This is a genomic window from Streptomyces sp. NPDC032091, from assembly GCF_055580265.1.
The window spans coordinates 1-230,686 of the sequence record NZ_JBVILR010000013.1 but is presented as its reverse complement, the minus strand read 5'-3'; the positions used below and the strand labels follow the sequence as shown (position 1 = coordinate 230,686).

The 230,686-nt window shown below is 74.1% G+C and carries 160 protein-coding genes and 11 pseudogenes (1 of these 171 cut by a window edge); 89 read left to right on the top strand and 82 right to left on the bottom strand.

All coding sequences use genetic code 11. The features are described 5' to 3' along the window. Nucleotides 1–729: the 3' portion of a transposase family protein gene (locus ACZ5NJ_RS22210; protein WP_468766820.1), read on the top strand. 1,083 nt of this gene lie to the left of the window's left edge; 729 of the gene's 1,812 nt are visible here — the last part of the coding sequence; its start codon lies off the left edge, out of view; its stop codon occupies nucleotides 727–729. A gap of 38 nt (nucleotides 730–767) precedes the next feature. Beyond that, a pseudogene (locus ACZ5NJ_RS22205) lies at nucleotides 768–1,764 on the top strand (TniB family NTP-binding protein). A gap of 114 nt (nucleotides 1,765–1,878) precedes the next feature. On the opposite strand, the gene ACZ5NJ_RS22200 reads toward ACZ5NJ_RS22205, so the two are convergent. Further along, nucleotides 1,879–2,669 (bottom strand): IS5 family transposase gene (locus tag ACZ5NJ_RS22200; RefSeq protein ID WP_468766831.1). Its coding sequence is split into 2 segments (ribosomal slippage): nucleotides 1,879–2,351 and nucleotides 2,351–2,669, totalling 792 coding nucleotides; the frame shifts between segments, so codons are not numbered across the junction. Between the two features lie 200 nt (nucleotides 2,670–2,869). Between ACZ5NJ_RS22200 and ACZ5NJ_RS22195 the strand changes: the two genes are divergently transcribed. Both ACZ5NJ_RS22195 and ACZ5NJ_RS22190 read left to right on the top strand, forming a co-directional pair. Further along, entirely contained in the window at nucleotides 2,870–3,241 is a 372-nt protein-coding gene (locus ACZ5NJ_RS22195) for a DUF6233 domain-containing protein (RefSeq protein ID WP_468766819.1), read from the top strand. Between the two features lie 69 nt (nucleotides 3,242–3,310). Further along, a complete protein-coding gene (locus tag ACZ5NJ_RS22190) occupies nucleotides 3,311–3,472 on the top strand; it encodes a hydrophobic protein (protein ID WP_468766818.1) in 162 nt (53 codons plus the stop codon). A gap of 686 nt (nucleotides 3,473–4,158) precedes the next feature. Here the strand turns inward: ACZ5NJ_RS22190 and ACZ5NJ_RS22185 are convergent. Next, nucleotides 4,159–4,347, bottom strand: coding sequence for a hypothetical protein (locus ACZ5NJ_RS22185; protein ID WP_468766816.1), 189 nt, complete (start codon nucleotides 4,345–4,347; stop codon nucleotides 4,159–4,161). A 4-nt stretch (nucleotides 4,348–4,351) separates the two neighbouring features. Between ACZ5NJ_RS22185 and ACZ5NJ_RS22180 the strand changes: the two are divergent. After that, a pseudogene (locus ACZ5NJ_RS22180) lies at nucleotides 4,352–5,077 on the top strand (SDR family NAD(P)-dependent oxidoreductase); the annotation flags it as partial. Nucleotides 5,078–5,161: 84 nt separating this feature from the next. Next, a pseudogene (locus tag ACZ5NJ_RS22175) lies at nucleotides 5,162–5,428 on the top strand (hypothetical protein); the annotation flags it as partial. A gap of 77 nt (nucleotides 5,429–5,505) precedes the next feature. Here the strand turns inward: ACZ5NJ_RS22175 and ACZ5NJ_RS22170 are convergent. After that, nucleotides 5,506–6,048: an SMI1/KNR4 family protein gene (locus ACZ5NJ_RS22170; protein ID WP_468766815.1), complete on the bottom strand. Its 543-nt coding sequence runs from the start codon at nucleotides 6,046–6,048 to the stop codon at nucleotides 5,506–5,508. Nucleotides 6,049–6,228: 180 nt separating this feature from the next. On the opposite strand from ACZ5NJ_RS22170, the gene ACZ5NJ_RS22165 reads away from it, so the two are divergent. The 4 genes and pseudogenes from ACZ5NJ_RS22165 to ACZ5NJ_RS22150 all read left to right on the top strand — a co-directional run bounded on the left by ACZ5NJ_RS22165 (nucleotide 6,229) and on the right by ACZ5NJ_RS22150 (nucleotide 10,449). Beyond that, entirely contained in the window at nucleotides 6,229–6,756 is a 528-nt protein-coding gene (locus ACZ5NJ_RS22165; RefSeq protein WP_468766813.1) for an SMI1/KNR4 family protein, read from the top strand. Nucleotides 6,757–6,801: 45 nt separating this feature from the next. Next, nucleotides 6,802–7,571 (top strand): annotated as a pseudogene (locus tag ACZ5NJ_RS22160) (transposase). A 128-nt stretch (nucleotides 7,572–7,699) separates the two neighbouring features. Further along, a complete protein-coding gene (locus tag ACZ5NJ_RS22155) occupies nucleotides 7,700–8,269 on the top strand; it encodes a hypothetical protein (RefSeq protein WP_468766812.1) in 570 nt (189 codons plus the stop codon). A gap of 830 nt (nucleotides 8,270–9,099) precedes the next feature. Beyond that, a complete protein-coding gene (locus ACZ5NJ_RS22150; protein ID WP_468766811.1) occupies nucleotides 9,100–10,449 on the top strand; it encodes a hypothetical protein in 1,350 nt (449 codons plus the stop codon). 704 nt (nucleotides 10,450–11,153) lie between these two features. Here ACZ5NJ_RS22150 and ACZ5NJ_RS22145 read toward each other — a convergent pair. Further along, nucleotides 11,154–11,306, bottom strand: a complete 153-nt coding sequence (locus ACZ5NJ_RS22145) for a hypothetical protein (protein WP_468766810.1) — start codon at nucleotides 11,304–11,306, stop codon at nucleotides 11,154–11,156. Between ACZ5NJ_RS22145 and ACZ5NJ_RS22140 the strand changes: the two are divergent. Continuing rightward, nucleotides 11,304–11,576 (top strand): annotated as a pseudogene (locus tag ACZ5NJ_RS22140) (transposase); the annotation flags it as partial. The gene ACZ5NJ_RS22145 and the pseudogene ACZ5NJ_RS22140 sit on opposite strands and share 3 nt — an antisense overlap. 6 nt (nucleotides 11,577–11,582) lie before the next feature. Here ACZ5NJ_RS22140 and ACZ5NJ_RS22135 read toward each other — a convergent pair. The 8 genes and pseudogenes from ACZ5NJ_RS22135 to ACZ5NJ_RS22100 all read right to left on the bottom strand — a co-directional run bounded on the left by ACZ5NJ_RS22135 (nucleotide 11,583) and on the right by ACZ5NJ_RS22100 (nucleotide 17,275). Then, complete coding sequence (locus tag ACZ5NJ_RS22135; RefSeq protein ID WP_468766809.1) at nucleotides 11,583–11,825, bottom strand: hypothetical protein; 243 nt, start codon at nucleotides 11,823–11,825, stop codon at nucleotides 11,583–11,585. A gap of 100 nt (nucleotides 11,826–11,925) precedes the next feature. Beyond that, on the bottom strand, nucleotides 11,926–12,384 hold the full coding sequence (locus ACZ5NJ_RS22130) for a TfoX/Sxy family protein (protein ID WP_468766807.1): 459 nt from the start codon (nucleotides 12,382–12,384) through the stop codon (nucleotides 11,926–11,928). Then, a pseudogene (locus ACZ5NJ_RS22125) lies at nucleotides 12,381–12,605 on the bottom strand (nuclear transport factor 2 family protein); the annotation flags it as partial. The pseudogene ACZ5NJ_RS22125 and the gene ACZ5NJ_RS22130, both read right to left, overlap by 4 nt. After that, complete coding sequence (locus ACZ5NJ_RS22120) at nucleotides 12,590–13,279, bottom strand: TetR/AcrR family transcriptional regulator (RefSeq protein ID WP_468766806.1); 690 nt, start codon at nucleotides 13,277–13,279, stop codon at nucleotides 12,590–12,592. The gene ACZ5NJ_RS22120 and the pseudogene ACZ5NJ_RS22125, both read right to left, overlap by 16 nt. Before the next feature lie 465 nt (nucleotides 13,280–13,744). Then, nucleotides 13,745–15,292, bottom strand: a complete 1,548-nt coding sequence (locus ACZ5NJ_RS22115) for an ArnT family glycosyltransferase (RefSeq protein ID WP_468766804.1) — start codon at nucleotides 15,290–15,292, stop codon at nucleotides 13,745–13,747. Then, on the bottom strand, nucleotides 15,289–15,987 hold the full coding sequence (locus tag ACZ5NJ_RS22110) for a hypothetical protein (protein ID WP_468766803.1): 699 nt from the start codon (nucleotides 15,985–15,987) through the stop codon (nucleotides 15,289–15,291). The genes ACZ5NJ_RS22115 and ACZ5NJ_RS22110 overlap by 4 nt, the downstream gene beginning before the upstream one ends. Then, the gene (locus ACZ5NJ_RS22105; RefSeq protein ID WP_468766802.1) at nucleotides 15,987–16,886 is read right to left on the bottom strand and encodes an ABC transporter ATP-binding protein; all 900 of its coding nucleotides are present in this window, start codon (nucleotides 16,884–16,886) and stop codon (nucleotides 15,987–15,989) included. The genes ACZ5NJ_RS22110 and ACZ5NJ_RS22105 overlap by 1 nt, the downstream gene beginning before the upstream one ends. Beyond that, nucleotides 16,883–17,275: a GntR family transcriptional regulator gene (locus ACZ5NJ_RS22100; protein WP_468766800.1), complete on the bottom strand. Its 393-nt coding sequence runs from the start codon at nucleotides 17,273–17,275 to the stop codon at nucleotides 16,883–16,885. Before ACZ5NJ_RS22100 ends, ACZ5NJ_RS22105 begins: the two co-directional genes overlap by 4 nt. Before the next feature lie 1,353 nt (nucleotides 17,276–18,628). Between ACZ5NJ_RS22100 and ACZ5NJ_RS22095 the strand changes: the two genes are divergently transcribed. Continuing rightward, nucleotides 18,629–18,922 (top strand): YciI family protein, encoded by a 294-nt coding sequence (locus ACZ5NJ_RS22095; RefSeq protein ID WP_468766799.1) that lies wholly within the window; start codon nucleotides 18,629–18,631, stop codon nucleotides 18,920–18,922. 282 nt (nucleotides 18,923–19,204) lie between these two features. On the opposite strand, the gene ACZ5NJ_RS22090 is transcribed toward ACZ5NJ_RS22095, so the two are convergent. Continuing rightward, nucleotides 19,205–19,897 carry a FadR/GntR family transcriptional regulator gene (locus tag ACZ5NJ_RS22090; RefSeq protein ID WP_468766797.1) on the bottom strand — a complete coding sequence of 231 codons (693 nt, stop codon included), beginning with the start codon at nucleotides 19,895–19,897 and terminating at the stop codon, nucleotides 19,205–19,207. A 151-nt stretch (nucleotides 19,898–20,048) separates the two neighbouring features. Here ACZ5NJ_RS22090 and ACZ5NJ_RS22085 point away from each other — a divergent pair, with 151 nt between their 5' ends. The 4 genes from ACZ5NJ_RS22085 (at nucleotide 20,049) to ACZ5NJ_RS22070 (ending at nucleotide 23,710) form a co-directional block, all read left to right on the top strand. Further along, nucleotides 20,049–21,836 (top strand): 2-isopropylmalate synthase, encoded by a 1,788-nt coding sequence (locus tag ACZ5NJ_RS22085; protein ID WP_468766796.1) that lies wholly within the window; start codon nucleotides 20,049–20,051, stop codon nucleotides 21,834–21,836. A gap of 361 nt (nucleotides 21,837–22,197) precedes the next feature. Next, nucleotides 22,198–22,665, top strand: coding sequence for a hypothetical protein (locus ACZ5NJ_RS22080; RefSeq protein ID WP_468766795.1), 468 nt, complete (start codon nucleotides 22,198–22,200; stop codon nucleotides 22,663–22,665). Beyond that, nucleotides 22,650–22,844: a DUF1918 domain-containing protein gene (locus ACZ5NJ_RS22075; protein ID WP_468766794.1), complete on the top strand. Its 195-nt coding sequence runs from the start codon at nucleotides 22,650–22,652 to the stop codon at nucleotides 22,842–22,844. The genes ACZ5NJ_RS22080 and ACZ5NJ_RS22075 overlap by 16 nt, the downstream gene beginning before the upstream one ends. 608 nt (nucleotides 22,845–23,452) lie before the next feature. Next, complete coding sequence (locus ACZ5NJ_RS22070; RefSeq protein ID WP_468766830.1) at nucleotides 23,453–23,710, top strand: WhiB family transcriptional regulator; 258 nt, start codon at nucleotides 23,453–23,455, stop codon at nucleotides 23,708–23,710. 623 nt (nucleotides 23,711–24,333) lie between these two features. Here the strand turns inward: ACZ5NJ_RS22070 and ACZ5NJ_RS22065 are convergent. From ACZ5NJ_RS22065 to ACZ5NJ_RS22045, 5 genes are all read right to left on the bottom strand, one after another. Next, nucleotides 24,334–25,323 carry an SDR family NAD(P)-dependent oxidoreductase gene (locus tag ACZ5NJ_RS22065; protein WP_468766793.1) on the bottom strand — a complete coding sequence of 330 codons (990 nt, stop codon included), beginning with the start codon at nucleotides 25,321–25,323 and terminating at the stop codon, nucleotides 24,334–24,336. Between the two features lie 26 nt (nucleotides 25,324–25,349). Next, the gene (locus ACZ5NJ_RS22060) at nucleotides 25,350–26,255 is read right to left on the bottom strand and encodes a hypothetical protein (RefSeq protein WP_468766792.1); all 906 of its coding nucleotides are present in this window, start codon (nucleotides 26,253–26,255) and stop codon (nucleotides 25,350–25,352) included. After that, a complete protein-coding gene (locus ACZ5NJ_RS22055) occupies nucleotides 26,252–27,079 on the bottom strand; it encodes an ATP-binding cassette domain-containing protein (RefSeq protein ID WP_468766791.1) in 828 nt (275 codons plus the stop codon). Before ACZ5NJ_RS22055 ends, ACZ5NJ_RS22060 begins: the two co-directional genes overlap by 4 nt. Further along, entirely contained in the window at nucleotides 27,076–28,314 is a 1,239-nt protein-coding gene (locus ACZ5NJ_RS22050) for a flavin-containing monooxygenase (protein ID WP_468766790.1), read from the bottom strand. The genes ACZ5NJ_RS22055 and ACZ5NJ_RS22050 overlap by 4 nt, the downstream gene beginning before the upstream one ends. Before the next feature lie 448 nt (nucleotides 28,315–28,762). Further along, nucleotides 28,763–28,891 (bottom strand): hypothetical protein, encoded by a 129-nt coding sequence (locus ACZ5NJ_RS22045; protein WP_468766789.1) that lies wholly within the window; start codon nucleotides 28,889–28,891, stop codon nucleotides 28,763–28,765. 520 nt (nucleotides 28,892–29,411) lie between these two features. Between ACZ5NJ_RS22045 and ACZ5NJ_RS22040 the strand changes: the two genes are divergently transcribed. Continuing rightward, nucleotides 29,412–30,086, top strand: a complete 675-nt coding sequence (locus ACZ5NJ_RS22040) for a hypothetical protein (protein ID WP_468766788.1) — start codon at nucleotides 29,412–29,414, stop codon at nucleotides 30,084–30,086. A 585-nt stretch (nucleotides 30,087–30,671) separates the two neighbouring features. Further along, on the top strand, nucleotides 30,672–30,947 hold the full coding sequence (locus ACZ5NJ_RS22035) for an isoamylase early set domain-containing protein (protein WP_468766787.1): 276 nt from the start codon (nucleotides 30,672–30,674) through the stop codon (nucleotides 30,945–30,947). A gap of 421 nt (nucleotides 30,948–31,368) precedes the next feature. On the opposite strand, the gene ACZ5NJ_RS22030 is transcribed toward ACZ5NJ_RS22035, so the two are convergent. The 4 genes from ACZ5NJ_RS22030 to ACZ5NJ_RS22015 form a co-directional block, all read right to left on the bottom strand. Then, nucleotides 31,369–32,286 (bottom strand): phenylalanine 4-monooxygenase, encoded by a 918-nt coding sequence (locus ACZ5NJ_RS22030; RefSeq protein ID WP_468766785.1) that lies wholly within the window; start codon nucleotides 32,284–32,286, stop codon nucleotides 31,369–31,371. Between the two features lie 580 nt (nucleotides 32,287–32,866). Beyond that, a complete protein-coding gene (locus ACZ5NJ_RS22025; RefSeq protein WP_468766784.1) occupies nucleotides 32,867–33,601 on the bottom strand; it encodes a YwqG family protein in 735 nt (244 codons plus the stop codon). A 198-nt stretch (nucleotides 33,602–33,799) separates the two neighbouring features. Further along, nucleotides 33,800–34,288 (bottom strand): DUF4265 domain-containing protein, encoded by a 489-nt coding sequence (locus ACZ5NJ_RS22020; RefSeq protein WP_468766783.1) that lies wholly within the window; start codon nucleotides 34,286–34,288, stop codon nucleotides 33,800–33,802. A gap of 396 nt (nucleotides 34,289–34,684) precedes the next feature. Next, entirely contained in the window at nucleotides 34,685–34,858 is a 174-nt protein-coding gene (locus tag ACZ5NJ_RS22015; protein WP_468766782.1) for a hypothetical protein, read from the bottom strand. A gap of 650 nt (nucleotides 34,859–35,508) precedes the next feature. Here ACZ5NJ_RS22015 and ACZ5NJ_RS22010 point away from each other — a divergent pair. Together ACZ5NJ_RS22010 and ACZ5NJ_RS22005 are read left to right on the top strand one after the other, a co-directional pair. Beyond that, nucleotides 35,509–36,789, top strand: a complete 1,281-nt coding sequence (locus ACZ5NJ_RS22010) for a molybdopterin-dependent oxidoreductase (RefSeq protein WP_468766829.1) — start codon at nucleotides 35,509–35,511, stop codon at nucleotides 36,787–36,789. Beyond that, nucleotides 36,786–37,322 (top strand): hypothetical protein, encoded by a 537-nt coding sequence (locus ACZ5NJ_RS22005; RefSeq protein WP_468766781.1) that lies wholly within the window; start codon nucleotides 36,786–36,788, stop codon nucleotides 37,320–37,322. Before ACZ5NJ_RS22010 ends, ACZ5NJ_RS22005 begins: the two co-directional genes overlap by 4 nt. Here ACZ5NJ_RS22005 and ACZ5NJ_RS22000 read toward each other — a convergent pair. After that, nucleotides 37,292–37,864: a class I SAM-dependent methyltransferase gene (locus tag ACZ5NJ_RS22000; RefSeq protein ID WP_468766780.1), complete on the bottom strand. Its 573-nt coding sequence runs from the start codon at nucleotides 37,862–37,864 to the stop codon at nucleotides 37,292–37,294. The genes ACZ5NJ_RS22005 and ACZ5NJ_RS22000 overlap by 31 nt on opposite strands. Nucleotides 37,865–38,235: 371 nt before the next feature. On the opposite strand from ACZ5NJ_RS22000, the pseudogene ACZ5NJ_RS21995 reads away from it, so the two are divergent. After that, nucleotides 38,236–38,319, top strand: a pseudogene (locus tag ACZ5NJ_RS21995) (GNAT family N-acetyltransferase); the annotation flags it as partial. Between the two features lie 174 nt (nucleotides 38,320–38,493). Here the strand turns inward: ACZ5NJ_RS21995 and ACZ5NJ_RS21990 are convergent. The 3 genes from ACZ5NJ_RS21990 to ACZ5NJ_RS21980 form a co-directional block, all read right to left on the bottom strand. Further along, nucleotides 38,494–38,922, bottom strand: a complete 429-nt coding sequence (locus tag ACZ5NJ_RS21990) for a DUF4267 domain-containing protein (RefSeq protein WP_468766779.1) — start codon at nucleotides 38,920–38,922, stop codon at nucleotides 38,494–38,496. Between the two features lie 176 nt (nucleotides 38,923–39,098). Continuing rightward, nucleotides 39,099–39,449: an antibiotic biosynthesis monooxygenase family protein gene (locus ACZ5NJ_RS21985; protein ID WP_468766778.1), complete on the bottom strand. Its 351-nt coding sequence runs from the start codon at nucleotides 39,447–39,449 to the stop codon at nucleotides 39,099–39,101. 203 nt (nucleotides 39,450–39,652) lie between these two features. Beyond that, on the bottom strand, nucleotides 39,653–40,099 hold the full coding sequence (locus tag ACZ5NJ_RS21980) for an anthrone oxygenase family protein (protein WP_468766777.1): 447 nt from the start codon (nucleotides 40,097–40,099) through the stop codon (nucleotides 39,653–39,655). A gap of 91 nt (nucleotides 40,100–40,190) precedes the next feature. On the opposite strand from ACZ5NJ_RS21980, the gene ACZ5NJ_RS21975 reads away from it, so the two are divergent. The 7 genes and pseudogenes from ACZ5NJ_RS21975 (at nucleotide 40,191) to ACZ5NJ_RS21945 (ending at nucleotide 45,220) form a co-directional block, all read left to right on the top strand. Beyond that, a complete protein-coding gene (locus tag ACZ5NJ_RS21975) occupies nucleotides 40,191–40,769 on the top strand; it encodes a TetR/AcrR family transcriptional regulator (RefSeq protein ID WP_468766776.1) in 579 nt (192 codons plus the stop codon). 340 nt (nucleotides 40,770–41,109) lie between these two features. Continuing rightward, nucleotides 41,110–41,330: pseudogene (locus ACZ5NJ_RS21970) on the top strand (ATP-binding protein); the annotation flags it as partial. A 15-nt stretch (nucleotides 41,331–41,345) separates the two neighbouring features. After that, nucleotides 41,346–41,924: a Rossmann-fold NAD(P)-binding domain-containing protein gene (locus ACZ5NJ_RS21965; protein ID WP_468766832.1), complete on the top strand. Its 579-nt coding sequence runs from the start codon at nucleotides 41,346–41,348 to the stop codon at nucleotides 41,922–41,924. A gap of 379 nt (nucleotides 41,925–42,303) precedes the next feature. Further along, a complete protein-coding gene (locus ACZ5NJ_RS21960) occupies nucleotides 42,304–42,594 on the top strand; it encodes a hypothetical protein (RefSeq protein ID WP_468766775.1) in 291 nt (96 codons plus the stop codon). 330 nt (nucleotides 42,595–42,924) lie between these two features. Next, nucleotides 42,925–43,314, top strand: coding sequence for a hypothetical protein (locus tag ACZ5NJ_RS21955; protein WP_468766774.1), 390 nt, complete (start codon nucleotides 42,925–42,927; stop codon nucleotides 43,312–43,314). A 450-nt stretch (nucleotides 43,315–43,764) separates the two neighbouring features. Next, on the top strand, nucleotides 43,765–44,328 hold the full coding sequence (locus ACZ5NJ_RS21950; RefSeq protein ID WP_468766773.1) for a papain-like cysteine protease family protein: 564 nt from the start codon (nucleotides 43,765–43,767) through the stop codon (nucleotides 44,326–44,328). A gap of 10 nt (nucleotides 44,329–44,338) precedes the next feature. Continuing rightward, entirely contained in the window at nucleotides 44,339–45,220 is an 882-nt protein-coding gene (locus ACZ5NJ_RS21945; RefSeq protein ID WP_468766772.1) for a hypothetical protein, read from the top strand. Nucleotides 45,221–45,956: 736 nt separating this feature from the next. Here ACZ5NJ_RS21945 and ACZ5NJ_RS21940 read toward each other — a convergent pair. Further along, complete coding sequence (locus tag ACZ5NJ_RS21940; RefSeq protein WP_468766771.1) at nucleotides 45,957–46,817, bottom strand: hypothetical protein; 861 nt, start codon at nucleotides 46,815–46,817, stop codon at nucleotides 45,957–45,959. 270 nt (nucleotides 46,818–47,087) lie between these two features. Between ACZ5NJ_RS21940 and ACZ5NJ_RS21935 the strand changes: the two genes are divergently transcribed. Then, complete coding sequence (locus ACZ5NJ_RS21935; protein ID WP_468766770.1) at nucleotides 47,088–47,225, top strand: hypothetical protein; 138 nt, start codon at nucleotides 47,088–47,090, stop codon at nucleotides 47,223–47,225. A 97-nt stretch (nucleotides 47,226–47,322) separates the two neighbouring features. After that, nucleotides 47,323–48,813: a hypothetical protein gene (locus ACZ5NJ_RS21930; protein ID WP_468766769.1), complete on the top strand. Its 1,491-nt coding sequence runs from the start codon at nucleotides 47,323–47,325 to the stop codon at nucleotides 48,811–48,813. A 15-nt stretch (nucleotides 48,814–48,828) separates the two neighbouring features. Here the strand turns inward: ACZ5NJ_RS21930 and ACZ5NJ_RS21925 are convergent, their stop codons facing one another. Continuing rightward, nucleotides 48,829–49,725 (bottom strand): PhzF family phenazine biosynthesis isomerase, encoded by an 897-nt coding sequence (locus ACZ5NJ_RS21925; protein WP_468766768.1) that lies wholly within the window; start codon nucleotides 49,723–49,725, stop codon nucleotides 48,829–48,831. 94 nt (nucleotides 49,726–49,819) lie between these two features. Here ACZ5NJ_RS21925 and ACZ5NJ_RS21920 point away from each other — a divergent pair, with 94 nt between their 5' ends. After that, nucleotides 49,820–50,728 (top strand): LysR family transcriptional regulator, encoded by a 909-nt coding sequence (locus ACZ5NJ_RS21920; protein WP_468766767.1) that lies wholly within the window; start codon nucleotides 49,820–49,822, stop codon nucleotides 50,726–50,728. Between the two features lie 39 nt (nucleotides 50,729–50,767). Here ACZ5NJ_RS21920 and ACZ5NJ_RS21915 read toward each other — a convergent pair whose 3' ends face one another. Beyond that, nucleotides 50,768–50,941, bottom strand: a complete 174-nt coding sequence (locus ACZ5NJ_RS21915) for a GNAT family N-acetyltransferase (RefSeq protein WP_468766766.1) — start codon at nucleotides 50,939–50,941, stop codon at nucleotides 50,768–50,770. A gap of 301 nt (nucleotides 50,942–51,242) precedes the next feature. Here ACZ5NJ_RS21915 and ACZ5NJ_RS21910 point away from each other — a divergent pair, with 301 nt between their 5' ends. Continuing rightward, nucleotides 51,243–51,863 carry a DedA family protein gene (locus ACZ5NJ_RS21910; protein WP_468766765.1) on the top strand — a complete coding sequence of 207 codons (621 nt, stop codon included), beginning with the start codon at nucleotides 51,243–51,245 and terminating at the stop codon, nucleotides 51,861–51,863. An 18-nt stretch (nucleotides 51,864–51,881) separates the two neighbouring features. On the opposite strand, the gene ACZ5NJ_RS21905 is transcribed toward ACZ5NJ_RS21910, so the two are convergent. Continuing rightward, on the bottom strand, nucleotides 51,882–53,087 hold the full coding sequence (locus ACZ5NJ_RS21905; RefSeq protein ID WP_468766764.1) for an MFS transporter: 1,206 nt from the start codon (nucleotides 53,085–53,087) through the stop codon (nucleotides 51,882–51,884). A 49-nt stretch (nucleotides 53,088–53,136) separates the two neighbouring features. On the opposite strand from ACZ5NJ_RS21905, the pseudogene ACZ5NJ_RS21900 reads away from it, so the two are divergent. The 3 genes and pseudogenes from ACZ5NJ_RS21900 to ACZ5NJ_RS21890 all read left to right on the top strand — a co-directional run. Then, nucleotides 53,137–53,358, top strand: a pseudogene (locus ACZ5NJ_RS21900) (low molecular weight phosphatase family protein); the annotation flags it as partial. Continuing rightward, nucleotides 53,355–53,939, top strand: coding sequence for a GNAT family N-acetyltransferase (locus ACZ5NJ_RS21895; RefSeq protein WP_468766763.1), 585 nt, complete (start codon nucleotides 53,355–53,357; stop codon nucleotides 53,937–53,939). The pseudogene ACZ5NJ_RS21900 and the gene ACZ5NJ_RS21895, both read left to right, overlap by 4 nt. 39 nt (nucleotides 53,940–53,978) lie before the next feature. After that, on the top strand, nucleotides 53,979–54,584 hold the full coding sequence (locus tag ACZ5NJ_RS21890) for a cadmium resistance transporter (RefSeq protein ID WP_468766762.1): 606 nt from the start codon (nucleotides 53,979–53,981) through the stop codon (nucleotides 54,582–54,584). A gap of 403 nt (nucleotides 54,585–54,987) precedes the next feature. Here the strand turns inward: ACZ5NJ_RS21890 and ACZ5NJ_RS21885 are convergent, their stop codons facing one another. After that, nucleotides 54,988–55,236, bottom strand: a complete 249-nt coding sequence (locus ACZ5NJ_RS21885) for a hypothetical protein (protein WP_468766761.1) — start codon at nucleotides 55,234–55,236, stop codon at nucleotides 54,988–54,990. A gap of 618 nt (nucleotides 55,237–55,854) precedes the next feature. Between ACZ5NJ_RS21885 and ACZ5NJ_RS21880 the strand changes: the two genes are divergently transcribed. Beyond that, nucleotides 55,855–56,535 (top strand): DUF1963 domain-containing protein, encoded by a 681-nt coding sequence (locus ACZ5NJ_RS21880; RefSeq protein WP_468766760.1) that lies wholly within the window; start codon nucleotides 55,855–55,857, stop codon nucleotides 56,533–56,535. Between the two features lie 853 nt (nucleotides 56,536–57,388). Beyond that, complete coding sequence (locus ACZ5NJ_RS21875) at nucleotides 57,389–58,141, top strand: ASCH domain-containing protein (protein ID WP_468766759.1); 753 nt, start codon at nucleotides 57,389–57,391, stop codon at nucleotides 58,139–58,141. Between the two features lie 55 nt (nucleotides 58,142–58,196). Here the strand turns inward: ACZ5NJ_RS21875 and ACZ5NJ_RS21870 are convergent. From ACZ5NJ_RS21870 to ACZ5NJ_RS21855, 4 genes and pseudogenes are all read right to left on the bottom strand, one after another. Next, nucleotides 58,197–58,646: pseudogene (locus ACZ5NJ_RS21870) on the bottom strand (DUF2199 domain-containing protein); the annotation flags it as partial. Nucleotides 58,647–58,702: 56 nt separating this feature from the next. After that, nucleotides 58,703–59,962 carry an MFS transporter gene (locus tag ACZ5NJ_RS21865; protein ID WP_468766758.1) on the bottom strand — a complete coding sequence of 420 codons (1,260 nt, stop codon included), beginning with the start codon at nucleotides 59,960–59,962 and terminating at the stop codon, nucleotides 58,703–58,705. 274 nt (nucleotides 59,963–60,236) lie between these two features. Then, nucleotides 60,237–60,527: a hypothetical protein gene (locus ACZ5NJ_RS21860; protein ID WP_468766757.1), complete on the bottom strand. Its 291-nt coding sequence runs from the start codon at nucleotides 60,525–60,527 to the stop codon at nucleotides 60,237–60,239. A gap of 265 nt (nucleotides 60,528–60,792) precedes the next feature. Next, the gene (locus ACZ5NJ_RS21855) at nucleotides 60,793–62,949 is read right to left on the bottom strand and encodes a HEAT repeat domain-containing protein (protein ID WP_468766756.1); all 2,157 of its coding nucleotides are present in this window, start codon (nucleotides 62,947–62,949) and stop codon (nucleotides 60,793–60,795) included. A gap of 130 nt (nucleotides 62,950–63,079) precedes the next feature. On the opposite strand from ACZ5NJ_RS21855, the gene ACZ5NJ_RS21850 reads away from it, so the two are divergent. The 4 genes from ACZ5NJ_RS21850 to ACZ5NJ_RS21835 all read left to right on the top strand — a co-directional run bounded on the left by ACZ5NJ_RS21850 (nucleotide 63,080) and on the right by ACZ5NJ_RS21835 (nucleotide 66,896). Continuing rightward, the gene (locus tag ACZ5NJ_RS21850; protein WP_468766755.1) at nucleotides 63,080–63,853 is read left to right on the top strand and encodes a polysaccharide deacetylase family protein; all 774 of its coding nucleotides are present in this window, start codon (nucleotides 63,080–63,082) and stop codon (nucleotides 63,851–63,853) included. Nucleotides 63,854–64,067: 214 nt separating this feature from the next. Next, nucleotides 64,068–64,937, top strand: a complete 870-nt coding sequence (locus ACZ5NJ_RS21845; RefSeq protein ID WP_468766754.1) for an MBL fold metallo-hydrolase — start codon at nucleotides 64,068–64,070, stop codon at nucleotides 64,935–64,937. Between the two features lie 143 nt (nucleotides 64,938–65,080). Then, nucleotides 65,081–66,325: a TerD family protein gene (locus ACZ5NJ_RS21840; RefSeq protein WP_468766752.1), complete on the top strand. Its 1,245-nt coding sequence runs from the start codon at nucleotides 65,081–65,083 to the stop codon at nucleotides 66,323–66,325. Nucleotides 66,326–66,479: 154 nt separating this feature from the next. Beyond that, nucleotides 66,480–66,896, top strand: coding sequence for a hypothetical protein (locus tag ACZ5NJ_RS21835; protein WP_468766751.1), 417 nt, complete (start codon nucleotides 66,480–66,482; stop codon nucleotides 66,894–66,896). A gap of 36 nt (nucleotides 66,897–66,932) precedes the next feature. Here ACZ5NJ_RS21835 and ACZ5NJ_RS21830 read toward each other — a convergent pair whose 3' ends face one another. Then, nucleotides 66,933–68,135 carry an MFS transporter gene (locus ACZ5NJ_RS21830; RefSeq protein ID WP_468766750.1) on the bottom strand — a complete coding sequence of 401 codons (1,203 nt, stop codon included), beginning with the start codon at nucleotides 68,133–68,135 and terminating at the stop codon, nucleotides 66,933–66,935. A 55-nt stretch (nucleotides 68,136–68,190) separates the two neighbouring features. Between ACZ5NJ_RS21830 and ACZ5NJ_RS21825 the strand changes: the two genes are divergently transcribed. Together ACZ5NJ_RS21825 and ACZ5NJ_RS21820 are read left to right on the top strand one after the other, a co-directional pair. Then, nucleotides 68,191–69,138, top strand: coding sequence for a DUF5937 family protein (locus ACZ5NJ_RS21825; protein ID WP_468766749.1), 948 nt, complete (start codon nucleotides 68,191–68,193; stop codon nucleotides 69,136–69,138). A gap of 72 nt (nucleotides 69,139–69,210) precedes the next feature. Then, nucleotides 69,211–70,290 (top strand): hypothetical protein, encoded by a 1,080-nt coding sequence (locus tag ACZ5NJ_RS21820; protein ID WP_468766748.1) that lies wholly within the window; start codon nucleotides 69,211–69,213, stop codon nucleotides 70,288–70,290. A 102-nt stretch (nucleotides 70,291–70,392) separates the two neighbouring features. Here ACZ5NJ_RS21820 and ACZ5NJ_RS21815 read toward each other — a convergent pair whose 3' ends face one another. Together ACZ5NJ_RS21815 and ACZ5NJ_RS21810 are read right to left on the bottom strand one after the other, a co-directional pair. Continuing rightward, nucleotides 70,393–70,716 (bottom strand): DMT family transporter, encoded by a 324-nt coding sequence (locus ACZ5NJ_RS21815; protein WP_468766747.1) that lies wholly within the window; start codon nucleotides 70,714–70,716, stop codon nucleotides 70,393–70,395. Further along, nucleotides 70,713–70,841, bottom strand: a complete 129-nt coding sequence (locus tag ACZ5NJ_RS21810; protein WP_468766746.1) for a hypothetical protein — start codon at nucleotides 70,839–70,841, stop codon at nucleotides 70,713–70,715. The genes ACZ5NJ_RS21815 and ACZ5NJ_RS21810 overlap by 4 nt, the downstream gene beginning before the upstream one ends. 112 nt (nucleotides 70,842–70,953) lie before the next feature. Between ACZ5NJ_RS21810 and ACZ5NJ_RS21805 the strand changes: the two genes are divergently transcribed. Then, entirely contained in the window at nucleotides 70,954–71,514 is a 561-nt protein-coding gene (locus tag ACZ5NJ_RS21805) for a TetR/AcrR family transcriptional regulator (RefSeq protein ID WP_468766745.1), read from the top strand. A 67-nt stretch (nucleotides 71,515–71,581) separates the two neighbouring features. Here the strand turns inward: ACZ5NJ_RS21805 and ACZ5NJ_RS21800 are convergent, their stop codons facing one another. Beyond that, nucleotides 71,582–72,076, bottom strand: a complete 495-nt coding sequence (locus ACZ5NJ_RS21800) for a cupin domain-containing protein (protein WP_468766744.1) — start codon at nucleotides 72,074–72,076, stop codon at nucleotides 71,582–71,584. 82 nt (nucleotides 72,077–72,158) lie between these two features. Here ACZ5NJ_RS21800 and ACZ5NJ_RS21795 point away from each other — a divergent pair, with 82 nt between their 5' ends. The 12 genes from ACZ5NJ_RS21795 to ACZ5NJ_RS21740 all read left to right on the top strand — a co-directional run bounded on the left by ACZ5NJ_RS21795 (nucleotide 72,159) and on the right by ACZ5NJ_RS21740 (nucleotide 78,960). Next, the gene (locus tag ACZ5NJ_RS21795; RefSeq protein WP_468766743.1) at nucleotides 72,159–73,010 is read left to right on the top strand and encodes a LysR family transcriptional regulator; all 852 of its coding nucleotides are present in this window, start codon (nucleotides 72,159–72,161) and stop codon (nucleotides 73,008–73,010) included. A gap of 837 nt (nucleotides 73,011–73,847) precedes the next feature. Continuing rightward, entirely contained in the window at nucleotides 73,848–74,126 is a 279-nt protein-coding gene (gene gvpO, locus ACZ5NJ_RS21790; protein ID WP_468766742.1) for a gas vesicle protein GvpO, read from the top strand. A 52-nt stretch (nucleotides 74,127–74,178) separates the two neighbouring features. Next, complete coding sequence (locus tag ACZ5NJ_RS21785) at nucleotides 74,179–74,616, top strand: gas vesicle structural protein GvpA (protein ID WP_468766741.1); 438 nt, start codon at nucleotides 74,179–74,181, stop codon at nucleotides 74,614–74,616. Continuing rightward, nucleotides 74,613–75,332 (top strand): GvpL/GvpF family gas vesicle protein, encoded by a 720-nt coding sequence (locus tag ACZ5NJ_RS21780; protein ID WP_468766740.1) that lies wholly within the window; start codon nucleotides 74,613–74,615, stop codon nucleotides 75,330–75,332. Before ACZ5NJ_RS21785 ends, ACZ5NJ_RS21780 begins: the two co-directional genes overlap by 4 nt. A gap of 2 nt (nucleotides 75,333–75,334) precedes the next feature. Then, nucleotides 75,335–75,571 carry a gas vesicle protein GvpG gene (locus tag ACZ5NJ_RS21775; protein WP_468766739.1) on the top strand — a complete coding sequence of 79 codons (237 nt, stop codon included), beginning with the start codon at nucleotides 75,335–75,337 and terminating at the stop codon, nucleotides 75,569–75,571. Continuing rightward, nucleotides 75,568–76,119, top strand: coding sequence for a DNA primase (locus tag ACZ5NJ_RS21770; RefSeq protein WP_468766737.1), 552 nt, complete (start codon nucleotides 75,568–75,570; stop codon nucleotides 76,117–76,119). The genes ACZ5NJ_RS21775 and ACZ5NJ_RS21770 overlap by 4 nt, the downstream gene beginning before the upstream one ends. Next, nucleotides 76,112–76,897 (top strand): SRPBCC family protein, encoded by a 786-nt coding sequence (locus ACZ5NJ_RS21765; RefSeq protein ID WP_468766736.1) that lies wholly within the window; start codon nucleotides 76,112–76,114, stop codon nucleotides 76,895–76,897. Before ACZ5NJ_RS21770 ends, ACZ5NJ_RS21765 begins: the two co-directional genes overlap by 8 nt. Then, nucleotides 76,894–77,214 (top strand): gas vesicle protein, encoded by a 321-nt coding sequence (locus ACZ5NJ_RS21760; RefSeq protein WP_468766735.1) that lies wholly within the window; start codon nucleotides 76,894–76,896, stop codon nucleotides 77,212–77,214. Before ACZ5NJ_RS21765 ends, ACZ5NJ_RS21760 begins: the two co-directional genes overlap by 4 nt. Then, nucleotides 77,211–78,080, top strand: a complete 870-nt coding sequence (locus ACZ5NJ_RS21755) for a GvpL/GvpF family gas vesicle protein (protein ID WP_468766734.1) — start codon at nucleotides 77,211–77,213, stop codon at nucleotides 78,078–78,080. The genes ACZ5NJ_RS21760 and ACZ5NJ_RS21755 overlap by 4 nt, the downstream gene beginning before the upstream one ends. After that, on the top strand, nucleotides 78,077–78,262 hold the full coding sequence (locus ACZ5NJ_RS21750) for a gas vesicle protein (protein ID WP_468766733.1): 186 nt from the start codon (nucleotides 78,077–78,079) through the stop codon (nucleotides 78,260–78,262). The genes ACZ5NJ_RS21755 and ACZ5NJ_RS21750 overlap by 4 nt, the downstream gene beginning before the upstream one ends. Continuing rightward, nucleotides 78,259–78,531 (top strand): gas vesicle protein K, encoded by a 273-nt coding sequence (locus ACZ5NJ_RS21745; protein ID WP_468766732.1) that lies wholly within the window; start codon nucleotides 78,259–78,261, stop codon nucleotides 78,529–78,531. Before ACZ5NJ_RS21750 ends, ACZ5NJ_RS21745 begins: the two co-directional genes overlap by 4 nt. A gap of 42 nt (nucleotides 78,532–78,573) precedes the next feature. Next, on the top strand, nucleotides 78,574–78,960 hold the full coding sequence (locus ACZ5NJ_RS21740) for a hypothetical protein (RefSeq protein ID WP_468766731.1): 387 nt from the start codon (nucleotides 78,574–78,576) through the stop codon (nucleotides 78,958–78,960). Between the two features lie 19 nt (nucleotides 78,961–78,979). Here ACZ5NJ_RS21740 and ACZ5NJ_RS21735 read toward each other — a convergent pair whose 3' ends face one another. Continuing rightward, nucleotides 78,980–79,771, bottom strand: a complete 792-nt coding sequence (locus tag ACZ5NJ_RS21735; RefSeq protein ID WP_468766730.1) for a bestrophin-like domain — start codon at nucleotides 79,769–79,771, stop codon at nucleotides 78,980–78,982. Nucleotides 79,772–79,963: 192 nt separating this feature from the next. Here ACZ5NJ_RS21735 and ACZ5NJ_RS21730 point away from each other — a divergent pair, with 192 nt between their 5' ends. After that, nucleotides 79,964–80,392 carry an SRPBCC family protein gene (locus tag ACZ5NJ_RS21730; RefSeq protein ID WP_468766729.1) on the top strand — a complete coding sequence of 143 codons (429 nt, stop codon included), beginning with the start codon at nucleotides 79,964–79,966 and terminating at the stop codon, nucleotides 80,390–80,392. 42 nt (nucleotides 80,393–80,434) lie between these two features. On the opposite strand, the gene ACZ5NJ_RS21725 is transcribed toward ACZ5NJ_RS21730, so the two are convergent. Then, complete coding sequence (locus ACZ5NJ_RS21725) at nucleotides 80,435–82,129, bottom strand: CocE/NonD family hydrolase (RefSeq protein ID WP_468766728.1); 1,695 nt, start codon at nucleotides 82,127–82,129, stop codon at nucleotides 80,435–80,437. Nucleotides 82,130–82,226: 97 nt separating this feature from the next. Here ACZ5NJ_RS21725 and ACZ5NJ_RS21720 point away from each other — a divergent pair, with 97 nt between their 5' ends. The 7 genes from ACZ5NJ_RS21720 (at nucleotide 82,227) to ACZ5NJ_RS21690 (ending at nucleotide 89,862) form a co-directional block, all read left to right on the top strand. Further along, nucleotides 82,227–82,949, top strand: a complete 723-nt coding sequence (locus tag ACZ5NJ_RS21720) for a TetR/AcrR family transcriptional regulator (RefSeq protein ID WP_468766727.1) — start codon at nucleotides 82,227–82,229, stop codon at nucleotides 82,947–82,949. 182 nt (nucleotides 82,950–83,131) lie between these two features. After that, on the top strand, nucleotides 83,132–83,473 hold the full coding sequence (locus ACZ5NJ_RS21715; RefSeq protein ID WP_468766725.1) for a HopJ type III effector protein: 342 nt from the start codon (nucleotides 83,132–83,134) through the stop codon (nucleotides 83,471–83,473). Nucleotides 83,474–83,627: 154 nt separating this feature from the next. Beyond that, nucleotides 83,628–85,055, top strand: a complete 1,428-nt coding sequence (locus tag ACZ5NJ_RS21710) for a cellulase family glycosylhydrolase (RefSeq protein WP_468766724.1) — start codon at nucleotides 83,628–83,630, stop codon at nucleotides 85,053–85,055. A 131-nt stretch (nucleotides 85,056–85,186) separates the two neighbouring features. Next, nucleotides 85,187–86,185, top strand: coding sequence for a sigma-70 family RNA polymerase sigma factor (locus tag ACZ5NJ_RS21705; RefSeq protein ID WP_468766723.1), 999 nt, complete (start codon nucleotides 85,187–85,189; stop codon nucleotides 86,183–86,185). A gap of 69 nt (nucleotides 86,186–86,254) precedes the next feature. After that, complete coding sequence (locus ACZ5NJ_RS21700) at nucleotides 86,255–86,635, top strand: allene oxide cyclase barrel-like domain-containing protein (RefSeq protein ID WP_468766828.1); 381 nt, start codon at nucleotides 86,255–86,257, stop codon at nucleotides 86,633–86,635. A 239-nt stretch (nucleotides 86,636–86,874) separates the two neighbouring features. Further along, entirely contained in the window at nucleotides 86,875–88,356 is a 1,482-nt protein-coding gene (locus ACZ5NJ_RS21695; protein ID WP_468766722.1) for an extracellular catalytic domain type 1 short-chain-length polyhydroxyalkanoate depolymerase, read from the top strand. 75 nt (nucleotides 88,357–88,431) lie between these two features. Further along, the gene (locus ACZ5NJ_RS21690; RefSeq protein WP_468766827.1) at nucleotides 88,432–89,862 is read left to right on the top strand and encodes a 3-hydroxybutyrate oligomer hydrolase family protein; all 1,431 of its coding nucleotides are present in this window, start codon (nucleotides 88,432–88,434) and stop codon (nucleotides 89,860–89,862) included. Here the strand turns inward: ACZ5NJ_RS21690 and ACZ5NJ_RS21685 are convergent. The 4 genes from ACZ5NJ_RS21685 to ACZ5NJ_RS21670 all read right to left on the bottom strand — a co-directional run bounded on the left by ACZ5NJ_RS21685 (nucleotide 89,815) and on the right by ACZ5NJ_RS21670 (nucleotide 94,492). Continuing rightward, the gene (locus ACZ5NJ_RS21685; RefSeq protein WP_468766721.1) at nucleotides 89,815–91,371 is read right to left on the bottom strand and encodes a serine/threonine-protein kinase; all 1,557 of its coding nucleotides are present in this window, start codon (nucleotides 91,369–91,371) and stop codon (nucleotides 89,815–89,817) included. The genes ACZ5NJ_RS21690 and ACZ5NJ_RS21685 overlap by 48 nt on opposite strands. Before the next feature lie 226 nt (nucleotides 91,372–91,597). Continuing rightward, entirely contained in the window at nucleotides 91,598–92,338 is a 741-nt protein-coding gene (locus ACZ5NJ_RS21680) for a dienelactone hydrolase family protein (protein WP_468766720.1), read from the bottom strand. 191 nt (nucleotides 92,339–92,529) lie between these two features. Further along, complete coding sequence (locus ACZ5NJ_RS21675) at nucleotides 92,530–93,999, bottom strand: aminotransferase class I/II-fold pyridoxal phosphate-dependent enzyme (RefSeq protein ID WP_468766719.1); 1,470 nt, start codon at nucleotides 93,997–93,999, stop codon at nucleotides 92,530–92,532. 79 nt (nucleotides 94,000–94,078) lie between these two features. Beyond that, complete coding sequence (locus ACZ5NJ_RS21670) at nucleotides 94,079–94,492, bottom strand: CBS domain-containing protein (RefSeq protein WP_468766718.1); 414 nt, start codon at nucleotides 94,490–94,492, stop codon at nucleotides 94,079–94,081. A gap of 293 nt (nucleotides 94,493–94,785) precedes the next feature. Between ACZ5NJ_RS21670 and ligD the strand changes: the two genes are divergently transcribed. Beyond that, nucleotides 94,786–95,721, top strand: coding sequence for a non-homologous end-joining DNA ligase (gene ligD / locus ACZ5NJ_RS21665; RefSeq protein WP_468766717.1), 936 nt, complete (start codon nucleotides 94,786–94,788; stop codon nucleotides 95,719–95,721). A gap of 49 nt (nucleotides 95,722–95,770) precedes the next feature. Next, complete coding sequence (locus ACZ5NJ_RS21660; protein ID WP_468766716.1) at nucleotides 95,771–96,745, top strand: LLM class flavin-dependent oxidoreductase; 975 nt, start codon at nucleotides 95,771–95,773, stop codon at nucleotides 96,743–96,745. A gap of 40 nt (nucleotides 96,746–96,785) precedes the next feature. On the opposite strand, the gene ACZ5NJ_RS21655 is transcribed toward ACZ5NJ_RS21660, so the two are convergent. After that, nucleotides 96,786–97,556, bottom strand: coding sequence for a CAP domain-containing protein (locus tag ACZ5NJ_RS21655; protein ID WP_468766715.1), 771 nt, complete (start codon nucleotides 97,554–97,556; stop codon nucleotides 96,786–96,788). A 493-nt stretch (nucleotides 97,557–98,049) separates the two neighbouring features. On the opposite strand from ACZ5NJ_RS21655, the gene ACZ5NJ_RS21650 reads away from it, so the two are divergent. Beyond that, nucleotides 98,050–98,346 carry a hypothetical protein gene (locus tag ACZ5NJ_RS21650; RefSeq protein WP_468766714.1) on the top strand — a complete coding sequence of 99 codons (297 nt, stop codon included), beginning with the start codon at nucleotides 98,050–98,052 and terminating at the stop codon, nucleotides 98,344–98,346. 105 nt (nucleotides 98,347–98,451) lie between these two features. Here the strand turns inward: ACZ5NJ_RS21650 and ACZ5NJ_RS21645 are convergent, their stop codons facing one another. Next, nucleotides 98,452–99,513 carry an alkene reductase gene (locus ACZ5NJ_RS21645; protein ID WP_468766713.1) on the bottom strand — a complete coding sequence of 354 codons (1,062 nt, stop codon included), beginning with the start codon at nucleotides 99,511–99,513 and terminating at the stop codon, nucleotides 98,452–98,454. Between the two features lie 117 nt (nucleotides 99,514–99,630). On the opposite strand from ACZ5NJ_RS21645, the gene ACZ5NJ_RS21640 reads away from it, so the two are divergent. Beyond that, nucleotides 99,631–100,164, top strand: a complete 534-nt coding sequence (locus ACZ5NJ_RS21640; RefSeq protein ID WP_468766712.1) for a MarR family winged helix-turn-helix transcriptional regulator — start codon at nucleotides 99,631–99,633, stop codon at nucleotides 100,162–100,164. Nucleotides 100,165–100,175: 11 nt separating this feature from the next. Here ACZ5NJ_RS21640 and ACZ5NJ_RS21635 read toward each other — a convergent pair whose 3' ends face one another. The 4 genes from ACZ5NJ_RS21635 to ACZ5NJ_RS21620 form a co-directional block, all read right to left on the bottom strand. Next, the gene (locus ACZ5NJ_RS21635) at nucleotides 100,176–101,975 is read right to left on the bottom strand and encodes an ABC transporter permease/substrate binding protein (protein ID WP_468766711.1); all 1,800 of its coding nucleotides are present in this window, start codon (nucleotides 101,973–101,975) and stop codon (nucleotides 100,176–100,178) included. After that, the gene (locus tag ACZ5NJ_RS21630) at nucleotides 101,975–103,036 is read right to left on the bottom strand and encodes a quaternary amine ABC transporter ATP-binding protein (protein ID WP_468766710.1); all 1,062 of its coding nucleotides are present in this window, start codon (nucleotides 103,034–103,036) and stop codon (nucleotides 101,975–101,977) included. Before ACZ5NJ_RS21630 ends, ACZ5NJ_RS21635 begins: the two co-directional genes overlap by 1 nt. Nucleotides 103,037–103,293: 257 nt before the next feature. Further along, nucleotides 103,294–104,637, bottom strand: coding sequence for an SNIPE associated domain-containing protein (locus ACZ5NJ_RS21625; protein WP_468766709.1), 1,344 nt, complete (start codon nucleotides 104,635–104,637; stop codon nucleotides 103,294–103,296). Between the two features lie 155 nt (nucleotides 104,638–104,792). Next, on the bottom strand, nucleotides 104,793–105,236 hold the full coding sequence (locus tag ACZ5NJ_RS21620; protein ID WP_468766826.1) for a MarR family winged helix-turn-helix transcriptional regulator: 444 nt from the start codon (nucleotides 105,234–105,236) through the stop codon (nucleotides 104,793–104,795). 244 nt (nucleotides 105,237–105,480) lie between these two features. Here ACZ5NJ_RS21620 and ACZ5NJ_RS21615 point away from each other — a divergent pair, with 244 nt between their 5' ends. Further along, nucleotides 105,481–106,611: an NADH:flavin oxidoreductase gene (locus ACZ5NJ_RS21615; protein ID WP_468766708.1), complete on the top strand. Its 1,131-nt coding sequence runs from the start codon at nucleotides 105,481–105,483 to the stop codon at nucleotides 106,609–106,611. A gap of 67 nt (nucleotides 106,612–106,678) precedes the next feature. Here ACZ5NJ_RS21615 and ACZ5NJ_RS21610 read toward each other — a convergent pair whose 3' ends face one another. After that, on the bottom strand, nucleotides 106,679–107,395 hold the full coding sequence (locus tag ACZ5NJ_RS21610) for a hypothetical protein (protein ID WP_468766707.1): 717 nt from the start codon (nucleotides 107,393–107,395) through the stop codon (nucleotides 106,679–106,681). A 170-nt stretch (nucleotides 107,396–107,565) separates the two neighbouring features. Between ACZ5NJ_RS21610 and ACZ5NJ_RS21605 the strand changes: the two genes are divergently transcribed. Next, nucleotides 107,566–108,036, top strand: coding sequence for a hypothetical protein (locus ACZ5NJ_RS21605; protein ID WP_468766706.1), 471 nt, complete (start codon nucleotides 107,566–107,568; stop codon nucleotides 108,034–108,036). A gap of 107 nt (nucleotides 108,037–108,143) precedes the next feature. Here ACZ5NJ_RS21605 and ACZ5NJ_RS21600 read toward each other — a convergent pair whose 3' ends face one another. Continuing rightward, nucleotides 108,144–109,289 carry a hypothetical protein gene (locus ACZ5NJ_RS21600; RefSeq protein WP_468766705.1) on the bottom strand — a complete coding sequence of 382 codons (1,146 nt, stop codon included), beginning with the start codon at nucleotides 109,287–109,289 and terminating at the stop codon, nucleotides 108,144–108,146. Nucleotides 109,290–110,210: 921 nt separating this feature from the next. Here ACZ5NJ_RS21600 and ACZ5NJ_RS21595 point away from each other — a divergent pair. From ACZ5NJ_RS21595 to ACZ5NJ_RS21585, 3 genes are all read left to right on the top strand, one after another. Next, nucleotides 110,211–110,486, top strand: coding sequence for an isoamylase early set domain-containing protein (locus tag ACZ5NJ_RS21595; protein WP_468766704.1), 276 nt, complete (start codon nucleotides 110,211–110,213; stop codon nucleotides 110,484–110,486). Nucleotides 110,487–110,578: 92 nt separating this feature from the next. Then, on the top strand, nucleotides 110,579–110,923 hold the full coding sequence (locus tag ACZ5NJ_RS21590) for an STAS domain-containing protein (protein ID WP_468766703.1): 345 nt from the start codon (nucleotides 110,579–110,581) through the stop codon (nucleotides 110,921–110,923). A gap of 22 nt (nucleotides 110,924–110,945) precedes the next feature. Further along, nucleotides 110,946–111,230, top strand: coding sequence for a hypothetical protein (locus ACZ5NJ_RS21585; protein ID WP_468766702.1), 285 nt, complete (start codon nucleotides 110,946–110,948; stop codon nucleotides 111,228–111,230). Between the two features lie 103 nt (nucleotides 111,231–111,333). Here ACZ5NJ_RS21585 and ACZ5NJ_RS21580 read toward each other — a convergent pair whose 3' ends face one another. Then, the gene (locus ACZ5NJ_RS21580) at nucleotides 111,334–111,867 is read right to left on the bottom strand and encodes a type 1 glutamine amidotransferase domain-containing protein (protein ID WP_468766701.1); all 534 of its coding nucleotides are present in this window, start codon (nucleotides 111,865–111,867) and stop codon (nucleotides 111,334–111,336) included. A gap of 149 nt (nucleotides 111,868–112,016) precedes the next feature. Here ACZ5NJ_RS21580 and ACZ5NJ_RS21575 point away from each other — a divergent pair, with 149 nt between their 5' ends. Further along, nucleotides 112,017–112,370, top strand: a complete 354-nt coding sequence (locus tag ACZ5NJ_RS21575) for a hypothetical protein (protein ID WP_468766700.1) — start codon at nucleotides 112,017–112,019, stop codon at nucleotides 112,368–112,370. Nucleotides 112,371–112,382: 12 nt separating this feature from the next. Here the strand turns inward: ACZ5NJ_RS21575 and ACZ5NJ_RS21570 are convergent, their stop codons facing one another. After that, entirely contained in the window at nucleotides 112,383–113,453 is a 1,071-nt protein-coding gene (locus tag ACZ5NJ_RS21570; protein WP_468766699.1) for a GNAT family N-acetyltransferase, read from the bottom strand. Nucleotides 113,454–113,649: 196 nt separating this feature from the next. Between ACZ5NJ_RS21570 and ACZ5NJ_RS21565 the strand changes: the two genes are divergently transcribed. The 3 genes from ACZ5NJ_RS21565 (at nucleotide 113,650) to ACZ5NJ_RS21555 (ending at nucleotide 117,413) form a co-directional block, all read left to right on the top strand. Then, the gene (locus tag ACZ5NJ_RS21565; RefSeq protein WP_468766825.1) at nucleotides 113,650–114,456 is read left to right on the top strand and encodes a class I SAM-dependent methyltransferase; all 807 of its coding nucleotides are present in this window, start codon (nucleotides 113,650–113,652) and stop codon (nucleotides 114,454–114,456) included. A gap of 163 nt (nucleotides 114,457–114,619) precedes the next feature. Next, nucleotides 114,620–116,146, top strand: coding sequence for a purple acid phosphatase family protein (locus tag ACZ5NJ_RS21560; protein ID WP_468766698.1), 1,527 nt, complete (start codon nucleotides 114,620–114,622; stop codon nucleotides 116,144–116,146). A gap of 73 nt (nucleotides 116,147–116,219) precedes the next feature. After that, entirely contained in the window at nucleotides 116,220–117,413 is a 1,194-nt protein-coding gene (locus tag ACZ5NJ_RS21555) for a Gfo/Idh/MocA family protein (RefSeq protein WP_468766697.1), read from the top strand. 7 nt (nucleotides 117,414–117,420) lie between these two features. On the opposite strand, the gene ACZ5NJ_RS21550 is transcribed toward ACZ5NJ_RS21555, so the two are convergent. From ACZ5NJ_RS21550 to ACZ5NJ_RS21495, 12 genes are all read right to left on the bottom strand, one after another. Next, nucleotides 117,421–118,191, bottom strand: a complete 771-nt coding sequence (locus ACZ5NJ_RS21550; RefSeq protein WP_468766696.1) for a thioesterase II family protein — start codon at nucleotides 118,189–118,191, stop codon at nucleotides 117,421–117,423. A gap of 45 nt (nucleotides 118,192–118,236) precedes the next feature. Next, the gene (locus tag ACZ5NJ_RS21545) at nucleotides 118,237–128,409 is read right to left on the bottom strand and encodes a type I polyketide synthase (RefSeq protein ID WP_468766695.1); all 10,173 of its coding nucleotides are present in this window, start codon (nucleotides 128,407–128,409) and stop codon (nucleotides 118,237–118,239) included. Between the two features lie 88 nt (nucleotides 128,410–128,497). Continuing rightward, nucleotides 128,498–139,819, bottom strand: coding sequence for a type I polyketide synthase (locus ACZ5NJ_RS21540; RefSeq protein WP_468766694.1), 11,322 nt, complete (start codon nucleotides 139,817–139,819; stop codon nucleotides 128,498–128,500). A 26-nt stretch (nucleotides 139,820–139,845) separates the two neighbouring features. Next, nucleotides 139,846–155,181, bottom strand: a complete 15,336-nt coding sequence (locus ACZ5NJ_RS21535) for a type I polyketide synthase (protein WP_468766824.1) — start codon at nucleotides 155,179–155,181, stop codon at nucleotides 139,846–139,848. 58 nt (nucleotides 155,182–155,239) lie between these two features. Further along, a complete protein-coding gene (locus ACZ5NJ_RS21530) occupies nucleotides 155,240–166,180 on the bottom strand; it encodes a type I polyketide synthase (protein WP_468766693.1) in 10,941 nt (3,646 codons plus the stop codon). Between the two features lie 108 nt (nucleotides 166,181–166,288). Beyond that, the gene (locus ACZ5NJ_RS21525; protein WP_468766692.1) at nucleotides 166,289–189,478 is read right to left on the bottom strand and encodes a type I polyketide synthase; all 23,190 of its coding nucleotides are present in this window, start codon (nucleotides 189,476–189,478) and stop codon (nucleotides 166,289–166,291) included. Between the two features lie 117 nt (nucleotides 189,479–189,595). Beyond that, complete coding sequence (locus ACZ5NJ_RS21520; protein WP_468766690.1) at nucleotides 189,596–191,224, bottom strand: GMC oxidoreductase; 1,629 nt, start codon at nucleotides 191,222–191,224, stop codon at nucleotides 189,596–189,598. Nucleotides 191,225–191,436: 212 nt separating this feature from the next. Continuing rightward, nucleotides 191,437–191,649 carry a ferredoxin gene (locus ACZ5NJ_RS21515; RefSeq protein WP_468766689.1) on the bottom strand — a complete coding sequence of 71 codons (213 nt, stop codon included), beginning with the start codon at nucleotides 191,647–191,649 and terminating at the stop codon, nucleotides 191,437–191,439. Next, nucleotides 191,646–192,824: a cytochrome P450 gene (locus tag ACZ5NJ_RS21510; protein WP_468766688.1), complete on the bottom strand. Its 1,179-nt coding sequence runs from the start codon at nucleotides 192,822–192,824 to the stop codon at nucleotides 191,646–191,648. Before ACZ5NJ_RS21510 ends, ACZ5NJ_RS21515 begins: the two co-directional genes overlap by 4 nt. A 238-nt stretch (nucleotides 192,825–193,062) precedes the next feature. Further along, entirely contained in the window at nucleotides 193,063–196,230 is a 3,168-nt protein-coding gene (locus ACZ5NJ_RS21505) for an AAA family ATPase (RefSeq protein ID WP_468766687.1), read from the bottom strand. Further along, on the bottom strand, nucleotides 196,227–200,645 hold the full coding sequence (locus ACZ5NJ_RS21500) for a helix-turn-helix transcriptional regulator (RefSeq protein ID WP_468766686.1): 4,419 nt from the start codon (nucleotides 200,643–200,645) through the stop codon (nucleotides 196,227–196,229). Before ACZ5NJ_RS21500 ends, ACZ5NJ_RS21505 begins: the two co-directional genes overlap by 4 nt. Nucleotides 200,646–202,461: 1,816 nt before the next feature. Further along, nucleotides 202,462–205,299 carry a helix-turn-helix transcriptional regulator gene (locus ACZ5NJ_RS21495; protein ID WP_468766685.1) on the bottom strand — a complete coding sequence of 946 codons (2,838 nt, stop codon included), beginning with the start codon at nucleotides 205,297–205,299 and terminating at the stop codon, nucleotides 202,462–202,464. 364 nt (nucleotides 205,300–205,663) lie between these two features. On the opposite strand from ACZ5NJ_RS21495, the gene ACZ5NJ_RS21490 reads away from it, so the two are divergent. Next, nucleotides 205,664–206,473: a 4'-phosphopantetheinyl transferase family protein gene (locus ACZ5NJ_RS21490; RefSeq protein ID WP_468766683.1), complete on the top strand. Its 810-nt coding sequence runs from the start codon at nucleotides 205,664–205,666 to the stop codon at nucleotides 206,471–206,473. Between the two features lie 78 nt (nucleotides 206,474–206,551). On the opposite strand, the gene ACZ5NJ_RS21485 is transcribed toward ACZ5NJ_RS21490, so the two are convergent. Beyond that, on the bottom strand, nucleotides 206,552–207,778 hold the full coding sequence (locus ACZ5NJ_RS21485) for an MFS transporter (RefSeq protein WP_468766682.1): 1,227 nt from the start codon (nucleotides 207,776–207,778) through the stop codon (nucleotides 206,552–206,554). A gap of 94 nt (nucleotides 207,779–207,872) precedes the next feature. On the opposite strand from ACZ5NJ_RS21485, the gene ACZ5NJ_RS21480 reads away from it, so the two are divergent. Further along, nucleotides 207,873–208,469 (top strand): CGNR zinc finger domain-containing protein, encoded by a 597-nt coding sequence (locus ACZ5NJ_RS21480; protein ID WP_468766681.1) that lies wholly within the window; start codon nucleotides 207,873–207,875, stop codon nucleotides 208,467–208,469. Between the two features lie 160 nt (nucleotides 208,470–208,629). After that, nucleotides 208,630–209,094, top strand: coding sequence for a hypothetical protein (locus ACZ5NJ_RS21475; protein WP_468766680.1), 465 nt, complete (start codon nucleotides 208,630–208,632; stop codon nucleotides 209,092–209,094). 6 nt (nucleotides 209,095–209,100) lie between these two features. On the opposite strand, the gene ACZ5NJ_RS21470 is transcribed toward ACZ5NJ_RS21475, so the two are convergent. Further along, nucleotides 209,101–211,119 carry a PE-PGRS family protein gene (locus ACZ5NJ_RS21470; protein ID WP_468766679.1) on the bottom strand — a complete coding sequence of 673 codons (2,019 nt, stop codon included), beginning with the start codon at nucleotides 211,117–211,119 and terminating at the stop codon, nucleotides 209,101–209,103. Nucleotides 211,120–211,383: 264 nt separating this feature from the next. On the opposite strand from ACZ5NJ_RS21470, the gene ACZ5NJ_RS21465 reads away from it, so the two are divergent. Beyond that, a complete protein-coding gene (locus ACZ5NJ_RS21465; RefSeq protein ID WP_468766678.1) occupies nucleotides 211,384–212,418 on the top strand; it encodes a helix-turn-helix transcriptional regulator in 1,035 nt (344 codons plus the stop codon). Here ACZ5NJ_RS21465 and ACZ5NJ_RS21460 read toward each other — a convergent pair. The 4 genes from ACZ5NJ_RS21460 to ACZ5NJ_RS21445 all read right to left on the bottom strand — a co-directional run bounded on the left by ACZ5NJ_RS21460 (nucleotide 212,409) and on the right by ACZ5NJ_RS21445 (nucleotide 216,841). Beyond that, nucleotides 212,409–213,368, bottom strand: a complete 960-nt coding sequence (locus tag ACZ5NJ_RS21460) for an SDR family oxidoreductase (protein ID WP_468766677.1) — start codon at nucleotides 213,366–213,368, stop codon at nucleotides 212,409–212,411. The genes ACZ5NJ_RS21465 and ACZ5NJ_RS21460 overlap by 10 nt on opposite strands. A gap of 74 nt (nucleotides 213,369–213,442) precedes the next feature. Beyond that, nucleotides 213,443–215,158: a PP2C family protein-serine/threonine phosphatase gene (locus ACZ5NJ_RS21455; protein WP_468766676.1), complete on the bottom strand. Its 1,716-nt coding sequence runs from the start codon at nucleotides 215,156–215,158 to the stop codon at nucleotides 213,443–213,445. A 331-nt stretch (nucleotides 215,159–215,489) separates the two neighbouring features. Next, the gene (locus ACZ5NJ_RS21450; RefSeq protein WP_468766675.1) at nucleotides 215,490–215,864 is read right to left on the bottom strand and encodes a VOC family protein; all 375 of its coding nucleotides are present in this window, start codon (nucleotides 215,862–215,864) and stop codon (nucleotides 215,490–215,492) included. Further along, entirely contained in the window at nucleotides 215,861–216,841 is a 981-nt protein-coding gene (locus ACZ5NJ_RS21445) for a LysR family transcriptional regulator (RefSeq protein ID WP_468766674.1), read from the bottom strand. The genes ACZ5NJ_RS21450 and ACZ5NJ_RS21445 overlap by 4 nt, the downstream gene beginning before the upstream one ends. A gap of 147 nt (nucleotides 216,842–216,988) precedes the next feature. On the opposite strand from ACZ5NJ_RS21445, the gene ACZ5NJ_RS21440 reads away from it, so the two are divergent. Continuing rightward, nucleotides 216,989–218,041, top strand: coding sequence for a YncE family protein (locus ACZ5NJ_RS21440; protein WP_468766673.1), 1,053 nt, complete (start codon nucleotides 216,989–216,991; stop codon nucleotides 218,039–218,041). A gap of 55 nt (nucleotides 218,042–218,096) precedes the next feature. Here the strand turns inward: ACZ5NJ_RS21440 and ACZ5NJ_RS21435 are convergent, their stop codons facing one another. Further along, nucleotides 218,097–218,759, bottom strand: a complete 663-nt coding sequence (locus tag ACZ5NJ_RS21435; RefSeq protein ID WP_468766672.1) for a TetR/AcrR family transcriptional regulator — start codon at nucleotides 218,757–218,759, stop codon at nucleotides 218,097–218,099. Between the two features lie 109 nt (nucleotides 218,760–218,868). Between ACZ5NJ_RS21435 and ACZ5NJ_RS21430 the strand changes: the two genes are divergently transcribed. Together ACZ5NJ_RS21430 and ACZ5NJ_RS21425 are read left to right on the top strand one after the other, a co-directional pair. Further along, nucleotides 218,869–220,062, top strand: a complete 1,194-nt coding sequence (locus tag ACZ5NJ_RS21430; RefSeq protein ID WP_468766671.1) for a cytochrome P450 — start codon at nucleotides 218,869–218,871, stop codon at nucleotides 220,060–220,062. Continuing rightward, a complete protein-coding gene (locus ACZ5NJ_RS21425) occupies nucleotides 220,059–220,286 on the top strand; it encodes a ferredoxin (protein ID WP_468766670.1) in 228 nt (75 codons plus the stop codon). The genes ACZ5NJ_RS21430 and ACZ5NJ_RS21425 overlap by 4 nt, the downstream gene beginning before the upstream one ends. A 4-nt stretch (nucleotides 220,287–220,290) precedes the next feature. Here the strand turns inward: ACZ5NJ_RS21425 and ACZ5NJ_RS21420 are convergent, their stop codons facing one another. From ACZ5NJ_RS21420 to ACZ5NJ_RS21405, 4 genes are all read right to left on the bottom strand, one after another. Continuing rightward, entirely contained in the window at nucleotides 220,291–221,148 is an 858-nt protein-coding gene (locus ACZ5NJ_RS21420; protein WP_468766669.1) for an MOSC domain-containing protein, read from the bottom strand. A 49-nt stretch (nucleotides 221,149–221,197) separates the two neighbouring features. Further along, entirely contained in the window at nucleotides 221,198–221,440 is a 243-nt protein-coding gene (locus ACZ5NJ_RS21415) for a hypothetical protein (RefSeq protein ID WP_468766668.1), read from the bottom strand. Between the two features lie 129 nt (nucleotides 221,441–221,569). Next, nucleotides 221,570–221,821, bottom strand: a complete 252-nt coding sequence (locus tag ACZ5NJ_RS21410) for a helix-turn-helix domain-containing protein (RefSeq protein ID WP_468766667.1) — start codon at nucleotides 221,819–221,821, stop codon at nucleotides 221,570–221,572. After that, on the bottom strand, nucleotides 221,821–222,306 hold the full coding sequence (locus tag ACZ5NJ_RS21405) for a DUF2975 domain-containing protein (protein WP_468766666.1): 486 nt from the start codon (nucleotides 222,304–222,306) through the stop codon (nucleotides 221,821–221,823). Before ACZ5NJ_RS21405 ends, ACZ5NJ_RS21410 begins: the two co-directional genes overlap by 1 nt. A gap of 127 nt (nucleotides 222,307–222,433) precedes the next feature. Between ACZ5NJ_RS21405 and ACZ5NJ_RS21400 the strand changes: the two genes are divergently transcribed. Both ACZ5NJ_RS21400 and ACZ5NJ_RS21395 read left to right on the top strand, forming a co-directional pair. Continuing rightward, complete coding sequence (locus ACZ5NJ_RS21400; RefSeq protein WP_468766665.1) at nucleotides 222,434–223,186, top strand: nucleotidyltransferase domain-containing protein; 753 nt, start codon at nucleotides 222,434–222,436, stop codon at nucleotides 223,184–223,186. Between the two features lie 91 nt (nucleotides 223,187–223,277). Next, nucleotides 223,278–223,976 (top strand): alpha/beta hydrolase, encoded by a 699-nt coding sequence (locus tag ACZ5NJ_RS21395; protein ID WP_468766664.1) that lies wholly within the window; start codon nucleotides 223,278–223,280, stop codon nucleotides 223,974–223,976. Between the two features lie 13 nt (nucleotides 223,977–223,989). Here ACZ5NJ_RS21395 and ACZ5NJ_RS21390 read toward each other — a convergent pair. Continuing rightward, nucleotides 223,990–224,136: pseudogene (locus ACZ5NJ_RS21390) on the bottom strand (IS5 family transposase); the annotation flags it as partial. A gap of 25 nt (nucleotides 224,137–224,161) precedes the next feature. Beyond that, on the bottom strand, nucleotides 224,162–224,437 hold the full coding sequence (locus ACZ5NJ_RS21385) for a hypothetical protein (protein WP_468766663.1): 276 nt from the start codon (nucleotides 224,435–224,437) through the stop codon (nucleotides 224,162–224,164). Between the two features lie 71 nt (nucleotides 224,438–224,508). Between ACZ5NJ_RS21385 and ACZ5NJ_RS21380 the strand changes: the two genes are divergently transcribed. Beyond that, complete coding sequence (locus tag ACZ5NJ_RS21380; RefSeq protein ID WP_468766662.1) at nucleotides 224,509–225,333, top strand: inositol monophosphatase family protein; 825 nt, start codon at nucleotides 224,509–224,511, stop codon at nucleotides 225,331–225,333. 63 nt (nucleotides 225,334–225,396) lie between these two features. Continuing rightward, nucleotides 225,397–225,984, top strand: a complete 588-nt coding sequence (locus ACZ5NJ_RS21375; RefSeq protein WP_468766661.1) for a GNAT family N-acetyltransferase — start codon at nucleotides 225,397–225,399, stop codon at nucleotides 225,982–225,984. A 7-nt stretch (nucleotides 225,985–225,991) separates the two neighbouring features. Here the strand turns inward: ACZ5NJ_RS21375 and ACZ5NJ_RS21370 are convergent, their stop codons facing one another. After that, nucleotides 225,992–227,440 carry a purine-cytosine permease family protein gene (locus ACZ5NJ_RS21370; protein WP_468766660.1) on the bottom strand — a complete coding sequence of 483 codons (1,449 nt, stop codon included), beginning with the start codon at nucleotides 227,438–227,440 and terminating at the stop codon, nucleotides 225,992–225,994. A gap of 274 nt (nucleotides 227,441–227,714) precedes the next feature. Here ACZ5NJ_RS21370 and ACZ5NJ_RS21365 point away from each other — a divergent pair, with 274 nt between their 5' ends. Further along, entirely contained in the window at nucleotides 227,715–229,616 is a 1,902-nt protein-coding gene (locus ACZ5NJ_RS21365) for a M1 family metallopeptidase (protein WP_468766659.1), read from the top strand. Between the two features lie 78 nt (nucleotides 229,617–229,694). Here ACZ5NJ_RS21365 and ACZ5NJ_RS21360 read toward each other — a convergent pair whose 3' ends face one another. Then, nucleotides 229,695–230,579 carry a hypothetical protein gene (locus ACZ5NJ_RS21360; protein WP_468766658.1) on the bottom strand — a complete coding sequence of 295 codons (885 nt, stop codon included), beginning with the start codon at nucleotides 230,577–230,579 and terminating at the stop codon, nucleotides 229,695–229,697. Nucleotides 230,580–230,686 lie beyond the last annotated feature (107 nt).

The following is a 230,686-nucleotide window of genomic DNA, read 5'->3' as shown; positions in this document are numbered from 1 at the left end:
AACGAGATGTGGGCCGCCCTCATCGCCGCCCACGGCTACGTGCCGGCCCCACTGACCGGACGCGACTACATCGAGCTGCTCCCCACCCGCTGGCACAAGATCACCGACCGCGACATCCGCATCAACCACCGAACCTACGACGACAGGGTCCTCAACCCCCTCCGCGGACAACCCTCCGACGTGAGTGCCCGCGGCGGGAAATGGGAAGTCCACCACAACCCCCACGACGCCAGGCAGGTCTGGATCCGCCTACCCGACGGGTACCTCGCCGAGATCGGCTGGATCCACCGCGACCACGTCCACCAGCCCTTCAACGACCACCTATGGCAGCACCTCAAGACTCAAATCAAACAGCGCGGCGACAACGAGCAGTACGAGAGCGACCTCGCCGAGGCACTCCACGCGATCCTCACACGCGCCCGCACCGGATCAGACGGGCGCCCGGCCGCCGCTACGAAGGCAAGGAGAGAGCAGCACATGCAAGCAGACGGCCCGGCAGGGGCCGCCGCCCTCGGCAGCGGCAGCACCGTCCAGGGCCCGGCGCAGCAGCCGCAAGACAGTGCGCGTGTACCAGGCCAGGCGGCCACAGGCGTGGACGACCTCGACGGCCCGGATTGCCTGGACGGCCTTGAAGAAGGCGACGAAGACGATGACCAGGACTGGTCGCTGGCCGCGGCTGCCGGCGGCTCCGGCCTCTACGACGCACAGCGGGAGGCGGAACAGTGGTGAAGCATCCCCCGGCCCGAGAACTCAGCCAGGACGAACCCCTGCCGCCGCCGACGTGGCAGGGCTGGCAGCAGTTCGTCGACACCCCTCCGCCCACACCGCCTGCCCCCGGTGCGCCGCCCCGCAGCGCCGAGGAACGGCTCGCCTACCACTCCGACTTCGTCACCATCCGCACCCCGGCCATCAACACCATCTCGACGACGGTGCGCACCCTCATGGTCCTGGGCCGGCACCAACGGGCCACCGCCCGCCCCAGCCTGATCGTCACCGGGCCCCCGACCACCGGAAAGACCACCGCGCTCCTGCAAGTCGGCCGGACCTGCCACCTCGCCGAAACCGCCCGCACCGGCATCCACCAGCAGGTCCCGGTCGCGTACGTCCTCGTCCCGCCCGGCGCCAGCGCGAAAACCCTCGCCACCGAGTTCGCCCGCCTCCTCGGCATCCCGATCACCCACCGCATGACACAAGCCCAGATCATGACATCGGTCTGCGACACGTACCGCCGGGCAGGCGTCCGCCTGGTGATGATCGACGAGATCCACCGGCTCAACCCCCGCACCAGCACCGGAGCCGAAGCCACCGACCTCCTCAAAGACCTCACCGAACGCATCGCGGCGACGTTCGTCTACGCTGGCATCGACGTCACCGACGCCCCTGTTCACCGGTACGCGTGGGGCGCAGCTCGCCGGACGGGCCACCCTCATCGACTGCGACACCATCCCCACCCGCCGAGGAACCAGCCAGCCTTTCCGCGACCTCGTCGCCGCCATGGAAGCCTGCCTCGACCTCGACCTCGACCTCGACCTCGACCGGCACCGGCCCGGAAGCCTGGTGCGCCTGGCCCCATACCTTCACACCCGCACCGCAGGCCGCATCGGCAGCCTCGCCCGCCTCCTGCGCCAAGCCGCTATCACCGCGATCCTCGACGGCACCGAACGCATCACCAAGACCGCCCTGGAGACCATCGTTCTCGACCACCTCGCCGAAGACAACCAGCGCCCCCGGTACCCGGCCAGCCGCACCACCCGACGGCCCTGAAGAAACAGCGACGGGCCAATGGCCACCCGAGAGCTGCCGTGAGCAGTCCGACCACGCCCATCACCAACGCCCCGCGGCCGCCGCATTCGGCCGGGGCGCTACGCGTAAGAGGTCCTAACAAAGGCGTCGGACGTGGCGGTGGGTGATGAGGCATGTGGCGAGGCCGAGGAAGGCTTCGTGGATGTCGTCGCGTCGTTCCCATCGGATACGGAGCCGGCGGAAGCCGTGGAGCCAGGCGATGGTCCGTTCCACGACCCACCGGTAGACGCCGAGGCCGGAGCCGTGCGGGACGCCGCGGCGGGCGATCAGCGGTTTGACCCCGGTCGCCCAGACCAGGCGGCGGTACTTGTCGTGGTCGTAGCCGCGGTCGGCCAGGAGTATGTCGGGCCGCCTGCGGGGTCGGCCAACGAGGCCCGCGACCGGCGGGATCTTGTTCAGCAACGGCATCAGCTGGGTGACGTCGTTACGGTTCCCGCCGGTCAAAGACACCGCGAGGGGGATGCCCTGGCCGTCGACGATCAGGTGGTGCTTGCTGCCCGGACGTGCACGGTCGACCGGGCTGGGACCGCTTTGGGGCCCCGTCGAGCGGCCCTGACGTGGGAGGAGTCGATCACCGCCCGCGACCAGTCCAGCTTCTTCGCGACCCGCAGCTTTTTCAGCAACACCACATGCAGCTGGTCCCACACGCCGGCATCGTTCCACGCCGCCAGACGCCGCCAGCACGTCATCCCGGAACCGAAACCCAACTCCTGCGGCAGGTACTCCCACTGGATCCCGGTATGCAGAACGAACAGGATCCCGCAGAGCGCCTGCCGGTCCGGCACCCGCGGACGCCCCTCCACCCGCTTCGGAGCCGGCTCGGGCAGCAACGGCTCGATCAGCGACCACAGTTCATCCGACACCATCCACGGCCGCGACTGACGTTTCCCCACGGCCAAACCAACGACCACCCGAACCGAAAGTCACATGATCAACGGCTTCTGTTAGGACCTCTAAGCCCCCGATGCCATCGCTCCCCCATTCGGACAGGCTCCGCATGCCCCTCGATGTTCCTGCCCGGAGTTCGGGCAGGAACAGGATAGAAATGTGGACGTCGTTGCGGTAGGTGCACGCCGCGGCGGGCCGCGTACCCGCACCGCGGGGCACCGGCCGGCCCCCCGTACGCGTCTACACCGGCGAATGCTGGGACACCCGCGGCCGCTGCAAACCCGCCACCGCGTACACCGCCCGGCGTGCCCTCACCGAAGGGGTCCCGCCTGCCCCCAGCGCCGCCGGACACCGCACTGGGCATGCTCGAATGACCCGCAGCCCGCAGGGTGGGAACATGAGCGACCTGCGCGTCATCGTCTACCCGCCGGACGCCGAGGTCGGCCGCCGCTCCGCCGCGGCCCCCTTCCCGCGCAGCGGCGAACCTCCTACCTGTCCTGCCTGGGGCTGCGATGAGGCAACCCTCTCGGCTGCCCCTCGACGGCCGTAGGAAACACATGAAGTTCGCCTGCATGGGCGACGAGCAGCCGGGCACACGACGGCTCGGAGGTTGATAAATATGGTTCCCCTGCTTCTCGTTCTTCTGCTCGCTCTGGTCCTCTTCGGTGCCGGCTTCGCAGTAAAGATCCTCTGGTGGGTCGCCATCGCGGTGCTCGTGCTGTGGCTGGTCGGCTTCGTCGCCCGCCCCAAGGGCGGCAGCAGCCGCTGGTATCGCTGGTAGCCATCCACTACGCAGCCGTGGCCCGCACCCTCTCCGAGAGGGTGCGGGCCACCGCCGTTGCCTCACTCAACCGAGTGGAACGCGGCGCTCGTCCCGGATGAGGGCCCATGCCGCGGGTAGGCGAGGCGACAGTCGGGGCGGTCGTCGTGACGCAGCAGGGAACCTGCTCGCCTCCACCGATCGACGGCCGCCCCGGCCCGGGGCTTACACCCTGTGACAGAGGAGGGTGATCACGGCCCCGTCCGCCCGCGAAGGCCGCACGCGCCCCGGCGAGCCCGTCGCGACGGCCCGGAACCTGCACCGTCAGGGCCCGCGCGGTCCCTGGGGGTGCGGGTGCCGAACGGAACAGTCCCCTGTGTCGCCAGTCTCCGAAAAATTGGTTCTGACCCACTTCCAGTGCCGTTGCCACGGAGCGTCACCGAAACCGCGATCATGAAAAATCATGACGATCTCCTCCAAGACCTCTGGCTCCACTGATGCGATTCCCAAGGCTCGATCGACTTCCCCACTTGGTTGATGATGCAACGAAGTGTTGGAGTCACCCGTCTCCGGAGGATCCAAGCCGGCCCGGACGGTCAAGGGCGCCTTCGGCGTCGCTGCGCGACCCTGGACAGTCCTGTCGCCCGTCTCTGAAAAATGGCCCTCAGCCAGTTCTTGAATGACCCCTCTGGCAATCCTGTGCGGTTCTACTGCGGCGCGCAGACGCGCAGGATGGACGCGATCACATCATCCAAGCCGCACTCAGCCATCTCCGGCGGCAGGGCGCCGCTCACCGTCAGGCCCGCGTAGCCGTGCAGCGCCGCGAAGACCGGCAAGGCAATCCGTTCGAGTGGTCCCTCGCGCACTTCACCTCGGCGCTGTCCGTCGCCGATCAAGACAGTGAACGGCAGCGTGGAGGTCCGCCGGCTCGACCTGGCCGACCTCGCCTCCGTGCGCGAGTTCGCCGCCCACTGGCACGGCCACCTGGACCTGCTCATCAACAACGCCGGCGTCATGAACGTCCCCGAAGGCCGCACCAAGGACGGCTTCGAGACCCAGTTCGGCACCAACCACCTGGGCCACTTCGCCCTGACCAACCTGCTGCTGCCGCACATCACCGACCGCGTGGTGTCCCTGTCCTCGGGGGCGCACAAGACCCCGGGCAGCCCCCGCATCCACTTCGACAACCTCGACCTGACCGGCGAGTACAACCCGCTGACCGCCTACAGCCAGTCCATGCTCGCCACCCTGCTCTTCACCCTGGAACTCCAGCGACGACTCGCCGCCGCCGGCTCGCCCGTCCGCGCCCTCGCCGCGCACCCCGGCCTGGCCGCCACCAACCTCCAGAGCCACGACGCCAGCCTCCTGCGAACCCTCTTCTACCGTCTCGTCAACAGGCTGATCGCCCAGGACGGCGAGGCCGGCGCACTCCCCACCCTCTACGCCGCCGTCCAGGACCTCCCCGGCGCGAGCTACGTCGGCCCCGACGGCATGTTCGAGATGCGCGGCGCCCCAACCCTGGCCGGCCGTTCGGCAGCGGCCAGCGACCCGGCCACAGCCCGCCGTCTGTGGACCGCCTCCGAAGAGCTGACCGGCGTCACCTTCCCAGAGCTGACTGCGGCCTGAAGAGCGGCTGACTACGGGCAACTCCACGAGTCTGACGCTCCGTCGCGGGTCGGCGCCCTGGCGAGTGGGGAGATCAACTCAGCAGGTCTCGCGATCACTCGTAAGACCGTCACCGGCCTCGCCGACCGGCTCCCGGCCGCCGCGCCGGAGCTGCCCGAACACCCGCCCCCCCGTATCCTCGCCGCCTTCAACCACGCGACCGGGCCGCTACGAGCCAAGGACGTCTGCGAAGCCCTCGGCCACGAACTACTGCCGAAGAATGTCGAAGGCACCCGGGCCAAGCTGAAACGCCTGGTCAAACTGGAGATCCTCCCCGAGGCCGACACCGGCAACTTCGCCAGGAAGCAATAGCTGACGGACCTCCACCAGCGGGCTTGCTCCACCTCAGCCGGAAACGGACATCACCTGAGCATCCTCTGAGTTGCCGATCAGTCGATGCGGTCGCTCAGGCCCAGAACCTTCGGGTCGTCGCTGGGGAAGTTCCTGGGCATGCCCGGCACGTCGACGGTGCGCCCGTACACGCCGGCCAGGAACTCGACGGCACCGACTGGGAACTCGATCCAGTCGGCGTTGTCCGTGCGGACGACCACGGGCCATGCGTCCGGATCCGAAGGGCTCGTCCTCCAGTAGAAGGTGTCCCCCGAATTGGACGACGCCCAGGAGATAAGACCTCCCGGCTGCGGGTAGGGGACGTAGTTCTCGGTGTCGCCCATCGCGTACAGATCCTGAAGGATCTCGTCGTCCCTGGACTCGGACGCCCATGGCGCCTCGGCGCCGGGCGTCGGAAGGGACACCATGAGGAAATCATCGATTGCAAGCACCGGGTACACCTCCGCCAGAGAGCGGAAGTCCGAGGGCAGCGCCGTCCCGAGGCCCGCCTCGAGGGCGGCCCAGTCCACGCTGCGTCCGCCTGGCACACGCCACCGTGTCATCGAAGGCAGCACGCCCTCCAGCTCTTCGACTCTCACCATGTCGTCAGCCAATCCGGGGAGTTCTCGACCATGACGGTCTCGAACAATACTCCGGCCTCGATACGGGTGGGCACGGCGATATAACTGCTTAAAGATTCACGAACCACCCTCTAAGGACTGTCCCGCATTGCCCCGGGGGGCGTGAGCGGCTGGCTCGGCCAGGGCCGTAGTATTCGGCTGATGATCAGTCGCGACCCTGGCCGAGCTGCGGACGCCCCTGTCGATAGCGACGGGCCGCAGCCGGTTCGATCGGTGGCCAGGCTCCTGGAGGTCGATTCCACTGTGTGGACCGAAGCTGTAACGGCTCTGCCCGGGACGGCGCTCTTTCAGCCGCCTGCATCGGAGCAGTCGCTGGTTCACTGCTCTACGGTCCTCGGCCATCCACTGCCTGCGCACCTCGCAGCCCTCCTCCGGGAGAGCAACGGCATCGAGGGCGAGTACGGCGACGGGCTCATTTGGTCTGCCGCGCGCATTGCCTCCGAGAACCAGAGTCTTCGCGCGGATGCCGAGCTCGCCACCTTGTACATGCCGTTCGACCCGCTGCTTTTCTTCGCGGACGCGGGGAACGGGGACTTGTTCGCGCTCTTGGCCCGGATCGACCGGCCCGACGTCTTCGTCTGGAATCACGAGGACGACAGCCGCACCTGGGTGGCGCCCAGCCTGGCCAAGTACCTCGATTGGTGGTTGACGGGGCGGATCGAGCTGTAGATCCACGTCTCATGACCGCCTGGCCGCTAATGAGATGGTCTTGGCGTGGCTGGTGTGATCAAGGCGTCGGAGCCTTCCTGGATAGCCCCGTTCTCGGGGCTGAGCCCGCGCGCCTTCGGGAAGCTGGTGACGGTTCTGCGTCGCCAGGGCGCGGACGCGGTCCGCAGGGGCCGGCCCTGGAGCCTTCCACTGGAGGACCGGGCACTGCTGGTCGCGGCGTACTGGCGCACGAACCTCACGATGCGCCAGCTCGCCCCGCTGTTCGGGGTGTCCAAGTCGGCGGCGGACCGGATCATCGACCATCTCGGGCCGATGCTCGCGCTCCAGCCCCGCAAGCGGTTCGCGAAAGACTCCGTGCTCATAGTGGACGGCACCCTGGTCCCCACCCGCGACCACGCCATCGCCGAGCGGTCGAAGAACTACCGGTACTCCACAACCACCAAGTCGTCATCGACGCCGACACCCGCCTGGTCGTCTTGGTCGGCCGGCCACTCGCCGGGAACCGCAACGACTGCACGGCATGGGAGGAATCCGGCGCCAAAGCCGCCGTCGGCAAGACCGCCACGATCGCCGACGGCGGCTACCCGTGAACCGGACTCGTCATCCCGCACCGCCGCGAACGCGGCCAGACTGAACTCCCGGACTGGAAAGAGGAACACAACAAGTCCCACAAGCAGGTCCGAGCCCGCGTCGAGCACGTCTTCGCCCGCATGAAGACCTGGAAGATCCTCCGCGACTGCCGCCTCAAAGACGACGGCGTCCACCACGCCATGCTCGGCATCGCCCGGATGCACAACCTCGCCCTCGCCGGATAGATCAACGGGCTTCACCGCGATCAACCATGCCCGAGACGACTCGGAGATCATTTACGGGACAGCCCTTAGGGTACGGAACATCATCGACAGGCAATACCGTATGGCGAGTCGTCAAAAGGAAGTGACTGATGGATTTGCGGGCCCTAACGGGTGGACTTTGTCTCGCCAGGATGCGACCTATCCTTGAATGCGCCGAAACTCCACATCTAGAAGAGTTTGACCGTGTCGTCGCAGCCTGCGGCACTACAGAACTCCACGATGCATCGAAAAGTATCGCGTCGTTGACAACCTGGCGAGCCGCGATCGGCCAGATCGAAGAGTCATCCACACCGAGTTACTTCCAGGCGAACGCCATCAGAATGGCGAAGGTCGCAGTCTCAAACGAAATGGACGTGCACGATCGGGAGTGGCAGATCAGATGCATTTCTGGGAATTTTTGGGACTCCTGTGACGATTTGCTAGATTCTGGCGGCGGATTCTCCAGGGAGGAATTCAAGGGAATTAAAACCACCCTTCGCGGCATCGAAGACATGTGGCTCGATGGCGATGCCCGACTCCTCTATGAACCCGGAGTGGGCGTTGGCAGAATCTACACGGAGCGCCTCTCGAAGATTCGGTCGAATTATCCCAAGCGGCGGGCAATTGCGCGAATCGTAGCCGAGTGTGGTCGATGGGAACCGCCAACCATTTCTCCGTAGTCTTCAGCTGAGGAATCCCACGGAGAATCTCACAAGAACACTGTGGAGCCCTCATCGACAGAACGTCGACGAGGGCTCCACGCCAATTTACGAGCGGCGCTCCGCGTCCTGACTGTCGAGCACCAGGCGATGCCTCCCCTTGTATCAGGGGATGAGCGGACGTCGTCAGCCCGCCGGAGAACGACCGGAGGGTCCAATCGCTGCGCCAAGGAATTTCCCGGGCCGCAAGGACATCAGAGAGCTGGTGCGTCGCCGCTTCTGAAAATCACCGAGCCGGACTCTGCCGTGGGTGTGCCGTGGTGGCGCGTCCAGCAGCCGAGTCCCCGGGGGACCGTGTGTGGTGGCTCTCGCCGGGCTCGGCGTCCTTGGACGCGACCACTTCGCCTTCACTGCCCGCTCCGTCACGGTGACCGCGAAGTGCGCCCATCCAGCCCGGACGGCCGGGGTGACCGCGCTGCGGGTGACCACCGGCACCGAGTTCGATGCGGCGAAGCGCGGTGAGCCGGGGCGCTCCCGGTGCTGGTGCGCGAGGCGGCCCTGCGTGCGGCGGCGAAGGCGGGTTGCGAGACCATCGTGCCGGCAGCCCCGAAGCTCTGACGGCACGCGGCCCGGCCGGCGCTGCCGCCGCTGAGTCCCCATCAACGCCGGAAATCCTGATCTCATCGAGCAAGCGACACAGGTGTGCGGTCCGATGCGGGGCGGACCGGCCGGTTGCGCTCGGGAGGCCGCTCCGTCGGCGTACGGGGCACCCCCGTCTGTACGCCCTGCGAGCAGCCCGGTGGGGGCAGCGCCTTGCCCGAGAACCTCAGGCTGCGTGGGACCATCTTGTCATGCGCCTGGTGGCCGACGGAGCCACGCCGACCTCGCGGTTCGGCGCGGCGTTCCGCGCGGTGCCCCGGCACCGCGGGCCGGCCACTGTCCTCGTCCGACTCGGCCGCCTGCTTCGAGGACGAACCGACCTGGCCTTGGACGCGGCCTTCGCGGACCAGGGCGACACCGAACCCCTACGAAAGCTGGTACCCACCCCCGTGATCGGTCTCATCATCATCGGCGTCCTCTTGCTGGGCGCGGCGTACAAGGTCCTGCGCGCCGTCTACTTCCTGCACAAGACGAAACGGCTGAACGCGGAGATCGCCATTCTGGAGGCCGAGACCGCGGAATCGAAGGCTCGCACCGCGGCGCTCCTTGCCGGGCAGGCCGCAGAGATCGTCGCGCTGGGCTTCGTTCCCGGCGACGAGGTCGACACCGAGCACTCGATGCCTGTGTCCGCGGACCAGACGGCGCTCGTCCACGCCGTGAGGTCCGGTGACTGGCAGGCCGGCGCGGACTGGATAGCCAAGGCCGGCCAGGACTGGGACGAACGTATCCACCGTGTGACCGTCCTGTCCGACGAGGCGGCGGAAGACGACACCTGGCTTCGCGCCTGGCAGGCAGCGCGCCCCGGCGATCCCACCGCGGATGGCGTCGATGCCGCGGCCGGGGTCTCACTGGCGTGGAAAGTCCGAGGCGCGGCCGGTGCGCAGCACACCACGCACGAGCAGTTCCGCCTGTTCCACCAGGCGTTGCTCAAGGCTCAGGAGGCGACGCACAGGGCACAGCGGACCGCGGACCCGGCAGACCCCGTCCCGTACATCGTCGAGCTTCGCATCGGACGCGGCCTGGGGTACACGCATGAGGAGTTCCGCGCTGTGTGGGGCCAGGTCGTCAAGCGGGCTCCGAAGTCGCAGGTCGCCTGGGTTCAAGCGCAGCAGTTCTGGTGCGCGAAGTGGCGGGGCTCGCACGAGCTGGCGCAGGGGTTCGGCCGCGAGGCCGTCGCGCGGAGCGAACCGGGAGACCTCCTGTCGTTGGTCCTGCTGCGGGGGTACTTCGAGCACGAGGATCGTGAACAGGACCTCGATCCCGATGTCTACTACAAGCGACCGGAGATCGTCGCGGCAGCGACGACGGCGCTCGCAGATCTGGCAGCGGCTCCGGATCCGTTCGATCGCCGCGCGGTAGCCCTGCGCCACATGCTGGCCTGGGTCCTCTACTGGCAGGACCGGTACGAGGAGACCGTGGAACAGTTCCGGCACATCGACGGGTACTGCGGGATCGAACCGTGGATCTACCAGTCCGGGCCCAAGGCCTCCTTCCTCAAGACGCGCGACTACAGCGTGCGCCAGGTGACGCCAGCCTCGTGACCCGGGTCTTGTGAACACCCGGAGGGCAGCCTCGGGAAATCCCGGGCCGGCCGTCCTCCGTCGCCGGAGAGGGGGAAGAGTTCACCGGAACAAGGTGCATTCGGCAGGGCGCGGGGTTCTGCGGAGTCGGGATTGATCACGGCGGTCGTCGTCACCACAGGTCCGCCGTACCGGGATGTGGCGCCCAACATGAGGTCCCGGGACGGGCGGCTGCGTGTCGTTGGGGGCGGCAACACCGTGATCTGCTGAGACGCCCGCCGGGACGGAGACGTCGTGCGGGTCCGCGCCGACGGCGTCCCCCATGAGGTTTGCGGGCCGCCGCCGGGGAGGGCCTCCGCCGGGTTACCGGGCCGCGGGGCGCCGCTCGTACCGTGAGCAGGCCGTCGCCCGGCTCGATGTGACCGGGTCGTGTTCGAGTGGATGCGCCGCCTGCGGTGGATCGATCCGGTCGCCCGGGGCCGCGTCCCGTTCAACGCCGGGCAAGGCCGGCGTCGGCGCCGGCGCCGTCCCGTGCTTCACCGCCAGCCACGTCGATGACCTGCCCCGGCGCACCCGTCAGGGCCGACCGGGCGCAGCTGGTCTGAGCGCCCTGACCCGAGTCCGATGGACTGCAGCCTCCCCCTCGGCTGAAGCGTGGGGAAGAGGTGTCGTTTTCTCCGAGATGGGCTTGCCCACGGCTATCCAGCGCCCTTCCAGTGCAACCCTCACGGGGGCTCAGCGGGAGGGCTCTCAGCCTTGGGGGCCGGCGCCTCGCCACTCCACGAAGCCGGGTCGGCGAGGTCCACGGCGTTCTCCAGCCCGGCGGGCGCGAGGAAGGCCCTGATGTCGGGCGGGTAGACGATCAGTCGTTGGGCCACGTGCGTTCCTTCGCCCACATGCTCACTCAGCTGCAAGACCACCGATTGCCGGCGTGGATCGAAGCCGCGACCAGCGCCGACCTGCCCCATCTCCAGCGATTCGCCCGGCACCTGGAGCACGATCTCGACGCCGTCACTGCTGGACTCCCGCTGCCGTGGAACTCCCGAGTCGTCGAAGGCCATGTCAACCGGATCAAGATGCTGAAGCGCCAAATGTTCGGCCGGGCAGGCTTCCAGCTCCTCCGCAAGAGGGTCCTGCTCTACTACTGAGACTGCTCAGGATGCGTCGATGAGTCCGAAGTCCTCCGGGAACTCTTCCAGGAACTCGCGGCGAGCCGGATTGGCCTCAGCGGCTGCCATCTCCCCTATCAGTTCGATCAGCTGCTGCCGCTGATCATTCGACAACGTTCTGATCACGTGGGCGACACCTTCAAAGACCTTGACCGCGTCGTCCTGATCCATCTGCCCGTCTTCGCTGCCGTCAATGAACCACAGGACATCGACCAACGCCTCAGCCAAGGCACGAGGCAGCGAAGGGTACGAGGACAACACGAGGACTCCCAGAAGGTCAACGATGCAGTCTGGCCATCCCACCACACGGCGCTGAAGTCACTGACCGCTACACCACTGACCTCCTAGCCCCGCACCATCCCCGATGTGACCTGCGACGCCGCCTCGGGTGAATCGGCCCCGTCAGGCTCGCGGGTAAACTTGAACTCGGCCGCGCCACCGGCCCTCGCGATCTCTTCAAATTCATCCGGCGGGCCGGCCTCGACCCCGACGACGTCGTCCTGGACGACGAGCTGCTCATCGAATGGAGCGGCGGCCCCGCCGTCTGGACACCCGACACCAGGGGCCAACCCGCCCACCGATATCTGCTGAACGGTGTGGACCCGGCGTTCTCGTAGGAGGGGCGGCCCGCGCCGTCGACGCGGAGGTGAAGGGTGTCCATCACCATCGCGAACTGGGTGCCGCGGCTGCGTAGTGCCCAGCCGTCGAAGTATCGGTGGATGGTGACCTCGCCGAGCGGCGCCGGCTGATCGGCGGCGTGCTCGGCGAGGCTGCGGGATCCGCTCACGCGGGGAGGAAGAACCCGGTGAGGTCTGCGAGTCGGCCGTCGCGGTGGAGTGCGGTGCTCACGCCCGCCATGGCGGGCTCGCCCTGTTCGCCGAGCTGGGTCCAGCGTGCGAGCGACCGGTCGTGGTGTTCGAGTACCTCGTCGATGCGGAACCGGTGGCCGGGGAAGGCTCCGGCGAACCCGGCCATGTAGGTGGCCAGTTCGGTCAGCCCGCCGACCTCCGTGCCCGGGTCCCGGTAGGCGACGTCGTCGACCGCGACCGTGCCGAGTGCGGCGAGCCGCTCGCCGGGGTCGGCCGACCAGCACGCCGCGTAGCCTTGGGTCCGATCGACGCCATCGCGCCATCGGTGATCGTGTGCAGTTTGGTGATGGGGGCGCCGGCACGGACCAGCACGAGCAGGCCTTGATAGAGCGCCAGCAGGTGGGCTGCCGAAATCTCGACGTCGAGATCCGCGGACAGCAGGCCCATGGTGCGGGCGCGCGTCAGGGCTTGGGCGAGGCCGGACTCGATCGTCTCCAGTCCTCGGCGGACCCCGTCGGTGGCCTGCGGGACTGCGAAGGACTCCACAGCCGTGTTGGTGAGCAGACATCCCGGATCGGGATCGAGGCCGGTCTCGAACGTCGAGGTGAAGAACGACCTGATGCCGGCCACAGGGTCCGACGGTTCGAGGAGATGGGCCCGGACGCGACTCTGCACCACTTGGTCGTTGTAGGCGTCCAGTGCCGCGCAGAACAGGCCGTCCTTGCTGTGGAAAGTCCGGTACAGGCTGCCCGGATGCAGGCCGGTCGCTTCCTCGATGTCCCGAACTGAGGCCCCGAAATAGCCGCGGCGACGAAACAGTCGCATGGCGGAGGCCAATACCTCCGCCTGGTCCCAGAGCTGCTTGCGTCCCACCGGCACCCCCATAGTTGAACGATCGCTCACAAAAATGGCACGCCAACCCGGCCAACCGCTCCGGTGCCTCCACCGACCCCGCAGCAACCGGTCCCGGGAGCGCGGTAATCTCCCCGGCAACCGAGGCTGAGCACGCGACCTCGCACCCCGACACGTGCTGACCGGACCGGGCAACCGGCCGTCAAACGGTCGTGTCGGCGAGCACTACCGCGCTGGATCACCGTCGCAAAGCGCCACCACCCTCGAACAACTCCTCGTGCAACACTCGTTGTGCGCGTTGGATCCGTGGAGGCCTGCAGGGAGCGGGGGCCGCTGAGCGGTTGTCGTCATGCGGACGAGATCAGGTCGGGGTGAACCCACAAAGCAAGCAGGACCGCTGCCGCTCTGGATGTGGTCCCCCACCACTGGCATGACCTGCGACGTCGGGCCGCGCCAGCGTGGCGCGACGTCGCAGGCCCTGCGGCATCACGCGTAGTTGCGCAGTTCGGGCCAGATCGTGCCCCAGGGGCGGACCGGGTCGGTGCAGATGTAGACGCGACCGCCCGATTCGATGGTGTGCACGCCGTCGGGGCTGGTGAGGGTCGCGGCCACGCGGACGTTCCGGAAGTACTGGCGCAGGTGGGCCTCGTACCCGGGGGCGTAGTCGGGGCCGGGGGCGATGGCCACCACGGTGGTGGCGTTCGGGTTGCCGGGGCCCCACCACCAGTCGGTGTTGTGGCTACTCACGGCGGTGGGCAGCCCTGCGCTGCGGCCCAGTTCGTTGATGGCGCCGGCCTCGCTGTAGTCCGCGGCGAAGATCACTGCGTTCGCGCGCTGCTCGGCCGGCAGCCCGGTCCACACCTGCCGCACGGTGCCGACCAGTTGGGGCCAGCCCTGGGTCTCCCCCGAGATCGGGCTGATGCCGTACGTCCAGGCCACGTGGGAGGCCGGCAGCACTGGCAGCACGACCACGGCGGACAGCGCGGCCGAGACGGCGGTTCCGATCACGAGGCCGCGCAGCCGCTGCGGCCGGGCGTGCAGCCACCCGTCGAGGTCGACAGCGCCGGCCGCCAGTAGACACACGTACAGCCCGGCCAGGTAGTACACCTGCGCTCCGGTGGTCACGGCGAACAGGGCGAAGAGCGTCGCGTACGTGGTCACCAGGGCACGCCACAGCGTCCGGCCGGACCGCCACAGGAACCGCAGGCCCGCCATCCACAGCAGCGCCATCGCCAGGCAGGACGTGCCGAGTTGCCCCACGATCCAGGTGAGGATGTTGCCAGGGCCGCCGTGCTCGGCGTTCAGCGCCCGTGTCATCTCGAACATGGCCCAGCCGTGGTGCGCCTGCCACCACAGGTCGGGCAGCACGAGCAGCAAGGCGATCACCGCGCCCGCGAACAGTCGGCGGTCGGCCACGGTCCGGCGGGCCGGACCGAGGAGCACCACAGCCAGCAGGACGGCTGCGAAGATTGCCGCGAGATGGTTGAACTCCGCGCCAAGGCCCACCAGCACCCCTGCGGCGATCCACCATCGCGTATCGCCGGTGCGGCCGATCCGCACGACCACGAACGCGATCGCCGCCCAGGCCAGCAGTTCATAGGACGTGGTATTGGCAACGTGCGCGCTGCTCAGCAGCACGGGCATGGTGCCCGTCGCGATCGCCGCGAGCAGCTGCGCCCGCCGCGTGCCACCGAACTCCCGTGCGGTCATGGCGCCCACGACGACCGTGCCTGCGGCGGCCAGCGCCGGCCACAGCCGCAGGCCCGCCGCCGAAACCCCGAAGAGCGACAGCGAGACCCGGGCCAGCAGCGGCGCGAGCACCGGCTGGTCGACGTAACTCGCCTGGAGATGCCGGGCGCAGTCGAGGAAGTACAGCTCGTCGCGGTGAAAGCCGTATCGCTGGGCCAGCGCCATCAGCGCGGCGAAGACCACCCCCGCGACGGCGAACACCCGCCGGTCGAGCGGCGCGATCCGCCCGCTGCCCTGCCCGGCCTGCGCCGCACGCTGCGTCTTCCCCGTCTCTGCCGTGCTCATATGGTCATCCGTCGGATCGTGGCGAAGCCGCCGGCGAGCAGGAGGGCCACGACAGCGGCGAGGGCGCCGGTGAGGCCGGTGGCGGTGAGGGTGCCGAGGTAGTGGCCGATGCCCGTCCAGCCGTGCGCCCACGTCGCGACGAGCGCGGCGAGGGCCAGCGCGCCGAGTTGTGCTGCGGCGAAGGCCGTGGTGCCGGGCAGTCCGGCGCGGCGGTAGACCAGGCCGTACCACATCCCGTAGACGAACATGAGGACCAGGACGGTCGTCGCCGTGAGCCACGACAGGTACCAGGGGCCGTCGAGGAGGCGGGGGACGCGGAAGTAGGCCATGCCGATGCCCCATCCACCGGTCGTGCGTTCGACGATCCGGCCGATCGCGACGACGAGCCCGAAACCCATGGACAGGGTGAGGGCCAGTGCGGTGGCGGCGAGGAAGTAGGTGCGCCGGCTCACCCCGAGGGTGAGGGCGAACGGCATCGCGCGGGCGACCGACTGCGCGCCCACGACGAGCATGACGAGCGGGACCGCGACCAGACCACCGACCCAGCGGTCGTCGCCGTGACCGGCCGGGATCAGCTGAAGGACCACCACGTCGAGGACGAAGCCGAATGCCGCCCAGGCCCAGGGCAGTACGAGGTATGTCACGCGGTCCAGGAGCAGGTAGCGGACAGCGGTGACGACCGGGGTCGAACGCATCAGGGTGTCCTCGCTGACGTGAGGTCGGTTCGATCGTGCTGCTCGGCCGCGTAGCCCGCGAGCTGCTGGAGCGTGACCCGCTCCAGCCGCAGGCGCAGGTGGTCGGCGAGTTCGCGGTCGCGGTCGTCGAGCCGGCCGACCATCACCGCCGTGGTCCGGGTGCCCATCGTCCGCCGGTTCAGTGTCGTGCGGCCGGCGATGAGCCGCTCCACGCTGCCGGCCTGGCCGGTGACGCTCGTCATGGTGCCACGCAGCTCGTCGGCGGGCGCGTCGAGTACGAGACGGCCGCGGTCCAGGACCAGGACGCGGTCCAGGAGCTCCGCGGCCTCGTCGACGAGGTGGGTCGAGAGCACGATGCACCGCGGGTGGGCGGCGTAGTCGGCGAGCAGCCGGTCGTAGAAGAGGGCGCGTGCGACCCCGTCCAGGCCCGCGCACGGCTCGTCGAACAGGGTGAGTTCGGCGCGGGCCGCCAGCCCGATGGTGAGGCCGAGAGCGGTCCGCATGCCGCGCGACAACTTCTTGATCGGACGGGCCGGCGGCAGCTCGTAGGCGTCCAGCAGCGCGCCGGCCAGGTCGGCGTCCCAGTTGGGGTACAGCAGCGCCGCCGCCGCGATCGCGTGCCGAACCCGCAGGTCGGGGTAGGTCTGGTCTTCCCGCACGAGGATCATCCGGCGCAGCACCGCATCGTTCTCCAGCGGCTCGGCCCCGAACACCCTCACGCGTCCGGCGGTGGCGAACTCCTGACCGGCCAGGATGCGCAGCAGCGTGCTCTTCCCGGCACCGTTGCGGCCCAGCAGTCCGGTGACGCCCGGCGTGCCGACTTCTAAGGTGACGCCGGTCAGCGCCTGGTGGTCGCGGTAGCGGCGCTCCAGGCCGGCCACCGATATCGCCGGAGTCACGCCTTCACCCCCGTCGTGACCTCGACCGAGGTCAGTTCATCGCGCACCAGCCCGAGCAGTTCGTCGAGACCGATCCCGAGCCGTGCCGCCTCGACCACCAGCGGCCGCAGGTACCGGTCGGCGAAACCGCGCCGCCGCTCCTGCACCAGCCGCTCCCGCGCGCCTTCCGCGACGAACATTCCGAGACCCCGCCGCTTCTCCACCAGCCCCTGCTCGGCGAGCACCGTGAGGCTGCGCGCCGCCGTGGCCGGGTTGACCCGGTAGAACGCGGAGATCTCGTTACTGGACGCGACCCGTTCCCCCTCGCCCACCGTTCCGTCAGCGATCTGGTTCGCCAGGTCGGCGGCGATCTGGGCGAAGATCGGGCCTCCGTCATCAAGCAGTGACATCGCACCTCCATTACTCAACTGGTTCACCAGCTTACTGATGAACCAGCAGGGTGAGCGAAGAGTGCGACCCCGAATGCGCGAGACTCGCGCACGAGCACCGGCGGCGCGGGGTCGAGGCCGCCGTCATCTACGCCCGCGAACACGGAGATCAGCGCGTGCCGTTCACCTACCGCGGCCCCGAGGGCGAAGAAGCCGAGGCGGTCGGATGGCCGGCCTCGGTCGCCAACTTCCCGCTGTGGTCCGACGCCAGGAGGTTCTACGCCCGTGGCGACATGGACGAGGACCGTATCGCCCAGTTGGAGACGCTCGGCATGATCGGTCGCACTGCGACGTCGCATGGGAGGAGGGCCTGGCCGCCGCCGTGGGTGGCTGCCGAACAAGGCCACCTCCTGGCCCCGCTAGACGCCGCCCACCAGCGGTACAAGGTCGGCATCTGGCTGAAGAACGCCCGCGCCGCCGGTGCGGCCGCGCCGACCGTGGAGGCAGACCTCGGAGGTGGACGTCCCGCTCGGCGCCACCCGCGGACAGTCGCCGGAGAACGGAATCAGCCCCGGAGAACAGGAGTTGCTGAGACTGCTGGCCTCCGGGATGACGGACGGGGCCCGCGGGCAAGCGCCTCGGCGTGTCGATGCGGACGGTCCGACGGCAGATGGCGACCCATGGAGCGCCTGGAGGCGACCAGCCGTTTCGAGGCGGGCCTCAAGGCCGCGCGCCGCGGCTGGCTGCGAACCCGGCCCTGGGACAGATCACAGCGGTCTTCAGGCCTCCCGCATGTTGTGAGGCTGCGGCCGCCGGCTCGGGTACGACGATCGCGCCCGCCCCCCCGTGGTCCGGCGAACTCGGGAAGCCGTCCCGGTCAGGCGGCCGACCGTTCGACGTACGCGGAAGTCCTCGCGACATGGGCGGCCAAGACGGCCATGGTCAGAGCACGCGTGGACGGCGACCCCTACGCCGTCCCCGAAGACAGCTGCTTCGGCCAGGTGACCTCGTACAAGGAGCCGCCGTGGCGGCCGCCCGCGGTGCCGGGCGCGGCGGCGAGCTGGGCACCACATCGCGCTCTTCATCGCCGAAGCCGATTCAGAAGGCCTTCACACCGACCTCGTCACAGCGCTCAACCCCACAGGTACAGCCACCAAACTCCGGCCAAACCCCAAAGCTTTCAACTGGCCACTCTCACCAGCACCCACCCCGGACCAGATCGATGACACCGGAGACCTCACTCAGCCCCTCCCCAACACAGCCACCGGCTGACACGCAACCGCTGCCCCCCAACACACACGCACACACCGGGCTTGCCTCCTGGATCATGGAATGTGATCGCGGCAGTCCTTGGTGTTCCGCTACGGTCCGTACATGTTCGTTGTCACAGTGACCTACACGGCACCGCCGGATGAAGTGGACCGATGCAGACCAGCTCACGGCGACTGGTTGAACCAGCTCATATCCCGGCGATTGCTTCTGGTGGCCGGGCGCCAGGTGCCTCTGGTCGGTGGTGTTTATCTCGCCCCCCGGATGCCCGCCGAAGAACTTGACCGGCTTCTCGCCACCGATCCGTATGTCCTCGAAGGTGTCGCCAGGCACAGCGTTGTGGAGTTCACTCCGCTGCTGGTCGCGGCCGGCTTGGAGGACCTCAAGTCCCTGGAGTGAGCAAATGCTCCATGCCACGAGCGGAGCCAGATGAGGAGTGCGGCGCCCAAGGGCCGTCCGCCGCGTGAAACCCGACGCGGACGTACGGCCTTGTGGTCCTCTTCTCGGGGATGGCATGCCGGTTGCCTCGCTGGCGGAGGTAGGCGCGCCCGGCCCTTGCTGTATGTCTCGTCGGCACTCACGCTGTCCTGCGTGCGAACAGGACGGCCGGTGCAGCCCACCCGTTGGCCCTCTACGCCATGGCGTGAGCCGCCTGCCCGCTGATGAGGCCCGGGCCGGGGCTCAGGGGGTCGACTGGAGAAGTGCCAGCGTCGACTCCAGTTCCTGGCGGGTCAGCCGTGCGGCCTCTTCCGCCTCGCCGGCCTCCACCGCCCGCACCACGTCGGCGTGGGCGTCCTCGCCGTGCCGGAGGTCGGTGGCGCGCAGCCCGAGCAGGTCCAGGAGTTCGATCAGGCCCTCGCGGAGCACCGGCGCGAACTCCGCGAACAGGTCGGTCAGGACGGGGTTGCGCGCCGCGGCCACGACCGCCGCGTGCAGGGCGATGTCGGCGTCGACGAAACCCGCGTCGTCGCCCTCGGCGGCCTTGCGCCGGCCGTCCAGCGCCTTCCGCATCGCCGTCACGTCCCCCTCGGTCCGGCGCTGCGCCGCGAGGCGGGCCGCCTCGACCTCCACCAGCATCCGCACCTCGTACACATCCGTCACCGCCGCCCTGCGCAGCCGGGCCGGCCAGTCCTCCGTCGGCCGGGTCGCGATGACGAAGACGCCCGCTCCCTGCCGGGGCTGGACGAGCCCGGCGCCCGCCAGGGCACGCAGCGCCTCGCGGACCGTGGAACGTCCCACACCCAGTTCCTTGGCGAGGGTCGTCTCGCCGGGGAGTTTCGTGCCGACCGGCCAGTGGCCCCCGACGATCTGCTCGCGCAGCCGCTCGGCGGCCTGTTCGACCAGAGGGCTGGGGCGGAGGGCACCGAGCGGCACGGGATCACCTGGTTCTCTGATGTCCGGAGTCTTCGAGGCTGCGGATCACGGGCGCGTCCGCCGGTTGTCGGCGGCGCTCGCCGTGAAATCTACCGCAACTTGTCTGAGGAGTACTTGTCTGAGGAGCTGAGGAGTGGTTACGGTACCCGTCATGATCCGCAACCCCCAGCGCCCCGGCCCCATGCCGTACCACCGCTACCGCCCCTTCCAGGACCGCGTCCACGTCCCCGAGTTCGACCGCCTCTGGCCCTCCGCCCGGCTGGAGCGCCCCCCGCTCTGGGTGCCCGTCGACCTCCGCGACGGCAACCAGGCCCTCGCCGAGCCCATGGACACCGACCGCAAGCACCGCTTCTTCGAACTGCTCGTCCGCACGGGCTTCAAGGAGATCGAGGTCGGCTACCCCTCCGCCAGCCGCGCCGACTTCGACTTCGTCCGCCACCTCGCCGGACTCGTCGGATCCGGGAGCTTCCCCGAGGACGTCACCCCGGTCGTCTTCACGCCGGCCCGCCCCGAACTCATCGAGCGCACCTTCGCCGCCCTCGACGGCCTGCCCCGCGCAGTCGTCCACCTCTACATCGCGACCTCGCCGGTCTGGCGCGACACCGTCCTCGGCCGCGACCGCGCCGAGGTCCGGCGCACCGTCCACGAGGCCGCCACTCTCATGGCGCGGCTCGCCGAGGCCCGCCCCGACACCGACATCCGCTTCCAGTTCTCCCCGGAGACCTTCAACCTCACCGAACCCGACTACGTCCTGGAGCTCTGCGACGGCCTCACCACGCTCTGGGACGCCAGCCCCGACCGGCCGGTCACCCACAACCTGCCCGCCACCGTCGAGATCTCCACCCCCAACGTGTACGCCGACCAGATCGAGTACATGCACCGCCACCTCGGCCGCCGCGACGCGGTGATCCTCTCCGTGCACCCCCACAACGACCGCGGCACCGGCGTGGCCTGCGCCGAGCTCGCCGTCCTCGCCGGGGCGCAGCGCGTCGAGGGCTGCCTCTTCGGCAATGGCGAACGCACCGGCAACGTCGATCTGGTGACCCTCGCCCTCAACCTCTACGCCCAGGGCGTCGATCCCATGCTCGACCTCTCCGACATCGACGCCGTCCGCGACATCGTCGAGTACTGCAACCGGCTCCCCGTCCACCCCCGCCACCCCTACGCGGGCGACCTCGTGCACACGGCCTTCTCCGGCACCCACCAGGACGCCATCAGCAAGGGGCTCGCCCGGCACGCGAAGGACGCCGCCGAGGCCGGGATCCCGCCGGAGCTCGCCCCCTGGAACGTGCCCTACCTGCCCCTGGACCCCGCCGACCTCGGCCGGGGCTACGAAGCCGTCATCCGCGTCAATTCCCAGTCGGGGAAGGGCGGAGTCGCCCATCTGCTCCGCACCCACCACGGCCTCGACCTGCCGGAGCGGATGCGCCCTGACGTCTCCCGGGTCGTCCAGGCGGTGACCGACGAAAGCGGACGCGAGGCATCCCCCGGCGACCTCCACGCGCTTTTCCGCACGGCCTACCTGGAGCCCGGCCGGGGCGCGGGCCCCGTGGCCCTGGAATCCTGGAGCACCGCCCACGACGCCGGCCACAGCACCGCAACCGACACCGACACCGAGACGGCGAGCGCCGACTTCAGCGGCTGCGGCCACCGCTTCGCCTGCGTCCTGCGCGTCGGCGACCGCACCGTACCGGCCGACGGCAAGGGCAACGGGCCGCTCTCCGCCCTGGCCGACGCCTTCACGCGCGCCGGAATCCCCATCGACGTCCTCGACTTCGCCGAGCACGCGGTCACCACCGGCAGCACGGCAGAGGCCGCGGCCTACGTCGAGTGCAGAGTGGGGGGCCGCACCGTCTGGGGAGCGGGCCTGGACACCTCCGTCCTCACGGCCTCCGTACAGGCCGTCCTCTCCGCAGTGAACCGGGCATACGAAGCATGAGGCGGCGCCCCGGCCCGGCCACGCCGCCACCCGTGCTCGCAGGCGCGACACCGGAACTGGCCATTCCGCCCGACCAGGCCCTGCGCCTGCTCGACCTCACCGGCACCCGCCTCCTGGTAGAGGCTCACAGCCCGCTCGCTCACCCCGGCGGTCAGCGGATGTGGGGGGGCGGTCGAGGAGGGCGGGCAGGTCCCGGCGGCGGGCGAGTACGGCGACCTTGTATGGGTGGACTCTCGGGCCACCCGGTAGATCGTTTGCCGACTCCGGGCGTCGGGTAGGACGGCGTGGCCCCGTGTCTGCCAGGAGCGGCGAAGGCCACACACACAGTCCACCGAGGGTTTGCCTGATGGGTGCACGGACCATGGCCTCGCACGAGCAGATCGCCGAGATCGGCGACGTCCACACGAACGCGGTCGCCACGAAGTCGGATGCCGGTGTGCTGCCGCAGGCGGTGACCTCGATGCCGCTGGAGGCGGCATACACCTTCGAGGACCTGGCTCGGGACCTGCCGGGTATGGCCGAGGATCTGACGGCGCTGCCGACGTTCCGCGTGGTCGACGTTGCGGAGGTCGGCGAGGGCGGGGACGTGGACTCCGAGGAGGCCGCGGCGGCACGGATTGAGTGCGGCGGCGGCGCGATCGCGGTCGTGTCCGCGCCGCGGCAGCGGCCCCCGGCCACGGTGATCCGGCCGGCATCGGTGCGGTTTCACCGTCGCGGGTTCACCAGTCGGCAGGAACATCTCGGTGTTTTCGCCGGCGAGGACTGTCTGCTGGGTATGAGTCCAGGTCACGACGTCTGGAAAGAGGTGACCGGATGCGGGCCAGCGTAGGCGACAGGCTCCTTGTCCACGGCAGGGTTGCAGGCGGCCACGATCGGTGGGCCGAGGTCATCGAGGTGCAGGGGCCCGAGGGTGCGCCGCCCTACCGGGTGCGACTCGAAGACGGGCACGAAACCCTGATGTCTCCGGGGCCGGACACCGTCGTCCGGCATTTCACCGACGACGAGTAGGTAGCTGACTGCCTCAGCGTGCCGGCAGCCGTGCCGGCACGCCCGACAGGTCGCTCGGGGAACCGCTGGAGGCGATGCGCAGCCCTCCGCCCGGCGGCCGCGCGCCAATGCCGCTCGCCCGGACCGCAATTCCATGAGTGTCTGAGCGAAGACGTACGCCGGGCCGCAGGCGACATGCGCTTGCGCCTCGCATGGCCGGGTGCGTGCATCTCCGCGTCGGGCCTCACTGTTCCCCGCGACTTCTAGCAAGGCCTCGCGGCCGGCCGCTGCCCGCACCGGTCCAGTCGGCGAACCACCAGGCCGCGGTCACAACGGCAGCCCAGAGCAGCGCTTGCAGCACGGCCTGCGGCCACGCCGCCGACTCACCCCACCGCTCGACTCCCGTCAACACCGCCCAGGCCACCACGAGAACCACGGCCGTACGTACACGTCGATGCTTGAACATGCGCACAACCTGCCCCGGAAGCCGACGGCCAACAGAGCCCAGTAGGGGATTTTCATGTCACGCCGTGGTGAAAATTCGCTGGACCCCGCACTGGCCGCATAGGGCAGCGGATCCCGGTCAGATGCGCGGGTGAGCGACCGACTACGTGAACGGAGGCATGACGATGGACTGGCGTCACCGAGCGGCTTGCCGCGAGGAAGACCCGGACCTGTTCTTCCCCATCGGGACCAGTGGCCCAGCCCTGCTCCAAGTCGAGGAAGCCAAGGCGGTGTGCCGCCGATGCCCGGTCTTGGAACGCTGCTTGGAGTGGGCCCTGGAAGGGGGCATGGACTGGGGGGTGTGTGGAGGCCTCACCGAGGAGGAACGGCGCGCCGTCAAGCGGCGCAGGGCCCGGGAGGCACGGGCTCGCCTCCACCCCTGACCTCGCCCGCCCTCGGTGCCCCTTTCCGGCGGGTTCGCTTCACGCTGAGACAGCGGCGGCTCCTACGATCGGCCATCACTCGTCGTCGCCCTTCTGGCGGCACTCGCGGCTGGAACGGCGCGAATCTGGGGTGGCACCGCCCACCGGGGCGGTCCTCCTAGCCGCAGTGCTGCGGGAAGAGGTGGAGTACCCGCGGGTTGCTGCGGGAGTGGGATCCCCGTCCCCACCGACGCTCCCAAGGCCGGGCAGACCCTCAGCGGGAGGGGCCCACGTGTCGGGACCGGGCTCATCGGCCGGCGAGGACGGCCGCGTTGCCCAAGGCGCTCGTCCGCTGCGTGAACTCATGGCTGAGAACGATTCCATTCTTCGCCCCGCATAGGAGACAGGTCTCCGAACGGCGCTCCGTGCATCGGTTCACGGAGGTCCACGCTGATAGCGGGCCAGGCCCTTCCGGCGATCAGCCGTCGAAGTGGCGCCCACGGCCTTCACCCAGTCAGAGGCAAGTGGATCGATTCTTCTTCAGAGAGCGATCCGGTCGGCGCTCAGCTGGAGCAGGAGGCAGTAGGCCGTGCAGGTCTCGGCATCGCAGTGGACGAGGCCTGGCCGGTTGCCGGGGAGGGAGTTCAGGGGACGGGAATACCGGTGAGGGATTCGGAGAGGGTCCACAGGCGTGCGGCGGCGTGGGGGTCGGTGGCAGCTGGTGCCCTGCGGGCGCGGGTGGGGCGGCCGCGGCATCCAAGGAATCCTGCGGGGCCGATGTACTGTCCGCTCTCCAGCCGGGGGTCGGTAGCGGCTCGAATGAGGGGCAGGGCGCCGGTGTCGGGGTGCTGGCCGAGGGTGTTGACGCGGTCCAGGATGCGGGCTGTCAGGGGGTGTCCGGTGTGGCGCAGGTCGTCTGCCCAGATGCCGCTGCGGGTGAAGCCGGGATGGGCGGCGAGCGCTTGGACGGGGATGTGGCGTGTGCGCAGGTGCCGGTCGAGTGCGGCGGTGAAGTGGAGGTTGGCCAGTTTGGAGCGGGCGTAGGCCTGCCAGCGGTTGTAGCGGGGTGGGTGGTGGGGGGTGGGGTGGGGGCGGGCGAGCCAGTGGGTGAGGGAGGAGACGGTGATGACGCGGCCGCTTCCGGAGGCGGCCAGGCTCGGCAGGAGCAGGCCGGTCAGGGCGAAGTGGCCGAGGTGGTTGACGGCGAAGTGTGTCTCAAACCCGTTTTTGGACCAGGTCAGGGGTAGGGCGCCGGCGGCGGCGTAGTTGATGAGGATGTCGAGTCGCTGTCCGGTCAGGGCGGTGATCCGGGCGGCGGTCTGGCGGACGTGGGTGAGGTCGGCCAGGTCCAGGGGGATGGGGTGGAGGCGTGCGCCGGGGTGGTGCTGGTGGATGGTGGTGAGTGCGGTCGCGGCGCGGTTGCTGTCGCGGCAGGCCAGCAGTACGCGGGCGCCGGCGCCGGCGAGGTAGCGGCAGACGGCCAGGCCGAGGGCGCCGTTGGCGCCGGTGACGACGGCGGTTCGTCCGGTCAGCTCGGGCAGGTCCGCGATGGTCCACCGCTCGTCTTGGGCTGGTTGCCGCGCGTGCGGGAAGGGGAAGCGCAGGCTGCGGGCGTTGTGGCCTGCCGTCGGCATCAGGCGGGGGTCAGGCGGATGTGTCATCAGGGGGCGCCGGAATGTCGGCCGGGGGCGGTGCTGCGGACTACGGGGTGCGGCTCACCCGGCGCGGTGGCGGTGTGGTCGTCTGGGGCGGGGCGGGGTGGGGACACTCGACTGGCTGTGAGGGTGCGGGCTGCCGAGGCGGTTCGGGTGCGGGTGCGGGTGCGGGTATAGAGGGCCGTGCAGGCCGTGCCGGTCGTGGCCGCGCACCACACCAGGCCCAGGAGCGCGTGGGCCGCGCCCGGACTGGTGTGGGTCAGAGCGGCTGCGGTGACGGTCTGGCTGGGGCCGAACAGCGGCAGGAGGAACAGCCAGGGCTGGTCCGCGCGCGGGTTGGTCAGCGGGTTCTGCAAGGTGAGTTCGAGGAAGATGCAGGCGATGACGGAGAACAGGCCGCTGAGTTCGCTGGTGAGCAGGGCGCCGAGCATGCTGCCGATGCCGCCGTAGGCGAGGGCGGCGGTGAACGCGGCGCACCACAAGATGGCGGGCTGCGGCGCCCCGACGCTCAGGCGCAGGAGCACGGTGGTCTGAGTCGCCAGGAGCGCGGCCACAGCGGTCATGGCGGTGAGTCTGGCCAGTGACAGGGCGGCCGGCGGATAGCCGGCGAGGATCAGGCGCTGGTCCATTGGACGGGACTTGAACGTGGTCATGAACATCATGAACCCGATCACGGTGGCGGCGCCGGGCAGAGCGCTGGTGATCTGGGTGGCGTGGCTGACGTCGGTGGTGACGGTGACGTTGACGACTTCGAGGCGGAAGGTCAGGGGCGTGGGGGGCAGGCATGCGCCGCCGATCAGGATCCAGCCGGGGTTGAACAGCCCGGCCATCAGCAGGGCCAGGCGGTTGTGGAGGTGGCCGAGCAGCGCGGTGCGCAGCGCGATCGTGTAGGCGGCTGTCCAGGTGCTCATGCGGTGGCCGGCTCGTTCGGGTCGCGGGTCAGGCGGCCCTGGCGCAGGTGGAGGACGGTGTCGAAGCGTGCCTGGTCGTGCAGGAGGTGGGAGACCACGACGATCGCACAGCCGTCGGCGTGCAGCTGCTCCGTCAAGGTCCAAAACCGGTCGTAGGTGGCGTGGTCGAAGCCTTGGTGGGGTTCGTCGAGGATGAGGAGGTCGGGGGTGTGCATGAGGGCGAGAACCAGGTTGAGTTTTTGTCTGGTGCCGCCGCTGAGGCGGCTTGGACGGCGGTTTCGGCTGTCGCTGAAGCGGAGGATGTCCAGCAGCTCTTCGGCCCGGGCGAGGTCGGGCAGCTGGTAGGCGGCCTTGAAGAGACGCAGGTGCTGATCGATGGTCAGCGCCTCGTCCAGGTACATCTGTTGGGGGCAGTACCCCAGCTTTCCCGTGCGGGTGACGTGCCCGCGGTCGGCGGCCAGCTGTCCCACCGCGATCTGCAGCAGCGTGCTTTTGCCCGCCCCGTTCTCTCCGGCCACTCCCACCAGGGCGCCGGCGCCTACGTGGAGGGTGACCTCGCGCAGGACGGGAAAGGGGCCGAACGCCTTGGAGACGCGGGTGAGGGTCAGCCGATCCGGCCGGGCCGTGGCCTGTCCGTCACCGCGCCGGGCGGCATCGGCTACGCCCGTTCTCGCAGGGTGCGGGCTGTCGCTGGCGGGGGTGGGTCCGCTGCGCGCGTCGGCCGGGCGCGGCGCGGCAAGCCCTGCCGCCTGGCCCGTGCTGGTGCTGCCCTCAGCAGGCCTGGGCGTCCCGGTCGCGGGAGCGGGGCGCGTGGGGTGTTTCATCGGACGCCGCCCCTGGGCGTGAGGGCGGAGGTGGTGCGGCGCTGCGGGGGCAGGGCGGGGCCTGGTGCTGCGACGGTCCGGGCGATCGCACGTGCCTCGACGCCCGCCTGATAGAGGGCGCCGCTGAGCGGGTTGGTGAACCCGGCGAAGTACAGGTGCGGCGCGTGGGGGCGGGTTTGTGCGCCGACTGTGACGGGCGCACCGTGGCGGTCGAGGACGTCCAGGCCGGTGAGCAGTTCTTCCAGGTGGGGGCGGTAGCCGGTTGCTGCGATGACGGTGTCGGGGGTGAGGAAGGAGCCGTCGGCCAGTTCCACTTGCGGGCCGTGGAAGGCGGTGACTGCGGCGACCGGCTGGACGCGGCCGGATGCCACCGCGGCAACGAAGCCGTGGTCCAGCACAGGGTTGTTGCCCTCCCGCGCATTGCGGGTGAAGGGCCCGGCGGTGGGTCGGGGGATGCCGAAGGAGGTGAGGTCGGTGACCGCGCAGCGCTGGGTCAGCAGGGCGGAGCGGTCGCGCCAGGCCAAGGGCAGAAACTGCGTCAGGCGCCCGAGGGCATGCCAGCGGCTGAAGTCGCGGGGCAGGATGTTCGGTGGTGTCCGCACCGCGATCCACACCCGTCGTGCACCCTGGCGGCCCAGGGTGGCGGCGATCTCCGTGCCGCTGTTGCCCGCGCCGATCACCAGCACCGACCGGCCCCGGTAGGCGGCCGGACCGCGGTAGTGGGCCGCGTGCAGGAACACGCCCGTGAACTCCCCACGGCCGGGCCAGTCGGGCACGAAGGCGGTGTTGCAGCGGCCGGTCGCCACCACCACCGCCCGCGCCAGCAGCGTGTCCTCGCCCGTATGCACACGCCACCGCGCTGCACCCGCCACCTCGGCGCCGTCGGTCACAGGGCCGGACGGGACGGCTTCGACGCCGCGCACCGCCGTCCCCAGCCGTACGTCCAGCCGGTGGTGGGCGCGGTAGCGCTCCAGGTAGTCGACGAAGTCGTCACGGGCCACCCACGGTCCGCCGGCACGGCCCATCGCCAGGCCGGGCAACTGTGATCCCCCGCGGGAGGTGTGCAGACGCAGATGGTCATAGCGGCGCGCCCAGCCGACTCCTACCCGCTCCCCCCGCTCCACCACCACGGTCGCCACCCCGACCGCGCGCAGCATCGCGGCCGCCGCCAGACCAGCGGGCCCGGCCCCGATCACCACCGCGGGCGCGGACTGGATACCAGCTCGATAGGGCATACGCGACGCCTTGCTCCTCCACCGTTACGGCCCCCGCCCGGCCGGGGGTGTACCGCCGTGACGGTAACGACCCGGCAGCCGGTCAAGCACGCAAGGCAGGGCCTGCGGAGTGCAGGAACGGTCCCCCCTCACCCACACAGCCGCAGACAGGCCCTACCCACGCGTCCACGGCAGCGCCGGCATCCGCAAACGCGGGCGGCAACCAGACACCTGCTCAAGCGGATCATCCCGGAAGCCCGCGATCAGCCATACCGTGCGCGTGCATCCCCTGCGACCCCGACGGGGTCCGGCGGCGGGACGCTGTATCTGAGCGCCTATCGACTCGCAGGCCACGGGTGAGCACCCCGAACGCAACGCTGGACTTCAGGTGCCATCGCTGATCCGGCCGGCCGCCGGAGGGCGCCTGAGCCGCCGTCGCGCGCCGAGGCCGCCGACCGTCGGCGGTGGTTCAGGCGCGCTGCTGTGGCCGGGGGTCGGCCGGGCAGGCATCCGGAGGGGCGGCCGGGCTGAGCTCGATCTGCTGCAGTCGTTCGGCGTCGGACTCGATGTTCCTGCGTCGGCCGGCCCGCTTCGTCATGGCCGTCAGGCGCGAGAGAGGCAGCTTGGCGGCCAGCGGGGCGTCGGCGCCACCGCCAGGATCCTGGTCACCCGGGTCGGGATGTCCAGGCCGGGTTCCGCGCAGGGCGTCCATGCTCGGTCAGGCGATCGAGGACTGACCCGCCCACGTGGTCGAGGACGGCCCGGCGCAGGCCGGTGACGATGGATCATGCTGGCCGAAATGAATGCAGCCCTGGAGGGGAACGGCCGGGAGCCTCTCCCCAATGTGGCCCGCGCATGGTCCACTTGATGGTCGGCCGTGCAATGAGGGGGATGCGCGCATGTCGGAAGTCCCGCTGCCCACATCGGTTTCCACTGGGAGCAGGGGCCGTCAGCGGCACCGTTGGCCCGTGTGGGCCGTTCCCGTTGTCGCCGTCCTCCTCGCGGGTACGGTGTCGTGCGGCGGGGGCGGTGGAGGCGGGCAGGCGCCAGCTCACGCGGGAGGGCCGACGGCATCCGGTCAGGCTCCGCCGGCGAAGACTGAGCAGAAAAGTCTGGAGATGCAGGGCCTGGTCGCGTTGGTGTCCGGCAACCTCACCGAGCTCGTGGTCTTTGACGAGACGACCGGCAGGACCAAGGCGGGAGCCTTCCTGCCCCAGTACGCGGTACCGAGCATGTGGAGGCGGCAGGCCTTCTCGCCGGACTGGCACTCCGTCGTGTGGACGACGAAGGGCGGCGACCTGTTCTTCGGGGAGTACACGAGCGGCGCGGGCCCGAACGGAAACTACGGGGACACGCCAGTGAGCATCGGCGGCAAGCCGACCTACTCGGGCGGCAAGCTCGGCTACACGCAACCCCGCTTCGGCCCGGACGGGAAGCGGGTGTACTTCCTGGCCAACAATGACAAGGTGTACTCCGCCGACCCGAAGAGCCCGGATGACCTGAAGGAAGAGGCGACCCTAGAGACGGGCACGTTCTCCCAGGGCAACGGGTTGGCCTGGGACGTCGCCGCGTCCGGCCAGGTCGAGAAGCGACAGGCCGCATCCCCCGGGCCCAAGAGCGAGGCGACCGCCCCGGACGGCAAGAGGACCGTCATCAAGAGCGGGTCGGGCTGGTTCCTCAAGGAAGCGGGCAGCACCGCCGAGCCGAAGTTCCTCTTCGAACGGCTCCTCGACCACGATGAGAAGCCGTTGGCGAACAAGAGCATGACCGTTGACGTCCTGGGCTGGTACTGACCTGTCGGCGCCCCCTGGGTACCTGCCGCAGCGCACGCGTCACAAGCAGCACAGGCCGCGTCATTCGCGCGGTGGGAGCGAGCGGGCCGCCATGGAGTGGCTCGGCACCGCGTTCCACTCCACCACCGGCATGCAGCACCTGGACGTGAGGCCACCCGGCACCGGCATGCAGATCACCAGCGCCCCGGCCGAGGTCGACGGGTGACGAGGGGAACGAGCCTCCCGCGCGGGGGCGCCGACCCCCATAGCGCGGCCGCCTGCGGCACACCTGGTCGGGCTCGGAGCGGACGAAGTGCGGTGTACCTGCCCCGGCTGGCCCACGCCCCCGGGCAGAGCCGGCGGGCCCGTGTCAGGGTGGCAGGGCGACGAGAGGTCCACACAGGGCGGGCCCGGCCGGTCGACAGCCACCCCGGCCGGGCCCTGCCACGGGCCTCCCCGGCCCCGGGCCGCCCGTAGACGGACGTACTTCGACCGGAGCCTGGGCGGGTGACCTGGATACCCGTGCGCGGCACTTCCCGCCGGGGCCGGCCGCCGCGCGGGGCGAGGATTCCCGAGCCCCTCACCACCTTCCTTGATGGAGACTCCGTGCTGGAACGCAAGCAGTTCAAGGGCCGCACCCAGGTCACCTTCCGCCTGCCCGAGGACACCCCCGAGGGGCCGGTGAGCGTCGTGGGGGACTTCAACCACTGGAACCCCGCTGCCCACCTACTTCAAAACCAGGGAGACGGCACCCGTGCCGCCACCGTCGCCCTCCCCGCCCACAGCGCCCACTCTTTCCGCTACCTCGCCGCCGGCGACTACTGGTTCAACGACCCCGCCGCCGACGGCCACGACGGCCCCAACAGCCGCATCCACACCTGACCCGCAGCCACCCCTGCCTGCTCGGCTCGGCCCTGCGCTCCTCGCCCCGGGTCGCGGCGCTCTAGGTGTGTGGTCCGGACAGGTTGGCGAGGTCCTTGAGGGAGCGGCCGTGGCGGTCGAGCTCGGGGACGACCAGGGTGTCGCCAGGGGCGAGGGGAGTCGATCGCCCGGTGGCCAGCCGACTGCCTGCGCTGCGGCGGGAGCTGGAGGGGCTGGTGTTCTTCGCCGCGACGGAGCGGGAGGCGGCCCGTATCTCGGGGCAGGCCGCGCCGGGGCAACAGGTCGTTGTGCTGGAGGCCGAGGCGTCCGACGTCCCCGAGCAGCGTGTCCCGCCCCGCTGTCGGCTCCGGCCGGGGAGCGGGATCCGCGTCGGCTGCGGCATGCATTCGGGCCGGCCGGTGCCGCCGCGGGCAGCAGTCCTTCAGGCAGCCGAGGTGCGACTGAAGCGTGGCGCGCTGTCGTCGTCGAGCTTCTCCAGGAAGCGGGCGAGCGTGTCGGTGACCTCGGTCAGGCAGCGGGCGCTGAAGAGGACCGGCTGGTAGCCGGAGATGTCGTAGGGGGTGGCGAGCATCGCGTCGATGTCGAGGGGGCGGATGCGGGGGACCGTCAGGCGCCGGATCTCTCCGTAGGACGACAGCAGGGCCGCGCCGTAGGCCTTGGGTGTGCCGTCCTCGTGGAGAAGGCCGTATTCGAGGGTGAACCAGTAGACGTCGCTGATCATCTGCAGGACGTCCGGGTGGTCGATCCGCTGGGCGGCCTGACCGATCAGCCGGTAGAGGTCGGCGAAGGCCGGGCAGGACAGGTGGATTCCGTGGCCGAGGACGTCATGGATGACGTCGGGTTCCGGCGTGTACAGGGGTAAGGCGGGGTGGCGGACGAACTGCACGGCGTGAAAGTACCCCTCCGCCATGGAACCGAGGAATCTCTTGTTGGCGACCACTCCGCCGGCGAGGGTGAACTCGAACCCCGTCATGCTCCGCAACCGCCGGCTGACCTCGCCATGCTGGGGAATGTGGTCGGAGGGGATCGGCGCCTGTGCTCTGGCGTCCAGGACCAGACGGCAGGCGTGCTCGTCCTGGGCCGCCCACAGCGCCTGGTGGACGGTTCCCCAGGTCCGTTCCTCGTCCGCGGTGTACGCGACCACCGGGGCCGGATCACCCACGCGGTGCCCGCGGGCAAGAGCGGCGACAGACCGGCGTCGGCGCAGGTAGACCGGATCCCTGAGGCCGGGGTGCTCCCCAGGCGGACCCAGCCGGCCATCCGACGCCACCGGCGTGGCTCGACGTGCTCTTTCCACGAGCAGCCGTATTCCCACCGAGACGCCAGCCCATACCCGCATAGTGCAGGGTACGCCCTGACCACGGAGCGTCACGTAGCTCGTACGGCACCCCTGACGTCGAAGAAGGTGTCCAGGGCCGACGAGCACCGATTGGCGTAGGGCCCGGCCGGGGCTCCGGGCTCCGGCCGGGCCCTGCTTGCGTGGGGCAACCCGTCGCCCGGTCTTCCCACCTGGACTGTCACACGCGGGGGGCCTCAGGGGTGCCGGGTGTGGCGGGTGTGGCGGGTGTGGCGGGCGAGTGACCCTCAGACCGGGACGGCGGCGTCCGCGGTCCCTTCGTGTTCCCGGCGTCGAGCATGGGCCCGTATCCCCGCGCCCCAGCCCCCGCCCCTTCACCTGTCAGGAGCCCTGTCGTCTGGAACGCGCCCTGCGCAAGAACTCCGCCAAGGTCACCTTCGTCCTGCCAGCCGACACCCCCGCGGCCGAGGTGAGCGTGGTCGGCGACTTCAACGACTGGCAGCCTGGCGTACGCGCTCTGACCCCACGCAAGGACGGCAACAGGCAGCAGCCACTCCTTCCGCTACCTCGCCACCGGCGGCTGCTGGTTCAACGACTCCCCAGGCGGGAGGCATCGCGGCCGTCAGCCGCACTGCCAGGTGAACATCGCCCGCTCGAAGCGCCGCTCGGCCAGGTCCTCCGGGCGGATCAGCCAGTACAGGGCTCCGGCATCGCCCCACATCATGTCCTCGGCATCCTCGCTGTCGAACTGGGCCAGCAGCACCCAGTTGCCCGCCTCCTCGGACAGCCGAGGGTCGGCCCAGGACACCTCGCCGTCCAGGACCGCCTCCGCGATCTCGATCTCCACCGGGTTCTGCACCGAGTAGGCATGGCCCCCGATCTGGTGACCTACCTCGTCCTCAAGCTCCCACAGCGCGTCCAGGAACTCCTGCGAGCAGACGGAATGGCCGTACCGGTTCCCAAGAGGGGCGCCCGGAGCGAAGGCGGCCCGGACGGACGGATGCCAGGGCTCGGCCGCTGTCATCTCCACCCGCGCGGCCAGCGGCACCATCGGATACGGCTTAAGACCTGTGGGCGTCCCACGCTCCGCCACCTCCTCGCCGGCCGCCACGTAGAGCACACGGTCACCTGCCCAGCTCTCCCGGTCCTCGGCGAGAACGAGGGCCTCGCCGTCGTCCAGCTGACCATCGAAGTAGAAGAACAGCAGCGTTCCCGCCTCAGGCAGATCGATGTCCAACGCGGCCGCCGCCAGACGCGCGCAGTCGATCGAGGCGACGAAGGAGAGCGGACCATGTCCCTCCCACACCGGCCACTCCGCGATGGCCGGCAGGGCGGGGAGGCCTCCGAGCCGACCCACAGCGTCATCAGTGCCAGTTGCTACCTCAAGACGCATGCCGGGGCGAAGCAGACCCAGCCACTTCTCGGCGTCCTCGGGCGACAGGTGCTGCAAGGCGAGGGATCGAAGGGCTTCTCGGGAACCATGTGTCATGCGCCCGATCATCCACGGCTCCACTGACAGGGACCTCGGCGGCCCTCCCGCACCACGCGCAGCCGTTCAGTCCGTGGCCGTGGAGCTCCAAGCAGCGGTAACGCACCCTTCCTCCCAGTGCCACCATCCCTGGCCTTCGCCGTGCTCCAGAAGCTTCCGAATCTGCGACAAATCCGCATCCGGTGGGACATCCAGCGCGACCATCCGGTACCGCTCGATCCCCTCGCCGGTCGTACCGAGACGGTGGAAGACCTCCAGCACGCTCTGCCGTGCAGCAGCTGAGCCTTCGTCCTTGAGCACGATCAGCCGGATGGTGCAGTTCTGAGACGGCTGCACCGTCTCTCCGGCCCAGAGAACACCGTCGTCATCAAGATCCGCCTTGATGACGTCCCCGCTCGCGACCCCACGGACGAACCACGGGGTGTTGTCCAGCCGCACGGTGCCGTCGCCGAGGTCCACCGCCCACAGGCTTTCAACGCTCGCCGGCGGCCAGCCGTCCTCGTCTACGTCCATCCGGAAGTGGACCTTCACATGGTCGTCACTGATGCTCGTCACCGCACCATTTTCCTTGCTGCACCGCAGGTGCCCCCTCCTGCTCCCGAGGGTGGGAAGAGGACAGCACCCGCCGCCGCTCCTGCCACGGAGACCGGGGTGACGTCACGGAGGATGCGGGCGTCCTCGGCGTAGGCGGCGGCCGTCCAGCGGGGATCGGAAGGCGGTGGCGGCGAGCGGTGGGGCGTCCGGGGTCGTGGAGAGGATCGTATGGCCGCCCTTGACGTTCGTACGGCCGATGTGGTGACGCTGATCAGATGGGCGGATACCTCCGCCGTCGCCGCCGGCAGGGCGCCGGTTCCGGCACGGCTGATACGCAGCCGTGCCGCCGGGGCGGTCGCGCGGTCCTTCCTGATGCCGTGGGCGAGCCGCGCAGGGTGCTGACGCGCGGCAGCCCGTTCAGATCTCGGCGTCGCTCATTCGCTCAAGGTTCCAGCGGGCCATGATCTCGGCGACGGCGGGGTACCGTTCGAGAAGCTCCTCGTTGCTCAGCTCTGCCTCAGGTCGCGTCGGCGCCGTGCGGACGGCGGTGCGTTTCGGCAGGACCATCGCTGTCGTGCGGAGCTTGCTCACGGTACCTCCAGCGCTTGCTCGCGTAGCTGAGGCGATCACGATCCGTCCGACCCATGGCCTACGTCAAGCCTTGCGGAGGAATTCATTCCGGAGAGCTCATAACGGTGCCCGGGTGCCGGGCACGACGCGGTGCCCGAAGGCCGCGCAGCATCTGGTCGTGGAGGTGGAGTGCCCGGCCCGTGAGCGGTGCCGGCCGGTGTATCGGGCTCCATCCAGTCCTGGCTGGTGGGGGCTTCCACCGCGATGAGGTCGCTCCTCCGGTTGCCGACCGTGATCGTTCCCGCCAGGCGTACGTAGGCCCCGGGCGGGGTCCATCCCGGGTACCTCCGACAAGTACCCGCAGTCCCGGCAGAAGGCGGGTGACCGCTGCGTGAGGTGCCGGGGGCGGACCACGTCCCGGCGTGCGCTCGCCGGTGGGGCAGCCCCTCGGTGGGCGCCGGGCGCAGCAGAGCCGTAAGGGTGGTGCTGCGTGTCGTCGGCTGCTTGCGGACGCGTTTGCGGGATGTTCTCCCGGACGCTCATGCCCGATGGGCCGGACACGTGTGGAGAAGTTCCAGGTGGCTGCAAGTGGCGGAAATGACCGGTCGGATGGCGCGCCGGGGCGGCCGGCTGCCTCGGCGCGGCCCCTGCGGGGGTTGGTCACCAAGCGGTTGCGGTCAGCGGTGAACCAGGTACGGGCGGCGGGCCCGCCGCCGGGACCGGCGCGCCCGTCGTTTTGGCGCAGTCCGTTGCGGGGACCCTGGCTGACGAGCGTGTTCGGGCTCATCCTGCTCGTCGGGGTCGCGGTCCTGTTCGTGACGGGGCTGCTGTCGTACGCGGCCTACAACCCGAACCTCGCCCCGCGCAACGACCAGACTCCGGACAAGGGCTGGCTCGGGTTCTACCTGTTCACGTGGCCCACCTCGCCGTACTGGTTGTACCGGCTGACGCAAGGGGTGCACACCGTCCTCGGTGTGGCCCTGGTGCCCGTGATCCTGGCCAAGCTGTGGTCGGTGATCCCGAGGCTGTTCGAATGGCCACCGGTCCGCTCCGCCGCCCACGCCCTCGAACGGCTCTCGCTCCTGCTGCTGGTGGGCGGGGCCGGGTTCACGTTCGCCACGGGGATCCTCAACATCCAGCTCGACTATGTCTTCCCGGGCTCCTTCTACACCCTGCACTTCTACGGTGCCTGGGTGTTCGTGGCCGCCTTCGTCGTCCACGTCGCCTTTCGGCTGAGGCGGGCCGTGCGCGCGGTCCGCGGCGGCCCGGGGATGCAGCGCGCGCCGGGCTCGGACGAAGCTGCCGGGCTGGTCACTCCCCGTCCGGCGGATGCGACGATCTCCCGGCGGGGAGCGGTCGCCATGGTGGGCGCCGGCTCCCTGGCCCTGCTGGCGGTGACCGCCGGGCAGAGCATCGGCGGCTGGTGGCGCAAGACCGCCTTCCTGGCGCCCCACGGCCGTGATCCGGGCACGGGCCCGAACGGCTTCCAGATCAACAAGACGGCGGCCTCCAGCGGGATCCGGCCCAGCGACATCGGTCCCGCCTGGCGGCTGACGGTGCGGGGTCCAGGTCGTCAGGAGGTGATGACCCGCCAGATGCTTCTGGCTATGCCGCAGCACGAGGCGGCCCTGCCGATCGCGTGCGTTGAGGGCTGGTCGACCACGGACCAGCGGTGGTCCGGGGTACGCCTGACCGACCTCGCCGCCCTTGTGGGACTCGGCACGCGGACTCCGCACGTCCTGGTGGAGTCGGTGCAGCGCGGCGGTTCGTTCGGCTCGGTCGTGCTGGCCGCCAATCAAGCGCGCGACGACCGTTCGCTCCTGGCCATACGGGTCAACGGGGCCGATCTGTCGCCGGATCACGGCTACCCGGCACGCGTGATCATCCCGGGGGCGCCGGGCGTCCACAACACCAAATGGGTCACCCGCCTCACCTTCGGAGAACCCACATGAGACACGCCGCACAGAGCATGGCCGCGGCCATCCGCCGGCGCTACGGCGCCTCCCCGCTCCACCTCCTGCTCACACTCGCCTGCTTCGCCCTTGCCCTCTACGCCGGAATCCGCCTCCTCAACGGCAATACGGCGGGTGTCGTGGTCTGGTTCGTCGGCGCCGCCCTCCTCCACGACCTGGTCTTGCTCCCCGCCTACTCGTTCACCGACCGGGCGGCGCAGCTCCTCTTCCGGCGCCGGACCAGCCCGGGCGATGCTGCCCGGCGACCGAGCGTGAACCACATCCGTGTCCCGGCCTTCGTCTCGGGTGTCCTCTTCCTCGTCTGGTGGCCACTGATCCTTCAGCATGGCGGCCACTACAGGGCCTACACCGCCCTGTCCCCGGACGGCTTCCTCGCCCGCTGGCTCCTCGTCACCGCCGGCCTGTTCTTCGCCTCCGCGGTGATCCTGCTCGTCCGGTCGGGGCTGCACCGACGACCGCTGGAGGGTTGGAGGATCCGGGCTCAAGGACGGGCCCGCAAGGCCGCGAAGTGACGCTCCCCCGAGGGACCGAGCCACCGTTCGGCGGGCATCCAGCCCGACACCAGGCCGTACCGTTCCAGCGCCCGGGCGCCGACGGACGCCCAGGCGAACAGGGGGCTCGCCGCCGTCTGACCCACGTGCATCCGAACCCGGCGCCGCTCGTCCACGTCCGTAGGTTCCGTCTCCACCATCAGGAGCCCCCGAGCACGAACCACATCGCGGACGCGCTCCAGCAGGCGCTGCGGATCCCCTCCGATGCCGATGTTCCCATCGACGAGGAGCGCCGTGTCCAACAGGCCTTCTTCGGGAAGCGGATCGAACACCGACCGGCTCGCTGCCGTACCACCTCGGCACACCGTGGAAATGACAGCGGTGGGGCACACATCGATCCCCAGGACACGGTGCCCGCGCCCGGTGGCTTCCTCGACGAGCCTCCCGGCCCCGCACCCGATGTCCAGGACACGCCCGACGCAGCGGTCCACCACGCCGCGGTCCGCGGCGTCCGCCTTCGAGGACCAGCGCCCGATGTCCAGGCATGCACCAGCCCTCGACATCCCGCAACGTGATGTCGCCGGCCGACGCACGGATCGCCGCGGCGTACGGAGCCCGCTGCCACGGCTCAGGGATGCTCCTCCGCATCGAAGCGGCACTGCTCACACACACTCCTGCCAGCCGGACTGCCCGCCGACGGGTAACAGGGCAGGGGACGATGTCGTGCCTACGGAGTAAGACAGCGGGCGCGCCGCGCCGCAGTCAGTGCTGTCACCCTTTCGGTTCGGGCCCCGAGCGTTTTTGTCGACGTTAAGACTGCAGGTGCAAGGCCGCCTCACGGGAGGAACAGACGGGCGACCGAGCACTGAGTGAGCCAGGAACCCGCAGCCCCAAGCAGCGCCAGGGAGAGATCGCGTACGTCGTGCATCCCGGGATGTGGGGCCAGGGCATCGGCACTGAAATCGGTCGGCACCTGCTACAGCAAGGGTTCGAGGAACTGGGGCTTCATCGGATCCATGCCACGTGTGACCCCAGGAACCTCGGCTCCTCCCGAGTACTGTCCAAGATCGGCATGAGGCATGAAGGCCACCTGCGCCACACGGCGCTGCTCCACGACGGCTGGCGAGACGCCATGATCTTCAGCAGCCTGGAGGGGAATGGCGCGCCCCTGGGTGACACGGGCTCGCAGCCGTCAGGCGGGCTGCGCGTCGGGTGTGGGGGCGGAGGCCTTGGAGGCCGGGCCCGTCTCACGGAGGAACAGCAGGCCGCAGATCGCGATCACCGCCGCGGTCAGGCCGTGAATTCCGAACGCGGCGGCGACGGACCCGTGGTGGGCCAAAACGTTGATCATGTCGCCGAACGGGGCGACGGCCTCCATCAGCAGGACCAGGCCCAGGGCGCGGCGGTGGCCCGTCAGCAGCAGGATTGCGATGACCAGACCCATCGAGAACTCGCGGATGCCCTTCATGACGAGGAAGCCACCACCGTCTCCGTCGGGCCAGGTCGGCAGGCCGACGCCAGGAGTGGATGCCGCCGGGGCCAGGATGAAGGACAGGCCGAGGTAGAAGACGAACAGGGTGACGACGGCGGCCAGGACGGTATTGATCTTCTTCAGTGACATGGCGGTTCTCCTTCGAGGTTGGGGCCGGAGGGACGGAGGGGATCGCTTCACGGCCGGGCGTGGCTCGGCGTGAGGATTCGGCCCGGGGCTTGGCGCCCCGGCATGGTGCGGATGCGTGACCGTCCGGGGAAGGGCAGGGCTTCCCCTGCTGCCCTCCCCCGGCGACAGCTGCCGTGTCAGGCGTCGATCTGCTCGAAGATGTGCGGGTACGACACGATGTCGTCGGGGAACTCGGCCGCGATGCGCTGGAACTCCGGGCTGCCGAGCGCCGTGGCGAGCGCCTCGGTCGAATCCCAGACCGCGATGTTCATGAGGAGTCGGCTGGCCGCCGTCCCCTTGTGCATCTGTAGGGAGACGAATCCGGGCTGGGCCTCCATGAACTCGGCCTGCCGCCGGAACAGGACCAGGAACGCTTCCGTCCTCTCCTTCGGGACGAAGAAGGTGTTGGCCAGGACGATGGGACCGGTCTTCGCCTCGAACTGCGCGAACATCGGCGTGTTCGGGTCGAGACTCTGCAGCTTGGCCATGGTCGGGACTTCCTCTCGCTGTCGGTGAATGGATGTCGCGTCCCCGGGTCCCGCGTCCTGCGGATACCGGCGGAGTTCGTGGGTGTTGTTCGATGTCCGGCTCCCGGATGGATACGCGGGCGGCGGTGGCGCATTTCGTACGCACGGCCGAGCAGTTGCGGCTGGCGGCGGGTGGGTGGGTGGGTGGGTGGGTGCGCCTGCGGTCAGGTGAGGGCGGCGGCCAGGAGGGTGAAGGCGGCGATGATGACGGCGACGCGGACGTAGTGGTAGCGGTCCCATCGGTTCATCTGCTCCTTCCAGTCGGCGGGCCGGTTGTCGGGGGTCCACGTCTTGCCCCGGTTGTTGATCGGGACGAGCAGCAGGACCGACATGATCACGCTGACGATCAGCAGCGCGGCGGCGGTGACGACGAGGCCGGTGCCGGGCTGGTGCCATCCGGCGACGGACCAGAGCGCGGCGAGGATGAGCGAGCCGACGTACCAGAACGGCATCACGGCGCCGAGCATGCGACCCCCGTGGGAGCGGGCCAGTTGGCCGGCGTCCTCCGGGAGGGCGTTGAAGATCCGGTTCATGACGAAGGCGACGGAGAACTCCACTCCCACCATCAGGCCGACGACCACGGTGGTGATGACCTCAAGTGCGCTGAGCATGGCGCCCCTCCTGGGATCTAGCGTTGCTAGCTGACGTTAGCAACGCTAGCGCTGCTGCCGCTGGATTGTCTAGCGGTGCTAGGATTCGGGCATGTCAGTACAGGAACGCAAGGCACGCGAACGGGCGCTCCGCGAGCGCCTCATCGTGGCGACGGCTCGCGAACTCGCCGAGCAGCAGGGCTGGGAGGCCGTCACCACGCGCCGGCTCGCCGAGCGCGTCGAGTACAGCCAGCCCGTCCTCTACAGCCACTTCCGGGGCAAGCGCGAGATCATCGGCGCCGTCGCCCTGGAGGGGGCCGCCGAGATGGCCGTGGCGGTGCGGTCCGCGGCGGCGTCCGCGGGCGGCCCGCGCGAGCGGGTCACCGCCCTCGCCCGCGCCTACCTCGACTTCGCCGAGCGCAACCCTGCCGTCTACGACGCCCTGTTCCAGCTCGACGGCGGCCTGGCGTACGCGCGGGAGGACACGCCGGAGCCGCTGAAAGACGCGTTCGCGGCGCTGATGGAGACCCTGGGCGAGGTCGCCGGGGACGGCGTCCCCGCAGGGCTGTTCACCGAGCTGTTCTGGGCGTCCCTGCACGGCCTGGCGACCCTGACCCGCGCGGGGCGGCTGCTGCCACAGGACGCCGAGCAGAGAGTGCAACTGCTGGTGGATCGGCTCGCCATGGCCTGACACACCGCCCCGGCGGACAGGCGGCCGGGGCGTGGCAGGCTCATTTCACTGCGGGCCCGTAGGTGAGCCGGCTGATGGCCGGCAGACCGGTTTCCGCTTCGAGGGTGACCGTGGCCGAGCCTTCGACGTCTCCCGGTGGCGGCTGTGGGGCGTCCCGGATCCTGATGTTGATCCGTATCGGGATGGCGGGCTGGAGGCTGTGCAGGTACAGGTGACGCTCGGCACACTCCCCGTCGCCTCACATCGCCGGAAGATGCTTCGACCAGAAGCCCGGGCGGGCCGGCAGTGACTCGCCCGCCACCAACGGGCCGACGTCGTTTCCCTTGATCAGCACCCCTCGATCCTGTCACCCGTCACCGACAGGGCCATCGACACCGCCTGCCGCCTGTTGCGGCTTCCGTCGATCAGGAATGAGCTCGCTGAGACCGCCGACCGGGCGATGAAGGACCAGATGACCTACCGCGGTTTCCTCGCCGAGCTGCTGATGGCCGAGTGTGGCGACCGGGCTCGGCGCCGGTCCGAGCGGCGGATCAAGTAGCCGGCTTCCCCCGGGACAAGACATGCGAGCATGCTCATATGAGTCTCGCCGAGTCGGCCGTGCAGGGTCCCGTGCTGGTGGTCGGTGGCACGGGGATGCTGGCCCCGGCCGTGGCCACGCTGGTGCGTGAGGGCCACACGACGGTCGTCGTGTCCCGAAGGCCCCCCGGGCCGGACTCCTTGGGAACCTGGGGCGTCAACGGCGGTCTGCTGGTATCGGTGACCGCGGACTACACCGAGCCCAATTCATTCGCGGAGGCGCTGCTCGGGGCGGCCGCGCGCACGGGACCGTTCCGGCTGGCCGTGCTGTGGGTGCATGCCGAAGAGCGGCCGCACGCATACTCTGCCGTCGCCGACACGCTCTCGGACGACGCGCTCGTAGTGGAGGTTCTCGGAAGCAGGGCCGCAGCACCCACCGCGCAACCGCTCCGAGCGCCCGAAGCCCTGAGCCATAAGCGCCACCGCAGCGTCATCCTTGGATTCACCGGCCAGGCGCCGGACACCCGGTGGCTCGACCACAAGGAGATCAGCGAGGGCGTCATGGCCGCGCTCCGTGCTCCGCTGGACCGCCGACTGCACGTGGTTGGGCGGGTCCGCCCCTGGGGGGACCGGCCGTAGCAATCGACATGTAACAGTCAGGACCTCTCGCACGACCTGGTGCTGGGAGAACCGCGGTGTGCGGGCGCCGGCGGTGGCAGGGCCCGGGGAGTTCGCTGGCTGGCTTGGGTAGCTGTGAGTTGGCATTGGTACTGGCTCCGGGGTGGCAGCTGCGCAGCGGGAGCAGCACTCCTCCACATGCCGCCACTGTCCTCCCGGTCGGTGGTCATGGCCAGGACGACCGGGCTGGCACACGGCCAAGGTCGTGGCCAACCCGCGCGCCTGGACGGACCGCCTGGGCCTGGCTCCGGACTACGTGCCGATCTACCTCACTTCGAAGGGGGCCCATGCCCAGTACGAGCTGGAGCACGGACCGAACCCGGCCAACCATTAGCCAGGCGTGGACATCGGCGGTGGCATCACTTCGAATGGAAAGTTCTACTTCGGCGAGGAGGCCCTGGCAGCCGAGTACGGCGGGCCAGCAGGGGCGAACTTCGCCAGGGGGGTGGTCAAGTACGAGATGCATCCGAAGTTCCTTGAGGAATTCGCCCACCACGTGAAGATCCACGACGGGAACGGCCCTGGCAGCGCCGTACGACTGGAGTTCGAGATATCCGTCGAAAAGCTCGACCGGTTCAACGAACTGACGCAGTGGCGCGGCTGGATCAACATCTTTGGAGGTCCGAATTGAGATTCCGTGGCCACCAGGATCTCGACGTGACCGTCGTCGGGGTCGCGCCCGTAGGCGTGAAGGTCGAAGTGGACGGGGCCAACGGCGTCTTTGGCTTCGTCCACCAGGTAAAACACCCCTCGTGGTGGGACGCGAGCGTGGCACCACCGCGCGTGGGCGACAAGCTCCACGTCCGTGTCCTGGGCGCCAGCCGCGAGCTATCCCCGCTTCAGCGCGCTGCGGGACGACGTCGACATCGCGCGAAGCCTGCCGGGGACACCTGACCCCAGGTAGCACGCCCCGTTGCCCTGGGGCAGTCCCGCGCGCTTGGCCGGGCGACGGCCACTGACGATGACCCGGCAGACCGTCGCCGAAGAGACCCCAAAGAGCGGGGCGAGCTGCCGCATCGTGGAGAGCCGCCGGGCCCCGGACGGCACGCGCGTGCTCAGCGAGGGCAGCGTCCGGGCGATGGCCGAGCCCCAGGTGGGGCTGCCCGACTTTGGGCTGCGGTGGGAGCTGTCCGACCGGGGCCGGAGCCGGGTGATCGGTTACGACGGCAGTACCAGCGGCCAGAGCGCGTTCCTGGGGATCGTCCCTGATGCGGGCGTCGCTGTCGCGCTGCTGGCCAATGGCGGCAACACCCTTCCGCTCTACCGGCAGATCCTCGGCGGCATCATGGAAGACCCCACCGGCATCCGCCTCCCCGAACCGCCTACGCCCCGGCCCGTTCCCGGCCGGTGAATCCCGTCCGCGCCCGGGGGCCGCTACCGTTCGGCGATGTTCGAGTACGTCATCGACGTCGATCACGCCGGCCGCGCCTGACTGGAAGTCACTCCTCGCACCGACGAGGCCCGCCTCGTGCTCGGGCCGGGGCGCCTGGAGCTGGTACGGCTGCGCGACGACGCCCTGATCACCACCGAGCTGTACCACGGCCATCACCCCGTCTTCGCCGCGGAGCGCCGGTGCGGGTCTGGGCGGAGTCGGGCCTGGCCGTCGGAGCGGCGGGTGGGACGGTGATCGCGGGAGGGGACGCTGCCGGTCGGAGTCCGAGCCGCGCGATTACATGACAAATCATCAGGTGGCATGAATTCCCCGCTGTCCTCCTTGCGTGACCGTGACATGGTGCACTGTCATATTCAGTGCTGGATCGCCCCGATCGTCTCGTCGCACCCATCAGGGGAAGGCAGAAGCATGGGCACACGCAGGTGCAAATCCGCGGCACTGGCCGTCGCACTGGCCGCCTCGGGCCTGTTCGCGGCCGCCGGAGGAACGGCTCACGCGGAAGCGGGCCAGGACACCATCACCATGTACAAGCAGGAGAAGACCCAGTGGTGCTGGGTCGCCTCCGGGCTGACCATCGCCAAGTTCCAGGGTTACGGCTCCACTCAGACGGACTTCTGCAACCGGGCCCAGCCCTACTACGGCTGCAACAACCAGCCCGCCACGCTCGACGACATGGCCAGGGCCTGGGGCAGCCTGGGCATGGCTCACACCGGGTCGGGTCTGAACAGCGCGGCCACGTTCAACCAGGTGTACACCGAGGTCAAGGCGGCCCGGCCGATCGGCGCTCGGATCGGGTGGACCTCCGGCGGCGGTCACATGAACGTGGTCTACGGCTTCGACACGGCGCAGAACACGATCGCCGTGGCCGACCCGTGGCCGGACACCGCCACGTACACGTGGTGGAACTACAACGACTACGTCAGCAACAGCTCGTCCAAGTGGACCCACTCCCGCATCGGCATCTCCCGCTAAGGCAGGCGACGTGCGCGACACCAGCACCACCGAAACGTCCAGCGGGCGGGCGAAGTTCCGCTCCTCCCGCCCGTCCCTCCTCCTCGCAGGCATCGCGGCCGCACTGCTGTCCCTCGCCGGCCCGGCTCACGCGGCCCCGGCCAAGGACCCGCTCCCGGCGGACATCCCGGACTACCAGGCCGCCCTCGACGCGGTGAAGTCGACGGACGTCCGCAACGCCGTCTGCCGCTTCCTGAGCACACCTCTGCCCGCAGGCGACAGCGGGCCGGTGCAGACGATCCCCGATTCGGCCGAGGCGTGCCAGGGGCTGCCGGCCTTCACGATCAAAGACCCGGTGGCGCTGAACGAGATCACCCCCGGCTTCGTGGCGGGCACGGCGAAGCCGCTGCCCACCGAGGCCGTCAAGCTGACGCAGCTGGTCTCCTCGCTGAGTGCCACCGTAAACGGCCGCAACGCCACCGTGATGCTGGCACCCACCCAAGGCGGCGGCTGGCACCTGGCAGCCATCCGCGACGGTGACGGCGACGCCACGTACGCCGGGAAGGCGACCCCCGGCACGCTGGTCTTCTCCGAGCCGCAGATCCGCGGCTGGTACCAGCTCAAGCTCACCACCGTCGCACCGCTCAACGACCAGGCCCGGGAGGGACTGGGCGGCCGGGCAGCGGTGTCGCTCAGCGACTACCAACGGCTGGTCAAAGCCCGGTACGCCGACAAGCTGCCCGGCTCCCCGTACGACGCCGGGGGCTACTCCAGCGGCTACGGCCCCCAGGAGAAGGCGAACGACACCTCGTCCCGCACCCCGCTGCTCGCGGGCGGCTCGGGTGCGGCACTCGTCCTCGCGGGCGGGACGGCGGTGATCATCCGGCGCCGCCGCCGGCCTTGCAGCGGCTGAGCGACAACCCCCTGCCCGCTGCTCCGCCCCGGCAGCCAGCCGGGGCGGAACGGCTTGCTCCGGGTCGTGACCGTTCACGTGCTCGCGATCACTGGGCCTGGACCCGCCGCAGCCGTCAGTTGTCGGCGGCCGGCGGGCCCGGCAGCCGGCGGCGGGCGTCGCGCAGGTGGTGGCGCAGTTCGTGCAGTCTGCACGGCGACCCAGCTCAGGACCGTTCGGCGGGTTCTGGGTAGCTGTACAGGAGGGTGCGCTCCCACTGCGCGGGCGGCGGGCGGTGCAGGACGTTGCCGAAGCGGGCAGCGGCGGCGGCGAGTTGCCGGGCATCGCGACATCGGCCGTTCCCTGGAGGGCCTACCCCTCGTGGTCGACCCGCTCGTCGGGTCCCGTGGGGGCGGCGAGGGGATTCTCCCGTGCGCCGGGCGGCGAGTACCTGTTCGTCCTGGACGAGCCGGACGTCCCTTGCGTGGCAGGCGCGTTGAGGACGCGCAACCCTTTGGGTGCCTGATCACCGGAGTACGCCAGGACTGCATGATGTGCACCCGGACCTTGGCCCCGTCGAAAATCGTCGCGCTGGTCGTGCCTCAGAACGCGGGGCCGTCCGCACGGACATCCGCATAGGCGTACGCGGTGGCCCCGGAACGCGCCGCGCGCATCTGGACCGTCACCTCCCAGTTGTCCGGCCACGGACCGCTGCACCCCGTCCCACCACCACAAGGGTGGGTGCCGCAACGGCCTGTCAATCGGAGTCCGGCAGGGGCTGGTGCAACCACGCCTGCAGGGTGCCGTTCTTCACAGGGAGGGTGATTTCACGGAACGCCTCCACAGGGATGCCGTGGTGGTTCTGGCGCACGGTGGCCCAGTAGACGGAGTCCGATACGCACAGCGCATAGTCGTCCTCGCCTTCGCGCATGGCTGCCCGCATCGCCTCCGCATCGAGCAGTCGGCAAGCCTCGTTGAGCGCAGCCCCGACCCAGCCGTCCTGTGCGTCCACGCTCACGCTGCCCGTGGTCAGGACCAGCCGCGGGCGAAGTCGGACCGAGGTCGCGGCAAGCCGGTTGACCGTACGCAGTTCGGCAGGAACCACTCCGAGGATGGCGCGCAGGAGATCGGCCATGGGGACAGCGGCATCGATCAGCTCGATGGCCCCGTCACCCCGGTCCGCTTGCCGCCGCGCCGCCGCGCCAATGCCAGCAGCCTCCGCAACACGGTCAAGGAGGCCGAAGAGCATCCGGCGCATGTACGCCTGCTCGACATCGTCTCGACGGCTGAAGCGCTCAAGGTCGGCGAGCAGGATGCTTCGCGGTGTGAGCCTTCCGACCGGCACATGAGAGGTCGCCACGGTCTGGGGCATCGTCGGCGGCACCGCCGGGGGCACGTGGTCCACCTGCGGCGCGGAGTCCGCTTCTGCTGCCCCGTCCCACAGCAGGTGGAACCGCTTCACCTCGGCTGCCGCAACGGCTCCCGGAGTCCGGCCGGCGAGTTCGACCACCAGCAGGTGGACAAGCCCCCATGTCGGCAGCCGGGGCTTGGTGAAGGCGTCGTGGATCCGGCTCGAGCTGACCACGCCGGTGCCCAGCGCACGGGCCAGGTCCCGCACCGAAGGCCATCCCGCCCGTCGGTGAGCCAGGTGCAGCTCATCGCTCAGCCTCTTGCGAGGCCCGGGCGGGAACGTGGGAGCCGTGAGCCGGGCCATGCGTGATCCCCCGCAGAGTGTCCAGAAGCGTCCAACTACGTCCGACGGGCAACGTACCGCGTCCGAACTCGTAAATCCGCGCCTTGAGTTGTCTGCGGGCGTCAGAGCACGTCAGGACGCCTGCGGGCAGCCCGACCGTGGAGGAGGTCTATCGGAATCACACCAGGAGACACCATGATCGACACGGCACTGACCCTCGTCGTCCAGGGCCTGCTCACCGAGCTCCCCGCCAGCCTGATCACGGCGGCGTGCACCGCGCTCGCCGTGTGGGCAGTACGCAAATGGGGCGCAGCAGCCCAGCGGGACAAGTGACCCGCGGATCCCCCTGCGAGGTGAGAGCGCAGCGCGTCTGCCACGGCAGAATTCCCAGGTGGATGGGGTGGAGCGGGGTGGGGCTAGGGTGCCGCTCATGGTGAACATATCGCTGCTGCCCGGCCGGCTCCTGAGCGGAGGTGAGCGGCTGTTGCACTGCAAGGGTGTGGCCGCGGCGGTGGGGGCCGGGCGGGCTGAGGACTGGGTCCGGCTCGACGCGGACGTCTTCCTGGGGACTCTGGGCCGGGTGGCCGGGTGGAACTTCTCCTCCCGGCTCCGGGTGGGGTTCCACTGGTTCGATGAACGTGAGGTCTCGGACTGGGACACCGCCCCGTACTGGGGTGTGGAGGGGCCGTCCTGGGCGGGTGTGCCGACCGAGTCCGAGCTCGCGCTGTGTCTGTGTCACGCCGACCCGCGGGTCCGGGCTGCCGCGCTGGCCGCCGGCGGTCCGGCCGCGCCGCCGGCGCTGGTCCTGCTGCGTTGTGCGGACAACGACGAGCGCGTGCGGGGGCAGGCCCGCGAGCTCTTCACCGAGGCCCTCGCCTCAGCCGGTGACGACTGCGTGCGTTCTCTCGTCGTCCTGGCGCTCCGCGTCGGCGTCCGAAGGCATGGGAACTGGGCGCGAGAGGCGGTACTCGCGCGGACGGGCGGCGTTCGGGAGGCGGACGTTCGGGAGTTGCTGGCCTGTCGGGGGTGGCGGGGGGCCGACGCCAGGGTGGCGGGGATACGGGCCGGTGTGGCCGCCGGGCTGCTGGACGCGGACGCCCTGTACCGGATCGCGCTGACGGCCGACCAGGCGCACCGGGACCGCTTCGAGGCGATCCGCGCCGCGGTCGCGGCGGGACGGGACACTGCGGCGCGGAAACGGTTCCTCGACTTCCTCGCCGCGTGCGAAACGTCCGAGGTACGAACCCGGGCCCTCCGGTACGCGTTCGCCGCCCGGCTGCCGACCGCCGGCGACCTGGCCGCTCTCGCCGCCGGGCATCGCGACCGCAAGCTCCGGCGGCTCGCCGCCACGATGGTCCTGGAGCTTCCGGATGCGGATGCGGTCCTGGACCGGCTGCTCGCCGCGTCCGACGGCGTGGTCCGCGGCGCCGCCGTGCAACGGCTGGCAGCCGGCTCGGCCGCCGAGCGCCTCGTGCCGTACCTCACCGATCCCTCCCCCTGGGTACGTGGCCTTGCCGGCCGTGGACTGCGCGCCGTCGGCGGTGATCCGCACGCCCGCTACCGGGCCTGGTGCGCCGACCCCGAGGCGGTGACGCCGGCTGCGGTGAGCGGCCTGGCCGAGTACCGGAACCCACGGGACGAGCCGCTGCTGCTGACGCTGGCCCGGCACGCCGACGGTGCCGTACGCGGCCGGGCCCTCGGCGGACTGCGCCGCCTGGGTGTCCTCGACGACTCCGCGCTGGCCCGGTACGCCGCCGATCCCGACCCGCGTGTCGTGGCGGTCGTGCTGCGGGGCCTGCGCGACGATCCGACGCTCTTGCGCACGGCGCTCAGCTATCGACGACCCGATCCCGCCACCCATGGGTCCTCCGGCGCCGCGTTGCCGCCGGACCGCACCGCCCGGGAGCCGCGCCGGCCCTGACCCCGGTGCCACCGGCTACACGGCTTCCGCCTCGCCGGTGCGTGCGCTCGTGGCCGCGATCGCCACGGCCTGTCCGCTCACCCGTACGCGCGGGTCCGTGGTGGATGCCTCGACCCGGAGCAGGCTGAGCCGGCCGAGGTCCTCGCCCTGGCGGATGGTGAAGGCGCCCGAGGGCGGGAGGGCGCCGAGGGTGCGCAGGTAGCCGCCGAAGGCGGCGGCCGCGGCTCCGGTGGCCGGGTCCTCGACGACACCGCCGATCGGGAAGGGATCGCGGGCGTGGAAGAGGTCCCCCGTCTCACACCAGACCAGCTGGAGCGTGGTCCAACCGTGACGGTGCATCACCTCGGCCAGAGCGTCGAAGTCGTAGTCGAGGGCGGCGAGACGCTCGCGGGTGGCCACGGCCAGGACCAGGTGCTCGTTTCCGCCGAAGGCCACGTGCGGGGGGAGTGCGGGGTCGAGGTCTTCGGGAGCCCAGTGCAGGGCGGCGAGGGAGGCGTTCAGCTCCTCGTCGGCCGCCGGCCGGGAGCGGGTGGGGACGCTGGTGAGCGTCGCCGTCACGGAGCCTTCGGGCTCGGCGGAGGTGTCCATGGCGATTTCGCCCACCGGCGTGTCGAAGACGAGCGGGCCGGGGCCGAGCCGCTCGGCCAGGGCCACCGCGGTGGCGACGGTCGCATGGCCGCAGAAGGCGACCTCGGCGAGCGGGCTGAAATAGCGCAGCCGGAACCGGCGCGCCGCGTGGTCGGCGGCCGTGACGAAAGCGGTCTCCGAGTAGCCGACTTCGGCGGCGATGGCGAGCATGGCGGCGTCGTCCAGTGTGGCCGCGTCGAGCACGACGCCGGCCGGATTGCCACCGGCAGGGTCGGTGGTGAAGGCGGTGTAGCGCAGGATTTCGGGGTGCGTCTTCGGGTTCATGCCTCCACTGTCACACTGCGCAGACATCGCCACAAACAATGGATATTGATGTGAGTCATCGGTGTATCCGATGGTGAGGGCTATCGTCTACAGCATGGACACCAGACTCCTGCGCACCTTCACCACCGTTGCCCGGACCGGGAACCTGACCGCCGCCGCGGAACGCCTGCACCTCGTCCAGTCCACCGTGACCGCCCAGGTGCAGGCGCTGGAGAAGGAGCTCGGCGTGTGCCTGTTCGACCGGCTGCCGCGCGGGGTGGTGCTCACCGGCGCCGGACGCGAGGTACTGGGGCAGGCCGAGGCGGTGTTGGAGGCCGAGTCCCGGCTGCGGGCGGTCGCCGCCTCGGCCGGTGGCACGGGCGGTCGGGTGACCGGGCGTGTGGTGCTGGCGGCCGGCGAGACGCTGGTGTCGGCCCGGCTGCCGGGAGTCATCGCCGCGCTCCGGCGCAGCCACCCCGGGATCGAAGTGGACATGCGCACGATGGGGACGTCGACCGCCGTCGCCGCGCTGCGCACCGGCGAGCTGGACCTGGCCCTGCTACTGGAGGACGAGGCCCCGTTCCCCGACATCGAATGCACGCCGCTGGCCCGCGAACCGCTGGTCCTCGTCTGCTCGCCCGAGCATCCCGCCGCCCGCCGAGCCCCTGATTCGCCCACCGACTGGGCGGAGCTGGCCCGCGAGGACTACTTCCTGCACGAGCAGGGCTGCTCGTACAGCGACCGCTTCCTTGAGCGGCTGCTCACCGCGGCCCAGGGCACGCGGCCCCGCATCACGCGCTTCGGCAGTCTGGAGGTCGCCAGGTCCTGCGTCGCGGCGGGCCTCGGCCTCAGCCTGCTGGCCCGCGCCAATGTCGCGGACGCGCTCACAGCGGGCCGCCTGGCACAGGTGCCCGGCCCGCAGTTCCCCGACGTCACCGTCCAACTGGCCCGCCATCGCCGACGCTGGCTCTCCCCCGCTGCCGCCGCCTTCACCAGGGAACTGCCGCACCACTTCCCCCACTGAACGACGTCGCCCCGCCGGCCGGCGATCCCAGCCCCGCACTCAAGGCCGGAGCACTTCGTCCTCTCCCTCCGCCAGCACGTGCCTGCCGTGGCCCCAGGGGGTGTCGTTTCCACCGACGAGGGTGGCGATGCGCTCCTCACCGCCCAGCAGCCGCTGCCCCAGCCCCGTACCCCGGTACTCCGGATCGACAGCAAGCTGCCAGAACGAACCCACACCCGCTGGAGCGGGATCTCCCTCAGGCACCGGGTACGGGAGCAGCCACCATCACCGACCCCACCAGTTCGGCACCCCGGACGGCGAGCCAGCCGTCCCCGCCGCATGCTGGGTACTTCCTGGTCAGCGCCCCTGTCGCTTCCCCCAGGCCCGCTCACTGGCCGTGCCCCTTGCATGGTGGCCGCCGTCTCCCATAGCGATACCGCATGCGCCGAGAACACCGGGCACGGGAGCGCCGTCATCCTCGCCCTGCCCCTGCTGGGCGGCGCACCGGGTCTGGGGTGCGGCGTACAGTGCAGGTATGGCGCCGCCCCTGCCTGGCCCGCTGGCCCACCTCGCCCCCCTGCTCGGCCATTACGGGTACTGGGCCGTTGGCGCCGTGGTTTTCGTGGAGGACTTCGGCGTTCCCGCCCCGGGCGAGACGATTCTGATCGCCGCGGGGGTCTACGCCGGGGCCGGCCAGCTGAACATCGTGGCCGTCGCCGTGATCGCTTTCGTCGCGGCCGTCGCCGGGGACAACGTCGGCTACCTGATCGGCCGCTCCGGTGGACGAGCCTTCGTCCACCGATGGGGCCGCTACGTCTTCCTCACTCCCGAGCGCTTTCACAAGGCGGAGCAGTTCTTCACCCGCCACGGCGGCGCAATCGTCACCGTGGCCCGGTTCATCGAGGGGCTGCGCCAGGCCAACGGCATCATCGCCGGGACCAGCGGCATGCCCTGGCGCCGCTTCCTCGCCTTCAACACGCTCGGCGCCGCACTGTGGGTGGGCCTGTGGGCGACGCTGGCCTATGTGGCGGGCACCCACATCACCACCCTCTACGACGAGATCACCCGCTACCAGCTCTACGCATTCATCGCGCTCGGCGTCGTGGCCGCGGCGCTCGTCGCCCGGCGTCTGCTGCGGCGCCGACACCGGAACTGATGAGGCATGTGCGGCCGTTCAGTGGGGCGTCTGCGTCTGCGCGACGGACGACGCCGGGCGCCGGTGCAGGAACGCCGCCACCGCGAGGAACCCGGTCAGCGCGGCGAGCGCCCCGAAGCCATGGGTGAGCGTGGTGATGGAGGCGATGGTGGCGACGAACAGCGGGCCGCCCGCGTCGCCGAGTTCACGACCGAGTTCGGCGGAGCCCATCGTCTGCCCGAGGCGTTCGACGGGGGTGCTCGCGGCCAGCGCGGCGAAGCCGAGCGGGGTGATCAGCCCGGTGCCGGCGCCGATCAGCACCGCCGCGAGGAGGATGCCGGTCAGCCCCGGCAGCATCGCGCAGGCCAGACCCGCGGCGGTGAGCGACAGCCCCGAAGCCAGGCCGGTCCGGGTGGTGAGGCGGCCGTCGTCCAGAGCGCGTCCGGCCCGCGGCTGGACGACGGCCGCACAGCCGGCGAGCACCGAGACTGCCGCCCCGGTCGCCACGGTACCCAGCCCGGCGGCGCGACCCGAGACCGGCAGGAACCCGACGCCGACCGACAGCGCCGCGGTGGCCGCGGCGAGCGCGGTCGTCGGGGCGAGGAAGGCGGGATCGGCCAGCCGGCGGGCCAGGTCGAGGACGGTCTGCCGGGTCCTGGGCAGCGGCGGTACGACGGGCACGGCGAGCACGGCCCAGACGGCGACCGCCGCGCCGAGCACCGCGAGGACGGTGAACAGCAGGCGCAGGCCGCCGGCCCACACCAGGACGCCGCCGAGCAGGGGGCCGAAGGTGTAGCCAAGGGACTTGTGGAAGCCGTAGCTACCGAAGGCGCGCCCGTGCTTGGCCGCCGGGTTCAGGCGGGCGACCAGTGCGGAGGCGGACGGGGAGAAGGCGGAGGCCGCGGCGCCCTGTCCCAGGCGGGCGGCCCACAGCCAGCCGGGGCTGCCGGCCATCGCGTACAGGGCGGAGGCGGCGGTGAAGGCGACGAGGCCGCCGACGAGGACGGGCTTGGCGCCGATGCGGTCGGCGAGGCTGCCGAAGACCGGCTTCAGGAGGACTTCGGCACCGTCGTAGAGGGCGAGCAGTCCGCCGAGAACGAGGAGGGAGGTGACGGCGTCGTCGGAGAGGCCGCCGAGGCTGGCGGCGATGCCGTGGGCGCCGAACGCGGTGGTGAACCCGGCGGCGTACAGCGGCCACATCCTGGCCGCGGGAGCCGCCTGCGGGGCGGGGGCCGTGACGGTCATCGGTGACCTCCCTCGTGGAGGACGGCGAAGACGCGCCCAGCCTAGCCCGACCCCCAGGGTCCTCACCGCCGAAGCGGTGCGGGCGTCCGACGTGGTGATCACCATGGGGTGCGGCGACGCCTGCCCGTACTTCCCCGGCAAGCGGTACCTGGACTGGCAGCTGGAGGATCCGGCCGGGCAGGGCGTCACCGCAGTGCGGCCGATCCGCGACGAGATCGAGCGGCGCATCCGAGACCTGCTCGCAGAACTCGGCGTCGAGCCCGCGGCGTGACGGCCACCGACGCCGGCGTGCGCATCGCGCCCATGGGGACGGAGCACGCCGAGCAGGTCCTGGCGATCTATCAGCACGGCATCGAGGAGGGGAACGCCACCTTCGAGACCAGCGCCCCCACCTGGGAGGCGTTCGACAGCGCCAAGCTGCCCGCCCACCGCCTGGTCGCCCTCGACGGCAGCCGGGTTCTGGGGTGGGCCGCCCTGGTGGCGGCCTCCGACCAGCGCGCGTACGTCGGCGTGGTCGAGCACTCCGTCTACGTTCACCCCGACGCCCGCGGACGCGGCGTCGGCCTCGCGTTGCTGACCGCCCTGCTCGCCACCACCGACGCGGCTGGCATCTGGACGGTGCAGTCCGGCAGCTTCCCGGAGAACACCGCCAGCCTCGTCCTCCACCCGCGCGCCGGGTTCCGCGTCATCGGCACCCGCGAACGCATCGGCCGCCACCACGCCTCATGGCGCGACGTGGTCCTCGTCGAACGCCGCAGCCCCGGGGTGATTGAGCGTCGGCGGCGTCGTGCGGCGGGGAGGGCGGGCATCGGACTCCGGCCCCGCGGCCGCCGCCGGATGAGTCCCCGGTAGCGTCACCGGGACACCCGCACCGAAGGAGAGCACCTGCTCGTGGACCTGGGCATCATCGGGCAGGCGGCCGGCCTGTTCGCCGTCACCAACATCGACGACCTCCTGATCCTGGCGCTGTTCTGCGCCCAGGGCGCCGGCCACCCGGGAGCCACCCGCCGGATCGTGCTGGGCCAGTACCTGGGCTTCGCCGCGATCCTCGCCGTCGCGGTGGCCGCCGCGTTCGGCGCCACCTTCCTGCCCGAGTCCGCCATCCCCTACCTCGGCCTGCTGCCGCTCGCCCTGGGCCTCAAGGCCGCCTGGCAGGCGTGGAAGGACCACCGCGAGGGGGACGGGGACGAGGCGGAGGAACTGACCAGGGCGGGCGGGCCGGCCCCACTGGAGGTAGCCGCGGTCACCTTCGCCAACGGCGGCGACAACATCGGCGTCTACGTGCCAGTCTTCGCCACCGCCGGAATCGGCGGGATGAGCGTGTACGCGGCGGTGTTCCTCTTGCTCGTGGCCGTGTGGTGCTTCGCCGGCAGGTTCTTCGCCATCCGACCCGTCATCGCCAGGGCCCTCGCCCGCTGGGGTCACATCCTGCTCCCCCTGGTCCTGATCACCATCGGCCTGCTCATCCTCATCGGAGGCGGGGCCTTCGGTCTCTGACCGGCGCCTCGTCACCCCGGACCGCTGTCTCACCCGCCCTGGATCCATACGGCGCAGCGCCGGTCGCCGGTCGCCACGGCGCGTCGCGGATGAGGCCTGCGTTCGCGCGCATCGACGATGAGGACGGCGGGGGGACCTGGCCCGGCTCGACGGCATCGGGCGCCAGGCGGCTCCGCTCCCGGGGAACCGTCGCACTCGACCTTCATCGTCCACCGCTCTCGACCGGTCTTTGGGCACGCCGAACGAAAGGGAATCGTTACGCTACGAAGTCGACCGCATAACTGGTGCCGCCGGGGACGGACCCAGGTGTTCGTCCCAACAGAAGGTTTGCTTCGGGGTGTTCGAAATCGGTCCGTACATCCTGTACCGGCCGGCCGAGATGATCATGCGCCTGCGTCAGGTGTCATTCCCTGCCGAAGGTCCACCCGTTGACCGCACAGGCCATCCGGGACGGTAGCTCACCGGATTGTGCTTTACGTACCCCGCAGCGGTGGGTAAAGGTGAGCCTATGAAGATCCGGCGGTCGACCTGGAGTCGTTTCCTCAGACATCCCGGCGGCCAATTCGCAGCCGCCCTTGTGTTGATTCTTGCCCTTTTCGTACTGGTTGGCCTCGGAGTGAGGTTCGTTCTTCAAGCACTCTTCGGTGGTCACTGGATGGTCTTCTGAGCGAGGGTTCTGGCGACATGCGTGGGCGTGCCGCCATTGTTTCCTAGTACCCAGCTCGCTGGGGTGAAGTGGGCCGCGGCTGGGTGCGAGGCCTTCCATGAAGTCCCCCGGTCCATTCTGGGCAAACGTGACGGGGGTGATGTAGCGATGCCCGTCGCAGACGGCGTGACCTGCAAATTTTTTACTGCAGGCTGGGGCGACCATATTCGCGTCCCCCATGGCCGCGGCCGCCGCTGTGGCCGAGCACCGATAGGTGGACGGGACCGACAACTCAAGCGCTCTGTTCCACCTGGCAGGATTCCGTCCATGACTGATCATCCGAGGAGGCCTGACGCACGCGACGCGGCCGTGAGGCGACGGACCCCTGCGCGCCCAGTGGACGTGGTGGGTCTCGTGCCCGGCCTCGCCGACTGGGCACGCGACACGGTTCGCCTACACCCGAGGTCGGGCAGGCCATCGAGCACTCAGAGTTCTGTGGGCGGCCCGCTGCTTTGGCCGGCCGACGAGGCCTGGCCGACCGGCGATGTTCGGCGGCCCCACGGCCGGGGCGCCGTCGTTCCAGGTCCAGGGGGCGCCTGTACACGCGCACATCAGGACCTCGGTATGGGCATGCCCAGCACCCCTCACGTGCCGTTGGTCCCGGTCGTGCAGGCCTTCCGCTCGCACCTGCCCCCCGGAGTCACACCCTTCCCGGCCGGCCGGGACGTCCTTCAGGTGCTTTGGTGCCCGTTCAACCACGAGTTCCCTGCATCCCCCTGGCCGGTGGTGTTCTGGCGTGATTCCGTCACTGTGCGGGCCGTGCTTCCGGCTCCACCCGCCGACCCGGCTGCAGATGACTGGCACGTTCCAAGGCCTTGCGTGGTCCACCCGGAGCAGGTGACGGAATACCCGCACTGGGATCTGCCGGAACACCTGGCCGCGGCATGGGAAGAGGACTTCAACCGGCTGGAGGAAGCGGCCCCGCTCCTGTCCTTCGCGTCGCACCTTGCCGAAGCCCCGGGCACCAAACTCGGCGGGTATCCGTCCTGGTTCACGGGATCGGCATGGCCTGACTGCGACGGGTGTGACAACCGAATGGATCACCTGCTCACCGTGGCCAGCTGGGAATACGACGGGGCGTCGTCGCGAACCTGGCTTCCCTTGGAGGACCGCGGTGAGGACGGGAGCCGAGGCACCCCGGTCGACCCCACCGGCCTGGACGTGGGCAGCGTGGGATCGGTATACATCTTCGAATGCCGACTCTGCCCAGGCCGCCCCTTCACCCACTGGTACGACTCTGACTGACCGGGGCAGAGACGCAACTCGAATGCACAGCACCGGATACCGCGCGTCGTGCGCCATCGCTGCCCGGTAGGACGGCGCAGTACAGGGGTCGTTTTCGTCGACGACCGCGTTGCTGATCGTCGCGTCATGCGCATCCGAGAGGAACTCCGTGAGCCCCTCTGCGGACAACGTGGCGAGGACCGCATCGATATCCGGTCTCGGGCGCCGCGCACCGGGTCGAGGTTCTCCGGTGTGAGGCGGGACCAGCGTGTGGCGTTGCGTACGTGGGCCTCCTCCAGGAGTGCCGACCGTCGAGAGGCCAACGTCGTGCACCGGCGCGCCCAGAAGCCCTCGTCGGCGACCTCCGTCACGTCGGGTTCCTCGAACTCGGCGGCGTAGGGTCAGGCCGTCACCGGCTTCGAAAACAGGCCGAGTTCTCGTGTGCGGGCCGCCGCGTCGGGGAGGGCAGGTCGCTGGCCGCGTACACATACCGGTCCTACCCCACGAGAACAGTGGTGACGTCCCCGACTTCCAGTCGGCGCCAGGCACCCTGATCGCGGAGTATGGCCCGCACCAGCTCCAGAGCCACCGGAAGGGGCACCTCCGCCCCGCCGTGGCAGCCGGTCCGGTCTGATCCTGCGCCGACTCCGATCACTTGGGAGCAACCCAGGTCTTACCGGCAGAGCCGCAGCCCCGCCGGCTTCAGCCCTGGTGACGGGACCGCCACAGGGGTCCGGTCAGCGGAGCCGAAATGCCGTGGAGGGCTCCCTGTGTGGCGTGGAATGCTTTTCGGCGACTGCTGACTGAAGAGAAGGCCGCAAACATGTATGTACCGTCCTCTGCACGAGCTCTCGATGAGGACGAGCGTGAGCTCGTGGAGCTGGCACGCCGCACCATAGACGCGCATACAGACGCCGGGCCCGACGAGGACGGCATCCACACGATGGGCGCCGCGGTCATGGCCGCGGACTACCGGATGTTCGCCGGCGTGAACCTCTACCACTTCACCGGCGGCCCCTGCGCCGAACTCGTCGCTCTGGGAGCCGCGCGAGCCCAGGGCGCCCGCCAGATGCGGTGCATCGTTGCCGTGGGAAACCACGGGCGAGGGGTCATCGGCCCGTGCGGCCGAGACCGGCAGGTCTTCGTGGACTACTACCCCACCATGCGCGTCATCGTGCCCACGCCCGCGGGGCTCCGGTCCGTTCTCGCTGCCGACCTGATGCCACTGACTCAGCGGTGGACCCCGGAAGGCATGAACGGTCTCGACCCATCGCTCTACCAGGACCCCGAGACGGCCGGCCCCCCGATCATCCGGTTCCATCCCCGCTACCTCGAAGCCGTCCGCTCGGGCGCCAAGACCAGGACCACCCGCTTCCGGGACCCGGCCCAGCTCGGGCCAGTACGGCTGGTGTTCGAGAGCGACCCCGAAGTCGTCCTTCCGGCATACGTGACCGACATCAGGCACTGCCTGGTCAGCGACCTCACCAATGAAGACGCCCAAGCCGAGGGGCTGACGACCGCAACCGAACTCCGGGAAGGCCTCAGGGGCCACTACCGGGATCTGGCCGGGAGCGACGAGGTCGACGTCATCACCTTCCGGGTCGACGACAGGACGGGCGCCGTTTGAACCGCCGGGGCACCAGCGAAGACCCCACTCGTCGGGTCGGCCGTCGCTGCTGCTTGTCCGCGGTGGAGTGGAGCACAGCAGCTGCAATCTCCCGCACGCGGTCCAGGGTGATTCCCGTGCGCTGTTCGACGGCGAGGGGGTGGTCGGTGGGTTCGAGCTCGACGAAGGGGCGCTCACCGAGCGGACGCGTGTGCACGTGCGTCTTGAGGTTGAGGGTGTTCGGGTAGACCGGCAGGTCGGTGGTGAGCCAGCCGAAGTACGGCTTCTCAGCCTCCCGGCCGGGGTTGTTCCACAGGTCGGCAGCCCGGAAGAAGCTTTCGCGGCTGAGCGAGACCCAGACGCCCCAGGAGAACACCTCGTCAGCGCCGATGACCGGTATCTCGATCAGGCCCTTGACAAAATAGTGCTCTCCGCGGACGACGCACTGGTCCGCGGACAGCAGGCAGTCATCGGCGTCGGCGAAGGCCGGGTCCCATACGGCCGGAGCCTCGGACGTGTAGCTCATCGGCAGCTCAGGGTGGTGGGCTCCGCAGCACAGGCAGGTGAAGCCGAAATCGCTGGTCATGTGCCGGAGCCTAGTGCTCCCTGGTCCTTCGGGGTGTGGTGGTTGATGCGGTGGACCTCGGGGACGCAGAGGTTGAGGATGGCCGCGGCGGCGATCAGGGCTGCGCAGGCCAGGAGGGCCGTGCGGGTGTTCCAGAGGTGGGCGGCCAGGGCGGTGATGAGGTAGCCGAGGGGGATGGCCAGGCGTTCGCCGACGCCGTTGAAGGCGCTCATGCGGCCCTGTTCCGGCTGTGGGACGTGCTGCTGGAACGCGGTGTTCCAGGCGACGATCGCCACGTCCAGGCCGATCCCCGCCAACACGGCCGCCGCCAGGACGACGGGCAGGGGCAGGGCGGCCGCCAGGGCGGCCAGGGGGAGCGCGAGGGCGCCGGACGTGGCGACCGCGACGGTCAGGAGGCGGTACGGCTTCCAGCGCAGACAGACCAGGGTGCCGGCCAGCAGACCGCAGGAGAACGCCGCCTGCACCAGCCCCCAGTCGCGCGCCCCGGCGTACTCGCGGGCGGCGACGAGGGGGCCGAGGAGCTGGAAGCCGGCCAGCCACGCCGCGACGAGGACCGCGCCGGCGGCCGTGTACGTCCACAGCCAGGTACGGGACCGGAAGCCGTCCCAGCCCGCCCGCAGGTCGGCCAGGACACCCGTGCGCGGGGTGGGCGGGGTCTCCAGGGAAAGGGTGAGGAGCAGGACGGCGGCGATGGCGAAGGTGAGGGCGTCCCAGGCCAGGGCCCAGGCCGCGTCGCTCGCGGCGACGACGAGACCGCCGACGACCGGCCCCAGCACCTTGACCGCATTGCCGGGGAGCCTGAGCAGTGCGTTGGCCTGTGGGAGGTGCTCCTCGGGGACGATCTGTGCCACGGCGCCCTGCATGGCCGGGACGATGAACGAGGCCGCGGTGCCCGAGACCAGACCGCAGGCGGCCATGGACAGCGTCGTCGCGTGGCCCGTGGCCACGGTCACGGCGAGGGCTCCCTGCGCGGCAGCGGCGAGGAGGTTGCCGAGGAAGAGGATCCGGCTCCGGGACAGCCGGTCGGCGAAGACGCCGCCCATGAGGAGGAATCCGATGGTGGGGAGGGTGTTGGTGGCGAGGACAAGGCCGAGGGAGCCGGCGCCACCGCCCTGCTCGATGACGGAGTAGGCCAGGGCGAGGGGCGCCATGGCGGAGCCGGCCGCCGAAATGAGGTTGGCCGATACAAACCGCCGGAAAGCCGGATTCCGCCAAGGCGTGCGGGTGGCCTCCGGTGGTGCGGCGGCGGTCTGCATGGTCCCCCTCGGGCTCGGTGCGGCGAGCACCCTAATGCCCGGGAGATGGCGACGGCCAGGGGTTTACGCTCGGGCGCGCAGAGCCGGGCGCGGGCAGAGCTGAAGACGCCTACGCCGAGCGTCGAGGGCCCCACACCGGACGGGGCCTACGAGCCGGCCGTCTGCCACTTCGGGCCCGGGGCACGGGCGTTCACGAAGGTCCAGGCGAGGTCGTCGGCGCGACGGCCGCCTCGCCGGCGACGAGGAGCTCGGGTGCTGTCGACGTCCAAGGTCATCAGTGTTCTCGGATCCTCGACCACCACCAGCCGCCCACCGTGCAGGCGTTCGCCAGCCAAGGGTTCGGCAGGGTGCGGCGCTCGAACTCGTCGTCGATACGCGACATCAGGCGGCCGAGATCTCGACGGGCGCCGCGCGGGAGGTGACGCATGACCTCTTCCAGATCATCGCGGGCGTACTCGATCTCCAGGCCGGGCTGCCAGACCGGGGGTGCGTTCAGGTAGCGGCCGGGTTGCGCGAACGCCGACGCGAAACGAGCCAGCGCGTCGGCCACCGTGCCGGGCCACATGCGCTCGTCTTCGACGCGCCGGACAGCCGCACGGGTCCTCGCGGAAACGCCCCTGATCTTCTGGACTTCTACGTGTCTACGAGGCCGCCACTGCTCGGCGCGGACGGCCTTCGGGCGCCTACGCGGCATCGCCCTTTCTGATCAACATGCCGTCATCCTGCCATGGGAGCGGCCGGCTCCGCACGTCGTAGTGAGTGTGCGTTCGGGGTGCTCCAGATTCTCATCCGCGCTCACGCGATCGACGTGAGGTGGCCGCTGGTGGCCGTCAGGGGGGCGTGCAGGCGGTCAGGAGTGCGCGGGCGCGGATCCGGAGGGCTTCGTCCTGGTGGATGATGCGGTCTTCGGTTCCCGAGCGGATGACCCGGGCGTCGCCGTCGGCGAGCTCGGCGAGTCGGCGGACGTGGTCGGGGGTCAAGGCGTCGGGGCCGAGTGCTTCCAGGGCGTCGCAGGCTCCCCTCGGGTCGGCGTCCGATTCGGCCGATCGCAAGGCGGCCTCGGCGAGCAAGGGACGGTCCGGCGTGGCGGGTTCGGACACGGCCGTGAGGGCCAGTACCGCGGCCGGTGCCTGGGTCGGATCGTCGAGGGCGGCTTCCAGGCGGGTGGCGAGGGGCCGTCCCGCGGGGCCGAGGAGGGCCGTCGCGCGGGCGGCCCGCACCACCGACCACCGGCACCAGGGGTTCCGTTCGGCGCGTGCGAAGACCGAGTCCAGGACGGCGACCGCCCCGTCCGCGTCCCCCGTGACACGCCACCATGCCTCGGCGAGGGCCGTGTCCGTATCCAGCCCGGGCGTGGTGTCGGCCCTCGTGCCGCTCAGCGCCTCGCGGAGGGCGGGCGCCAGCGCCGCTGCCCGGGGGCCGAGCGCGGCAGCCATCTTGACCGCCTCCCCGAGCTGGTCGGCGCCGCGCCGGAGGTCCTGTTCGAGGTGGTGCAGCAGGGGCGCGATCTCGCCGTCGAGGTCGTACAGGGCCTTCGCCACGGGGAGGCCGCCCCGCTCGGCCGTCACCGCCCGCAGCGAGGCGGCGGCCCGGGCGCGGTCCGCCGGGGCGCCCTCGGCGGCGACGCGGGCGATGGCTCGGGCGGCCGGACCGGGGAAGTACGGGAGGGCCGCGCACAGCTCGGGCAACGCCGGCGCCGCCTCGGCGCCCCACCCCGCCAGCAGGTTCGCCAGTTGCCGGGGTTCGTTGCTGCTCAGGGCCTCGGGCCGGGCGAGGCGTTGGCGGACCGCGTCGAGGAGTTCACCGTCGTACGGGAAGGCGGATTCCTCCGCGCTGCGGAACCCGCCAGCGGCGGCGAGGGCCCGTGGGCGCCGCCCGAGAGCGGCGGCCAGGAGCGGGGCCGCCTGTGCGGGCGCGACGCGTACGAGCGCGTCCAGGGCGCGGTCCGCAGGGGCGTCGTCCTGGTCCGGGTTCCGTCGGGCGAGGGCGGCGAGGAGGTCCGCGGTGGGTGCCGCGACGCTGCCCAGGCGACCCAGGAGGGACGACATGGCGATCACCGACTCCTCGTCGACGGCCGCCGCCCGCAGGTTCCACACCAGGCGCCGCGGGGCGCTGCGGGAGAGCATGCAGGCGCGGTCGGCCGCCCAGAGGCCTTCGGCCCGCACGTCGGGCCGACCGTCGTGCAGGGCCGCGTCGATCAGTGCGAACGCCACCTTGCGGTCGTTGCGGCCGCCCCGGCCCAGGAGCGCCTCGGTGACGGCGGTCAGTGGCTCGCCGCGATCGAGGTCGAGATCGGAGCGCAGGGGGTCGGCCGGCAGAAGGGACAGCATCGTCTTGTGCAGGGGCTCGGTCCACGGGGCGCCGGCGTCGAGGGAGGCGAAGACGGCGGCCATGCGCACCCGGGCCGGCTGGGACGGGTCCAGGACGGCGGCGGCCGCCGCCGCTGCGCCCTGCGGGTCGAGCCGGGCGATCCCGGCCAGGACCTCCGCCCGTACGGCGGGTTCGGCTTCCTGGTCCCAGCGGACGCGGAGCGGGGGGAGCGCGAGCTCGGTCGCGCGGGTGTGGGACACCGCCCAGGCCGCGGTCCGGCGGACCTCCGGCTCCGGGGAGGCCAAGAGGGGAAGGAGCGAAGGGAGCCGGCCGGCGACGGCCGCCCGGACCGCGCCCGGTGCCACGCCGTACTCGTCCTCGCTCTCGGCCAGGCCGCCGAGCAGCGTCAGGACGTCTGCCGTGTGGTGGCCGGCCGCCGCGACTTCGGCCAGGAACGGCACCGTCTCCGCGCTGGCGGCGTAGACCGTCCCCTGGTGCAGAACGCGTTCGTACAGCTCGGACAGTGCTTCCTCCGCCGCGTCGACGTCGGTGCCGGTCAGAGCCCGCAGGAGGTCGGGAACGTCCGCCGCACTGCCGTGGGCGTGGGAGAGGGAGGACCAGGGACGGGCGTCCAGGCCGTCGAGCGTGTGTACGTCGAGCGTGTGTACGGGGTGCATGCCGATATCGTGCCAGCGATCTCTGATCACCCGGCTGCGCGGCGCCGCTGAGCGGGGCTGCCTGGCGGGGTGCTCGCACACTCGTGGGAGCGTCGCGTGGGGCGGCGTGGTGATCGAGGGAGTGGCCGCGGTGGATGTGGGACGACGTGCCGCGCTGGCGGCGTTGTTGGCTGCGGGGCTGGCGCCCGGCCCGAGTGCGGTGGCCGCGCCGGCCGGCCGGGGGCGGGAGGCCGGGGTTGTGGCGGGGCCCCGGCCGCCGGCTTCGCTGCTCGGGCAGGAGATCCGGCGGTTGCCGACGTCGCGCAAGGTGGTGGCGCTCACCTTCAACGCCGCGTGGGACGACAGTGGGGTCGCCACCGTGCTGGCCGAGCTGGGCCGGCGGAAAGTGCCCGCCACCTTCTTTCCCACGGGGATGTACGCCGAGGCCTGTCCGGCGGCCGTGCGGGCGATGGCCGAGGCCGGGCACGGGTTGGGCAACCACTCCTACAGCCACCCGTACTTCGACGACCTGAGCACGCCGGAGCGGGTGCGGGAGGTCCGCGCGGCCGACGCCGCGATCCGGACCGCCTCCGGGGTCGAGCCCCTGCCGTTCTTCCGGTTCCCCTACAGCTCCACGACGCAGGACGCGGTCGAGGACGTCAACGAGCTGGGCTACGCGGCGATCGAGTTCACCAACGACACGAACGGTTACCTGGGGCCGGCCGGCGGCATGACCGTGGACCGGGTGGTCCGCAGGGCGGTGGGCTCGCTGGGGCCCGGGGCGGTCCTCCAGATGCATGTCGGAAGCAGCGAAGGTGATGGGGTGGTGCTCGACGCCCAGGCCCTGCCACGGATCATCGACGCGGCGGTGGAGGGGGGTTACTCGGTCGTGGACTTGCGGGAGTTCCTCGCGGCGTCAACGTGACCGGGTGGCGTCCGCCACACCGGACAGGGTCCGAGCGCCTACCGGAGCGCGTTCCGCCGGCGTCGCACCGGTCCCGTGTGCGGGCGGAAGAGAGCGCGTCGGGGCCGGAAGTGCAAGATCGGCGGGGCCTACCGCTTCCGGACGCGGGTGGGGTATCCAGGAAGGGCGGTCCGGATCGGACCTGCTCCCCCCTCCCTTGGAACGGAGACCTGCCGTGGACGGCTGGTACGTGGATGACCGTTGCACCAACTGCGATGTGGCACGACAGCTCGCGCCCGAGCTGATCGGCGAGGTGGACGGCGCGTCGCAGGTCCTGCGCCCGCCGCGCGACGAGGCGGAGACGCGGCGCTTACACGCGGCCGTCTTCGCCTGCCCCACCCGCTCGATCCGCCACACCTCCCAGCGGCCCGATCAGCGGCTCGACCCCTTCCCCATGGAGCTGGACAGCGGCGTACTGCTCTGCGGGCACAACTCGCGGCAGACGGCCGGGGCCAACGCCTATCTGCTCCGGCGGCCGTCGGGGACGGCCATGATGATCGACACGCCGCGCTGGAGTCCGGTGCTCGCCGAGCGCTACGCGGCCTCGGGTCGAGTGACCGATGTGCTGCTCACCCATCGTGATCACGCCGCACACGGCCGACGCTACGCGGACCACTTCGGCGCCCGGCTGTGGATCCACGAGGGCGATCTGGACGCGGCACCCGACGCCGACCGGGTGATGCGTGGGGTCGAGCCGGTGGAGGTGGGTGAAGGGGTCACCGCACATCCGCTGCCTGGCCACACGCGCGGGAGTGTGCTCTACCTCGCCGACGGCCGGTACTGCTTCAGCGGGGACAGCTTCTACTGGTCGCGCGGGACCGGTGATCTGGAGGTCGCGGACAGCGTCACCTGGTACTCCATCGAGGAGTTGGCCGCCTCGCTGGCCAGGACGGCCGGCCGGATCCGGTTCGAATGGGTGCTCCCCGGCCACGGCGACCGGCGCCGGCTGCCCGCCGACGAGATGTCCCGGCGGTTGGGCGCGCTGGCGGAACGCACCCGGCTGTTGCGGCCCCGGCCGGTGGACTTCAGCGCCGTCCGCTGGTGAGACAGGGGCTCCGCTGACCTGTGGCGGCGGCCGGAGGGAGGGGCCGGGGGCCGGGGGCGGCAAATCCTGGCTTTCGGGGAAGACGCGCCGGAATGCTCGTACGCTGCGGGCGTGGGGGTCGGTCGCGGAAGGGGGATCGTCGCATGGGCCTGCGCAAGGGTGCCAACGTTCCGGTGGGGAGTCCGCGGGTGCGGGTGGAGCTGGGGTGGCGGGCGGGGCCCGGCGTCCCGGACGTGGACGTGTCCGCCCTGCTGCTGACGCCGGCCGGGAAGGTGCGGTCGGACGACGACTTCGTGTTCTACAACCAGCCCGTGCACGGCAGTGGTGCCGTCCGGCACGAGGGCAGGCGCCAGGACGGCACGAGTACCGTCGAGACGATCGGCGTCACCTTGTCGGCGGTGGAGCAGGACATCGGGACCGTGGTGCTCGCGGCTTCCACCGACGGGACGTTCGGGCAGGTGTCGGGGCTGTTCGTGCGCGTACTGGACGCGGAGAGCGGCGCCGAGGAGGCGCGGTTCGACCCCACGGACGCCACCTCCGAGACGGCGTTCGTGCTCGGCGAGCTCTACCGGCGCAACGGTGCGTGGAAGTTCCGCGCCGTGGGCCAGGGCTACGCCTCCGGGCTCGCCGGGCTGGCCACCGACTTCGGCATCACCGTCGACGAACCCGCCGCGTCGACCGGGGCGCAGGTGCGGTCCGCGCCGGCGGCCCCGGCGCCCCGATCGGTGTCCCGGCCGGTGTCCCAGCCGGTGCGTCTGTCGAAGATCACGTTGACGAAGGCCTCGCCCGCGGTGTCGCTGACGAAGCAGGGCGTCACGTCGGGGTCCATGCGGGTCAACCTCTCGTGGAGCGCGGCCAGGCCTCCGCGCGGCTGGATGAACAAGGGCAAGGACGCCGTCCGCCTGGAGGACGTCGATCTGGACCTCTCCTGTCTGTGGGAGCTGCAGAACGGGACGAAGGGCATCGTCCACCCCATCAACCGGCAGTTCGGCTCGTTCGACCAGCCGCCGTACGTCCTGCTGGACCAGGACGACCGCACCGGCGGAAGCGCGGACGGGGAGAACCTCCTGATCAATCTCGATCACGCGGCGGACATCAGACGCCTGTTGGTGTTCGTGGTCATCTACGACGGGGCGTCCAGCTTCGCGGGGCTGCATGGGGTCGCCACGTTGTATCCGCCCGCCGGGCCCCCGATCGAGGTGCGGCTGGACGAATGCACCGTCCCTTCGCCGGTCGCCGCGATCGCGCTGATCGAGAACGTGGACGGGGAGCTGATCGTGCGGAGGGAGGCGCAGTACCTGGTTCTGGCGCCGGGCGTCTTCAAGCAGCAGGCGGCGGACCTCGCCTATGGCTGGGGGATGAGCTGGCACAGCGCCAGCAAGGACTGAGCCGGGGCGCTCCGACCGTCCGCTTCGGGCGGTTCCGGCGGAGCGGATGGGGTCGATGTGGTGCCCGGAGCGGTGCGGGTGGTTCGACGCGGATCACGGCCGGGACGACTGGTTCGCGGCGGCCGACCGTCCACGGGCAGACTAGGGTGACGGCATGGATATGCGGACGCTCATCGAGGGCTTGGCCGAGGAAGCCGAACAGCAGCTCCGGGACCATGCCTGGGCCCCCTCCCCCGCCGACCGCGCCACCGCCGCTCAGGCCGCCGCCGAGCTCCGCACGGCCATCGGCACCCCGCACACCCAAGAGGCCCTGACCGCGATCGACCGGCTGGAGCACCTGCGGGAAGCCCTCGCCGTCCTGGCCATCGCCCTCGCCCGCGTCCACGGACGTCTCGCCTGGTTCCTCGGCGCGGCCGTCACCGCGCTCACACCCGTCCTGCATTGGCGGGCTCTTCCCGCCGAAGACGGTCCCACCTTCGGCGCCGTCCGGCCGACCCCCGAGCAGTACGCCGACGCCGAAGAGGCGATCCGCCGCCTCCACGGCACGCTCACCCTCGTCACCGACGCCTGACCCGCGGTCCCGTCGGCTTGCGACATGCGCCGGGCGTCAGGCACCGGCCCGGGCCGGTGACGGCTCTTCCGGCCGGCTGAGGGGGACGGTGAGGACCCAGCGGACCGAGAGGACGGCCGCTGCCGCCCAGAGGGCGGTGTGGGGGCCGGCCGTCTGGGCGATCAGGCCGGCGAGGGCGGCGCCCGCGGCGAGGGCACCGGTGAGCAGGAAGCGGAAGGTGGCGTTCATGCGGCCTTGGAGCTCCGGTGGGGTGGCCCCCTGCCGGAAGGAGACGCGCAGGACGTTGTCCACACCGGTCTTGGCCAGGGTGATCGCCCAGGCGGCGCCCGCGATCCGCAGGTCGTCCACACCGATGGCGAGGGCGAACGGGGCGAGGAACGGGCCCGGCAGCCACAGGCAGCGGACCGGGCCGAGGGTGCGGTGCAGGCGGGGAGCCGCCAGCGAGCCCGCGAGGGTGCCCAGGCCGCCGGCGGCGAGGATCAGACCGGCGGTGCCGGGGCGGTCGGCGAGGGTGATGAGGAGGGACACGACGGCCAGCTGGATGCCGAGGTTCGTGAGCGCGCCTTCGAGCGCGATCGGGCGCAGCCGGGGATGGCGGAGCACGAACCGCAGGCCCTCGCCGACGTCCCGCAGCAGCGGCGCCCGTCCGGCCTTGCGGAGGTGGAGTTCGGGGCGGCGGACGCGTGCGGTCAGCAGCGCCGAGCCGAGGTAGCTGGCCACGTCGACGAGGAGGGCCAGGGGGGCACCGGCGGCCTGGACGATCAGGCCTCCGATGCCGCGGCCTGAGACGTCGGCGACGGAGTTGAGGCTGACGAGGGCCGTGTTCGCCGCGAGCAGCCGGTCCCGGCCGACGACGTGGGGCACGTAGCCGAGGTGGGCCACGTCGAAGAGGACCGTGGCGACGCCCATCAGCGCGACCACCGCGTACAGGTGGGCGAGGGTCAGCGATCCGCAGGCCCACGCGAGGGGGACAGAGGCGAGCAGGGCGGCACGGGCGAGATCGGCGCCGATCATGACGGGGCGTTTGCGGACCCGGTCGATCCAGGCGCCTGCGGGCAGGCCGACGAGGAGGAAGGAGACGGTGCCGAGGGTGGCCAGCAGGCCGACGTGCGCGGGGTCGGCGTGGAGTGCGGACTGGGCCAGGAACGACAGTGCGAGTGCGCTGATCTGGGTCCCGAACTTGCTGGTGGCGTCGGCGGCGAAGATCCGGCGGAAGTCCCGGTCGGTGGAGAGGAGCATGCCCGGACTCTCGCCCCGGCCTCTTGAACGCGGTGAACGATTTAGCCTTGGCTGAATGGAGTTGAGACTCAAGTACTCTGCGGCGGACCTCGCCCACACGCGGTTCGCGCTCTCTCCCTTGTGGGAGGCGATCGCGAGTCTGCGCGTGCTCGCCTTCCCGGCGGAGCACCCGCTGCACCACCCCTGGGTGCGGGCCGTACGGCCCCGGCTCGCGGGGCTGGACCTGCGTCCGCTGACCGAGCTGATCACGCCGGGTGTCATCGCCGCGTTCGTCTGTCCTCCCCCGGTGAGCCACGCGCCCGACCTGGAGCTGGAACTGGCCGCCCTGCGCGAGCAGCCGCACGACCGCGTCCGGGCCGGTCTGGACGCCCTCGGCCTGCGCCACCCCGACACCGCCGCCCGGCTCGACGACATCGCCCGGCTCGTCCGCGCGTACTGGGACATCGCGATCGCACCGTACTGGCCCCGCATCCGGGCCCTGCTCGACGGCGACGTCCTGCACCGGGCGCGGCTCATGGCCACCGGCGGCGCCCACGGCCTCTTCGAGGACCTCGACCCCGGCATCACCTGGCAGGACGACACCCTGCGCGTGCGCCGGCGCCGCCAACGGGCGGCGGACGCCCGCCTGGAGGGGCGGGGGGTGCTGCTCGTACCGTCGGTGTTCGCGCACCCGCGCGTGTTCTCGCTGACGGCCCCCGGCTGGCAGCCGCTCCTGCGCTACCCCGTGCGAGGTGTCGCGACCCTGTGGGAGAGCAGGGAGCCGGCTGCGCCCGACGCGGCGCTGGCGAAGGTGCTCGGCCGCTCCCGCGCGCTTCTGCTGGCGCTGCTGGACCAGCCGGCGACGACCACGACGCTGGCCGCCCGCACCGGTCTGACCGCCGGCGCGGTCTCCCAGCACCTCACCGCGATGCGCGACGCCGGGCTCCTCTCGGCGCACCGCCTGGGCAAGGAGGTCCTCTACGCCCGTTCCGGCCCGGCCCATGCCCTCGTCGGCCGGACCTGAGGGATCGAGGCGGTCGGTGCTGGAACACCGGACGACGGGCCCCCGGGGTGGCGGCGGTGGCAGAATGCCGCCGTGGAGTCGATCCTGCGCGCGGCGGGCGAACTGGTGGACACTCGGCTGTCCGGGGCGGTCGACCTGGGAGGCAGCTCCCGCAGCACCGTGTTGCGTTGCCGAACGGCCGACGGCGGCAGTGTGATCGTCAAGGCGTTCGGCAACGAGCCGGAGTCCCTGCGCTGTTTCACGGCCGAGGCCGCCGGGCTGTCCCTCGGGATCGCCGGTCCCGAGGTCCTGGGCGTGCACCCCGGGGTTCCGTTGCTGGTGATGGCCGATCTGGGGAACGCGCCGACGCTGGCGGACGTTCTGCTCGGGGACGATCCGACCGTTGCTGGGGACGGGTTGGCGGCCTGGGCCCGGGGGCTCGGGGCGCTGGCCGCGGAGTCGGTGCACCGGCGCGCCGATCTCGCGCGGCTGTGGTCCCGGTACGACAGGGGTATGCCGTCCTGGGAGGACGAGCCGTGGATCGCGCGGAACGCCGCCGCTCTGGCCGCGCTGCTCGACGGCGCCGGGATCGTCCCTCCGGCGGGCCTCGACGAGGAGTTGACCCGGATCGGAACAGCGGGCGGCGAGGAGTATCCGGCCTTCACCCCGGGTGACACCTGTCCGGACAACAGCCTGATCACCCCCGAGGGGCTGCGGCTGATCGACTTCGAGGCGGCCTGCTACCAGTCGGTCTTCCTGACGGCCGCGTACTGCCGGATGCCGTTCTCCAGCTGCTGGTGCGTCTTCAAGCTGCCGGCCGGGACGGCCGCGGCGGTCGAGCAGGCCTATCGCGCGGAGGTCGTCGGCGTGTACCCGGCACTGGCCGACGAGGAGGTGTGGCAGGCCGACATGCGTGCGGCCACGGCCGTCTGGACCGTGGACGCGACGGTGCGTCTGCTGCCCCGCACCGCGGAGGACGGCCCGCTCCACCGGACGCGGCGCCCGGCCCCGACGAGACGGCAGGTGCTGAGGCATCGCTGGGAGGCGGCGAGCGGGCTGGAGGAGTTCCCGGCCCTCGCGCGCACGATGCGGGCCCTGTCGCGTCAGGTGGCCGGTGGCTGGGAGGTGGCCCCGCTGCCGGGGTATCCGGTGTTCGGGAACCGAGGCGAGTAGGCCAGGCGGCGACGTGGACCGGCCGAGTCCGGCGAGCGGCGCCGGGGGGCTGGAACGTCTCGCTGAGGCCGAGGACGAGGTGTTCCACGTCGAGGCGGATCCTCACTCGGTCGGGGCGGTCGCGTGGGACAGGGCCACGCCGCCGATGATCAGGGCGAGGGCCAGGAGGCGGCCTGGAGTCACCGGGTCCTTGTGGACCACGGCGCCCAGGGTGATGGCACCGGCCGCGCCGATCCCGGTGAAGACGGCGTAGGCCGTGCCGACCGGCAGGCCCTTCATCGCGAGGGACAGCAGATAGACGGCGACGGCGGCGAGCGCGAAGCAGAGCAGCGTGGGCAGCGGGCGGGTGAACCCGGCCGTCGGTTTGATGCTCTGCGACCAGGCGACCTCCACCAGGCCGGCCGCGATCAGGAGGAGCCAGTTCACAGGGACCCTCCGGCCGTGCGGGACGCGTCGTGCGCCGCCCGGGAGTCGGCCCGCCGGTAGGTGCCTTGCGGGTGGGACGGGCGCCAGGTGGCGGCGACGGCGTCGAGGTGCGGCAGCGTGGTCATGACGGGGCCCCTCGGTAGCGGACGGGACAGCAACCGGACAAGGCGTCCAGTTATACCGGACGAGAGGGTCAACCGGACAGGGCGTCCGGTTATTCCGGTAGACTGGGGCTCCATGGGGACGAGGGAACGCGCGGACGCCGCCCGCAACCGGGCCAAGGTGCTCTCCGCCGCCGCCGAGATGTTCGCCGCCGGCGATCCTCGGGCGGTCACGATGGAGGACATCGCCCGGGCGGCCGGCATCGGCCGCGGCACGCTCTACCGCCGCTACCCGGACGTCACGTCCATCGCCGCGGCACTGCTGGACGAGCACGAACGCCGGCTGCAGGAGGAGCTGTTGCGCGGCGCTCCTCCCCTGGGCCCCGGCGCGCCGCCGCTCGATCGGCTCACCGCGTTCTACGCCGCCATGGTCGACCTGCTGGAGACCCACGGCCATCTGGTGCTGGGCGCCGAAACCGGTGAGAAGCGCTTCACCATCGGGGCGTACGGCTTCTGGCGCGCCCACGTCCTCGGCCTGCTGCGCGAGGCCGGCGTCGCGGACCCGGAGGCGCTGGTGGACGGTCTGCTCGCGCCGCTGGCACCGGAGGTGTTCCTCCAGCAGCGCGCGCGGGGAGTGACGCCGGACCGGGTCAAGGCGGCGCTGGGGCGGCTGGCGGCCGCGCTGCCGGCCGGCTGAACGGGCCGCGGGACCCCGCCGGGCCGAGAGGACCCGTGTCCGGTGTCGTCGAGCGGGGGGGGAGACGTCAGGGGAACTCGGGGGCGGGGTGGGTGGCGTAGGGGGCCATGGCGGCGGCGTTCACCTCCGGGGTCAGGGGGCTGCCGTCGGCGAGGACGCGCTGGAGGTCCCGGAAGTACTGCGCGTACCGGCTGGGGGTGAAGGTGCTGAGTATGACGGCCGGCTGGTCGGTGACGTTCGCGAAGGTGTGCGGGGCGCCGGGCGGGACCACGACGAGCGTGCCGGCGGGGGCGTCGTGGCTGGTGTGGCCGACGGTGAAGCGGATGGTGCCGGAGAGGACGTAGAAGCCCTCGTCGTGCTCGGCGTGGCGGTGCTGGGGCGGTCCGGGGGTGTGCGGGGCGAGGACGGACTCCGCGAATCCGATGCGGTGCCCGGTGGTGGCGCCGTCCTCCAGGATGCGCATCCGCGTGGTGCCCAGGACGATCGTCTCGCCCTGGCACGGACGGACGACGGACACGGCGGGGTCGGCTGCGGAGTGCCCGGCCGGTGAGTGGTGTGTCATGTCCCGATTGCAGCGCGGAGGCTCGGGGGCCGTCCAATACCGTCTGGAGAACGCCGATACCGCCTCGGTATCGTTGCCGGTCATGGAGTTGAGGACGCTGCGCTATTTCGTCTCCGTCGCCGAGGAGCTCCACTTCGGCCGGGCCGCGGCCCGGCTGCACATGAGCCAGCCGCCGTTGAGCCGGGCGATCCGGCGGCTCGAAGCGGACGTCGGGGCCGACCTGCTGGTCCGCTCGCCGGGCGGTGTCGTACTGACGCCCGCTGGCGCGGTGCTGCTGGACGAGGCGCGGGCGCTGCTGGAGCGGGTGGAGCGGGCGCGGGCGCGGGTGGCCGGCGCGGCCGGCGCCGGGGCCCTCATCGTGGGCATGCTGACCGACCGGGCCGACTCGGGGGCCCGCCGTCTGGCCGCGGCGTTCCGGCGGCGCCATCCGGGTGTGGAGGTGCGCGTCCGCGAGACCGGTCTGGCGGACCCGACGTGCGGGCTGCGGGCCGGGCTCGTCGACGTCGCCCTGACCCGCGGGCCGTTCGCGGAAACGGGCCTGACGGTGCGCGAGCTGCGCGCCGATCCCGTGGGGGTGGTCCTGCGCGCGGACGACCCGCTGGCGGGGAGGGAGCGGCTGGAGCCGGCCGAGCTGGCCGGGCGGCGCTGGTTCCGGTTCCCGGCGGGTACGGATCCGCTCTGGCAGGCCTACTGGCACGCCGGGGAGCGCCGGGAGGGGCCGGTGGTCCGCGCGGTGCAGGAGTGCCTTGAGGCCGTGCGGTGGAACGGAACCGTCGGCCTGGCCCCGCTCGGCCACGCGCCGCCCGAGGGGCTGGCCCTGGTGCCGCTCGCCGACATGGCTCCGAGCCCGGTGGTGGTGGCCTGGCAGCAGGACGACGCGAACCCTCTGGTGACGGCGTTCGTCCGGATCGCCGCTGCCGCGTACCGGAGTTGAGGGCGGTCGCGGGGGCGCAGGAATCATGGCTTCCGGGGGCGTGGGGCCCGGGCTGAGCAGCGGCAGGGCGGGGCCCGGCTCCACCCCAGGCCGGCATCAGCAGCGGCAGGCCGACGGCCAGGGCGTTCCGGCGAGCCGCTCGATGAACCGGGTCGTCCCGGGGGGCGGAGTCGAGGCTCAGGCCCCGGAGGTCGGTGCGGCCGCCGGGCTGCGGCATCCCGTGCCGCAGGTGCCAGAGCGCGGGGGCGCTCGTCATCCGGACCAGGACGATCCCGGTGGGGACGTACGGCCGGAGCGGGGTACCGATGCCTCGGTCGGCTGACCGGTGTGGACGGAGAAGCAACCCCGTCGCGGCGTAGGCCTGGGCGGTCCGACGGGCCAGTGGACCGGTCCTGAAGGTGAGGCGGCCGGGACCAGGATTCCGCGCCGCATGAGCACGCCGAGCGGCATGAGGGGGAACCGGGCGCCGCGCCGGGCGGCACGGACCCGGAGGGCCAGGTCATCGCGGCCGGCGGGGACTTCCCCGGATGCGACCGGCGAGGGTACCGACGCATCGTCATGGCACAGCAGTTGCGGCAAGAGGCTCGTCTGCGGGGGCCGGGCCGGTGTCAAAAGCCCTTCCGGGGGCACCCGCGCGGGCATGACCGTGATGCTCCTGTTCCTGCTGCCCGTCGGCCTCGCCCTGGTCCTGCTGGTGACCGCCGAACCCCCGCGCCACGGCCGGCACCGCCATGACTGACCGGCTCCGGGGCGGGTCCCGCGCCTGTTTGGGGGCGCGACCCGGGGACATACGCGGCAGAGGAAGTCATGGCCAACACCCCTGAGGGAGAAGACGACATGGCGGGTAGTGGGCCTCGACCCCGAGCCGCCGCGGTGATCGCGGCCGCGATGGAGCAGCTGTCGGCTCTGCTGGCGCTGCCGGCCGAATCCGTCAGTTCCTGCGAACGCGACCAGGACGGTGTCTGGCACCTGTCGGTCGAGGTCGTGGAACTGGCCCGGGTGCCGGAAACGATGAGCCTGCTGGCCTCCTACGAGGTCACCGTCGACGCCGACGGCGAACTCGTCGGCTACCGGCGCACCCGCCGCTACGAGAGGGGCCGCGCGGACCGCCGCTGAACGTGCCGGGCCCGCCTGCCCCGTCCTTGAGACGAGAGGGAAACCGGAAATCATGACTGTCGTTCCTGCCCAGCCCGCTCAGGCCGCCTCGGGCGGCGGCTCCAGCGGTCTCTACGACGTACTCGAACTGGTCCTGGACCGCGGCCTGGTGATCGACGCCTTCGTGCGCGTCTCCCTGGTCGGCATCGAGATCCTCAAGATCGACGTGCGCGTGGTGGTGGCGAGCGTGGACACCTACCTGCGCTTCGCCGAGGCGTGCAACCGCCTCGACCTGGAGGCCGGTCCGCGCAAGAGCCCCGGCCTGCCCGACCTCGTCGGCGAAGTGACCGAGTCCGGGGCGCGCGGCAAGACCAAGGGCGCCCTCAGCGGCGCCGCCCAGACGATCGCGGACGCGTTCACGCAGGCCCGGGACGAGTCCGGGAAGGACGAGGAGACCGAGAGCCGGCCCCGGGGCCGGCGCACCGCCACCCGCCGGGAGGAGAAGGAATGAGCACCTACGTCTACGGCATCGCCCGCGCCGGACAGGACCTGCCCGACAGTCTGGCGGGCATCGGGGAACCACCCCTGCCCGTACGAGCGGTACGCGGAGGAAAGCTGGTGGCGCTGGTCAGCGACGCGCCCGCGGAACTGAGGCCGAAACGTCGCGACCTGCTGGCCCACCAGCGGGTGGTGATCGAGGCGGGCGGCAGCGGTCCGGTCCTGCCGTTGCGGTTCGGCGGCGTCTCCCCCGACGACGACACCGTCACCGCTGTCCTCACGGGCCGTCAGGAACAGTATCTGGAACGGCTCTCCGAGCTGGAGGGCAAGGACGAGTTCAACGTCAAGGCCTCCCACGACGAGGAGGCGGTCCTGGCCTCCGTGGTCGGTGCCGACGCCCAGCTGCGCGCCCAGCACCAGGCCCTCCGCGAGGCGGGGGGCGGCACGCACGAGCAGAAGCTGGCGTTCGGCGAGAAGGTCGCGGGTGCGGTGGCGGCGCGCGAGCGGGCCGACGCGGCGCTGGTGGAGGAGGCGTTGCGGCCCTACGTCTGCGCCCTGCGGCACGGGCCGGAGGGGACGGGCTGGCTGGCCAACCTGTCCTTCCTGGTGGGCCGGGAGCACCGTGAGGCGTTCCTGGAGGCGGTACGCGGCCTCCACGAGCGGTACGACCGTCTGCGTGTGCAGGTGACCGGGCCGTTGCCGGCGTACAGCTTCTCGGAAGTGGACTGACGGTGGGGCTCCTCGGGGAGGTCCTGCTGCTGCCCGCCGCTCCCCTGCGCGGCACCTGGTGGGTGCTGGAGCAGGTGGTGGCCCAGGCCGAGCGGCAGTACTACGACCCGGCCGTGGTGCAGCGCGAACTGGCCGCCCTGGTGGCCGCGCTGGAGGCCGGTGAGATGGACGAGGCGGAATTCGACCGCCGGGAGGACGAGCTCCTGGCCCGACTCGCGAGCGGGAGGCAACCGCGATGAACAACCGTACGGCGATGGGCCTGGCCGTTGGCGCCGGCTACCTGCTGGGCCGGACGAAGAAGGCCCGGTTCGCCCTGACCGTGGGGGCGCTGGTGGCGGGCAGGAAACTGAGGCCCGACATGGAGGCGCTGGCCTCGGTGGTGGGGACCCGGCTCATGGACCGTCCACAGTTCAAGGAGGTCCGCGAGCAGCTGCGCGCGGACCTGCGGGGAGTCGGCTCCGCCGCGGTCGCCTCCCTGGTGGACCGGCAGCTGGAGGTCCTCGCCGGCCGCCTCCACGACCGTACGGAGACGGTCCGGGACCGGCTGGCGACGCTGACCGGAGCCGGCGACGGGACGGACTCCGACCCGTCCGACTCCGGCCCCTCGGACTCCGGGTCCTCGGACTCCGCCCCGTCGGGATCCGCGCGTGGGACCGCCCGTCGGCGGGAGGCCGGCGGCAAGGGCGCGCCGGCTCGGAAGGGCTCGTCCGGGTCCGGTGGGGGCGGCGGGCGGCGCCGCGGTGGCACCCGGGCCGGCGCGTCCGGCACGGGGGGCGACGATGGCTGACTCCGCCCTCGCCAGGCTCGGCGAGAGCCCGGCCGCCGAGCGGGTGAAGGAGGAGCTGGAGGCCTGCCTGCTGGCGGAGGCCGAGCGCCTCCTGGCCGGTACCGGCCGCGGACTGGGCCGGCTGGCCGCGGCCCTCGACGCCGTCGCCTCGGGGCGCAGCCCCGGGCTGGAGGCGGTCGTCGGGGACGCGGGCCGCCGGTACGCGGCGGGCAAGGGCCCGGTCCGTGCCGCGCTGGAGAGCGCCGCCGGGTACGCCGCGGGCCGGGCCGGACCCGCCGTGCGCCGGCGGCTGCGGCAACGGCTGCGGCCGGGCGGCGACCGGGGGGACGGGCCCGCGCCCACCGTCGTCCTCGGGTCCGTGGACGTCGGGACGGACGCCGCCGGCGCCTACGGCCACTGGATGGGGCATCGCGGCTCCCCCGTCGCCGGAGCCCGCGTCGTCGAGGAGGTTCCCGGCGTACGCGTCGTCTGGGCGCGCGAGGGCGACCGGGGCACCGTCCGCGGGGCGGCGACCTTCCACCGGGTCGGCGAGGACCTGACGCGGGTCCTGCTGGTCGCCGAGTTCCCGCCCCGGGGAGGGCCGGCGCGGGCGGCGCGGCTGTGGGGCGGGCCGGCGCGGCGCGTCCGCTCGTCCCTGCGGGCGTACGCCCACGGCCTCGCCTTCCGTACTCCGTCCGCCGACGGCACCGCCGGAGCGGACCGGGGCCCGGACGACGGGCAGCGAACGGGCGTGCGCGGGAAACGGACGGCGGCGCGCCGGGCGGGAGGGCGGTCATGACGATGCCCCCTTCCGGCCTTGCCCGGCCGTACGACGAGGGCTCCGGCGCCAACCTCGCCGACATCCTGGAGCGGGTCCTCGACAAGGGCGTGGTCATCGCCGGCGACATCCGCATCAACCTCCTCGACATCGAGCTGCTGACCATCAAGCTGCGTCTCGTGGTCGCCTCCGTGGAGCGGGCCAAGGAGATGGGCATCGACTGGTGGGAACAGGACCCGGCCCTCTCCTCGACGGCGCGCCGCAACGAACTCGGCCGCGAGAACGAGGAGCTGCGGCGGCGGGTCGCGGAGCTCGAACAGCGTCAGGAGCGGACATGAGCGGAGCCCGGCTTCTGTACGTGTACGCCGTCCTCGACGCGTGCGCCGGCGCCCCCGACCTCACTGGTGTGGATGGGGCGGGCGGCCCGGGGCCCACCGTGCTCGGGGACGGGGTGCTGGCGGCGGTGGTGGAGCCGGTGGACGCGGCGCTGTTCGAGGAGGAGGCGCTGCGCCGGCGCCTGGAGGACCTGTCCTGGCTGTCGTGGCTCGCCCGGGCCCACCACCGGGTGGTGGCCGCCGCCGGGGACGCCCGTACGGCGGTGCCGTTGCGGCTGGCGACCGTCTGCCGCGGCGAAGAGGGGGTGCGCGGACTGCTCCGAGACGGCCGCGACCGCCTCCTGGCGGCCCTGGAGCGGCTGGACGGCACGGAGGAGTGGGGCGTGAAGCTGTACGCGGCCGGGGCCGGGGCCCGGCCCGGCGCCGCGGTCCGCGACGGGGAGGCCGACGCTGCGGCCCCCGGCGGGGAGGCGGGCGCCGCGCCCCCCGGCGGGGAGACCGGCGCGGGCGGGCCGTCGGAGGCGGAGCGGCCGGGCCGGGACTACCTGCGGCGGCGTCTGGGTGAGCGCCGCCGGCAGCAGGAGCGCATCGGCGCGGCGGCCACGGCCGCCCGGGAGATCCACGACCGCCTGGCCGCCCGGTCCGCCGGGACGGTACTGCACCCCGCGCAGCGCCCTGAGCTGTCCGGTACGTCCGACGCCAACGTCCTCAACGCCGCGTACCTCGTCCACCGGACCGCGCGGGCCCGGTTCCTGGAAGGGGTCCCCACCGCCGCCGAGCTCGGCGGCGGGATGCGCGTGGAGCTCACCGGTCCGTGGGTGCCCTACTCCTTCACCCGCCTCGGGGACGAGCCGGGAGAGCGGCGGTGAGCGAGGGCACGGAGATCGCCCTGGTGGACCTCCTGGACCGGCTCCTGGCCGGCGGTGTGGTCCTGGCCGGCGACATCACCCTGGGCATCGCGGGAATCGACCTGGTCCGTGTCGACCTCAAGGCCCTCGTCAGCTCCGTCAACGACACCGTGCCCTCGCCGTGGAAGCAGGTGGAACCGTGAGCGCGCCCCGCCGGGTCGACCTCGACCCCGACACCGTGGAACGCGACCTGGCCCGCCTGGTGCTGACCGTCGTCGAGCTGCTGCGGCAGCTCATGGAACGGCAGGCGCTGCGGCGGGTCGAGGTCGGAGACCTCGACGAGGAGCAGGAGGAACGGCTCGGCCGGACCCTGATGCTCCTGGAGGACCGGATGGACCTCCTGCGCAGCCGCTTCGGGCTGGAGCCGGAGGATCTCAACATCGACCTCGGGCCGCTCGGCACACTTCTTTGAGCGATCCGGCATGAAAAGCCGGAGAGCGGCCACACGCATGACATGACTGCATCAGAGAAGTCCGACCAGGCCAAGACCGGCACCGCCCGGTCCCGTTCCTCCTCCCGCGGCTCCTCCTCGCGCGGTTCCTCCTCCGGCGGGGGGACCGCCGCCGCCGTACGCGCGGCGGACGCCGGAGAGACCGTCAGCGGCACCCTGACGGCCCTGCCCGCGCCGCTGGCCGAGAAGACGCAGGCCGCGGCCATCGCCCTGCGGGGCAGCCTCGGCGCCCTCGCCCCGGTGTGGCAGGCCGTACGGGCGCGCAAGGCCGTCACCGCGGCGGCGGCCACGGGCACCGCCGCCCTGGCGGCCGGGGCGTACGCCCTCGGCCACCGCACGGGGCTGCGGCAGCGCGGGCCGATCTCCCGCCTGACCGGGGGCCGCATCTGACGGTCCCCCGCCGCACCGGTCAGGGGGTCCAGTACCGGGCGAGGGCCCCTTCCCGGTACGGAGCGGGGCTGACGCTGAGGTCGCCGGAGAAGGGGCGGTCCAGGACGAAGACCAGGAGCAGGCTGAACCCGACCAGTCCGGCGACCGAGGCGACGAAGAGCACCTGCACCCGCAGCTTGCGCAGACCGTAGAGGAAGGTGAGCGGGATCAGGACCACCGCACCGCCGAAGGCCAGGGCCTGGAGCAGCGGCGGCAGTTCCCGGCGCGCCATGGTGAGGCGGGCCCGGCGCTGGGAGGCGACGTCGTTGAGGTGGCCGACGATCTGCTCGTAGAAGACCTGCTCCGTCTGGCCCTTCGGTTCGTACGTCTGGACCACGCGGAACGCGGACTGCAGATGGGCTTCCGTGGCCCCGTAGCTGGGGTGGCCGTCGCGCATCCGCGGCCATTGGTCCTCGACGACGGCGTGGACGTAACCGCTGACGGCCGCGTCGAGGCGGGCTCGCACCGGGTCCGGGAAGGCGGCGGCGTCACGGCTGATGAGCGCCGCGCTGGTGGCTTCGGAGGCGACGATGGTCTGGGTGTCCTCCAGCTGCGTCCACAGGGTGACGATCACGAACGCGAGGATGATCCCGTAGATGGCGCCGAACATCCCCAGCGTCACACCGACCATGTCGTTGTGTTCGCCGGCGGCCAGGGACGGATGTCTGCGGCGCAGCAGCACACTGCCCGCGACGGCCAGGAGAACCGTTCCCCCGACGGCGACGACGGCCAGCGTGGAGGTACTGAAGTGGTTGAGCAGCCATAGGGACATGGGGGCGGAGTGTAGCCAGGACATACCATCCTGAACCGCCCGCTCCCGTGGTCGCTCAGGGGCCCCGGGAAGTCATTCACCCCACTGGGCGACGACGGCGTACGGCCTGACCCGGGCGGGCCGTACGCTGGCCGGTGTCCGGCGGGCGGGGCGGATGTCGGCCCCGCCCGGGCCGGGCGGGATCGAGGAGAGATGAACCGCCGCGTCCTGAGCGCCACGCTGCACGTCCCGCTTCCGCCCGAAACGGCCTTCCGGCTGTTCACCGCCCGGGGCGAGAGGGACTGGGTGCCCGGCTGGGAACCGGTCTTCCCGGTGGAGACGCCCGACGACACCGCACCGGGAACCGTCTGGCTCACCTCGTCGCCCGAAGAGGAGACGACCTGGCTGGTCACCGCCCGCGACTTCCCGCGGACGGTCTCGTACGCCCGGATCACCCCCGGCGTGCGCGCCGGGACGGTCACCGTGGGTCTCGCCCCTGACGGGGCCGGGAGCGAGGTGACGGTCACCTACGACATGACCCCGCTCACTCCGGCGGCGGCCGAGGCCCTCGACGAGTTCGCCGTCGGCTATCCGTCCTTCATCCGCACCTGGGCGGAACTGATCGGCGCCCACCTGGCGTGAGCGGCCCCCGGCTTCCGGCACGGCGGCGTCCGCCCGCGCCCTTCAGCCCCGGTCGGGGGAAACGGCGGCGTCGCCGCAGAACAGCGCCGACCCCGCGTGGAGCGTGATCCGTACCGGAGTGAACGTCGTGGCGTCCACCGGGGACCGGCCGGTGCCCGGGTTGCGGGCGTAGCGCGGGTGGGCGCCCGCGCTGATCTGCCACCGGATGCGGTGGCCCGCGGCGAAGCGGTGGGCGGTGGAGCTCATCGGCACCGCCACCCGAGTGGCGGTGCCCGCGACGGCGCGCACCGGGGTCAGCCCGTCGCAGACGTTGGTGGAGCGGCCCTGCTCGTCCACGTCGCACAGGCGGCTGAAGACGTCGGTGTACCCGGTGTCGGTGGAGACGCTCAGTCGTGCGGAGACCGGGCCCAGGATCTCCACCGGCTCGGTCAGGGGCGCGCTGGTGAACGTCAGGACGTCGTCCCGGGCCTCCACGGGGGCGTTGTCGCGCGCACCGGCGGTGCGGGAGAGGAGCTGCCCGCCGAGGGAGGGGGTGGGGTCGGCCGGGTCGTAGCGGAAGGTGACCAGGGGCGCGTCGTCCGTGGGCGGCTGCCGGGTGAGGTGTCCGCCGGGAGCGGGGTACCAGGGCGCGCCGGCGGCGGCCTGGGGCCAGTCGTCGAGGTCGCGCCAGGTGTCGTCGCCGCCGACGTGCACGCGGACCCTGGTGGGGCGCAGGCCCGAGGGGTCGCCGCACAGGTGGGCGCGCAGCCAGGCGAGGCTTTCGGCGAAGACCGCGGGCCACCCCTGCTGGAAGGCGGTGGTGTGGGTCCAGGGGCCGACGAGGAGGGCGGTGTCGCAGCCCGCCCGGCGCAGCCGTTCGTACTGGGCGATGCTCTGGTCGGCCAGGACGTCGTGCCAGCCGGTGATGACGCTCGTGGGCACCTCGTGGCGCTGCGCCACTTGGGCCAGGGACGCGCCCCGCCAGTACGGGTCCGCGCCGTCCGGGTGCGCCATCGCCTCGTCCAGCCAGGGCACCTCGCCGCCCAGGGCGGTCGCGTGCGCGCCGAGCAGGGGCTGCGCGTGGGTGACGCCGCGCAGGCGGCGCTGCAGGCGCAGGGTCGCCTTCACGAAGGACGCCATGCCCCGGTGCTGGTGGGTCATGCCCAGCGCGACGACGAGGGCGTTCTCCAGGTGCAGCGCGCCGTTGCCGTGGAGCAGGGCGTGGGGGTCGTGCAGCCCCACCTGGACCACCATCGCCTTGAGCTCGGGCGGCGGGTCCACGGCGAGGGCCCATTGGACGTAGCCGAGGTAGCTGGGGCCGATGGTGCCGAGGGATCCGTCGAACCAGGGCTGTCCGCGGAGCCAGGAGACCGTGGCCAGGGCGTCGGCGGTCTCGTTGCGCCAGAGGTGGAAGGCGCCGCCGGAGCCGCCGGTGCCCCGGCAGCTCTGCACGACGACGTGGAAGCCCTGTTCGGCGAAGAGCAGGCCGAACATGGGCGACCACGGCACTCCCCTGCCGTAGGGCGAACGGACGAGGAGGGTGGGGAAGTCCCCCTCGGCGCGCGGGAAGTAGTGGTCCGTGACGAGGGGGCTGCCGTCGGCTGCGGGTACGGCCAGACCGGGCTCCCAGCCGGCCTCGTACCGCCTGGCCGGCAGGCCGCGCCAGGTGGCCCTCATCATGCGCGACGACAGCGGCGGCTTCCCGGCCGGCGGCGTCCAGGTCCGCTGGGATGACGGGCGGTGCGTGCGTGAGGTCATCGGCCCCCCTCTTTCATTTCCGTACACTGTACGAGAATAAGAGATCATGCTTGACTGTCACGTGTCAACCGGCGTGATCACGGAGGGAGCGCGCAGCATGCCTCGCGCAGAGGGGACCGGCACCGGCGCCGCGGCCATGGACCCGCGAGAGCTCTGGCTGGACACGGGCGGGCCGCGCAGGGGCCGCAAACCCGCCTACAGCCGCGAGACGATCACCGCCGCGGCCGTCGCCCTGGCCGACCGGGAAGGCCTCGAGGCCGTCACCATGCGGCGGGTGGCTGCCGAAGTCGGCGCCGGCGTCATGTCGCTCTACAGCTACGCCCCCGACAAGGACACGCTGCTGCACCTGATGGTCGACCACGTCGGCGGCGAACTGGCGGTCACCCGTCCGCCCACCGGGGACTGGCGCGCCGACCTCAAGGCCATCGCCCGCCTCCAGCGCGCCCACATGCTGCGCCACCCCTGGCTCCCGGCCGCGCTGGCCACGCGCCGCAGCCTCGGACCCCACACCCTGGCCTTCCTGGAACACGCGCTCGCCGCCCTGCGGCCCACCGGGCTCGACGGCGCCGCGAAGGTGGAGGTCTTCGCCCAGCTCACCGCCTTCGTGGCCGGGCACGTCGCCCACGAGATCACCCAGGCGGCGGCCGCGCAGTCCCCGGACCAGGCCGCAGCCGAAGCCCGCTACCTCGCCGACGTCGCGGCGGACGGCAACCACCCCGAACTCGCCGAAGCCCTCCGCGCCCCCGGGCGCCCCCTCGACCCCGAAGCCACCTTCACGCGGTTCCTCAACCGCCTCGTCGACGGCCTCGACACGGACTGAGACCGCAGCCGTGGCCCACGGGGCGGCCGGCAGGAGCAGCCCCGACCGGGCGACCCGCCGTGACCTGCGCGGATGCCGCCCGTTCCGGCATGTGGCGGGATTCCCGACGGTCGGCTTCCGGGGGGTAGTGTCGTCCGGTCCCGGACGGCAGTCGGCCGTCCGTCCAACCCAGGGGAACCGACATGACTGATCTGAACCCGCTCCGGGCGAGCCTTGCGTCGGGTGAGCACGAGTTCGCGGACACCTTGGCCTTCATCGCCGCGCACTACGAGTACCGGCCGCAGGCGTTCCGCAACGGGGCGCTGGAGAACGGCGCGGGCGAGAACGAGGGTTCCTGCAAGACGCTGGGACTGGCCCTGCTGGAAGGACTGAGCGACCAGGAGGCACTGCTGGCCTTCGGTGAGCACTACCGCAGCGTGCTGGCGACGCCGGACGACAGCGACCACGGCAACATCCGCAACCTCATGGCCCACGGCCTGGCGGGTGTGACCTTCGCCGGGGAACCGCTGTCCCGCAAGAACTGACGGGGCCGGCGGGGGCCGGGCGGGCGGGCCCGGGCGGGCCAGGGCGTGGGGCGGCAACTGACGCGTGGGGATGGGAACTTGGGTCACTCCTCAGTAACATCCGTCCGGCCAGTGGCACGCCGTCCGAGAAGCCGCCCTCGAAAGGGTCTCCCGCATGCGCCGGACCTCCCGCTTCGCCCCCGTCGCCCCCGTCGCCGTCGCCGTGGCGGCCCTGCTGCTCGGCGTCCTGCCCGCGCAGGCCCAGGCCCGTCCCGGCCCCGTCCCGGACCGTGTCACGGTGGGCGGCCGCACCTTCGTCACGGACGGACAGGGACGCGCGTTGCAGTGGCGCGGCTTCAACCTCGCCGACAAGGGAGGCCGGGGCGCCGACGCGTTCGCCGACATCCACGAGAGCGATCTGCGGGACATGGCCGCCCGGGGTTTCAACCTCGCGCGCCTGGCGTTCTTCTGGGACGACCTCGAACCCGCCCCCGGGCGCTACGACCGCGGCTATCTCGCCAAAATGCGCCGCATCCTCGACTGGGCCGACCGCTACCACGTCAAGGTCGTCCTCGACGCCCACCAGGACGTGTACGGGCCTCACTTCGGCTCCCGCGGCGTTCCCGACTGGGCCACCCGCGACGAGGGGCTGCCGTTCACGCCGGTACCCGACGACTGGTTCTCCGAGTACTTCGAGCCGTCCGTACAGACCGCCTTCGACCACCTGTACAAGGACGCCGACCTCCGCACCGCGCACGCCCGCATGTGGATGACGGTCGCCTCCGCGCTGGGCGGGCATCCGGCGCTGCTCGGCTACGACCTGATGAACGAGCCGTTCGCGAAGTTCCTCGAAGGAGACGACCTCCCCGCCGCCGCCGGCCGCTTCGAGGCCGGCGAGCTCACCGAGATGTGGAACCGCCTGGCGCGGGCGGTCCGTCTGGTCGACCGGACGTCGTGGGTGTTCGTCGAGCCCACCGTGATCGTCGGTCTCGGCGTCCCCACCCGGCTGGGGCACATCGACGACCCGCACGCCGGGTACGCGCCGCACTTCTACGAGACCGGGATGGAAACCGGCGCCGACTACGACCCCAGCGGCACCTTCGTCGCCGCCTACGAGGCCGCGATCGGCGACTACCCGGCCCGCAACCGCATGCCGGTGATCGTCGGGGAATGGGGCGGCAACCCCTACGTCCCGCACGCGAGCCGGTTCGTCACCGACATGACGGCCGCCCTGGACCGCTTCTCCAGCGGCTGGACGTGGTGGCAGTGGTGCCGGGGCGGCGGCTACTGCTTCCTCGACGGAACGGGAGCGGTGAAGCCCAGCGCCCGGCTGCTCGTCCAGCCGTACGCGCGGGCCGTGGCGGGCGACCCGCTCGGCTTCGCGTACGACCCCGCCACGCGCACCTACACCCTCACCTTCCGCACCCGCGGCAACGCCGGGGGACCCACGCAGATCACCGTGCCCGAGGACACCTACCCGAACGGCTACCGCGTCACGGTGCGGGGCGGGAACGCCGGGTGGGAGGGCCGCGGCCAGACCGTCGGCGTGACCACCCGCGGGCGGGCCGGCACCACGTACCAGGTGACGATCACCCCGAAGTAGCCGTCCCTCCGCGCCGCTTCCCGGAGTACCGGAGGCGGTGCGGGCGGGCGTCACCGGAGCCCGCCGACCGGCGCGGTTACAGTGGGGCTCGGGGCCGGTGGCCTGGAACTTCCTGTCTCAAGGAGTGCGGTATGGGGGACGTCGCGGCGGGCGGCGCGGTGATGGAGGGGCTTGAGGAGTTCAGAGGGGAGCTCACCGGGTACTGCTACCGGATGCTCGGCTCGTACGCCGAGGCCGAGGACGCCGTACAGGAGACGCTGGTCCGGGCGTGGCGGAGCATCGACCGCTTCGAGGGCCGCTCCGCGCTGAGGACCTGGGTGTACCGCATCGCCACCAACGTCTGCCTGGACGCCGTCGCCTCGGGCAGGCGGCGGGCGCTGCCGATGGATCTGTCCGGCCCGAGCGAGGGCGGTGCGGCGCCCTCCCCCGCGCAGGACTCCGTCCTGTGGGTGGAGCCCTGCCCGGGCGGCGATCCCGAGGCCGCCGCGGCATCGGGCGAGTCCGTCCGGCTGGCGTTCGTCGCCACGTTGCAGCACCTGCCGCCCAGGCAGCGGGCCACGCTGATCCTGCGGGACGTGCTGGGCTTCACGGCCCGTGAAGTCGCCGACCTGCACGGTTCCACCGTCGCCTCGGCCAACAGCGCCCTGCAGCGGGCCCGCGCCACCCTGGCCCTGCGCCGCGGGAGCACGGACGGGCCGGCCTCCGGGCCCGGCGGCGACGGCGACGACGGGGTCCGCCGGCTGCTGGCCGACCGGTATGCCGGGGCGTTCGCGCGCTACGACATGGAGGAGCTGAACATGCTCCTCCACGTCGACGCCACGCTGTGCCTGCCCCCGTACGCGACATGGATGCGGGGGGCCCGCGACATCCGGGCCTGGCTCGAAGGTCCGGCGATCGGCTGCCGGGGCTCGCGCCTGGTCCCGACCACCGCGAACGGCTCCCCCGCCTTCGGCCAGTACCGGCCCGACGCGGACGGCGACGGCTACCTTCCCTGGGCCCTGCAGGTCCTCGAATTCTCCGAGGACCGGATCACCGGCATCACCGCCTACCGCGACACCGAGCGCCTGTTCCCGCTCTTCGGGCTGCCGGACCGCGTGGACGAGGACACCCGGACCGGTGCGCGCGCCTGACGGAGCGCCACCGCCGCGGGCGCCGCGACGGTCACCGATTCCGACCACGGCCAGGGCAAGGACCGCGTCATCACGCTGACCGGCCGGCTGGCGCAGCAGACGCGCTTCCCGGTCAACCCCGGTGGCGCGCCCGCGCAGGGCGACCGGACCGTCTTCCGGTCGGTCCTCTTCGACCGGAACGACAAGGAGGTCGGCGAGACCGGCGGTACCTGCACCACCACCCGGGTCGAGAACGGGGGCGCGGAGGAGTGCGTCGTGACGTACACCCTCCCCGGCGGCCAGATCTCCGCGCAGGGGATGCTCTTCGGCATCCTCAACCCGGGCCCTCCCCCTTCCTTCGACAACGCGGTCACCGGCGGCACCGGGGAGTTCGACCGGGCGCGCGGCTCGATCCACGCCGACACCATCGGCACGGGCGTACGGCGCTTCACGATCGACCTGCACCACTGACCGCCGCTGACCGCCGCTGTACGGGTCGGCCGGCTTGAGCGGCCCGGCAGCCGCGGACGGCGGTAGCAGGAGGGCTGTGCCGCGGCAACGGGCTGCGGGTACACGGGGGTTCGACGGGTGTGGGGGGCGGCACCATTCTCGGGAGGGGGGAGCGGCTCCTAGCGTTGCGGGGACCTCGGCGAGGCGTTCGGCTGCGCGGGCGGCCGGTTCCGGGGCGGGCAGGGGAGGGGGCCGCCGTCATGGCGTACGGAGGACGGGCGGATCGGGCCGGGGGCCGGTGGCGGCGCGCAGTCCGCCGGGGGGCCGTGGTGGTGGCGCTCGTGGCCGGGGCGGCACTCGGTGCCCCCGGCGCCGGTGCCCGGGCCGCCGTATCGCTGGAGAGGGTCGGGGAGTTCGGGCCCAACCCGGGCGCGCTGAACATGTACGTCCACCGCCCCGCCGGCCTGCCCCGGAACGCGGCGGTGGTGGTGGCCCTGCACGGCTGTACGCAGAGCGCCCAGGTCTACGCCGACAACTCCGGGCTGACCGAGTACGCCGACCGGTACGGGTTCCTGCTCGTGTTCCCCGAGACCACGTCCGCCAACAACGCCAACCAGTGCTTCAACTTCTTCGCACCCGGTGACAACCGCCGCGGGCAGGGCGAGGCCGCGTCGATCCGGCAGATGGTCGCGCGGGCGGCCGCCGACCACGGGACCGACCCGGCCCGCGTCTACGTCACCGGGCTGTCCGCGGGCGGCGCCATGACCTCCGTCATGCTCGCCGCCTACCCCGAGGTGTTCGCGGCCGGCGCCGTCGTCGCGGGCATCCCCTACGGCTGCGCCGACACCGTCACCGCGGCCTACACGTGCATGAATCCCGGCGTGGACCGGACCCCGGCCGCCTGGGCCGGCAGGGTCAAGGACGCCTATCCCGGCTACGGCGGACCCTGGCCGAGGGTGGCCGTCTGGCACGGGGAGCGGGACACCACCGTCGTCCCGCGCAACGCCGACGAACTGCGGGACCAGTGGACCGCCGTCCACGGCCTGGGACAGACCCCCGACCGCACGGACACCATCGGCCCGGACGACACGCACCGCGAGCAGTACCTGGCGGCCGACGGGAGCGTCGCCGTCGAGGTGGACCGGGTGCCCGCCATCGGGCACGGCACACCGGTGGACCCGGGAACCGGCCCCCGGCAGTGCGGCGCCACGGGGACGGCCCACTTCATCCGCTCGATCTGCTCCAGCCACTGGATCACCGGCTTCTTCGGCCTGGACGGCTCCGCCCCACCGCCCGCCGGCCTGCCCGCCCCGGGCGGGCTGACCGTGACCGCTGCCACCGACACCTCGGTCACCCTGGCCTGGGACGGCGTCGGCGGGGCGGCGTCCTACGCGGTGTACCGCGACGGTGACCGGATCGCGACACCCACCGGATCCCCGTACACCGACACGGGTCTGGGCCCGGGAACCACCCACACCTACGGCGTGGCGGCCCGTGACGGCGCCGGCACCGAGGGAGCCCGCTCGGCCGGGGTCGACGCCACCACCACGGGCGCGTCGCCGAGGTGCTGGACGGCGGACAACTACCGGCAGGTCCAGGCGGGCCGCGCCACCACGGACGGCGCCCACGCGTACGCGAAGGGCTCGAACCAGGACCTGGGCCTCTACAACACCTTCACCACGCACACCCTGAAGGAGGCGCCGCCCGGCTACTACGTCGTCGCCGACGGCGCCTGCCCCTGACCCGGCCGAAGACACGCTCCAGCGGAGGTACCCGTGCACCCTTCAGCACCGCCGATACGACGGCCGCGGCTCGGCATGCTGCGCGGCGCCGCCGCCGCGGCGGCCACGCTCGTCGCCCTCGCCGCGGCGCCCGCCGCCGCCGAGCACCACGGCGGACCGGTCACGGCGGACGGACACTGTGCCGGCCTGTCACGGCTGAGGGTGCCCGGGGCCGAACTCCACGTCCGTTCCTGCCTGGACGAGCTGACGACCGCCGGGACCGTGGCGTCGGGGCACACGGACCAGGCCGACTGGGCCGGTCTGACTCCGGCCGCGCTGAGCGTGCCGAGCGGTGTCCCGGGGATCCAGATCGACGGCTACTTCCCGGACTCCTCGACCGGCAACGCCCACCACGGCTGGAACCACGACTCGCAGTTCGTGATCCGCCTGCCGGACCACTGGAACGGCGGCCTGGTCGTCACCGGTTCCCCGGGCGTGCGCGCGCAGTACGCCAACGACCGGGCCATCGGCGACTGGGTCCTGGCCCGCGGTTACGCCTTCGCCGCCACCGACAAGGGCAACACGGGCACCGCCTTCCACCGCGACGGACGGGCGCCCGGGGACGCCATCGCCGAGTGGAACGCGCGGGTCACCCAGCTGAGCCGCGCGGCCCGTGCCGTCGTCGCCCAGCGCTACCTGCGGCCGCCGTCCCGCACCCTGGCCACCGGGATGTCCAACGGCGGCTACCTGGTGCGCTGGCAGCTGGAGAACCATCCCGAGCTGTACGACGGCGGCGTGGACTGGGAAGGCACCCTCTGGCGGGAGCAGGGGCCGAACCTGCTCACCTTCCTGCCGCCGGCCCTCGCCGCCTACCCCCGCTACGCCGCGGGGGGCGCGGGCGCGGACCAGGCCCGTCAGGAGATGATCGCGGCCGGGTACCCGGCCGGCTCCGAGTTCCTGTGGCCCTTCCACCACCGGTACTACTGGGACCTGACGCAGCGCATCTACCGCGAAGAGCTGGACCCCGGATACGACGGCGCGCAGGAGGCGGGAACCCCGTTCTGCACGCCGGGCACCCCCGCCTGCGACGCGGACTACGACTACGGCGCGCGGCCGCGCGGCGTCCACGACGCCGTGGCGAAGATCGCGCTGACGGGCCGGATCGGCAAGCCCCTCATCACGCTCCACGGCACGCTGGACGTCCTGCTGCCCATCAGCCAGGACTCGGACGTCTACGCGCGCATGGTCGCCGACGCGGGCCGCGGCCGCCTCCTGCGCTACTACCGGGTCGAGGGAGGAACGCACGTGGACTCGCTGTCCGACGTCTTCCCCGACAGGCTCCGTCCCCTGACTCCCTGCCACCGCTCCGCCCTGACCGCCCTGGAGGCCTGGCTCGGGCGCGGGGTGCCGCCGCCGGCCAGCCGTACGCTGCCGTTCCCCGCCCCCGGGCAGGACCCGCTCACGAGCTGCCCGCTCGGTTCAGGCCCTGACGATCCGGAGCACCGATCCGATCAGCAGCACGGGTGAGGCCACCGCCCCGACGAGGATTACCGGCACGGCCACCCACAGGAGGGGATGGCCGCCGGCCTCGTAGGGCATGTCCTCCTCCACGATCATGAACCAGGTCAGGTGCAGGGCCGTGCCCGCGACCAGGGCGATCCAGTACAGGCCGATCCCCGCCGACCACAGCCGGACCCTGCCGGGCGGCACCGTCAGCAGCCGTTTGCGGTAGACGTGGAGCCAGACCATCGCGGCGAAGAGGAGGAGCGCCACGGGGAAGCGCCACCAGTCGTCGTTCACGGCCCAGTGGTGCGCGGCGCTCTCCCGCTCCGACTCGGACGGGTACCGGGCCGCGCGGTCCAGCAGGTCGAACCCTCCGATGAGGAGGGTGAGGACCGGGAGCAGGAAGAACAGGCCGTAGAGGGGCCGGCCGAGCCCCGTGGTCAGGGCGTTGACGGCGTCCGCCCGCCGGGAGGCCGAGGCCTCGGGCGACGACGCGGCACGGGCGCGGCCCGGGACGGCCGGGGCCCGGCCGGGAAGGACCGCCGTGGGCGAGGGGGCGGGCGCGGCGGCTGCGGCGGGCGCGGTGGGCGAGGTGGTGGTCGGTGCGTCCGGTCCGGGTGCCTGCTGCCCTGCGGGGTGCCGCTCCGGCTCCTCCGCCTCCGCGTTGAGCAGTCCCTCCGCCTTCTGCGCGATGGCGGCGACCACCGGCGCCGGAAGCCAGGGACCCGTGCCCGCCCGCTCCGCGGTCGCGGCGGCGAGCTCCGTGACCGTCGGGCGGTCCTCGGGCCGCTTGGCCAGGCAGTGCCGGGTCAGTTCCCCGAAGCGGCCCCCGAGCCCGTCGAGGTCCGGTTCGTGGTGCACGAGCCGGTACAGCAGTTCGGCCACCGATCCGCCGCCGAACGGGCCGCGGCCGGTCGCCGCGAAGGCCAGTACCGCTCCCAGGGCGAACACGTCCGCCGCCGGGCCGACGGTCCGGCCCTCCGCCTGCTCCGGTGACATGTAGCCGGGCGAGCCCACCACCAGGCCGGTGCCGGTCAGCGCCGTCTCGTCGGCGGAGCGGGCGATGCCGAAGTCGATGAGCAGGGGCCCCGACGGGGAGAGCAGCACGTTGGACGGTTTGACGTCCCGGTGCACCAGGCCCGCCCCGTGCACCCCCGTCAGGGCGGTCGCGAGCCCCGAGAGGAGCCGCCACAGGGTCTCCTGGGGCAGCGGCCCGTGGCCGATGACGGCGTCGGAGAGCGCGGGTCCCGGTACGTACGCCGTGGCGAGCCAGGGCACCTCGGCGTCCGGGTCGGCGTCCAGGACGGGAACCGTTCCGGCGCCGCGGAGCGACTGGGCGGCCCTGACCTCGCGGGCGAAGCGCCGGCGGAAGTCCGGATCGCCGGCGATCGTCCCGTGCACCACCTTGAGGGCGACCGTCCGGCCGCCCGGCGACCGGCCGAGGTAGACGCGGCCCATGCCGCCCTCCCCGAGCCGGTACAGCAGCCGGTACGCGCCCACCCGGCGCGGATCGGTCGCGGTCAACGGCTGCATGCCACACCCCCGTGAGACGCCCTGCCCCTGGCCGCCCGCGTGAACACCCGTCACGTGAGCGTGAGCCAGCATGGCACAGCGGCCCCGCCCCCGGGGCGGGAGCGCGTGAAGCGTCTCCCCCCAGGGGGCGGGGTACCCATTCCGGGTGGTGGCCGGCTTCACCACGAAGGCGGGGACGACGGCTGCGGCCCCGGTGGTCAGGCCCGCCGACAGCGACGGGCCGGCGTCACTTCAGGTGCCGGGCGAAGAAGCGGGCCGCGTCGTCCGCCGCGAACTGCGGGACGCCGGTGTGCCCGCCCATGTTGGCGTGGAGGGACTTCTCCTCGGAGCCGAAGGCGTCGAACAGGTCCAGGGCCGCCTGCCGCTCGTTGCCCTCGTCGTCCCATTGCAGCAGGACGTGGAGCGGGATGGTGACCCGCCGGGCCTCTTCGAACACGGCGCGGGGCACGAAGCTCCCGGCGAAGAGCCCGGCCGCGGCGATGCGCGGTTCGACGACCGCGAGGCGGACACCGATGGAGATCACTCCGCCCGAGTAGCCGACCGGGCCGCCGATCCCGGGGAGTTCCAGGAGGGCGTCCAGGGCGGTCCGCCATTCCGGGACGGCCCGGTCGACGAGCGGCAGGACGAGGGCGTCGACGATCTCGTCGCCGACCGGCCCGCCGGCCGCCACGGCCCGGCGCAGGTCCGCGCGGGCCTGCTCGATGGCGGGCCAACGGGGCCGGTCGCCGCTGCCGGGCAGCTCGATGGTGGCGGCGGCGAAGCCGTCGGAGGCGGCGCGGCGGGCCCGGGCGGCAAGCCGGGGGTACATCCGGTCCAGTCCGAGCGGGGGGTGGCCGAGCAGGATCAGCGGCACCGGCGCCGAGGCGGACGCGGATGCCGGCGTCCAGAGGATGCCGGGGATGTCGCCGAGGGTGAAGGTGCGCTCGAGGACGTCGTCGTCGAGGCGTCGTTCGGAGGTGAAGTGCACGGTCGTGCCTTTCGGGAGCGTCAGGAACGGCGCTCCCGGACGATCCTTCGCCCGACCGTGACCCCGGAGGAGAGCACCCATGTCGATACTGCGTTCACGGGTACCACCTCCTCGTTTTCTTCCACGGCCTGGCGGAAAGATAGCAGCGGTCGCGGAGGCCCATCAAACGGTTTCCCGTGCGGGCAGCAGCGTCAGGCTTCCTCGTGCAGGACCCTGACGCTCTTCGCCTCGGTGTCCACGGCATCGGGCACGACCATGCCGGCCTCGACGCCGGTGCGCAGGTAGCGCAGGACGTCGGAGGTCAGGCGTTCCCCGGGGAGCGCGGCGGGGATGCCGGGCGGGTAGGGGGTGAGCATCTCGGCGGCGATGCGGCCCGCGGCCCGGTCCCAGGGCACTTGCTCGGTCCGGCCGAAGAACGCGTCCCGGGGCAGCACCGCCTGCTCCAGGCGGAGTTCGGACGGCGAGGGGATGGACACGGGCTGGCCGGTGCGCAGTCGGGGCGCGTGGGCGGCGAGGTCGGAGAGGGCGGTGATCAGGGTGTCGGCGGTGCTCTCGTCGTCGGCGTGGCTGAACTGGGCGCTGATGCGGCGGTGGTCGGAGACGTGGAGGTTGATGCGGTGGTTGCGGCGCAGCCAGTCCGCGGCGCGGTATCCGGTGACCTGCCAGGCGCTGATGTCGATGATGATCTGGAGGGGGTCCAGGTCGGAGGCCTTGCCGGGGCCGCAGAAGTCGGCGCGGTCGTGGACGTGCATGCCGTCGATGCGGGAGATCCGGTCGCGGACCCGGCCGCTGAGGGCGAGGGCGTCGTCGTAGAGGGCCTTGCCGTGTTCGACCATCTGGCGCCGCCAGCCGTCGAGGGCCGCGTACACCAGGACGGAGGGGCTGGTCGTACCGAGCAGGTCCTCGCGGCTCTTGAGGACCTCGGGGGCCACCAGGTCGCCCTGGAGGTGGAACACCGAGCTCTGTTCGAGTCCGGAGCCCATCTTGTGCACGGAGGTGACGCACACATCGGCGCCGGCGTCCATCGCCCAGGTGGGCAGGTCGGGGTGGAAGGGCAGGTGGGCGCCCCACGCCTCGTCGACGATGAGGGGGACGCGGCGGCGGTGGCAGACCTCGGCGATGGCGGCCAGGTCGGAGCAGGTCCCGTACGGGGTGGGGGTCGTGACGAGCGCACCGCGTGCGTCGGGGTGCGCGGCCAGTGCTTCCTCGAAGGCCTCGGGGGACGGCGGGTGGGCCAGGTGGCGTTCGGCGTCCCACTGCGGGTCGACCCAGACGGGGCGGATTCCGGACAGGATCAGCCCGGCGACCACCGACTTGTGCGCGTCGCGTCCGACCACGAGCTTCTCGTGGGGGCCGGCGACCGACAGCATGGCGGACTTCACGGACAGCGAGCTGCCGCAGGTGGAGAAGAAGGCGTGGTCGGCGCCGACAGCCTCGGCCATGAGGGCCTGGGCCTCCTCGATGATCCCGTGGGAGGAGGTGCGGTCGTCCAGACCGCTGGTGGCCAGGATGTCCGAGTGGAACACGGCGTCGCCGAGGACGGCGCGGACGCGGGGGTCCGCGCCCCGCCCCTGCTTGTGTCCCGGCGGGGTGAACGGCGTCTGGCCGGTGGCGTGGTAGGCGGCCAGAGCGTCGAGTACGGGCGTCTTCGACTGATCCATACTGCGCGCCTGCCCACGGCCGGGGTCCGGAAACGCTCCGTCCCCCGGCCGCCGGCGACGCCGCGGCCGGCCGCGGGCGTCAGCTGGAGAGGGCTTCGAGGAGCTCGCCGACCTGCGGGTCGGGCAGGGCGCGGGCGACGTCGGCCTGGGCCACGACGCCGACGAGGGTGTGGCCGTCGATGACGGGCAGGCGGCGGACCTTGTGCTCGGCCATGGTCCGCAGGATCTCCGCGGCGTCGTCGTCGGCGCCGATGGTGACCGCTTCGCCCTGGGCGAACTCGCCGGCCGTGCACGTGGAGGGGTCCTTGCCCACGCCGAGGACCTTCACGACGATGTCGCGGTCGGTGAGCATGCCCTTCAGGAGCTGGTCGCTGCCGCAGATCGGCAGTGCGCCCACCCCGAGGTCGGTCATCTTCTTCGCCGCGTCCAGGATGCTCTCGTTGGCACCGACGCAGGTGGCGTCGGGCGTCATGATCTCGCGTGCGGTGGTCACGGTGTTTCTCCCGAGATTCGGTCGGCCACGCGGCCGGTCCCGGCGGCCTGGTACGGCGCGCCTGCCCTCTACCGGAGCGCCCAAGCGGCCCGCGACCGGCTCATTTGGCCCGATGCCCGCTCCTGCCCACGCGTGCGGCGCGGATGGAGGGCGGCGCAGCCGGGTAGCCGCGTCGGTGGGGGTGGGTCCGTCAACCGCGCGGTGGGGGCGGGCCGTCGCCCCCGCCACGTGGGGCCGCGCGCGGACGGGCCGGCGCGCGACGCGGTCCCGGAGCGGCCGGCCGGGAGGACCCTGTGACGCCGAAGAAGCAGCCCGCCGTGCCGGCGGAGCGCGTGCGGGCCGGACGCCGCGTCGTCGGCATCGGCCGCCCGGACAAGGTGCTCTTCCCCGGTGACGGGATCACCAAGGCCGATCTGGCCCACTACTACCGCACGGTCGCCGGGCGGATGCTGCCCCACCTGCGCGGACGGCCCCTCATGCTGGAGCGGCATCCCGACGGGACCGGCGGGCCGGCGTTCATGCAGAAGGACGTCCCCGAACACTTCCCGGACTGGATCCACCGTGCCGAGCTTCCCAAGGAGGACGGCACCGTCACCTACGCGGTCTGCGACGACACCGCCACCCTCCTCTACCTGGCCGACCAGGCGTGCACCACCCCGCACCGCTTCCTGTCCAGGGCCGACCGGCCCCGCCATCCGGACAGGCTGGTGTTCGACCTCGATCCGGCGGGCGAGGACTTCGCGCCGGTACGGGACGCCGCGCGCGGCCTCCACCGGCTCCTGGACGAGCTGGAACTGCCGTCCTCGCTCATGGCCACCGGCTCCCGGGGGCTCCACGTCGTGGTCGCCCTCGACCGCCGCTCGCCCTTCGACGACGTACGCGCCTTCGCGCGCGGTGTCGCCGACGTCCTGACCGCCCGCCACCCCGACCGGTTCACCACCGAGCCCCGCAAGCAGGCCCGACGCGGCCGCCTGTACCTCGACGTCCAGCGCAACGCCTACGCCCAGACCGCCGTCGCCCCCTACGCCGTCCGCGCCCTCCCGGGCGCCCCCGTCGCGGCCCCGCTGGCCTGGGGCGATCTGGATGATCCGGGGCTCTCGTCCCGCCGCTGGACCCTCGCCACGGTCGACGGCCTGCTGGCGCGGGACCCCTGGCGGGACCCGCCTCGCCCCCGCTCCCTGCGCAAGGCCCGCGGCCTGCTCACCGCGCTGACCCGTGAAGTGGCGTGAAAAGGATCACCGTGGGCCTCGTCGGCCGCATGATCCCTATGCTGGCGGGATGGTCGACATACCTCTTTCCGCACTCGAAGTCGCAATGGTCCAGGACGGCACCCGTGCCCTGGACACCCTGCGGGACACCGCGGCCTTCGCCCAGGAGATGGAGCGGCTGGGGTACCACCGGGTCTGGTACGCCGAGCACCACCACTCCCCCGCCATCGGCGCCTTCCCGCCGGTGGTGCTCAGCGCGCACGCCGCCGCCTCCACCTCGGCCGTCCGTCTGGGTTCGGGCGGGGTGCTGGCGCCCAACCACGCGCCGATCTCCCTGGCGGAGCAGTTCGGAACGCTCGCCGCCCTGCACCCGGACCGCATCGACCTGGGGATCGGCCGCGGGCCCGGGACCTTCGACGAGGGCACCGCGCGGGCCCTGCGCCGCGGAGCCGGACCGACGACCGACGCGGAGTACCACGACGACGTGGCCGCCATCCTGTCCTTCCTGGTCGACGAGGTCGCGCTCGGCCCGCTCCCGCAGCCGTGGCTGCTGGCCTCCAGCACCGCCGGGGCGGGCCTCGCGGCGGAACTCGGCCTGCCGGTCGCCGTCGCGCACCACATCCGGCCCGAGAACACCCGTGCGGTCCTGGACCGTTACCGGGCGGACTTCACCCCGTCGCGGTGGTGCGGGCAGCCGCGGGTGCTGCTGTGCGTGGAGGCGGTGTGCGCGGAGACGGAAGAGGAGGCCCGGCGGCTCATCGGGCCGATGGACGTCGTCAAGGCCGGGCTCCTCAAGGGGATCGGCGACTTCCCCTTCCCGACGCCCGAGGAGGCGGCCGTCCATCCGTTCACGGAGCCGGAGCGGCAGGCCCTGGCCGGCTTCCGCGCGCAGCAGGCGGTCGGGACGCCCGAGACCGTCGTACGCCGGCTCGGTGAACTGGCCCGGGAGACGGGGGCGGACGAGCTGATGCTGACCACCCCCGTCTACGGGTTCCGCGACCGCGTGCGGTCGTACGAGCTGATCCGGAAGGACTGGGGGGCGTAGCGGGACCGGCGTCCCGCCCCGGGCCCCGGGGTCCGTCGGGTCAGCGCGTCGCGCCGAAGTCCTGCGTCCAGTACTGGCCCGGCTGGGCCAGGCCGATGCCGATCTCCCGGTAGGAGCAGTCGAGGATGTTCCGCCGGTGGCCGGGGCTGTTCATCCAGCCGTCCATGACCTGTTCGGGTGTGCTGTAGCCGTAGGCGACGTTCTCGCCGTACGTCTGCCACGCGTAGCCCGCACGGGTGATGCGCGCGCCCGGGTCGGAGCCGTCGGAGCCGGTGTGGGACATCGTGGCGTGGGCGGCCATGTCCGCGCTGTGGTCCTGGGCGGCCTGCGTGAGCCGCGCGTTGACGGTGAGCGCGGGGCAGCCGGCGGCGGCGCGCTCCTGGTTGACCAGGGCGAGGACCTTGGCCTGCGCGTCGGCCGGCGCTCCGGCGGTCTGCGGGGCCGGGGCATCGGCGGCGGGGCCGTCCGACGGCTCGGCCGAGGGGGGCGCCGCCGGCCGGGGGGCCGGGGCGGGCGGGGCGGCGTGGGCGGCCCGCCCGGCCGGCTGCTCGGCGACGGGCTCTGCGGGGGCCGGCGGGGGCACGGCCTCGGGGAGCTCGGGGGCGGGGTCGGTCCCGACCGGGATCTGTGCCTGCGGCGGGGCCTGCCGGCCGGCGGGGGAAGGGGCCTGCCATGCCGAGGCCGTGTGCGCGGGGCCGGTGTCCTGGGGGTCCAGGCAGGCCATGGCGGCGGTGGGGACGCCCACGACGGCCAGCGCGCCGAGGGCGACGGCTATCTTCCGGTAGTGCGTCTTCTTACGGTGCTTCCTCATGCGTGACCTCACTCGGTGATCGCGAGCTCCCGGCGCCGGGACGGCAGGGGCGCCGCAGGAGCCGCCATTCTGAGAAGCCCCGCCGAGGGATGGCAAGCCGGGGCGCGGCCGGCCGCCGGGGGTGGCCGGGGTGCGGCTTGAAAGGACCGGAGAATCGTGCATGGCGCCGTTCGGACGCATCCGGGCGAACCTGACGCACCGCCGGAACCGACTCCCGGCAGCCCTGTTGGGGCGAGCAGGCTAAAGTCGACAATTCCGTTTCCGGTGGAGTGCGATATGTCCGTGGCAAACGCAGAAAAATGCCGACATACGGCCGCCTGGATGACCTCCGGACGCCTACGGAGCCCCCGCAGGCGCTGTGTCTCATGTCACGGAACCAAGGGAGGGCCGGTGGCGTGACAGGGCGGCGGCTTCGGATGTTTCTTCCGATATTCGGCATAAGTATGTGTTAAGGATAGGCGGGAAAGATCACCGAAATAGGAGGTATGTGACCATGCGCACGACTCTTCTCCGCGTGACGACCGCCCTCGGCACCGCGGCGGTGCTGGCCCTGTGCGGCGCCGGCGTGGCCGGTGCGGACGGCGTGGGCAGCGCGGGTATCGGGAACTCCGGAGTCGGGGACGCCGGCATCGCCAACTCGGGGGTCGGGGACGCCGGCATCGCCAACTCGGGCGTCGGGAACGCCGGCATCGCCAACTGGGGCGTAGGCAACGCGGGCCTCGGCAACACCGGCCTCGGCACCCACGGCATCGGCAACTCGGGCGTCGGCACCGCCGGTATCGGCAACTGAGCCGGGCCCACCGGCCCCGCACCCCGAGTGACACGACGCGCCCGGCCCCCACGCCGGGCGCGTCGCCCGGGTGAGCGGGCCGGGGGCCGGGGGCTGGGTGGCGTCCTACAGCGTCGGGTAGTCGGTGTAACCGCGGGCGTCGCCGCCGTAGAACGTGGAGGCGTCCGGGGTGTTGTACGGGCCCTCGGCACGCAGCCGGGCCGGCAGGTCGGGGTTGGCGATGAAGAGGCCGCCGAAGGCGATGACGTCGGCGACGCCCTGGTCGATCAGGGCGAGGGCGCGGTGGTCGGTGGGCCCTTCGGTGGCCGGGTTGAGGACCAACCGGCCGGAGAACTGCTCGCGCAGGGCGAGGGTGGTCTCCCGGGTGCCGGCGGGCTCCATGATGTGCAGGTAGGCCAGGCCCAGCTGGTCGAGGTGCTTGACCAGCGCCTCGTACGTCGGCCGCGGGTCGGGCTCGTCGATGTCGTTGAACGGGTTCCCGGGCGAGATGCGCAGGGCCGTGCGGTCGGCGCCGATCTCGGCGGCCACGGCCTTGACGACCTCGACGGCGAAGCGGACGCGGTTCTCGACGGTGCCGCCCCATGCGTCGGTGCGCAGGTTGCTGCCCGGAGCCAGGAACTGGTGGATCAGATAGCCGTTGGCGCCGTGGAGTTCGACGCCGTCGAAGCCCGCCTCGACGGCGTTGCGGGCGGCCGTCGCGTAGTCGGCGACGGTCTCGCGGACCTCGGCGGCGGTCAGCTCGCGCGGGGTGACGAAGTCCTGGGGGCCCTCGGCGGTGAAGACCCGGCCCTTGGCGGCGACGGGAGAGGGACCGACCGGCACCAGGCCCTCGGGGAGCAGGGACGGGTGGCCGATCCGGCCGGTGTGCATGAGCTGCGCGAAGATCCGGCCGCCGGCGGCGTGCACCGCGTCGGTGACCCGGCGCCAGGCGGCGACCTGCTCGGCGCTGTGCAGGCCGGGGGTGAACGGGTACCCCTGGCCCACGGCCGAGGGCTGGATCCCCTCGGTGATGACGAGACCGGCCGAGGCGCGCTGGGCGTAGTACTCGGCCGTCAGCTCCGTCGGCAGTCCGCCGGCGGCGGCACGGCTGCGTGTCATCGGAGCCATGGCGATGCGGTTGGCGAGCCGGGTTCCGCCGACGCTGATGGGGTCGAAAGCGCTGGTCATGTCTGCCCTCACAGGATTAATTGGTCGGCCAATGATTGGCTTCGCAGCCACCGTACACCCATTCATTGGTCGACCAAGGTAAAATCTTCCCGGACGATCAGGCGGAGGAGCGGAACGATGACGACGCACATCGCGCAGGAGCGGGACGACACGGTGCCGCAGGGCTGTCCGGGGCCCCCGAGCGCGGTACTGGACGGGCCGGTCAGCCACGGACTGAGCCGGGTGGCCCGGCTGCACCGCATCGCCGCCGGGCGGCTGCTGCGGGATCTGGGCCTGCATCCGGGGCAGGAGTTCGTGATGATGCACCTGTGGGACAACGGGCCCGTGCGTCAGTCGGAACTGATCAAGAGCGTGGGTCTGGACCCCTCCACCGTGACGAAGATGCTCCAGCGCCTCGAACAGGCGGGGCACGTCCGCCGCGGCCCCGACCCGGCCGACCGCCGGGCCTCCCTCGTCGAGGCGACGGAGACCAGCCGCGGACTGCTCCAGCGGGTCCGGGAGGCCTGGGCCGAGCTGGAGCGCCAGACCCTGACCGGGCTCGACGACGCCGAGGGCGCGGAGCTGCTGCGGCTGCTGCGGAAGGTCGAGGGGGCGCTCTGCGCCCAGGCGGCCGCCGACCCGCAGTGCGGGGCGGCGGCCGGGGACGGCTGAGGGGCCGCGGGTCAGGTGAGGCGCACGGCGTCCGGGTTCTCCTTCAGCCAGGCGCGGACCGCCTGCTGCTCCTTGCCCTTGCCGGTCTGCTGGATCTTCGCCTCCAGCCCCGTCAGCTGCTCCTCGGTGAGCTTGAAGTCGCGCAGCCAGCGCGCCACCTCGGGCTCGTCCTGCGCGAACCCCTTGCGGGCCAGGGTGTGGATGCCGTCGCCCTTGCCCCAGGCGCCCCTCGGGTCCTGGAGCTTGGTCAGCTCGTAGGACGAGTACGCCCAGTGCGGGGACCACAGCACCACCGCGACGGGCTCCTTCTTGTCGTAGGCCCGCTTCAACTCGGCGAGCATGCCGGGTGTCGAGCCGTCGACGACCCGGTACTCGCCGTCCAGGCCGTACTCCTTGAGGACCTTGTCCTTGAGGATCGACATCTCGCCGGCGCTCGGCTCGATGCCGATGATCCTGCCCTTGAACCGGTCGGACTTGCCCTTGAGGTCGGCGAGGGAGCGCACGTCCTTGACGTACGAGGGGACGGAGAGCTCCAGCGAGGTCGGGCCGTACCAGGAGCCGAGGTCCTCCAGCCTGTCCCCGTACTTCTCCCAGTACTGGGCGTGGGTGACGGGCAGCCAGGAGTCGGTCTGGAAGTCGACGCCGCCGCCGGCGAGACCGGTGTAGAGCGCCCCGGCCTCCAGCTGGCGGGCGTCGACCTTGAAGCCGCGCCGTTCCAGGAGCTCCTTCCAGAGGAACGTGGAGGCGATGCCCTCGTCCCACGGGATGTACCCGAGGGAGACGGTGCGGCCCTTGCCGGTGTTCGCGGCGCCGGGCGTGCCGGCCTGCGCTTCGCCGGATCCGGCGAAGGTGTTCAGGGCGCCGGCGGCCAGGGCGAGGACGACGACTCCGGTGACGGCGTGGACGGGCCGGGGGCGGTGGCTCCAGAGCCGGGCCGCGAATCCGCCGGCGGCGGACCGGGCCCCGGCCAGGGCGCGCCGGCCGAGCGGGGACACGTGGCGGCCCAGGGCGCCGGTCATCCGGTCGAGGTACATGGCCAGGATCACGATGGAGACGCCGGCCTCGAAGCCGAGGCCGATGTCGACGTTGCCGATGGCGCGGTAGACGGCGCCGCCGAGCCCGCCGCCGCCGACCATGCCGGCGATGACGACCATGGACAGGCCGAGCATGATGACCTGGTTGACGCCGGCCATGATCGTGGGCAGGGCGAGGGGCAGCTGGAGGCGGAGCAGGATGTCGCGCGGGGCGGTGCCGAAGGCCTCGGCCGCCTCGACGAGTTCGCCGTCGACCTGGCGTATGCCGAGCTCGGTCATCCGTACACCGGGCGGCAGCGAGAAGATGATGGTGGCGATGATGCCGGGGACGACGCCCACGCCGAAGAAGATGATGCCGGGGATCAGGTAGACCATGGCCGGCATGGTCTGCATGAAGTCCAGGGCGGGGCGCAGGACCGCGCTGAGCCGGTCGGAGCGTGCGGCGAGGAGGCCGAGCGGGACGGCGATCGCCAGGGTGATGAGGGTCGCGACCAGGACCAGGGACAGCGTGGACATGGCCTCGGACCACAGGCCGAGGGAGTCGACGAGCGCGAGGCCCGCGAAGGCGAGCAGGCCGGCGAGCAGGCCGCGCAGCCACCAGGCGGCCACGGCCAGGATCCCGGCGAACAGCAGCGGGGCGGGGGCCGACAGTACCGCGTCGAGGCCGTCGTCGAGGGCGGTGACGAGGGAGCCGATGGCGTCGAAGAGCCAGGCGAGGTGGCGCTGGAGGAAGTCGACGCCGCCGTCGACCCAGGAGCCGAGGTGCAGGCGGGGCATCAGGCGGCCACCCCCGTGCAGCGCACCGGCGGGCGTTGCTCGTCGCCGATGAAGCCGACGAGGCGGCCCTGCGGCACGGAGCCGACGACGGCGCCGTCCGCTCCGGTGACGGCGACCGGGTGGGGGACGCGGACGCTGACGGCGCACACGTCGGCGAGCGGGGTGTCGGCGCTCACCGTGGGGCAGTCGCAGGGGTGGGCGCCGTCGGGGACGGGGGCCATGACGGCGTCGGCCGTCAGGACGCGAGAGCGGTCGACGTCCTGGATGAAGGAGGCGACGTAGTCGTCGGCGGGACGGGTGAGGATGTCCTCGGCGGTGCCCTGCTGGACGACGCGGCCGCCCCGCATCACGGCGATGCCGTCGCCGAGGCGCATGGCCTCGTTGAGGTCGTGCGTGATGAAGACGATGGTCTTCTTGAGGGTGCGCTGGAGTTCGAGGAGCTGGTCCTGCATGTCGCGGCGGATCAGCGGGTCGAGGGCGCTGAAGGACTCGTCCATGAGGAGGAGGTCGGCGTCGGTGGCCAGGGCGCGGGCCAGCCCCACGCGCTGCTGCATGCCGCCGGACAGCTCGTCGGGCCAGGACGTCTCCCAGCCGCCGAGCCCGCACAGCTCCAGGGCCTCCGCGGCCCGGCGCTCGCGCTCGGCCCGGGGGACGCCCTGGACCTCCAGTCCGTAGCCCGCGTTCTCCAGGACGTTGCGGTGCGGGAACAGTGCGAAGTGCTGGAAGACCATGCTGATCTTGGTGGAGCGGACGCGGCGCAGCTCGCGCGGGTCGAGGGCGGTGAGGTCCTCGCCGTCGAAGAGGACCCGCCCGGAGGTGGGGTCGAGGAGCCCGTTGAGCATGCGGAGCAGGGTGGACTTGCCGGATCCCGACAGGCCCATGACGACGAAGATCTGGCCCGGTTCCACCCGGAACGAGACATCGATCACAGCGGCCGTCGTACCGTCGGCGCGCAACGCCTCGCGGTCGGCGCCCTCCGCGAGCGCGCGGACCGCGGACGCCGCGTCGTCGGGGGTCCTTCCGAACACCTTGTACACGTGCTCGGCCTGGAGCGTGGACACATACACCTCACGAGTCGTACCGGAAACGGCGCGCCGCCGCCTTCCGGAGGGCCGGGGGGCGGCGGGCCGTGGAGCGGGGCGGGATCCGCCCGCGTGCGTCCTGCGCCGCCCCGAGGGGCCGGAGTGCAGGGTTCCGCTCCAGCGACCCCTCTTCCCGGTGTTCACCTACGCAAACGCAAAGGTGAGTTACCTCACGCCGTGCGCCACGACAGGCAGCATGAAGGCGGTTCCGCCCTGCAACCGTCGCCGGGCCGCTGTCATCGGGTGGTGCTGCTACACCACTCGATCGCCTCGGCGACTTCGTTGAATTCCACCAGGTGCTCGCCGGCGCCGCGTTCGAGGACGGCCTTCACCTCGGCAGGGGTGACGTGGAAGAACTCCTTGCGGCTGTTGACACGGTTGACCCGCCGCGAGGCGAACTCCTGGTGGAGGCGGCTGGCGGCGCGGGCCTCCACGTCGTCGAGCGCGCTTTCGATCTCTGCCGGCTTCGCCGCGATCTCCGCGGCTCCCGCGTGGTCCCCCTGCGCCCGGAGCCGGTCGAGGGCGCTCTGGTAGTGGCCCATCTCCTTGGTGAGCTTCTCCCGCTCGCGGTCCAGCTCCCGCTGCGCGGCGGCCTCCTCCCGCTCGCGGGCACGGGCTTCCCGCTGGGCCTGCTTCTCCTCCTCCTTGCGCTGCATGAAGTCCGCCGTCAGCCGCAGTTCCTCGACCCGGACGTCGTGATAGGCGTCCGAGATGCGGATGTCCATGGTGGCACCCAGCTTGGCGATGGTCTCGCGGCTCTTGTACAGCCTGTCGACGAGAGAGGCCAGTCGGTGCGGACGCATGCTGCGGACGGCGTCATCGGCCTCCGCGTTGTAGGCGCGGAGCATGAGTGTGGAGTAGTCGCGGAGCATCTTGGCGCCCTGGCGTGCCGATCCGTTCACGGTCCAGCCGGTGGCGGCGAGAACCGCCTGCTGCGACCGCGCCAGCTCCTTGATCCTGGTGCGGACGGCGTCCAGGCGGGCCCGGTAGGCCACGGCGTCGTCCAAAGGGTGCCGGTACGCGTAGATCCCGACCTCCTGGAGCAGCACGCTCTCGTCGGTGGTCACGATCCGTGCGCGCAGGTCGTTCAGCCGGCTCTCCGCCCGGAAGACCTCGGCCCGGTGCGCCTGCGCCTCCTGACCGGCCTTCTCCGCGGCGCGGGCGGCCTCGCGGGCCGCCGCCCGCCCTTCCTTGGCCCCTTGCCGCGCCTCACGCAGGATGGCCTCGGCTTCCTGCCGGGCGCGGGTGCGCATCTCGTCGGCCTCCCCGCGTACTTGCCGCATCAGCAGGGCCACGGCGGCGGCGTCGGCCCCCTGCGTCCGCGTGATCCAGTCCCGGAGCTGCTCCGCCTCGCTGCCGCCCTCCTGGCGACCACGCCGGAACCAGCGGGTCCGCCGCGGCGCGGGCACCTCCGGCGCCGGCTGGTCCTGCCGGTCGTCTCCGCTCTGCTGGGCCGGCAGCCACAACTGCCATCCGGCCGGGGGCGGGGGCCAGGAAGGGTCCGGCTTCCAGTCCGGCGACGGTGTCCAGCCCGCCGGTAAGAGCCAGTTCGGCGGCGGATTGAATCGGTACGGGCTCACGCCCCCCCAGCGTCCGGGAAAACGCCCGCCGCGGGCGGCGGCCGGCTCACGTGATCATGCACGGGCCGCCGGCGTGGCAGCAAGGGCGCGCAGGTGCGTCGGATGGGCGTGTGGGCGTCAGGCCGGGTTCGGGGTGGGCGGGAGGGGGGCGTCGCTCACGGCCGCGTGGTGCCGGGGCCGTCCTCCTCCGTGCGCGGCCAGTACCGTCCTTCGAGGGCCTCGGCGCTGCGGTTGAGCCGGACCAGGACGTCCTCCAGCTCCCGCACCTCCTCCGGGGACCAGTCGGCGACCACGCGGGCCAGGCAGGACCGGTTCACCTCGCGGTCGGCCGCGAGCCGGCGCCCTCCCTCGGCGGTGATGCGCAGTTTGCGGGCCATGCCGCCGTCGGGGTCCGCGACGCGCTCGGCCAGTCCGCAGCGCAGCAGCGCGGCCGTCTGACGGTTCACGGTCGAGGTGTCGAGCCCGAAGGCCTCCGCCAACTGTCCGATGGACATGGGGCCCTGGGTGTCGATCCGGCTGAGCAGCAGGTACGCCGACCGCTCCAGGCGTTCGGCGTCGCGCTCGCGCCGGGCCAGCACCTGGTGCCGTGAGAGCAGCATCAGCTCCCGCTCCAGCTTCTCCAGCTTCTCCGGCACCGCGCCTCCCGCTCCTTCCGGCGCTCCATTATCGCCGACCCGCCGCCCGGCGGGCCCGCGCCGGCAGAGGACCGGAGGACCGGAGGACCGGAGGACCGGAGGACCGGAGGACCGAACGCGCAGCAGCAATATGCATGATACATAGCGTGTGTACTATGCACTTCTCGTTGTCGTCCGACGAGCCCCAGCCTCAACCCGGAGGATCCGCATGACCGTCACCACGTCCACCGCCTCCCGCGCGGCCGAGATCCTCTCCCGGCCCATCACGCTGAACGGTCTGACCGTCCCCAACCGCATCGCGATGGCGCCGATGACGCGGATGTTCTCCCCCGGGGGCGTGCCGGGCGAGGACGTACAGGCGTACTACGCCAGCCGGGCCGCGGCCGGGGTGGGCCTGATCGTCACCGAGGGCACCTACGTCGGCCACGAGTCCGCCGGGCAGAGCGACCGGGTGCCGCGGTTCCACGGGGAGGACCAGCTGGCGGGCTGGTCGAAGGTCGCCGCGGCCGTGCACGAGGCGGGCGGCACGATCGTGCCCCAGCTGTGGCACATCGGCATGGTGCGCAACCAGGGCGACGCCCCGTACGCCGAGGCGCCCGCCGTCGGCCCGTCCGGCATCCGCGTCGACGGGACGGAGGGCACCGGCAGGGCGATGACCCGCGGCGACCTCGACGACGTCATCGGCGCCTTCGCCGACGCGGCCGCGGAGGCCGTGCGGGTCGGCTTCGACGGTGTCGAGCTGCACGGGGCGCACGGCTACCTGCTCGACCAGTTCCTCTGGGAGCGGACCAACCGCCGCACCGACGCCTACGGCGGCGACGCGGTGGCCCGTACGAAGTTCGCCGCCGAGATCGTGGCGGCGGTCCGCGAGCGCGTCCCGGCCGACTTCCCGGTCATCTTCCGCTACTCGCAGTGGAAGCAGGAGGCCTACGACGCCCGGCTCGCGCAGACCCCCGAGGAGCTGGAGGCGATCCTGGCGCCGCTGACGGCCGCGGGCGTCGACGTGTTCCACGCCTCCACCCGGCGCTACTGGCTGCCGGAGTTCGAGGGATCCGACCTGAACCTGGCGGGCTGGACCAGGAAGCTCACGGGCCGGCCGACCATCACCGTCGGCTCGGTCGGCCTCGACGGCGACTTCCTCCGCTCCTTCGCCGGCGAGGGTGCGGCGCTCGGCGACATCGACAACCTCCTGGACCGCATGGAACGCGAGGAGTTCGACATGGTCGCCGTCGGCCGGGCGCTGCTCCAGGACCCGCAGTGGGCGGCGAAGGTCCTCGGCAACCGCTTCGACGAGCTGAAGCCGTATGACGCGGCGGCCCTGAAGTCGCTCAGCCGGTAAAGGAGAATCCGGACGCCGATGTCCCCGCCTCGTCGGGAGACGGGGCGGACTCGCGTTGCACCACGAGTCAGGTGGGCGGTTCGCACCTCTTGGGGAGGGTCACGGTGCCGGGCCGGTGCTCGAAGGTGTCCATGACCAGCCACTCGTCCAGCTCGGGGTCGTAGAGGTTCTGGACCCCGAACTGCAGCACCTGCCAGAAGGTGCTCCGGTCGTGCTCGTCGACGTAGATGTCGCCCAGCGCCAGCGGCAGCCGGGGCTGGTTGCCGGGAGGGAGGTCCGGGAAGACCACGCCCACCCTCCAGTGGTTCACCTGCCGCTCGGGGGTCCGCCGCAGCGTCTCCCGGCCGACGAACCGGGCCTTCTCGAAAATCCGGTTCAGCGCCTCCAGATCGAAGCCCGGGATGCGCGAGCAGGGGTGCTCGTTCAGGCCGGGCCACTTGTACGTCAGCGTGTACAGGGTGTCGTGGTAGATGAGGTTGGTGAACCAGATCGGGTACTGCGGGCCCCCCGCGGTCATCTGGCTGTCGCCGCCCCTCCCCTCCCAGGTGACCGGCACCGTGATGTCCAGGTCACGGACGATCCACTTGCCCTTGCCCCGGAAGTCCCGCGGCAGGCGGGGCGGGGGCGGCTGCGGCGGGGCGTCCTGCCGTCCGGTCACCGCCCCGGACGGCGGTGCGGTCCCGGTCCGCGGCGCGGCGGCCCCGGGCGGAGCCGCCAGAGCGAGGACGGCCACCCCGGCGAGAGCGGCCGACGCGACCGTCCGGCGCGTGCCTTTCGAACCCATGCTGTCCCTCGGCTGTCGTGAGCGGGCGCCGTCCCGGCGGGGGACGATCACGGTGTGCCGGGACACCGTCCCCGGAATCACGAATTCCGAAACCCGCACCACCCCGAAGGGGAACACCCCGCCGAGGCCCCGGCCGCATGTCCATGCCATCGATGTCATAGTCTGACGGGGTGTGGACAACGCTTGCGCCGCTCATCGGCGTCCTGCTCGGCGGGCTCATGTCGATACTGACCCAGCGCTCGGCAGGACACGCCCAGGAACGCGGCGAGGCGCGCCGCAGTGCTCGTGAACTTGCCGAGGCGCGCCGTAACGAGCGTCTCACTCACGTCATCGAATTTCTGTCTGCGGTGCAGGAGGCAGAACGAGTCGCGGTCGATCGACATCACCACAACCTGGCTGACGAGCAGTGGCAGGCCCGGGCACGGCAGGTCCTCGACAGGGTGTGGGTGACGCAGAAGACGATCCACGTCCTGTGCGCGCCCGAGGTCAGCGAAGCGGCACACGGCCTCGCCTGGGCGGTACAGGAGGTGATCAGAAAGGGCCCCGAAGACCCGGAAGATCCGCAGGACGAGAAGGTCTGGGCGCACATACGTCCGAGCCGACAGGCATTCCTTGATCTCGTGCGCGACCAGCTGAGCTGAACCCCGGGCGGGATTCGGCCGTCGAGGAGCGCTTCGCCGCCCGGCCGTGTACCGGTGGACGGCCGGGGCGCCGGCGGGCCTCGTCGTCCTCGTCCTCTTGCCCGGCGTCAGCGGGCGCCCGTCGCCTGTTGCGGCATGGTGTGCAGCAGCTCCAGCCGGCGCTGGACGGCTTCGGTCGCGCCCGGGCGCCGTCCGGGGACCCGGCGGCGCAGGGAGACCAGGCGGGGGCCCAGCTCCCGGGCCCTGGCCGCGTCCCGGATGGACTGCCACTGGTGGTGGGCACGGTCGACGGCGGCCTCGACCTCCGGCGCGTCCGCGGCCTGGAGGCGGGCGAGCCGGGCGTCGACCACGGCCATCCACAGCTCGCAGCTGGCCGCCGCGTCACCGGCGACGTGGGCGAGGTCGGCACGGACCTCCAGCCAGTGGACGGCCTCGGCCGACCCCGGACCGTACGTCCGCACCGCCCAGTCCTGCCACTGCACGGCGAGCGAGGCCGCCTGGCCGTGGTGCCCGGCACGCGCGGCCGCGAGGATCGCGGGAAGGGGGTCCTCGGGTGTGGCCGCGGCGACCGGCGCCGTACGGAGGGGCAGGGCGGGCGACGGCGTGGCCTCCACCGCGAGGAACAGTGCGCCGGCCGGGTCCTGACCGGCCTGGGCGGCGGCCTTCGCGTGGAGCTCGGCCAGCGGTGGGGTCAGGCCGCTGCGCCAGATGGCGGCCACGGCCTGCAGGTAGGCCGGGGCCGCGACCCTGCCCCGGGGCGGCGGAGGGGTGACGCGGCCGTGCAGCGCTATGCCGTGGCCGAGCGTGAGGCCTTCCGCGCAGGTCTTGTGCCACGTCTCCGGTGTCGCCACCAGGTCGACGAGGACGGTGGTGGTGCCCGGGCGCCGCGGACCCAGCTCACTGGCCAGCCAGGCCCAGGGAAGTCCCGTGTAGCGCAGGGTGGAGGGGGTGCTCCGGGCGAGGGCCAGGTGGATGCCGTGCTGCCTCGTGTCGAGGTGGAGCTGGCCCGCGAGGAGGAGCGTGAGGGGGCCCGGGGCCGCCGCGGCGGCACGGATGCGGGTGAGGACGGTCTGCTGATCCGTGGGGTCGGCCAGCTCGACGATGGTCCCGGCGCCGGTCCGGGTCAGGGAACTGGGCGGGCAGGCCGCGAGGGTGGCCAGGACGCGCGTGGCGTCGATCAGCCGGCCCTTGCCGACCGGGGCGGCCGCCAGCAGCAGCGCGGTACCGGGTGTCGTCGTCTCACCTGTGATCACAGCAGCACCGTACGCCCTTACCCGCGCCGGGTGTTCCCCCCGCCCCCTCCCCGTCGCGGGGCGGGGGCGGGGGCCGTTGGCGAGACGCGTCGGCGAGGTGCGGAGGGGACGCTCTCCTGCGTACGGTGGATTCCTCACATTCCGGGGGATCACGTGCAACCATCACGACCCGCCCATTCGTTACGCGCCGAAACGGCGTTCCGGCTTCTACTGGCCGAGGCCGGTGCGCAGTTGCTCGAAGGGGCCTGGCTGGGCAACTCGGTTCCGCATGCGGTGCGGTGTGCCGCCGGCCATCTGGTCGCGCCGCGGCCGGCCAACCTCCAGCAGAGGCAGGGGATCTGCCGGGTGTGCGCCCGGCGGTGTCCGCAGGCGGCGGAGGCCGCGTTCCGGGACCGGCTCGCCGCGGTGGGCGCGGTGCTGGTGGAGCCGGGGTGGCAGGGGGTCCACGTCCCCCACCGCATCCTGTGCGCCGCCGGCCACGCGTCGCGGCGCCGCCCCTCGGCGGTCCGGCGCTCGCAGTGGGTGTGCCGGTCCTGCCCGCGGCCCCGCCCCGCCCGGCCCGGGCCGCCGTAGGCGGCGTCGCGGCGGCGTCAGCGCAGGGCGGCCACCGCGCCGGTCCGTCCGGTGGTGACCCTGGCGGCGAAGCCCGCCGACGCGGACGCCGGGGCCGGCGTCCTCGGTCGCCTCGCGGTAGGCCTCGGCCAGCTCGTCGCCGAACGCGCGCCGGAAGCCCGCCGGGTACAGGCACGGGGCGCTCCAGGGCGGCGGGCGGGCCGCGGGCGGTACGGGTGCGTACGGGGGCCGGGCAGGGGCCGGGCGGGTGATGGTTCCCCTGGCCGGCGGCGTGGCCGGGGGCCGGGGCGGCGAGGAGCGTGCGAGGGTGCACGGACCTCTGCCAGCGCCACCCGTGGGGAGTTACCGGTGCTCGAACGCAAGCAGCTCAAGGGCCGCACCCAGGTCACCTTCGTCCTCCCGGGCGACGACCCGGACGGTCCGGTCAGCGTGGTGGGGGACTTCAACCACTGGAACCCCGCCGCGCATCCGCTGGAGACCCGTGCCGACGGCATGCGCGCGGCCACGGTCACGCTCCCGGCCCACCGCGGCCACTCGTTCCGGTACCTGGCGGCGGGCGACTACTGGTTCGACGACGACCAGGCCGACGGCCACGACGGGACCAACAGCCGCCTCCACACCTGAGGGGCCCGCGTCCGGCCCGGCGGGAGGCCGAGCCGTCGGCACGCATGGGCGACCGCGCCCCGGGCAGATGCCAGGGATACAGGAGGTGCGCCATGACCAGCGGCAAGGACCGCACCAGCCGGCCCGCGGCCCGCAGCGCGGAACCGCAGGCCGTCCACGTGAGCGGCGAGATGGACTTCGACCACGCGGAGCAGTTGAGAGCCCTGCTCAAGACGGCCCTGGACGAGGCCCCCGACGGCGCGGACATCGTCGTCGACCTGCGCCACTCGTCCTTCTGCGACTCCTCGGGACTGAACGTGCTGCTGGCGACCCAGCAGCGCGCCCGGGCGACACGGCACCGCCTCGTGCTCGCCGCTCCCAGCCACCAGATGGTCCGGGTGCTGGAGCTCACCGGCTCGACCGGTCTGTTCACCCTCGTCGCCGCCCCTCCGTCCTGAACGAACCGCTGCGGGAGAACACATGAGTTGGGCGTCATGGACCACGCTCGGCGTCTTCGCCGGACACGGCGGCGTACGGACGGAGGAGGAGGGGATCCTGACCGGTGAACTCGATGTCCACACCACCTGGACCGAGACGGACGGGCTGGCCCACGTCACCGTGCAGTACAGCGGCGGGGCGCACTGGCTGACCTTGTCGGGCAGCCCGGTGGTGTGTGCCGGGGAGGAGGCCAGCCGGGCGTTCCACGAGGCCGTCGTCGAGGCGGTGCGCGCGGGGGGCCCCGCGGTCGTGCCGCCGTGGAAGTGAAACCGCTCGGAGGTGTCGCCGCCGGCCGGAAGTGACACCGGTCGACGGCGTCCCCGTCGGCCGGCGCGGACCGGTCGGCGGGGACGCCGCGGGGGTGCCGTGTTCAGCCGCCGAAGACGGTCACGAACGCTTCGCAGAACGCGTGCAGGTCGTCCGGTTTGCGACTGGTGACCAGGGGGCTGGCCCCCGCCCGGCAGACGTGGACCCGCTCGTCCACCCAGGTGCCGCCCGCGTTGCGGATGTCGGTGGCCAGACTGGGCCACGAGGTCAGGGTCCGCCCCCGGACGACGTCGGCCTCCACCAGCAGCCAGGGGGCGTGGCAGATGGCGGCCACCGGCCGGCCCGACGCGAAGAAGCCGCGTGCGAATCCGACGGCGGCCTCGCTCATCCGCAGGGCGTCGGGGTTCGCCACTCCCCCGGGCAGGACGAGGGCGTCGAAGCCGTCGTCGGACGGCCCGGTCAGCACGTGGTCGACCGGATAGGTGCCGGCCTTGTCCAGGTGACGCATCGCCTGGACCTCCCCCGGCTCCGTCGAGACCAGCTGGGGCGTCCAGCCGGCCCCCAGGGCCGCCTTCCAGGGTTCGTTCAGTTCGACTTCCTCGACGCCTTCGGTCGCCGTCAGGAATGCGATGCGCACCGTACTCACGTCCTTTCGTGTCGGGAGACGCGGGAGCGTGGCCCGCTGGCGGCGCCTACCCGCCCGGCCGCCCCTCATACGGCGCACCGCGGGCCGGGTTCCCGCGCGCCACGGGCATGAACCCGGGGAAGGCGGGCAGGCGCCCCGCCATGACTGACGACCGACCGGCGGCCGGGCACGGGGGCGCGATGAGGGACGACGACGCGCGGCTGAAGGCCATCGCCGCGTTGGTGGGCCTGCGCGGCGGCGTCGGGGTCGAGTACATCTCCGAGCTGCTGGGCGAGGTGACCCCGGACCGGTTCACGGTGCCCGCCGAGGCGGACGCCGCGGAGATCGGCCTGTCGGTGCTGCAACAGGTGTCGGAACCCCTCAACGCGCTGGTCAACGGGTTCATCCTGGCGTTCGAGGCGGTGGCGGACGCCTACGACGAGACGGACCCCGCGACCTCCACCGAGGAGATCCTGCAGGCCCTGGCCCTGCGCATCGCGAACGGGACGGACTGAGGACCGGGCGGGTCAGCCCTGCGGGGCCCGCAGGACGTAGCGGAGGCCGTGGTCGTCGGTGGCGCCGGTCCGTTCGAAGCCCGCCCGGCCGACGACGCCGTGGGAGGGGGCGTTGTCCGGGTCGATCGAGGCGTGCAGGGCGGTCACGCCGGGCTGCCCCAAGGCCCAGGCGGCGAGGCCGTTCAGCGCGTCGGTGGCGTAGCCGTTGCCGCGGGCCGACGGGACGAGGTCGTAGCCGACCTCCGCGTTCCCGTCGGCGTCGGGGGCGCCGTGGAACCCGATGCCGCCGATCGCGCGGCGGTCCTCCGTCCGGACGATGGCGTACGGGCCCCACCCCGGGCGGTACGTGCCCTGTTCCCTGGCCTTGAGCACCATGGCGGAGGCGACCCGGGTGCCCTCGCCGGGGCCGTCCCCGGCCCAGGCGAATCCGCCGGTGCCGCCCGCGTGGAGGTCGGCGGCGACCTGCGGGGAGATCTCGCACAGGACGACGCGGCCCGCCGGGACGGGTTCGGCGTACCAGCGCCAGACCGGCCGGCGGGGCAGGTCCCCGAGGGCGGCCCGGCCGGTCACCCACAGCAGGGTCGGCCAGGGGGCGCCGGCGTGCGGCGCCTGCGGGAAGAGCCGGTCGAGGACCTGCCGGCAGAGGTCCGGGTCGGGCTCCCAGTCGTGGACGCCCAGGGCGTTCAGGATGTCGTGGGTGTGCAGCAGGGTCTCGACGACGCCCATGGCCGCGAAACCGCCCGCGTCCGCCATGCCGTACGGGTGCCAGGCCCGGTCCCCGGGGCGGGCCGCGGCCACGGCGGCGGACAGCAGGCCCCCGGTGGCCTCGATGACCTCGACGAGGCCCTCGGGGGTGGTGCCGGGGTCCGCGCTGATCTCGAACGGGACGTACCCGCCGGACGCGCGCCCGGTGAGCTGGGCGGCGTACGCGGTGAAGTCGCCCGCGATGTGGACGGCCGTGTCGTAACAGCTCCACTCCAGCCCGGCGGCGGGTACGGACCAGTCGAGGTGCGCCACCCCTCGGAGCGCCCGGGCGGTGAGGGACACGGACCGGTCCACGGCATGGGGGGTGATGATCGTCATGGGCCGAACCCTAGGCTCACCCCCACGACCGGGCCAACGGTTTTCCGGCACGCCGGTGCCGGGCCGGCCGGCCTCGCGCCGCGGCGGTTCCCCCGGGCGTCTCGTACCATCGGCCCGCACCGACCCGACGAGCGTCAGCAGGGACTCCGTGAACCACTCCGATCCGCGCGCCGAGGCGCCCTCGATCGCGGCCGCCATGGCCGCCGCCGACCACAGCCCCGGCATCCAGCTGGCCCAGACCCGCCACCGCGCCCGCCTCGTGGCCGGCTGGGGCATCGCGCCGGGTGCGACCGTCCTCGAACTGGGGTGCGGCCAGGGCGACATGACCGCCGTGCTGGCGGAGGCCGTCGGGTCCGAGGGACGGGTGGTGGCCGTCGACGTGGCCGACCCCTCCTACGGGGCACCCGTCACGCTCGGCGCGTCGGCCGCCCGGCTGGCCGCGGGGCGGCTCGGGCCGCGCATCGACTTCCGTTTCGGCACCGACGTCCTCGACCCCTCGACCGGCTTCCTCGAAGGCGCCTTCGACCACGTGGTGCTCGCGCACTGCGCCTGGTACTTCGCCTCGCTCGGGCAGCTGCGCGACACACTGGCGCGGGTGCGGCCCTGGGCGCGGCGGCTGTGCTTCGCCGAGTGGGACCTGACGCCCTCGTCCGGCGACCGGCTCGCGCACCTCCTGGCCGTGCTCGTCCAGGGGCAGGTCGAGGCCGCGGGATCGCACGGTCAGGGCAACGTCCGCACGCCCTTCTCCCGTGAGGCGCTGCTGCGGCTCCTGCCTGGGGCCGGCTGGACGGCCGACGGCGGCGGTCGGGTCGACACCGCGGAACTGCAGGACGGCGACTGGGAGATCGCCGCCTGCCTCGACCTGGTCGCGGAGCCGGGGCGCCTGGCCGCGCTCGGCGAGCCCGTACGGGAACTCGTCCTGAGCCAGGCCGACGTGCTGCGGGCCGTCGCCCTGCCGCACGGCAACCGCGCACTCGCCGCGTACACGGTGACCGCGCACTGAGCCATTACCCGGGGCGGGGGATTCCATGGGCTCTCATGGGGGTTCGTACCGGCGCCGTTCACCCGGTGGTGCGCCGGACGTCGCCTCGGGAGAGGAAGTTCACCCCATGGAACCGGACGTACCCGATTTCGGAATCCCCCGTGCGCTCGCCGCCAGGATGAGCATGGCCGAGCAGCACGAGTACCTGCGCGCCACGTTCACCCGGCGCCGTGCGCTGCGCGCCGGCGCGCTGACGGCGGCCGTGGCGGGCCTGGGGCTGGGCGCGGGGGCGGCCTCGCCCGCCTACGCCGCGCCCACCCTGGTCTCCTCCGGTGAGCGGCGCGGGGTCGACGGCTCGACGGCCGCGCCGTTCGGGCGGCACCTGCAGTACGGGGCCGACCCGAAGACGCAGATGCGGGTCTCCTGGCAGGTGCCGTTCGCGGTGCGCAAGCCGTACCTGCGGCTGGGCACCAGCCCGTGGGCGCTCGGCGTCCGGATCGAGGCCGAGGTGCGGCACCTGAGCACCCCGGTGCTGGGCGGCGGCAGGATCGCCGCGGCGGAGCAGTTCCACCTGCACGTGGCCCTGGACCGGCTGCACCCGGGGCAGACCTACTACTACGGGGTGGGCCACGACGGTTTCGACCCGGCCGACCACCGCAACCTGGGCACGCTCGGTACCTTCACCACGGCTCCGGCGCGCCCCGAGGACTTCACCTTCACCGCCTTCGGCGACCAGGGCGTCAGCTACCACGCGCTGGGCAACGACGCGGTGCTGCTCGCCCAGAACCCCGCCTTCCACCTGCACGCGGGCGACATCTGCTACGCCGACTCCTCCGGCGCGGGCGGTACCGGCGACACCTACGACGCGCGCGCCTGGGACCTGTTCCTCGCGCAGACGGAGACGGTCGCCAAGACGGTGCCGTGGATGGTGACCACCGGCAACCACGACATGGAGGCCTGGTACTCGCCGCAGGGCTACGGCGGCCAGAACGCCCGCTGGTCGCTGCCGGACAACGGCCCCGACCCGGTGAACCAGCCCGGCGCGTACTCCTTCGTCCACGGGAACGTCGGTGTGGTCGCGCTCGACGCCAACGACGTCTCGTACGAGATCCCCGTCAACTTCGGCATCAGCGGCGGCCGGCAGACCGCCTGGCTGGACCGGCGCCTGGGCGAGCTGCGGCACCACCGCGACGTGGACTTCATCGTGGTGTTCTTCCACCACTGCGCCTTCTCCACGACGAGCGCGCACGCCTCCGAGGGCGGGGTGCGGGACGTGTGGGTGCCGCTGTTCGAGAAGCACCGGGTGGACCTCGTCGTCAACGGCCACAACCACGTGTACGAGCGGACCGACGCCATCAAGGGGGGCAGGGTCGGGCGGAAGGTGCCGATCGGCGAGCGCACCGACCCGACCCGGGACGGCATCGTGTACGTGACCGCCGGCGCGGCCGGGCGCTCGCTGTACGCCTTCCCGGTCCCCGACTCGTACGAGGGCCACGTCGCCGACCGGGACTCCGTGGACACCTACCGTTGGGTCAAGGGCGGGGCGAAGGCGCCGGAGACGGTGGAGTGGTCGCGGGTGCGGTACACGAACTACTCCTTCCTCGCGGTGGAGGTGGAGACGGGCCGCTTCCCCCGGCTGAAGGTGAGCGCGCTGGCCGAGACCGGCGAACGGATCGACCACTTCGAGATCCGGCGCGACCCCGGCCGCTGAGCGGCCCGCGGTGCCCTGTCGCACGGTGCGCCCGGGGTGGTAGACCTGCGTCCTGGAGCAGAGGAGGGCGGCCGTGCCGGACATCAGGATCGGGGTCCTCGGGTACGGGCTGCGCGGGGCGCTGGCCCGGACGGCGCACCGGCCGGGCCGGGGCGCCGTCGTGACCGCGGTCGCCGACCCGGACCCGCGGGCCCGGGCCGCCGCGGCCGGGGCGTTCCCCGGCGCGCGGGTCGGCGCGGACCCGCGGGAGGTGATCGGGCGGCCCGGGATCGACGCCGTCCTGGTCCTCACCCCGGACCACACCCACGCCGAGCTGGCGGGGCGCGCCCTGCGGGCCGGCCGGCCGGTCTTCGTGGAGAAGCCGCTGGACATCAGCGTGGAGCGCTGTGACGAGGTGTTGCGCACCGCGTACGAGACGGGCACCCGGCTGTACGTGGGGCACAACATGCGCCACATGCCGGTGGTCCGGCTGATGCGGGACCTGATCGCGCGGGGCGCGGTGGGGGCGGTGAAGACGGTGTGGATCCGGCATTTCGTGGGCTACGGCGGCGACTGGTACTTCAAGGACTGGCACGCCGAACGCCGCTTCACCCACGGGCTGCTGCTGCAGAAGGCCGCGCACGACCTGGACGTCCTGCACTGGCTGGCCGGGTCCTACACCGAGGACGTGCAGGCCCTGGGCGACCTGATGGTCTACGGCGCGATCCCGCACCGCCGGGCGCCGGGCGAGCCGAAGACGGCCGACTGGTACACGCGGGAGGGGCACTGGCCGCCGGGCACCCAGCGGGACCTCAACCCGGTGATCGACGTCGAGGACGTGTCGCTGATGAACCTGCGCCTGGGCAACGGGGTCCTGGCCGCCTACCAGCAGTGCCACTTCACCCCCGACTACTGGCGCAACTACACCGTCATCGGGGACGCGGGCCGGCTGGAGAACTTCGGGGACGGCCCGGGCGGCGAGGTCAGGGTCTGGAACACCCGGCGCTCGTCCTACCGGGCCGAGCCGGACGCCCGCCACCCCGTGCCCGCGGCCCCGTCGGACGGCGGGCACGGCGGGGCGGACCCGCTGCTGATCGACGAGTTCCTGCGTTTCGTCCGCGAGGGCGGCCCCACGGACACCTCCCCGGTCGCCGCCCGGATGGCCGTGGCGGCGGGGTACGGGGCGACGCAGTCGCTGCGGGACGGCGGGACCCCGCGCAGGGTCCCGCCGCTCGATCCGGTGCTGGCCGCCTACTTCGAGAACGGGCAGCGCCGGAACGTCCCGTGAGCCTCCGTCAGGCCGCGGGGGCGGGGCGGAGCCGGTCGGCCATGGCCGCGATGACCTCGGCGTGGTCGCGGACCAGGTAGAAGTGGCCCGGGGAGAACACCTTCAGATCGAAGGGGCCTTCGGTGTGCCCGGCCCAGGCGGCGGCCTCGGCCACCGTCACCTTCGGGTCGTCCGTGCCGACCATGGCCGTCACCGGGCAGCGCAGCCGCTCCCCCGGCTCGGGGGCGTAGGTCTCCGCGGCCCGGTAGTCGGCGCGGAGGGCCGGGAGGACCATCCGCAGCACCTCCTCGTCGCCGAGGAGCCGGCTGTCGGTGCCGCTGAGCGCCTTCATCTCCTCTATCAGGCCGTCGTCGTCGCGCAGGTGCACGGTTTCGTGCCGGTACGCGGAGGGGGCGCGGCGGCCGGAGGCGAACAGGGCGGCCGCCACGATTCCCTTCTCGCGTTCGAAGCGGCGGGCGACCTCGTAGGCGACGGAGGCGCCCATGCTGTGCCCGAAGAAGGCCAGCGGCCGGTCCGCCCAGGGCAGCAGGGCGGTGAAGACCTGGTCGGCGAGGGCGGGGATGCTGTCGACGGGGGGCTCGGCTCGCCGGTCCTGCCGGCCGGGGTACTGGACGCACAGCACGTCGGCGAAGTCGGGCATGGCGCGGGCGACGGGCAGGTAGAAGGCGGCGGAGCCGCCCGCGTGGGGCAGGCAGACCAGCCGGACGGAGCTGTCGGGCCTCGGCTCGAACCGGCGGATCCACAGGCTGCTGTCGGTGGTGGTGGTCGGGGTGTTCACGGAGCGGTCGTGTCCTTTCGGAGGGGACGTGAGGGGCGGGGCGGGTCAGGGCAGCTTGAGGATCCACTCGTCGACGGCGGTGGCCGTGGACTCGGCGTGGCGTTCCATCAGCGTGTAGTGGTTGCCGGGCACTTCGGTGACGGTCTGGGCGTGTTCGGGGGCCGGAGGGCGGTCGTCGGTCCGGCCGGCGGCCGGGTCCGCGTCCTGCGCCATCCGGTCGGCGGCGCGGACGACGAGGGTGGGGGCCGTCGCCTCGGGGGCCCGCCAGTCCTCGAAGAGGGCGAGGTAGCCGCCCATCGCGGTGAGCTGGGTGCCGGGTGCGGAGATGAACTCGAAGCGGTCGGACTGCTCGCGCACCACGGCGGCCTGGAACCGCTCCCCCATGCCTTCGGCGCGGGTGAAGCTGTCGAGCATCACGATGCCTTCGACGGGCCGGCCCAGCCGCTCCAGCCGGCAGGCGACGGCGTGGGCCACCCAGCCGCCGGAGGAGTAGCCGACGAGGACCACCGGCTCCTCGCCCGCGCAGGCGATGACGGAGCCGACGTGGACCTCGACGAGGGCCTCGACGTCGCGGGGCAGTGACTCGCCCGGGCCGAAGCCCGGCTCGGGCAGCCCCCAGATGGTGCGCCGGCCGCCGAACGCCGCGGCGAAGCGGGCGTACTGGTGGACCCCGGAGGGGGCCATGTAGGGGCCGAAGCAGACCAGGTGGGGGCCCTCGTCGCCGTGGGCCAGACGGACCGGGACGGGCCGGTGGCCGGCGGCGTCGGCGGCGTCGAAGACGGGCCGCAGCCGGGCGGCGGCGGTGACCATCCCGATGCCCTCGGTGAGGCGGCCGGTCTCGGCCGCCCGCCGGTAGAGGGCGACGAGCAGGTCCTCGCCGGGTGCGTCGGCGGCGGGGCCGGCCGGGGCCGGGGCGGTGGCGCCGGGGCGCGGGGCGAGCAGTTCGAGGAGGCGGGCGGTCAGGGCGGCGGGGGTGGTGTGGTCGAAGACCAGGGTGCCGGGCAGTTTCATGCCGGTGGCCCGGCCGAGCCGCTTGGCGAGCCGGACGGCGGTGAGCGAGTCGAAGCCGAGCTCCAGGAAGACCTGCCGCTCCCCCACCGCGTCGGCGGCCGGGTGGCCGAGTACGGCGGCCGCCTCGGAGCGTACGAACTCCAGCACGACCGGGGCCGGATCGGCCCCCTGGAGTCCGGCGAGGCGGCGCAGCAGCGGCGGTTCGCCGTCGCCCGGGCCGTCCGTGCCGCCGTCCTCGGCGGCCGTGAGCCGGCGCACCTCGGGCAGGTCGGCGATCAGGGGGCTGGGCCGGGCGGCGGTGAATCCGGGGACGAACCGGGTCCAGTCCACCTCGGCGACGACCACGGTGGTGTCGCCGCGTTCGACCGCGCGGCGCAGGGCCAGCACGCCGAGGCCGGGGTCCATGGGGTCGAGGCCGCGCAGCCGCAGCCGTTCCTCGGCCGCCCGGTCGACCATGCCGCCGCCGCCCCAGGCGCCCCAGGCCACGGAGGTGGCGGCCAGGCCGCGGGCGCGGCGGTCCTCGGCGAGGGCGTCCACGAAGGCGTTGGCGGCCGCGTATCCGGCCTGGGCGCCGCTGCCCCAGGCGGCGGCTCCGGAGGAGAACAGCACGAAGGCGTCGAGTTCCCGGTCGGCGAGGAGTTCGTCCAGGTGGGCGGCGCCCGCCGCCTTCGCCCCGAAGAGGGAGCCGAAGTCGGCGACGGTGGTGTCGGCGAGCATGGCGGGCGTGCCCGTGCCGGCGGCGTGGACGACGGCGCTCAGCGGCGGCAGGGCGTCGAGGGAGTCCAGGAGCCGGGCCACGGCCTCCCGGTCGGCCATGTCGCAGGCGGCCAGGGTCACGCCGGCCCCGAGGGCCTCCAGTTCGGCGGCGAGCTGCGCGGCACCCTCGGCGTCGGGGCCGCGGCGGCCGGCGAGCACCAGGTGGGCGGCGCCGGCTCCGGCGAGCCAGCGGGCGACGCCGCCGCCGATGTGGCCGGTGCCGCCGGTGACCAGGACGGTGCCGCGGGGCTGCCAGCCGGGGCCTGCGGGGGCCGCCCCGTCGCCGGTGGCGCGGAGCATGCGGCGGGCGAGGACCCCGTCGGGGCGCAGGGCGAGCTGGTCCTCGCCGCCGGCGCCGGTGAGGGCGGCGGCCAGCCTGCGGCCGGTGCGGCCGTCGGTGGCCCGTACCTCGGCGGGCAGGTCGATGTGGCCGCCCCACCGGCCGGGGTGTTCGAGGGCGGCGACCCGGCCCAGGGCGGCCACGGGCGCCTGGCGGACGGAGCGTACGGGGTCGGCGGGGCCGGTGGAGACCGCGCCGCGGGTCAGGCACCACAGGGGGGCGTCGAGGCCGGCGTCGCCGAGCGCCTGGACGAGGAGCAGGGTGGTGGCGAGGCCGAGGGGAACGGCGGGGTGCTCCGGGTGGGCCCGTTCGTCGAGGGCGAGCAGGGAGACGACACCGGTCGAGGCGCGGCCGCGCAGGGCGTCGGCGAGGCCCTGCCGGTCGGTGTCGCCCGCGACGTCCAGGCGGTCGATCCGGGCGCCGTGGGCGGCGAGGGAGTCCAGGGCCAGTTCGACGGCGGGGTCGCCGGGCAGGTCGCGGGGGACGACGGCGAGCCAGGTCCCGGTGAGGGGGCCGGGCGCCGGGTCGGCCACCGGCTTCCAGGCGATGCGGTAGCGCCAGGCGTCGGTGGCGGCCTCGTCGCGGCGGCCCCGGTGCCAGGTGTGCAGGGCGGGGAGCGCGGTGCGCAGGGTGGCGTCCTCGTCGATGCCCAGTTCCCCGGCGAGGGCGGTGAGGTCCTCGCGGGCCACGGCCTCCCAGAATCCGGCGTCGGCGTCGGATCCGGCCGCGGGCGCCGGGCCGGCGGCCGTGTCGGGGGCGTCGAGCCAGTAGCGCTGCCGCTGGAAGGGGTAGGTGGGCAGGGCGGGGGGCGGGCCGGGCCGGTCCGTGCCGCCGTCCAGGACGGTGTTCCAGTCGACGGGGACACCGTGGGCGTGGGCCTCGGCGAGGGAGGTGAGGAAGCGGCGGGCGCCGCCTTCGGCCCGGGTGAGGGTGGTGAGGACGGCGGCGGGGGTCTGCGTCGGGGTGTCGTCGATGATGTCCTGGAGCCCGTAGACCAGCACGGGGTGCGGGCTGACCTCGATGAACACCCGGTGTCCGGCGGCCAGCAGGCCGCGTGCGGCCTGTTCGAAGCGGACGGTGCGGCGCAGGTTGCCGTACCAGTAGGCGGCGTCGGGCGGGGTGTCGAGGGGGGCCCCGGTGACCGTCGAGTGGAACGGGACCGCGGGCACGGCGGGTGCCAGGGAGGCGAGTTCCGCGGCGAGTTCCCCGCGCAGGGATTCGACCTGGGGGCAGTGCGAGGCGAGGTCGACCCGGACCCGCTTGGCGCGTACGCCGTCGGCCGCGCAGGTGTCGAGAAGTTCGGCCAGGGCTTCGCGGTCCCCGGCGACGACCACGGTGCGGGGGCCGTTGACGGCGGCGACGGCGAGGCGGCCGTCCCAGGGGGCGATGCGTGCGGCGGCCTCGGTCTCCGGCAGGGGGAGGGAGACCATGCCGCCCTGTCCGGACAGGCGCAGCAGGAGGGCGCTGCGGCGGGCGACGAGGCGGGCGCCGTCGTCGAGGGTGAGGGCTCCGGCGACGACGGCGGCGGCGATCTCGCCCTGCGAGTGGCCGACGACGGCGGCGGGGCGGACGCCGCAGGAGCGCCAGAGTTCGGCGAGGGAGACCATCACGGCCCAGAGCGCGGGCTGGACGACGTCGGGGGTTTCCAGGGCGGGGGCGCCGGCCGCGGCGCGCAGGACGTCTTCGAGCTCCCAGTCCACATGGGGGGCAAGGGCCCGGCCGCAGGCGGCGATCCGGTCGCGGAAGACCTCGGAGGTGTCGAGGAGGCCGACGGCCATGCCGGCCCACTGGGAGCCCTGGCCGGGGAAGACGAACACGGGCTGGGCGGGGGCGGCGGCTGTGGCGCGGACGGCGCCGGCGTGGGAGGCGCCGGAGGCGAGCGCGTCGAGGGCGGCGATCAGCTCGTCGCGGTCCTCGCCGACGGCGACGGCGCGTTCGGCGAAGGGGGTGCGGGTGGTGGCGAGGGCGTGGCCGGTCGCGCGCGGGTCGGTGCCGGGGTCCTCGCGCAGCAGGGCGGCGACGCGGGCCGCCTGTTCCTCCAAGGCGGGGACGGTGCGGGCGGCGAGCGGCAGGGCGGTGGCGGCCGCGGACAGGGGCCGGGGCCCGGGGGCGGCGGCCGGGGCGGGGGCCGGTTCGGGGGCCGGTTCGGGGGCGGGTTCGGGGCGGGGTGCCTCCTCGATGATGACGTGGGCGTTGGTGCCGCTCATGCCGAAGGAGGAGACCCCGGCGCGGCGGGGCCGGCCGCCGGTGTCCGGTTCCCAGGGGACGGGGGCGGTGAGCAGGCGGACGGCGCCGGCGGTCCAGTCGACGTGCGGGGTGGGCTCGTCGGCGTGCAGGGTCCTGGGGAGCAGGCCGTGCCGCAGCGCCTGCACCATCTTGATGATGCCGCCGGCGCCCGCGGCGGCCTGGGTGTGGCCGATGTTCGACTTGAGGGAGCCGAGCCACAGGGGCCGGCCGGTGTCGCGGTCCTGTCCGTAGGTGGCGAGCAGGGCGGAGGCTTCGATGGGGTCGCCGAGGCGGGTACCGGTGCCGTGTCCTTCGACGGCGTCGACGTCGGCGGTGGTCAGGCCGGCGTCGGCGAGGGCCTGGCGGATGACGAGCTGCTGGGCGCGGCCGCTGGGCGCGGTGAGGCCGTTGGAGGCGCCGTCCTGGTTGACGGCGGAGCCGCGGATGACGGCGAGGACGGGGTGGCCGTTGCGGCGGGCGTCGGAGAGGCGTTCCACCAGCAGCATGCCGGCGCCCTCGCCCCAGCCGGTGCCGTCGGCGTCTGCGGAGTAGGCCTTGCAGCGGCCGTCGGCGGACAGGGCGCGCTGGCGGCTGAACTCGACGAAGGCGCCGGAGCTGGACATGACGGTGACGCCGCCGGCGAGGGCCAGGTCGCATTCGCCCTGGCGCAGGGACCGGGCCGCCAGGTGCAGGGCGACGAGGGAGGAGGAGCAGGCCGTGTCGATGGTGACGGCCGGCCCTTCGAGGCCGAGGGTGTAGGCGATGCGGCCGGAGGCGACGCTGGCGGCGTTGCCGGTGCCGAGGTAGCCCTCGACGCCTTCGGGGACGGCCAGGCCGCGCCGGAGGTAGTCCTGGTAGCCGGATCCGACGAACACCCCGGTGCGGCTGCCGCGGACGGTCGCCGGGTCCAGGCCGGCCCGTTCGAAGGCCTCCCAGGAGGTTTCCAGGAGGAGCCGCTGCTGCGGGTCCATGGCGGTGGCCTCGCGCGGCGAGATGCCGAAGAACGCGGCGTCGAAGTCGGCCAGGTCGTAGAGGAAGCCGCCGGCCCGGGCGTAGGTGGTGCCGGGGTGGTCGGGGTCGGGGTGGTAGAGCGCGTCGAGGTCCCAGCCCCGGTCGTCGGGGAAGACCGACATGGCGTCGGTGCCCTCTTCGACCAGCCGCCACAGTTCTTCGGGCGAGTGGGCGCCGCCGGGGTAGCGGCAGCTCATCGCGACGATCGCGATCGGTTCGTCGTCGGCGGCGGCCCGGGTGGCCATGGCCACGGACGGCTCCTGGGCGCCGAGGAGTTCGGCGAGGAGCCGGCCGGCGAGGTCGAGGGCGCAGGGGTGGTCGAAGACGAGGGTGGTGGGCAGGTCCAGTCCGGTGGCGCGGACCAGCCGGCCCCGCAGTTCGACGGCGGTGAGGGAGTCGAAGCCCAGGTCGCGGAAGGCGCGGCCCGGTTCGACGGCTTCGGGGCCGGGGTGGCCGAGTACGGCGGCGGCCTCGCGCCGAACGAGTTCGACGAGGGTGCGGTCCCGGTCGGCGGGGTCGGCCCCGGCGAGGGTGCGGCGCAGGGCCCGGGCGGTGTCCTCGGCCCCGCCGGTGTCCGTGGAGCGGCTGCTCGCGGCGTCGCGGACCTCGGACAGGCCGGCGAGGAGGGGGCTGGAGCGGCCGACGGTGAAGGTCGGGGCGAAGCGGGCCCAGTCGACGTCGGCGACGGTCACGGCGGTGGCGCCGCGGCCGACCGCCCGGTCCAGGGCGGCGAGCGCCTCGTCGGCGGGCAGGGGTTCCAGGCCGCGCTTGCGCAGGCCGTCGGCGATCTCGGGGGTGGCGGCCATGCCGGAGCCGGCCCAGGGGCCCCAGGCGACGGAGGTGGCGGGCAGGCCGTCGCCGCGGCGGGCGGCGGCGAGCGCGTCGAGGTGGGCGTTGGCGGCGCTGTAGGCGGCCTGCCCGCCCGCGCCCCACACGCCGGCGATGGAGGAGAACAGGACGAACGCGTCGAGCTCGTGGCCGGCGGGGAGTTCGCGCAGGAGGGCGTCGAGGTGGACGGCGCCCGCGGCCTTCGCGGCCAGGACGGCGTCGAAGGCGGCCGGGCCGGTGTCTGCCAGCAGGGCGGGGGTGTCGACGCCGGCGGTGTGCACGACGGCGGTGAGGGGCTGTTCGGCGGCCGGGCCGGTGAGTTCGCGGAGGAGCCGGGCGAGGGCGTCCCGGTCGGCGACGTCGCAGGCGGCGACGGTCACCCGGGCGCCCAGTGCCTCCAGTTCGGCGGTCAGTTCCGCGGCGCCCTCGGCGGCGGGGCCGCGCCGGCCGGCGAGGACGAGGTGTTCGGCGCCGCGGCCGGCCAGCAGCCGGGCGACGTGGCCGCCGAGGGCGCCGGTTCCGCCGGTGATCAGGACCGTGCCGCGCGGCCGCCAGTCGACGGTGCGGCGGGTCTCGGTGTCGGGGGTGCGGGAGAGGCGGCGGGCGAGGACCCCGCCGGGGCGGACGGCCAGCTGGTCCTCCGGGCCGTCACCGGTGAGGATCCCGAGCAGGAGGTCCAGGGCGGCGGCGTCGCAGTCCGCCGGCAGGTCGACGAGGCCTCCCCAGCGGCCGGAGTGCTCCAGCGCGGCGACCCGGCCGAGGCCCCAGGTCCGGGCCTGGGCGGGGGCCGTCGGCGGGTCCTGCGGTGAGGTGGTGACGGCGCCGCGGGTGGCGCACCACAGGGGTGCCGCGACCTCGGCGTCGCCGAGGGCCTGGATCAGGGTGAGGGTGGCGGCGTCGCCGGCGGTGAGGGCGGCCAGTCCGGCGGCGGGGCGCTCGTCCAGGGCCAGCAGGGAGACGACGGTGCGCGGGGCGGCGTCGGCCGCGGCCTCCCGCAGCCGGCCGGCGAGGGCGCCGCGGTCCTCGGCGGCGTCCACGGTGAGGAGGGTGGTGCGGGCCCCGCGGGCGGTGAGCGCGTCGCGGAGGGCGCCGGTGAGGTCCGCGGCGGCGGGGTCCGCGCCGTCGGCGGGGGCCAGCAGGAGCCAGTGCCCGTCGACGGGGCCGGCGGCCGGGACGGGCTGCCGCTGCCAGGTGATGTCGTACTGCCGGTCCTCGATCGCGGGCCGGCGTCCGGCGGGGGCGGCGGGCCGGAGCCAGTAGTCCTGGCGCTGGAAGGCGTACGTGGGCAGGTCGACGCGGCGGGCGCCGCGGCCGGCGTGGACGGCGGCCCAGTCGACGGGGGTGCCGTGGACGTGGAGCCGGGCGAGGGCGGTGGTGACGGCCAGGTGCTCGGGGCGGTCGGTGCGCAGCAGGGGGACGAGGACGCGGGTGTCGTCGAGGACGTGCCCGGCCTGCGCGGCCAGGACTCCGCCGGGCCCGACCTCCAGGAAGGTGGTGGCGCCTTCGGCGGCGAGGGAGCCGACGGCGTCGGCGAAGCGGACCGCTTCGCGGACGTGGCGGACCCAGTACTCCGGCGAGCAGAACTCCTCGGCGCCGACCGGGCCTCCGGTGAGGGTGGAGACGACCGGCAGCTTCGGGGGTGCGAAGGCGACGGAGGCGACGGCGGCCCGGAAGGCGTCCAGCATCGGGTCCATCAGGGGTGAGTGGAAGGCGTGGGAGACGGCGAGCGCCTTGGTCCTGCGGCCTTCGGCGGCGAGCCGGTCCACGACGGCGGACACGGCGTCGGCGGCGCCCGAGACGACGACGGACCGCGGCCCGTTGACGGCGGCGACGCCGGCCCGGTCCTCCCTGCCCGCCAGCAGCTTCCGCACCTCCGCCTCGGAGGCCTCGACGGCGGCCATCGCCCCGCCCGGCGGCAGCTGCTGCATCAGCCGGCCCCGCAGGGCCACGAGCTTCGCCGCGTCCTGGAGCGACAGCACGCCGGCCGCGTGGGCGACCGCGTATTCGCCGACGGAGTGCCCGGCCAGGTGGTCCGGGTGCACCCCCCAGGACTCCAACAGCCGGAACAGGGCCACTTCGACGGCGAACAGGGCCGGCTGGGTGTACCCGGTGCGTTCCAGCAGCTCCGGGTCCGTCCCGAACACCACCTCCTTCAGGGGGCGTTCGAGGTGCGGGTCGAGGGCGGCGCAGGCGGCGTCGAAGGCCTCGGCGAACACCGGCTGGGCCGCGTGGAGTTCGCGCCCCATGCCCAGGTGCTGGCTGCCCTGCCCCGGGAAGAGGAACGCGGTCGCCGTCTCACGCCCGCCCGTGCCCTCGACGAGGTTCGGGGCGGGCTCTGCCTCGGCGAGGGCGGTGACTCCGGCGAGGAGTTCGGGCAGGCCGGTGCCGACGACGGCGGCGCGGTGCTCCAGGACGGCCCGGGAGGCGGCCAGGGAGTGGGCCACGTCCACGGGGCTGACCTCGCCGAGGCCGAGGACGTGCCGCAGGAGGCGTTCGGCCTGTTCACGCAGGGCGGTGGTGTCGCGGCCGGAGAGCGTCCAGGCCACCGGCAGCGGGTCGGCGGCGGGTGCGGGGGCCGGGGCCGGCTCGGGGAGCGCCGGGGCCTCTTCGATGATGGTGTGGGCGTTGGTCCCGCTCACCCCGAAGGAGGAGACGGCGGCCCGGCGCAGCCGGCCGTCCTCCGCCCAGGTGACGGGTTCGGTGAGGAGGCGGACGGCGCCGGAGGTCCAGTCGACGTGCGGGGAGGGCTCCTCGGCGTGCAGGGTCCTGGGCAGGACGCCGTGGCGCAGGGCCTCGACCATCTTGATGATCCCGCCGACGCCGGCGGCCGCCTGGGTGTGGCCGATGTTGGACTTGAGGGAGCCGAGCCACAACGGGCGCTCCTGCGGCCGGTCTCGGCCGTAGGTCGCGAGCAGGGCCTGCGCCTCGATGGGGTCGCCGAGGACGGTGCCGGTGCCGTGCGCCTCGACGGCGTCCACGTCGGCGGCCGACAGCCCGGCACTGGCCAGGGCCTGCTCGATCACCCGTTGCTGGGCGGGGCCGTTGGGGGCGGTGAGGCCGTTGGAGGCGCCGTCCTGGTTGACGGCGCTGCCCCGGACCACCGCCAGGACGGGGTGGTTGTTGCGCAGGGCGTCCGAGAGCCGCTCGACGAGCAGCATGCCGACGCCCTCGCCCCAGCCCGTGCCGTCGGCGTCGGCGGCGAAGGACTTGCAGCGGCCGTCGACGGCCAGGCCCTGCTGGCGGCTGAACTCGGTGAACATGCCGGTGGCGGCCATGACGGCGGCGCCGCCGGCCAGGGCCATGGTGCATTCGCCGCGGCGCAGCGCCTGGACGGCCAGGTGCAGGGCGACGAGGGAGGAGGAGCAGGCGGTGTCGACGGTCAGCGACGGGCCTTCCAGCCCGAAGGTGTAGGAGAGGCGGCCGGAGGCGACGCTGGGGGCGGTGCCGGTGAGCAGGAAGCCCTCCAGCTCCTCGCGGGTGTCGCCGCTGCCCGCGTAGCCTTGGTAGGCGAGGCCGACGAACACGCCGGTGCGGGAGCCCTTGACGGAGGTGGGGGCGATCCCGGCCCGCTCGAAGGCCTCCCAGGCGACTTCGAGGAGCAGCCGCTGCTGCGGGTCGGTGGCCAGGGCCTCGCGGGGGGACATCCCGAAGAGGCCCGGGTCGAAGCGGCCCGCGTCGTGGAGGAAGCCGCCCTCGCGGGTGTAGCACGTACCGGGGACGCCCGGGTCGGGGTCGTAGAGCCCCTCCAGGTCCCAGCCGCGGCCCTCGGGGAAGCCGGTGACGGCGTCGGAGCCGCTCTCCACCAGCCGCCACAGGGCCTCGGGGCTGTCGACGCCCCCGGGGTAGCGGCAGCTCGTCGCGACGATGGCGATCGGCTCCTGGTCCTGCGCCTCCACCTCGTGCAGGCGGCGCCGGGTCTGCTTGAGGTCCGCCGTCACGCGCTTGAGGTAGTCCAGCAGCTTCTGCTCGTTCGCGTGCTGTTCGTTCCGGTCGTGCTGCTCGTTCCGGTCGTGCTGTTCGTGCTGTGCGTGCTGCTCGTTCTGCATGTTCTTCACCCGTCGAGGAGTGTCGGCAAGGGGTGCGGTGGTGCGGCCGCGGTCGTGTGCACCTGCTGGTCCGGGCTCTTCCGGGTGGTCAGGGGCCGTCGAGCTCCTCGTCGACGAGCGCGAAGATGTCGTCGACGGTGGCGCTGCGCAGCCGCTCGTCGGAGCTGTCGCCGGGGGTGGGGGCGGACCCTTCGGTGAAGGCCGCGAGCACCCCCTGCAGACGGGTCCTGACCCGGGAGCGGACGAGGGCGTCGTCGGCTCCGACGGCGGCGAGGAGCTCCTCCAGCCGGTCGAGTTCCCCGAAGACGGACACCGCCGGCGAGGCCGGGGCCGGCTCGGGTGCCAGGTCGGCGCCGATGCGGGCGGCGAGGGCCACGGGCGTGGGGCAGTCGAAGACGAGGGTGGCGGGCAGCCGCAGTCCGGTGGCGGAGTTCAGGCGGTTGCGCAGCTCCACCGAGGTGAGGGAGTCGAAGCCCAGCACCTTGAACTCCCGGTCGCGGTCCACCTCGCGGGGGCCGCCGAGGCCGAGGACGGCCGCCACCTGGGTACGCACCAGGTCCAGCAGGGCGCCGTCCCGTTCGGGCCCGGACAGGCGGGCCAGCCGCTCGCGCAGGGCGTCCGGGCCGCCGCCGGGTACCGATTCCCGGGCGGTGCGCCGGGCGGCGGGGCGCAGCAGGCCGCGCAGCACCGCCGGTACGGCCCGTTCGGCGTCGGGGCCCGCCGCGGCCGGGGCCGCGGTGGCGAAGCGTACGGGTACGGCGACGGCCCGCTCCCCGGTCCGGGCCGCGTCGAACAGGGCGAGGCCCTCCGCCGCGCCGAAGGGGACCAGCCCGGAGCGGGCCATCCGGTCCTGCCCGGAGGCGTCCATGTCCGAGGCCATGCCGCCTTCGGCCCAGGGGCCCCAGGCCAGCGAGGTGGCGGGCAGGCCGGCCGCGGCGCGGCGCTGGGCGAGGGCGTCGAGGAAGGCGTTGGCGGCGGCGTAGTTGCCCTGGCCGGCGCTGCCCAGGGTCGCGGCGACGGAGGAGAACAGCACGAAGGCGGACAGGTCGGCGGCGCGGGTGAGTTCGTGCAGGTGGAGCGCGGCGTCCACCTTGGGGCGCAGCACGGCCTCCAGCCGCTCGGGGGTGAGGGAGGTGACCAGGCCGTCGTCGAGGACTCCGGCGGCGTGGATCACGGCGGTCAGCGGCCGGTCGTCGGGGACGGCCGCCAGCAGGGCGGCGAGCGCGTCCCGGTCGGCCGTGTCGCAGGCGGCGAGGGTGACCGTACGCGCGCCCGCGGCGAGGAGTTCCTCGCGCAGCGCTCCGGCCCCGTCGGCGGCGGGGCCGCGCCGGCTGGTGAGCAGCAGGTGGCGGGCGCCGTGCGCGGCGACCAGGTGGCGGGCGACGAGCCCGCCCAGCGCCCCGGTGGCGCCGGTGACGAGGACGGTGCCGTCGGGGTCGGGGGCGGCGGGGACGGTGAGGACGAGCTTGCCGATGTGCCGGGCCTGGCTCAGGTGGCGCAGGGCGGCCGGCGCCTGCCGGACGTCCCAGCAGGTGACGGGCAGGGGCCGCAGGTGCCCGGCCTCGAACAGGGCGACGAGCTCGTGGAGCATGGCGCCGATCCGGTCGGGGCCGGCCTCGATGGTGTCGAAGGCGGTGTATGCGGCGCCCCGGTGCTCCTCGGCGACCTGCCGGGGGTCGCGGACGTCGGTCTTGCCCATCTCCAGGAACCGGCCGCCGTCGGCGAGGGTGCGCAGCGAGGCGTCGACGTACTCCCCGGCGAGGGAGTTGAGGACGACGTCCACGCCGCGGCCGGCGGTCGCGGTGCGGAACCGCTCCTCGAAGGCGAGGTCGCGGGAGGAGGCGAGGTGGCCGCGGTCCAGGCCGCCCGTGGCCGTCAGGGCCGCCCATTTGCCGGGCCCGGCGGTGCCGTAGACCTCGGCACCGAGGTGGCGGGCGAGCTGGGTGGCGGCCATGCCGACGCCGCCCGCCGCCGAGTGCACCAGGAGCGTCTGTCCGGCCCGCAGGCCGGCCAGGTCGACCAGGGCGTAGTAGGCGGTCAGGAAGACGACGGGCACCGAGGCGGCCTCGGTGAAGGTCCAGCCGTGCGGGATCCGCGCCACCATCCGGTGGTCGGCGACGGCGAGCGGGCCGAACGACTCGGGGACCATGCCGAACACCCGGTCCCCCGCGGCCAGGCCGGGCGTGCCGGGTCCGGTCTCGACGACGACGCCGGCGGCCTCGCTGCCGAGGGCGGCCTCGCCGGGGTACATGCCGAGGGCGATCAGGGCGTCGCGGAAGTTGACGCCGGCGGCGCGTACCGCGATCCGGACCTGGCCCTCGCCGAGCGGGGCGGTCGCGGCGGGGTTCTCGGTGAGCGCGAGGGCGTCGAGCGTGCCGGTGGCGCCCGCGGCGCCGGTGGTCAGCCGCCAGCCGGCCGCCCCGGGGGCGGGGCGCAGGGCGTCGGCGGCGCTCCGGCGGGCGAGCCGGGGGACGTGAGCGGTGGTGCCGCGCAGGGCGAACTGCGGTTCCCCGGTGGTCAGCACGGCGGCGAGCAGCCGCTCCTCCGCCTCGGGGCCTGCGGGGGCGTCCGGGCCCGCGGGGGCATCCGGGGCTGCGGACGTTTCCGGGTCCCGGGGGGGCAGGTCCGCGAGGATCAGGCGGTCGGGGTGTTCCGACTGGGCGGAGCGGGCCAGGCCCCACAGGGCGCTCTGGGCCGGGTCGGCGACGGTGGCGCCGGGTTCGGGGGCGACGGCGCCGCGGGTCAGCAGTACCAGCCGGGAGCCCGCGGTCCGGTCGTCTTCGAGCCAGGTGCGCAGGAGGGCGAGGCCCTCCCGGGTCACCGTGTGGACCCGCTCCGCTTCCGACGCGTCGCGGGCGCCGCTCGGTGCCGGCACCAGGACGGTGTCCGCGAGCCGGTCCGGGCCGCCGGGGGCGTCCAGGAGCGCGAGCAGGCCCGCACGGTCCTCGACCCGGGTGAGGGGGGCGGGGGTGTCCGCGGGGGTGTCCCGGGGGCCCGGCGGCAGGGCGGGCCAGTCCAGCCGGTACAGCGCGTCCTGGTGCTCGACGCCTCCGGCGCCCGGCAGCTGATCGGCCGTCACGGTCCGCAGGACCAGGGAGTCGACGGAGACGACCGCCCGGCCGGTGCCGTCGGCGGCGAACAGGGAGACCGTGTCCGGGCCGGGCGAGGTCAGCCGGACCCGCAGGGCGGTGGCGCCGGTCGCCTCCAGCCGTACGCCGCTCCAGGCGAACGGGATGCGCCCCCGGCCGGTGTCGGGCAGCAGGCCGCCCAGGCCCACGGCGTGCAGGGCCGAGTCCAGCAGCGCCGGGTGGACGCCGAAGCCCTCGGCGGTGGTGTCCTCGGGCAGGGAGACCTCGGCGAACAACTCCGCGCCGCGCCGCCACAGGGCCCGGAGCCCCTGGAAGAGCGGGCCGTAGCCGAAGCCGAGCTCGGTCAGGCGCGCGTAGGAGCCCTCCAGGGGGACGGGCCGGGCGTCGGCGGGCGGCCACTGCGCGAGGTCCTCCGCGATCCCGGCGCCGGCGGCCCGCGGGGCGAGTACGCCGACCGCGTGGACCGACCAGGGCGCGTCCGGGTCCGCCCCGTCCGGCCGGGAGTGGACGCCGACGCTGCGGCGCCCGTCGCCGTCGGGGCCCGCCACCACGACCTGGATCCGGACCGCGCCCTCGGCGGGCAGGACCAGCGGGGTCTGCAGGGTGAGCTCCTCGACCAGGTCGCATCCGGTCTCGTCGGCGGCCCGGACCGCGAGGTCCACCAGGGCCGTGCCGGGGAGCAGGACCGCTCCCATCACCTGGTGTTCCGCCAGCCAGGGCTGGGCCGCGAGGGAGAGCCTGCCGGTCAGGACGGCGCCTTCACCGCCGGCGAGGGCGACGGCCGCGCCCAGCAGCGGGTGGCCGGCGGGGCCCAGTCCGGCGCCCGCGAGGTCGCCCGCGGCGGGCCCGGCGTCCAGCCAGTAGCGGCGGCGCTGGAAGGCGTAGGTGGGCAGGTCGACGCGGTGGGCGCCCCGGCCGGCGAGGACCGCGGTCCAGTCCACCGGGGTGCCCCGGACGTGCAGTTGGGCGAGGGCGGTGAGCACCGCCGTCTCCTCCGGCCGGTCCGCCCGCAGTGCCGCGACCGCTGTCCGGCCGCCGTCGAGGAGGCCCGCGGCCAGGGCCGTGAGCACGCCTCCCGGGCCGATTTCCAGGAAGGTGTCCGCGCCCTCGTCCTCCAGTGCCCGGACGGCGTCCGCGAAGCGCACCGCCTCACGGACGTGGCGCACCCAGTACTCCACGGAGCAGAACTCCTCCGTCGGCACCGGGCCGCCCGTCAGCGTCGAGACCACCGGCAGCACCGGGGTCCCGAACGACACCGCCTCCACCGCCGTGCGGAAGTCGGCCAGCACGGGCTCCATCAGCGGCGAGTGGAAGGCGTGGGAGACCGTGAGGGCCTTGGTCCTGCGGCCTTCGGCGGACAGCTTCGCGACGACCTGCGCCACGGCCGCCTCGGCGCCGGAGAGCACCACCGAGGACGGTCCGTTGACGGCCGCCACCCCCACCGCGTCCTCGAACCCGGCGAGCAGTGCGCGGACTTCGGTCTCCGAGGCCTCGACGGCGACCATCGCACCGCCCTCGGGGAGGGCCTGCATCAGCCGGCCGCGCGCCGCCACCAGGGCCGCGGCGTCCTCCAGCGAGAGCACACCGGCCACGTGGGCGGCCGCGAACTCGCCGATGGAGTGGCCCGCGACGACGTCGGGGCGCACGCCCCACGACTCCACCAGCCGGAACAGCGCCACCTCGACCGCGAACAGCGCGGGCTGGGTGAACCGCGTCTCGTGCAGCGTGTCCGCGTCCTCGGCGAAGACCACCTCCCGCAGCGGCCGGTCCAGGTGCCCGTCCAGGTGGGCGCAGACCTCGTCGAACGCGTCGGCGAACACCGGGTGGGAGGCGTACAGTCCGCGCCCCATACCGGGCCGCTGGCTGCCCTGGCCCGAGAACAGGAACGCCGTCCTGGGCGGGGAGCCGGCCGTGCCGCGGACCGTCGTGTCCGCCCGCGCGGCCGGGTCGTCCGAGGCGAGGGCGCGCAGCGCGGGCAGGAAGTCCTCGCGCCGCGTGCCGAGGACCACGGCCCGGTGGTCCAGCGCGGCGCGGGCGCTCGCCAGGGTGAGGGCCACGTCCGCCGGTTCCGCGGCGGGGTGGCGTTCGATGTGGTCGAGGAGGCGTGCGGCCTGCTCGCGGAGGGCTTCGGGGCCGGTTCCGGAGAGCGGCCAGGCGACCGGCCCTGGTGCGGGGCGGGCGGCGGCGGGACCGGGGGTCCGCGCGGGCGGCTGCTCGATGATGACGTGGGCGTTGGTGCCGCTGACCCCGAAGGAGGAGATGCCGGCCCGCCGGACGCGGTCCGTGCCGGCCGTCCAGTCGACGGCCTCGGTCAGCAGCTCGACGGCGCCGGCCGACCAGTCCACGTGCGGGGTCGGCGCGTCGACGTGCAGCGTCCTGGGCAGGACGCCGTGGCGCAGGGCCTCGACCATCTTGATGATCCCGCCGACCCCGGCGGCCGCCTGGGTGTGCCCGATGTTGGACTTGAGGGAGCCCAGCCACAACGGCCGCCGCCCGTACCGGTCCTGACCGTACGTCGCCAGCAGCGCCTGCGCCTCGATGGGGTCGCCCAGGACGGTGCCGGTGCCGTGCGCCTCGACCGCGTCCACGTCCGCCGGTGCCAGTCCGGCGTCCGCGAGGGCCTGGCGGATCACGCGTTGCTGGGCGGGCCCGTTGGGGGCGGTGAGCCCGTTGGAGGCACCGTCCTGGTTGATCGCCGAGCCCCGTACGAGGGCCAGCACGGGGTGGCCGAGGCGGCGGGCGTCGGAGAGCCGCTCCACCAGCAGCAGGCCCACGCCCTCGCCCCAGCCGGTGCCGTCGGCGGCGGCCGCGAAGGACTTGCAGCGGCCGTCGGCGGCCAGCCCGCGCTGCCGGCTGAACTCGATGAAGGCGTTGGGGCTGGACATCACGGTCACCCCGCCCGCCAGGGCGAGGTCGCACTCGCCGCGCCGCAGCGCCTGCGCGGCGAGGTGGAGGGCGACCAGGGAGGAGGAACAGGCCGTGTCCACGGTGAGCGTGGGCCCCTCCAGCCCGAAGGAGTAGGCGATGCGCCCGGAGACGACGCTGGCGGAGCTGCCGGTGCCGATGTAGCCCTCCAGGTCCTGGGGGACGCTCCGCAGGCGGGAGGCGTAGTCCTGGTAGCCGGAGCCGATGAACACGCCGGTGGCGGTGCCGCGCAGGGAGGTGGGATCGAGGCCGCCGCGTTCGAAGGCCTCCCAGGCGGTCTCCAGGAGCAGCCGCTGCTGCGGGTCCATCGCCAGGGCCTCGCGCGGGGAGATGCCGAAGAAGGAGGGGTCGAAGTCGGCGACGTCGTAGAGGAAGCCGCCGTCGCGGGCGTATGTGGTGCCCGGCCGGTCGGGGTCGGGGTCGTAGAGGGAGTCCAGGTCCCACCCGCGGTCGGCGGGGAAGCCGCCGACCGCGTCGCGGCCCTCGGCGACGAGGCGCCAGAGGTCCTCGGGGGTGCGCACCTCGCCGGGGTAGCGGCAGCTCATGGCGACGATCGCGAGGGGTTCGGTGTCGTCGGCGGTCCGGACGGCAGCCGTGGGCGCCGGGTCGGCCGCGGTGCGGCCGGTGACGGCGGCGGTCAGTTCGGACAGCAGGTGGGCGGCCAGGGCGGCCGGGGACGGGTGGTCGAAGACGAGGGTGGCCGGGAGCCGGACCCCCGTCGTCCTGGCGAGGCGGCCCCGCAGCTCCACGGCGGTGAGGGAGTCGAAGCCCAGTTCGCGGAAGGCCCGGTCGGCGGGGACCGCCTCCGGGTCCTGGTGGCCGAGCACCGCGGCGGCCTCGGCGCGCACCAGGGCGAGGACGGCCCGGGCCTGTTCGGCGGCGGGCAGGGCGGTGGTGCGGCGGGCGAACGCGGGGACCTCTCCGTCGCCCGGACCGTCGGACGCCGCCGCGCGGGCCGCCTCGGCGAGGGCCGTGGCGGCCTCGGGGATCGTGGTGAGCAGCGGGCTGAGCCGCAGCAGCGTGAAGGAGGGCGCGAAGCGCTCCCAGGCGACGTCCGCGACCGTGACCGCCGTCTCGTCGCGGTCGAGGGCGGCGCGCAGGGCGGCGATGGCCGACGGCGGGTCGAGGGCGGGCAGCCCGCGCCGGTGCAGCCGGTCCTCGGCGTCGCCGTCCTCGACCATGCCACCGCCGGCCCAGGGGCCCCAGGCCACGGCGGTGGCGGTGAGCCCGCGGGCCCTGCGGTGTTCGGCGAGGGCGTCGAGGGAGGCGTTGGCGACCGCGTACGCCGCCTGGCCGGCCGCACCCCAGACGCCGGAGATCGACGAGAAGAGGACGAAGGCGTCCAGCGGCCGGGCTCCTGACCGTTCGGCCAGCAGCTCGTCGAGGTGCCGGGCGCCGGCCGTCTTGCCGGCGAGGACCGCGGCGAACTCCTCGGGGGTGGTGTCGGCCAGCAGGGCCGGGGTGCCGGTGCCGGCGGCGTGGACGACGGCGGTGAGGGGGTGTTCCGGCGGGAGGCCGGCGAGCAGCCGGGCCACGGCTTCCCGGTCGGCGACGTCGCAGGCCTCGATGGTGACCCGGGCGCCGAGGGCCTCCAGTTCGGTGCGGAGCGCGTCCGCGCCGGCCGCGTCCGCTCCGCGGCGGCTGGTGAGGACCAGGTGGTCCGCTCCGGCGCCGGCGAGCCAGCGGGCGACATGGGCGCCGAGGGCTCCGGTGCCGCCGGTGATCAGGACGGTGCCGTGGGGCCGCCAGGCCTCCTCGGGGGCGGCGGGTGCGCCGGCCCGGTCCTGGGGGGCGCGCAGCAGACGGCGTGCGAGGACGCCGGTGCCGCGTACGGCCAGCTGGTCCTCGTCGGCGTGGGTGCCGGCGAGGACGGCCGCGAAGCGCCGGGCGGCGCGGTCGTCGAACAGCTGTGGGAGGTCGACCAGTCCGCCCCAGCGTCCGGGGTGTTCGAGCGCGGCGGTCCGGCCGAGGGCCCAGACCGCCGCCTGGTGGGGGCTGCGCAGCGGGTCGGCGGGACCGGTGGAGACGGCGCCGCGGGTGGCGCACCACAGGGGGGCGTCGATGCCCGCGTCGCCGAGGCCCTGGATCAGGGCGAGGGTCGCGGCGAGCCCTTCCGCCAGCACGGGGTGGGCCCGGTGCGGCTGTTCGTCCAGGGCCAGCAGGGAGAGGACCCCGTCGACGGTGTGCGCGGCGGCGGTGGTGCGCAGCAGGTCGGCGAGTGCCTCGCGGCCGGTGCCGGCTTCCACCGTCACGGGGCGTACGGTCGCGCCGTGCTCCTCCAGGGCGCGCAGGGCGTCGGCCGTCCACGGGTCGTCGCCGGCCGGGCGGGCGGCGGGGACGACGGCCAGCCAGGTGCCGGCGGGGCCTGCGGGCGTGGTGGTGGGGGCGGGCGCGGGCTGCCAGGCGGTGCGGTAGCGCCGGCCGTCGAGGGTGGAGCGCTCCCGGTGGGTGCGGCGCCACAGGGACAGGGCGGGCAGGACGGAGCTGAGGGGGGCGTCGTCGGTGAGGCCGAGTCGCTGCGCGAAGGCGGCGAGGTCGGCGCGGTCCACGGAGTCCCAGAACCCGGCCTCGGCGGGGTCGGCGGCCGGGGCGGCGCCGTCGGCGGGCCGGCCGGAGAAGGCCGTGGACTCCAGCCAGTAGCGGCGGCGCTGGAAGGCGTAGGTGGGCAGGTCGTGGAGGGCGGGGCGGTCGTCGCGGGCGCCGGACAGCGCGGTCGGGTCGACCGGGACGCCGTGGACGTGCAGCAGGGCCAGCGCGGAGGCCGCGGCCTGCTCCTCGGCACGGTCCGCGCGCAGCAGGGGCACGACGTGCGCGGAGTCGGCGTCCAGCAGGGGCCGGGCCAGGCCGGACAGGATGCCTCCGGGCCCGACCTCGACGAACACGGAGGCTCCGGCCTCCGCGAGGGTTCCCACCGCGTCGGCGAACCGGACGGCCGCGCGCACCTGGTCCACCCAGTAGCCGGGGTCGGCGAGTTCGGCGGCCGTCAGGCGGCGGCCCGTCACGGTGGAGACCACGGGCAGGGCCGGTGCGGCGAAGGGGACGGCTTCCACGAGGGTGCGGAAGTCGTCGAGCATCGGTTCCATGAGCGGGGAGTGGAAGGCGTGGGAGACGGTGAGGGCCTTGGTCTTGCGGCCCTCCGCCGTAAGCTTCCCCGCCAGCTCCGCCACCGCGTCCCCGGCACCCGAAAGCACCACCGAGGAAGGCCCGTTGACGGCGGCGATGCCCACACGGTCCTCGAACCCCGGCAGCAGGGCCCGCACCTCCTCCTCCGAGGCCTCCACCGCCACCATCACTCCCCCGGAGGGAAGGTCCTGCATCAGCCGGCCCCGCGCCGCGACCAACCGCGCCGCATCATCCAGCGACAGCACCCCCGCGACGTGCGCCGCCGCGAACTCACCGACCGAATGCCCCGCCACGAAGTCCGGGCGCACACCCCACGACTCCACCAACCGGAACAGGGCCACCTCCACGGCGAACAACGCCGGCTGCGTGTACGCCGTCCGGTTCAACAGCTCGACGTCCTCACCGAACACCACCTCCCGCAAAGGCAGTTCGAGATGCGGATCCAGGGCCGCACAGGCGGCGTCGAAAGCCTTGGCGAACACCGGGAACGCGGCGTGCAGTTCACGCCCCATACCCAGGCGCTGGCTGCCCTGCCCGGAGAACAGGAACGCCGTCTTGGCCTTGCGGGGCGCGCTGCCCTCGAAGGCCCGGCCTGTCGGCTCCCGGCGGGCGAAGGCGGTGAGGGCGGTGAGCAGTTCGTCGCGGTCGCGCCCCACCACGGCCGCCCGGTGGGGCAGGTGGGCGCGGGTCGTGGCGAGGGCGTGCCCGATGTCGGCGGGGTCGGTGTGCGGGTGTTCCCGCACGTACGCCAGCAGGCGCCGGGCCTGCTCGGGGAGGGCCTCCGGGGTGCGGGCGGAGAGGGGCCACAGCAGCGGGGTGCGGTCCGGTCCGGCGGACCCGGTGGCCGCCGGGGCGGGGGTGTCGGCGGTCGTCGGCCCGTCCGGGTCGGGGGCCGGCAGTTCGAGGACGACGTGGGCGTTGGTGCCGCTGACCCCGAAGGAGGAGACGCCGGCGCGGCGCGGGCCGTCCGTCTCCGGCCAGGGCTCGGCCTCCGTCAGCAGGCGGACGGCGCCCGCCGTCCAGTCCACGTGCGGGGACGGCTCGTCCAGGTGCAGGGTGGCGGGCAGGATGCCGTGCCGCATCGCCATGACCATCTTGATGACGCCGGCCACTCCGGCCGCCGCCTGGGTGTGGCCGATGTTCGACTTGAGGGCGCCCAGCAGCAGCGGCCGGCCGGCGGGGCGGTCCTGGCCGTACGTCGCGAGGAGGGCGTGGGCCTCGATCGGGTCGCCGAGCGAGGTGCCGGTGCCGTGCGCCTCGACGGCGTCCACCTCGGCCGCGGTGAGCCGCGCGTCGGCCAGGGCCTGGCGGATGACCCGCTGCTGCGCCGGGCCGCTGGGGGCGGTCAGCCCGTTGGACGCGCCGTCCTGGTTGACCGCGCTGCCGCGGAGCACGGCCAGGACGCGGTGGCCGCCCCGGCGGGCGTCGGAGAGGCGCTCGACGAGCAGCATGCCGACGCCCTCGCTCCAGCCGGTGCCGTCGGCGGCGGCCGAGAAGGGCTTGCAGCGGCCGTCGGCGGCCAGCCCGCGCTGGCGGCTGAACTCCATGAAGGCACCGGGTGTGGACATCACCGTCACCCCGCTGACCAGGGCGAGCGTGCACTCGCCCTTGCGGAGCGCCTGGGCGGCGAGGTGCAGGGCGACGAGGGAGGAGGAGCAGGCCGTGTCGACGGTCACCGCGGGGCCTTCGAGGCCGAAGGTGTAGGCGAGCCGTCCGGAGATCACGGCGGCGGCGTTGCCCGTGCCGAGGTAGCCGTCGAAGTCCTCCGGGGAGGTGGACAGGCGGGCGTAGTCCTGGCCGTTGGTGCCGGCGAAGACGCCCGTGCGGGTGCCGCGCAGCGTCGCCGGGTCGATGCCGGCCCGCTCGAACGCCTCCCAGGCGGTTTCGAGCAGCAGCCGCTGCTGCGGGTCCATCATCAGGGCCTCGCGGGGGGAGATCCCGAAGAATCCGGCGTCGAACTCGCCCACGCCGTCGAGGAATCCTCCGTGGCGGACGTAGCAGGTGCCGGCGTGGTCCGGGTCGGGGTCGTAGAGCGCGTCCAGGTCCCAGCCCCGGTCGGCGGGGAAGCCGGATATCGCGTCGCCGCCCTCCGCGAGGAGGCGCCACAGCTCCTCGGGGGAGCCGATGCCGCCGGGGAAGCGGCAGCTCATCGCGACGATGGCGATGGGCTCGCTGGCTTCGGCCGTCATCTTGCGGTTCTGGCGGCGCAGCCGCTCGGTCTCCTGGAGGGAGGCGCGCAGTGCCTGGACGATCTTGTCGTTCGATGTGGTCATGATGTGCTCCGTACTCAGGCCGTCGGTCAGGCTTCGCTGTCGCCCAGCGCCAGTTCGATGAGGTGGTCGAGGTCCATGTCCGCGATGGCGGATCCGGTGTCGTGGTCGGGTTCCGTGTCCGTCGCGTCCGCCGCACCGGCCAGGGCCAGCAGGGCGTCGAGGAGCCCGGCTTCGCGCAGGCGGGCCGGCGGGACGGTGGCGAGGGCCCGGCGCACCCGGGTGTCCTCGGGGTCCTCCCCGGCGAGGGGTTCCGCGGCGCCCCCGGGCAGCAGGGTGCTCAGCAGCGCGTCGGTGAGGGCGTTCGGGGTGGGGTGGTCGAAGACCAGCGTCATCGGCAGCGCCAGTCCGGTCACGGTGCCCATCCGGTTGCGGAGTTCGACCGCGGTGAGCGAGTCGAAGCCGAGGTCCCGGAAGGCGCGGTCGGACTCGATGGCGTCCGCGGCGCGGTAGCCCAGCGCCGCCGCGGCCTCGGCGCGCACCCGTTCCAGCAGCAGCTCGTGCCGCTCCTCCGGGCCGAGGCCGGACAGCTCCCGTACGAGGTCGGCGGCCGCGGGGGCTCCGCCGGCGGGGGCGTGGTCGGCCTCCGCGGTGGCGGCCAGCGCCGCGCGTGCCTCGGGCAGGGCGGTGAGCAGGGGGCTGGGCCGGCCGATGGTGAAGGAGGGCGCGAACCTCTCCCAGTCGACGTCCGCCACCACCACGGCCGTCTCGTCGCGGTCCAGGGTCAGTTGCAGGGCCGAGACCGCCAGGGCCGGGGGCAGCGAGGGGAGGCCGCTGCGCCGGAGGTACTCCTCCGCCCCGCCGTCCGCGGCCATGCCGCCCTCGGCCCAGGGGCCCCAGGCGACGGCCGTCGCGGCGAGTCCCCGGGAGCGGCGGTGCTCGGCGAGCGCGTCGAGGAAGGCGTTGCCCGCGCTGTAGGCGGCCTGGCTGCCGCTGCCCCACACGCCGGAGACGGACGAGAAGAGGACGAACGCGTCCAGGTCGCGGCCGGCGAGCAGCTCGTCCAGGTGGACGGCGCCGGCCACCTTGGCCGAGACGACGGCGGCCAGCTCCTCGGGGGTGGTCTCCGCGACGGGGGTGAACTGCGGGAGGCCCGCGGCGTGCACGACGGCGGTCAGCGGGGCGGGGTCCTCCGCGAGGGTGTCCAGCAGGGCCGCCAGGGCCGTCCGGTCGGCGACGTCGCACGCGGCGATCGTCACCCGTGCCCCGGACTCCCGCAGTTCGGCGGCGAGTTCGGACGCGCCGGCGGCCGCCTCGCCCCGCCGGCTGGTGAGGACCAGGTGCTCGGCGCCCGACGCGGCCAGCCAGCGGGCGGTGTGGCCGCCGAGCGAGCCCGTGCCGCCGGTGATCAGCACGGTGCCGCGGGGCCGCCAGCCGCGGCCGGCGCCAGTGTCCGTGGTGGTGCGGGGCGTCCGGGTGAGCCTGCGGACCAGGACGCCGGAGGCGCTCACGGCGAGCTGGTCCTCGCCGTCGGCCCCGCCGAGGACCTCGGCGAGCCGGGCGAGCGTCCGCTCGTCGGGGGTGCTGGCGCCCGTGCCGGTGCCGGTGGCGGTTCCGGCTTCGGTGGCGGTGGCGGTGGCGGTGTCGGGGAGGTCGACCAGGCCGCCCCAGCGGCCCGGGGTCTCCAGGGCGACCGCGCGGCCCAGGCCCCAGACCAGGGCCTGGAGCGGCCGGGTGACCGGCCTGGTTCCGCTGACCGCCACGGCCCCGCTGGTGAGGCACCACAGCGGTGCCTCGACGTCCAGGTACCCGAGCGCCTGGACGAGCGCGACGGTGGCCGTGAGACCGGCCGGCAGGGCCGCGTGCTCCGGGTGGCTGCGGGCGTCCAGGGCCAGCAGGGACAGGACCCCGGCCACCGGCCGGCCGTCCAAGGCCCCGCGCAGCAGCGCGGCGAGGGCCTCGCGGTCGGCCCCGGGGTCGGTGACGGTGACGCGGCGGGGCTCGGCGCCCCGGTCGCGGAGCATCCGGACGTACGGCTCGGCGGTCGCCTCGTCGGGGGCCACGACCAGCCAGGTGCCCGAGGGGGCCGCGGCCGGCAGGTCGGTGCGGGGCTGCCACACCGCCCGGTAGCGCCAGCCGTCGAGCGTGGACCGGGTCCGGCTCTCCCGGCGCCAGGCCGCGAGCGCGCCGAACACCGAGGCCGGCGGCGCCCCGGCGGCCAGGCCGAGCCGCGCGGCGAGGGCTTCCGGCTCCCCGTTCTCGACGGCGTCCCAGAACTCCGCGTCCGCCGCGTCGGCCGGCGCGCCGCCGCCGGCGGCCGGTGCGGGCGGCGCCGTCAGCCAATAGCGCTCGCACTGGAAGGCATACGTCGGCAGGTCGACGCGGCGGGCGCCCCGGCCGGCCAGGACCGTGCTCCAGTCGACCGGGACGCCCTGGACGTGGAGCTGCGCGAGGGCGGTGAGCACCGCCGTCCCCTCGGGGCGGTCCCCCCGCAGGAGCGGTATCGCGGGCCGGCCCTGGACGGCCGCGGCGAGCGCCGTCAGGACGCCTCCCGGGCCGATCTCCAGGAACGCGCCGGCTCCCTCCGCCGCAAGTGCCCCGACGGCGTCCGCGAACCGCACGGGCTCACGGACGTGGGCCACCCAGTAGTCGACCGAGCAGAGGTCCTCCGCCGCGACCGGGGCACCCGTCAGCGTCGAGACCACCGGCAGCGCCGGGGACCCGAAGGACACCTCCTCGACGACCTTGCGGAACTGCGCCAGCATCGGCTCCATCAGCGGCGAATGGAACGCGTGGGAGACCTTCAGCGCCCTCGTCCTGCGCCCCTGCGCGGACAGCGTCGCGACGATCTCCGAGACGGCTGCGGCGGTTCCCGAAACCACCACCGACGAGGGGCCGTTGACGGCGGCGACGCCCCACGCGTCCGGGTCCCCGGAGCCTCCCGCCAGGGCACGGACCTCGGCCTCCGAGGCCTCGACCGCGACCATCACGCCCCCGGCGGGCAGCTCCTGCATCAGCCGGCCGCGCGCGGCCACCAGCTTCGCCGCGTCGTCGAGGGAGAACACGCCCGCGACGTGGGCGGCGGCCACCTCGCCGATGGAATGCCCGGCGAGGAAGTGCGGGGCGACGCCCCACGATTCGACCAGCCGGAACAGGGCCACCTCGATGGCGAACAGCGCGGGCTGGGTGAACTCCGTCCGGTCCAGCGGTTCGGCGTCCTCGCCGAACACCACGTCCCGCAGGGGCCGGTCCAGATGTGCGTCGACGTGGGCGCAGACGGCGTCGAAGGCGTCCGCGAACACCGGGAACGCGGCGTACAGTTCCCGGCCCATGCCCGGCCGCTGGCTGCCCTGGCCGGAGAAGAGGAACGCGGTGCGGGCGCCCGCCGCCGCGTGCCCCCGTACGAGGTCCGCCGACGGCTCGCCCCGGTGCAGGGCGGCCAGGCCGGCGCCCAGTTCCTCGGCGGTCGCGCCCAGCACCACCGCGCGGTGGGGCAGGGCGGTGCGGGACTCGGCCAGGGAGAGGGCCACGTCCGCCGGGGTGGCGCCGGGGTGGGCGGACAGGTGGGCGAGGAGGTTGCCGGCCTGCTCGCGCAGGGCCGCCTCGTCCGCGCCGGACAGCGTCCAGGGCAGGCAGCCGTGGCCGGGGGCGGGGGCCGGCCGTTCCTCGGCTCCCTCGGACTCCTCGGGGAGCCTCGGCGCCTGCTCGATGATGGTGTGGGCGTTGGTGCCGCTCACCCCGAACGAGGAGACGGCCGCCCGGCGCGGCCGGCCGGAGCCGGCGTCCGTCCAGGTTACCGGCTCGGTGAGGAGGCGGACCCCGCCCGCCGACCAGTCGACGTGCGGGGAGGGCGCGTCCACGTGGAGGGTCCTGGGCAGCAGGCCGTGCCGGAGCGACAGCACCGTCTTGATCACGCCCGCCAGTCCGGAGGCGGCCTGCGTGTGGCCGATGTTGGACTTGAGGGAGCCCAGCCAGAGCGGCCGTTCCGCGTCCCGGTCCTGTCCGTACGTGGCGAGGAGGGCCTGGGCCTCGATCGGGTCGCCGAGGGCCGTGCCGGTGCCGTGGGCCTCGACGGCGTCCACGTCGGCCGTCGTCAGGCCGGAGTTGGCGAGGGCCTGGCGGATCACCCGTTGCTGGGCGGGGCCGTTGGGGGCGGTGAGCCCGTTGGAGGCGCCGTCCTGGTTGACGGCCGAGCCGCGGACCACGGCGAGGACCGGGTGCCCGTGGCGTACGGCGTCCGAGAGCCGCTCGACGAGCAGCATGCCGACGCCCTCGCCCCAGCCGGTGCCGTCGGCGGCGGCCGCGAACGGCTTGCAGCGGCCGTCGGCGGCCAGGCCGCGCTGCCGGCTGAACTCGACGAAGGCGTGGGGGCCGGCCATCACGGCCGCCCCGCCGACCAGGGCCAGTTCGCATTCGCCCCGGCGCAGCGCCTGGGTGGCCAGGTGCAGGGCGACCAGGGAGGAGGAGCAGGCCGTGTCCACGGTGAGCGCGGGGCCCTCCAGGCCCAGGGCGTAGGCGATCCGGCCGGACATGACACTGCTGGAGGTACCGGTGAGGAGGTGTCCCTCGACGCCGTCGGGGAGGGCGCCGGGTGTGGCGCCGTAGCCCTGGTAGCCGGAGCCGATGAACACGCCGGTGGCGGTGCCGCGCAGGGAGGAGGGGGCGAGACGGGCCCGTTCCAGGGTCTCCCAGGCGGTCTCCAGGAGCAGGCGCTGCTGCGGGTCCATGGCCAGGGCCTCGCGCGGGGAGATCCCGAAGAACCGGGCGTCGAAGCGGTCCGCGTCGTGGAGGAACCCGCCCGCGTCGACGTAGGTGGTGCCGGGGTGCTCGGGGTCGGGGTCGTAGAGGGAGTCCAGGTCCCAGCCGCGGCCGGTGGGAAAGGGGGTGACGGCGTCCACGCCGTCCACGAGCAACTGCCACAGTTCCTCGGGCGAGTTGGCGCCGCCGGGGAAGCGGCAGCCCATGGCGACGATCGCGATCGGCTCGTCGGCGGCGGTCGCCCCGGCGGGTGCGGCCTGGGTGGGGGCGCCCGCCGCGAGGGCGGCCGGGGCGTGGCCGGACACCTCGGCGTTCAGGAAGGCGGCGAGGGCGTCGGCGTTGGGGTGGTCGAAGACCAGGGTGGTGGGCAGGCGCAGCCCGGTGGCCCGGTTCAGCCGGTTGCGCAGTTCGACGCTGGTGAGGGAGTCGAAGCCGAGGTCCTTGAAGGAGCGTCCGGAGTCCACCGCGTCACGGCCCGAGTGGCCCAGGGCCCGGGCGACTTCGGCCCGGACGAGGTCGAGGAGGACGCGGTGGCGCTCGGCGGCCGGGAGGGCGGCGAGTCCGGCGGTACGGGAAGGGGCGGCGCCTTCGGCCGTGTCCGCTTCGTCCGCCCCTCCTCCGGCTGCGGCGAGGGCCGTACGGGCCTCGGGCAGGTCGGCGAGGAGGGCGCTGGGCCGGGCGAGGGTGAAGGCGGGGGCGAAACGGTCCCAGTTGACGTCGGCGACGACGACCGTGGTCTCGTCGAGGTCCAGCGCCCGCTGGAGGGCGGCGATCGCGGTGTCGGGGGCCATGGCGGGCAGGCCGCGCCGGCGCAGGTGGGCCTCGGCCTCGTCGTCGCCCGCCATGCCGCCGTCGGCCCAGGGGCCCCAGGCGACGGAGGTGGCGGCGAGTCCCCGGGAGCGGCGCTGCTCGGCGAGGGCGTCGAGGTGGGCGTTGGCCGCGCCGTAGGCGGCCTGGCTGCCGCTGCCCCAGGCGGCGGCGACGGAGGAGAACAGGACGAAGGCGTCCAGTTCCCGGTCGGCGAGCAGTTCGTCGAGGTGCCGGGCACCGGCCGTCTTCGCGGCGAGGACGGCGGCGAGGTCGGCGGGAGTCAGGGTGTCGGTCGGGGTGAACTGCGGCAGTCCGGCGGTGTGGACGACGGCCGTGAGCGGGTGCCGGTCCTCCGCCAGGGCCCGCAGCAGGGCGGCCACCTGCTCGCGGTCGGCGACGTCGCAGGCCGCGAGGGTGACGCGGGCGCCCCGTTCCTCGATCTCGGCGGCGAGTTCGCGCGCTCCGGGGGCCTCGGGGCCGCGCCGGCCGGTGAGGACGAGGTGGGCGGCCCCGGCCCGGGCCAGGTGCCGGGCGACCCGGGCGCCGAGCGCCCCGGTGCCGCCGGTGATCAGTACGGTGCCGTGCGGCTGCCGGGCCCGCTCCGGGGTGGGGGTTTCGGCGGTGGTGTGGGTGCGGGCCAGGCGGCGGACGAAGACGCTGGAGGGCCGGATCGCGAGCTGGTCCTCCGCTCCCGTCCCGTCGGCGAGGACCGTGACGAGGCGGTCGGCGGCCCGCTGGTCCAGGACGGCGGGCAGGTCGACGAGTCCGCCCCAGCGGTCCGGGTGGTCGAGTGCCGCCGAACGGCCGAGACCCCAGACCATGGCCTGCTCCGGGCTGGTCAGCGTGTCAGAGCGTCCGGTGCTGACCGCTCCCCGGGTGGCGCACCAGAGCGGCGCGGTGTTCTCCGCGTCGCCCAGGGCCTGGACCAGCAGGGTGGTCAGGGCCAGCCCGGCGGGCAGGTGGGGGTGGTCCGGGTGGGAGGCGTCGGTGAGTGCGAGGAGGGAGAGGACCCCGGCCGGCGCCGGCGCGCCGGGCTCGGGGCGCAGGCGTGCGGCGAGTGCGGTACGGGGCTCGTCGGCCCGTACGGGCAGCACCGCGACCTCGGCGCCGTGGCGGGTCAGGGCCCCGGTGACGGCCGTGACCACGGGGTCGTCCTCCGCGTCCCCGGGGACGGCGAGCAGCCAGGTGCCCGTCGGCTCGGGAGTGGGGCGGGGGGCGCCGGTCAGCGGCTGCCAGGTGATCCGGTAGCGCCAGGAGTCGACGACGGAGCGGCTGCGCTGCCGTCGGCGCCACTGGGACAGGGCGGGCAGGACGGCACTGAGCGGGGTGTCGGCGGCGACGTGCAGCCGTTCGCTGAGGGCGGTCAGGTCCTGGTTCTCGACGGTGTCCCAGAACGCGGTCTCGGCCGGGTCGGCCGCCTTGGCGCCGGTGTCCCGGGGGCCGGCGGGGACCAGCCAGTACGGCTGGTGCCGGAAGGGGTAGGTGGGCAGGTCGACGCGGCGGGCGCCGCGTCCGGCGAACACCGCCTCCCAGTCCACGGGGGTGCCGTGGACGTGGAGCGCGCCGAGGGCGGTGGTGACGGCCTGGGCTTCGGCACGGTCGGCGCGCAGGGCGGGGACGGTGACGGCGTGCTCGTCGAGGATTTCCTGGGCGAGGGCGGTCAGGATCCCGCCGGGCCCGATCTCCAGGAAGGTGGCCACGCCTTCGGCGGCCAGGGAGGTGACGGCGTCGGCGAAACGGACGGCCTCGCGGACGTGCCGCACCCAGTACTCGGGAGTGGCGAACTCCTCCGCGGTGAGCAGGCGGCCGGTGAGCGTGGAGACGACCGGAAGGGACGGGACCCCGAAGGAGACCGACTCCGCGACCTCGCGGAAGGCGTCCAGCATCGGTTCCATGAGCGGGGAGTGGAAGGCGTGGGAGACGGTGAGGGCCTTGGTCTTGCGGCCCTCCGCCACGAGCTTCCCCGCCAGCACCGCCACCGCGTCCCCGGCACCCGAAAGCACCACCGAAGAAGGCCCGTTGACGGCAGCGATGCCCGCACGGTCCTCGAACCCCGGCAGCAGGGCCCGCACCTCCTCCTCCGAGGCCTCCACCGCCACCATCACCCCGCCGGACGGGAGGTCCTGCATCAGCCGGCCCCGCGCCGCGACCAACCGCGCCGCATCCTCCAGCGACAACACACCCGCGACATGCGCCGCCGCGAACTCACCGACCGAATGCCCCGCCACGAAATCCGGGCGCACACCCCACGACTCCACCAACCGGAACAGGGCCACCTCCACCGCGAACAACGCCGGCTGCGTGAATCCCGTCCGGTTCAACAGCTCGACGTCCTCACCGAACACCACGTCCCGCAAAGGCAGTTCGAGATGCGGCTCCAGGGCTGCGCACACGGCGTCGAAAGCCTTGGCGAACACCGGGAACACGGCGTGCAGTTCACGCCCCATACCGAGACGCTGGCTGCCCTGTCCGGAGAACAGGAACGCGGTGCGGCCGGCCCCCGCACGTGCCGTGCCGCATACCGTCTCCGGTCCGGGGGTCTCGCCGCGGGCGAGGGCGGTCAGGCCGTGCAGCAGGTCGTCCCGGTCGGTGCCGGTGATGACCGCGCGGTGCGGGAAGGCGGCGCGGGTGGTCGCCAGGGAGAGGGCGACGTCCGTCGCGTCGGGCCGGTCGGCGGACCGGAGGTGGGCCAGGAGGCGTTCCGCCTGGGCGCGCAGGGCGTTCTCGTCCTTCGCGGAGAGCAGCCAGGGGGTGGGCAGCGGGGCGGAGGGCTCCTCGTCCGGGCCCGCCTGCACCCGATCGGTGGGGGTGTCGGCCGGGGCCTGCTCGATGACGACGTGGGCGTTGGTGCCGCTGACGCCGAAGGAGGAGACGCCCGCGCGGCGCGGACGGCCGTCCCGCTCCGCCCACTCCTGTGCCTCGGTCAGCAGGCGCACGTCCCCCGCCGACCAGTCCACGTGCGGAGACGGCTCGTCCACGTGCAAGGTCCTGGGCAGGACCCCGTGGCGCATCGCCATCACCATCTTGATCACACCCGCCACACCGGCCGCGGCCTGCGTGTGCCCGATGTTGGACTTGACCGTGCCCAGCCACAGGGGCCGGTCCGCCTCGCGGCCGGTGCCGTAGGCCTTCAGCAGGGCCTGGGCCTCGATCGGGTCGCCCAGGGTGGTGCCCGTGCCGTGCGCCTCGACGGCGTCCACCTCCGTCGCGGACAGTCCGGCGTCCGCGAGGGCCTGGCGGATCACCCGCTGCTGTGCGGGCCCGTTGGGGGCGGTCAGGCCGTTGGAGGCGCCGTCCTGGTTGATCGCGGACCCGCGTACGACGGCCAGCACCCGGTGGCCGTTGCGGCGGGCGTCCGAGAGCCGCTCCACCAGCAGCATGCCCGCGCCCTCGGCGAGGCCGGTGCCCTCGGCCGAGGCGGCGAAGGCGCGGCAGCGGGCGTCCGGGGCCAGTCCGCGCTGGCGGCTGAAACCGATGAGCGCGCCCGGGGTGGACATGACGGTGACTCCGCCCGCGAGCGCCAGGTCGCATTCGCCCCGGCGCAGGGACTGGGCGGCCAGGTGGAGGGCGACGAGGGAGGAGGAGCAGGCGGTGTCGACGGTCACCGCGGGGCCTTCCAGGCCGAAGGTGTAGGAGAGCCGACCCGAGACCACCGAGGCGGAGTTGGCGGTCAGGAGGTGCCCTTCCATGTCCTCGGTCTGTTCCGGTGAGAGGCCGAGGGCGTAGTCCTGGCCGTTGGTGCCGGCGAAGACTCCCGTGCGGGTGCCGCGCAGCGTCGCCGGGTCGATGCCGGCCCGTTCGAAGGCCTCCCAGGAGGTCTCCAGGAGCAGGCGCTGCTGGGGGTCCATGGAGAGGGCCTCGCGGGGCGAGATCCCGAAGAACTCGGGGTCGAACTGGCCCGCGTCGTGCAGGAATCCGCCTTCCCTGACGTAGCTGGTGCCGGGGTGGTCGGGGTCCGGGTGGTAGAGCGCGTCGAGGTCCCAGCCCCGGTTGGCGGGCAGGCCGGTGATGGCGTCGGTGCCCGCGGCGACGAGGTTCCAGAGGTCCTCGGGGCCGCGGACCTCGCCGGGCAGCCGGCAGCTCATGGCGACGATGGCGATGGGCTCCTCGCCGCCGGTGGCGGTGGTCCGGCCGGGTGCGGGGGGCGCGGCGGTGACCAGGGCGGTGCCGGGGTGACCGCCGGGGATCTCGTCGAGGAGGTGGCCGGTCAGGGCGGCGGGGGTGGGGTGGTCGAAGACCGCGGTGGCGGGCAGGCGGACGCCGGTGGCGGCGGCGAGCCGGTTGCGGAGCTCCATCGCGGCCAGGGAGTCGAAGCCGAGGTCCCGGAAGGCCCGGCCGGGGTCGACGGCGGCGGGGGTGGCGTGGCCGAGCACCGCCGCCACCTGGTTGCGCACGAGGGTGAGCACGGTGTCCTCGCGTTCGGCGGGCGGCAGGGCGGCCAGCCGGGACAGTTCGGCGGAGAGGCCGCCGGGGCCGGGGGCCGCGCCCTGTGCTGCGCGCCGCGCGGGGGTGCGGACGAGTCCGCGCAGCAGGGCGGGTACGGGTCCGGTCGCGCGGCCGAGCGGCGCGGCCAGGTCGAGGCGTACGGGGGCCAGGGCCGCGTCGTCCAGGGTGAGGGCGGTGTCCAGCAGGCGCAGGCCCTCGTCGGCGGTGAGCGGGACGAGTCCGGCGCGGGCCATGCGCCGCAGGTCCTCGCCGGCCAGCCGGGTCTGCTCGCCGCGCTCGTCCCAGACGCCCCAGGCGAGGGCGGAGGCGGGCAGGCCCTGGGCGCGGCGGTGGTGGGCGAGGGCGTCGAGGAAGGCGTTGCCGGCCGCGTAGGCGCCCTGTCCGGCGCCGCCGAAGGTGCCGGCGAGGGAGGAGAAGAGCACGAAGGCGGCGAGGTCGAGGCCGCGGGTCAGCTCGTGGAGGTGGAGTGCGGCGTCGACCTTGGGGCGCAGGACGAGGTCGAGGTCCTCGGGGCCGAGGGTGTCGACGGGTCCGCCGGCGACGACGGCGGCGGCGTGGACGACGGCGGTGAGCGGCCGGTCGGTGGGGACGGCGGTGAGGAGGGCCGCGAGGGCGTCGCGGTCGGCGGCGTCGCAGGCGGCGACGGTGACGGTGGCGCCGAGTGCGGCGAGCTCCTCCTGGAGGGCGGCGGCCCCTTCGGTGTCGGGGCCGCGGCGGCTGGTGAGGAGGATGTTGCGGACGCCGTGGGCGGTGATGAAGTGGGCGGCGACGAGCCGGCCGAGGGCGCCGGTGCCCCCGGTGATCAGTACGGTGCCCTGCGGGTCGAGGGCGGGGGCGGTGACGGGTTCCGCCGCGACGGGGACACGCGCCAGCCGGGGCACGGACATCCGGCCCTCGCGCAGGGCCAGTTGGGGTTCGCCGGTGGCGACGGCGGCGGGCAGGCGGCGCAGGGAGTCCGGGGTGCCGTCGGTGTCGGCGAGGACGAGGCGGTCGGCGTGCTCGGACTGCGCGGAGCGGATCAGGCCCCAGACGGGTGCGTGCTCCGGGCGGGTGTCCGGTGCCCGGCCGGCGTCCTCACCTGGTACGGCCACGGCGCGGCGGGTGAGGAAGACCAGCCGGGAGGCCGTGAACCGGTCGTCGGCCAGCCAGTCCCGCAGGAGGGCGAGGGCGGCCCGCGCGGTCTCCCGGACGGCTTCGGCCTCCGCGTCGGCGTCGGCGTCGGGCCCGTCGTGCGCCACGGGGAGGACGACGGCCACGGTCGCGGGGACGGGAGTGCCGGCCGTGACGGCTGCGGCCAGGGCGGTGAGGTCGGGGTGGGCGGCGGGGCGCGGCGCTCCGCCGGCCGTCAGTGCGGCGGCGGTCTCCTCCAGGGCGGCCTCCCCGGTGCCGATGAGCGCCCAGGGTGCCTCGGGGGCCGCCCCGGTGTCGGGGACCAGGTGCGCCGGCCACTCCACCCGGTAGAGGGACTCGTGGTGGTCGGTGAGGGCGGCCCGCAGGTGTTCCTCGCGGACCTCGCGGAAGGTGAGGGAGCCGACGGTGGCGACGGCCCGGCCGCCGTCGTCGGTGGCCGTGACGGCGACCGTGTCGGTGCCGGCCGGCGTCAGCCGGATCCGCAGCCGGGTGGCTCCCGCGGCGTGCAGGCGTACGTCCTCCCAGGCGAAGGCCATCCGTCCGGTTCCCATGTCGCCGAGCGGGCCGAAGCCCACGGCGTGCAGGGCGGCGTCCAGCAGGGCCGGGTGGAGCCCGTACCGGTCGGCGCCGGCGCGGGCGCCCTCGGGGAGGGCCACCTCGGCGAACACCTCGTCGCCGAGCCGCCAGGCGGCCCGCAGGCCCTGGAAGACGGGGCCGTAGGCGAAGGAGCGGGCGGCGAGGCCGTCGTAGAAGCCGTCCAGGTCGACGGGGGCCGCTCCGGCGGGCGGCCAGTCCGCCGACGGCGCGGCGTCGTCGGGCGTCGCCGTGGGCGCGGAGTTCAGCACGCCGGCGCCGTGGCAGGTCCAGCCCGCTTCGGCGGCGGCGGTGTCGGGGCGGGAGTGGACGGCGAAGCGCCGGTCCCCGGACCCGTCGGCCGCTCCGACGGCGACCTGGACGAGGACGCCGCCCCGCTCGGGCACGACCAGCGGTGCCTGGAGGGTGAGTTCGGCCAGGTTGTCGCAGCCGAGGTGGTCTCCCGCCCGGACGGCGAGCTCCACGAAGGCCGTGCCGGGCAGGAGGACCGCGCCCAGCACCGCGTGTTCGGCGAGCCAGGGGTGGGTGTGCGTGGACAGCCGGCCGGTCAGCAGCAGGCCGTCCGTGTCGGCGAGGGTGGTGACGGCGCCCAGCAGGGGGTGGTCCGACGGGGCCAGGCCCAGGCCCGCCGCGTCCGCCGGGGCGTAGGGGGCGTCGAGCCAGTAGCGCTCGTGCTGGAAGGCGTAGGTGGGCAGCGGGATCCGGCGGGCGTCCGGGGCGGCGAGGACGGCCGGCCAGTCGAGGGCGACGCCGTGGGCGTGGGCTTCCGCGGCGGAGCGCAGGAAGCGGTCGGTGCCGCCTTCGCCGCGGCGCAGGGTGGCGAGGGCGACGGCCGTGCCGCCCAGGTCGTCGAGGGTCTCCTGGATGCCGATGGTGAGCACCGGGTGGGCGCTGACCTCGATGAGGGCGCCGTGGCCGTCCCGGACGAGGGCGCGGGTGGCCTCGTCGAAGCGGACGGTCTGGCGCAGGCTGCGGTACCAGTACTCGGCGTCGAGCCGGTCGGTGTCCAGGGCGCCGCCGGTGACGGTGGAGTAGAACGGCACCTCGCAGGCGCGGGGGGTGATGTCGGCGAGCGCTTCGAGGACCTGTGCGCGGACCTCTTCGACGTGCGCGGAGTGGGAGGCGTAGTCCACGGCGATCAGCCGGGCCCGGATCCCGTCGGTGTGCAGGGCGTCGCGGAGTTCGGTGAGGGCGTCGCCGTCGCCGGAGACGACGGTGGAGGCGGGGCTGTTGACGGCGGCGACCGACAGCCGCTCGCCCCACGGGGCCAGCAGCGGGGTGAGCCGGTCGTGGGGCAGGGCGACGGAGAGCATGCCGCCCCGGCCGGACAGTGCGGTCAGGGCCCGGCTGCGCAGGGCCACGACCTTCGCGGCGTCCTCCAGGCTGAGCGCGCCGACGACGGCCGCGGCGGCGATCTCGCCCTGGCTGTGGCCGGCGACGGCCGCCGGGTGCACCCCGTGGGAGCGCCACAGTTCGGCCAGGGAGACCATGACCGCGAACAGGACGGGCTGGACGACGTCGACCCGGTCGAAGCCGGGGGCGCCGGGCGCGCCGCGCAGGGCCTCCGTCAGCGACCAGTCGACGTGGGGGGCGAGGGCTTCCTCGCACTGGCGGATGCGTTCGGCGAAGACCGGTGCGGTGTCGAGGAGTTCGACGGCCATGCCGGTCCACTGGGAGCCCTGGCCGGGGAAGACGAAGGCGGCCCGTCGGGTGTCGGTGGCGGTGCCGCGCACCACGTGGGTGCCCTCGGGGGCGGGTGCGCCGGGCTCGGCGTCGGCGAGGGCGTCCAGGGCCCGGTCCAGGCCGGCCCGGTCGGCGGCCAGGAGGACGGCGCGGTGGGGGAAGGGGGTGCGGGTGGTGGCGAGGGAGAGGGCGATGTCGGCGGCCGTCGGGGCGCCGGCCGCGGGCTCGGCGGGCAGGGCGGCCAGGTGGGTGCGGAGCCGGGCGGCCTGCGCGGCGAGGGCGGCGGGGGTCTTGGCGGAGAGCGGCCAGGGGACGAGGCCCGGCCGGCTGTCCGGAGCTCCGGCGTTGGTCGCGGGCGCGCCGTCGGTGCCGTGGGGCGTGCCGGTGTCGGCCGCGTGGTCACCGCCGATGCCGACGAGGGTGGCCGCGCGGTCGGCGAGGGCGCTGCCGAGGGTGCCCGCGCGGCCCGCGATGGCGGCGCCGAGGGATGTGGCGCGGCCGGCAAGGGCGGCGGCGGCACCGGCGGCGGGGCCGGCTGTGGGGGCGGCCGGGGTGGCGGCGGGGGTTTCCGTCGGGGAGCTGTCGATGTCCTCGGCCGTCGGGGCCGGTTCGACGGTCGGGGCGAGGTGCTGTTCCAGGACGACGTGCGCGTTCGTCCCGCTGACGCCGAAGGCCGAGACGGCCGCCCGGCGGGGCCGGCCGGGCTCCGTCTCGGGCCACGCGGTGTTCTCCGTCACCAGGGAGACGGCCCCCGAGGACCAGTCGACGTGCGGGGTCGGGGCATCGACGTGCAGGGTCTGCGGCAGGACGCCGTGGCGCAGCGCCTGCACCATCTTGATGACGCCCGCGACACCCGCCGCCGCCTGGGTGTGCCCCAGGTTGGACTTGACGGAGCCCAGCCACAGGGGCCGGTCGGCGGGCCGCTCCTGGCCGTACGTCGCGAGCAGGGCCTGCGCCTCGATGGGGTCCCCGAGTGTGGTGCCGGTGCCGTGGGCCTCGACGGCGTCCACGTCGGACGGGGAGAGCAGCCCGTTGGCCAGGGCCTGGTGGATGACCCGCTGCTGGGCGGGCCCGTTGGGGGCGGTGAGCCCGTTGCTGGCGCCGTCTTGGTTGACGGCGGAGCCGCGGACCACGGCCAGGACCGGGTGGCCGAGCCGGACGGCGTCGGAGAGCCGTTCGACGAGGAGCATGCCGACGCCCTCGGACCAGCCGGTGCCGTCGGCCCCGGCGGAGAAGGCCCGGCAGCGGCCGTCGGGTGAGAGCCCGCGCTGCCGGCTGAACTCGACGAAGGTCGTCGGTCCGGCCATGACGGTGACCCCGCCGGCGAGCGCGAGGTCGCATTCGCCCTGGCGCAGGGCCTGGACGGCCAGGTGCAGGGCCACGAGGGAGGAGGAGCAGGCGGTGTCGATGGTGACGGCCGGGCCCTCCAGGCCGAGGGTGTAGGCGATGCGGCCGGAGACCACGCTGCCGGTGTTGCCGGTGCTGACGTATCCCTCGATGCCCTCGGGCATGGCGGGCAGGCGGGAGACGTAGTCGTGGTACATGACGCCGGCGAACACCCCGGTGCGGCTGCCGCGCAGGGACTGCGGGTCCAGTTCGGCGCGCTCGACGGCCTCCCAGGCGGCTTCGAGGACGAGCCGCTGCTGGGGGTCCATGGCGAGGGCCTCGCGGGGGCCGATCCCGAAGAACCCGGGGTCGAACTCGGCCGCCCCGTCCAGGAATCCGCCTTCGCGGGTGTAGGTGGTGCCGGGGTTCTCGGGGTCGGGGTCGTAGAGCGCGTCGAGGTCCCAGCCGCGGTCGGTGGGGAAGCCGGATATCGCGTCGCGGCCCGAGGCGACCAGGTCCCACAGGTCCTCGGGGGAGGCGACACCGCCGGGGAAGCGGCAGCTCATGCCCACGATCGCGATGGGCTCGCGGTTCCTGCCCTCGGCCTCGCGCAGCCGCCGGCGCGCGTGCCGCAGGTCGACGGTCGCACGCTTGAGGTAGTCGCGGAGCTTGTTCACATCGGTCGTCATCTGGATTTCTGTTTCCTCAACGCGAAGGGATGGGCGTGCCGGTCGATCAGTGGGTGTCGAGCTCGCCGTCGAGCAGGTCGAAGAGCTCTTCGTCGGAGGCCTGCGCCACCTCGGCCGCGCCGGGGCCGGGAGCACCGGGGGCGCCGGGGCCGGGGTCGGCCCCGCGCCATTTCGCGAGGAGGACCTCCAGCCGCAGGGCGGCGGTGGCGCGGGCCGCCCGGTCGTGGGCGGCTCCGGCGAACGCGGCTTCCAGCCGGTCGATCTCGGCGAGCAGCGAGGGGGCCGCGGCGTCGGCGCCGGGACCACCGGCGGGCAGGGCGCCGGCGAGGTGGTCGGCGAGGGCGGCCGGGGTGGGGTGGTCGAACAGCAGGCTCGCCGGGAGCCGCAGCCCGGTGGCCGCGCCCAGGTGGTTGCGCAGTTCCACGGCGGTCAGCGAGTCGAAGCCGAGGTCACGGAAGGCCTGCGCGGCGCCGACGGCCTCGGCGGAGGTGTGCCCCAGCACGGCGGCGACCTGGGCCCGGACGAGCCCGAGGAGGATCCGCCGGCGCTTCTCGTCGGAGGCCCCGGCCAGCTGGGCGGCCAGTGCCGCGGTGCCGGTCGCGGGGGTCGCCGCCGGGTGGGCGGCGACCCGTACGAGTCCGCGGAGCAGGGCGGGTACCGGCTGAGTGCCGGCGCGGCGGCCCAGGGCGGCCGGGTTCAGGCGTACGGGCAGCAGTACGGCCTCCGCGCCGGCGGCCGTGCTGGTCGCCGCGGCCGCCGCGATCGCCGCGTCGAAGAGGGCGAGGCCCTCCTGCGGGGCGAGCGGTGACACGCCCGCGCGGGCCATCCGGGCGAGTGCGCCCGCGCCGGCCGCGTCCAGCATTCCGTGCGGGCCCGCGGCGTCCGCCCAGGGTCCCCACGCCAGCGAGACGGCCGGCAGTCCCGCCGCCCGGCGCGTCTGGGCGAGGGCGTCCAGGCCGGCGTTGGCGGCGGCGTAGTTGGCCTGCCCGGCGGTGCCGAGGGTGCCGGCGAGCGAGGAGAACAGGACGAAGGCCGAGAGGTCCCGGTCCCGGGTCAGTTCGTGCAGGTGGAACGCCGCGTCCGTCTTGGGCCCGAGGACGCGGTCCAGCCGTTCGGCGGTGAGCGAGCCGACGAGGGCGTCGTCGAGCACGCCGGCCGCGTGCACCACGGCGGTCAGCGGGTGGGCGGCGGGGATCCCGTCGAGCAGGGCGGCGAGCGCGCTGCGGTCGGCCGCGTCGCAGGCCGCCAGGGTCACCTCGGCGCCCAGGGCGCCCAGTTCGGCGGCGAAGGCGGACGCGCCCTCGGCGTCGGGCCCGCGGCGGCTGGTCAGCAGGAGGTGGCGTACGCCGTGCGTGGTCACCAGGTGCCGGGCCACCAGCCGGCCCAGGGCGCCCGTCGCCCCGGTCACCAGGACCGTTCCGGCCGGGTCCGGTACCGGGCGGGCGGTGTCCGTCGTGGGTGCGGGGGCGGGCGTGCGCGCCAGCCGCGGCACGAGCACCCGTTCCTCCCTGACGGCGCACTGCGGCTCTCCGGTGGCCAGCGCCGCCGCCAGCCGGGCGGGGGCCGTCGAGTCCTGCTCGGGTTCGGGCCGGACGTCCCCGTCTGCGTCCCCGTCGACGTCCACGAGGACGAAGCGGCCGGGGTGTTCGGACTGGACGGACCGGACCAGACCCCACACGGCGGCCTGCGCCGGGTCCGGCCCGGCCGTGTCCCCGTCGCCCGTGCGGACCGCGTTGCGGGTGACGAGGACCAGCGGCCGCGGGTCCTCCTCCCCCGCCTCGGCCGCCGCCAGCCACTGCTGTACGAGGGCCAGGGCCCGGGCGGTGGCGTACCGCACGGCGGCGTGTGCCTCGGCCGGACGGTCCGGGAGCTCCGCCTCCAGCAGCACCACGTGGGCGGCGGCCGGCGGCGCGGACGGAGCCGGGGGCGCCTCGGTCCACTCGACGCGGAACAGCACGTCCTGGAGGCGTCCGGCCCGCGCGGCGGCGAGCTGCTCGGCCGAGACCGGCCGCAGGACCAGGGAGTCCACGCGGGCCACGGTGCGGCCGCTGGTGTCGGCGGCCAGCAGGGACACGGCGTCCGGGCCCGCGGGGGCCAGCCGGACCCGGAGGGCGGTCGGTCCCGCGGAGGGGGTGGCGGCGGGAAGGGTGACCCCGGTCCAGGAGAAGGGGACCCGCGCCCGCCCGGTGCCGCCGTCCGCGTCGCCGTCCGCATCGGCGTCCGCGTCGGCGTCGGTGCCGAGCAGGGTGTCGTCGAAGGCGACCGCGTGCAGGGCCGCGTCCAGCAGGGCCGGGTGCAGGCCGAAGCCGGTGACGTCGGTCCCGTCGGGGAGTTCCAGCTCGGCGAAGACCTCCCCGTCCCCGCTCCACGCGGCGCGTACGCCGCGGAACAGCGGGCCGTAGTCGAGCCCCAGGCCCGCCATCCGCTCGTACAGGATGTCGGGGGACCCGGCGGGGACGGCCTGCGGCGGGGGCCAGGCGGCCAGGGCGGCCCCCTCGCCGGGGGTGGCGGCGGCGGACAGCGTGCCGGCCGCGTGGCGCGTCCACGGCTCGTCGGCGGGCACGTCCTGCGGGCGCGAGTGGATCTCCAGCGTCCGGCGGCCGTCGGCGTCGGGGGCCGCGACGCGGACCTGGATCCGGACGGCCCCGTCCTCGGGCAGGGCGAGCGGTGCGCCGAGGGTCAGTTCGTCCAGCCGGTCGCAGCCGACACCCTCGGCGCGGGCGGCGTGCAGCGCCAGGTCCACGAAGGCGGTGCCGGGGACGAGGACGGTACCCAGCACGACGTGGTCGGTGAGCCACGGGTGGGTGGCGAGCGAGAGCCGGCCGGTGAGGACGAGCCCTTCGCCGTCGGCGAGCGGGACGGCGGCGCCCAGCAGGCGGTGGTCCGCCTCGGCCAGACCGGCGGCGCTGACGTCACCGGGGGCGGGGGCCGGCGCCAGCCAGTAGCGGGTGCGCTGGAAGGGATACGTGGGCAGCTCGACGCGGCGGGCACCGCGTCCGGCGAACACGGCCTCCCAGTCCACGGGGGTGCCGTGGACGTGGAGCGCGGCGAGGGCGGCGGAGACGGCCGCCTCCTCGGCACGGTCGGCGCGCAGGAGTGCCACGGCCACCGCGTCCTGGTCCAGGAGCTCCGCGGCTTCCTGGGCGAGGGCGGTCAGGATCCCGCCGGGTCCGATCTCCAGGAAGGTGCGCACGCCTTCCGCGGCCAGGGAGGTGACGGCGTCGGCGAAACGGACGGCCTCGCGGACGTGCCGCACCCAGTAGTCGGCCGAACCGAACTCCTCGGCGGTTACCAGGCGGCCGGTCAGCGTCGAGACGACCGGCAGGGACGGGACCCCGAAGGAGACCGACTCCGCGACCTCGCGGAAGTCGTCGAGCATCGGTTCCATGAGCGGGGAGTGGAAGGCGTGGGAGACGGTGAGGGCCTTGGTCTTGCGGCCCTCCGCCGCGAGCTTCCCCGCCAGCACCGCCACCGCGTCCCCGGCACCCGAAAGCACCACCGAGGCCGGCCCGTTGACGGCGGCGATGCCCACACGCTCCTCGAACCCCGGCAGCAGGGCTCCCACCTCCTCCTCCGAGGCCTCCACCGCCACCATCACCCCGCCGGAGGGAAGGGCCTGCATCAGCCGGCCCCGCGCCGCGACCAACCGCGCCGCATCATCCAGCGACAACACACCCGCGACATGCGCCGCCGCGAACTCCCCGACCGAATGCCCCGCCACGAAGTCCGGGCGCACACCCCACGACTCCACCAACCGGAACAGGGCCACCTCCACCGCGAACAACGCCGGCTGCGTGAATCCCGTCCGGTTCAACATCTCGACGTCCTCACCGAACACCACGTCCCGCAAAGGCAGTTCGAGGTGCGGATCCAGGGCCGCACAGGCGGCGTCGAAGGCTTCGGCGAACACCGGGAACGAGGCGTGCAGTTCACGCCCCATACCCAGGCGCTGGCTGCCCTGCCCGGAGAACAGGAAGGCGCGCTTCCCGCTCCCGGGCGCGGTCGTGGCGCGTACCACCGCGCGCGAGGGGGTGTCTTCCGCCAGGGCGGTGAGGGCCTCCAGCCGCCCGGCCGGGTCCTGGGCGAGCACGGCCGCGCGTTGTTCCAGGGCGGCGCGTCCCGTGGCCAGGGAGTAGGCCACGTCCGCCGCCTGCCGGTCCGGGTCCTGGGCGTACGGCAGGAGGCCTCGGGCCTGCGCGCGCAGGGCTTCCGGGCTCTTGGCGGAGAGGAGCCACGGTGCCGTGAAGGGGGCCGCGGGGGCCTCGGTGGCGGCCGGCTGCGGGGCCTGCTCCAGCACGACGTGGGCGTTGGTGCCGCTGAAGCCGAACGAGGAGACGGCAGCCCTCCGGGGCCGTGGCCCCCGCGTCCATTCCACGGGTTCGGTGAGGAGCCGGACGGCGCCGGAGGTCCAGTCGATATGCGGGGAGGGCTCCTCGGCGTGCAGGGTCCTGGGCAGGACGCCGTGGCGCAGGGCCTCGACCATCTTGATGATCCCGCCGACCCCGGCCGCCGCCTGGGTGTGGCCGATGTTGGACTTCAGCGAGCCCAGCCACAACGGGCGCTCCTGCGGCCGGCCTTGACCGTAGGCGGCGAGGAGGGCTTGCGCCTCGATGGGGTCGCCCAGCCGGGTGCCCGTGCCGTGCGCCTCGACCGCGTCCACGTCCGTCGCCGCGAGTCCGGCGTTCGCCAGGGCCTGTGCGATGACGCGTTCCTGTGCGGGGCCGTTGGGGGCGGTGAGCCCGTTGGAGGCGCCGTCCTGGTTGACGGCGCTGCCCCGGACCACCGCCAGGACCGGGTGCCCGGCCCGCACGGCGTCCGAGAGCCGTTCCACCAGGAGCACGCCCACGCCCTCCGCCCAGCCCGTGCCGTCCGCGTCGGCGGCGAAGGCCTTGCAGCGGCCGTCGGCGGCCAGTCCGCCCTGCCGGCTGAACTCGACGAAGGCGCCGGGTCCGGCCATCACGGTCACGCCGCCCGCGAGGGCGAGGTCGCATTCGCCCTGGCGCAGGGCTTGGACGGCCAGGTGCAGGGCGACGAGGGAGGAGGAGCAGGCGGTGTCGACGGTCACCGCGGGGCCTTCGAGGCCAAAGGTGTAGGAGAGCCGGCCCGAGATGACGCTGCCGGAGTTGCCGGTGCCGAGGAAGCCCTCCACCCCTTCGGGGACCGTCTGGAGGGAGGAGGCGTAGTCGTGGTACATGACGCCGGTGAACACGCCGGTCCGGGAGCCGCGCAGGGTGGCGGGGTCGATGCCGGCGCGTTCGAAGGCCTCCCAGGAGGTTTCCAGCAGGAGCCGCTGCTGGGGGTCCATGGCGAGGGCTTCGCGGGGGGAGATCCCGAAGAAGGCGGCGTCGAAGTCGCCGGCGTCGTGGAGGAATCCGCCGCGGAGGGTGCTGCTGGAGCCGGTGGCGCCGTCGCTCGCGGAGAGCAGGTCGAGGTCCCAGCCCCGGTCTTCGGGGAAGCCGTCGATGGCGTCGGTGCCCTCGGTGAGCAGCCGCCACAGGTCCTGCGGGGAGCGTACGCCGCCGGGGTAGCGGCAGCCCATGGCGACGATGGCGACGGGTTCGTCCGTGGCGGCCCCGGCGGGGGCGGACGGGCGGGTGGCCGCCGCCGGGCGGGGGGTGTCCGTGAGCCGGTGCAGCAGGTGGCGGGCGAGGGCGTCGGGGGTGGGGTGGTCGAAGACCAGGCCGGCCTGGAGGCGTACGCCGGTCGCCGCGGCGAGGCGGTTGCGCAGTTCGACGGCGGTCAGCGAGTCGAAGCCCAGTTCCCGGAAGGCCTGGCCCGCCTGGACGGCTTCGGGGCGGCCGTGGCCCAGGACGGCCGCGGCGTGCGTCCGGACGAGGTCGGCCAGCAGGGCGGTCCGGCCCGTCTCGGGCAGCGCGCCCAGCCGCTCCGCCAGTGCCTCGCGGACGCCGTCGGGTGCTCCGGCCGTGGCGGCCCCGCTCCGGCGCACGGGGGCGGGGACCAGGTCCCGCAGCAGGGCGGGCAGGGTGCCGGCGCGGGCTTGCTCGCGCAGGACCGGGAGGTCCCAGCGGACGGGCACGAGCAGGGGTTCGGCGGAGCCCAGGGCGCGGTCGAGGAGTCCGAGGCCCTCGTCCGTGTCCAGGGCGAGGAGTCCGGAGCGGCCGATGCGGCGCTGGTCGGCTTCGGCGAGGGCGGCCGTGAGGGTGCTGCTGCGGGCCCACAGGCCCCAGGCCAGGGAGGTTCCGGGCAGGCCGGCGGCGCGGCGCTGCCGGGCGAGGGCGTCCAGGGCGGCGTTGGCGGCGGCGTAGTTGCCCTGGCCGGGGTTGCCGAAGACCCCGGCGGCCGAGGAGAACAGGACGAAGGCGGAGAGGTCCAGGTCGCGGGTGAGGTCGTGCAGGTGGAGTGCGCCCGTCACCTTGGGGGCGAACACGCGCCGGATCCGCTCGGGGGTGAGGGCCGGTATGACGCCGTCGTCGGTGACGCCCGCCGCGTGCACGACTGCCGTCAGGGGGTGTGCGGCGGGGAGCGCCGCCAGCCGGGCGGCGAGCGCCTGACGGTCGGCCACGTCGCAGGCCGCGGTGTCCACCACGGCGCCCTGGGCGGCGAGTTCGTCGGCGAACTCCCGGGCGCCTTCCGCGTCCGGGCCGCGGCGGCTGAGGAGCAGCAGCCGGCGGACGCCGTGCCGGGTGACGAGGTGGCGCGCGACCAGGCGGCCGAGGGTGCCGGAGGCGCCGGTCACCAGGACGGTGCCGTGCGGCGGGAGGGCCGGGGCGGGGCCGGTGTCCGCGCCGGTGTCCCGGCCGGCCGCCGGCGGGTCGGCGCGTTCCAGCCGGGGTGCGAGCAGGGCGGCGCCGCGCAGCGCCAGTTCCGGTTCGCCGGTGGCGGCAGCGGCGGCGAGCAGGGCGGGGTCCACGGTGTCGGGGGCGTCGGCGGTGTCGAGGAGGAGGAAGCGGCCGGGGTTTTCCGACTGCGCCGAGCGCACCAGGCCCCAGACGGCGGCCTGTGCCGGGTCGGCGCCCTCGGCCGGGCCGGTGGCGACGGCGCCCCGGGTGAGGACCAGCAGCCGGGAGGCGGCGAAGCGGGCGTCCGCGAGCCATTCCTGGACGAGGGCGAGTGCGGTGTGCGCGGCCGCGGCGGGCCGGTCGGCGTCCGCCCCCGGGGTGTCCCCCTCGGCCGGTACCGCGACCGTGACCGCCACCGTGTCCGGGACCGGGGCGTCCTCGGCGCGCAGGGCGGTCAGCGAGTCGGACGGGGCGGGTACGGCCTGCTCGGCGGCGGCCGGCGTCACGGGGGTCCACAGCGGCCGGAACAGCCCGGCGCCGCCGGTGTCGGCCGCCGCGGCCAGCTGTTCGGGGGTCACGGGGCGCAGCGCGAGGGAGTCCACGCTGAGCACGGGCCGGCCCGTGCCGTCGGCGAGGAGCAGGGTGACGGCGCCGTCGGTGTCGGGTGCGGGGGCCAGGCGCAGCCTGAGCGTGGTGGCGCCGGTCGCGTGCAGGGTGACGCCGTGCCATTCGAAGGGGATGCGGGGCCCGTCGTGCGGGCCGTCGCCGGCGAGGCCCGCGGTGTGGAGGGCGGCGTCGAAGAGGGCGGGGTGCAGGCCGAATCCGGTGGTGTCGGTCCCGTCGGGCAGGGCGATCTCGGCGAAGAGTTCGGCGCCCCGCCGCCAGCCGGCGCGGACCCCGCGGAACAGGGGCCCGTAGTCCAGGCCGAGGCCGGCCAGGCGGTCGTAGAGGGCCGTGGGGTCGGCCGGTTCGGCGTCGGCCGGGGGCCAGGCGGTGAGTGCGGTGGTGTCCGGGAGGGGGGCGGGATCGGCGTCCAGCAGTCCGGAGGCGTGGCGGGTCCAGGTGTCGGCGGCGAGGGCCTCGTCCGGCTGGGAGTAGAGGTGTATGCCGCGCCGGCCGTGGGCGTCGGCGGCGTCGACGACGGCCTGGAGCCGGACGCCGGTGTGCGGGGGCAGGACGAGCGGGGCCTCCAGGGTGAGGTGCCCGATGCGGCCGCAGCCGACCTGGTCGCCGGCGCGGACGGCCAGGTCGACCAGGGCGGTGCCCGGCAGGAGGGGGGTGCCGAGTACGCGGTGGTCGGCGAGCCAGGGGTGCGTGGTGAGCGAGGCGCGGCCGGTCAGGAGGACGCCCCCGCCGTCGGCCGGGGTGACGACGGCGCCGAGGAGGGGGTGGTCGGCGGGCCGGAGGCCGGTGCCGGAGAGGTCGCCGGTGGCGGGCCGGGTAGCGAGCCGGTACTCCTCGCGCTGGAAGGCGTACGTGGGCAGGTCGGCGCGGCGGGCGCCGCGGCCGGCGAAGACCCCTTCCCAGTCGACGGGGGTGCCGTGGACGTGGAGGCGGGCGACGGCGGCGGTGACGGCAAGGTCCTCGGGCCGGCCGGGGCGCAGGGCGGGGACCGTGACCGCCCGCTCGTCGAGGAGGTCGGCGGCCAGGGCGGTCAGGACGCCGCCGGGGCCGATCTCCAGGAAGGTGCCGGCGCCTTCGGCGGCGAGGGATCGGACCGCGTCGGCGAACCGTACCGTCTCGCGGACGTGCCGCACCCAGTACCGGGCGGAGCACCACTCCTCGGCGGGCAGGGGCCGGCCGGTGAGGGTGGAGACGACGGGCAGGAACGGCGCGGCGAAGGAGACGCCTTCGAAGGCCCGCTCGAACTCGGCCAGCACGGGCTCCATGAGCGGGGAGTGGAAGGCGTGGGAGACGGGCAGCTCCTTGACCTTGCGGCCCTGGGCGGACAGCCGTCCGGTGACGGCGGCCACGGCCGCGGCGGTGCCCGAGACGACCACGGACCGGGGTCCGTTGACGGCGGCGATGCCGGCCTGGTCCTCGTGGCCGGCGAGCAGTTCCCGCACCTCCTCCTCGGAGGCCTCGACGGCGGTCATCACTCCCCCGGCGGGCAGGGCCTGCATGAGCCGGGCGCGGGCGGCCACCAGGCGGGCCGCGTCATCGAGGGAGAACACCCCGGCGACGTGGGCGGCCGCGAACTCGCCCACCGAGTGGCCGGCCAGCAGGTCGGGGCGCACGCCCCAGGACTCCAGCAGCCGGAACAGCGCGACCTGGAGGGCGAACAGGGCAGGCTGCGCGTGGCCCGTCCGCTCCAGCAGGGCGGCGTCCGCGGCGAACACCGTCTCCTTCACGGGGCGTTCGAGGTGCGGGTCCAGGGCGGCGCAGACGGCGTCGAAGGCTTCGGCGAACACCGGGTGGGCGGCGTGCAGTTCGCGTCCCATGGACGGGCGCTGGCTGCCCTGGCCGGAGAACAGGAACGCGGTCCGGTCCCGGGGCAGGACCACGCCCGTGGCCGTGCTGCCGTCCGGGGTGTCGGCGGGGGTCTCGCCGCGGGCCAGCAGGTCAAGGGCCCGGCGCAGTCCTTCGGGGTCGCGGGCGACGATCGCGGCGCGGTGGTCCAGGGCGGCCCGGGTCGTCGCGGTGGAGAGGCCGACGTCGGCCAGGGACCCTCCGGGGTGGTCGGCGGTGTGGCGCAGGAGGCGGGCGGCCTGCGCGCGCAGGGCGGCCTCGGTCTTCCCGGACAGCAGGACGGGCGTGTATCCGGTCCGGGCGGCCGGGACCGCGTCCGGGCCCTGCACGGGCTCCCGTTCGGGGTGAGGTTCCGGGTGCGGGGGTTCCTCCAGGACGACGTGGGCGTTGGTGCCGCTGAACCCGAAGGAGGAGACGGCCGCCCTGCGGGGCCGTTCGCCCTCCGCCCACGGGACGGGCTCCGTGAGCAGCCGTACCGCGCCGGAGGACCAGTCGACGTGCGGGGACGGGGCGTCGACGTGGAGGGTCCTGGGGAGCAGGCCGTGGCGCAGCGCCTCGACCATTTTGATCACTCCGCCGACGCCGGCGGCGGCCTGGGTGTGCCCGATGTTGGACTTCAGCGAGCCCAGCCACAGGGGCCGCCCGGCGGGGCGCCCCTGTCCGTACGTGGCGAGGAGGGCCTGGGCCTCGATCGGGTCGCCGAGGGTGGTGCCGGTGCCGTGGGCCTCGACGGCGTCCACGTCGGCGGGGTTCAGCCGGGCGTCGGCGAGGGCCTGGCGGATGACCCGTTGCTGGGCGGGGCCGTTGGGGGCGGTGAGGCCGTTGGAGGCGCCGTCCTGGTTGACGGCGGAGCCGCGGACCACGGCCAGGACGGGGTGGCCGAGCCGGACGGCGTCGGAGAGCCGTTCGACGAGCAGCATGCCGAGGCCCTCGCTCCAGCCGGTGCCGTCGGCGGCGGCCGCGAAGGGCTTGCAGCGGCCGTCGGCGGCCAGGCCGCGCTGCCGGCTGAAGTCCACGAAGGAGGTGGGGGTGAGCATGGTGGTGACGCCGCCGGCGAGGGCCAGGTCGCATTCGCCCTGGCGCAGGGCCTGGACGGCCAGGTGCAGGGCGACGAGGGAGGAGGAGCAGGCGGTGTCGACGGTGACGGCAGGGCCTTCGAGGCCGAAGGTGTAGGCCACGCGGCCGGAGACCACGCTGGCGGCGCTGCCGGTGCCGATGTAGCCGTCGACGTCCTCCACGGCCCGCTGGAGCAGGGCGTTGTGGTCGTGGTACATCACGCCGGTGAACACGCCGGTCCGGCTGCCCTTGAGGGAGGTGGGATCGATGCCGGCCCGTTCGAAGGTCTCCCAGCAGGATTCCAGCAGGAGCCGCTGCTGGGGGTCCATGGTGAGGGCCTCGCGGGGCGAGATGTCGAAGAGGCCGGCGTCGAAGAGGCCGGTGCCGTCGAGGAACCCGCCCGCCCGGACGTGGCTGGTGCCGCGCGACTCCGGGTCGGGGTCGTAGAGCGCTTCCAGGTCCCAGCCCCGGTCCGCGGGGAACTCCGCGATGGCGTCCCCGCCGTCCGCCAGGAACCGCCAGAGCTCCTCGGGGGTGGTGATCCCGCCGGGGAAGCGGCAGCTCGTCGCGACGATGGCGATCGGCTCGTGCCGGGCCGCGTCGAGGTCCCGCAGCCGCTCGCGGGCCTCGTGGAGGTCCGCCGATACCCGCTTGAGGAAGTAGCGGAGCTTTTCCTCGTTGTTCTTCGCCTGGAGGTCAGTCACTGGGGTCACCTTTTGCATCGAGCCCGTGCGGGCCGGGGGCCGTGGGGCCTGTGCGGTCGAGGGGCCGGAGTCCGGCGGGAGGGGGGTGCCGGGTGCGGGGCGTGGTGGCCCCGCACCCGGTCCGGTTCAGGAGATCCCGAATTCCTTGCCGATGAAGTCGAACATCTCGTCGTCGGTGGCGGTGTGGAGGCCGTCCGCGACACCGGCCGCGTCCGGCTCCGCCGGGCCCGCGGGCGCGGTCCACCGGTCCAGCAGGTGGCGCAGGTGCGCGGTGACCGTGTCGCGGAGGTCCGTGCCGGCCGATGCCGTGCCCTGCAACTCCGTCTCGATCCGGTCGAGTTCGGCGAGCAGGCCGGTGACGTCCCGGGCGGCCGGTGCGGCCGCGGTCCCGAGGTGGTCGGCGAGTTCGGCAGGGGTCGGGTAGTCGAAGACGAGCGAGGGCGGCAGCCGCAGCCCCGTGTCCTCGCCCAGCCGGTTGCGCAGCTCGACGGCGGTCAGCGAGTCGAACCCGAGGTCGCGCAGCGCCTGCCCGGGCCGGACCGCCCGGGGCGAGGCGAGTCCCAGCACCGCGGCGACGTGCTCGCACACCAGGTCGAGCAGCAGGGTCTGCCGTTCGGTGGCGGAGAGGCCGGCCAGCCGGGCCGTCAGGTCCCCTCCGGCGGCGCCGGACCGCCCGGAGGCGGCCGTGTCCGCTCCGCCGGCGGCTGTGGAGCGCCGGGCCGGGATCCGGACGAGGGAGGTGAGCAGGGCCGGCAGGGTGCCGGCCGCGGCCTGCCGGCGCAGCTCCGCCTGGTTCAGGCGAACCGGGACGACCGCGCTGTGCGGGTGCGCCGTCGCGGCGTCGAAGAGGCCGAGGGCCTCCTCGGTGCCCAGGGGCAGGACGCCGCTGCGGGACATCCGACTCCGGTCGGCGTCCGTCAACTCACCCGTGATGCCGCTGCTTTCGCCCCACAGTCCCCAGGCCAGGGACACGGCCGGCCGGCCGGCGGCGCGGCGCTGGCGGGCGAGGGCGTCCAGGAAGGCGTTGGCGGCGGCGTAGTTGGCCTGGCCCGCCGCGCCGAAGACCCCGGCGGCGGAGGAGAACAGGACGAAGGCCGAGAGTTCCATGTCGCGGGTGAGTTCGTCCAGGTGCAGGGCGGCGTCCACCTTGGGGCGGAAGACGCGGTCGATCCGCTCCGCCGTGAGGCCGGTGAGGATCCCGTCGTCGGTCACACCGGCCACGTGCACCACACCGGCCAGGGGGTGCCGCTCGGGTATCGCGGCGAGGACCCGGGAGAGGGCTTCCCGGTCGGCCACGTCGCAGGCGGTCACCGTGACGCGGGCCCCCAGCGCGGCGAGTTCGGCTTCCAGTGTGTCCATGCCCTCGGCCGCGCCGCCCCGGCGGCTGACGAGCAGCAGGTCGCGTACGCCGTGCCGGGTCACCAGGTGCCGGGCGACGTGCCGGCCCAGCAGCCCGGAGGCTCCCGTGACCAGGACCGTGCCGCCGGCCGTGAACGCCGGTCCGGCCTCGCCGGGGAGGAGCGGGGGCTCGGTGCGTGCCAGCCGGGGGACGAGGACCGTTCCGCCGCGTACGGCGAACTGCTCCTCCCCCGTGGCCAGCAGGGCGGGCAGGGCGCGTACGGACGCCGGATCGCGGTCGAGGTCGACCAGGACGAAGCGGCCCGGGTTCTCCGACTGGGCCGAGCGCACCAGGCCCCAGACCGCGGCCTGCGCCGGGTCCACCTCCTTGTCCCCGTCCTCCGTGCCGCGGCCCTTGGCGGCGACGGCGTTGGCGGTCAGGACGGCCAACCGGGAGCCGGTGTTCCGGTCGTCGGCGAGCCAGCGCTGGAGCAGTTCCAGGGCGCGGTGGGCCGTCGCGTGGACGTGGGCGACGGGGTGGTCGCGGTCCGGGTGGACGTCGACGGCCGCGAGGAGGACGGCGGGCGCCGGCGTGTCCTCCGTGTCGGCCGGGTCCGCCGGGTCGGAGCGGAAGGTGACGTCCGTGCCGGAGTCCTCCAGCGCCGTGCGCAGCCCGTCGTCGCCGCCGACGAGGGTCCACGGCCCGTTCGGACGGTCCACGTGCTCCTCCGGGGTGAGGGGAAGGGGGGTCCAGTCGAGCCGGTAGAGCGAGTCCTGCCGCCCGTGGGCCCGTCCGGCCTCGGCCAGCTGCTCCGCCGAGACGGGGCGCAGCACCAGGGAGTCGACGCGGACCACGGGCCGGCCGGTCTCGTCGGTGGCCAGCAGGGCCACCGCGTCGGCGCCGGCCGGGACGATCCTGACCCGCAGGGAGCGGGCGCCGGTGGCGTGGACGCTCACCCCGTTCCAGGCGAACGGGATCCGGCCCCGTCCGGCATCGGGCAGCAGGCCGCCGAGGCCGATCGCGTGGAGGGCCGCGTCCAGCAGCGCCGGGTGGACGCCGAAGCCGGTGACCCCGGTGTCCTCGGGCAGCGCCACCTCGGCGAACACCTCGTCGCCGCGCCGCCACAGGCCGTGGAGGCCCTGGAACACCGGGCCGTAGCCGAAGCCGAGGCCGGCCAGCCGCTCGTAGGCGCCGCCGGTGTCGAGGGGGTCGGCGCCGGGGGCCGGCCATGCGGAGAGGTCTGGGGTCGGCTCCTGCGGTCCGTGCGCGGCCACGGACACCACGCCGGTCGCGTGGCGGGTCCACGGCTCGGCGGGGTCGGCGGTCTCGGGCCGGGAGTAGACGTCGACCGTACGGTGCCCGGTGGCGTCGGGCGCGCCGACGACGACCTGGAGTTGCACGGCAGCGTCCTCGCGGAGCACGAGGGGGGCGCCGAGGGTGAGTTCGTCCACGCGGTCGCAGCGCACCTCGTCGGCGGCGCGCAGTGCCAGGTCGACCAGGGCGGTGCCGGGCAGCAGGACGCTGTCCATCACGGTGTGGTCGGCGAGCCAGGGGTGCGTGGCCGGGGACAGCCTGCCGGTCAGCAGGGCTCCCTGGCCGTCGGCGAGGGGTACGGCGGCCCCCAGGAAGGGGTGTGCGGCGTCCACGAGCCCGGCGGCGGCCACGTCGCCGGCGGGTGCGGCCGGGGCGAGCCAGTAGCGCCGGTGGTGGAAGGCGTAGGTGGGCAGGTCGACGGGGTGGCGGGCCGGCCCGGTGTGGACGGCGGCCCAGTCGACGGGGGTGCCGTGGACGTGGAGGCGGGCGAGGGCGGTGGTGACGGCGAGTTCCTCGGCGCGGTCGGCGCGCAGCAGCGCGACGGCCACCGCCCGCTCGTCGAGCACCTCCTGGGCGAGGGCGGTCAGGATCCCGCCGGGGCCGATCTCCAGGAAGGTCCGCACGTCCTCGGCGGCGAGGGTGGTGACGGCGTCGGCGAAACGGACGGCCTCGCGGACGTGCCGCACCCAGTACTCGGCGGAGCCGAACTCCTCGGCCGTGACAACGCGCCCGGTGAGCGTGGAGACCACCGGCAGCGACGGCGCCGCGAACGACACCGACTCCACGACCTGGCGGAAGGCGTCCAGCATCGGATCCATCAGCGGCGAATGGAAGGCGTGGGAGACGGCGAGGGCCTTCGTCTTACGGCCCTGATCCGACAGCCGGTCCACCACGGCGGACACCGCGTCCCCGGATCCCGAAAGGACCACGGAGGTAGCACCGTTGACGGCGGCGATCCCCACCCGGTCCTCCAGCCCGGACAGCAGCTCCCGCACCTCCGCCTCGGAGGCCTCCACCGCCACCATCACTCCACCGGACGGCAGTTCCTGCATCAGCCGGCCGCGCGCGGCGACCAGCTGCGCGGCGTCTTCGAGGGACAGCACACCCGCGACATGCGCCGCCGCGAACTCCCCGACGGAGTGCCCGGCGAGGAAGTCGGGGCGCACGCCCCAGGACTCCACCAGCCGGAAGAGGGCCACCTCGACGGCGAACAGCGCCGGCTGGGTGTATTCCGTACGGTTCAGCAGCTCGGCGTCCTCACCGAACACCACGTCCCGCAGCGGCAGTTCGAGGCAGGGGTGCAGGGCCGCGCAGGCGGCGTCGAAGGCTTCGGCGAACACCGGGAAGGCGGCGTGCAGTTCGCGCCCCATGCCCAGGCGCTGGCTGCCCTGCCCGGAGAACAGGAACGCGGTCCTGCTCCCGTCGGCGGGTCCGCCGGGCTCGGCTTCGCCCCGTACGGCACCGGCCGCCTGCCGGCCCGTGGCGATGGCCTCCAGGGCCGCCAGCAGTTCCGCGCGGTCCGTGCCCACGGCGGCGGCACGCCGTGCCATCGCGGCACGCGACACGGCGAGCGAGCGTCCGATGTCGGCGAGCCCGAGGTGCGGGTGCTCGGTGACGTGGGTCGCGAGGCGCCGCGCCTGGGCGCGCAGGGAGGTCTCGCCCTTGGCCGACAGCACCCAGGCGACGGCCCCGGGCTCGACGGAGGTGTCGGAGGCGGACGGTTCGGGTTCCGCTCCGGGTGCGTGTTCCAGTACGACGTGGGCGTTGGTGCCGCTGACGCCGAAGGAGGAGACGCCCGCGCGGCGCGGACGGCCACCGTCCCCGGCCCATGCGCGGGCCTCCGTCAGCAGCCGTACCGTTCCGGTCGACCAGTCCACGTGGGGGGACGGCTTGTCGGCGTGCAGGGTCCTGGGCAGGACCCCGTGGCGCATCGCCATCACCATCTTGATCACACCCGCGACGCCAGCCGCGGCCTGCGTGTGCCCGATGTTGGACTTCAGGGAGCCCAGCCACAGCGGCCGGTCCGCCTCCCGCTCCTGACCGTAGGTGGCCAGGAGCGCCTGGGCCTCGATCGGGTCGCCGAGGGTGGTGCCGGTGCCGTGGGCCTCCACGGCGTCGACGTCCGCCGCCGCGAGTCCGGCCTGCGCCAGCGCCTGGCGGATCACCCGCTGCTGCGCGGGCCCGTTCGGGGCGGTCAGACCGTTGGACGCACCGTCCTGGTTCACCGCCGATCCGCGGACCACCGCGAGCACCCGGTGGCCGTTGCGGCGGGCGTCGGAGAGCCGCTCGACGAGGAGCATGCCGGCCCCTTCGGCCCAGCCGGTGCCGTCGGCGTCGGCGGAGAACGCCTTGCAGCGGCCGTCGGCGGCCAGGCCGCGCTGGCGGCTGAACTCGACGAAGGTGTTCGGGGTCGCCATGACGGTGACGCCGCCGACCAGGGCCATGGAGCATTCGCCCTGGCGCAGGGCCTGCGCCGCCAGGTGCAGGGCGACCAGCGACGAGGAGCACGCCGTGTCCACCGTCACCGCGGGGCCTTCGAGGCCGAAGGTGTACGAGAGCCGGCCCGAGGCCACGCTGCCGGAGGTGCCCATGCCGAGGTGTCCTTCGAGGCCCTCGGGTACGGTCCCACCGAGTTGCGAGCCGTAGTCGTGGTACATGACTCCGGCGAAGACGCCCGTACGGGAACCGCGCAGGGTCGCCGGATCGATCCCGGCCCGCTCGAACACCTCCCACGAGGTCTCCAGCAGCAGCCGCTGCTGCGGATCCATCGCCAGGGCCTCACGCGGCGAGATCCCGAAGAAACCGGCGTCGAACTCGGCCGCCTCGTAAAGGAATCCACCCTCCCGCGCATAACTCGTACCGGAGTGATCCGGATCCGGATGGAACAGCCCGTCCAGCGCCCAGCCCCGGTCGGACGGGAAACCACCGACGGCGTCACCGCCCTCCGCGACCAGCCGCCACAGATCCTCCGGAGAACGCACCCCACCCGGATAACGGCAGCTCATCCCCACGATCGCGATCGGATCGTCGGCCGCCACGACCTGACCGGCCACGGCGGACGCGGCGGTGTTGGTGGTGCCGCTGTCGCCGCCGAGGAGTTCGGTAAGGAGCAGGCGGGTCAGCGCGTCGGGGGTGGGGTGGTCGAAGACGAGGGTCGCGGGCAGTCGCAGACCGGTGGCGGTGTTGAGGGTGTTGCGCAGTTCGACGGCGGTCAGCGAGTCGAACCCGAGGTCCCTGAACTGCCGGTCCACCGCGACGGACCGGGCGGACGCATGGCCGAGGACCGCCGCCACCTGGGTGCGGACCAGGTCGAGGACGGATGTGTACCGCTCGTCCTGCGGCAGGGCGGCGAGCCGGCCGGCCAGCGGGCTCTGACCGGGCGCCGTCTGCGGGGCGCCGTCGAGGCTGCGCCGTACGGAGGTGCGGACGAGCTTCCGCAGCAGTGGCGGCAGGGCGCCCGCGCGGGCCTGGGCGTGCAGTGCCCCGGTGTCCAGGCGGACGGGGACCAGTACGGGCCGTTCGGAACGGCAGGCGGCGTCGAAGAGCGCCAGGCCCTCGGCCGCCTCCAGGGCGATCAGGCCGGAACGGCTGATCCTGTGCCGGTCGGCGGCGGCCAGTCCGTCCGTGAGGGTGCTGCTCTGGGCCCACAGGCCCCAGGCGAGCGACACGGCGGGCAGTCCTTCGGCCCGGCGGGACGCCGCCAGGGCGTCGAGGTAGGAGTTCGCGGCACTGTAGTTGGCCTGCCCGGCGCTGCCGAGGGTGCCGGCGGCGGAGGAGAACAGGACGAAGGCGGACAGCCCTGCGTCGCGGGTCAGTTCGTGCAGGTGGAGGGCCGCGTCGGCCTTGGGGCGGAACACCCGGTCGACGCGTTCCGGGGTGAGGGCGGCGACGGTGCCGTCGTCGGTCACACCGGCCGCGTGGACCACGGCGGTCAGGGGGTGCTCGGCGGGCACGGTCGCCAGCAGGGCGGCGAGCTCGGCGCGGTCCGCGACGTCGCAGCCCACCGTCCGGGCCTCGGCGCCGAGTTCACGCAGCTCCTCGGCGAACTCGGGTGCGCTGGGCGCGTCCTGGCCCCGGCGGCTGGCCAGCAGCAGGTGCCGGACTCCGTGTTCGGTGACCAGGTGGCGTGCCACGAGCCGGCCCAGCGCACCGGACGCGCCGGTGATCAGCACGGTTCCGTCGGCCGGGAAGGACACGGGGGCGTCCTCGGCCGGGGCGGGGTCGCCGGCCCGCACGAGCCGCGGAACGAACAGGGCTCCGTCGCGGACCGCGACCTGGGGTTCCCCGCAGGCCACGGCGGCCGACAGGCCCGCGGTGTCGTCGCCGTCGGCGTCCACCAGCAGGAACCGGCCGGGGTTCTCGGACTGGGCCGAGCGTACGAGGCCCCAGACGGCTGCCTGTACGGGGTCCACGGTGCTTGCGGCGGCCCCGGTGGCGGCCGGTGACGCGTCGACCGCGCCGCGGGTCACGACGACCAGCCGGGAAGCGGCGTAGCGGTCGTCGGCCAGCCACTCCTGGAGCAGTTCCAGGGCCCGGCGCGTGGCCGCGGCCGGTGCGGTCCCCTCCGCCGGGTCCGGCAGCGTGACGGCCACGTGCCCGGGTACGGGGTTCCCGTCCAGCTCCGCGAGGCGCCCGCACCGGACCGGTACGGCGGCCTCCGGTCCGGCCTCCGGTCCGGCGACCGGTTCGCACCGTTCCCACGCCACGCGGAACAGCGCGTCCCGCGGCCCGGCGCCGCCGTGGGCGGTGGCGCCGGCCTCGGCGAGCTGCTCGGGGGTCACCGTGCGCAGGAGCAGCGAGTCGACCGAGGCGACGGGCCGTCCGAGGCCGTCGCTGATCCGCAGCTCCACCGCGTCCGGCCGGCTCGCGGCCCGGGTCAGGCGGACGCGCAGGGACGCGGCTCCGCTGCCGTACACGCTGACGCCGCTCCAGGCGAACGGGAGCCGGCCGGCCGGGTCGGCGTCGAGGAACTCCCCGACGCTCAGGGCGTGCAGGGCGGCGTCGAGGAGCGCGGGGTGCACGGCGAACCCGTCGGCGGGGGTTCCTTCGGGCAGCGCGACCTCGGCGAACAGGTCGCCCTCAGTGCCCCGCCAGACGGCGCGCAGGCCCTGGAACACCGGCCCGTAGCCGAAGCCGGCGTCGGCCAGCCGACCGTAGCAGTCGTGGAGGTCGACGGCGGTGGCACCCGCCGGGGGCCATGCGCCGTCCGTCTCCGGCGGGGTCTGGTGGGTGTCGGGGGTGAGGAAGCCCGTCGCGTGGCGGGTCCAGGCGTCCTCCCCGGCGGTGTCGGTGGCGGCTTCGGCACGGGAGTAGACCTTCACCGGCCGCCGTCCCGATGCCTCTTCCTCCGCTCCGACGACCACCCGGACCTGGACCGCGCCCTGCTCGGGCAGGACCAGGGGTGCGGCGAGGGCGAGTTCCTCGACGCGGCCGCAGCCGAGTTCGTCGCCGGCGCGTACGGCCATCTCCAGGAAGGCGGTACCGGGGAGGAGGGTCACACCGGAGACGGCGTGGTCCGCGAGCCAGGGGTGGGTCGCGAGGGACAGGCGCCCGGTGAGGAGGCAGCCCGCGCCGTCGGGCAGCAGGGCCGTCGCCCCGAACAGGGCGTGTCCGGCGCCGGCCAGTCCGGCGGCGGTGACGTCGCCGGTGGCGGCCGGGGCGTCGAGCCAGTAGTGCGCGTACTGGAAGGGGTAGGTGGGCAGGTCGGCACGGCGGCCGCCGCGGCCCGCGTGGACGGCGGCCCAGTCGACGGCGGTGCCGTGGACGTGGAGCCGGGCCAGGGCGGTGGTGACGGCCAGGTGCTCGGGGCGGTCGGCGCGCAGGACGGGGACGGTGAGGGCTCGCTCGTCCAGCACGTCCTGGGCGAGGGCGGTCAGGACTCCCCCGGGGCCGATCTCCAGGAAGGTCCGGACGCCTTCGAGGGCCAGGCAGTCGACGGCGTCGGCGAAACGGACGGCCTCGCGGACGTGCCGCACCCAGTACTCGGCGGAACCGAACTCCTCGGCCGTGATCAGGCGTCCGGTGAGCGTGGAGACGACCGGCAGTGACGGCGCCTCGAACGAGACCGACTCCACGACCTCGCGGAAGGCGTCCAGCATCGGATCCATCAGCGGTGAATGGAAGGCGTGGGAGACGGTGAGGGCCTTCGTCTTACGGCCCTGAGCCGACAGCCGGTCCACGACCGACTCCACGACCTCTTCCGCACCCGAAACCACCACGGACGTCGGCCCGTTGACGGCGGCGATCCCCACCCGGTCCTCCAGCCCGGACAGCAGCTCCCGCACCTCCCCCTCGGAGGCCTCCACCGCCACCATCACTCCCCCGGACGGCAGTTCCTGCATCAACCGGCCCCGCGCGGCGACCAGCTGCGCGGCATCTTCGAGAGACAGCACACCCGCGACATGCGCCGCCGCGAACTCCCCGACCGAATGCCCCGCAAGGAAATCGGGGCGCACACCCCAGGACTCCACCAGCCGGAACAACGCCACCTCGACCGCGAACAGCGCCGGCTGGGCACACCCCGTACGGTTCAACAGCTCGGCGTCCTCACCGAACACCACATCCCGCAAATGCAGTTCGAGGTGCGGATCCAGGGCGGCACACACGGCGTCGAAAGCCTCGGCGAACACCGGCAAGGCGGCGTGCAGTTCGCGCCCCATGCCGAGGCGCTGGCTGCCCTGACCGGAGAACAGGAACGCGGTGCGGCTGCCGCCCACGGGCGTGCCGGGTGCCGCTTCCGTCCTCAGGACCGCAGTGGGCGACGGGCGTCCCGCGGCGAGGTCCGCCAGCCCGGCGAGCAGTTCCTCGCGGTCCGTTCCGGTGACGGCGGACCGCAGCTCCAGGGCGGCCTTCGGGGCCAGGGAGAGGGCCACGTCGAGCGGGGGGAGGTCCCGGTGGGCGGTGAGATGGGCGAGCAGGCGTCCGGCCTGGGCGCGCAGTGCCGCCGGGTCCTTGGCCGACAGCGGCCAGACGACGGCCGTGCCGGGGGACGGTTCGGTCCGGGCCGGGGCCTCGTGCAGTGCGGGCTGCTCGATGACGACGTGGGCGTTGGTGCCGCTGACGCCGAAGGAGGAGACGCCCGCGCGGCGCGGACGGCCGTCCCGCTCCGCCCACTCCTGTGCCTCGGTCAGCAGGCGCACGTCCCCCGCCGACCAGTCCACGTGCGGAGACGGCTCGTCCACGTGCAGGGTCCTGGGCAGGACCCCGTGGCGCATCGCCATCACCATCTTGATCACACCCGCGACGCCGGCCGCGGCCTGTGTGTGCCCGATGTTGGACTTCAGGGAGCCGAGCCACAGGGGCCGGTCCGCCTCCCGCTCCTGACCGTAGGTGGCCAGGAGTGCCTGGGCCTCGATCGGGTCGCCGAGGGTGGTGCCGGTGCCGTGGGCCTCCACGGCGTCGACGTCCGCCGCCGCGAGTCCGGCCTGCGCCAGCGCCTGGCGGATCACCCGCTGCTGCGCGGGCCCGTTCGGGGCGGTCAGACCGTTGGACGCACCGTCCTGGTTGATCGCGGTGCCCCGTACGACGGCCAGCACCTGGTGGCCGTTGCGGCGGGCGTCGGAGAGCCGCTCGACGAGCAGCATGCCGGCCCCTTCGGCCCAGCCCGTACCGTCCGCCGAGGCCGAGAAGGCCTTGCAGCGGCCGTCGGCGGCCAGGCCGCGCTGGCGGCTGAACTCGATGAAGATGTTCGGGGTCGCCATCACCGTCACACCGCCGACCAGCGCCATCGAGCACTCGCCCTGGCGCAGGGCCTGCGCCGCCAGGTGCAGGGCGACCAGCGACGAGGAGCACGCCGTGTCCACCGTCACCGCGGGGCCTTCGAGGCCGAAGGTGTAGGCGACGCGGCCGGAGGCGATGCTGCCCGCGCTGCCGTTGACGAGGTACCCCTCGAAGCCCTCGGGGACGACGGAGAGCCGGGAGCCGTAGTCGTGGTACATGACTCCGGCGAAGACCCCCGTACGGGAACCGCGCAGGGTCGCCGGATCGATCCCGGCCCGCTCGAACACCTCCCACGAGGTCTCCAGCAGCAACCGCTGCTGCGGATCCATCGCCAGGGCCTCACGCGGCGAGATCCCGAAGAAACCGGCATCGAACTCGGCCGCGTCGTAAAGGAATCCACCCTCCCGCGCATAACTCGTCCCGGAGTGATCCGGATCCGGATGGAACAGCCCGTCCAGCGCCCAGCCCCGGTCGGACGGGAAACCACCGACGGCGTCCCCACCCTCCGCGACCAGCCGCCACAGATCCTCCGGAGAACGCACCCCACCCGGATAACGGCAGCTCATCCCCACGATCGCGATCGGATCGTCGGCCGCCACCACCTGACCGGCCACGGCGGACGCGGCGCTGTTGGTGCCGCTGGTGCCGCTGGTGTCGCCGAGGAGTTCGGCGTGCAGGAAGCGGGTGAGGGCCAGGGGGGTGGGGTGGTCGAAGACGAGGGTGGCGGGCAGCCGGGTGCCGGTGGCGGCGCCCAGCAGGTTCCGCAGCTCGACGGCGGTCAGCGAGTCGAAGCCGAGGTCCTTGAAGGGGCGTTCGGGCTCCACCTGGTCCGGGGAGGCGTGGCCGAGGACCGTGGCGACCTGTGCGCGTACGAGGTCGGCGAGGAGGCGTTCCCGTTCCGTCTCGGGCAGTCCGTGCAGGGTCGCGGCCAGGGCGGAGGCCCGGTCCCCGGCTGCGGCGGAGGGGGTGCCGGCACCGCTGTGGGCCTTGCGGACCGGGGCCTTGACCAGCCCGCGCAGCAGGGCGGGGACCGTGTCCTCGGCCGCCTGGACGCGGAGTCCGGCGTGGTCCAGCGGGACCGGGAAGAGCACGTCCGCGCCGTCCGCGCAGGCGGCGTCGAACAGGGCGAGGCCGGTGGCCGCGTCCATGGCGACGAGGCCCATGCGGCGGATCCGCGCGAGGTCGGTGGCGTCCAGCTTCCCGGTCATGCCGCTGCCGTCGGCCCACAGGCCCCAGGCCAGGGAGACGGCCGGCAGTCCGGCCGCGTGCCGCTGCTGGGCGAGGGCGTCGAGGAAGGCGTTGGCCGCGGCGTAGTTGGCCTGGCCGGCGCCGCCGAGCGTGGCGGAGACGGAGGAGAAGAGCACGAAGGCGGACAGATCCAGGTCACGGGTGAGTTCGTGCAGGTGCAGGGCCGCGTCGGCCTTCGGCCGCAGGACGTGGTCGACGCGGTCCGGGGTGAGGGCGGGGAGGATGCCGTCGTCGGTCACACCGGCCGCGTGGACCACGGCGGTCAGCGGCTGCCCGGCGGGCACGGTCGCCAGCAGGGCGGCGAGCTGGGCGCGGTCGGCCACGTCGCAGGCGGCGGTGGTGACCCGGGCGCCGAGGGCGGTGAGTTCGGCCTCGAAGGCGGCCGCGCCTTCGGCCGCGGGCCCCCTGCGGCCGGCGAGCAGGAGATGGCGTACGCCGTGCTCGGTGACGAGGTGGCGGGCGACGAGCCGGCCGAGGGTGCCGGTGGCCCCGGTGACGAGGACGGTGCCCTCGGCCGGGAACGCCGGGCGCCGCGGGGCCTCGTCGGCGGGGTGGTCCGTGCGGGGGGTGTGGGGTGTCAGGCGCGGCAGCAGGAGCGTGCCGCCGCGTACGGCGAGCTGCGGCTCGCCGGTGGCCAGGGCGGCGCGCAGGGCCTCCCGGCCGGGTCCGGCGTCCGGGTCGAGGCCCGGTTCGAGGTCGAGGAGGACGAAGCGGCCGGGGTTCTCCGACTGCGCGGTGCGGAGCATGCCCCAGACGGCGGCCTGGGCGGGGTCCAGCGCGGCGCGTTCGGCGGGGTCGGTGGCGACCGCGTGCCGGGTGACGACGACGAGCGGGGTCCGCTCGGACCGCTCCCCGGCGAGCCACTCCTGGATCAGCGCGAGCGTCCGGTGGGCGGTCTCCCGTACGGCTGCGGCCGGGTCGTCCGGAGCCGCACCGCCCTCGGGGTCCGGGCCGGCGAGGGCCACGGCGCAGTCCGGTTCGGGGGCGTCGGCGGGCGTACGGACCGGGGTCCAGTCGAGGCGCAGGAGGCCGTCGGAGCGGGGTGCGGCGGCCGCGCGCAGCCGGTCGGCGGGGACGGGGCGCAGGACGAGGGCGCCGACCGAGGCGACGGCCTGCCCCGCCGTGTCGGTGACCAGGACGGAGACGGTGTCCGGGCCGGCCGGGGTGAGCCGGACGCGTACGGCGGGGGCGCCGGAGGCGTGCAGGGTGACCGCGCTCCAGGAGAAGGGCAGCAGGGCCTGGCCGGTGGCGGTGCCGGAGAGCAGGCCGAGCCAGGAGGCGTGGAGGGCGGCGTCGAGGAGGGCCGGGTGCAGCCCGAACACGTCCGCGTCCGGTGCCGTGGGGGCGGGGAGGGCGGCGGCGGCGTACAGGGAGTCGCCGTCCCTCCAGGCTTCGGTGAGGCCGCGGAAGACGGGGCCGTAGCCGAAGCCGAGGTCGTCGAGGAGTTCGTAGAGGTCGTCGGTGGCGACCGGTTCGGCTCCGGGCGGGGGCCATTCCGCGAGCTCGGACGCCGCCGGGGGCGGGGCCGCTTCGGCGGACAGGGTGCCGCCGGCGTGGCGGGTCCAGTCGCCGGAGGCGGATGCCTCCTCGGGGCGGGAGTGGAGCTCCAGGGTGCGGCGGCCCTCGGGATCGGGGGCGCCGACCGTGAGGCGGAGCTGGACGCCACCGTGTTCGGGCAGGACGAGCGGGGCCTCCAGGGTGAGGTCCTCGATGTGGGCGCAGCCGGCTTCCTGCCCGGCCCGCAGGGCCAGTTCCACGAAGGCGGTACCGGGGACGAGCACGGCTCCGGAGACGGTGTGGTCGGCGATCCAGGGGTGGGTGGCGAGGGAGAGCCGGCCGGTGAGGACGCTGCCGCCGTCCGGGAGCACGACGGTGGCGCCCAGGAGGGGGTGTGCGGTGTCGGTGACGCCGATCGCGGTGGGGTCGGCGGTGGCCGGGACGTGCAGCCAGTAGGTCTCGCGCTGGAAGGCGTACGTGGGCAGCGGGATCCGGCGGGCGCCCTGGCCGGCGTACCAGGCCGTCCAGTCGACGGGGGTGCCGTGGACGTGGAGCCGGGCCAGGGCGGTGGTGACGGCCAGGTCCTCGGGGCGGTCGGCGCGCAGGACGGTGACGGTGACGGCTTGTGCGTCGAGGAGTTCCCGGGCGAGAGCGGTCAGGACTCCGCCGGGGCCGATCTCCAGGAAGGTCCGGACGCCTTCGAGGGCCAGGCACTCGACGGCGTCGGCGAAGCGGACGGCCTCGCGGACGTGCCGCACCCAGTACTCGGCGGAACCGAACTCCTCAGTCGTGACAACGCGCCCGGTGAGCGTGGAGACCACCGGCAGCGACGGCGCGTCGAACGAGACCGACTCCACGACCTCGCGGAAGGCGTCCAGCATCGGATCCATCAGCGGCGAGTGGAAGGCGTGGGAGACGGCGAGGGCCTTCGTCTTGCGACCCTGATCCGACAGCCGGTCCACCACGGCGGACACCGCGTCCCCGGTTCCCGAAAGGACCACGGAGGTAGCGCCGTTGACGGCGGCGATCCCCGCCCGGTCCTCCAGCCCGGTCAGCAGCTCCCGCACCTCCGCCTCGGAGGCCTCCACCGCCACCATCTGTCCACCGGACGGCAGTTCCTGCATCAGCCGGCCGCGCGCGGCGACCAGCTGCGCGGCATCTTCGAGGGACAGCACACCCGCGACATGCGCCGCCGCGAACTCCCCGACCGAATGCCCCGCGAGGAAGTCGGGGCGCACACCCCAGGACTCCACCAGCCGGAACAGCGCCACCTCGACCGCGAACAGCGCCGGCTGGGCGTACCCCGTCCGGTTCAGCAGCTCGGCGTCCTCACCGAACACCACCTCCCGCAGGGGCCGTTCCAGGTGTCCGTCCAGATGCGCGCAGACGGCGTCGAAGGCGTCGGCGAACACCGGGTGTGCGGCGTACAGTTCGCGCCCCATGCCCAGGCGCTGGCTGCCCTGTCCGGAGAACAGGAACGCGGTGCGGCCCGGTTCGTGGCCGGAGGCCGGGTCGGTGGCGCCGGTGATGACGTGGGGTGCGGTGCCCGCCGGGCCGTCGTCGGCGAGGAGGTCCAGGCCGCCGAGCAGTTCGGCGCGGTCGGTGCCGAGGACGGCCGCACGGTGCTGGAGGGCCGCCCGGCCGGTGGCGAGGGAGAAGCCGATGTCGGCCGGTGTGGCGTCCTCGTGCTCCGTGAGGTGGGCGCGCAGGCGCCGGGCCTGGGCGCGCAGTGCGGTGGCGGTCTTCGCGGACAGGAGCCAGGCGAGGGAGGTGCGCGGTGCGGCGCCGTCGCCGGTGTCGTCCGGGGCCGGGCCGGTCCCGGGGGCGGCCGGTGCCGGGGCCTGTTCGATGATCACGTGGGCGTTGGTGCCGCTCACGCCGAAGGCCGAGACCCCGGCCCTGCGGACGTGGTCCGGGGACGCGGGCCAGGCGACGGGGGCGGAGAGCAGTTCGACGGAGCCCGTGGACCAGTCGACGTGCGGGGTCGGGGAGTCCACGTGCAGGGTGCGGGGAAGTTCCGCGTGCTGGAGGGCGAGGACCAGCTTGATCACACCGGCGACGCCGGCCGCGGCCTGGGTGTGCCCGATGTTGGACTTCAGGGAGCCCAGCCACAGCGGCCGGTCAGCCTCCCGCTCCTGCCCGTAGGTGGCGAGGAGGGCCTGGGCTTCGATCGGGTCGCCGAGCCGGGTGCCCGTGCCGTGGGCCTCGACGGCGTCGACGTCGGTGGGCGCGAGGCCGGCGTCGTCGAGGGCCTGGCGGATCACCCGCTGCTGCGAGGGGCCGTTGGGGGCGGTGAGGCCGTTGGAGGCGCCGTCCTGGTTGACGGCGGAGCCCCGTACGACGGCCAGCACCCGGTGGCCGTTGCGGCGGGCGTCGGAGAGCCGCTCCAGGAGCAGCATGCCGGTGCCCTCGCCCCAGCCGGTGCCGTCGGCCGCGGCGGCGAAGGCCTTGCAGCGGCCGTCGGGGGACAGTCCGCGCTGGCGGCTGAACTCGACGAAGATGCCGGGGCCGGACATGACGGTGACGCCGCCCGCGAGGGCGAGGTCGCATTCGCCGCGGCGCAGGGACTGGACGGCCAGGTGGAGGGCGACGAGGGAGGAGGAGCACGCCGTGTCGACGGTGAGCGCGGGCCCTTCGAGGCCGAAGGTGTAGGCGAGCCGGCCCGAGACGACGCTGGCGGCCCGCCCGGTCAGGAGGTAGCCCTCGACCCCTTCGGGGGCCTGGCGCAGGCCCGAGGCGTAGTCCTGGCCGTTGGATCCGACGAAGGTGCCGGTGCGGGTGCCCTTGAGCGTGGCGGGGTCGATGCCGGCGCGTTCGAAGGCCTCCCAGGTGGTTTCCAGGAGGAGGCGCTGCTGGGGGTCCATGGCGAGGGCCTCGCGCGGGGAGATCCCGAAGAAGGCGGCGTCGAAGTCGCCCGCGTCGTGGAGGAACCCGCCTTCGCGGGCGTACGTGGTGCCCGGGTGCTGCGGGTCGGGGTGGTAGAGGGCGTCGAGGTCCCAGCCGCGGTTGTCGGGGAAGCCGGAGAGGGCGTCCCGGCCCTGCGAGAGGATCGTCCACAGGTCCTCGGGGGAGGTCACCCCGCCGGGGAAGCGGCAGCTCATGGCGACGATGGCGACGGGCTCGTCGTCGGCGGGCCGGGCGGCGGGCGCGGTGGCGGGCGTACCCAGGCGCGGGCCTCCGGCGAGCTGGGCGTCGAGGTGGGCGGCGAGTTCGGCCGGGTTGGGGTAGTCGAAGACGACGGTGGTGGGCAGCCGCAGACCGGTGGCGCCGGCCAGGCGGTTGCGGAGTTCGATGGCGGTGAGCGAGTCGAACCCGGTGTCGCGGAAGGCCCGTTGGGGCTGGACGGCGTCGGCGCCGGAGTGGCCGAGGACGGTCGCGGCCTGGGTGCGGACGAGTTCGACCAGGGCGCGGAGCCGGTCGGGGCCGGGGAGTGCGGCCAGCTGTCCGGCGAGCGCGGGGCCGGCCGCGGCGGGGCCGTGCGCGCCGGCGGGCGCGGCGGCGCCTTCGAGGAGGCGGCGGGCTTCGGGCAGGCGGTGCAGCAGGGGGTAGTCGCCGGTGTGGGCGAAGGCGCGGACGAAGCGCTCCCAGTCGATGTCGGCGACGGTGACGGCCGTGTCCTCGTGTTCCATGGCGCGGCGCAGGGCGGCGATGCCGAGGTCGGCGGGCATGGGGAGGATGCCGCGGCGGGTGAGGTGTTCCTCGGCGTGGCGGCCCATCATGCGGCCGCTGCCCCAGGAGCCCCAGGCGATGGCGGTGGCGGGCAGGCCCTGGGCGCGGCGGTGGTGGGCGAGGGCGTCGAGGTGGGCGTTGGCGGCGGCGTAGCCGCCCTGGCCGCCGTTGCCGACGACGCCGGCGATGGAGGAGAAGAGGACGAAGAAGTCGAGGTCGAGGCCGGCGGTGAGCTCGTGCAGGTGGAGTGCGGCGTCGGCCTTGGGGCGCAGGACGTGTTCCAGCCGGCCGGTGGTCATGGCGTCGAGGACGCCGTCGTCGAGGGCTCCGGCGGTGTGGATGATGCCGGTGAGGGGGTGCTCGGCGGTCAGGGTGGCGAGGAGCGCGGCGAGGGCGGTGCGGTCGGCGGCGTCGCAGGCGGCGAGGGTGGCGCGGCAGCCGAGGGCGGCGAGTTCCTCGCGGAGTTCGGCGGCGCCTTCGGCGGCGGGGCCGCTGCGGCTGGTCAGGAGGAGGTGGGTGGCTCCGGAGCGGGCGAGCCAGCGGGCGACGTGGGCGCCGAGGGTGCCGGTGCCGCCGGTGATCAGGACGGTGCCGTGGGGGCGGGCGAGGGTGTGCTCGCCCGTGGGGGCGGCCTGGGCGGCGGGGGCGCGGACGAGGCGCCGGGCGAGGGTGCCGTTGGCGCGGACGGCGAGTTCGTCCTCGCCGGCGGGGTCGGCGAGGAGGCCGGTGAGGAGGTCGAGAGTGCGGGCGTCGAGGGTCTCGGGCAGGTCCACGAGGCCGCCCCAGCGCTGTGGGTATTCGGCGCCGGCGACCCGTCCGAGGCCCCACACCTGTGCCTGGGCGGGGTGGCGGAGCGGGTCGGCGGGGCCGGTGGCCACGGCCCCGGAGGTGGCGCACCACAGGGGGGCGCCGACGCCGGCGTCGCCGAGGGCCTGGACGAGGGCGAGGGTGGCGGCGAGGGCGGCCGGCACCCGGTGTCCGGGCATGTCGGCGGGGTCTTCGGCCAGCAGGGAGAGGACCCCGGTGACCGTGTCGGCGCTCTGGCCGTCGCGGCCGAGACGTTCGGTCAGGAGTTCGGCCACGGCCTGCCGGTCGGGGTGGGCCGCCGGGTCGAGGGCGATGCGTTCGACGCGGGCGCCGCACGCGGTGAGGGCGTCGTGGACCGCGGTGGCGGTGGCGCCGTCCTGCCGTGCGGTGGTGGTGACGAGGAGCCAGGTGCCGTGGAGGGCGGCGCGGCTGCCGCGCCGGGCCGGGGTGTCGGCGGGGGTCCAGGTGACCCGGTAGCGCCAGCCGTCGACGCGGGCGGTCCGGGTGGAGCGGCGGCGCCGGTCGGCGAGCCGGGTGACCATGCTGTCGAGGGAGGCGTCGGGGGCCAGGTCCAGTGAGCTGGTGAGGGCCCGGACGTCGGTGTTCTCGACGGCGGCCCAGAAGCGGGCCTCCTCCTCGCTGTGGCCGGCGCCGGTCGCGGTGGCGGCCGGTGCGGCGGTGTCGAGCCAGAGGCGGCGCCGCTGGAAGGGGTAGGTGGGCAGGTCGGCGGGGCGCGGGCGCAGCCCGGCGAACGCGGCGGCCCAGTCGGCGGGGACGCCCCGGGTCCAGGCTTCGCCGAGGGAGGTGAGGAAGCGGGCGGAGCCGCCGTCGCCGCGGCGCAGCGACGGGAGGACGTCCACGGTGGCGGCGGCGTCCTCGGCGGTCTCCTGGAGGCCGACGGCGAGCACCGGGTGGGGGCTGCATTCGACGAGGACCTGGCGGCCGTCGGCGATGAGGCGGCGGGCGGCGGGCTCGAAGCGGACGGTGGTGCGGAGGTTGGTGTACCAGTAGGCGGCGTCGAGGGCGGCGGAGTCGACGACGTCGCCGGTGACGGTGGAGTAGAACGGCACGCGGGGGGTGAGCGGGGTGATGCCGGCGAGGGCTTCGCCGAGTTCGGCCTCGATGAGTTCCACGTGGGCGGAGTGGGAGGCGTAGTCGACGGGGACCCGCTTGGCGCGGACGCCGTCGGCGGTGCAGGCGGCGAGGAGTTCGCCGAGGGCGTCGGCGTCGCCGGAGACGACGGTGGAGCGGGGCCCGTTGACGGCGGCGATGCCGAGGCGCTCGCCCCACTGCTCCAGGCGGCGGGTGACGTCGGCGAGGGGTTCGGGGACGGAGACCATGCCGCCGAGTCCCGCGAGGCGGGCGAGGAGGCGGCTGCGGAGGGCGACGACCCGGGCGGCGTCGTCCAGGCCGAGGGCGCCGGAGACGGCGGCGGCGGCGATCTCGCCCTGCGAGTGGCCGATGACGGCGGAGGGCTCGACGCCGAAGGAGCGCCACAGTTCGGCGAGGGACACCATGACGGCCCACAGGGCGGGCTGGACCACGTCGTCGGCGCTGTCGAGGGCGGGGGCGCCGGGGGCGCCGCGCAGGACGTCCTCCAGGTGCCAGTCCACGTACGGGGCCAGGGCGCGGCCGCAGGCGGCGATCCGTTCGCGGAACACGGCCGAGGTGTCGAGGAGTTCCACGGCCATGCCGGCCCACTGGGAGCCCTGGCCGGGGAAGACGAACGCGACGCGGCGGCCGTCGGCGGCCGTGCCCCGGGCGGTGCGGGGCGTGGCGCCGCCGGCGGCGAGGGCGCGCAGGCCCTCGGTGAGTTCGGCTTCGGTGGCGCCGGTGACGACGGCGCGGTGTTCGAAGGCCGTACGGGTGGTGGCGAGGGCGTGGCCGGTGTCGGCGGGGCGGGCGCCGGGGTGCGCGGCGGTGTGGGCGAGGAGGGCTTCGGCGCGGGCGGCCAGCGCCTCGGGGCTGCGGGCCGACAGGATCCAGGGCACGACGGGGGCGTCGGCCGGGCTGTCCGCGTCCGGGGCGGGGTCGGCGGCCGGGGGGCCGGCGGGGGCCTCTTCGAGGATGGCGTGGGCGTTGGTGCCGCTGATGCCGAAGGAGGACACGCCGTAGCGGCGCGGGCGGCCGGTGGCGGGCCAGTCCACGGCGTCGGTCAGCAGCCGGACCCGTCCGGCGGACCAGTCCACGTGCGGGGAGGGGACGTCGGCGTGCAGGGTGCGGGGCAGGACACCGTGCTGGAGGGCCAGGACGGACTTCAGTACGCCGGCGATGCCCGCGGCGGCCTGGGCGTGGCCGATGTTGGACTTGAGGGAGCCGAGCCACAGCGGCCGGTCCTCGGGCCGGCCGCGGCCGTAGGTGGCGAGCAGGGCCTGGGCCTCGATGGGGTCGCCGAGCCGGGTGCCCGTGCCGTGGGCCTCGACGGCGTCGACGTCGGCGGCGGTCAGCCCGGAGTTGGCCAGGGCCTGGCGGATGACGCGCTGCTGGGCGGGGCCGCTGGGCGCGGTGAGTCCGTTGGAGGCGCCGTCCTGGTTGATGGCGGAGCCGCGGAGGACGGCCAGGACCCGGTGGCCGCTGCGGCGGGCGTCGGAGAGCCGCTCCAGGAGGACCATGCCGGCGCCCTCGGCGAGGCCGAATCCGTCGGCGTCGGCGGAGAAGGCCTTGGAGCGGCCGTCGGGGGCCAGTGCGCGCTGCTTGCTGAACTCGACGAAGGAGCCGGCCGTCGGGAGCACGGTGACGCCGCCGGCCAGGGCCAGGGAGCATTCGCCGGTGCGCAGCGACTGGGCGGCCAGGTGCAGGGCGACGAGGGAGGAGGAGCAGGCGGTGTCGACGGTGACGGCGGGGCCCTCGAAGCCGAAGGTGTAGGCGAGGCGGCCGGAGGCGACGCTGACGCTGTTGCCGGTCAGCAGGTAGCCGCTGATGTCCTCGGGTGCCTCGTGGAGGCGGGGGCCGTAGTCCTGGTTCATGGCGCCGACGAAGGTGCCGGTGCGGGTGCCGCGCAGGGTGGCGGGGTCGATGCCGGCGCGTTCGAGGACCTCCCAGCCGGTCTCCAGGAGGAGCCGCTGCTGGGGGTCCATGGCGAGGGCCTCGCGCGGGGAGATCCCGAAGAACTCCGGGTCGAAGCCGGCGGCTTCGGGGAGCATGCCGGCTTCGCGCTGGTAGTAGCGGCCGGGGCGGCCCGGTTCGGCGTCGTAGAGGCCCTCGACGTCCCAGCCGCGGTCGGCGGGCAGGGCGGAGACGGCGTCGCCGCCCTCGGAGAGCAGCCGCCACAGGGCCTCGGGGGTGTCCGTGCCGCCGGGCAGCCGGCAGCTCATGGCGACGATGGCGACGGGTTCGTCCCAGGCGGCGGTGGTGGTGTCGGCGTCGGATGCGGCCGCGTCCTCGGGGGTGCCGAGGGCTTCGGCGAGGATCCGGCGGGTCAGGGAGGCCGGGGTGGGGTGGTCGAAGGCGACGGTGTGCGGCAGGAGGAGTCCGGTGGCCTCGTTCAGGCGTCCACGGAGCTCGACGGCGGTGACGGAGTCCATGCCGAGGTCGCGGAAGGCCTGTCCCGGGGCGACGGCGTCGGGGCCGGGCAGCCCCAGCAGGGCGGCGGTGAGGGACCGTACGAGCGCGGCGGCGGTGGGCTCCCGGTCGGCCTCGGGCAGCAGGGCGAGCCGGCCGGCCGGGGCGGGGGCGGTGTCGGCGGAGGGCCGCCGGAAGGGGTAGGTCGGCAGCGGTACGCGGTCTCCCGGGGCGGCGGGGAGGACGGTCGCCCAGTCGACGTCGATGCCCTGTACGCAGGCCTCGGCGAGGGCGGTGTGCAGGCGGCGCGGGCCGCCCTGGCCGCGGCGCAGGGTGGCGACGGTGACGGCGTGGCGTCCGGCGGCCGCGGCGGTCTCCTGCACGGCCGCGGTCAGGGTGGGGTGGGGGGCGATCTCCACGAGGGCCTCGTGGCCGTCGGCCAGCAGGGCGTGGGTGGTCTGCTCGAAGCGGACCGGACGGCGCAGGGCCTCGAACCAGAAGGCGGCGTCGAGGGTGCGGCCGTCGACGAGGCCGCCGCCGGCGGAGGAGTAGAGCGGGGTGTGGCCGGCGCGGGGGGCGAGGCCGCCGAGGGCGGAGAGCATCCGGTCGCGGACGGCGTCGACGTGCGCGGAGTGGGCGGCGGCGCCGAGGCGTACGCCGCCGCAGCGGACGCCGTCGTCCTCCAGCTCGGCGCGCAGGGCGAGGACGGCGTCCGCGTCGCCGGAGACGACGTGGGAGCCGGGGCCGTTGTGGGCGGCGATGACCAGCCGGCCGGCCCAGGGGGCGAGCCGCTCCTGGAGGAGGTGACCGGGCATGCTCACGGCGAGCATGTCTCCGCCGTGTCCGGCGAGTTCGGCCAGGGCCCCGCCCCAGGCGTGGATGGTGCGGGCGGCGTCCTGCGGGGTGAGGACGCCGGCCAGGCGGGCGGCGGCGATCTCGCCGATGCTGTGGCCCGCGTAGGCGCGGGGGCGGACGCCGTGGGCCTGCCAGGTCTCGGCGAGGGCGATCTGGACGCCGAAGGTGGCGGGGACGCTGACGTCGGGGGTGTCCAGGCCGGGGGCGTCGGGGGCGCCGCGCAGCACGTCGGTGAGGAGCCAGCCGGTGAAGGGGGCGAGGGTCTCCTCGCAGCGCAGGGCGGCGGTGCGGAAAGCGGGCGAGGCGTCGAGGAGTTCCGCACCCATGGCGGGCCACTGGCCGCCGATGCCGGACAGGACGAAGGCGGCCTGACGGGCGGCGCCGGCGCCGGCGCCCCGCACCACGTCGGGGGCGAACCCGCCGTCGGCGAGGGTGGCCAGCCCGTCGAGGAGCCGGTCGCGGCCGTCGCCGAAGAGCACGGCGCGGTACGGGAAGTGGTGCCGGGCCGTGGCGAGGGCCCGACCCACGGCGGCGGGGCCGAGGCCGGGGTGCGCGGTGAGGTACTCGCGCAACTGCCGCGCCCGCGCCCGCAGCCCCTCGGGCCCGGCGGCGGAAACCACCCAGGGCCCGGCCTCCCCACCCTGGCCACCCCGGCCGTCAGCCCCACCGGGGCGGGGGCCGGTGGCCGCGTCGGGGCCGGGGGCGGCCGCGTCGGGGCTGGTGGCCGCCTGACCGGCGGAGGCCGGGGCCGGGGCCGGGGTGAAGTGGCCGGTGGACGTGAGGGTGGCGAGGACGCGGTCGCCGGCGGCCTGGGCCGCGGTGAGGGGCTTCAGCAGGACGGCGCCGTAACCGCCGGTCGCGGAGTCCGGTGCGCCCGGCAGGTGTACGCCGGGACCGGCGGCCAGGGCGAGGGCGCTCTCGCCCCGGCCGAGACTCGCGTGGGCGGCGCGCAGGGCGTCGGTGCCGGTGGGGAGGCGGCGCAGCAGCGGGGTGGTTCCGGGGGCGAGCCGCAGGGCGGCGCCGACCGCGGCGGCGGCCGCCTCCTGTGCCGGGAGCCCGGCGCCGGCCCCGTCGGGGACGGCGAGGAAGACGCCGGGGCGCGGGCCGGCGGCCGGGACGGCGCCGGCGTCCTCCAGCGCCTCCCACCAGGTCTCCGCCGCGGCCGGCCCGTACGGCAGGGTGCCGGTCCGGGCCGGGTCGGAGAGGTCCCCGGCGGCCTCCACGAGGAACTCCGCGAGGAACTCCGCGTCGTACGCCGCGTCCGTGCCGGTGGCCTCCGGCGGCCGGTGCGCCGCCCCGATCGCCACGATCACCTCGTGGGCGCCCTTCCCGGACTCCTCCGGCATCGCTACAGACTCGCGCGTCATGTGTGCTCCATCGACCCGTTGAACTACTGCTGATGTGACGGTTCCGCAGCGCCTCGGGGCGTGCGGGCGTGCCGGGGAGTGGCCCCCGTGCTGTTCCCCTGCGTGCCGGCCCGCCCGCTACGGGGCGGTGACGTCCTGCCGGATCACGCGCTCGATGTTGCGTTCGGCCAGGGCGGTGATGGTGACGAACGGGTTCACGCCGATGGAGCCGGGGATGAGCGAACCGTCGGTCACGTAGAGGTTCTTGTAGCCCTTCACCCGGCCGTAGTCGTCGGTGGCCCGGCCGAGGACGCAGCCGCCGAGCGGGTGGTAGGTGAAGTCGTCGGAGAAGGCCTTCAGCTGCTTGCCGAAGAGGTCGTAGCGGTACATCGTCGTGTTCGCCCTGTTGATGCGGTCGAACAGCGACTTCGCGGCGTTGACGGCGGGGGTGTTCTGGTCGCGGGTCCAGCGCAGGGCCGCCCGGTCGGTCGCCGCGTCGTAGGCGAAGGTCCCCCGTTCGGGGTTCTTGGTGATGGCCAGGTAGAGGCTGACCCAGGTCTCCAGGCCGGCCGGCATGGGGGCGATCTCGGCGAAGACGGGGTTCTGGGGGTTGTCCCAGTCGTCGATGCCGAGGGCGGGGATGGAGGACTGGTTGGCGCCGGTGGGGTTCCACACGTGGTTGGCGCGGGCGGTCATGATGTTGCCGTTCGGACCCCAGCCGGCGCCGATCTCGGAGCTGAGGTCCGGGAGGGTGCCGGTCTCGCGGGCGCGCAGCAGCAGTTCGGTGGAGCCGAGGCTGCCGGCGCCGAGGAACAGGTGGCGGCAGGAGATCTCCTTGGTGGCCAGCAGCCGGCCGTCGGCGTCGCGCTGCTCGACGGTGAGGAGGTAGGTGCCGTCCTTCTGCTGCCGGATGGCCTTGGCCTGGTGCAGGGTCTCGATGGTGACCTTGCCGGTGCCCAGGGCGGCGGCCAGGTAGGTCTTGTCCAGGCTCTGCTTGCCGTGGTTGTTGCCGTAGATGACCTCGGCGGCCAGCGCGGACTTGGGGACCTCCCCGGCCGCCTCGCGCCGCATGTGGTCGAAGTCGTAGACGTTGGGGACGTGGACGGTGCCGAGGCCCGCCTTCTGGGCCTGGTCGCGGGAGACCCGGGCGAACTTGTACCACTCGGTGCTCTCGAACCAGCCGTTGTCGATGTGGTTGACGCGGAGCATGGAGTTGGCGCGCGGGAAGTAGCGGTCGTACATCTCGGCGGAGTCGACGCGGGGCAGCACCTCCTCGAAGTACGAGCGCTTCGGGGCCACCGCCATACCGCCGTTGACGAGGGAGCCGCCGCCGACGCCGCGGCCGACGTACACGGACATCTGGTCGAAGTTGACCCGGTCCAGGACACCGGCGTACGGGTCGATGTCGCGGTTGGCGAGGTCCAGCCAGAGGAAGCTGCCGAGGGGGGCCTCGGTGCGGTTCTTGAACCAGCTGGAGCGCTTGTCGGGCTTCAGCATGCCCGCGAAGACGTTGCCGTCGGGGCCCGGCTGGTTCCACAGCTGGCCCATTTCGAGCATGACGGTGCGCACTCCGGCCTCGCCCAGGCGCAGGGCGGAGACGGCCGCGCCGTAGCCGGTGCCGATGACGACGGCGGGGACGAACGCGGTGCCGTCGGCGCGGTCGGCGGCCAGGGCCCGGGGAGCGCCGATGGTGGTGCTGCCCGCGAGGGCCGCGGCGCCCAGGGCCGTCAGTCCGAGCAAGCGGCGGCGGGACAGGTGCTGTTCCACGGTGGGTACCTGACTTTCGGGAGGAAAGGGACGGACGGGGGTGTGCTCGCGCCCGGCGCACGCGGTGGACGCGGTGGGCGCGGGTGGCGCGGGAAGGCAGCGCCGGGCGGGGCGCCGGCGGGCGCGGGGCGCCCGCGGGACCCGGTCGGGACGTCGCGGTGGTCGGGACGTCGCGGGTCCCGCGGGGGGCGTAGGCGCCGTTCGGGGAGGTGTCAGCCGGCGGTGTGCAGGGTGATCGCCGAGCAGGGGCACTGGTCGGCGGCCTCGCGGACGGCGGCGTGCGCGGCGGCGGGCGGGACGGGGTCGAGGAGGACCACGAAGCCCTCGTCGCACTGGTCGAAGACCTCGGGGGCGAGCAGCGCGCACATGCCGGCTCCGCAGCACAGCCGCCGGTCGGCCCCGACCCGCAGCGGGCCGCCGGTCACCAGGCGACGGGCAGCGCGTACACGCCGTAGACCTGCATGTCGTGGCGGAGCCGGATCTCCTCGGGCGGGCAGGCCAGGCGCAGTTCGGGGAAGCGCTCCAGCAGGGCGGTGAAGCCGACCCGCAGTTCGATGCGGGCCAGCTGCTGGCCGAGGCACTGGTGGATGCCGTGCCCAAAGCCGAGGTGTCCTGCGGCGCGCCGGGTGACGTCGAAGGACTCGGGGTCGGGGAAGCGCTCGGGGTCCCGGTTGGCGGCGGCGAGGGAGACCATCACGACCTCCCCCTCCTTGATGAGGGTGCCCTCGATCTCGACGTCCTCCAGGGCGGCCCGGGTGGGGCCGTGGTGGACGATGCTCAGGTAGCGCAGGCTCTCCTCGACGGCGCCCTCGATCAGGGAGGGATCGGCGCGCAGCGCGGCCAGTTGGTCGGGGTGTTCCAGCAGGGCGAAGGTGCCCAGGGCGAGCTGGTTGGCGGTGGTCTCGTGGCCGGCGACCAGCAACAGGAAGGCGATCGAGGTGAGTTCCTCGTCGGTGAGGTCCGGGTCGGCGGTGATCAGTCCGCTGATGATGTCGTCGGCCGGTTCGGTGCGCTTGAGGCGGACCAGGCCGCTCAGGTAGGCGCCCAGTTCCAGGAAGGCGGCGGTGACGTCCTCGGTGGACTCGCCGAAGCTGCTCCACACGTGGGTGTGGTGCTGGAAGGTGGCGCGGTCGGCGTAGGGCACGCCGAGCAGTTCGCAGATGACGAGGGAGGGGATGGGCAGCGCGAAGTGCTCGAAGAGGTCGGCGGGGGAGCCGAGGCGCTCCATCTCGTCGAGCCGCTCGGCGGTGATCTGCTCGATCCACTCGGTGAGCAGCCGCATGCGGCGGACGGTGAACTGCCCGACGAGCAGCTTGCGGTAGCGCTGGTGCTCGGGGTCGTCGTGCTGGATGAACATGCCGGGGGGCGCCGCCGGGGCCTCGTCCAGGGTCGCGGTGCGCGGGACCGGCGGGTGCTTGAGCTCCCCGCGGGCGCTGAGCCGGGCGTCGGCGAGGACGGCCCGGGCGGCGGAATACCCCGTGACGAGCCATCCGAGGTGGCCGTCGGCGAATTCCATGCGCGTCAGCGGTTCGGTCCGGCGCAGCGACCGGGTGTCCGGGTGCGGGTTGAAGTATCCGTCCCGGACCGTGGAAAAGGTCACCGGTAAACCCTGGCTCATATATGCCCTTCCATGGCCGGACGTATTGCGGCCGAATCCCTCGGAAACGCGGTCGCAACACGGCGGGAACGCGTTCTTGACACGGCGCGTTCCGAATTCGAACTCCGCCGTCGGGGCGGTTCGATCACCGCCACCACGAAGGTATGGAGACGCGGTGAAAGGTGTCAACGAAATCAATCCCCCGCGCGCTAACCCTGTGGGCGGGGACCGGGGGGTACGGTTACGGGCGGTACCGGGGGGCTTCGGTTCGGTTCGGTACGGTCCCCCGGGGCCGCCCCCCGCCCGCTCCCCCGCCGGGCCCCTCTCCCGTTCCCCCTCCCGGTCCCCGGCCCGGCCCCCGCCCCTCCCTCGCCCCGGTTCCGGCTTCGGGGCACTCCGCGGACAGCAGGCGGGCCAGCGGGACGAGTTCGGCGCGGCCGTCGATGCGCAGTTTGCGGTAGGCCTGGGTGAGGTGCTTCTCGACCGCCCGGGCGCTGACCTCCAGCCGTTCGGCGATGGCCCGGTTGGAGGTACCGCGGGCGGCCAGACCGGCGACGCGGCGTTCGGTGCGGGTCAGGGCGGCGACCGCGTCGGCGCCCTGGGAGCCCGCGATGGTGTGCAGGGCCCGGCCGGCCCGGTCGGCGATCCAGGGCGCCCCGCAGGCCAGTCCCAGCTCCCGGGCCCGGGTCAGCCGGTGTTCGGCCTCGGCCTCCTGGCCGGCAATCAGCAGCCGCCTGCCGAGCAGCAGGCCGGTGCGGGCCTGTTCGAGGACGTGGGCGGTGCGTTCCAGGGTGGCCGCGGACTCGCGCAGCAGGGCGAGCCCGCGCTCTCCCCCGGTGATGGCGCCCCGGCCGCGCTGGGCGCGGCCGATGGCCACGGGGCTGCCCCAGGCGACGGCGCGCTCGTACTCCTCGTCCATGAGGTCGTGGGCGTGGCCGGGCCGGCCCATGCGGTAGTGGAGGGCGGAGACCCAGGACCGCCAGGGGGCGACGGCCGGGTTGTGCCAGTGGGCGCGTTCGGCCGTGCGGCCCCAGTCGAGGTAGCAGCCCAGGGCGGTCGGCAGGTCGTGGCGCAGGGCGGCGGCCGAGCCGCGGACGAGCAGCCGCAGGGACGGCAGGTGGCCGTGGGCGGGGTCCGGCGCCGAGCCGGACAGCAGCCGTTCCGACAGGGCGGTGTCCCGGGCCTCCAGGGCGGCGAGGACGACGGCCGCCAGGGTGCGCAGGGTGGCCCAGTCGGTGGCGCCCAGGTCGAGGGCCTCCGCGGCGTGGGCGCGGGCCCCCGCCAGGTCGCCGCGGGCGAGGGCGAGGTGGGCGAGCTCGACGGCGATCAGGGCGCGCGGGACGGTGGCGCGGTCGCGGCGGGCCCGGTCGTAGGCGGTGTGCAGCCAGGGGCCGAGGGTGGCGAGGGAGTCGGCGGCGACGAGCACGTCGGTGAGCAGGGGCAGGGCGGTGTGGACGTGGTCGGGGGTGGCCGGCTCGTGCTGGAGCAGCCGTTCGGCGAGGGGCACGGCCTCGGCGGCGGTGACCCGCTGGGCCAGGACGGCCCCGTGCAGCAGGACGGTGACCCGCTCGCGGTCGGCGGCGCTGTCCAGGCAGGGGACGGGGCCCAGGGCTCGCAACCGGTCCGCGGAGCCGGCCAGTTCGGCCGGGCCGGCCACGGCGGCGTGCCCGAGACGGGCCTCCAGGCGCAGGGCGCTGCGGCGGGCGGAGCCGGTGAGGGCGGCCGCGTCGCCCAGTTCGGCGGCTGTCCTGGCGACGGTGTCGAGGGTGGCGGGCGGGCAGTCGTCGAGGAGGAACGGCGGTATCCGGCCCGCCACCCGGGCGCGGCGGGCCGGGTCCGGGAGGAGGAGCAGGGCCTGGGTGAAGTGGCGCAGCGCCGCCCGTGGGCTGAAGTCCCTTTCGATCATCGCGAGTTCGACGAGGAGCTCGGCGCGGGCCGCTCCCTCGGGCGGGCTGAGGAGCAGGGCGCGGCGCAGGTAGCGGGCGGCGGCCTCGGGGTCGGTGCGGCGCAGGGCGGCGGTCGCGGCGGCCCGCAGGACCTCCTGCGCCCAGGGTTCCTCGCAGGAGGAGACGGCGAGCAGCTGCGCGGCGGCCCGCTCGGCGGGGTGGCCGCCCTGGTGCAGCAGCAGGGCGGCCCGCAGGCGCACGGCCTCCGCCTCGGCGGGGGCCATCACGTCCTCGACGGCGTCCGCGACGACGGGGTGCACGAACCGGGGCACGGGCCCCGGCGCCAACAGCCCGAGCCGCCCCAACGCCCGCACGGCCTCGACCCACCCGGTCCCGTCAAGCCCGGCAAGCCGCGCGGCGGGCCCCTCCGGACCGCAGCCGCCCTCACCGGTCCGTGCGGCGTTCCCGGCGTGGCCGGTGCTGCGGGGGTGGTCGGCAGCGGCGGCGTGGCCGGCGGTCTCGGCCGAGGCGACGCGGCCGGCGTGGTGGGCGTCCGTGGCGGTCCTGGTGGGGCTGGGGCTCGCGTCGTGGCCGGTGGTGCCGGGCGCGTCCTGCGGATCTCCGGCGGTGTCTGCCATCGCCCCGGTGTCCTCGCCCAGGACGGCGAGGGCCGCGGCGAAGCGCCATACCGGGGGACTCTGGCCGCGCAAGACCACCGCGAGGCGTTCGCGCAGGCCGTCGGGGCGGATCCCGCGGATGTCCCGCGCGTCGGGCAGCCGGCTGTGCTGAGCCTCCGGCCCGGCGGCGGCGAAGGTGTCGAGGATGGCCGTGAGCAGCAGGGGGTGGCCGCCGGTCGCCTCGTGGCAGGCGCGGGCGCAGTCCTCGTCCACGGGCCGGCCGAGCCGCGCTCCGGCGAGGTCCGCGGTGGCCTCCGGCGACAGCGGGCCCAGCCGCAGGACGGCGGCCGCGCGGCCGGTGAGGTGGTGCAGGCGGGGTTCGTCCTCGCCCGGGTCCCCTTCGCGGAGGGCGGCGACCAGGGTGACGCGCAGCCGCGACAGGCGTCCGGCCAGCCGCGCGAGCCAGCGCAGCGACGGGGCGTCGGCCCAGTGGAGGTCGTCCACCAGCAACAACAGCGGCTTGCGGGCGGCGTGTTCGGCGACGATGGACAGCAGCGCGGCATCCTGTCCGGTCCCGGCGGGAGGCCCGGCCGGGTCCATGGCAGGCTCCCCGGGCGGAGGTTCGGGCGGGCTGATGGGGGCCCCGTCGGCGGGCAGCAGCGGTGTCAGGAGCTGGCTGAGCACCCCGAAGCCGAAGGCCTGCTCGTGCGGGGCCCCGCTGGCGGTGAGGACGCGGACGCCCCGGCGTTCGGCGAGCTCCGGCAGGGCCCTCAGCAGGGCGGTCTTGCCCATGCCGATGCCCCCGGTCACCATCGTCAGCGACCCGCCTCCCGCCGCGCCGGCCGTGGCGTCCAACGCCGCTGTGATCAGGTCGAGTTCCTGCGTCCGGTGGAGCAGGGTGGTCATGTCGGTTCCTCCGTCGTCGCCGTTCGTTCGAGTGCCGCGGCCAGCTGCGGACGTCCGCGGATGCCGAGCTTGCGGTAGGCCTTGGTCAGGTGCTGCTCCACGGTGCGGGGGGTGACGGAAAGCTCCCCGGCGATGGCCCGGTTGGGCAGGCCCCCCGCGGCGAGCGCCACGACGCGGGCCTCGGCCGCGGTCAGGGCCACGGCCCGGCCGACGTCCGGCACGGCGGCTCCGGCCACGCCCGCGTACCCCGCCGGAGCGGGACGCCCCGCCCGAGCCGCGTGTTCCGCCGGGGCCGGATCCCCGGCCCCACCTCCGGGTGCGCCTGGAATCCCGTACCCCGCCGGACCGGAATACCCGGCGGACGCCGGATACCCCGCCCCGGCGGCGCGCCCCGCCGGGGCCGCCCCGGCCGAAGCCGGATACCCGGGCCCAGCCGCATGTCCGGGCCCAGCCACATGTCCGGCCGACGGCGGATACTCCGCCGCGGGCACGTGCCCCACCTCGGCCGCGTATCCAGCCGGAGCCGAATGCCAGCCTCCAGCCCCATGTCCGGCCTGCGCTGGATACTCCGCCGGAGCCGCGCGCCCCGCCACGGACTCATATCCGGCCGGAACCGGGCGTCCCGCGCGGGCCGCTGGTTCGCCCGCGGCCGCTTGCCCCGCCCCGACTGCGTGCCCGGCCGGAGCCGTGTACCCCGCCCCAGCGGCACGTCCGGCCGACGCCTGATACTCCGCGGCAGCCGCGCGCCCCGCCACAGGGTCATGTCCGACCGGAACCGGACGCCCGGCACGGGCAACTGGTCCGCCCGCAACCGGACGTCCCGCACCGGCCGCTGGGCCCGGAGCCCCGCATCCCGCCGGAGCTGCGTATCCGGCGGGAACCGCATGTCCCGCCCCGGCCGCGTCTCCGGCCGACGCCGAATACTCCGCCGCAGCCGCATGCCCCGCCGCCGGCTCGTCTCCGGCCGGAACCGGGCGTCCAGCGCGGATCGCGGGTCCGGCCGCAGGCGGATGGGTCGCCCGGAGTTCGTGCCCGGCCGGAGCCGTGTACTCCGCCGGAGCCACTTGGGCGGCCCGAGGCGCACGTCCCGTCCGGGCCGTAGGTACCCCACCTGTCGGCGGTCCGGCCGGAGCTTGGTACCCGGCCGGAGCTTCGTCACCCGCCCGGCGGGTTTGGCCCGCCGGAGGGGTGCATCCGGTCGGGGCCGGGCGTCCCGCGCCGGCTGTTGGTTCGGGCGCGGGCGGATGTTCCGCCCCTGCGGCGTGCCCGGCCGAAGCCTCGGGGCCCGACGGAGGTACATGGTCCGGTGCAGGTACAGGGCCGGATGGGGTCGGTCCGGTCGTTTCGGTCGCCGGTTCGGGCGGAGGCATGGGTCCCGTGTGAGTCGCCGGGGTGGTCGGGTTCGGATCGTGGTGGGGGGTGTCGGGGGACCGGCGGGTCCGGGGTCGGGTCGGGGCGGTGGGGCGTTTCGGGTTCGGCACTGGGTGCGCGGACGGGACCGGGGTGGCCGGGGGCCGTGCGGGGGCGCCGGCCGTGGCCCGGTCGTCGTGCAGGAGGGAGTCGACGGTGAGGGGGCCCGAGAAGGGGGCCGTGCCGAGGGCCACCAGCGCCTGCCGGTACTGCCAGCCGGCCGCACGCTCCTCGGTCCGCGCCGCCGCACCGGGCGGGGTGGCGCCGCCGGGTCCCGGGGCCAGTGCCGTGGCCAGCGCGACGGGCGAGCCCCACAGCAGGGCCCGTCGGCGTTCCTCCGCCAGCAGCCGCACCGCCAGGGGGTCGTCGGGGTCGCGGGTCCGCGCGGCGGCCGAACGCCAGGGCAGCAGGGCGGGGTTGGTCGCCTGCCGGGCCAGCAGTCGGCGGCCGCACTCCAGGAGGTCGGCGAGGGCCCGGTCCCGTTCACCGGCCGCGAGCCGGACCCGTCCGCGCGCGTAGAGGAGGTACGCCCAGGCCAGACCGCCCTCGGCGGCGGGCGGCAGCCGGGTGTCCAGGATCCGCGCGGCGGCGTCCGTGTCTCCCCGCCGCAGGTCCAGCAGGGCCCGCAGGGCGAGGGGGCCGGGCGCCATGAGGGGGTGCCAGCAGTGGCCCGGCATGACCTCCTCGCACCGGTCCAGGGCCTCCGAGGCGGCCGCGTCCCGCCCGCCCCACAGCTCCGCGAGGCAGGTGACGAGCAGGGCCGCGCCGGCGACCGGCCGGGCGTCGCGCTTCCCGGCGCACGCCAGGACCCCGTCGAGGGCGCCGCGGGCCTCCCGCGTGTCCCCGCTGAGGACGAGGGCGTGCGCCGCGGCCGCCCGGACGGCGGGCGGGACGTGCGCGCGCACCTCCGGTGCCAGGGCGGCCCGGGCGAGACCGCGGGCGCGCGTGATGTCCAGGCCCCGCTGCGCGGTCCGCCACGCGGCCACGGCGGCCTCGGCGGCCTGCTCCGGCCGGGCGGGCCAGGAGTCGGGCAGCGGCGGCCCGAAACCGTCCTCGGGGTCGGGGCGGCCGTGCTCGGCCATCCAGTGCAGGGCCCGCAGTCCGGAGTGCTCGGCGGTGCCCGGCTGCGCGTCGGCGACGGCCCGGGCGATGCGGGGGGCGGCGGCGAGCACGTCACCCCGGGCCACGAGGAGTTCCGCCGCGAGCAGTCGGGCCCGGAGGGCGGCGGGGTCGGCGGGTCCGGTCCCGAGTCCGGGCAGGGGTTCGGCTCCGGGTCCCGGCCCACATTCGGTTCCGGGTTCGGGTTCGGTTCCGCGCCCGGGTTCGGTTCCGCGCCCAGGTCCGGGTTCGGGTCCTCCGGTTCCGGGTCCGGGTTCGGGTCCGGGCCCAGGTTCGGTCCCGGGTCCGGTTCCCGGTCCGGGTTGGGTTCCGGGTCCGGTTCCCCGTCCGGGTCCGGGTCCGGGTTCGGTTCCGCCCGGCGGTGGGTCCAGGGCGCGGCAGAGGTGGCGGCTCGCCGCCTCGGGTCCGGTGGGGAGCGTGGCGGTGCCCAGCTCGGTCAGCAACCGGACCCGCAGGGCTTCCGGCACCGGCTCGCGCAGGGCCCGTTCCAGCAGCCGGGCGGCCTGGGCGTGGCGGCCGGCGGCCCGGTGTTCGGCGGCCCGGCGGCGCAGGGCCGCCACCGCCCAGGGGGCGCCGACCCGGCCGGCGCCGAGCAGCATCCGGGCCACGGCCCGGTCCGGCAGGGCCGCCCGGTGGGCCCAGGCGGCCGCCCGGGCGTGCAGTTCCTCCCGCTGCTCGGTGCCGAGTTCGGCCAGGACAGCCCGGGCGGCGGCTTCGCTGCGCAGGGCGGGGCTGGGGCCGTCGGCGAGCAGGCCGGTGCCAGCCAGCAGGGTCAGGGCCCGGGCGGTGCCCTGGGTACGGGGGCCGGTGGCCAGGGCGTCGATCAGCCCGGGGGTGCCGTCGGGCCCGGCGACCGCCATCGCCCGCAGGACGCCGAGGAGTTCGGGGGGCAGCAGGGGCAGCGTGCGTACGGTGCGCTCCCGGACGGCTTCCGCCGTGCTGTCCGCGAGGTGGCCGAGGTGGGCCGTCCGCGGGGTCCAGCCGTGGCGCAGGAAGCGGGCGACGACCGACCGCAGGAGGGCGGGGTTGCCGTCGAGGCACCGGGCGGCCTCCTGCTGGAAGGCGGCGTCGACGGGGCCGGGCCAGGTGCCGGCGAGGACCTGGTGGACGGCTTCGGGGGGCAGCGGGGGCAGGCCCAGCACGTGCCGGGCCACCGTGCGCCCGTCGGCCAGCGGGCAGGGCTCGATCCGGTCGTACGGCGACGGGCGGGTGGCGCTGTTGCGGGAGGTGAGCAGCATCAGCGGCACCCCGGCCAGCCGCCGGGCCAATGCCTGGAGCCAGCGCAGGGACGGGGGGTCGGCCCACTGGACGTCGTCGACGACGAGCAGGAGCGGGTGGCTGCGGGCGGCCGCCAGGAAGGCGGCGCACAGCACGTCGGGCCGGCCGGCCCCGCGGTCACCGGCCCGCGCGAGGTCGGGCGAGACGGCCCCACGGTCGCCAAGGCGGACGAAGTCAGGCGGGATAGCCCCACCACCACCGAGGCGGACGAAGTCAGACGGGACGACCCTACGGTCGCCAGGATCGGTGAAGTCGGGCGGGACGGCCCCACCACCGGGGCGGACGAAGTCGGGCGGGACAGCCCCACCACCACCGGGGCGAACGAAGTCGGGCGGGAGGCCGCCTGTGGCGGGGGCGGGCCCGGGGAGCAGCTGGGTGTGGAGCTGGGCGGTGATCCCGTGGGGCAGGCAGGTCTCCTCGGGTGAGGCGGCCGCCACGGCGACCCGTACCCCGGCGTCGGCGGCGAGGGCGGCGGCGTGATCGAGGAGCGTGCTGCGTCCGATGCCGGGCGGTCCGTGGACCTCGACGAGCGCGGGCCGGCCCCGCCGCAAGTCGGCCAGCAGGCCGCGCAGCAGCCGGTGCTCGGCGTCGCGCCCGACGGGCGCCACCGGGCAGGAACATCCAGGGGGCGGGCCCGGCGGGGCGACTGTCGTCCGTGGCATGGCTGTCCGTCCTCCTGGATGTCGTGTCGGTGGGGCTTCCCGCCGCCCCGTACAGCGGTCGGCGGATGGCCCGCAGGTGCGTACGAACGCTCCGCCCGTACGCCCGCCCGTACGGCGGACCGGGCGGTGGCCTGGGTACGAGCCCGGCCGAGGTTCCGGACCGAGGTCCGGCTCCGGCAAGGGTCCGGCTCCGGGCAGGGTCCGGCTCCGAGCAGGACCTCGGCTCCAGGCAGGACTGCGGCTCGGGTCCAAGCCAGGCCCAGCCCCCATCCCAAGCCCGGGACCGAACCAAGGCCCAGGCCGGGCCGAGACCCACGCCCAAGCCAGGCCAACCCCGCACCGAAGCCCGGGGCCGAACCAAGGCCCGCGTCGGGCCGAGGCCCGGGTCCGGACCGGAGTGCGGGTCCGCACAGAAGCCGGGACCGGCCTGAGCCAAGGCCGGGTCGGCACAAGCCCTGAGCCGTGGCCTGGGCCGAACCGAGGCCCAGCTCCCCAGCCAGGCCCAAGTCGGGCCGAGGCCCGGGCCAGGCCACACCCAGGCCAGGCAGGGGCCCTGGGACCGACGTCCGAGTCCAAGCCAAGGCGCAAATCCGACCGAAGCCCGGCCCAAAACCAAGGCCCGGGACCACACCACAGCCCGGGTCCGAACCGAGTCCCAGGCCTGACCGACGTCCGAGTCCCAGCCAAGGCCCAGATCCGACCGAAGTCCGGCCCCAAGCCAAGGCCCGGGACCACACCACAGCCCGGCTCAGAACCGAGGCCCAAGGCCGAACCAAGGCGCGGGCGGGACCGACGTCCCAGCCCAAGCCAAAGCCCAGGTCCGACCGAAGCCCGGGCCCCAACCAAGACCCGGGACCACACCAAGCCCGGCTCCGAACCGAGGCCCAGGCCTGACCAGCGTCCGAGTCCCAGCCAAGGCCCAGATCCGACCGAAGTCCGGCCCCAAGCCAAGACCCGGGACCACACCACAGCCCGACTCCAAACCGAGGCCCAGGGCCAAACCGAGGCAGGGGCCGGGCCGACGTCCCACCCCAAGCCAAAGCCCAGATCCGGCCGAAACCCGACTCCAAGCCAAAGCCCAGGACCAAACCGGCCCGGCTGCAAACCGGCACCCAACGCCGAACCGGTGCACGGGCCGGACCGACGTCCGAGCCCAAGCCAAGGCCGGGGTCGGACCGAAGGTCCGGGTCCAAGCCAAGGCCGGGTCGGACCGAAGGTCCGGGTCCAAGCCCCGGTTCGAGCCGGGGTTCGGATCCACTCCAAGCCCCGTCCGACCCGCAGTCCGGCACCACGCCAAGCCCCGGGCCGAGCCACAGCCCGGATCCAAGCCGAGCCCGGGGCCGAACCAAGGCCCGGGCCGGGCCGAGGTCCAGGTCGGGCCGAGGTCCAGGTCGGGCCGTGGCCCAGGTCCGGGTCCGGTCCGGGTCCGGGCCGTAGCCCAAATCCAGGTCGTGGCCCAAGCCCAGGTCGTAACCCCGCTCCAGGTCGTAGCCCAACTCTGGGCCGCACCCCAGGTCCGAGCCCGGGCCCCAGCTCCGAACCGCCGCCCCGCCCGCCGGCCCCCTCCGCCGGGCCAGCCCCTCCACCCCCGCCGGGTCCGGGCCGAGGTCCCGGCGTAGGGGTGCGGCCGAAAGGCCGGCCCCGTCGGGCGTGGAGGGGTCCGCCGGGCGGTCTCGTGTCGGAGGCCGGTCGGGGGCGCCGGGGGGCCGGGGCGGTCGGGGGCCGGGCGGGGGCGGTCCCGGGCCGTCCCGGGGTGGGCGGGCTATGGCGGGGCCTGCGGGGTGGCCCGTACCCGGCCCGTCGGGTGGGGTACGGCGGGGCGGGAGGCGAGGCCGCGCGGGAGGTCGCCGCGGCCTCGGACGTCGAGCTTGCGGTAGACGTTGGTCAGGTGCATCTCCACCGTGCGCGGGGTGATGAACAGCGACTCCGCGATCTTCTTGTTGCTGTGCCCGCGCTGCGCCAGCGTGGCGATCCGGCGCTCGCTGGGGGTCAGGGAGTCCACGGGGGCGACGGCCAGCTGCGGCATCCGTCCGCCCGCGGTCACCAGCGCATCGCGGGCGGTGGCGGTCAGCGCGTGGGAACCGCAGCGCGTGGAGAGTTCGATGGCCTGGCGCAGGTGGCCCCGCGCCCCCCGGGCGTCGCCGAGGCCGAGCAGCTCCCGGCCCAGCCGGTACTCGGCCCGCGCGAGTTCGAGCCGGGCCGGAGAGCCGGCCAGCGTGTCCACGGCCTCGGCCAGCAGCTCCGTACGGGCCCGGCCCGCGACGACCGAGGCCGCCGCGACCAGCCCGAGCCCCAGGGCGCGCGGCGTGCCCCAGCTCCGGGCCCGCTCGCGGGCGGCCTCCACGAGCCCGGCGGCCTCGGCGCCCCGGCCGAGGCGGCCCAGCGTGGTGGCGGTCGGCAGCCACCACGGGGCGAGGACCGGGTTGGCGATGCCCGCCTCCTCCTGGCTGCGCCCGCACCGCCGCCACAGCTCCAGCGCCCCTTCGAGGTCGCCGCGTTCCCGGCGGACTCGCCCCGCGGTGTACAGGTAGAGGTGCCATTCCCAGACGCTGCGGTCCAGGTGGCCGGCGGTGCGGGCGAGTCCGTCGAGCACGGCGCCGGCCCGGGCGGCCTCGCCCTGGGAGAGCAGGACGGCGCTCAGGGCGAGGTGGGCGAGGGGCGGCGCTCCGGCCGGGCCGGTGACCTCGGTGGCGGCCCAGGCGTCCCGCGCGGCGGCTGGGACGTCGCCGACGCCGTGGAGGATCAGGGAGCGGCCGGCCAGCGCGGCGCGGCGCGGCCACAGTGGCGGGTGTCCGGCGGCGGACGGGGACAGCGCCCGGTCCAGGGCGGCGACGGCCTCGTCCACGCAGTCGGCGAGCGTGAGGACGGCGGAGGAGCAGAACAGCCCCCAGCCGGCGGTGCCGGGTTCGTCGGCGCGCAGGGCCTGGCGGGCGAGGGCGGCGGCCCGGGCCGCGGATCCGCCGTCCAGGGCGGCGAAGGCGCTGAGCGCGGCGAGCAGGCGGCGGTCGGCCGGGCCGTGCCCGGTCGGTACGGGCAGGGCGGCGGCCCGGGCGCGGGCGGCGGGCAGCGCCGTCCGGTCGTTGACGGCGGTGGCCAGCAGGGCGGATTCGACGGTCGTGCGCAGGTCCCGGTCGGCGGGGTCTCCCCCGTCGTCCGGGGGGCCGGTCAGTCCGTCCAGGACCCGCTCCAGTAACCGCAGGCCCTCGGGGGCCCGGCGGGTGCCGAGCGCCATCATGGCGTACTGCACGGCGACGGGGGCCTGTCCGCGCGGGTCGGGGGTGAGGGCCAGGGCCTGGCGCAGGTGCCAGAGGGCGTGGGCGGGGGTGACGACGGTACGGCTGGCGGCGCGGGCCAGTTCCACGTGCAGGCCGCCGCGTTCGGCGTCGCCGAGGCCGCGGCCCGCGTCACCGCGCAGCCAGCGCCCGGCGGCTCTGACGGTCGCCCGGGTGGGCGCCTCGGCGGCGGCGTCGCGCAGCACGGCGAACATCCACGGCTCGTCGATCCGGTCCAGCGGGGCGAGTTGTTCGGCGACCTCGGGGGCGGGCCGTCCGGCGTCGCTGAGGACGCGGGCGGCGCGCACCCGCAGGTCCCGCAGTTCGGGTCCGGGCAGGGCGGCGAGCACCGCGCCGCGCACCCCCTCGCACATGCGGGGCGGTGAGTCCGGCAGTACGGCCCCGGTCCGGCGCAGTGACTTCAGCGCGCAGTCCACGGCGCCGGGGTCCAGTCCGCAGAGCGCGGCGAGCAGGTCGGGGGCGGCCCGGCCGAGCACCGCGAGGGCGGTGGCCACCTGTCGGGCCCGGCGCGGGCCCGCGGCCAGCAGTTCGGGGACCCGTGAGGTCAGTACGCCCTGGTGGACGGTGCCGAGCTGGTGCACGGCGTCGGCGTCGGGCGGGATGCCGAGGGTGCGCAGGGCGGTGAACAGCCGGTCCAGGAGCAGCGGGTTGCCGCCGGTGAGTTCGGCGCAGCGCCGGACGAAGCGCGGGTCCGCCGGTGCGCCGGAGATACGGGCGGCCATGCGCGCGATGCCGGCGTCGGTGAGCGGGGCGGGCTCCAGGGTGGCGCAGCGGCCCTGCGCGAGGATCTCGGCGAGGACGGGGGTTCCGGGGCCGGGGGCGTCCGTGCGCTGGGCGAGGACCAGCAGGAGGGGCCGGGAGGCGGCGTGGCGCAGGATGAAGTCGGCGCAGCGCAGGGAGGCTTCGTCGCACCACTGGGCGTCGTCGATCACCAGGGCCAGGGGTCCGGCGGCGAGCAGGTCCAGGGCGCGGCGGTGGAGGACGTGCCGGTCGTGGTGCGGGTCCCGGGGTGCGGTGCCGGCCGGGGAGCCGGGCGGGGGTGGGAGCAGGGCGTCCACCGTACGGGTGGGGGCCGGGCCGTGCGGGGGCGCGGCGGCGTGCCGGACGGTACAGCCGGCGGCGGCCAGCCGTTGCCGGGCGAGGGCCAGGAGGCGGGTCCTGCCGATTCCGGCGGGGCCGCGGACGAGAACGGCCCGCGCGGTTCCCGCCCGGGCGTCGGCGGCGTGGCGCAGCAGGGTTTCGAGTTCGGGGGTGGGCACGTCCGCGGCCGGGACCGGGCCCCGCGCCATTCCAGCGGTGAACACCATTGCGTTTCCCTCTTCCTTCGTGGAACCGCCTCCGGTCATCCGGCGGTACGACGCCGGAATGTCCCTGCGTGACCAAGATCGTAAGGGATGTGCCGTGGGAACTTGCCGCCGATCCGCTGGATTTGAGCCAGAATGTACTGGACCTTGGCCGAGGCACATGCCACGGTGCGCGGGCCGTCGGCGGAGAACTGCACCGGATTTCGGCCTTTCCGCACAGCCGAATTCCCTTTTCCCCGTGGCACGTAAGGCTCCGGGTCGGTTCTGCGGAGAAGAGGGCGGCCGATATCCGGCCATCAATTCCCGTTTCCCGGCTGGGTTATCGTGCCGGAGCAGCAGTTGGCCGCCGAACCCACCGGAGTGTTGCGTGCTGTCCCACCTGGAGCTGTCCTGCCCGCCGCCCGGCTGGCCGCCCGCCGCCTGGCCGGGGCCGCGGTCCCGGCCGGCCGGCGGCTCGGTGGACCTGTGGCTGTTCCACGTCCCGGACTCCGGGCTGCGCTCGGTGGTCCTCGACCGGTCTCCGCTGGACGGGGAGGAACGGGCGCGGGTCGCCGCCTTCGTGTACCCGCTGGACCGGGGCCGTTACGTGGCCGCGCACCTGGCGCTGCGCCGGGTGCTGTGTGCCTACGAGGGCGTCGCGCCGGCGGAGTTGGCGTTCGTGCGCCGGCCGTGCCCCTGCTGCGGCGGCCCCCACGGGCGGCCGGCCCTGGCCGGTGCCGGCGCACCGCACTTCTCGCTGTCCCACACGGGCGGTCTGGTCCTGATCGGGGTGGCCGGGCGGCCGGTGGGCGTGGACGTGGAGGCGCTGCCGCCGCCGCACAAGGCGGCCACCGTGGGCGAGTCCCTGCACCCCGCCGAGCGGCGGGCGGTCCGCGCCGCGCAGCCCGCCCTGCGGCCCGCCGTGTTCGCCCGTCTGTGGGCCCGCAAGGAGGCCTACCTCAAGGGACTCGGGACGGGGGTGGGCCGCAACCCGGGCCTGGACTACCTCGGGGACCCGGGTGTCGGGGCGCCCGCGCGGCCGTCCGGCTGGGCCGTGCGGGACGTGCCGGTGGGGCCGGAGCACGCGGCGGCGGTGGCCCTGGAACGGCCTGCGGGCAGCGGCCCCGAACTCACCGTCCGTCCCCACTACCTGGGCGTCCTGGACACCGCCGCCGCCGACGCCCTGACCGGCCGCTGAACCCGTACCGGGTGCCGCTGCGCGGAGCCGTCTTCCCGGCCCGCCCCTTCTCCGTCCCGCCTCGACCGCCGGCGCGGCTCAAGGCACGCTGCGCTCCCCCGCGCGAACGGCAGGGTGGGTGCGGGCGTGCAGGAGCGGGCCGGTGGCCAGGAGGTGGGTTGCCGCCAGGGCGAGGCAGAGGGCCGCGGCGCCGGTCCACAGGGCCGTGGCGCCGAGGTGTTCGAGCGTCTGGGTGGTGGTGACGGGGGCGGCGACGGTGGCGATGCCCCAGCTGATGCCGTACGCCGCCAGGTAGCGGTCGGCGCCGCCCTCCGGTGCCAGGCCCGCCACCACGCCGAAGACGCGGGCCAGGACGAGCACCTCCCCGACACCGCACAGGGCGGTGGCCGCCACGAACGCGGGCAGGTGCGGCGCGAGCGCGTACCCGGCCAGCCCGAGCGCCAGCAGGACATGGCCGAGCGCGAGGGCCGCGGCGTCGGAGAGCGCGGCGAGCCGGCGCAGCCGCAGCGCCGGCTGGAAGACGACGGCCGTCACGGCCGAGGCGGTGAACAGCAGCCCCGCGTCGGCGGGTTGGAGGCCCCGCCGGGCCAGGGCCAGCGGCAGGCCCATCACGATCTGCGTCGAGACGAGCGCGAACAGGGTGCCGGAGGCGAACACCGCGCACAGCGCCCGGTCCCGCCAGGGACGAACCCGCTCCGCGCCCGCACCCGCACCCGCACCCGCACCCGCACCCGCACCCCGGCGGGCGGACGGCCGCCCGGGCGGATCGGCGGGCAGTGCCACGTGCAGCACGAGCGCGCACAGCAGGCAGGTCAGCGCGTCGGCGACGAACAGCCAGCGCAGGTCCCACCGCCCGAGGACCGCGGCCAGCAGGCCCGCGCCGGCCCCGCCCGCGGCCAGCCCGGCACCCAACAGGCCGAAGGCGCGGACCCGTTCGTCCGGGGCCACCGCCTCGGCGATCAGCGCCTGGCTCGGCGGCTCGTACAGCTCGAACGCCAGGCCGAGCAGGATCGCGAAGGCGGCCACCGCGGCCAGGGATCCCGCCGCGGCGATCCCGAGCTGCGCGACGGCGCATCCGGTCAGGCCGAGAACGATCGTGCGGCGGCGCCCGAGGGCGCCGGCCAGCCGTCCCCCGGCGAGCCGTGACGGGATGGTCGCGAGGCCGAAGGCCGCCGAGAGCAGCCCGGCCGTCGTGGCGCCCGCGCCGAAGTCCGTGCTGATCAGGACGGTCAGGAAGGGCAGCGAGAAGGCGCCGAGACGGTTGACCGCCCGCGCCGCCACCAACAGCCGTACGCTCCGTGGCATACCGGCCCCCCCCCCCCCACCCCGTGACTGTCGAATGAACTAATGTCAGTGACGAACAGGAACGCTAGCCCTGGAAGGAGTGACTGGTCAAGTGATGTTCGACAGTCACGTTGCGCTGCTGCTGGAGCACGCCGCATCGCTCGTGAACGCGCTCACGGACGGAGAGGCCCGCGGCCGCCCCTACGCCGCCCCGCGCGGAGCGGAGCTGCCCGCGGCGATCGACGGCGCCGTGTCGCGCACCGCGGGCTCGCTCCCGCGCACCCTCGACGCCGCTCAGGCGGACTACCTGGTCGCGGCGGCGTGCCGGATGCGCGAGGTCTTCCGGGCCATGCAGGACGGCCGGCAGGACGACGCTGCCGCCGCCGTCAACGGCCTGCTGCGCGACAGCGGGGCCCGGCCCCGCCTGGACCGGGCGGGCGACGGCGGACGGGACGGGGAGACCGGGTGGCAGGTGCACTTCCACGGCGCCGACGACTCGTTCGCGGCGGGCCACAGCGCCGCCTGCGCCACCGGGCTGGCCCTGGCGGTGGGCGGCGGCCTGGCGAGCCGGCTGGGCGTGTGCCGGGCCGACCGCTGCGACCGCGTGTACGTCGACACGACCCGGAACGGGGCACGCCAGTTCTGCTCGACGGCCTGTCAGAACCGCACCAAGGCCGCGGCCTTCCGCGCGCGCCGGGGAACGGGCGCCTGACGGGACCCCGCGCGCCCCGGCACTTCGCCGGCGGGACGGGGCGCCCCGCGGCGGGCCCGGGCCCCTCCGCAGGGGGCCCGTGGCGCCGCCGTGCCCTGAACTACAGTGAGGGCCCGACCGCCGTGGCGGCGCACCGACGTGAGGACGGACCCGACAGCCCATGTGGCCTTCGATCATCGCCGTACTCGGCACCCTGGCCGGCGCCCTCACCGCCGGGGTCCTCCAGCAGCGGGCCGCCCGGACCGCGCGCGCCGAGCAGCGCGCCGACGCCCACCGACAGGACCAGCTCGGCGCCGTCACGGACTTCGCCGAGGCCCTGGACGCGCACCGCTCGGCGATCTTCCACCGGGAGCGCCTGACCCTCGCCGAGGCCGGGGAGGAGCACCGGCTGGAGGCCCAGACCAGGTCCCACGACACCCGGGCGGCGATCACCGCCCCCCACGTCCGCCTCCAGGTCCTGGTCCCCGAGCTGGCCGGTCCCGCCCAGCGGGCCGCCGACGCCACCTACGCCCTGCGCAACGCCACCAGCCGCGGCGAACTGGACGCCCTGCGGCGCACGGCCAAGGAAGCGACCGCCGCCTTCGTCGCCGCGGCCGCCGCGCGGCTGCGCCCCGACCACCGCTGACGTCGTTCAGGGGCGGGTGCCGCCGGGGCAGCGGGCGGCCATGGCCCGGAGGACGGGCGGCGGAACGGCCGGGTTGCGGGCGGCGACGGAGGCCGTGTCCGGGTCGAGCAGCCGCGCCGCGAGCACGCCCGCGGGCAGCGCGCGGTGGCCGAGCGCGAGGTTGCGTATCCCGTCGTCCGGGTCCTCCGCCAGGCGCGCCGCGTCGGCCGCCGACAGACGGGGGTCCTCGGCGGCCCGGCGGCGCACCTCGGGGTCGCGGTCGCGGGCGAAGCGGGCGACGAGCGCGGGCGTCGACAGAGGGTCGTCGAGTGCCAGCCGCCGCATCCGCCCGTGGGGGTCGTCGGCGTACCGCAGGAGGCCCGCACGGGGGAAGTTGGGGTGCGTACGGGGACGGCCCGGGGACGACAGGCTGCCGGTCCACCAGGTCCACACCCGCAGGAGCATCTCGGCGGGGGCGTCGTCGCAGGACTCGGCGAGGAACAGCTGCACGGCCCGGTCGGTGTCCCAGGCGAGGCGGGCGACCACGTCGGCCGGGAGGCGGCGGGCGCGGGCGACGCTGCGGCGCACCAGGACGTGGGAGGAGGCGGCGAGCCGGCGCATGGCCTCCGCGTCCCCGTGCAGCTCCGTGACCCAGTCCAGGACCCGGTACCGGCCGTCCGGGGCGATGGCGACGGGGATCGCGGCCCGCTGCTCCTCCGTGAGGTCCGCGCGGAGTGCGGCCGCGTGGCGGACCCCCTCGTCGGGGTCCGCGGCGAGCCGGGCCACGGCGTCCGGGGGCAGCCGGGGGTTCTCGGCGAGGGCCCCGCGCAGGGCGGCGTCCTCGGAGGCGAGGAGGTGGTCGACGAGGCCGGGGCCGAGGAGGCAGGACCGGGCCGCCCGTTCCCCGAGCGCCTCCCCCTCGAAGTCCTCCCGGCTGAGCGGGACTTCGGTGTGGTGGCGGAGCCGGGCCGCGGTCCGTACGGCAGCGGACGCGTCGGCGAGCAGGGCGCGGCGGCGCTCGGGGTGCAGGGCGGACCAGGCCCTCGGGCAGACCGCCGCCCGCACCTCGGGGTCGGGGTCCGCCGCCAGGGCGGCGGCGTCCCGGTCGGGCAGGCCGGTGAGCAGGGTCGCCTCGCACCGGACCCGGGCGGAGAAGTCGGCCGCCAGCGCGGCGTAGGTGCCGTCGTCGAGGACGCTGCGCGTGTCGGCCGCGGTCGCGGTGAGGACCCACCGCTCGCGTTCGGTCGCGGCCGCGCGGAACAGGCGGGTCCAGTGGGCGGGGCCGAGTTCCCGGCCCCGCCCGGCGACCCGGAGCCGGTGCTTCGGGTCGGGTGCGGCGAGGGCCGCCGCCACGGCCTCGTCCGGCGGGAGGCGCCACGCCAGGTCCGGGTGGCGGCGCATCAGCTCCAGCCGTACGTCGGGCGGGGTGCTCGGGTTGTCGACGAGACCCTTGTGCCAGTGGTCGAGGACGGTGGTCTCCGGGCCGGCCTGCGCGGGCGTGCGGGCGTCGTGTGCGCGCAGGCCGTCCGCGAACGCGGCCCAGACCGCCGCTCCCTCCTCGGGGGTCTCGCGGCCGGCGGCCTCGGCCGCCGCCCCGACGCGCGCGGTCCAGCCGGTCGGCGCGAGCAGCCGTGGGGTGCCGTCGACGGACACCGTCCCGGCCACCGTCTCCCCGTCCGTCGCGGCCAGCAGCAGTCCACGGGGGTCGGGGTCCGCCCCGGTGAGCAGCCCCGCGACGGCGACGACCGGGTCCGGGGCCAGGCTGCGCACGCGGTGCCACGCCCGGCCGCCACTGCCGCGCGGGGCGTGGGGGCCGCCGAAGGCCAGCAGGAACTCCCGGCCCCCGCCGAGCACGAGCCGGGCCGCCCGGGCGGGCCCGGTCGCGGCTTCGCCGGCCCGGGCGGCGTCGTCCAGCAGGCGCCGGGCCGCCCGGGCCCTCCTCACGCCCGGGACCCACCAGGTGCCGACGGGCTCCAGGCCCATGGTGGCCAGCAGGGCCGCGTGACCGTCCCGGTCCCGCCGCCGTTCGTCGTGCGCGCTCGCCACGTCCTGGTCCCTTCTCCCCCACCGGCCCCTCCGGCCCGCTCATCCTCCACGACCGCACCCCACCCGAACCCGGCGGGTCGCCCCCGAGGGCGGCGGCGTCGGCACCCGCCCGCCGGTGTTCCGGGCCGAGAGGGGTGGCCAGGGCCTCCTGGACCGTCAGGCGATCGTCGGTCACGGCAGCGGACCAGGTCATGACCACGGCCGCGCGGAGCCGGAGACGACCGGCCGTGCGGGCCCCCGCCCGCCGGGCGGGATCATGGGGACATGCGTGCCGCCCGCCTGATCCGCATGGCCCTCCTCGTCCAGTCGAGCCCCGGCCTGACCGCCGCCGCACTGGCCCGGGAGCTGGACGTCTCCGAGCGTACGGTCATCCGCGACGCCCAGGCCCTGCAAGAGGCCGGCGTCCCCGTCCGGGCCGAGCGCGGGCGTACGGGCGGCTACCACCTGGCTCCGGGCCACCGGACCCGGCTGACCACGCTGCATCCGACCGAGGCGGAGACGCTCTACCTGTCCGGTCTGCCCGGCGCCCTGCGCGACCTCGGCCTGTCGGGCCCGGCGGACACGGCCCGGCTGAAGCTGTCGGCCACCCTGCTGCCCTCGCTGCGCGCGGCGGCCGAGTCGAGCGTACGGCGCTTCCACCTCGACGCCCCGGCCTGGTTCCGCGAGCCCTCCGCACCGGAGTCGCTGCCGGAGCTGGCCCGCGCCGTGTGGTCCGACCGCACGGTCGAGCTGGTGTACGCGCGGCCCGGCCGGGACGGGGCGGCGCCCGGCACGGTGGTCCGCCCGCTGGAGCCGTACGGGCTCGTCCTGAAGGCGGGGGTCTGGTACGTCGTGGGCCGGGTCCCGCGGGAGCGGCCCGGCCGGGCCGACGCGTGGCGCACCTACCGCGTCGACCGCATCGCGGCCCTGTCCGTCTCCCCAGGCGGCGAGGGGACCTTCGTCCGTGACCCGGGGTTCGACCTGGCCGCGCACTGGCAGGCCCGCTCCGCCGAGTTCGCCCGGGCGCTGCTGCGCGCGACCGTCACCGTCCGGCTGACGGAGCGGGGGCTGCGGCGCCTTTCCGCCGTCGCGGATCCGGCGGGCGCGGCCGAGGCGCTGGCGTCCGCGTCCGCGCCGGATGCCGCCGGGCGCGTCACCGTCGAGCTGCCGGTGGAGTCGCAGGAGGTCGCGCTGGACCAGCTGAGCCGTCTGGGGGCGGACGCGGAGGTGCTGTCCCCGCAGGGCCTGCGCGCGCTCTTCCGGGAGCGCGCGCGGGCCCTCGCCGCCCTGTACGGGGCGGAGCCGGAGGATCAGCGGTAGTCGTCGGCCGAGCCGTCCTTCCCGGAGACCCTGACGTCCTCCAGGTACGCCCAGGCGTCCGGGCGGCTGCCGTCCACGTCCCGTACGCCGTAGACCCTGGCGAGTTCCCCGCTGGACGTGGACCCGCCGTTCCAGCGGGCCGCCCGGTCCGGGTCGGCGACGAGTGCGGCGACCCCGCGGGCGAGGTAGTGGGGGGACTCGGCGATGGCGAAGTCCGGTTCCCGGGCGATGGCGTCGCGCCAGTTCTCCTCCGTGACGCCGAAGTGGGCGAGCATCTGCTCCGAGCGCAGGAAGCCCGGGGTGACGGCGACGGCCGTGCCCCCGTACTCGGCCAGTTCCCGGCCCAGGCCGAAGGCGATCCGGAGGGGGGCGGTCTTCGCGAGGTCGTAGTAGAGGTTCTCGCGGTACCGGCGGTTGGAGTGGGCCGTGCCGTCGGTGACCTCCACGTGCAGCGGGGCGTCCGAGCGGATCAGGAGCGGGAGGGCGAGCGCCGCGGTGATCACGTGCGAGCGCACCCCGAGGTCCAGGATGCGCAGTCCGTCGGCGAGCGGGGTCTCCCAGGTCTTCTTGCCGAACACGGAGCCGGCGGTGAGGTGTTCGCCGCCCCAGAGGTCGTTGACGAGGATGTCGAGCCGCCCCTGCTCGCGGTCGATGCGGTCGACGAGGGCCCGTACGCGCTCCTCGTCCAGGTGGTCGGTGGGGACGGCGGTGCCGGTGCCGCCGGCCGCCGTGACGAGTTCCGCGGTCTCCTCGATGGTCTCCGTGGTCCGGCCGACCTCGCTGACGTGTTCGCGGGTGGTGCGGCCGGTGACGTAGACGGTGGCGCCGGCGCGGCCGAGTTCGACGGCGAGGGCGCGGCCGGCGCCGCGGGTGGCCCCGGCGACGAGCGCGATCCGGCCGGCGAGCGGGGCCTGCGGGGAGGGGTGCGGGGTGGTGGTGTCGTTTGCCATGCCACCACCGTGCATGCCAAAGGTGACAGATCACGTCACCTTTTCACGCGGGTGTCCGCGGATGTCCCGGGATTTCAGAGGACTTCGACCACCACCAGGCAGGTGTCGTCCTCCAGGCGGTCGTCGGCGCAGCGGGCGACCACCGCGTCGAGGGTCTGGCGGGCGTCGCTGCCGGCGCAGTCCGTGAGGATCCGGCGGAGGGCGTCGACGCCGTCCTCCAGGTCCTCGCCGCGCCGCTCGACCAGTCCGTCGGTGTAGAGCACCAGGAGGTCTCCCCGTTCCAGCGCCACCTCGTCCACCGCGTACGCCTCACCGGGCAGCAGGCCCAGGAGCGGCCCCCGGTGCCGGGTGCCGAGCGCGGTGGCCGTGGAGCCGTGCAGCAGGAGCGGCGCCGGATGGCCCGCACAGGCCCAGACCAGCCGGCGGTCGGGGTGGAGGTGGCCGATGACCGACGTGGCCGTCTCGGCGGAGGCGTCCGAGCACACGAGTTCGTTGAGCCAGGTCGTCAGCTGCCCGGCGTCGCTGTCGGGGGTGTGGGCCAGTCCGGCCAGGGCGTGCCGCTGCTGCGCCATGCGTGCGACCGCGGCGAGCCCGTGGCCGCACGCGTCGCCGATGGCCAGCAGGATGCGGCCGTCGGGCAGGGCGCGGCACTTGTACCAGTCGCCGCCGACGGCGGCATCCTCCTCGACCGGCAGGTACGCGGCGGCGACGGCGTATCCCAGCCGGGCGATCTCCGAGGAGTGCCTCGGCAGCAGGGCCTCGCGCAGGGCGGAGGCGACGCGGTGTTCGGCGGCGGCCTCCTCGCGCAGCCGCTCGGTCTGGCGGCGGGTGGCGGCGAGGCGCTGCCTGCCGTGGATCACGGAAGTGAGGTCCCGTGCGATCAGGTGCAGGGCCCAGGGCAGGCCGTCCGTGGAGATGACGGGCCGGCCGATGACGTGGAGCGTGCGGACGTCGCCGTTCACGCGGAACCGGATGTCGGAGCCCGGCGGCTCCTCGCCGTCGAGCAGGGCCCGCAGCAGCCGTCCCCAGCGCGGTACGTCTTCGGGCAGCACCGCGTCGCACAGGCCGAGCAGGCCCAGGGGCCGGCCGGGAGGGGTCCGGAAGATGGCGCACAGCCCCTCGGACCAGGTGGTCTCGCCGGAGAGGAGGTCGAAGCGGGCCCAGCCCATGGAGGCGATGTACTGGGCCTCCAGCGACATGAGGTCCGCCGGGTCGTGGGCCGGGCGCCAGGTCATGAGCACCTGGCCGGAGCAGGACGCCGCGTCGTAGAGCAGCTTGGTCCGGTGCAGGCCGTCCGGCCTGCGCTCGGTGTAGTCGACGGGGAAGGCCCGCAGGGCGCGGCCGGTGTGCAGGACCTCCGTGAGGGAGTCCAGGAGTCCGGTGCCGTCCACGCCGGGCCGGACCTCACGCAGCCGTTTGCCCACCTGGTGGTCGGGGGCGTCGAGCCATGCGGCGGAGCGGACGTGGTTGCCGGCCCGGATGACGAAGTCCTCGGTCCGGCCGTCGTCGTCGGTGACGGGGGCCAGCAGCGCCGCCGAGACGGGGACGGCGGGGAGGGCGGCGCAGACGCACGCCCAGGGGTCGTGCCCCGCGGCGCCGTCCGCGTCCGCGCAGGAGTGACTGCGGTCGGCGCTGCCCCCGCAGGGGCATGCGGCGGGGGCGGGTCCGTCCGGTGGGGCGGGCCGCGGCTGGACGCCCGCCGACCGGCCGGCGGCGGCGCGCAGGAGGCCCACCTCGTGGATGATGAGCCGTTTGAGCGTCTCGGGATCCCGGGGAACGGCCGGACTCATGTTCGTCTCCCTCCGTCGCGGGACGGCACGCGCGACCGGCGCCTGCCCGCCCGGCGCGGGTTCACTCGCCCGGGAGGGCGGCAGCGGTCCGCCGCCGCCGCGCGGCTGATCACCCGGGAGGAGTTCGCCGCCCGTGACGGGCCGGGCCTTCGACGTCGGCCTCGACCCCGTGGGCGGCCCCACCCGCGCGACCGGCCGGGTGCGGCCGGCCCCGCACGGCCGGCCGGCGGTGTACGGGGCCCTCGCCGGCGCCGCTCAGCCTCCTGCGCGTGGCACCGCACCTCGCGTGACCGGCGGGCGGCCGACCCCGAGGAGGTGCGGCGGCCGCCCGTCAGTGGAGGCAGAGGCAGAACGGATGGCCGGCCGGGTCCGCGTAGACCCGCCAGTTGGCGGCCGGGCGGAGCCGGTCCGTGCGTTCCAGGAGGGTCGCGCCGAGGTCGAGCACCCGCTTCTCCTCCGCGTCGAGGTCGTCGACGTCGAAGTCGAGGTGGAGCTGCTGCGGGCGCTGCTGGCCGGGCCATTCGGGCGGCTGGTACCCGTCCACGCGCTGGCAGGCCAGCGGCGTCCCCTCGAACCCGCGCACCTCGACCCAGTCGGGGTCGTCGGGGTCCGTGACCACCCGGCCGCCGAGCAGGGCCGCGTAGAACTCCGCGAGCCGTACCGGATCGGCGCAGTCCAGCGCGATCGCCTGCAGTTTCCGCATCACGTCCGACACCCTGTCCCTCGGTCGCCCCCGCCTTGCCCCGTACGGGAGGGCTCGTACCCGCCCTCCGGGCCGGCATGCGTCCGGCTGCTTCCCGGGGACAGGACGGCGGACGCGAGGTGCTCGCGGAACCAGCGGTGCCCCGGGTCCGCCGAGTTGCGGGGGTGCCAGGCCATGCCGAGGTCCAGCGGTTCCAGGTCCAGGGGGACGGGGAAGGTCCGCAGTCCGAGGGCCTCGACGGTGCCGGGGAGCCAGTCGGCCAGGCTGAGGGCGACGAGGTCGGTGTCCCGGGCGAGCATCATCGCGCTCGTGTGGCTGGGCACGACGACGGCCGTCCGACGGCGCAGCCCGAGGGCCGCCAGGGCGGTGTCGATGGGGCCGAGGCGCTTGCCGAGCCGGGAGATGCCGATGTGGTCGGCCTCGGCGAAACGGCGGGCGTCGATCCGTTGGTCGAAGAGGGGGTGCCCGCTGCGGGCGATGCCCACCAGCGGCATCCGGGCGAGCCGCCGGGTCCGGATCTCCGGGTCCAGGTGTCCGAGGACGCCCAGTTCGACGTCCACCCAGCCCTGCCGCAGCCCGGGACCGCCCTCCACCGCCTCCGGGAGGAAGACGACGTCCACCCCCGGGGCCTCCGCGTGGATCCGCTCGCTCAGGCTCCCGGCCAGCCCCGCCAGGAGCAGGTCGGTGGCCTGCACGGTGAACGTGCGCTGGAGGTGCACGGCGTCGAACCCGGCGCCGGGCCGCAGCACGTCGTCACAGCCGCGCAGCAACGCCCCGACCTCCTCCCTGAGTTCCACGGCGCGCGGGGTGGGGACCAGCCCCTGGCCGGCCCGGACCAGCAGCGGGTCGCCGACGGCCCGGCGCAGCCGGGCCAGGCTGCGGCTGACCGCGGCGGGCGAGGTGCCCAGGCGCTCGGCGGCGCGGGTGACGCTGTTCTCCTGGAGCAGGGCGTCCAGGACGCGCAGCAGATTGAGATCCATGGACAGGCTGCTCCCGACTGCGGTTTTGCGTTTGAGGCAATGATGGGGTGCCAATCTTTGCATTGCTGACGGGCCTCCCGGCGCCGGAGAGTGGTGCTGCCCGCGATTCCGCGCGGCAGCCCCCTCCGCCCCGTTCAAGGAGCCCCTGTGCAGCAGTCCCCCCGTACCGGCCGGGAAGGCGACGCGGTCGCCGTCGTCAGCCAGAGCGGACCGACGGTCTCGTTCTTCGACGCCGCCTCCGACCGTCACCTCGGCGACGTGCGCGTCCCCGCCGAACCGCACGAGTTGTGCTACGACCCGACGCAGCGGCTGCTGTGGTGCACGCTGACCTACCACTCGGGCTACTACCACGCGAACGGCGGCCGCCGCACCGAGCTGGCCGTCATCGATCCCGACAGCCGCCGCGTCGTGGAGATCGTCGACCTGGCCCCGGAGCACGGACCGCACGGGCTGGCGCTGGACACGGCGCGCGGACGGCTCTACGTCAGCGTGGAGGCAGGGAAGGACCGGCCCGGCGGTGTCGTCGTGATCGACACCGCGTCCCGCCGCCCCCTGGGCAGGATCGACACGGACGCGCCCGGCCCGCACTGGTTCGCGATCGATCCGGCGGGGCGGACCGGTTACGCCACCAACAAGGAGGCCCCGTTCGTGTCCGTCGTGGACCTCGAACGGGGCGTCCTCACCGCGAAGGTCGAGGTCCCCGGCAGCGAGGGGCTCGCCGTCTCCGCCGACGGCGCGCACGCCTTCGTCGCCGCGCCGTACGGCGACTTCTCCTCCGGTGCCGAGGGCCGGCCGGCCACCGGCATCCGCGTGATCGACGCCGCGACGGCGTCCGTCGTCGACACCCTGCCGACGGACGGCGTCGTCCTGCCGGTCCACCTGACGTCGACGGGCAGGCTCCTCGCCGGCGAGCTGCGCATGACGGCCGCCCCGGACGCACGGCTGGGACGCCACGCCCCGGGCCTCCTCACGGTGTTCGCCGCCGACACCCGCAAGCGGCTGGGCGAGGTCGAGGTGGGGCTGTTCCCGCTGACCATCACCTCCTCGCCCGACGGCCGGCTCGGCTACGTGTCCTGCGTCATCTCCTCGACCGTCGACGTCGTCGACCTGGAGACGCTGGAGCGCCTGGCCCGGCTGGACGTCGCCAAGCTCGGCGAACCCGGCGCCCACGGCCTGGCGTACGTCCCCCGCCCCGCCTGACCGCACCGGGCCCCGCCGGCCGCGGCGGTCGCGGCGGTCGCGCCGGCCGCGGCGGTCAGCGGGAGTCCGTGCCCGGTGACGCCGCCGGGCCGGCCGGGCCGGCGTCCGCGCGGCCGTCACCGGCCGGCGGCGGGGGCTGCGCCGGCAGGCTCCAGAGGCGGTCCAGGGTGGTCAGGACGAGCCGGCACACCGTCTCCGGATCGGCACTGGCGAGGGGTTCGCGGGCGGCGACCGTGCGCATCAGCCCGATCCCGAGCAGCCAGGCCATGGCCAGGTCGGCGCGCAGGGCGCCGTCCCGGGACGGGGTGAGGCCGGCCAGCACCTTCTGGTACTCCCCGCCCAGCTCCCGCAGGGTCCCCGTCGCCTCGTCGCCCCGACCGACGGACCGCAGGTACACCTCCAGGGAGCGGTCGGCGCCGGGCGCGCTGTGCGTGAGCATCGAGCGCAGGGCGGTCTCGAAGAGGTCCTCCGGCGCGGTCGCGTGCAGCTGCTCCAGGCTCCCCCGGGCCACGACCTCGGTCAGCAGCCCGTGTTTGGACCCGAAGTAACGGAAGAGGAGGGCCTGGTTGACACCGGCGTGCTCGGCTATCGCCCGGACCGTGGTGCGTTCGTAGCCCCGCTCGGCGAACAGCTCACCGGCGGCTTCGAGCAGGCGCAGCCGGGTGGCGGCGGCGTTGCGGGGGCGCTCCGCGGGCTGCGCTCGGGGGGATTCGTCCACGCTGTCGTCCTCTCGGAAGGCCCGTCAGGATAACGGCCACAAAGTGTCGTTGACCGCCCGGGTGGCCCGTCCTAGGTTGTAAGCAGCTGCTTACAACCAGGAGGCCGACGTGACGACCGCCGACACCACCCCCCACACCTACCCCTTCAACACCGCCGAGGGACTCTCGCTGGCCGAGGAGTACGAGCGCGTCCGCGACCTGCCCGGGCTGTTACGCGTGCGGATGCCGTACGGCGAACCGGCCTGGCTCGTCACCCGCTACGCGGACGCCCGGCTGGTGCTCGGCGACGCCCGGTTCAGCCGCGCGGAGAGCGCCGCGCACGACGAGCCCCGGCAGTCCGCGGCCCAGGTCGACAGCGGCATCCTGGGCATGGACCCGCCCGACCACACCCGGCTGCGGTCGCTGGTGGCCAGGGCCTTCACCGTCCGGCAGGTGGAGAGGCTCCGCCCCCAGGTGCGGGCGCTCACCGCCGAACTGCTCGACGAACTGGAGGCGGCCGGGCCCCCGGCGGACCTCGTCGACCGCTTCGCGCTGCCCGTGCCGGTGGCCGTGATCTGCCGCCTGCTGGGCGTGCCGGTCGAGGACCGGCCGCGGTTCCGGGTGTGGAGCGACGCGGCGCTGTCCACCAGTTCGCTCACGGCCGAGGAGTTCGAGGCCAACCAGGCGGAGCTGCGCGCGTACATGGCCGGACTGATCGAGCTGCACCGCCGGGAGCCGCGGGACGACCTGATGACGGCGCTGATCGAGGCCCGGGAGGCCGATGGCGACCGCCTCTCCGAGCTGGAGCTGATCGACCTGTGCGTGGCGGTCCTGGTGGCCGGGCACGAGACCACGGCCTCCCAGATCCCCAACTTCGTCCTCACCCTGCTGGACCACCCGGACCAGCTCGCGCTGCTGCGCCGGGAGCCGGAGCTGATCGCCCGGGCGGTGGAGGAGCTGCTGCGGTTCGTGCCGCTGGGCAGCGGGGCGAGCCAGGCCCGCTACGCCACCGAGGACGTCGAGGTCGGCGGGACGCTGGTGCGGGCGGGGGAGCCCCTGCTCGTCGCCACCGGCGCCGCCAACCGTGACGCGCTGCGCTTCTCGGCCCCGGGGGTCCTGGACATCCGGCGCCCCGCCAACCAGCACCTCGGTTTCGGCCACGGCGTCCACCACTGCCTGGGGGCCCCGCTGGCCCGGATGGAACTCCAGGAGGCGCTGGGGGCGCTGCTGACGCGCTTCCCCGGGCTGAGGCTCGCGGGGGACGTCACCTGGAAGACCGAGATGCTGGTGCGCGGGCCGCGCGTCATGCCGATCGGGTGGTGAGCGACGTGACGTGGACCGTACGGGTCGACGCGGGACTGTGCATGGGGTCGGGCATCTGCGCGGGGACGGCCCCCGAGGTGTTCGCGCTGGAGGACGACCGCGCGCGGCCGCGCGAGGAGCGGGTCGCCGCGCGGGAAGGGGTCCTGGAGGCCGCCGACATGTGTCCGGCGCAGGCCATCACGGTGCACGACGGCACCGCCGTGATCGGCCCCCGTCCGGACTGACGGGTCAGGTCCGGAGCGGGGCGGGATGGGCGGTCACCTCGTCGCCGGTCCGGACGGTGCCCGGCTCCAGTACCTCCAGGTACACGCCGACGCACGACAGCCGGCCCAGTTCGAGCACCGGCACGCGGTGCTCGCGGGCCACGGTGCGCATGATGCCGGGGTCGGGGGGCAGCGTGCCGTGGCCCAGGTTCGGGACGGCGCAGCGGGGCGTGGGCACGGTGACCCGGAACAGGACCGGGCCGATCCGCAGCGTCGCGCCGCCCTGCCAGGCATCCTCGGGGAACCCCGGGCCGCCGGGGAGGTCGACGACCAGGTTCGGCCGGAACCGCCGCGCGTCGAAGTCCCCGGCAGGGTGGGCCCGCCGGAGCCGCCGCAGGCTGTTGGCGGTGACGAGGTGGACCCGGCCGAAGTCGAAGAAGGTCCCGGCGGCGACCCGTCCCGGGGTGATCTCCTCCCCCGTGGCGTCCACGGCCGCCCGGGCGCGCAGGACCTCGGGGAGGCCGCCCTCGTAGGCGGGGACGGCGCGTTCGAGGAGCCCGTGCTCCGGGGGTTCGCCCGACACGGTCACCGCCCGGCCCAGCAGGGCGGACAGCCGCGCGTCCAGCTCCGCGGACCCGGCCGGCAGTTCGGCGCCGCCGGGTAGCTCGACCCCTGCCGCTCCGGGGCCGGCCGACCGGCTCCGGCAGCGGAGCAGGGCGCCCCACTTGCGCGGGTGCTTGGCGCTGCCGACCGCGCCCGCCCCGTCCAGGACCGCGAACGCCCGGTCGCCGGCCAGGCCTTCGGCCGTGACCGGGACGCTCGCCAGCGCCTCGCCGAGCATGGACTTCACCGGATACCGGCGCACCGCCACCAAAGTTCCCATCGCCGGAGCATCCGATCATGCTTCCGGCCCGGGGGCCACCCGTTTTCCGTCAGTAGCGGACCCACAGGACGATGACGTCCTGACGGGTGGAGCTGAGGGGCTCGCAGAAGAAGATCGGCCCCCAGACCTGGTACCCGGCGCGGCCGGTGGCCTGGCAGTCGGCGTACGAGGTGTGGTGGCTGCGGGCGTAGAAGCCGGGACCGGGGGTGGCCCCGGCGGTACCGGCGGCGCCGAGTGCGAGGGCTCCGGCGGTGGCGGCTGTGGCGAGTGCGGCTGCTGCGCGGCGGTACATGGCATGTCCTCCTGAAATGCCGGGATGCCCCGGCAGAGTGCCCGACGATGCGATGCGATGTGGTGCGGTTCGTACCGGCTGCGCAGCCGGGCACGAACGTACCGTCACGCACAGGACCGCACAATAGGTCTAGGCCAATCCGCCCGCGCTTTCCGGCACCTCACCACCCGCGACCTCGTCGGCCTCCCAGCGCAGGAGGTCCCCCGGCTGGCATTCGAGCACCTCGCAGAGCGCGGCCAGGGTCGCGAAGCGCACCGCTTTGGCGCGGCCGTTCTTGAGCACCGCCAGATTGGCGGGGGTGATCCCCACACGGTCCGCCAGCTCGCCCACGGACATCTTCCTGCGGGCCAGCATCACGTCGATGTCGACGGCGATCGGCATCAGATCACCTCGTCGAGCTCGGCCCGCATCCGTGTCGCTTCGACGTCGCGCGCGACGGCCTGGGCGAGCAGCATCCGCAGCACGAGCACGATGAGCGCGACCCCCAGGATGGCCAGGCCGATCCCGCCCATGATGACGGTGACGCCCGGATCCTCCCGCTGGCCCGGGGCGTTGAGGGCCGTGACGGTGAACCACAGGAGGGACGCCGCGACGATCGCGCCGATGACACCGTCCACGTACCGGAAGGCGGCGTGGGAGAACACGGTCCCCCGGCGCACCATCGCCACCAGCCGCCACACGCAGACCAGGGCGACCTGGACCGCGACCATCCCCAGCGCGGTGATCACGCGCAGCGGCGTCAGCGGCAGGGCCCCGTCCTCCGGGTCGGTGAACAACGCCCACACCATCAGCACCTGCACTCCCACGGCCCCGGCGAACACCACCGCGAGGACGGCACGCAACGCACCTACGGTCAGCTTTCCCACAGCCCATCCCTCCATCGACTCACGATGGAAATCTATCGAAACTCGATAGCCCAAGCAAGAGCGGGCCGGTCAGGCCGGCGGGAAACCCCCTCGCTCCGGCAGTGGCGGCCGTGTCAGCCTGGTGATCATGAGCAGCGACGCCGGCGCCCCCGGCCACCCTGTCAACCAGGCACGGCGCCTCGCCGCGGAGCGATTCCCCGACGCCTTGGGCGTGGTCCTCGCGGGCTCCGCCGCGTCCGGCCGCGCGACCACCACCAGCGACCTGGACATCGCGGTCCTGATCGACGACGGGGGTGAGACCCGCCGGGAGACTCTCCGCTTCGAGGAACGGCTGGTCGAGCTGTTCCTGCACACCCGGGCCGGTCTCGACGAGCTCTTCGCGGCTGACGCGGCCTCTCGTCGCGGCATCATGCAGCGCATGTACGCCGAGGGACTGGTGCTGTGCGAGCGGGACGAAGCGGCCACCCGCATCAAGCGGAACGCCGAGGACGCGCTCCGTGAGGGTCCCGCCGCCCTGGCCTCCGCCACGGTCGAGAGCCAGCGCTACGTGCTCACCGATGCGCTGGACGACCTCGCCGACGCCGCTGACGTCGTCGAACGCCTCGCCGTGGCCAACGTCGTCCTCGGCACCGCCGCCGACCTCCTCTTCGACCACCGCCGGGCATGGACCGGAAGCGGAAAGTGGCTCCCCCGCCGCCTGTTGCAGGCCGACCCCGAACACGGCGGAGCCCTCCTGGACGCCTACCGCCGCCTCTGCGAGAACGGCGAGCCGGAAGACTTCGCCGATGCCGCCGTGGACATCCTCGCCCTCGTGGGCGGCCCCCTCCGCGAGGGCTACGCGAGAACCTGGCCCACCACCGCGGACCCCGCCGCCCGTTAGGCCGTGTATCGAAAGTGGATCAAGGTGAGGGCGTGGCCGAGGTTTCGGGCCAGGCTCACCGGTCTGGTGTCGATCTGAGGAGACGGACGAGTTGGCTGCTGTGGTACTTGTTCACGGCCTGTACCACCGTCCCGAGCACTTTGCGGTGGTGGCGGAAGGCTTGCGGACAGCCGGAACCGAGGTTGCTGTGCCCAAGCTCCACCGCGGCTCTTTGGCTGCTGACACCGTCGCCGTCCAGGCCGTCATCGACGCGTTGCCCGAGCCCCCGGTCGTCCTCGGCCACTCCTACGGAGGGTCGGTGATCACAGGGGTCCGCGGAGCGGCACACCTGGTCTACCTGGCAGCGTTCGTACTCGACGTCGGCGAGAGCGCGGCCAGTCTGGGCGGCGCGTCCCAACAGCTGAAGGACGCCATCGTCGCTGAGCCGGACGGCTCGACCACCCTGCACCCCGGCCTGGCCATCGACACCCTCTACGGCGACTGCCCTGAACCCCTCGCCGCGCGCGCCGTCGACCTGCTGCGAACGCAGGCCCCGGGTTGCGGACGAGGAGTCCCCCAGCACCACAGCTGGAAGACGACTCCCTCTACCTACGTCATCTGCGCCCAGGACCGGGCCATCGACCCCGGCCTCCAGCGCACCATGGCCTCGCGCTGCACCGACGTACGCGAATGGCAGTCAGGGCACTCACCGTTCGTGGGGCAGCCTGACCTCCTCGTGGAACTCCTGCTGGAACTCCTCCCCACCCGCATCGCGCCCCGGCGAAACCGGGAAGTCACAACCACTCGTTGATCAGCGCGGTGGCCCCCCGGGAGCCGAGCTTCTGACGGTTGCGTGCCTGATCGGCCTTGTGGGGGATGGTGCAGCGGATTCCGCGGCGGCGCAGGTAGGCGCGGTTCTTGCGGGAGGCGTACGCCTTGTCCGCCCGCACATCAGGCCGCACCCGCGGTCGCCTCGGGCGGGCCTGGGTTCAGGGCTCAGTCGAGGGACCGGTAGGCGGCCGGGGGGTGGGCCAGTTCGGGGTGGGCCACCGCGTAGTGAGGGCCGTGGACGGTCTGCATCGCCCAGTGCCAGGCCTCTTCGTGGAAGACCAGTCCGCGGTACGGGTCGTCCGCCGGCTCGTACGGATAGCAGCCGACGGCGGCTTCGGCGGCCTCCTGCGCCGGCAGGCCGCCGTACCGCTCCATCACCCACGCGTAGGCCCGCCGTTCGCCCCGCAGGCAGTCGAGGTACTCCGCTTCGCTCCACGTCACGCACCCCACGCTAGTGCTCTGACCGGGAAGGTTCGCCGGGTGGGTGGCTGTGCCTCGATAGGCTGGACCGCGTGATCGACTCATATGTGGGGCCCGTCGATGCCGAGGTGGCCGTAGCCGGCGCGCGTGCCGGAGCGGACGTCGTCCGCGGCATGTACGGCCGGCGGCTCGCCCGGATCGACAAGGGGGCCGGGGACTTCGCCACGGCTGCGGACGTGGCCGCCGAGGAGCGGATCCTCGACGTGATTCGTGCCGCACGACCCGAGGACGCCGTGCTCGGTGAGGAGGGCGGTCGGCGGGGGGTGGGCGACGCGGTCCGGCAGTGGCTGGTCGACCCCCTGTGCGGCACGTTGAACTACGCCGCCGGAAACATGCTGGTAGCCGTGAACGTGGCGCTGCGCGATGGAGCTGCGGCGGTGGCCGACCCCTTCGCCGGCGAGGTCTTCTTCACCGACGGGGCGGACGCCTGGGTACGTCAGGACGGAGCCGACGATGCGCGATTGACGCCTACGGCGGCCACCCGCCTGGTGGACGTCAACCTGGATCCGCCGTTCCCCAGCGCGCCCGGTTTCCGAGCGGTGGATCTGCTGGCCCATCCCGACTTCGTCCGGCGTTTCCGGCCGCGGGTGGTGTCCTCGACCCTGGCGGTGGCCTGGGTCGCCGCCGGCAGGCGCGCCGCGTACGTCACCGATGGGGGCGACCTCTCCGGGAGCGTTCACTTCGCGGCCGGTATCGCGTTGTGCCGTGCCGCCGGCTGCGTCGTCACAGGAATCGACGGCGGCCCGATCGGTGCAGCGGGCCGCGGACTCGTGGCCGCCGCCGACGAGGAGACCCACGGGATGCTGATGTCGATGATCCACGGCCGAGGCCGGGACCGCAGGGACGGTGACGGCTGAGTCGGACTGCCGCGGCGAGTTGGTCTGCGACCGGAATCACCGCCGATTGAGTAGGGTGCCGAAATGATCTCCAGCGCACCGATACCGGCAGTCGTACCCGCAGGCCGCCTGGCCTCGATGGACCAGCCGGTCCTCGCCCTCCCGATGGACCTGGAACTGCGCCCCTGGGACGTCGCCGACGCCGATGTGCTGGTGGCCGCCGGCCGGGATCCCGGTATCCGCCAGTGGAACCGCCTGGCGGTGGGGACACCGCAGGAGGCGCGGTACCGGATCGAGCGCATGCGGGAGCGCTGGCGGGCCGAGGTCAGCGCCCTCTGGGCCATCGCCCGGCCCGGCGGGGAGGCCGTGGGGCTCATCGGGTGGGGCGACATCGACCTGAGCGGCGGCAGCGCCGAGATCGTCTACTGGATCCTGCCGGCGGCCCGCGGTCGCGGCGTGGTGGTCGAGGCCACGAAGCGGGTCAGCGCATGGGCTCTGGCCGACCTCGGCCTGCACCGCCTGCGCCTGTGCCACTCCGTGGCCAACCCCGCGTCCTGCCGCGTGGCGGAGAAGGCCGGCTACTCCCTCGAAGGCACGATGCGCAGCGCACTGCTCCATGCGGACGGGTGGCACGACGAGCACCTGCACGCCCTCGTCCAGGGCGACCTCTGACCGCCGGTCAGGCGGTCGGGGGCGCCTGGGCGGCGGCGATGGTCTCGGGCGGGGCCGGGTGGATGGTCTCGGTGGGCGGGTTGGCGGTGCGGCGGGCCCAGAGCCAGTACAGGGCCGAGGTGGCCAGCAGGCCGACGATCCACGAGATGTCCGCGCCGTCCAGCTTCCTGGTGAGCGCGCCCGTGTACAGCTTGGTGGCCAGGAACGGGACCTGCACCGCGATGCCGATGAGGTAGGAGCCCAGCGCCGCCGCGTTCCATCGGCCGTAGCGGGCGTCCGGATCGTAGAGGGCCGGGATGTCCACGCGTTCGCGGGAGATCAGGTAGTAGTCGACCAGGTTGATCGCGCTCCACGGTGTGAACACCGCCAGGAGCAGCAGCACGAAGTTCTTGAAGTTGCTCAGGAAGTCGTCGCTGGCGGCGAGCGCGATGACCATGGACACCGCGATGAAGCCGACGATGTAGGCGGCGCGCACCCCGGGCGAGACGCGCGAGCGGCGGTCGAAGGCGGTGACGGTGGTCAGGATCGACATGAACCCGCCGTAGGCGTTGAGGCAGTTGACGGTGAGCTTGCCGACCACGATGACCAGGTGGATGAGGAAGGCGAGGAACGCCGGGCCCGCCAGGTCGCCGAGGAAGCCCACCTGGTCGGGCAGGAAGGCCTTGCCCGCGACGGCCGCCGTGAGCGCGCCCAGGGTCATGGCCCACTGGGATCCGATCACGGAGCCGGCGAAGGTGGACCAGAACGTCGCACGGGTGGCGGTCTCGCGGGGCAGGTAGCGCGAGTAGTCGGCGACGTAGGGGCCGAAGGTGAGCTGCCATCCGGCGCCGAGCCCCACGGCGAGCAGGAAGGTGGCCGCGTCGAAGCCCTTCTCGCCGACGTGCGCGCCGACGTCGTACTGGGTGAACAGCCGCACCATCAGGTAGCCGAGGCCGAGCGCGCCGACGACCGTCGCGATGCGGCCCGCGATGTGGATCAGGCGGTAGCCGGTGACGGCGACGACGGCGGTCAGGGCCCCGAAGACGAGGATCCCGGCGTTCGTGCCGATGTGCAGCATGGCGGACATGGCCTGGCCGGCCAGGACGCTGCCGGTCGCGGCGAAGCCGAGGTACATGAGGATCACCAGCAGCAGCGGCAGTACCGCGCCGAGCACCCCGAACTGCGCACGGCTGGAGATCATCTGCGGTACGCCGAGCCGTGGGCCCTGGGCGGAGTGCAGGGCCATGACGATGCCGCCGAGCAGGTTGCCGAGGAGCAGCGAGGGTATCGCCCAGAGCGCGTCGGCGCCGAAGACGACCGACAGGGCGCCGTCGACGATGGCCGTGATCTGCATGTTGGCGCCGAACCACAGGGTGAACTGACTGCGCGGCGTGCCGTGCCGCTCGGAGTCGGGGACGGCCTCGATCGTCCGTCTTTCCACCGCGAGGCGGTCCCCGGGTGCGTGTCGTTCCGGCATGGTGGTGGCCTCTCCCCGCAGTTGTGTGGCGGCGCCGGCGGAAGGCGCCGCGCCGTTGACCCAGGATGTGCTGCGCCGAATCTGGCATGGGGGTGTACAAACATCAAGATCTTGAATGGCAAATTTCACTGACGGCGGCCACCCCGCCTTTACCTGCCCTGGATGGCATGTTCCGGTCAATGCTGCGAGGCTGCCTGGCGGTGTCCCCCGAACCGGGGGACAGGCACGTCTTCACCAGCAGGCCGGAATCCCGGCCGCCGAGAAGGAGTTACGTGTGAGAGCCACCCCCCACAAGGCCTTCGCCGCGATCCTGAGCACCGTCGCCGCACTGGCCGCGGCCGCTCTGCTCCCCGCGACGCCGGCCACCGCCGCCCCGTCACATCCCGCCGCCCCTTCGCACGCCGCCACCATGTCCCGCACCGCCGTGGCGCCGGCCGCCTGCACCCCGGCGCAGGTCGTCGCCAACGGCGGCTTCGAGAGCGGCACTTCGCCCTGGACCTCGTCGCAGACCGGACTGATCACCAACCGCACCGGCCAGAGCGCCCACGGCGGCGGCTGGTTCGCCTGGCTGAACGGCGTCGGCGCCACCCACACCGACACGCTCTCCCAGAGCGTCACCATCCCCTCCGGGTGCAGCACCGCCACCCTCACCTTCTGGCTGCACATCGACACCGCCGAGCGCACCACGTCGGTCAAGTACGACACCCTGACCGCGAAGATCGGCAGCACGACGCTCGCGACGTACTCGAACCTCGACAAGAACACGGGGTACGTCCAGAAGTCCTTCGACGTCTCGGCCTTCGCCGGCCAGACCGTGACGGTCGCGTTCACCGGTTCCGAGGACTCCAGCCTCCAGACCTCCTTCGTCCTCGACGACGTCGCCCTCGACACCTCCGGCGGCACGGTCCCGCCGACGGACTCCACCCGCACCCCGGCCGCACCCTCGTACACCGTGAACCTCAGCAGCGACGCGAACGGCTTCGTGTGGACCGGCCACGAGACCGCGTCGTTCACCAACGCCTCCGCCACCCCGCTGAACGAGGTGTACCTGAGGCTCTGGGACAACTACCACGGCACCTGCCAGGCCATGCCGATCGCCGTCACGAACGTCACCGGCGGCACCGCGGCCGGGCTCTCGGTCGCCTGCACCGCCCTGAAGATCAACCTGCCGGCCCCGCTCAACCAGGGCCAGAGCGCCACGATCGGCTTCGACCTGTCCATCACGGTGCCCAGCGGCGCGGACCGCTTCGGCCACGACGGGGCGTTCGCCAACATCGGCAACGCCCTGCCGGTGCTCGCCGTCCGGGACGGTGCGGGCTGGCACCTGGACCCGTACACCAACAACGGCGAGTCGTTCTACTCCCTCGCCTCCGACTTCAGCGTGACGCTGGACCACCCCGGCGGCCTGCTGGTGCCGGCCACCGGAACCTCGGTCGACACCCCCGGCACGAGCGGCCGTACGGTCACCACGGCGACCGCGTCCAAGGTGCGCGACTTCGCCTGGGGCGCCGGCCCGTTCGCCAAGATCTCGGGGACCTCGGCCGCCGGCACGCCGATCAACATCTACTCCGTGTCGGGGATCAGCGCGAGCGACGCGCAGTCGATGCTGACCACCGCGAAGAACGCCGTCGACGCCCACGCGGCGCGGTTCGGCGCGTACCCGTACGGTGAGCTGGACGCCGTCATCGACAACAACTACTGGTTCGGGGGCATGGAGTACCCCGGCTTCGTCCTCGACCTGGTGAGCACCACGGCGCTCACCCACGAGATCGGCCACCAGTGGTTCTACGGCATCGTCGGCGACGACGAGTACACGAGCCCCTGGCTGGACGAGGCGTTCACCGACTACGCCACCGACCTGGCACAGGGCAAGACAGGCACGAACTGCTGGAGCGGCGTCTCGTGGGCGTCCTCCGCCGAGAAGATCACCAACTCGATGGCCTACTGGGACGCGAACTCGTCCCGGTACTCGACCGTCGTGTACGGCTACGGGAAGTGCGCCCTGCACGACCTGCGGCGCCAGCTCGGTGACAGCGTGATGGCCAAGCTGCTCAAGGACTACGCCGCCGCGCACTGGTACGGCGTCTCGACGACGGCCGAGTTCAAGGCCGCCGCCCAGGCGGCGTCGGCCACCGACCTGACCGCGTTCTGGACCCAGCACCGCATCGAGGGCTGACGCCCGCGGCCCGGTCCGCCGGGGGCACCCGCCCCGGCGGACCGGGCCGTAGCGCGGTCGGACGGCGGCAGCGCGCGGTCAGACGGCGAGGGCGCCGGGGAACGGGCCGTGACCGACGCCGGGGGCGGTGACGGCGAGCCAGCCGTGGCCGGTCATGGGGGTGTCCTCGTCGATCCTCTCCGGATCGACGGTCAGGGCGTGCGCCACCTCGTTCGCGTTGGTCTCGCAGGAGGCGTTCGGTTCGTACGGGCCGGGTCCCCCGTACTCCTCCTCCGTCTCGGGCTCCTCCCACGGCATCGGGTCGCCCGTCCACGCCGGCTCGCGGTAGGTCTGGTAGGAGCGGACCACGCGGCCCCCTTCGGCGATCGCCCAGCCGTGGTCGTCGTCGTAGGCGTCACGGAAGTAGAAGTGGGCCTGTCCGCAGTGCGCGCTGAGCCGGGCCACGACCTCCTCCGCGTCCTGGAAGGCGAGCCCGCCGAAGAGCATCCGCCAACCGGCGAACTCGGGGGTGACGAAGATCCGGTGGACCGTCCGCTCCTCGCCGTCGGGGCCGGTCGTCACCGCCGAGTCGTGGTACATCGCCGACATGCCCATGGCCATGGTCGCGGGGATGCGGTCGTGCAGTCCCAGGGCGTCGAAGACGCCCTCGTACGTGGCCGCCGGCACCGCGAACCAGATGAACGGGAGGTGCTCGTCCAGCGGCCGGTCCTCCAGCAGCTTGATCCGGACGAGGCGCTCCAGCGCCCGCCGGTCCCGCTCGTCCAGGCCGTCCCCGGCGCCGAGCATCGCCAGCGCGTGCAGGGCGTGGCGGCGCAGTGCGCCCGGGCCGCCGCGCCGTATCTCCAGCAGGCCGTCGACCCCTTCGGAGCCGAGCCCCTTCAGGTCCTTCTCCGCCTGCCACAGGGCTTCCTGACGGGCGATCTGCGACAGGAGGGGCTCAAGGGCCGGGATCTGCGTACTCATGCCACCGACCCTAGGGCCTGTCGTCAAACTCCCGTCGTCGCCCGGAGGGCGGCCCCGCGGCGTCTGGTGCGTGCTCTCGGTGCGCCGGGCGGAAGCCCGCGTACTGG

Coding starts and splice junctions, on each gene's coding strand:
- ACZ5NJ_RS22190 (WP_468766818.1), top strand. CDS start 3,311: ATGGTTCCCCTGCTTCTCGTTCTTCTGCTCGCTCTGGTCCTCTTCGGT.
- ACZ5NJ_RS22170 (WP_468766815.1), bottom strand. CDS start 6,048: ATGGTGAGAGTCGAAGAGCTGGAGGGCGTGCTGCCTTCGATGACACGG.
- ACZ5NJ_RS22165 (WP_468766813.1), top strand. CDS start 6,229: ATGATCAGTCGCGACCCTGGCCGAGCTGCGGACGCCCCTGTCGATAGC.
- ACZ5NJ_RS22155 (WP_468766812.1), top strand. CDS start 7,700: ATGGATTTGCGGGCCCTAACGGGTGGACTTTGTCTCGCCAGGATGCGA.
- ACZ5NJ_RS22150 (WP_468766811.1), top strand. CDS start 9,100: ATGCGCCTGGTGGCCGACGGAGCCACGCCGACCTCGCGGTTCGGCGCG.
- ACZ5NJ_RS22115 (WP_468766804.1), bottom strand. CDS start 15,292: ATGAGCACGGCAGAGACGGGGAAGACGCAGCGTGCGGCGCAGGCCGGG.
- ACZ5NJ_RS22110 (WP_468766803.1), bottom strand. CDS start 15,987: ATGCGTTCGACCCCGGTCGTCACCGCTGTCCGCTACCTGCTCCTGGAC.
- ACZ5NJ_RS22100 (WP_468766800.1), bottom strand. CDS start 17,275: ATGTCACTGCTTGATGACGGAGGCCCGATCTTCGCCCAGATCGCCGCC.
- ACZ5NJ_RS22095 (WP_468766799.1), top strand. CDS start 18,629: ATGTTCGTTGTCACAGTGACCTACACGGCACCGCCGGATGAAGTGGAC.
- ACZ5NJ_RS22085 (WP_468766796.1), top strand. CDS start 20,049: ATGATCCGCAACCCCCAGCGCCCCGGCCCCATGCCGTACCACCGCTAC.
- ACZ5NJ_RS22080 (WP_468766795.1), top strand. CDS start 22,198: ATGGCCTCGCACGAGCAGATCGCCGAGATCGGCGACGTCCACACGAAC.
- ACZ5NJ_RS22075 (WP_468766794.1), top strand. CDS start 22,650: ATGCGGGCCAGCGTAGGCGACAGGCTCCTTGTCCACGGCAGGGTTGCA.
- ACZ5NJ_RS22070 (WP_468766830.1), top strand. CDS start 23,453: ATGGACTGGCGTCACCGAGCGGCTTGCCGCGAGGAAGACCCGGACCTG.
- ACZ5NJ_RS22065 (WP_468766793.1), bottom strand. CDS start 25,323: ATGCCGACGGCAGGCCACAACGCCCGCAGCCTGCGCTTCCCCTTCCCG.
- ACZ5NJ_RS22060 (WP_468766792.1), bottom strand. CDS start 26,255: ATGAGCACCTGGACAGCCGCCTACACGATCGCGCTGCGCACCGCGCTG.
- ACZ5NJ_RS22055 (WP_468766791.1), bottom strand. CDS start 27,079: ATGAAACACCCCACGCGCCCCGCTCCCGCGACCGGGACGCCCAGGCCT.
- ACZ5NJ_RS22050 (WP_468766790.1), bottom strand. CDS start 28,314: ATGCCCTATCGAGCTGGTATCCAGTCCGCGCCCGCGGTGGTGATCGGG.
- ACZ5NJ_RS22045 (WP_468766789.1), bottom strand. CDS start 28,891: ATGACGAAGCGGGCCGGCCGACGCAGGAACATCGAGTCCGACGCCGAA.
- ACZ5NJ_RS22040 (WP_468766788.1), top strand. CDS start 29,412: ATGCAGGGCCTGGTCGCGTTGGTGTCCGGCAACCTCACCGAGCTCGTG.
- ACZ5NJ_RS22030 (WP_468766785.1), bottom strand. CDS start 32,286: ATGCGGGTATGGGCTGGCGTCTCGGTGGGAATACGGCTGCTCGTGGAA.
- ACZ5NJ_RS22005 (WP_468766781.1), top strand. CDS start 36,786: ATGAGACACGCCGCACAGAGCATGGCCGCGGCCATCCGCCGGCGCTAC.
- ACZ5NJ_RS22000 (WP_468766780.1), bottom strand. CDS start 37,864: ATGTCGAGGGCTGGTGCATGCCTGGACATCGGGCGCTGGTCCTCGAAG.
- ACZ5NJ_RS21990 (WP_468766779.1), bottom strand. CDS start 38,922: ATGTCACTGAAGAAGATCAATACCGTCCTGGCCGCCGTCGTCACCCTG.
- ACZ5NJ_RS21985 (WP_468766778.1), bottom strand. CDS start 39,449: ATGGCCAAGCTGCAGAGTCTCGACCCGAACACGCCGATGTTCGCGCAG.
- ACZ5NJ_RS21980 (WP_468766777.1), bottom strand. CDS start 40,099: ATGCTCAGCGCACTTGAGGTCATCACCACCGTGGTCGTCGGCCTGATG.
- ACZ5NJ_RS21975 (WP_468766776.1), top strand. CDS start 40,191: ATGTCAGTACAGGAACGCAAGGCACGCGAACGGGCGCTCCGCGAGCGC.
- ACZ5NJ_RS21965 (WP_468766832.1), top strand. CDS start 41,346: ATGAGTCTCGCCGAGTCGGCCGTGCAGGGTCCCGTGCTGGTGGTCGGT.
- ACZ5NJ_RS21955 (WP_468766774.1), top strand. CDS start 42,925: ATGACCCGGCAGACCGTCGCCGAAGAGACCCCAAAGAGCGGGGCGAGC.
- ACZ5NJ_RS21950 (WP_468766773.1), top strand. CDS start 43,765: ATGGGCACACGCAGGTGCAAATCCGCGGCACTGGCCGTCGCACTGGCC.
- ACZ5NJ_RS21935 (WP_468766770.1), top strand. CDS start 47,088: ATGATCGACACGGCACTGACCCTCGTCGTCCAGGGCCTGCTCACCGAG.
- ACZ5NJ_RS21930 (WP_468766769.1), top strand. CDS start 47,323: ATGGTGAACATATCGCTGCTGCCCGGCCGGCTCCTGAGCGGAGGTGAG.
- ACZ5NJ_RS21925 (WP_468766768.1), bottom strand. CDS start 49,725: ATGAACCCGAAGACGCACCCCGAAATCCTGCGCTACACCGCCTTCACC.
- ACZ5NJ_RS21920 (WP_468766767.1), top strand. CDS start 49,820: ATGGACACCAGACTCCTGCGCACCTTCACCACCGTTGCCCGGACCGGG.
- ACZ5NJ_RS21910 (WP_468766765.1), top strand. CDS start 51,243: ATGGCGCCGCCCCTGCCTGGCCCGCTGGCCCACCTCGCCCCCCTGCTC.
- ACZ5NJ_RS21905 (WP_468766764.1), bottom strand. CDS start 53,087: ATGACCGTCACGGCCCCCGCCCCGCAGGCGGCTCCCGCGGCCAGGATG.
- ACZ5NJ_RS21880 (WP_468766760.1), top strand. CDS start 55,855: ATGGGCATGCCCAGCACCCCTCACGTGCCGTTGGTCCCGGTCGTGCAG.
- ACZ5NJ_RS21865 (WP_468766758.1), bottom strand. CDS start 59,962: ATGCAGACCGCCGCCGCACCACCGGAGGCCACCCGCACGCCTTGGCGG.
- ACZ5NJ_RS21860 (WP_468766757.1), bottom strand. CDS start 60,527: ATGTGGCCCGGCACGGTGGCCGACGCGCTGGCTCGTTTCGCGTCGGCG.
- ACZ5NJ_RS21855 (WP_468766756.1), bottom strand. CDS start 62,949: ATGCACCCCGTACACACGCTCGACGTACACACGCTCGACGGCCTGGAC.
- ACZ5NJ_RS21840 (WP_468766752.1), top strand. CDS start 65,081: ATGGGCCTGCGCAAGGGTGCCAACGTTCCGGTGGGGAGTCCGCGGGTG.
- ACZ5NJ_RS21835 (WP_468766751.1), top strand. CDS start 66,480: ATGGATATGCGGACGCTCATCGAGGGCTTGGCCGAGGAAGCCGAACAG.
- ACZ5NJ_RS21830 (WP_468766750.1), bottom strand. CDS start 68,135: ATGCTCCTCTCCACCGACCGGGACTTCCGCCGGATCTTCGCCGCCGAC.
- ACZ5NJ_RS21825 (WP_468766749.1), top strand. CDS start 68,191: ATGGAGTTGAGACTCAAGTACTCTGCGGCGGACCTCGCCCACACGCGG.
- ACZ5NJ_RS21810 (WP_468766746.1), bottom strand. CDS start 70,841: ATGACCACGCTGCCGCACCTCGACGCCGTCGCCGCCACCTGGCGCCCG.
- ACZ5NJ_RS21805 (WP_468766745.1), top strand. CDS start 70,954: ATGGGGACGAGGGAACGCGCGGACGCCGCCCGCAACCGGGCCAAGGTG.
- ACZ5NJ_RS21800 (WP_468766744.1), bottom strand. CDS start 72,076: ATGACACACCACTCACCGGCCGGGCACTCCGCAGCCGACCCCGCCGTG.
- ACZ5NJ_RS21795 (WP_468766743.1), top strand. CDS start 72,159: ATGGAGTTGAGGACGCTGCGCTATTTCGTCTCCGTCGCCGAGGAGCTC.
- gvpO (WP_468766742.1), top strand. CDS start 73,848: ATGGCGGGTAGTGGGCCTCGACCCCGAGCCGCCGCGGTGATCGCGGCC.
- ACZ5NJ_RS21785 (WP_468766741.1), top strand. CDS start 74,179: ATGACTGTCGTTCCTGCCCAGCCCGCTCAGGCCGCCTCGGGCGGCGGC.
- ACZ5NJ_RS21780 (WP_468766740.1), top strand. CDS start 74,613: ATGAGCACCTACGTCTACGGCATCGCCCGCGCCGGACAGGACCTGCCC.
- ACZ5NJ_RS21770 (WP_468766737.1), top strand. CDS start 75,568: ATGAACAACCGTACGGCGATGGGCCTGGCCGTTGGCGCCGGCTACCTG.
- ACZ5NJ_RS21765 (WP_468766736.1), top strand. CDS start 76,112: ATGGCTGACTCCGCCCTCGCCAGGCTCGGCGAGAGCCCGGCCGCCGAG.
- ACZ5NJ_RS21760 (WP_468766735.1), top strand. CDS start 76,894: ATGACGATGCCCCCTTCCGGCCTTGCCCGGCCGTACGACGAGGGCTCC.
- ACZ5NJ_RS21755 (WP_468766734.1), top strand. CDS start 77,211: ATGAGCGGAGCCCGGCTTCTGTACGTGTACGCCGTCCTCGACGCGTGC.
- ACZ5NJ_RS21740 (WP_468766731.1), top strand. CDS start 78,574: ATGACTGCATCAGAGAAGTCCGACCAGGCCAAGACCGGCACCGCCCGG.
- ACZ5NJ_RS21735 (WP_468766730.1), bottom strand. CDS start 79,771: ATGTCCCTATGGCTGCTCAACCACTTCAGTACCTCCACGCTGGCCGTC.
- ACZ5NJ_RS21730 (WP_468766729.1), top strand. CDS start 79,964: ATGAACCGCCGCGTCCTGAGCGCCACGCTGCACGTCCCGCTTCCGCCC.
- ACZ5NJ_RS21725 (WP_468766728.1), bottom strand. CDS start 82,129: ATGACCTCACGCACGCACCGCCCGTCATCCCAGCGGACCTGGACGCCG.
- ACZ5NJ_RS21720 (WP_468766727.1), top strand. CDS start 82,227: ATGCCTCGCGCAGAGGGGACCGGCACCGGCGCCGCGGCCATGGACCCG.
- ACZ5NJ_RS21715 (WP_468766725.1), top strand. CDS start 83,132: ATGACTGATCTGAACCCGCTCCGGGCGAGCCTTGCGTCGGGTGAGCAC.
- ACZ5NJ_RS21710 (WP_468766724.1), top strand. CDS start 83,628: ATGCGCCGGACCTCCCGCTTCGCCCCCGTCGCCCCCGTCGCCGTCGCC.
- ACZ5NJ_RS21705 (WP_468766723.1), top strand. CDS start 85,187: ATGGGGGACGTCGCGGCGGGCGGCGCGGTGATGGAGGGGCTTGAGGAG.
- ACZ5NJ_RS21695 (WP_468766722.1), top strand. CDS start 86,875: ATGGCGTACGGAGGACGGGCGGATCGGGCCGGGGGCCGGTGGCGGCGC.
- ACZ5NJ_RS21690 (WP_468766827.1), top strand. CDS start 88,432: ATGCTGCGCGGCGCCGCCGCCGCGGCGGCCACGCTCGTCGCCCTCGCC.
- ACZ5NJ_RS21685 (WP_468766721.1), bottom strand. CDS start 91,371: ATGCAGCCGTTGACCGCGACCGATCCGCGCCGGGTGGGCGCGTACCGG.
- ACZ5NJ_RS21675 (WP_468766719.1), bottom strand. CDS start 93,999: ATGGATCAGTCGAAGACGCCCGTACTCGACGCTCTGGCCGCCTACCAC.
- ACZ5NJ_RS21660 (WP_468766716.1), top strand. CDS start 95,771: ATGGTCGACATACCTCTTTCCGCACTCGAAGTCGCAATGGTCCAGGAC.
- ACZ5NJ_RS21655 (WP_468766715.1), bottom strand. CDS start 97,556: ATGAGGAAGCACCGTAAGAAGACGCACTACCGGAAGATAGCCGTCGCC.
- ACZ5NJ_RS21650 (WP_468766714.1), top strand. CDS start 98,050: ATGCGCACGACTCTTCTCCGCGTGACGACCGCCCTCGGCACCGCGGCG.
- ACZ5NJ_RS21645 (WP_468766713.1), bottom strand. CDS start 99,513: ATGACCAGCGCTTTCGACCCCATCAGCGTCGGCGGAACCCGGCTCGCC.
- ACZ5NJ_RS21640 (WP_468766712.1), top strand. CDS start 99,631: ATGACGACGCACATCGCGCAGGAGCGGGACGACACGGTGCCGCAGGGC.
- ACZ5NJ_RS21635 (WP_468766711.1), bottom strand. CDS start 101,975: ATGCCCCGCCTGCACCTCGGCTCCTGGGTCGACGGCGGCGTCGACTTC.
- ACZ5NJ_RS21620 (WP_468766826.1), bottom strand. CDS start 105,236: ATGCTGCTCTCACGGCACCAGGTGCTGGCCCGGCGCGAGCGCGACGCC.
- ACZ5NJ_RS21615 (WP_468766708.1), top strand. CDS start 105,481: ATGACCGTCACCACGTCCACCGCCTCCCGCGCGGCCGAGATCCTCTCC.
- ACZ5NJ_RS21610 (WP_468766707.1), bottom strand. CDS start 107,395: ATGGGTTCGAAAGGCACGCGCCGGACGGTCGCGTCGGCCGCTCTCGCC.
- ACZ5NJ_RS21590 (WP_468766703.1), top strand. CDS start 110,579: ATGACCAGCGGCAAGGACCGCACCAGCCGGCCCGCGGCCCGCAGCGCG.
- ACZ5NJ_RS21585 (WP_468766702.1), top strand. CDS start 110,946: ATGAGTTGGGCGTCATGGACCACGCTCGGCGTCTTCGCCGGACACGGC.
- ACZ5NJ_RS21575 (WP_468766700.1), top strand. CDS start 112,017: ATGACTGACGACCGACCGGCGGCCGGGCACGGGGGCGCGATGAGGGAC.
- ACZ5NJ_RS21570 (WP_468766699.1), bottom strand. CDS start 113,453: ATGACGATCATCACCCCCCATGCCGTGGACCGGTCCGTGTCCCTCACC.
- ACZ5NJ_RS21565 (WP_468766825.1), top strand. CDS start 113,650: ATGGCCGCCGCCGACCACAGCCCCGGCATCCAGCTGGCCCAGACCCGC.
- ACZ5NJ_RS21560 (WP_468766698.1), top strand. CDS start 114,620: ATGGCCGAGCAGCACGAGTACCTGCGCGCCACGTTCACCCGGCGCCGT.
- ACZ5NJ_RS21545 (WP_468766695.1), bottom strand. CDS start 128,409: ATGCAGAACGAGCAGCACGCACAGCACGAACAGCACGACCGGAACGAG.
- ACZ5NJ_RS21540 (WP_468766694.1), bottom strand. CDS start 139,819: ATGACCACATCGAACGACAAGATCGTCCAGGCACTGCGCGCCTCCCTC.
- ACZ5NJ_RS21530 (WP_468766693.1), bottom strand. CDS start 166,180: ATGCAAAAGGTGACCCCAGTGACTGACCTCCAGGCGAAGAACAACGAG.
- ACZ5NJ_RS21525 (WP_468766692.1), bottom strand. CDS start 189,478: ATGACGCGCGAGTCTGTAGCGATGCCGGAGGAGTCCGGGAAGGGCGCC.
- ACZ5NJ_RS21505 (WP_468766687.1), bottom strand. CDS start 196,230: ATGACCACCCTGCTCCACCGGACGCAGGAACTCGACCTGATCACAGCG.
- ACZ5NJ_RS21495 (WP_468766685.1), bottom strand. CDS start 205,299: ATGGTGTTCACCGCTGGAATGGCGCGGGGCCCGGTCCCGGCCGCGGAC.
- ACZ5NJ_RS21485 (WP_468766682.1), bottom strand. CDS start 207,778: ATGCCACGGAGCGTACGGCTGTTGGTGGCGGCGCGGGCGGTCAACCGT.
- ACZ5NJ_RS21480 (WP_468766681.1), top strand. CDS start 207,873: ATGTTCGACAGTCACGTTGCGCTGCTGCTGGAGCACGCCGCATCGCTC.
- ACZ5NJ_RS21475 (WP_468766680.1), top strand. CDS start 208,630: ATGTGGCCTTCGATCATCGCCGTACTCGGCACCCTGGCCGGCGCCCTC.
- ACZ5NJ_RS21465 (WP_468766678.1), top strand. CDS start 211,384: ATGCGTGCCGCCCGCCTGATCCGCATGGCCCTCCTCGTCCAGTCGAGC.
- ACZ5NJ_RS21460 (WP_468766677.1), bottom strand. CDS start 213,368: ATGGCAAACGACACCACCACCCCGCACCCCTCCCCGCAGGCCCCGCTC.
- ACZ5NJ_RS21455 (WP_468766676.1), bottom strand. CDS start 215,158: ATGAGTCCGGCCGTTCCCCGGGATCCCGAGACGCTCAAACGGCTCATC.
- ACZ5NJ_RS21445 (WP_468766674.1), bottom strand. CDS start 216,841: ATGGATCTCAATCTGCTGCGCGTCCTGGACGCCCTGCTCCAGGAGAAC.
- ACZ5NJ_RS21420 (WP_468766669.1), bottom strand. CDS start 221,148: ATGGGAACTTTGGTGGCGGTGCGCCGGTATCCGGTGAAGTCCATGCTC.
- ACZ5NJ_RS21415 (WP_468766668.1), bottom strand. CDS start 221,440: ATGTACCGCCGCGCAGCAGCCGCACTCGCCACAGCCGCCACCGCCGGA.
- ACZ5NJ_RS21410 (WP_468766667.1), bottom strand. CDS start 221,821: ATGCCGATCGCCGTCGACATCGACGTGATGCTGGCCCGCAGGAAGATG.
- ACZ5NJ_RS21400 (WP_468766665.1), top strand. CDS start 222,434: ATGAGCAGCGACGCCGGCGCCCCCGGCCACCCTGTCAACCAGGCACGG.
- ACZ5NJ_RS21375 (WP_468766661.1), top strand. CDS start 225,397: ATGATCTCCAGCGCACCGATACCGGCAGTCGTACCCGCAGGCCGCCTG.
- ACZ5NJ_RS21370 (WP_468766660.1), bottom strand. CDS start 227,440: ATGCCGGAACGACACGCACCCGGGGACCGCCTCGCGGTGGAAAGACGG.
- ACZ5NJ_RS21360 (WP_468766658.1), bottom strand. CDS start 230,579: ATGAGTACGCAGATCCCGGCCCTTGAGCCCCTCCTGTCGCAGATCGCC.